General features: G+C 62.2%; 227 protein-coding genes, 4 tRNA genes and 3 pseudogenes (2 of these 234 only partly in view). 101 read left to right on the top strand and 133 right to left on the bottom strand.

Features of this window, described 5'->3' with window-relative positions; genetic code table 11:
* A protein-coding gene (locus EN818_RS03485; RefSeq protein WP_095808294.1) for an outer membrane protein assembly factor BamE crosses the window boundary here: on the bottom strand, positions 1 to 394 show its 5' portion. The gene continues 125 nt to the left of window position 1, outside the view; the window shows 394 of its 519 coding nt (coding positions 1-394); the start codon lies at positions 392 to 394; its stop codon lies off the left edge, out of view.
* A 117-nt stretch (positions 395 to 511) separates the two neighbouring features.
* Here EN818_RS03485 and EN818_RS03480 point away from each other — a divergent pair, with 117 nt between their 5' ends.
* The 7 genes from EN818_RS03480 to EN818_RS03450 all read left to right on the top strand — a co-directional run bounded on the left by EN818_RS03480 (position 512) and on the right by EN818_RS03450 (position 5268).
* The gene (locus EN818_RS03480) at positions 512 to 1054 is read left to right on the top strand and encodes a ubiquinol-cytochrome C chaperone family protein (protein ID WP_095808293.1); all 543 of its coding nucleotides are present in this window, start codon (positions 512 to 514) and stop codon (positions 1052 to 1054) included.
* Positions 1055 to 1065: 11 nt separating this feature from the next.
* On the top strand, positions 1066 to 1614 hold the full coding sequence (locus EN818_RS03475; protein ID WP_095808405.1) for a DUF177 domain-containing protein: 549 nt from the start codon (positions 1066 to 1068) through the stop codon (positions 1612 to 1614).
* Between the two features lie 129 nt (positions 1615 to 1743).
* Positions 1744 to 2814, top strand: a complete 1071-nt coding sequence (gene plsX, locus EN818_RS03470) for a phosphate acyltransferase PlsX (protein ID WP_135904015.1) — start codon at positions 1744 to 1746, stop codon at positions 2812 to 2814.
* A 9-nt stretch (positions 2815 to 2823) separates the two neighbouring features.
* Positions 2824 to 3795: a beta-ketoacyl-ACP synthase III gene (locus EN818_RS03465; protein WP_095808291.1), complete on the top strand. Its 972-nt coding sequence runs from the start codon at positions 2824 to 2826 to the stop codon at positions 3793 to 3795.
* Positions 3796 to 3899: 104 nt separating this feature from the next.
* Complete coding sequence (locus tag EN818_RS03460) at positions 3900 to 4223, top strand: integration host factor subunit alpha (protein ID WP_095808290.1); 324 nt, start codon at positions 3900 to 3902, stop codon at positions 4221 to 4223.
* Positions 4224 to 4355: 132 nt separating this feature from the next.
* Positions 4356 to 4898 (top strand): MerR family transcriptional regulator, encoded by a 543-nt coding sequence (locus EN818_RS03455; RefSeq protein ID WP_095808289.1) that lies wholly within the window; start codon positions 4356 to 4358, stop codon positions 4896 to 4898.
* A 67-nt stretch (positions 4899 to 4965) separates the two neighbouring features.
* A complete protein-coding gene (locus EN818_RS03450; RefSeq protein ID WP_095808288.1) occupies positions 4966 to 5268 on the top strand; it encodes a DUF883 family protein in 303 nt (100 codons plus the stop codon).
* A 128-nt stretch (positions 5269 to 5396) separates the two neighbouring features.
* Here EN818_RS03450 and EN818_RS03445 read toward each other — a convergent pair whose 3' ends face one another.
* Entirely contained in the window at positions 5397 to 5657 is a 261-nt protein-coding gene (locus tag EN818_RS03445; RefSeq protein ID WP_245420539.1) for a hypothetical protein, read from the bottom strand.
* A 411-nt stretch (positions 5658 to 6068) separates the two neighbouring features.
* Here EN818_RS03445 and EN818_RS32540 point away from each other — a divergent pair, with 411 nt between their 5' ends.
* The 17 genes from EN818_RS32540 to EN818_RS32535 all read left to right on the top strand — a co-directional run bounded on the left by EN818_RS32540 (position 6069) and on the right by EN818_RS32535 (position 17535).
* Positions 6069 to 6581 carry a hypothetical protein gene (locus tag EN818_RS32540; protein ID WP_189523763.1) on the top strand — a complete coding sequence of 171 codons (513 nt, stop codon included), beginning with the start codon at positions 6069 to 6071 and terminating at the stop codon, positions 6579 to 6581.
* Positions 6582 to 6905: 324 nt separating this feature from the next.
* A complete protein-coding gene (locus EN818_RS03435; RefSeq protein ID WP_095808281.1) occupies positions 6906 to 7172 on the top strand; it encodes a helix-turn-helix transcriptional regulator in 267 nt (88 codons plus the stop codon).
* Between the two features lie 172 nt (positions 7173 to 7344).
* On the top strand, positions 7345 to 7803 hold the full coding sequence (locus tag EN818_RS03430; protein WP_095808280.1) for a YbaK/EbsC family protein: 459 nt from the start codon (positions 7345 to 7347) through the stop codon (positions 7801 to 7803).
* Between the two features lie 82 nt (positions 7804 to 7885).
* Positions 7886 to 8518 carry a LysE family translocator gene (locus EN818_RS03425; protein ID WP_095808403.1) on the top strand — a complete coding sequence of 211 codons (633 nt, stop codon included), beginning with the start codon at positions 7886 to 7888 and terminating at the stop codon, positions 8516 to 8518.
* Positions 8519 to 8790: 272 nt separating this feature from the next.
* Positions 8791 to 10017, top strand: coding sequence for a tyrosine-type recombinase/integrase (locus EN818_RS03420; RefSeq protein WP_135904013.1), 1227 nt, complete (start codon positions 8791 to 8793; stop codon positions 10015 to 10017).
* A 161-nt stretch (positions 10018 to 10178) separates the two neighbouring features.
* Positions 10179 to 10388, top strand: coding sequence for a DNA-binding protein (locus tag EN818_RS03415; RefSeq protein WP_095808278.1), 210 nt, complete (start codon positions 10179 to 10181; stop codon positions 10386 to 10388).
* 76 nt (positions 10389 to 10464) lie between these two features.
* A complete protein-coding gene (locus EN818_RS03410; RefSeq protein ID WP_135904011.1) occupies positions 10465 to 10731 on the top strand; it encodes a hypothetical protein in 267 nt (88 codons plus the stop codon).
* Positions 10712 to 12415: a DUF3987 domain-containing protein gene (locus EN818_RS03405; protein ID WP_135904009.1), complete on the top strand. Its 1704-nt coding sequence runs from the start codon at positions 10712 to 10714 to the stop codon at positions 12413 to 12415. The genes EN818_RS03410 and EN818_RS03405 overlap by 20 nt, the downstream gene beginning before the upstream one ends.
* A 140-nt stretch (positions 12416 to 12555) precedes the next feature.
* Entirely contained in the window at positions 12556 to 12750 is a 195-nt protein-coding gene (locus tag EN818_RS03400; protein ID WP_135904007.1) for a hypothetical protein, read from the top strand.
* Positions 12751 to 13184: 434 nt separating this feature from the next.
* Entirely contained in the window at positions 13185 to 13523 is a 339-nt protein-coding gene (locus tag EN818_RS03395; RefSeq protein ID WP_135904005.1) for a P27 family phage terminase small subunit, read from the top strand.
* Entirely contained in the window at positions 13523 to 13819 is a 297-nt protein-coding gene (locus EN818_RS03390; RefSeq protein WP_135904003.1) for a hypothetical protein, read from the top strand. The genes EN818_RS03395 and EN818_RS03390 overlap by 1 nt, the downstream gene beginning before the upstream one ends.
* A gap of 436 nt (positions 13820 to 14255) precedes the next feature.
* A complete protein-coding gene (locus EN818_RS03385) occupies positions 14256 to 15038 on the top strand; it encodes a hypothetical protein (protein WP_135904001.1) in 783 nt (260 codons plus the stop codon).
* Between the two features lie 240 nt (positions 15039 to 15278).
* Positions 15279 to 16004: a hypothetical protein gene (locus tag EN818_RS03380; protein ID WP_135903999.1), complete on the top strand. Its 726-nt coding sequence runs from the start codon at positions 15279 to 15281 to the stop codon at positions 16002 to 16004.
* A complete protein-coding gene (locus tag EN818_RS03375) occupies positions 16005 to 16622 on the top strand; it encodes a hypothetical protein (RefSeq protein ID WP_135903997.1) in 618 nt (205 codons plus the stop codon). It begins immediately after the preceding gene.
* Complete coding sequence (locus tag EN818_RS03370) at positions 16615 to 16794, top strand: hypothetical protein (protein WP_135903995.1); 180 nt, start codon at positions 16615 to 16617, stop codon at positions 16792 to 16794. Before EN818_RS03375 ends, EN818_RS03370 begins: the two co-directional genes overlap by 8 nt.
* The gene (locus tag EN818_RS03365) at positions 16787 to 17365 is read left to right on the top strand and encodes an HK97 family phage prohead protease (protein ID WP_135903993.1); all 579 of its coding nucleotides are present in this window, start codon (positions 16787 to 16789) and stop codon (positions 17363 to 17365) included. The genes EN818_RS03370 and EN818_RS03365 overlap by 8 nt, the downstream gene beginning before the upstream one ends.
* Complete coding sequence (locus EN818_RS32535; RefSeq protein WP_189523762.1) at positions 17362 to 17535, top strand: hypothetical protein; 174 nt, start codon at positions 17362 to 17364, stop codon at positions 17533 to 17535. Before EN818_RS03365 ends, EN818_RS32535 begins: the two co-directional genes overlap by 4 nt.
* A gap of 27 nt (positions 17536 to 17562) precedes the next feature.
* Here the strand turns inward: EN818_RS32535 and EN818_RS03360 are convergent, their stop codons facing one another.
* Positions 17563 to 17976 carry a DUF4145 domain-containing protein gene (locus EN818_RS03360; RefSeq protein ID WP_210237120.1) on the bottom strand — a complete coding sequence of 138 codons (414 nt, stop codon included), beginning with the start codon at positions 17974 to 17976 and terminating at the stop codon, positions 17563 to 17565.
* 433 nt (positions 17977 to 18409) lie between these two features.
* Here EN818_RS03360 and EN818_RS03355 point away from each other — a divergent pair, with 433 nt between their 5' ends.
* Positions 18410 to 18691, top strand: coding sequence for a hypothetical protein (locus tag EN818_RS03355; RefSeq protein WP_135903991.1), 282 nt, complete (start codon positions 18410 to 18412; stop codon positions 18689 to 18691).
* A 57-nt stretch (positions 18692 to 18748) separates the two neighbouring features.
* On the opposite strand, the gene EN818_RS03350 is transcribed toward EN818_RS03355, so the two are convergent.
* Complete coding sequence (locus EN818_RS03350) at positions 18749 to 19243, bottom strand: hypothetical protein (protein ID WP_135903989.1); 495 nt, start codon at positions 19241 to 19243, stop codon at positions 18749 to 18751.
* A 3-nt stretch (positions 19244 to 19246) separates the two neighbouring features.
* The gene (locus tag EN818_RS03345) at positions 19247 to 20146 is read right to left on the bottom strand and encodes a thermonuclease family protein (RefSeq protein WP_281036001.1); all 900 of its coding nucleotides are present in this window, start codon (positions 20144 to 20146) and stop codon (positions 19247 to 19249) included.
* Positions 20147 to 20402: 256 nt separating this feature from the next.
* Between EN818_RS03345 and EN818_RS03340 the strand changes: the two genes are divergently transcribed.
* A complete protein-coding gene (locus EN818_RS03340; protein ID WP_245518792.1) occupies positions 20403 to 21014 on the top strand; it encodes a hypothetical protein in 612 nt (203 codons plus the stop codon).
* Positions 21015 to 21091: 77 nt separating this feature from the next.
* On the opposite strand, the gene EN818_RS03335 is transcribed toward EN818_RS03340, so the two are convergent.
* The 9 genes from EN818_RS03335 to EN818_RS03295 all read right to left on the bottom strand — a co-directional run bounded on the left by EN818_RS03335 (position 21092) and on the right by EN818_RS03295 (position 29946).
* Positions 21092 to 22681, bottom strand: coding sequence for a recombinase family protein (locus EN818_RS03335; RefSeq protein ID WP_245518795.1), 1590 nt, complete (start codon positions 22679 to 22681; stop codon positions 21092 to 21094).
* 943 nt (positions 22682 to 23624) lie between these two features.
* Positions 23625 to 23921, bottom strand: a complete 297-nt coding sequence (locus EN818_RS03330) for a hypothetical protein (RefSeq protein ID WP_135903985.1) — start codon at positions 23919 to 23921, stop codon at positions 23625 to 23627.
* Between the two features lie 77 nt (positions 23922 to 23998).
* Positions 23999 to 24298: a hypothetical protein gene (locus EN818_RS03325; RefSeq protein WP_135903983.1), complete on the bottom strand. Its 300-nt coding sequence runs from the start codon at positions 24296 to 24298 to the stop codon at positions 23999 to 24001.
* A gap of 286 nt (positions 24299 to 24584) precedes the next feature.
* Entirely contained in the window at positions 24585 to 24914 is a 330-nt protein-coding gene (locus EN818_RS03320; protein ID WP_135903981.1) for a hypothetical protein, read from the bottom strand.
* Between the two features lie 228 nt (positions 24915 to 25142).
* Positions 25143 to 25219, bottom strand: a tRNA-Pro gene (locus EN818_RS03315).
* Positions 25220 to 25256: 37 nt separating this feature from the next.
* A complete protein-coding gene (locus tag EN818_RS03310) occupies positions 25257 to 26468 on the bottom strand; it encodes an O-antigen ligase family protein (RefSeq protein WP_129553988.1) in 1212 nt (403 codons plus the stop codon).
* Between the two features lie 146 nt (positions 26469 to 26614).
* Positions 26615 to 28150 (bottom strand): undecaprenyl-phosphate glucose phosphotransferase, encoded by a 1536-nt coding sequence (locus EN818_RS03305; protein ID WP_135903979.1) that lies wholly within the window; start codon positions 28148 to 28150, stop codon positions 26615 to 26617.
* A 96-nt stretch (positions 28151 to 28246) separates the two neighbouring features.
* Positions 28247 to 29377 (bottom strand): glycosyltransferase, encoded by a 1131-nt coding sequence (locus tag EN818_RS03300; RefSeq protein ID WP_135903976.1) that lies wholly within the window; start codon positions 29375 to 29377, stop codon positions 28247 to 28249.
* A gap of 8 nt (positions 29378 to 29385) precedes the next feature.
* Complete coding sequence (locus EN818_RS03295; RefSeq protein WP_095807286.1) at positions 29386 to 29946, bottom strand: polysaccharide biosynthesis/export family protein; 561 nt, start codon at positions 29944 to 29946, stop codon at positions 29386 to 29388.
* Between the two features lie 266 nt (positions 29947 to 30212).
* Between EN818_RS03295 and EN818_RS03290 the strand changes: the two genes are divergently transcribed.
* Positions 30213 to 32408 (top strand): exopolysaccharide transport family protein, encoded by a 2196-nt coding sequence (locus EN818_RS03290; RefSeq protein ID WP_095807287.1) that lies wholly within the window; start codon positions 30213 to 30215, stop codon positions 32406 to 32408.
* A gap of 33 nt (positions 32409 to 32441) precedes the next feature.
* Here EN818_RS03290 and EN818_RS03285 read toward each other — a convergent pair whose 3' ends face one another.
* Positions 32442 to 33671, bottom strand: a complete 1230-nt coding sequence (locus EN818_RS03285) for a GNAT family N-acetyltransferase (protein WP_095807288.1) — start codon at positions 33669 to 33671, stop codon at positions 32442 to 32444.
* Positions 33672 to 33763: 92 nt separating this feature from the next.
* On the opposite strand from EN818_RS03285, the gene EN818_RS03280 reads away from it, so the two are divergent.
* The gene (locus EN818_RS03280; RefSeq protein ID WP_095807289.1) at positions 33764 to 34822 is read left to right on the top strand and encodes a polysaccharide deacetylase family protein; all 1059 of its coding nucleotides are present in this window, start codon (positions 33764 to 33766) and stop codon (positions 34820 to 34822) included.
* Positions 34823 to 34838: 16 nt separating this feature from the next.
* Here the strand turns inward: EN818_RS03280 and EN818_RS03275 are convergent, their stop codons facing one another.
* Positions 34839 to 35054: a DUF2842 domain-containing protein gene (locus EN818_RS03275; RefSeq protein ID WP_095807290.1), complete on the bottom strand. Its 216-nt coding sequence runs from the start codon at positions 35052 to 35054 to the stop codon at positions 34839 to 34841.
* A gap of 154 nt (positions 35055 to 35208) precedes the next feature.
* On the opposite strand from EN818_RS03275, the gene EN818_RS03270 reads away from it, so the two are divergent.
* A complete protein-coding gene (locus tag EN818_RS03270; RefSeq protein WP_095807291.1) occupies positions 35209 to 36300 on the top strand; it encodes a COX15/CtaA family protein in 1092 nt (363 codons plus the stop codon).
* Positions 36301 to 36340: 40 nt separating this feature from the next.
* On the opposite strand, the gene argC is transcribed toward EN818_RS03270, so the two are convergent.
* Positions 36341 to 37276, bottom strand: coding sequence for an N-acetyl-gamma-glutamyl-phosphate reductase (gene argC, locus EN818_RS03265; RefSeq protein ID WP_095807292.1), 936 nt, complete (start codon positions 37274 to 37276; stop codon positions 36341 to 36343).
* A gap of 26 nt (positions 37277 to 37302) precedes the next feature.
* Positions 37303 to 38304, bottom strand: a complete 1002-nt coding sequence (gene speB, locus EN818_RS03260; RefSeq protein WP_095807293.1) for an agmatinase — start codon at positions 38302 to 38304, stop codon at positions 37303 to 37305.
* Between the two features lie 122 nt (positions 38305 to 38426).
* On the opposite strand from speB, the gene EN818_RS03255 reads away from it, so the two are divergent.
* Both EN818_RS03255 and EN818_RS03250 read left to right on the top strand, forming a co-directional pair.
* Entirely contained in the window at positions 38427 to 39641 is a 1215-nt protein-coding gene (locus tag EN818_RS03255; RefSeq protein ID WP_095807294.1) for an acyltransferase, read from the top strand.
* 95 nt (positions 39642 to 39736) lie between these two features.
* Positions 39737 to 40795, top strand: coding sequence for a glycerophosphodiester phosphodiesterase family protein (locus EN818_RS03250; protein ID WP_095807295.1), 1059 nt, complete (start codon positions 39737 to 39739; stop codon positions 40793 to 40795).
* Between the two features lie 205 nt (positions 40796 to 41000).
* Here EN818_RS03250 and EN818_RS03245 read toward each other — a convergent pair whose 3' ends face one another.
* Positions 41001 to 41873, bottom strand: a complete 873-nt coding sequence (locus EN818_RS03245) for an aldo/keto reductase family oxidoreductase (protein WP_095807296.1) — start codon at positions 41871 to 41873, stop codon at positions 41001 to 41003.
* Between the two features lie 95 nt (positions 41874 to 41968).
* On the opposite strand from EN818_RS03245, the gene EN818_RS03240 reads away from it, so the two are divergent.
* Positions 41969 to 42877: a LysR family transcriptional regulator gene (locus EN818_RS03240; protein ID WP_095807297.1), complete on the top strand. Its 909-nt coding sequence runs from the start codon at positions 41969 to 41971 to the stop codon at positions 42875 to 42877.
* A 59-nt stretch (positions 42878 to 42936) separates the two neighbouring features.
* Here the strand turns inward: EN818_RS03240 and rpsI are convergent, their stop codons facing one another.
* The 3 genes from rpsI to EN818_RS03225 all read right to left on the bottom strand — a co-directional run bounded on the left by rpsI (position 42937) and on the right by EN818_RS03225 (position 44695).
* Positions 42937 to 43413 (bottom strand): 30S ribosomal protein S9, encoded by a 477-nt coding sequence (rpsI, locus tag EN818_RS03235; RefSeq protein WP_095807298.1) that lies wholly within the window; start codon positions 43411 to 43413, stop codon positions 42937 to 42939.
* Positions 43413 to 43877 (bottom strand): 50S ribosomal protein L13, encoded by a 465-nt coding sequence (rplM, locus tag EN818_RS03230; RefSeq protein ID WP_040983169.1) that lies wholly within the window; start codon positions 43875 to 43877, stop codon positions 43413 to 43415. The genes rpsI and rplM overlap by 1 nt, the downstream gene beginning before the upstream one ends.
* Positions 43878 to 44239: 362 nt before the next feature.
* Entirely contained in the window at positions 44240 to 44695 is a 456-nt protein-coding gene (locus EN818_RS03225) for a PaaI family thioesterase (RefSeq protein ID WP_095807299.1), read from the bottom strand.
* Positions 44696 to 44843: 148 nt separating this feature from the next.
* Between EN818_RS03225 and EN818_RS03220 the strand changes: the two genes are divergently transcribed.
* The 5 genes from EN818_RS03220 (at position 44844) to EN818_RS03200 (ending at position 48797) form a co-directional block, all read left to right on the top strand.
* Positions 44844 to 45665: an enoyl-CoA hydratase gene (locus tag EN818_RS03220; protein WP_095807300.1), complete on the top strand. Its 822-nt coding sequence runs from the start codon at positions 44844 to 44846 to the stop codon at positions 45663 to 45665.
* Positions 45666 to 45706: 41 nt separating this feature from the next.
* The gene (locus EN818_RS03215) at positions 45707 to 46483 is read left to right on the top strand and encodes an AAA family ATPase (RefSeq protein ID WP_095807301.1); all 777 of its coding nucleotides are present in this window, start codon (positions 45707 to 45709) and stop codon (positions 46481 to 46483) included.
* Positions 46480 to 47001, top strand: coding sequence for a CoA-binding protein (locus EN818_RS03210; RefSeq protein WP_095807302.1), 522 nt, complete (start codon positions 46480 to 46482; stop codon positions 46999 to 47001). The genes EN818_RS03215 and EN818_RS03210 overlap by 4 nt, the downstream gene beginning before the upstream one ends.
* A gap of 166 nt (positions 47002 to 47167) precedes the next feature.
* Positions 47168 to 48448, top strand: a complete 1281-nt coding sequence (locus EN818_RS03205) for an O-acetylhomoserine aminocarboxypropyltransferase (protein WP_095807490.1) — start codon at positions 47168 to 47170, stop codon at positions 48446 to 48448.
* Positions 48449 to 48452: 4 nt separating this feature from the next.
* Positions 48453 to 48797, top strand: coding sequence for a cupin domain-containing protein (locus EN818_RS03200; RefSeq protein ID WP_095807303.1), 345 nt, complete (start codon positions 48453 to 48455; stop codon positions 48795 to 48797).
* Positions 48798 to 48852: 55 nt separating this feature from the next.
* Here EN818_RS03200 and EN818_RS03195 read toward each other — a convergent pair whose 3' ends face one another.
* Complete coding sequence (locus EN818_RS03195) at positions 48853 to 50100, bottom strand: cytochrome P450 (RefSeq protein ID WP_095807304.1); 1248 nt, start codon at positions 50098 to 50100, stop codon at positions 48853 to 48855.
* A 92-nt stretch (positions 50101 to 50192) separates the two neighbouring features.
* Here EN818_RS03195 and EN818_RS03190 point away from each other — a divergent pair, with 92 nt between their 5' ends.
* Positions 50193 to 51293 (top strand): FAD-dependent oxidoreductase, encoded by a 1101-nt coding sequence (locus tag EN818_RS03190; RefSeq protein WP_095807305.1) that lies wholly within the window; start codon positions 50193 to 50195, stop codon positions 51291 to 51293.
* A gap of 30 nt (positions 51294 to 51323) precedes the next feature.
* Here EN818_RS03190 and EN818_RS03185 read toward each other — a convergent pair whose 3' ends face one another.
* Positions 51324 to 52052, bottom strand: coding sequence for a hypothetical protein (locus EN818_RS03185; protein ID WP_095807306.1), 729 nt, complete (start codon positions 52050 to 52052; stop codon positions 51324 to 51326).
* Between the two features lie 125 nt (positions 52053 to 52177).
* On the opposite strand from EN818_RS03185, the gene EN818_RS03180 reads away from it, so the two are divergent.
* Together EN818_RS03180 and EN818_RS03175 are read left to right on the top strand one after the other, a co-directional pair.
* Positions 52178 to 52522: a hypothetical protein gene (locus EN818_RS03180; protein WP_135903974.1), complete on the top strand. Its 345-nt coding sequence runs from the start codon at positions 52178 to 52180 to the stop codon at positions 52520 to 52522.
* Between the two features lie 20 nt (positions 52523 to 52542).
* Positions 52543 to 53070, top strand: a complete 528-nt coding sequence (locus EN818_RS03175; RefSeq protein ID WP_095807308.1) for a gamma carbonic anhydrase family protein — start codon at positions 52543 to 52545, stop codon at positions 53068 to 53070.
* Between the two features lie 16 nt (positions 53071 to 53086).
* On the opposite strand, the gene EN818_RS03170 is transcribed toward EN818_RS03175, so the two are convergent.
* From EN818_RS03170 to EN818_RS03155, 4 genes are all read right to left on the bottom strand, one after another.
* Positions 53087 to 53671 (bottom strand): ankyrin repeat domain-containing protein, encoded by a 585-nt coding sequence (locus EN818_RS03170; protein WP_095807309.1) that lies wholly within the window; start codon positions 53669 to 53671, stop codon positions 53087 to 53089.
* Positions 53672 to 53866: 195 nt separating this feature from the next.
* Complete coding sequence (locus EN818_RS03165) at positions 53867 to 54472, bottom strand: transglutaminase-like cysteine peptidase (protein ID WP_095807310.1); 606 nt, start codon at positions 54470 to 54472, stop codon at positions 53867 to 53869.
* Between the two features lie 262 nt (positions 54473 to 54734).
* Positions 54735 to 55352, bottom strand: coding sequence for a PilZ domain-containing protein (locus tag EN818_RS03160; RefSeq protein WP_095807311.1), 618 nt, complete (start codon positions 55350 to 55352; stop codon positions 54735 to 54737).
* 208 nt (positions 55353 to 55560) lie between these two features.
* Positions 55561 to 56199, bottom strand: coding sequence for a PAS domain-containing protein (locus tag EN818_RS03155; protein WP_095807491.1), 639 nt, complete (start codon positions 56197 to 56199; stop codon positions 55561 to 55563).
* Positions 56200 to 56624: 425 nt separating this feature from the next.
* On the opposite strand from EN818_RS03155, the gene EN818_RS03150 reads away from it, so the two are divergent.
* Together EN818_RS03150 and EN818_RS03145 are read left to right on the top strand one after the other, a co-directional pair.
* On the top strand, positions 56625 to 57359 hold the full coding sequence (locus EN818_RS03150) for a rhomboid family intramembrane serine protease (protein WP_095807312.1): 735 nt from the start codon (positions 56625 to 56627) through the stop codon (positions 57357 to 57359).
* A gap of 217 nt (positions 57360 to 57576) precedes the next feature.
* Positions 57577 to 58008: a CBS domain-containing protein gene (locus tag EN818_RS03145; RefSeq protein WP_095807492.1), complete on the top strand. Its 432-nt coding sequence runs from the start codon at positions 57577 to 57579 to the stop codon at positions 58006 to 58008.
* Between the two features lie 176 nt (positions 58009 to 58184).
* On the opposite strand, the gene EN818_RS33495 is transcribed toward EN818_RS03145, so the two are convergent.
* Positions 58185 to 58334 (bottom strand): DUF6455 family protein, encoded by a 150-nt coding sequence (locus EN818_RS33495; protein ID WP_245454790.1) that lies wholly within the window; start codon positions 58332 to 58334, stop codon positions 58185 to 58187.
* On the bottom strand, positions 58331 to 58492 hold the full coding sequence (locus EN818_RS33490) for a hypothetical protein (protein ID WP_245420410.1): 162 nt from the start codon (positions 58490 to 58492) through the stop codon (positions 58331 to 58333). Before EN818_RS33490 ends, EN818_RS33495 begins: the two co-directional genes overlap by 4 nt.
* Positions 58493 to 58592: 100 nt before the next feature.
* Between EN818_RS33490 and gatB the strand changes: the two genes are divergently transcribed.
* Together gatB and EN818_RS03130 are read left to right on the top strand one after the other, a co-directional pair.
* Positions 58593 to 60095, top strand: a complete 1503-nt coding sequence (gatB, locus tag EN818_RS03135; RefSeq protein WP_095807313.1) for an Asp-tRNA(Asn)/Glu-tRNA(Gln) amidotransferase subunit GatB — start codon at positions 58593 to 58595, stop codon at positions 60093 to 60095.
* Position 60096: 1 nt separating this feature from the next.
* The gene (locus EN818_RS03130; protein WP_095807314.1) at positions 60097 to 60585 is read left to right on the top strand and encodes a GNAT family N-acetyltransferase; all 489 of its coding nucleotides are present in this window, start codon (positions 60097 to 60099) and stop codon (positions 60583 to 60585) included.
* A gap of 35 nt (positions 60586 to 60620) precedes the next feature.
* Here the strand turns inward: EN818_RS03130 and panC are convergent, their stop codons facing one another.
* Positions 60621 to 61472 (bottom strand): pantoate--beta-alanine ligase, encoded by an 852-nt coding sequence (gene panC / locus EN818_RS03125; protein WP_095807315.1) that lies wholly within the window; start codon positions 61470 to 61472, stop codon positions 60621 to 60623.
* The gene (gene panB, locus EN818_RS03120; protein ID WP_095807316.1) at positions 61469 to 62305 is read right to left on the bottom strand and encodes a 3-methyl-2-oxobutanoate hydroxymethyltransferase; all 837 of its coding nucleotides are present in this window, start codon (positions 62303 to 62305) and stop codon (positions 61469 to 61471) included. Before panB ends, panC begins: the two co-directional genes overlap by 4 nt.
* A gap of 226 nt (positions 62306 to 62531) precedes the next feature.
* On the opposite strand from panB, the gene EN818_RS03115 reads away from it, so the two are divergent.
* The 3 genes and pseudogenes from EN818_RS03115 to EN818_RS03105 all read left to right on the top strand — a co-directional run bounded on the left by EN818_RS03115 (position 62532) and on the right by EN818_RS03105 (position 64274).
* On the top strand, positions 62532 to 62930 hold the full coding sequence (locus EN818_RS03115) for an NADH:ubiquinone oxidoreductase subunit NDUFA12 (RefSeq protein ID WP_095807317.1): 399 nt from the start codon (positions 62532 to 62534) through the stop codon (positions 62928 to 62930).
* Positions 62931 to 63219: 289 nt separating this feature from the next.
* Positions 63220 to 63669: pseudogene (locus EN818_RS03110) on the top strand (DUF2155 domain-containing protein); the annotation flags it as partial.
* Between the two features lie 218 nt (positions 63670 to 63887).
* Positions 63888 to 64274: a hypothetical protein gene (locus EN818_RS03105; RefSeq protein WP_095807493.1), complete on the top strand. Its 387-nt coding sequence runs from the start codon at positions 63888 to 63890 to the stop codon at positions 64272 to 64274.
* A gap of 11 nt (positions 64275 to 64285) precedes the next feature.
* On the opposite strand, the gene aat is transcribed toward EN818_RS03105, so the two are convergent.
* From aat to EN818_RS03075, 6 genes are all read right to left on the bottom strand, one after another.
* The gene (aat, locus tag EN818_RS03100) at positions 64286 to 64903 is read right to left on the bottom strand and encodes a leucyl/phenylalanyl-tRNA--protein transferase (RefSeq protein ID WP_095807318.1); all 618 of its coding nucleotides are present in this window, start codon (positions 64901 to 64903) and stop codon (positions 64286 to 64288) included.
* Positions 64904 to 64915: 12 nt separating this feature from the next.
* The gene (gene accC, locus EN818_RS03095; RefSeq protein WP_095807319.1) at positions 64916 to 66259 is read right to left on the bottom strand and encodes an acetyl-CoA carboxylase biotin carboxylase subunit; all 1344 of its coding nucleotides are present in this window, start codon (positions 66257 to 66259) and stop codon (positions 64916 to 64918) included.
* A 19-nt stretch (positions 66260 to 66278) separates the two neighbouring features.
* Positions 66279 to 66752, bottom strand: coding sequence for an acetyl-CoA carboxylase biotin carboxyl carrier protein (gene accB / locus EN818_RS03090; RefSeq protein WP_095807320.1), 474 nt, complete (start codon positions 66750 to 66752; stop codon positions 66279 to 66281).
* A 26-nt stretch (positions 66753 to 66778) separates the two neighbouring features.
* Entirely contained in the window at positions 66779 to 67213 is a 435-nt protein-coding gene (aroQ, locus tag EN818_RS03085; RefSeq protein WP_095807321.1) for a type II 3-dehydroquinate dehydratase, read from the bottom strand.
* Positions 67214 to 67348: 135 nt separating this feature from the next.
* A complete protein-coding gene (locus EN818_RS03080) occupies positions 67349 to 68152 on the bottom strand; it encodes a DsbA family protein (protein ID WP_095807322.1) in 804 nt (267 codons plus the stop codon).
* Positions 68153 to 68210: 58 nt separating this feature from the next.
* Positions 68211 to 69620, bottom strand: a complete 1410-nt coding sequence (locus EN818_RS03075; RefSeq protein WP_095807323.1) for a M48 family metalloprotease — start codon at positions 69618 to 69620, stop codon at positions 68211 to 68213.
* Between the two features lie 190 nt (positions 69621 to 69810).
* Here EN818_RS03075 and EN818_RS03070 point away from each other — a divergent pair, with 190 nt between their 5' ends.
* Positions 69811 to 70959, top strand: coding sequence for an aminotransferase class I/II-fold pyridoxal phosphate-dependent enzyme (locus EN818_RS03070; RefSeq protein WP_095807324.1), 1149 nt, complete (start codon positions 69811 to 69813; stop codon positions 70957 to 70959).
* 10 nt (positions 70960 to 70969) lie between these two features.
* A complete protein-coding gene (locus EN818_RS03065) occupies positions 70970 to 71899 on the top strand; it encodes a glutaminase (RefSeq protein ID WP_095807325.1) in 930 nt (309 codons plus the stop codon).
* A gap of 121 nt (positions 71900 to 72020) precedes the next feature.
* Here the strand turns inward: EN818_RS03065 and EN818_RS03060 are convergent, their stop codons facing one another.
* Positions 72021 to 74966 (bottom strand): ribonuclease E/G, encoded by a 2946-nt coding sequence (locus EN818_RS03060; protein WP_095807326.1) that lies wholly within the window; start codon positions 74964 to 74966, stop codon positions 72021 to 72023.
* A gap of 92 nt (positions 74967 to 75058) precedes the next feature.
* Between EN818_RS03060 and EN818_RS32530 the strand changes: the two genes are divergently transcribed.
* The 8 genes from EN818_RS32530 to EN818_RS03025 all read left to right on the top strand — a co-directional run bounded on the left by EN818_RS32530 (position 75059) and on the right by EN818_RS03025 (position 84154).
* Positions 75059 to 75196, top strand: coding sequence for a hypothetical protein (locus tag EN818_RS32530; RefSeq protein ID WP_165349842.1), 138 nt, complete (start codon positions 75059 to 75061; stop codon positions 75194 to 75196).
* 416 nt (positions 75197 to 75612) lie between these two features.
* The gene (locus EN818_RS03055) at positions 75613 to 76869 is read left to right on the top strand and encodes an N-acetylmuramoyl-L-alanine amidase (RefSeq protein WP_095807327.1); all 1257 of its coding nucleotides are present in this window, start codon (positions 75613 to 75615) and stop codon (positions 76867 to 76869) included.
* A gap of 318 nt (positions 76870 to 77187) precedes the next feature.
* Positions 77188 to 79644 carry a penicillin-binding protein 1A gene (locus EN818_RS03050; RefSeq protein WP_095807328.1) on the top strand — a complete coding sequence of 819 codons (2457 nt, stop codon included), beginning with the start codon at positions 77188 to 77190 and terminating at the stop codon, positions 79642 to 79644.
* Positions 79645 to 79831: 187 nt separating this feature from the next.
* A protein-coding gene (prfB, locus tag EN818_RS03045; RefSeq protein WP_129552770.1) for a peptide chain release factor 2 occupies positions 79832 to 80963 on the top strand; the annotation gives its coding sequence in 2 pieces (ribosomal slippage) (positions 79832 to 79897 and positions 79899 to 80963; 1131 coding nt in all).
* 445 nt (positions 80964 to 81408) lie between these two features.
* The gene (locus tag EN818_RS03040) at positions 81409 to 81786 is read left to right on the top strand and encodes a hypothetical protein (RefSeq protein WP_095807494.1); all 378 of its coding nucleotides are present in this window, start codon (positions 81409 to 81411) and stop codon (positions 81784 to 81786) included.
* A 404-nt stretch (positions 81787 to 82190) separates the two neighbouring features.
* A complete protein-coding gene (locus tag EN818_RS03035; protein WP_135903972.1) occupies positions 82191 to 82559 on the top strand; it encodes a GFA family protein in 369 nt (122 codons plus the stop codon).
* A 107-nt stretch (positions 82560 to 82666) separates the two neighbouring features.
* A complete protein-coding gene (locus tag EN818_RS03030) occupies positions 82667 to 83317 on the top strand; it encodes an OmpA family protein (protein ID WP_095807330.1) in 651 nt (216 codons plus the stop codon).
* 228 nt (positions 83318 to 83545) lie between these two features.
* A complete protein-coding gene (locus EN818_RS03025) occupies positions 83546 to 84154 on the top strand; it encodes a hypothetical protein (protein ID WP_095807331.1) in 609 nt (202 codons plus the stop codon).
* 127 nt (positions 84155 to 84281) lie between these two features.
* Here the strand turns inward: EN818_RS03025 and EN818_RS03020 are convergent, their stop codons facing one another.
* Positions 84282 to 85838, bottom strand: a complete 1557-nt coding sequence (locus EN818_RS03020; protein ID WP_165349841.1) for a DEAD/DEAH box helicase — start codon at positions 85836 to 85838, stop codon at positions 84282 to 84284.
* A 192-nt stretch (positions 85839 to 86030) separates the two neighbouring features.
* Positions 86031 to 86804 carry an NAD kinase gene (locus tag EN818_RS03015; protein ID WP_095807333.1) on the bottom strand — a complete coding sequence of 258 codons (774 nt, stop codon included), beginning with the start codon at positions 86802 to 86804 and terminating at the stop codon, positions 86031 to 86033.
* 56 nt (positions 86805 to 86860) lie between these two features.
* Between EN818_RS03015 and EN818_RS32525 the strand changes: the two genes are divergently transcribed.
* Complete coding sequence (locus tag EN818_RS32525; RefSeq protein ID WP_165349840.1) at positions 86861 to 86998, top strand: hypothetical protein; 138 nt, start codon at positions 86861 to 86863, stop codon at positions 86996 to 86998.
* A gap of 258 nt (positions 86999 to 87256) precedes the next feature.
* Here EN818_RS32525 and EN818_RS03005 read toward each other — a convergent pair whose 3' ends face one another.
* From EN818_RS03005 to EN818_RS02985, 5 genes are read right to left on the bottom strand one after another with little or no spacing between them, the layout of a single operon-like run.
* Positions 87257 to 88018 (bottom strand): MBL fold metallo-hydrolase, encoded by a 762-nt coding sequence (locus EN818_RS03005; protein ID WP_095807335.1) that lies wholly within the window; start codon positions 88016 to 88018, stop codon positions 87257 to 87259.
* A gap of 2 nt (positions 88019 to 88020) precedes the next feature.
* The gene (locus EN818_RS03000) at positions 88021 to 89085 is read right to left on the bottom strand and encodes an ABC transporter ATP-binding protein (protein ID WP_095807336.1); all 1065 of its coding nucleotides are present in this window, start codon (positions 89083 to 89085) and stop codon (positions 88021 to 88023) included.
* A complete protein-coding gene (locus tag EN818_RS02995; RefSeq protein ID WP_095807337.1) occupies positions 89082 to 89864 on the bottom strand; it encodes an ABC transporter permease in 783 nt (260 codons plus the stop codon). The genes EN818_RS03000 and EN818_RS02995 overlap by 4 nt, the downstream gene beginning before the upstream one ends.
* A 3-nt stretch (positions 89865 to 89867) precedes the next feature.
* Positions 89868 to 90713 (bottom strand): ABC transporter permease, encoded by an 846-nt coding sequence (locus EN818_RS02990; protein WP_095807338.1) that lies wholly within the window; start codon positions 90711 to 90713, stop codon positions 89868 to 89870.
* Positions 90714 to 90721: 8 nt separating this feature from the next.
* Positions 90722 to 91804 (bottom strand): spermidine/putrescine ABC transporter substrate-binding protein, encoded by a 1083-nt coding sequence (locus tag EN818_RS02985; protein ID WP_135903970.1) that lies wholly within the window; start codon positions 91802 to 91804, stop codon positions 90722 to 90724.
* Positions 91805 to 91896: 92 nt separating this feature from the next.
* On the opposite strand from EN818_RS02985, the gene EN818_RS02980 reads away from it, so the two are divergent.
* Positions 91897 to 92511 carry a TetR/AcrR family transcriptional regulator gene (locus EN818_RS02980; RefSeq protein ID WP_095807340.1) on the top strand — a complete coding sequence of 205 codons (615 nt, stop codon included), beginning with the start codon at positions 91897 to 91899 and terminating at the stop codon, positions 92509 to 92511.
* A gap of 99 nt (positions 92512 to 92610) precedes the next feature.
* Here EN818_RS02980 and EN818_RS02975 read toward each other — a convergent pair whose 3' ends face one another.
* The 7 genes from EN818_RS02975 to EN818_RS02950 all read right to left on the bottom strand — a co-directional run bounded on the left by EN818_RS02975 (position 92611) and on the right by EN818_RS02950 (position 98578).
* Positions 92611 to 93516 (bottom strand): SMP-30/gluconolactonase/LRE family protein, encoded by a 906-nt coding sequence (locus tag EN818_RS02975; protein ID WP_095807341.1) that lies wholly within the window; start codon positions 93514 to 93516, stop codon positions 92611 to 92613.
* A 10-nt stretch (positions 93517 to 93526) separates the two neighbouring features.
* Complete coding sequence (locus tag EN818_RS02970; protein ID WP_165349839.1) at positions 93527 to 94483, bottom strand: ABC transporter permease; 957 nt, start codon at positions 94481 to 94483, stop codon at positions 93527 to 93529.
* Positions 94480 to 95448, bottom strand: coding sequence for an ABC transporter permease (locus EN818_RS02965; protein WP_095807343.1), 969 nt, complete (start codon positions 95446 to 95448; stop codon positions 94480 to 94482). The genes EN818_RS02970 and EN818_RS02965 overlap by 4 nt, the downstream gene beginning before the upstream one ends.
* A 2-nt stretch (positions 95449 to 95450) precedes the next feature.
* A complete protein-coding gene (locus EN818_RS02960) occupies positions 95451 to 96932 on the bottom strand; it encodes a sugar ABC transporter ATP-binding protein (protein ID WP_095807344.1) in 1482 nt (493 codons plus the stop codon).
* A 17-nt stretch (positions 96933 to 96949) separates the two neighbouring features.
* Positions 96950 to 97189 carry a hypothetical protein gene (locus EN818_RS33485; RefSeq protein WP_245518791.1) on the bottom strand — a complete coding sequence of 80 codons (240 nt, stop codon included), beginning with the start codon at positions 97187 to 97189 and terminating at the stop codon, positions 96950 to 96952.
* Positions 97190 to 97201: 12 nt separating this feature from the next.
* Positions 97202 to 98023 carry a substrate-binding domain-containing protein gene (locus EN818_RS02955; protein ID WP_245518790.1) on the bottom strand — a complete coding sequence of 274 codons (822 nt, stop codon included), beginning with the start codon at positions 98021 to 98023 and terminating at the stop codon, positions 97202 to 97204.
* 354 nt (positions 98024 to 98377) lie between these two features.
* Entirely contained in the window at positions 98378 to 98578 is a 201-nt protein-coding gene (locus EN818_RS02950; RefSeq protein ID WP_095807345.1) for a DUF2905 domain-containing protein, read from the bottom strand.
* A gap of 217 nt (positions 98579 to 98795) precedes the next feature.
* Between EN818_RS02950 and EN818_RS02945 the strand changes: the two genes are divergently transcribed.
* On the top strand, positions 98796 to 99107 hold the full coding sequence (locus tag EN818_RS02945; protein ID WP_095807346.1) for a DUF3303 family protein: 312 nt from the start codon (positions 98796 to 98798) through the stop codon (positions 99105 to 99107).
* Between the two features lie 360 nt (positions 99108 to 99467).
* Positions 99468 to 100748 (top strand): site-specific integrase, encoded by a 1281-nt coding sequence (locus tag EN818_RS02940; RefSeq protein WP_135903968.1) that lies wholly within the window; start codon positions 99468 to 99470, stop codon positions 100746 to 100748.
* 71 nt (positions 100749 to 100819) lie between these two features.
* On the opposite strand, the gene EN818_RS02935 is transcribed toward EN818_RS02940, so the two are convergent.
* From EN818_RS02935 to EN818_RS02925, 3 genes are all read right to left on the bottom strand, one after another.
* A complete protein-coding gene (locus EN818_RS02935; RefSeq protein WP_135903966.1) occupies positions 100820 to 101506 on the bottom strand; it encodes a hypothetical protein in 687 nt (228 codons plus the stop codon).
* 492 nt (positions 101507 to 101998) lie between these two features.
* Positions 101999 to 103090, bottom strand: coding sequence for an AAA family ATPase (locus EN818_RS02930; RefSeq protein WP_189523761.1), 1092 nt, complete (start codon positions 103088 to 103090; stop codon positions 101999 to 102001).
* A 780-nt stretch (positions 103091 to 103870) separates the two neighbouring features.
* Complete coding sequence (locus tag EN818_RS02925) at positions 103871 to 104578, bottom strand: hypothetical protein (protein WP_135903962.1); 708 nt, start codon at positions 104576 to 104578, stop codon at positions 103871 to 103873.
* Positions 104579 to 104667: 89 nt separating this feature from the next.
* Between EN818_RS02925 and EN818_RS02920 the strand changes: the two genes are divergently transcribed.
* Complete coding sequence (locus EN818_RS02920; protein WP_135903960.1) at positions 104668 to 104889, top strand: helix-turn-helix transcriptional regulator; 222 nt, start codon at positions 104668 to 104670, stop codon at positions 104887 to 104889.
* A gap of 293 nt (positions 104890 to 105182) precedes the next feature.
* Here EN818_RS02920 and EN818_RS02915 read toward each other — a convergent pair whose 3' ends face one another.
* Together EN818_RS02915 and EN818_RS02910 are read right to left on the bottom strand one after the other, a co-directional pair.
* Positions 105183 to 105833 carry a hypothetical protein gene (locus EN818_RS02915; RefSeq protein WP_135903958.1) on the bottom strand — a complete coding sequence of 217 codons (651 nt, stop codon included), beginning with the start codon at positions 105831 to 105833 and terminating at the stop codon, positions 105183 to 105185.
* Positions 105815 to 106201, bottom strand: coding sequence for a DUF6602 domain-containing protein (locus EN818_RS02910; RefSeq protein WP_135903956.1), 387 nt, complete (start codon positions 106199 to 106201; stop codon positions 105815 to 105817). Before EN818_RS02910 ends, EN818_RS02915 begins: the two co-directional genes overlap by 19 nt.
* 230 nt (positions 106202 to 106431) lie before the next feature.
* On the opposite strand from EN818_RS02910, the gene EN818_RS02905 reads away from it, so the two are divergent.
* Positions 106432 to 107475, top strand: coding sequence for a hypothetical protein (locus EN818_RS02905; protein ID WP_135903954.1), 1044 nt, complete (start codon positions 106432 to 106434; stop codon positions 107473 to 107475).
* Here the strand turns inward: EN818_RS02905 and EN818_RS32520 are convergent.
* From EN818_RS32520 to EN818_RS02885, 5 genes and pseudogenes are all read right to left on the bottom strand, one after another.
* Entirely contained in the window at positions 107472 to 107615 is a 144-nt protein-coding gene (locus EN818_RS32520) for a hypothetical protein (protein ID WP_189523760.1), read from the bottom strand. The two genes, EN818_RS02905 and EN818_RS32520, sit on opposite strands and share 4 nt — an antisense overlap.
* A 162-nt stretch (positions 107616 to 107777) precedes the next feature.
* Positions 107778 to 108752 carry a hypothetical protein gene (locus EN818_RS02900; RefSeq protein WP_135903952.1) on the bottom strand — a complete coding sequence of 325 codons (975 nt, stop codon included), beginning with the start codon at positions 108750 to 108752 and terminating at the stop codon, positions 107778 to 107780.
* A 60-nt stretch (positions 108753 to 108812) separates the two neighbouring features.
* Entirely contained in the window at positions 108813 to 109979 is a 1167-nt protein-coding gene (locus tag EN818_RS02895; RefSeq protein WP_135903950.1) for a DUF262 domain-containing protein, read from the bottom strand.
* Positions 109976 to 111183, bottom strand: a pseudogene (locus EN818_RS33480) (adenine-specific methyltransferase EcoRI family protein). Before EN818_RS33480 ends, EN818_RS02895 begins: the two are co-directional and overlap by 4 nt.
* Positions 111184 to 111499: 316 nt before the next feature.
* A tRNA-Thr gene (locus tag EN818_RS02885) sits at positions 111500 to 111575 on the bottom strand.
* A 278-nt stretch (positions 111576 to 111853) separates the two neighbouring features.
* Here EN818_RS02885 and EN818_RS02880 point away from each other — a divergent pair.
* The 3 genes from EN818_RS02880 (at position 111854) to EN818_RS02870 (ending at position 112934) form a co-directional block, all read left to right on the top strand.
* The gene (locus EN818_RS02880) at positions 111854 to 112021 is read left to right on the top strand and encodes a hypothetical protein (RefSeq protein ID WP_095807347.1); all 168 of its coding nucleotides are present in this window, start codon (positions 111854 to 111856) and stop codon (positions 112019 to 112021) included.
* Positions 112022 to 112206: 185 nt separating this feature from the next.
* Entirely contained in the window at positions 112207 to 112404 is a 198-nt protein-coding gene (locus EN818_RS02875; protein ID WP_095807348.1) for a hypothetical protein, read from the top strand.
* A 209-nt stretch (positions 112405 to 112613) separates the two neighbouring features.
* Complete coding sequence (locus tag EN818_RS02870) at positions 112614 to 112934, top strand: BA14K family protein (protein ID WP_095807349.1); 321 nt, start codon at positions 112614 to 112616, stop codon at positions 112932 to 112934.
* A gap of 73 nt (positions 112935 to 113007) precedes the next feature.
* On the opposite strand, the gene EN818_RS02865 is transcribed toward EN818_RS02870, so the two are convergent.
* Positions 113008 to 113265, bottom strand: coding sequence for a PepSY domain-containing protein (locus EN818_RS02865; protein ID WP_095807350.1), 258 nt, complete (start codon positions 113263 to 113265; stop codon positions 113008 to 113010).
* Positions 113266 to 113672: 407 nt separating this feature from the next.
* Between EN818_RS02865 and EN818_RS02860 the strand changes: the two genes are divergently transcribed.
* On the top strand, positions 113673 to 115487 hold the full coding sequence (locus EN818_RS02860; protein ID WP_095807351.1) for an adenylate/guanylate cyclase domain-containing protein: 1815 nt from the start codon (positions 113673 to 113675) through the stop codon (positions 115485 to 115487).
* Positions 115488 to 115577: 90 nt separating this feature from the next.
* The gene (locus EN818_RS02855; protein WP_095807352.1) at positions 115578 to 119900 is read left to right on the top strand and encodes a cytochrome P450; all 4323 of its coding nucleotides are present in this window, start codon (positions 115578 to 115580) and stop codon (positions 119898 to 119900) included.
* A 107-nt stretch (positions 119901 to 120007) separates the two neighbouring features.
* Here the strand turns inward: EN818_RS02855 and EN818_RS02850 are convergent, their stop codons facing one another.
* A complete protein-coding gene (locus tag EN818_RS02850; protein ID WP_095807353.1) occupies positions 120008 to 120694 on the bottom strand; it encodes a Crp/Fnr family transcriptional regulator in 687 nt (228 codons plus the stop codon).
* 574 nt (positions 120695 to 121268) lie between these two features.
* Between EN818_RS02850 and EN818_RS32515 the strand changes: the two genes are divergently transcribed.
* Positions 121269 to 121439, top strand: coding sequence for a hypothetical protein (locus EN818_RS32515; RefSeq protein ID WP_165349838.1), 171 nt, complete (start codon positions 121269 to 121271; stop codon positions 121437 to 121439).
* An 80-nt stretch (positions 121440 to 121519) separates the two neighbouring features.
* Here EN818_RS32515 and EN818_RS02845 read toward each other — a convergent pair.
* Together EN818_RS02845 and EN818_RS02840 are read right to left on the bottom strand one after the other, a co-directional pair.
* Positions 121520 to 121594 (bottom strand) — tRNA-Val (locus EN818_RS02845).
* Between the two features lie 115 nt (positions 121595 to 121709).
* Entirely contained in the window at positions 121710 to 122390 is a 681-nt protein-coding gene (locus EN818_RS02840) for a phosphoglycolate phosphatase (RefSeq protein WP_095807354.1), read from the bottom strand.
* Positions 122391 to 122537: 147 nt separating this feature from the next.
* Between EN818_RS02840 and rpiA the strand changes: the two genes are divergently transcribed.
* The 3 genes from rpiA to gor all read left to right on the top strand — a co-directional run bounded on the left by rpiA (position 122538) and on the right by gor (position 125338).
* Positions 122538 to 123269, top strand: a complete 732-nt coding sequence (rpiA, locus tag EN818_RS02835) for a ribose-5-phosphate isomerase RpiA (protein ID WP_095807355.1) — start codon at positions 122538 to 122540, stop codon at positions 123267 to 123269.
* On the top strand, positions 123256 to 123840 hold the full coding sequence (locus EN818_RS02830) for a DUF2059 domain-containing protein (RefSeq protein WP_095807356.1): 585 nt from the start codon (positions 123256 to 123258) through the stop codon (positions 123838 to 123840). Before rpiA ends, EN818_RS02830 begins: the two co-directional genes overlap by 14 nt.
* A 109-nt stretch (positions 123841 to 123949) precedes the next feature.
* Positions 123950 to 125338, top strand: coding sequence for a glutathione-disulfide reductase (gene gor, locus EN818_RS02825; RefSeq protein WP_095807357.1), 1389 nt, complete (start codon positions 123950 to 123952; stop codon positions 125336 to 125338).
* A gap of 114 nt (positions 125339 to 125452) precedes the next feature.
* Here gor and EN818_RS02820 read toward each other — a convergent pair whose 3' ends face one another.
* Positions 125453 to 127345, bottom strand: a complete 1893-nt coding sequence (locus EN818_RS02820; RefSeq protein WP_165349837.1) for an ABC transporter ATP-binding protein/permease — start codon at positions 127343 to 127345, stop codon at positions 125453 to 125455.
* A gap of 538 nt (positions 127346 to 127883) precedes the next feature.
* Between EN818_RS02820 and EN818_RS02815 the strand changes: the two genes are divergently transcribed.
* A complete protein-coding gene (locus EN818_RS02815; protein ID WP_095807358.1) occupies positions 127884 to 128315 on the top strand; it encodes a hypothetical protein in 432 nt (143 codons plus the stop codon).
* Between the two features lie 4 nt (positions 128316 to 128319).
* On the opposite strand, the gene EN818_RS02810 is transcribed toward EN818_RS02815, so the two are convergent.
* Positions 128320 to 129000 carry a DsbA family protein gene (locus tag EN818_RS02810; protein ID WP_095807359.1) on the bottom strand — a complete coding sequence of 227 codons (681 nt, stop codon included), beginning with the start codon at positions 128998 to 129000 and terminating at the stop codon, positions 128320 to 128322.
* Positions 129001 to 129031: 31 nt separating this feature from the next.
* Positions 129032 to 130852, bottom strand: a complete 1821-nt coding sequence (locus tag EN818_RS02805) for an extracellular solute-binding protein (protein WP_095807360.1) — start codon at positions 130850 to 130852, stop codon at positions 129032 to 129034.
* A gap of 284 nt (positions 130853 to 131136) precedes the next feature.
* Here EN818_RS02805 and EN818_RS02800 point away from each other — a divergent pair, with 284 nt between their 5' ends.
* The gene (locus EN818_RS02800) at positions 131137 to 131757 is read left to right on the top strand and encodes an invasion associated locus B family protein (RefSeq protein WP_095807361.1); all 621 of its coding nucleotides are present in this window, start codon (positions 131137 to 131139) and stop codon (positions 131755 to 131757) included.
* A gap of 72 nt (positions 131758 to 131829) precedes the next feature.
* Here EN818_RS02800 and hspQ read toward each other — a convergent pair whose 3' ends face one another.
* Both hspQ and EN818_RS02790 read right to left on the bottom strand, forming a co-directional pair.
* Positions 131830 to 132153 carry a heat shock protein HspQ gene (gene hspQ / locus EN818_RS02795; protein ID WP_165349836.1) on the bottom strand — a complete coding sequence of 108 codons (324 nt, stop codon included), beginning with the start codon at positions 132151 to 132153 and terminating at the stop codon, positions 131830 to 131832.
* Between the two features lie 310 nt (positions 132154 to 132463).
* Positions 132464 to 133675 (bottom strand): UbiH/UbiF family hydroxylase, encoded by a 1212-nt coding sequence (locus EN818_RS02790; protein ID WP_095807363.1) that lies wholly within the window; start codon positions 133673 to 133675, stop codon positions 132464 to 132466.
* Positions 133676 to 133775: 100 nt separating this feature from the next.
* On the opposite strand from EN818_RS02790, the gene EN818_RS02785 reads away from it, so the two are divergent.
* From EN818_RS02785 to EN818_RS02750, 8 genes are all read left to right on the top strand, one after another.
* Complete coding sequence (locus EN818_RS02785) at positions 133776 to 134669, top strand: DUF2182 domain-containing protein (RefSeq protein ID WP_135903948.1); 894 nt, start codon at positions 133776 to 133778, stop codon at positions 134667 to 134669.
* A gap of 12 nt (positions 134670 to 134681) precedes the next feature.
* Positions 134682 to 135296, top strand: a complete 615-nt coding sequence (locus tag EN818_RS02780) for a DUF1326 domain-containing protein (protein WP_095807365.1) — start codon at positions 134682 to 134684, stop codon at positions 135294 to 135296.
* On the top strand, positions 135293 to 136111 hold the full coding sequence (gene pcsA, locus EN818_RS02775; RefSeq protein WP_165349835.1) for a phosphatidylcholine synthase: 819 nt from the start codon (positions 135293 to 135295) through the stop codon (positions 136109 to 136111). The genes EN818_RS02780 and pcsA overlap by 4 nt, the downstream gene beginning before the upstream one ends.
* Positions 136112 to 136141: 30 nt before the next feature.
* Positions 136142 to 137119, top strand: a complete 978-nt coding sequence (locus EN818_RS02770; protein ID WP_095807366.1) for a quinone oxidoreductase — start codon at positions 136142 to 136144, stop codon at positions 137117 to 137119.
* 215 nt (positions 137120 to 137334) lie between these two features.
* Positions 137335 to 138912: an ABC transporter ATP-binding protein gene (locus tag EN818_RS02765; RefSeq protein WP_165349834.1), complete on the top strand. Its 1578-nt coding sequence runs from the start codon at positions 137335 to 137337 to the stop codon at positions 138910 to 138912.
* The gene (locus EN818_RS02760) at positions 138909 to 140021 is read left to right on the top strand and encodes an ABC transporter permease (RefSeq protein WP_095807368.1); all 1113 of its coding nucleotides are present in this window, start codon (positions 138909 to 138911) and stop codon (positions 140019 to 140021) included. The genes EN818_RS02765 and EN818_RS02760 overlap by 4 nt, the downstream gene beginning before the upstream one ends.
* Positions 140021 to 140941 carry an ABC transporter permease gene (locus EN818_RS02755; RefSeq protein WP_095807369.1) on the top strand — a complete coding sequence of 307 codons (921 nt, stop codon included), beginning with the start codon at positions 140021 to 140023 and terminating at the stop codon, positions 140939 to 140941. The genes EN818_RS02760 and EN818_RS02755 overlap by 1 nt, the downstream gene beginning before the upstream one ends.
* Positions 140942 to 140991: 50 nt before the next feature.
* A complete protein-coding gene (locus EN818_RS02750; RefSeq protein WP_095807370.1) occupies positions 140992 to 142059 on the top strand; it encodes a BMP family ABC transporter substrate-binding protein in 1068 nt (355 codons plus the stop codon).
* Positions 142060 to 142126: 67 nt separating this feature from the next.
* On the opposite strand, the gene rimO is transcribed toward EN818_RS02750, so the two are convergent.
* From rimO to EN818_RS02645, 22 genes are all read right to left on the bottom strand, one after another.
* Entirely contained in the window at positions 142127 to 143440 is a 1314-nt protein-coding gene (gene rimO, locus EN818_RS02745; RefSeq protein ID WP_129552766.1) for a 30S ribosomal protein S12 methylthiotransferase RimO, read from the bottom strand.
* 122 nt (positions 143441 to 143562) lie between these two features.
* Positions 143563 to 144225 carry a TerC family protein gene (locus tag EN818_RS02740; protein WP_095807499.1) on the bottom strand — a complete coding sequence of 221 codons (663 nt, stop codon included), beginning with the start codon at positions 144223 to 144225 and terminating at the stop codon, positions 143563 to 143565.
* A gap of 272 nt (positions 144226 to 144497) precedes the next feature.
* Positions 144498 to 144905: a DUF930 domain-containing protein gene (locus tag EN818_RS02735; protein ID WP_165349833.1), complete on the bottom strand. Its 408-nt coding sequence runs from the start codon at positions 144903 to 144905 to the stop codon at positions 144498 to 144500.
* Positions 144906 to 145124: 219 nt separating this feature from the next.
* Complete coding sequence (locus tag EN818_RS02730) at positions 145125 to 145460, bottom strand: hypothetical protein (protein ID WP_095807372.1); 336 nt, start codon at positions 145458 to 145460, stop codon at positions 145125 to 145127.
* Positions 145461 to 145582: 122 nt separating this feature from the next.
* A complete protein-coding gene (locus tag EN818_RS02725; protein ID WP_095807501.1) occupies positions 145583 to 146395 on the bottom strand; it encodes an NAD(P)-dependent oxidoreductase in 813 nt (270 codons plus the stop codon).
* A gap of 3 nt (positions 146396 to 146398) precedes the next feature.
* Positions 146399 to 147601, bottom strand: a complete 1203-nt coding sequence (locus EN818_RS02720; RefSeq protein ID WP_095807373.1) for a pyridoxal phosphate-dependent aminotransferase — start codon at positions 147599 to 147601, stop codon at positions 146399 to 146401.
* Positions 147601 to 149217: a hydantoinase B/oxoprolinase family protein gene (locus tag EN818_RS02715; RefSeq protein WP_095807374.1), complete on the bottom strand. Its 1617-nt coding sequence runs from the start codon at positions 149215 to 149217 to the stop codon at positions 147601 to 147603. The genes EN818_RS02720 and EN818_RS02715 overlap by 1 nt, the downstream gene beginning before the upstream one ends.
* A complete protein-coding gene (locus EN818_RS02710) occupies positions 149214 to 151310 on the bottom strand; it encodes a hydantoinase/oxoprolinase family protein (RefSeq protein ID WP_135903943.1) in 2097 nt (698 codons plus the stop codon). Before EN818_RS02710 ends, EN818_RS02715 begins: the two co-directional genes overlap by 4 nt.
* A complete protein-coding gene (locus EN818_RS02705) occupies positions 151307 to 152977 on the bottom strand; it encodes a thiamine pyrophosphate-binding protein (RefSeq protein WP_095807376.1) in 1671 nt (556 codons plus the stop codon). The genes EN818_RS02710 and EN818_RS02705 overlap by 4 nt, the downstream gene beginning before the upstream one ends.
* 119 nt (positions 152978 to 153096) lie before the next feature.
* Entirely contained in the window at positions 153097 to 154500 is a 1404-nt protein-coding gene (locus EN818_RS02700; RefSeq protein WP_095807377.1) for an FAD-binding oxidoreductase, read from the bottom strand.
* A gap of 53 nt (positions 154501 to 154553) precedes the next feature.
* Positions 154554 to 155309 (bottom strand): amino acid ABC transporter ATP-binding protein, encoded by a 756-nt coding sequence (locus EN818_RS02695; protein WP_095807378.1) that lies wholly within the window; start codon positions 155307 to 155309, stop codon positions 154554 to 154556.
* A gap of 11 nt (positions 155310 to 155320) precedes the next feature.
* A complete protein-coding gene (locus tag EN818_RS02690; RefSeq protein ID WP_095807379.1) occupies positions 155321 to 156400 on the bottom strand; it encodes an amino acid ABC transporter permease in 1080 nt (359 codons plus the stop codon).
* Positions 156401 to 156404: 4 nt separating this feature from the next.
* On the bottom strand, positions 156405 to 157568 hold the full coding sequence (locus EN818_RS02685) for an ABC transporter permease subunit (protein ID WP_095807380.1): 1164 nt from the start codon (positions 157566 to 157568) through the stop codon (positions 156405 to 156407).
* Between the two features lie 125 nt (positions 157569 to 157693).
* Positions 157694 to 158728, bottom strand: coding sequence for an amino acid ABC transporter substrate-binding protein (locus tag EN818_RS02680; protein WP_095807502.1), 1035 nt, complete (start codon positions 158726 to 158728; stop codon positions 157694 to 157696).
* Between the two features lie 88 nt (positions 158729 to 158816).
* Complete coding sequence (locus EN818_RS02675) at positions 158817 to 159767, bottom strand: LysR substrate-binding domain-containing protein (protein ID WP_095807381.1); 951 nt, start codon at positions 159765 to 159767, stop codon at positions 158817 to 158819.
* 83 nt (positions 159768 to 159850) lie between these two features.
* On the bottom strand, positions 159851 to 160600 hold the full coding sequence (locus EN818_RS02670) for an SDR family oxidoreductase (RefSeq protein ID WP_095807382.1): 750 nt from the start codon (positions 160598 to 160600) through the stop codon (positions 159851 to 159853).
* A 12-nt stretch (positions 160601 to 160612) separates the two neighbouring features.
* On the bottom strand, positions 160613 to 161323 hold the full coding sequence (locus EN818_RS02665) for an SDR family oxidoreductase (RefSeq protein WP_095807383.1): 711 nt from the start codon (positions 161321 to 161323) through the stop codon (positions 160613 to 160615).
* Positions 161324 to 161347: 24 nt separating this feature from the next.
* Positions 161348 to 161503 carry a hypothetical protein gene (locus EN818_RS32510; RefSeq protein ID WP_165349832.1) on the bottom strand — a complete coding sequence of 52 codons (156 nt, stop codon included), beginning with the start codon at positions 161501 to 161503 and terminating at the stop codon, positions 161348 to 161350.
* A gap of 101 nt (positions 161504 to 161604) precedes the next feature.
* Complete coding sequence (locus EN818_RS02660) at positions 161605 to 162393, bottom strand: FadR/GntR family transcriptional regulator (RefSeq protein ID WP_245420412.1); 789 nt, start codon at positions 162391 to 162393, stop codon at positions 161605 to 161607.
* Between the two features lie 116 nt (positions 162394 to 162509).
* Positions 162510 to 163316: an SDR family oxidoreductase gene (locus EN818_RS02655; protein ID WP_095807385.1), complete on the bottom strand. Its 807-nt coding sequence runs from the start codon at positions 163314 to 163316 to the stop codon at positions 162510 to 162512.
* Positions 163309 to 164121: a shikimate dehydrogenase gene (locus EN818_RS02650; RefSeq protein ID WP_095807386.1), complete on the bottom strand. Its 813-nt coding sequence runs from the start codon at positions 164119 to 164121 to the stop codon at positions 163309 to 163311. The genes EN818_RS02655 and EN818_RS02650 overlap by 8 nt, the downstream gene beginning before the upstream one ends.
* Before the next feature lie 4 nt (positions 164122 to 164125).
* Positions 164126 to 165016, bottom strand: coding sequence for a 2-hydroxy-3-oxopropionate reductase (locus EN818_RS02645; RefSeq protein ID WP_095807387.1), 891 nt, complete (start codon positions 165014 to 165016; stop codon positions 164126 to 164128).
* 106 nt (positions 165017 to 165122) lie between these two features.
* On the opposite strand from EN818_RS02645, the gene EN818_RS02640 reads away from it, so the two are divergent.
* Both EN818_RS02640 and EN818_RS02635 read left to right on the top strand, forming a co-directional pair.
* Positions 165123 to 165887, top strand: a complete 765-nt coding sequence (locus tag EN818_RS02640; protein ID WP_095807388.1) for an aldolase/citrate lyase family protein — start codon at positions 165123 to 165125, stop codon at positions 165885 to 165887.
* Positions 165888 to 165901: 14 nt separating this feature from the next.
* A complete protein-coding gene (locus tag EN818_RS02635; protein ID WP_095807389.1) occupies positions 165902 to 167119 on the top strand; it encodes an FAD-dependent oxidoreductase in 1218 nt (405 codons plus the stop codon).
* A gap of 630 nt (positions 167120 to 167749) precedes the next feature.
* Here the strand turns inward: EN818_RS02635 and EN818_RS02630 are convergent.
* Both EN818_RS02630 and EN818_RS32505 read right to left on the bottom strand, forming a co-directional pair.
* Positions 167750 to 167839 (bottom strand) — tRNA-Ser (locus EN818_RS02630).
* 1108 nt (positions 167840 to 168947) lie between these two features.
* Positions 168948 to 169106, bottom strand: coding sequence for a hypothetical protein (locus EN818_RS32505; protein ID WP_165349831.1), 159 nt, complete (start codon positions 169104 to 169106; stop codon positions 168948 to 168950).
* 398 nt (positions 169107 to 169504) lie between these two features.
* Between EN818_RS32505 and EN818_RS02620 the strand changes: the two genes are divergently transcribed.
* The 7 genes from EN818_RS02620 to EN818_RS02590 all read left to right on the top strand — a co-directional run bounded on the left by EN818_RS02620 (position 169505) and on the right by EN818_RS02590 (position 177125).
* Positions 169505 to 170773 carry a septal ring lytic transglycosylase RlpA family protein gene (locus EN818_RS02620; protein ID WP_129552760.1) on the top strand — a complete coding sequence of 423 codons (1269 nt, stop codon included), beginning with the start codon at positions 169505 to 169507 and terminating at the stop codon, positions 170771 to 170773.
* A gap of 68 nt (positions 170774 to 170841) precedes the next feature.
* Complete coding sequence (locus EN818_RS02615; protein ID WP_189523759.1) at positions 170842 to 172020, top strand: D-alanyl-D-alanine carboxypeptidase family protein; 1179 nt, start codon at positions 170842 to 170844, stop codon at positions 172018 to 172020.
* 72 nt (positions 172021 to 172092) lie between these two features.
* Positions 172093 to 172767, top strand: a complete 675-nt coding sequence (tmk, locus tag EN818_RS02610) for a dTMP kinase (protein WP_095807419.1) — start codon at positions 172093 to 172095, stop codon at positions 172765 to 172767.
* Positions 172764 to 173819 (top strand): DNA polymerase III subunit delta', encoded by a 1056-nt coding sequence (locus EN818_RS02605; RefSeq protein ID WP_095807420.1) that lies wholly within the window; start codon positions 172764 to 172766, stop codon positions 173817 to 173819. The genes tmk and EN818_RS02605 overlap by 4 nt, the downstream gene beginning before the upstream one ends.
* Positions 173820 to 173955: 136 nt before the next feature.
* Positions 173956 to 175506: a methionine--tRNA ligase gene (metG, locus tag EN818_RS02600; RefSeq protein WP_095807421.1), complete on the top strand. Its 1551-nt coding sequence runs from the start codon at positions 173956 to 173958 to the stop codon at positions 175504 to 175506.
* Positions 175506 to 176300, top strand: a complete 795-nt coding sequence (locus tag EN818_RS02595) for a TatD family hydrolase (protein WP_095807422.1) — start codon at positions 175506 to 175508, stop codon at positions 176298 to 176300. The genes metG and EN818_RS02595 overlap by 1 nt, the downstream gene beginning before the upstream one ends.
* A gap of 3 nt (positions 176301 to 176303) precedes the next feature.
* Positions 176304 to 177125, top strand: a complete 822-nt coding sequence (locus EN818_RS02590) for an MBL fold metallo-hydrolase (RefSeq protein WP_095807423.1) — start codon at positions 176304 to 176306, stop codon at positions 177123 to 177125.
* A gap of 222 nt (positions 177126 to 177347) precedes the next feature.
* Here EN818_RS02590 and EN818_RS02585 read toward each other — a convergent pair whose 3' ends face one another.
* The 4 genes from EN818_RS02585 to EN818_RS02570 form a co-directional block, all read right to left on the bottom strand.
* Positions 177348 to 178226, bottom strand: coding sequence for an aldose 1-epimerase family protein (locus EN818_RS02585; protein WP_095807424.1), 879 nt, complete (start codon positions 178224 to 178226; stop codon positions 177348 to 177350).
* 191 nt (positions 178227 to 178417) lie between these two features.
* On the bottom strand, positions 178418 to 179134 hold the full coding sequence (locus EN818_RS02580; RefSeq protein ID WP_095807425.1) for a Bax inhibitor-1/YccA family protein: 717 nt from the start codon (positions 179132 to 179134) through the stop codon (positions 178418 to 178420).
* 38 nt (positions 179135 to 179172) lie between these two features.
* Positions 179173 to 179946 carry an anti-sigma factor gene (locus EN818_RS02575; RefSeq protein ID WP_095807426.1) on the bottom strand — a complete coding sequence of 258 codons (774 nt, stop codon included), beginning with the start codon at positions 179944 to 179946 and terminating at the stop codon, positions 179173 to 179175.
* Positions 179943 to 180464 carry a sigma-70 family RNA polymerase sigma factor gene (locus EN818_RS02570; protein ID WP_165349830.1) on the bottom strand — a complete coding sequence of 174 codons (522 nt, stop codon included), beginning with the start codon at positions 180462 to 180464 and terminating at the stop codon, positions 179943 to 179945. Before EN818_RS02570 ends, EN818_RS02575 begins: the two co-directional genes overlap by 4 nt.
* 202 nt (positions 180465 to 180666) lie before the next feature.
* On the opposite strand from EN818_RS02570, the gene EN818_RS02565 reads away from it, so the two are divergent.
* A complete protein-coding gene (locus EN818_RS02565; protein ID WP_129552759.1) occupies positions 180667 to 181851 on the top strand; it encodes an amino acid aminotransferase in 1185 nt (394 codons plus the stop codon).
* 78 nt (positions 181852 to 181929) lie between these two features.
* Complete coding sequence (gene mazG, locus EN818_RS02560) at positions 181930 to 182754, top strand: nucleoside triphosphate pyrophosphohydrolase (protein WP_095807429.1); 825 nt, start codon at positions 181930 to 181932, stop codon at positions 182752 to 182754.
* Positions 182755 to 182762: 8 nt separating this feature from the next.
* Here the strand turns inward: mazG and hflX are convergent, their stop codons facing one another.
* The 8 genes from hflX to dusB all read right to left on the bottom strand — a co-directional run bounded on the left by hflX (position 182763) and on the right by dusB (position 193129).
* Entirely contained in the window at positions 182763 to 184151 is a 1389-nt protein-coding gene (gene hflX, locus EN818_RS02555; protein ID WP_129552758.1) for a GTPase HflX, read from the bottom strand.
* A complete protein-coding gene (hfq, locus tag EN818_RS02550; RefSeq protein ID WP_018428055.1) occupies positions 184152 to 184397 on the bottom strand; it encodes an RNA chaperone Hfq in 246 nt (81 codons plus the stop codon).
* 143 nt (positions 184398 to 184540) lie between these two features.
* On the bottom strand, positions 184541 to 185404 hold the full coding sequence (locus EN818_RS02545; protein ID WP_095807431.1) for a D-amino-acid transaminase: 864 nt from the start codon (positions 185402 to 185404) through the stop codon (positions 184541 to 184543).
* A gap of 238 nt (positions 185405 to 185642) precedes the next feature.
* Positions 185643 to 187004 (bottom strand): sigma-54 dependent transcriptional regulator, encoded by a 1362-nt coding sequence (locus EN818_RS02535; protein WP_095807432.1) that lies wholly within the window; start codon positions 187002 to 187004, stop codon positions 185643 to 185645.
* The gene (locus tag EN818_RS02530) at positions 186994 to 189285 is read right to left on the bottom strand and encodes a PAS domain-containing sensor histidine kinase (protein WP_165349829.1); all 2292 of its coding nucleotides are present in this window, start codon (positions 189283 to 189285) and stop codon (positions 186994 to 186996) included. The genes EN818_RS02535 and EN818_RS02530 overlap by 11 nt, the downstream gene beginning before the upstream one ends.
* Positions 189286 to 189504: 219 nt before the next feature.
* Complete coding sequence (gene ntrC, locus EN818_RS02525; RefSeq protein ID WP_095807433.1) at positions 189505 to 190965, bottom strand: nitrogen regulation protein NR(I); 1461 nt, start codon at positions 190963 to 190965, stop codon at positions 189505 to 189507.
* Complete coding sequence (locus EN818_RS02520; protein ID WP_095807434.1) at positions 190962 to 192104, bottom strand: nitrogen regulation protein NR(II); 1143 nt, start codon at positions 192102 to 192104, stop codon at positions 190962 to 190964. The genes ntrC and EN818_RS02520 overlap by 4 nt, the downstream gene beginning before the upstream one ends.
* Positions 192101 to 193129, bottom strand: coding sequence for a tRNA dihydrouridine synthase DusB (gene dusB / locus EN818_RS02515; protein ID WP_095807435.1), 1029 nt, complete (start codon positions 193127 to 193129; stop codon positions 192101 to 192103). The genes EN818_RS02520 and dusB overlap by 4 nt, the downstream gene beginning before the upstream one ends.
* Before the next feature lie 139 nt (positions 193130 to 193268).
* On the opposite strand from dusB, the gene EN818_RS02510 reads away from it, so the two are divergent.
* Complete coding sequence (locus EN818_RS02510; protein ID WP_095807436.1) at positions 193269 to 194498, top strand: bifunctional 2-C-methyl-D-erythritol 4-phosphate cytidylyltransferase/2-C-methyl-D-erythritol 2,4-cyclodiphosphate synthase; 1230 nt, start codon at positions 193269 to 193271, stop codon at positions 194496 to 194498.
* Entirely contained in the window at positions 194495 to 195007 is a 513-nt protein-coding gene (locus tag EN818_RS02505) for a CinA family protein (protein ID WP_095807437.1), read from the top strand. Before EN818_RS02510 ends, EN818_RS02505 begins: the two co-directional genes overlap by 4 nt.
* On the opposite strand, the gene EN818_RS02500 is transcribed toward EN818_RS02505, so the two are convergent.
* The 11 genes from EN818_RS02500 to eno form a co-directional block, all read right to left on the bottom strand.
* Positions 194994 to 195449 (bottom strand): type II toxin-antitoxin system RatA family toxin, encoded by a 456-nt coding sequence (locus tag EN818_RS02500; RefSeq protein WP_095807438.1) that lies wholly within the window; start codon positions 195447 to 195449, stop codon positions 194994 to 194996. The genes EN818_RS02505 and EN818_RS02500 overlap by 14 nt on opposite strands.
* A gap of 12 nt (positions 195450 to 195461) precedes the next feature.
* The gene (lipA, locus tag EN818_RS02495) at positions 195462 to 196427 is read right to left on the bottom strand and encodes a lipoyl synthase (RefSeq protein ID WP_095807505.1); all 966 of its coding nucleotides are present in this window, start codon (positions 196425 to 196427) and stop codon (positions 195462 to 195464) included.
* 127 nt (positions 196428 to 196554) lie between these two features.
* The gene (locus tag EN818_RS02490) at positions 196555 to 196812 is read right to left on the bottom strand and encodes a GlsB/YeaQ/YmgE family stress response membrane protein (protein ID WP_095807439.1); all 258 of its coding nucleotides are present in this window, start codon (positions 196810 to 196812) and stop codon (positions 196555 to 196557) included.
* 120 nt (positions 196813 to 196932) lie between these two features.
* The gene (lpdA, locus tag EN818_RS02485) at positions 196933 to 198399 is read right to left on the bottom strand and encodes a dihydrolipoyl dehydrogenase (protein WP_095807440.1); all 1467 of its coding nucleotides are present in this window, start codon (positions 198397 to 198399) and stop codon (positions 196933 to 196935) included.
* A gap of 26 nt (positions 198400 to 198425) precedes the next feature.
* A complete protein-coding gene (locus EN818_RS02480) occupies positions 198426 to 199064 on the bottom strand; it encodes an SGNH/GDSL hydrolase family protein (RefSeq protein WP_095807441.1) in 639 nt (212 codons plus the stop codon).
* A complete protein-coding gene (locus tag EN818_RS02475; RefSeq protein ID WP_095807442.1) occupies positions 199061 to 199486 on the bottom strand; it encodes a hypothetical protein in 426 nt (141 codons plus the stop codon). Before EN818_RS02475 ends, EN818_RS02480 begins: the two co-directional genes overlap by 4 nt.
* Positions 199487 to 199500: 14 nt before the next feature.
* Positions 199501 to 200874 carry a pyruvate dehydrogenase complex dihydrolipoamide acetyltransferase gene (locus EN818_RS02470; RefSeq protein WP_095807443.1) on the bottom strand — a complete coding sequence of 458 codons (1374 nt, stop codon included), beginning with the start codon at positions 200872 to 200874 and terminating at the stop codon, positions 199501 to 199503.
* A gap of 18 nt (positions 200875 to 200892) precedes the next feature.
* The gene (locus EN818_RS02465) at positions 200893 to 202284 is read right to left on the bottom strand and encodes a pyruvate dehydrogenase complex E1 component subunit beta (protein ID WP_095807444.1); all 1392 of its coding nucleotides are present in this window, start codon (positions 202282 to 202284) and stop codon (positions 200893 to 200895) included.
* Positions 202285 to 202299: 15 nt separating this feature from the next.
* Positions 202300 to 203346: a pyruvate dehydrogenase (acetyl-transferring) E1 component subunit alpha gene (pdhA, locus tag EN818_RS02460; protein WP_095807445.1), complete on the bottom strand. Its 1047-nt coding sequence runs from the start codon at positions 203344 to 203346 to the stop codon at positions 202300 to 202302.
* Between the two features lie 176 nt (positions 203347 to 203522).
* Positions 203523 to 203846: a septum formation initiator family protein gene (locus EN818_RS02455; protein WP_095807446.1), complete on the bottom strand. Its 324-nt coding sequence runs from the start codon at positions 203844 to 203846 to the stop codon at positions 203523 to 203525.
* Between the two features lie 158 nt (positions 203847 to 204004).
* Positions 204005 to 205279 carry a phosphopyruvate hydratase gene (eno, locus tag EN818_RS02450; protein WP_095807447.1) on the bottom strand — a complete coding sequence of 425 codons (1275 nt, stop codon included), beginning with the start codon at positions 205277 to 205279 and terminating at the stop codon, positions 204005 to 204007.
* A 199-nt stretch (positions 205280 to 205478) separates the two neighbouring features.
* On the opposite strand from eno, the gene EN818_RS34265 reads away from it, so the two are divergent.
* Complete coding sequence (locus EN818_RS34265; protein WP_280952452.1) at positions 205479 to 205601, top strand: hypothetical protein; 123 nt, start codon at positions 205479 to 205481, stop codon at positions 205599 to 205601.
* A gap of 65 nt (positions 205602 to 205666) precedes the next feature.
* Here the strand turns inward: EN818_RS34265 and EN818_RS02445 are convergent, their stop codons facing one another.
* From EN818_RS02445 to EN818_RS02425, 6 genes are all read right to left on the bottom strand, one after another.
* The gene (locus EN818_RS02445) at positions 205667 to 206032 is read right to left on the bottom strand and encodes a PRC-barrel domain-containing protein (RefSeq protein WP_095807448.1); all 366 of its coding nucleotides are present in this window, start codon (positions 206030 to 206032) and stop codon (positions 205667 to 205669) included.
* A gap of 96 nt (positions 206033 to 206128) precedes the next feature.
* Positions 206129 to 206971, bottom strand: coding sequence for a 3-deoxy-8-phosphooctulonate synthase (kdsA, locus tag EN818_RS02440; protein ID WP_095807449.1), 843 nt, complete (start codon positions 206969 to 206971; stop codon positions 206129 to 206131).
* Positions 206968 to 207843, bottom strand: coding sequence for a VOC family protein (locus EN818_RS02435; protein WP_095807450.1), 876 nt, complete (start codon positions 207841 to 207843; stop codon positions 206968 to 206970). Before EN818_RS02435 ends, kdsA begins: the two co-directional genes overlap by 4 nt.
* A 113-nt stretch (positions 207844 to 207956) precedes the next feature.
* Entirely contained in the window at positions 207957 to 208247 is a 291-nt protein-coding gene (locus EN818_RS02430; RefSeq protein WP_095807506.1) for a Dabb family protein, read from the bottom strand.
* Between the two features lie 101 nt (positions 208248 to 208348).
* On the bottom strand, positions 208349 to 208483 hold the full coding sequence (locus EN818_RS34260; RefSeq protein WP_280952453.1) for a hypothetical protein: 135 nt from the start codon (positions 208481 to 208483) through the stop codon (positions 208349 to 208351).
* A gap of 148 nt (positions 208484 to 208631) precedes the next feature.
* On the bottom strand, positions 208632 to 209897 hold the full coding sequence (locus EN818_RS02425; RefSeq protein WP_129552757.1) for an NAD(P)/FAD-dependent oxidoreductase: 1266 nt from the start codon (positions 209895 to 209897) through the stop codon (positions 208632 to 208634).
* A 173-nt stretch (positions 209898 to 210070) separates the two neighbouring features.
* Between EN818_RS02425 and EN818_RS02420 the strand changes: the two genes are divergently transcribed.
* Positions 210071 to 210739 (top strand): 5-formyltetrahydrofolate cyclo-ligase, encoded by a 669-nt coding sequence (locus EN818_RS02420; protein ID WP_095807452.1) that lies wholly within the window; start codon positions 210071 to 210073, stop codon positions 210737 to 210739.
* 95 nt (positions 210740 to 210834) lie between these two features.
* Here EN818_RS02420 and EN818_RS02415 read toward each other — a convergent pair whose 3' ends face one another.
* Positions 210835 to 211308, bottom strand: a complete 474-nt coding sequence (locus EN818_RS02415) for an Lrp/AsnC family transcriptional regulator (RefSeq protein WP_095807507.1) — start codon at positions 211306 to 211308, stop codon at positions 210835 to 210837.
* Between the two features lie 157 nt (positions 211309 to 211465).
* Here EN818_RS02415 and ald point away from each other — a divergent pair, with 157 nt between their 5' ends.
* Positions 211466 to 212581, top strand: a complete 1116-nt coding sequence (gene ald / locus EN818_RS02410) for an alanine dehydrogenase (protein WP_095807453.1) — start codon at positions 211466 to 211468, stop codon at positions 212579 to 212581.
* 623 nt (positions 212582 to 213204) lie between these two features.
* On the opposite strand, the gene EN818_RS02405 is transcribed toward ald, so the two are convergent.
* The 5 genes from EN818_RS02405 to EN818_RS02385 form a co-directional block, all read right to left on the bottom strand.
* Entirely contained in the window at positions 213205 to 213672 is a 468-nt protein-coding gene (locus tag EN818_RS02405) for a DUF1203 domain-containing protein (protein ID WP_095807454.1), read from the bottom strand.
* Positions 213673 to 213851: 179 nt separating this feature from the next.
* Complete coding sequence (locus EN818_RS02400) at positions 213852 to 214415, bottom strand: GNAT family N-acetyltransferase (RefSeq protein WP_095807508.1); 564 nt, start codon at positions 214413 to 214415, stop codon at positions 213852 to 213854.
* Positions 214416 to 214420: 5 nt separating this feature from the next.
* Positions 214421 to 215272, bottom strand: coding sequence for a 3-mercaptopyruvate sulfurtransferase (gene sseA, locus EN818_RS02395; RefSeq protein WP_095807455.1), 852 nt, complete (start codon positions 215270 to 215272; stop codon positions 214421 to 214423).
* Positions 215273 to 215314: 42 nt separating this feature from the next.
* Positions 215315 to 216058, bottom strand: a complete 744-nt coding sequence (locus EN818_RS02390; protein WP_095807456.1) for an alanyl-tRNA editing protein — start codon at positions 216056 to 216058, stop codon at positions 215315 to 215317.
* Positions 216058 to 217092 carry a cysteine synthase A gene (locus EN818_RS02385; RefSeq protein ID WP_095807457.1) on the bottom strand — a complete coding sequence of 345 codons (1035 nt, stop codon included), beginning with the start codon at positions 217090 to 217092 and terminating at the stop codon, positions 216058 to 216060. Before EN818_RS02385 ends, EN818_RS02390 begins: the two co-directional genes overlap by 1 nt.
* 215 nt (positions 217093 to 217307) lie before the next feature.
* On the opposite strand from EN818_RS02385, the gene EN818_RS02380 reads away from it, so the two are divergent.
* Positions 217308 to 218156 (top strand): SDR family oxidoreductase, encoded by an 849-nt coding sequence (locus EN818_RS02380; RefSeq protein ID WP_095807458.1) that lies wholly within the window; start codon positions 217308 to 217310, stop codon positions 218154 to 218156.
* A 55-nt stretch (positions 218157 to 218211) separates the two neighbouring features.
* Positions 218212 to 219184 (top strand): annotated as a pseudogene (locus EN818_RS02375) (alpha/beta fold hydrolase).
* 89 nt (positions 219185 to 219273) lie between these two features.
* Here EN818_RS02375 and EN818_RS02370 read toward each other — a convergent pair.
* Positions 219274 to 220725, bottom strand: coding sequence for a DEAD/DEAH box helicase (locus EN818_RS02370; RefSeq protein ID WP_135903941.1), 1452 nt, complete (start codon positions 220723 to 220725; stop codon positions 219274 to 219276).
* A gap of 405 nt (positions 220726 to 221130) precedes the next feature.
* Between EN818_RS02370 and EN818_RS02365 the strand changes: the two genes are divergently transcribed.
* Positions 221131 to 222663, top strand: a complete 1533-nt coding sequence (locus tag EN818_RS02365; RefSeq protein ID WP_095807461.1) for an acyl-CoA carboxylase subunit beta — start codon at positions 221131 to 221133, stop codon at positions 222661 to 222663.
* Positions 222664 to 222777: 114 nt separating this feature from the next.
* Here EN818_RS02365 and EN818_RS02360 read toward each other — a convergent pair whose 3' ends face one another.
* Positions 222778 to 222911, bottom strand: the 3' end of a protein-coding gene (locus EN818_RS02360) for a hypothetical protein (protein ID WP_129552756.1). The gene runs 1873 nt beyond the window's last position; the window shows 134 of its 2007 coding nt (coding positions 1874-2007); its start codon lies off the right edge, out of view; the stop codon is at positions 222778 to 222780.

The raw sequence follows: 222911 nt of genomic DNA, 5'->3' as shown, positions 1-222911 counted from the left end.
TGCCGTCCTTCATTCCGTAATTGGCGATTTGGCTGACGCGTCCATCGGCGCCGAAATAGACCGCCAGCACCTTCTGGTCGACCAGGCGCGGCTTGTCGAAGGCGACGTAACGCTTGCGCGTCTGCGAGATGTAGTAGAAGGCCTCGTTGTCGAAGGTCGCCGTCGTCGACGGGGTGCCGAGCGCCAGAAGCACCTGCTCGCGACTTGACCCGACGGGCACCGAGTCGATCGCCGCTTGATCGATGACATAGCCCTGCGTCAGCGTCTCGCTCGGGTTGAGGTCGCCGACCATCTTTGACGTGTTGCATGCCGAGAGCGCTGATACCGCCAACAGCAGCGACGCCATGCCCGCGGGCATCGGCGCAAAAACCGACTTGAATTTCAGCGCACCCAACAACAATTCTCCATCACATCCCCGCAACTTGCGCTGGGCCGCAAAACCGGTAAACCAGCTTGCCTGCCGATGCAACAAGGCCAATTCAAACAAAAGGTCCCCGGGAGACCACCCTCTATGTTCCAGCGCCTTTTTGGCCGCGAACGCCATGCCAACCGCGCTATCACCGAGGCGCTCTACGCACAAATCGTGGCGGCGGCGCGGCAGACTGTCTTTTATTCAGAGTGGAATGTGCCTGATACGCCGCTTGGCCGCTTCGAGATGCTGTCGCTGCATATGTACCTTGTCCAGCACAGGCTGCGGGCGGAGGCTGGCGCGGCGGCCGAGGTCGCGCAGGTGCTGATCGACGAGTTCTTCCTCGATGTCGACCATTCCCTGAGGGAACTGGGCGTCAGCGATGTTGGCGTGCCGAAGCGCATGAAGAAGCTGGCAAAGATGTTTTATGGCCGCACCGCTGCCTATGACGATGCCTTGAAGGACGACGACCGCGCCGCGCTCGCCGCGGCGCTGGCCCGCAATGTCAGGCCGGATGCCGGTCCCTGGCCGCAGGCATCGTCCCTCGCGGCTTATGTTTCGGAAGCATCGAGGCAACTGGCCGGCCAGTCGACCGAATCGATCGTGGCCGGCACCCTTGCGTTCCCGACCGCGATGGCAGCCTGATGGAGCCGGAGATGAGACACGCCGAACCGCGAAGCCCGGTTTCCTTTGTCGCCAATGTCGCCCGCCTGCCGCAGAAAGGATTGCCTGTGGTCGTCGAGGCCGACGAGAGCCAGCGTGCCGCGCTTGCCAGCGAGCACGGGCTGCTCTCGGTGGAGCGCTACCGCGCCGAGCTTCTGGTGTCGTCATGGAAGCGCAACGGCGTCAAAATCAGCGGCCGTGTCGAGGCCGACATCACGCAGGCCTGTATCGTCACTCTCGACCCGGTCGCAGCCAATATAGACGAGCCGGTGGAGGCGCTGTTCCTGCCCGAGCAATCGAAGCTTGGACGCGAGGGTTTCGAGGGCGGCGGCGAGATCGTGCTTGATGCCGATGGACCAGACAGTCCGGAGACATTCTCCGGCGACACCATCGACGTCGGCGCCTTGGCCGAGCAGTTCTTCGGTCTGGCGATCGATCCTTATCCGCGCAAACCCGGAGCCTCGCTCGATGCTGCGGGCGGGGACGAACCTGAGGAAAGCGAATTCCAGAAAAAACTGCGGTCGCTGCTCGGAAAAACCTGAAGGCGGCCGGAATTTGGAAAAGTTGGTTGTGCGGCAGCCCAAAACCGCTATTTTCGCCGAACCTTCGCGAGCCCCCTTACCTTGGCAGGCGCCCCCCGCAAGCCAGGCAAACCGTGAGAAAAACACCGCGTGATCAGGATTTCCATCGATGCCATGGGCGGAGATCACGGACCCGGCGTCGTCATCCCTGCGCTGATGACGGTCGCCATCCGCCGCCCTGACATCCGTTTTGTCATCTATGGCCGCGAGGACGCCGTGCGTCCCGAACTGGCCAAGTTCCCGAAACTGGCCGAGGTGAGCGAATTCGTCCACTGCGAGATCGCGGTCAGGATGGACGACAAGCCGAGCCAGGCGCTGCGCCACGGGCGCTGGAAATCGTCGATGTGGAAAGCTGTCGAGGCGGTGAAGTCCGGCTCGGCGCAGGCCTGCATTTCGGCGGGCAACACCGGCGCTCTGATGGCGATGTCGAAATTCTGCCTGCGCACCATGGCGACCGTCGATCGTCCGGCGATCGCAGCGCTCTGGCCGACGACGCGCGGCGAAAGCGTGGTGCTGGATGTCGGCGCCACGATCGGCGCGGACGCGCACCAGCTCATCGATTTCGCGATTCTGGGCACCGGCATGGCGCGCTCGGTGTTCGGCGTCGAACGGCCGAGTGTGGGCCTGCTCAATGTCGGCGTCGAGGAGATCAAGGGTCAGGAAGAAGTCAAGGAGGCCGGCCGCATGCTGCGCGAGGCCAACATGGCTTCGATGAACTATCGCGGCTTCGTCGAAGGCGACGACATCGGCAAAGGCACGGTCGACGTCGTGGTCACCGAAGGCTTTGCCGGCAACATCGCGCTGAAAACCGCCGAAGGAACCGCAAGGCAGATCGCCGGCTATCTGCGCGCCGCCATGAGCCGCACGCTGATGGCCAAGATCGGCTATGTCTTCGCCAAGGGCGCTTTTGATCGGCTGCGCGAGAAGATGGATGTCGGCCGCTCCAATGGCGGCGTCTTCCTGGGTCTCAACGGCATCGTCGTGAAGAGCCACGGCGGCGCCGATTCGGACGGCTTTGCCGCCGCGATCGAACTCGGCTACGACATGGTGCGCAACAATTTGCTTGACCGCATCGAGGCCGACCTTGATCTGTTCCATGCGCGCAATCCGCATGCCCAGGCAAACAGGAAATCCGGTGTCGCCGTCGACGCCGAGAAATAGGAAAGAGCCTTGATCAGATCAGTCGTGCGCGGCAACGGTGCCGCGCTGCCCCGCCGCATCATGAAGAATGCCGATTTCGAAGGCATGGTGGAGACGTCCGACGAGTGGATCGTCCAGCGCACCGGCATTCGTCAGCGCCATATCGCGGCCGATGACGAGACGACTGCTTCGCTGGGCGAGGCAGCCGCACGCGCCGCGCTCGACAGTGCCGCTCTCACGCCGGCCGACATCGATCTCGTCGTGCTTGCGACGTCGACGCCCAACAACACCTTTCCCGCGACCGCCGTCGAGATCCAGAACCGGCTTGGCATGCATCACGGTTTTGCCTTCGACATGCAGGCCGTGTGCTCCGGCTTCGTCTATGCGATTGCCACCGCCGATCTTTATATCCGCGGCGGGTTGGCGAAGCGTGTGCTGGTGATCGGCGCTGAAACCTTCTCGCGTATTCTCGACTGGAGCGACCGCTCCACCTGCGTTCTGTTCGGCGACGGCGCCGGCGCGGTGGTGCTGGAGGCCGGCGAAGGGACGGGCGGCATCGCCGATCGCGGCGTGCTGGCGGCAAGCCTGCGCTCCGACGGCGTCCACAAGGAAAAGCTCTTCGTCGACGGCGGTCCTTCGACCACGGGATCGGTCGGCCATCTCAGGATGGAGGGCCGCGAAGTGTTCAAGCACGCGGTCGGCATGATCACCGACGTCATCGAGGCGACGTTCGCGCAGGCCGGGATCACGGCGGAAGACCTCGACTGGTTCGTGCCGCATCAGGCCAATAAACGCATTATTGACGCTTCCGCCAGGAAGCTCGGGATTGCCGAGGAAAAAGTGGTTGTCACCGTCGATCTACACGGTAACACCTCGGCTGCCTCCGTGCCGCTGGCGTTGTCGGTGGCCATTGCCGACGGCCGCATCAAGAAGGGTGACCTGGTGCTGCTGGAGGCGATGGGTGGGGGCTTCACCTGGGGGGCGGTGTTGGTTCGCTGGTAAGTGCCGAACGGACGGGTTCGCTCCCTTGACCTTGCCGGATCAATTACTTAGGCTCTGCCTTTGCCTGTATCGATTTACGTTTTTTGAGCTGATGGGACGGTCGCATGGGGGGAAAGACACTTACGCGCGCCGACCTTGCCGAAGCCGTGTACCGCAAAGTCGGCTTGTCGCGAACTGAATCGGCGGAGCTCGTCGAAGCGGTGCTGGACGAGATTTGCGAAGCCATCGTCCGCGGCGAGACGGTCAAGCTATCGTCTTTTGCCACCTTCCATGTCCGCTCCAAGAACGAACGCATCGGCCGCAACCCGAAGACCGGCGAGGAAGTGCCGATCCTGCCGCGCCGCGTGATGACGTTCAAATCATCAAATGTGCTGAAGAACCGCATCCTGCGCTCGCACCAGAACAGCAAGGCCAAGGGCAGCAAGTAGCGCCCGCTGCGAATGCCAGTTGAAAACCCCGGATCGCTTTGACGCCGGGCTTGAATATTGTTTCATAAACCGCTGAAATAAGGCGCGATTCGGCATCATTGCCGGATCATGGTCCAGTGTGAGGATTCGCCCATGGACAAGAGCCCGGATGCTTTCCGCACCATCAGCGAAGTCGCGGAAGATCTCGACCTGCCGCAACACGTGCTGCGTTTCTGGGAGACGCGCTTCAACCAGATCAAGCCGATGAAGCGCGGCGGCGGCCGCCGCTACTACCGGCCGCAGGACGTCGAACTGATCAAGGGCATACGTCACATGCTCTACGACCAGGGCTACACGATCAAGGGCGTGCAGAAGCTGCTGCGCGAGAACGGCAATCACTTCCTGGTCGCCATCGGCAATGGCGACATGGCGGCCGTCGAAGCGATTGCGCAACGCCGGCAGGCCGAGCAGGTCCCGTTGACGGTCGCCGCCCAACCGCGCGCCGGCGACGAGGACGCCTTGGTCGGCCAGCCCAAGGTCAAGCCCAGCCGCCGCTTCTTCGGCCTCGGCAAGGCTGAAGAGGATGGTCCGGTGCAGCCGGATTCCGGAAAACTGTCGCGCGACAACCGCGCTCTGCTGCAGGAGGCCTTGTTCGATCTGCTCGAGTGCAAGCGCCTGCTCGATCAGGTGCGCTAGGCCTGGAGCCCGGAACTGCCGCTGCTTCCATGCGTTAGGCCTTCTCTGACAGAGAAGGACTTCCGGCATGGCTTCATTTTCGTCTCTCTCGGACCTCGACCTGGACAAGCAGATCGCCTCGCTGTCGCGCCAGTTGACAGATCTTCGGTCGGCCTTGGCCAGACGCGGGGACGCTTACTATGACGATGGTCGCGCGGCAGCGTCGGACTACTATTCAGAGCTTGCCGAACGGCTGCACGACGCTCTGCCGGCAATTCGGCGCAGGGGTAGCGCGCTCGAACGCACGGCGCGCGACCATCCTGCGACGGCTGCCGCCGTTGGATTGGTCGTGGTCGGGTTGCTTGCCGGGCTGCTGCTCAGTCGGCGTTGAACCTTCGCCGGAATTACGGAAACAGAAATGGCGGCCGTCCATGACGGCCGCCATTTCCGTGCCAGGAATGCATGTCGCCCGGAGCGGTCCAGCGACAAGGTCGTGCATCAAGACGAAGGCTTAGCGCCTCAGTTCGCCAATTTGAGCCGGGTCTTGGGGTCGACTTTCATGACCTGGCTGCACTTGCCATAGACGGTGCCGTTCTTGTCGGTGGCGTCGGTGTAGGTGCCCTTGCAGTCGATCTGCAGCACCAGACACGAGCCGGCGCCCTTGCAGACCGCACCGCCGTCGCCGGTGGGATGCGTACCCGCAACGGCCGGAGCCGAAACCGAACCGAAAGCCGAGACGACGAGGGCCGCGGCGAGCGAGATGCGCTTGAAGTTGGTCATGTGATCATTTCCTTCCATTGGGTTGAGGATCGCCGTCTGGGCGTCCTTCGGGTTGGGGAGCCTTCTTGGCGTCCATGACAGCTTGGTGCAGCCCGGACAGGAAAGGTTCACGCGACGGTTCAGATTTCTTGCAGCGATCGGCTGATGACCGATCAAGACCGAACGCTGCCCGCAGGCGAATTGCGGCCTCGGTCGTAAGTCTGGAGGCCGGTGCGGGGTTGCGATCGATGCCGCCAGCGGGAGGGGTGGGTCGATACCGGTCCCGATTGCTCGTCAGCCATTGCCGGCTTGGGGCTCAGCGGACCGGTGGGCTTCAAGCACAATCGCTGACGCAACGCCTAATGTGGAGGATTGGCCATATCCGGCGGCGGCATGAGAGAAGACTAAGGACAATCGAGATACAAAATACCGATGGAAAGGCCAAGCCCGGTCAACGTGAAGGCCTGCCTTCCCATCGGCAGATGGCGGGAAGAATCAGGCCTTCTTCGGAGCCACCTTCTTGTGGTGGTGATGATGATGGTGGTGATGCATGCGATGATGCTTGTGGTGATGACGGTGATGGTGGTGCTTCGTCACCGGCGCAGCATCAGCACTGGTCGCGCCGAGGATCGGCATCGTGAACGCCAGGGCCAGAGCCAGCCCAAGGGCGGAGAGGAGGGACTTCTTCATAACTTAGTTTCCTTTGTATGCGGGCCTTCCGAGATCCACCGCACCAAATCGGTGACCCAAGCCTCGCGATCGGGACTATCCTCCTGGATTTTTTCGACAATTTTTCCCAACTGTAGATTTTTGTTTCTGGATTGTTTCTGGCTGGCTGATCGCCTCCTGGAGCACCCTTTGGCCTCGCATCGGGCGAAACAAGGCCGTGGTTTCCGCCACGATAGCAGGGCAAGCGAGCTGCAGCTGCTGCTGGGCATGCGGTGACGACACCGCTCACATCTGCCGGAAACGCAGCCGCGAATTCCCCCGCTTCCTCCCGACTGAGTCGCGACGAGCAGCGATGTCGACCTGAGGCATTGGCGGCACGGCAGCGTCGATCAACTCGACGTTTCATTCCTCAAAACAACTTGATCGCTGGAATGAAGGCCGCGGAATGGCGGAATTGCGCGGTTTTCGCGGCCATTTGCGGGTCACGATGGCGTGACGCCGTGACGAGCGGCTTGGCAAATCACCTGTTAACGATCATTCTCCCGCCCGTCTCAGGCAACGCCAGCATTTCATCATTCTGTTTCACCCCAAGGAGTTGCCATGCCCAACACCGCAAGAAACGCAGTTTCCAGCGAAATGATTGCTGCGCCCGGCTACAACGCCCTCAAGGCCGTGCGCGAAACCAGGGGATATACAATTGAGGAGCTTTCTTTGACCTGCGGTTTGGCCGTTGGCGAGATCATCGACATCGAGGATGGCAGGGACGCCGATCCCGTCAAACTCCGACGTATCGCTTCCGCGCTGCAGATGCCGGAAGAGGAATTGATCAGCGTACCCGCCGTGGAAAGCCGGCCGACGCGACAATAGAGGTGCGCACTCAGGGACCGAAAGCCCGCCAAGGCCTTGCCAGGCGGGCTTTTTTGCGTCTCCGACGATTGGCCACCGGCTCTTGCCAATCGGCGGCGCCCTATGTGCCAATCCCGTCCGTCGCCGGTCGATTCGCTGGCGCCGACTGGCATCCTCTCCGACGAGGTTAGAGATGAGCTTGGAATCGGTCCGCGCATTCTTCGCCGAACATGCGCCCGACATCGAGGTGATCGTCACCGAGGCCAGTTCTGCGACGGTGGCGCTGGCCGCCGAGGCCCATGGCGTGCTGCCGGAGCAGATCGCCAAGACCATCTGCCTGCGTGTCGGCGACGAGACCATGCTGGTGGTGACAAGCGGCACCGCCAGGCTCGACAACCGCAAGTGCAAGGACACTCTCGGCGGCAAGCCGCGCATGCTCGACGGCGAGCAGGTGCTTGCGGCAACCAGCCATCCGCCCGGCGGCGTCTGCCCGTTCGGCCTGCCGGCGCCGCTGCCGGTCTATTGCGACGTCACGCTGCGAGCCTTCGACGAGGTCGTTCCCGCCGCCGGCGCCACCAACGCCGCCGTGCGCATCACGCCGCAACGCATGGCCGAGCTCGTCGATGCCAAATGGGTCGACGTTTGCCAGTAGCGTGCTGGTGAAGGCGCCTGAATCGCAGAGGAACCTCGAAGCCGGCCAAACGGTTGGGAGTAGACGATGCGAGTCAGCCAAGATGAACCCGGCGCACTGGATAGCCTTTGTTGGAACTGTCATCCTGCTACAGATGCCACCAGGCCCGGACAGCATGCTTGTCATGGCCCGTGGCATCGGCCAGGGGCGTGGAGTTGCCTTGTTTACGGTGTTGGGGATGACAGCCGGCGCCGGCATGGTGCAACTTCCGTTGATCGCGATTGGAGTTTCATCGCTCGTAAGAGCGTCGCCGTTTGCCTTTGCAATGCTGCAATGGATGGGAGCAGCCTATCTGATTTGGCTTGGCGTGCGGCTGATCTTCGCGTCGCCCGCTATGGCGTCCCAGCAAGTCAGGGACATCAAGCCGCTCGCCGCTGCACGGGAAGGGATGGTTGCCAATCTGATCAACCCTTGGCCCATCACTTTCATGGTTGCATTTCTGCCTCAGTTTGTCGAACCGCATGGCAGTTCGGTGACATCGCAACTCTTGCTGCTAGGGGCGACTCAGAAATTGACGGGCGTTCTGGTGCTAGGAGCCTATGCTCTCGCGGCCGGTTCGATCGGCGCCTGGATTATGGCGCGCCCTCATGTGCGGCTCTGGCAGCAGCGAATTGCCGGATGCGTCATCGTCGGATTGGGGGTCCGTTTGGCTTTGGGTAACGGCACAAGCCGCTAAGAGCAGAAGCCGTTCGATGTGTCGACGGTGCTGAAAGACTTGGGGACATCAAGGATTTAAATGGTCGGAGTGGCCGGATTCGAACCGACGACCCCTTGACCCCCAGTTTTAAAATACAGCTTTCATTGGCTATCTGATCGTATCATTCTGCTGTGCAAGAGATTGAAAAATATAGGCAATGGCAGAGACGGCAACTTAGGCCCTCTTGACTATTCTGCCGCGACGGCGTAATCCCTGGCTATAATCTGGCTACAAAATGGGATTTGGCGGGTATGAAGATAACGGCCGACACCGTGGCAGAGGCGATGAAAACAGCGCTTCCGAACAAGACCAAGTTCTATTTTGACGACGACCTGGCCGGGTTTGGGTTTTATCGAACGACCACGGGCACAGGCACTTGGTTCGCTGAGTTTCGGCCTGTGGCTGGCGGCAGCAAGAGGCGGCTGAAGCTCGGGCGCGTCGGCACGCTCAAGGCGAACGAGGCGCGCGAGGCGGCACGCAAGGCCATCGCCAACGCGGCGCTTGGCAAAGACCTAGCGAAAGATCGATCGGATGAGCGTGCGAGCGGTACGGTGCAGCAGTTGGTAGAGGATTACATCGCCGGCAAGGAGATGAAAGAATCCAGCCGCTCGTTTTACCGGATCACCTTGAAGACACACATCGAGCCGCATCTCGGAACGATGAAGGCTGTTGCGGTAACCCGAGTCGATGTCCAGCGTGCGCACAGCAAAATGTCGAAAAAAGCGCGCTATAGCGCTAACCGAGCCGTGGCGCTGCTCTCCGCCGCTTTTGTTTGGGGATCCAAACGTGGCTATGTGCCGGAAGGGATGAACCCCGCCGCCGCGATAGAGCGCAACAAAGAGGAGTCGCGGCAGGTCTACCTCACCGAAGACGAGATGATTCGTCTAGGCGAGGCGTTGCGCGAGGCGGAAACGATAGGCATTCCGCACAAACCCTCCGAATCGAAACACGCCGCGAAAGAGAAAAACCGAACGATCTACGGCCCGCACGTCACCGGCGCCATCCGCCTCCTGATGCTGACTGGTTGTAGGTTGCGCGAAGTCCTCAACCTACGCTGGACGGAATACGACAGTAAGCGTGGGCTACTGCTACTGCCGGACAGTAAGACGGGAAAAAAGACGGTTGTTCTGTCGGAGGCAGCGCAGGCCGCTCTCGATGGCCTTCCGCGTGTGGGTGTCTACGTGATAGCCGGCCAATCCGCCGCAACCGACAAAGAGAAGCCGCGAGCCGACCTCAAGAAACCGTGGGCGGCGATAGCAGGTAGGGCAAGGCTCACTGACGTGCACCTGCACGACTTGCGACACACTTTTGCAAGCGTGGGCGCTGGTGACGGCATGTCGTTGCTGACAATCGGAAAGCTACTCGGTCACGCCGACGCCGCAACGACACAACGGTACGCGCATCTTCATGTCGACCCGACGCGCGCCGCAGCCAACGCTATTGCCGGCAAGATTGCCGACGCCATTAGTGGCAAATAAGCAACAGTCACTCTCGGCAACGCTATGAGGCAGTCTGACACGAAGTGTAAAGATCGGCGCCAAAACCCTATATATAGGATGTGCTGACGCGCAGGGGTCATAGATACGGTGTCTGGCCTCGCTGACCAGCACGGCGCACACAACCGTTTGCGGGAGGGACTATGACTACCAAGATGCGCACGCCGGCCGCGGCTGCATATATCTCCAAATCACCTTCGTGGCTCAATAAGTCGCGACTGGATGGCACCGGACCATCCTTCATGCGGCTCGGCTCTACGATTGTTTACGACAGCGCCGACCTTGACGCTTGGATGGCTTCCAAGCGCGTCGCTGCCAACGACAATGCCCAGATCGCGGCGAGGGCGGCCTAGCCTCCTCTACCAACAACAAAAGAGCGCCGCCGAACGGTCGCCACGCAACCCCGAGACTCAATCGGAAATCATCAAATTGATAATCAGATCACCACGGGCGATGCGCCAAGCGCCATCATCTAAGGGCTTTACTACGCTCGGAAAATTCAACCTTCAGGTCACCGACGACGTCATCATTTTCGACTGCAGCCTGGTCAGGGCGCCTGACGGCAACATCCTGCTCTACGGGCCAAGCCAGATTGGCGGAGCCGCGACGCTGTCTGTGTCGCGAGACGCACGCCTGGCAATCATTGATATGGCGCTGAGCGCTTTGGGGATTTTTGATGACCAGCGCGCAGCGTGAGCAAGGCCAGGCGCTTCTTGAACAACTGCGCGACCGTTACGGCGGAGAGATCGAATATCCCTATTTGAAAGGCTGCATTGTAGCTGGCCAGGCGTGCGACCTCTATATCGCAGCGGCCGGCAATATCGGCGCGCAGACGAAGGCTGAAGGATACTCCTGGCGCGAGCTAATGAAGTTCGTGCGCATGGATCTCGGTTTGCCGGATCCGCGGCGAGAGGCTGCAAACCAGAACGGCCCGGTCGATCTTTGGGCAAACCGGTCAAGCCCAGCGTTGCCGCCAGACCTCCTGCCGGAACAGATATCGGATTTCGCCGACATTATGGCCGACACCATGGGCGTCGACAACGGCGGCCTGGCTATGGCGGCGCTTACCGTCTGTGCGGCGGTGATACCCGACAGCATCAAGATCCAGCCGAAAGAACATGACGCGTCTTGGCAGGAGTCGGCTCGTATATGGACGGCCGAGATCGGCTTGCCGTCAACCAAGAAGTCACCGCTGGTGGCCGCGGCAGCGCGGCCCCTTAAGGCTCTCGATCGCGGCCTGTATGACACATTCGCGGAGGCAAAAGAGCGGTACGACGCACTCGACCCAAAAGACCGGAAGGCGGCCGACAAGCCGCGCCATACGCGCCTGCGGCTCGAGGACACAACGACCGAGGCCGCGCAGGAGGTTCTAAAGGACAGCCCTGACGGCCTGCTCCTGATACAGGACGAACTTTCCGGCTGGTTCGGCGCCATGGACAAGTATGGCGGCGGCGGTCGAGGTTCGCAAAAGGACCGCGCCTTCTGGCTTCAATCGTTCAATGGCGGAAGCTACACGGTCAATCGAGTCGGACGCGGCGCGTCGTTTATCCCCAACCTCTCGGTTTGCTTGCTCGGCGGTATCCAGCCGGAGTTAATCCGATCGATCGCACGCGACACGCACGACGACGGACTTCTCCAGCGGTTGTTTCCGATCGTGCTGCGGCCAGCCAAACTCGGCAAGGATGTTCCGATGCCGGACGTCTCCAAGGCCTACGAGGCCTTGGTCGTGAAGTGTCACCAACTGCGCAAGCCAATTCGCGGCGGCATGCAGGAGACGCCAGTTCGCTTTTCTGCAGCGGCGCAGCGCGTGTGGGAAGAGGTCACTCGCCGCAACTTCGAACTTGCGGCAAGTTGGGAAACCGTCAACGTCAAGCTTGCCGCCCACATTGGAAAATATGACGGTCTGTTCGCCAGGCTTTGCCTGCTGTGGCATTGCATTGAAGCCAAGGGAGATAGACCGGCAAGCGTCATCAGCGAGGACGTTGTCGTCCGCGTGCGGGACTTTCTCTTCCGCTACCTCTACCCGCATGCCGTCGCCTTCTACACCGACGTCATCGGCCTATCAGACAGGCAGGACAAGGTATTGGCCGTCGCCGGTTGGATTCTGACGCACCGGCCCGCAAGTGTCACCATCCGCGCCGTGCGCCGTGGCGATCGGATCATGCGCGGCATGGACAACGAAGAGGCTGAGGCTGTGTTGCATCAGCTTGACGCCTTCGGCTGGCTGGACCCTGTTCTGACAACGCGCCGCGACAGCAAAGAATGGAAAGTAGACTCAAGGGTTTATGACCTATTCGACGAGCGGGCCGAAGAAGAGGCCGAACGTCGCTCCGCAATCCGAGAAATCATAGCCGGCAACGACGGGTTGCGGGCAGCGTAAATGCAAGTGTCACCAACCGTCCCTTGCGTGCGCGTTTAACAGAGTGAAAAAGGAGCTTTTCTTATAATGCGAATATTTGCTTTTCCGACTCCCGCGCGCAATGGCCAGTTGGTGACACTTCAATATTTGGAAGATCATCAATGTTTGCAATCGAACCCTACAGCGCTGAACGCCAGCGATTCATCAAGAACGACAAAGGCGGACTGGACGTCTTTTGGGAACCATGCCGCGTAATCGGTGTGAGTAAGGATGATGGCGAGTTGGTCTTTATCGTTGAGACCCAGCACGGCCGCGACCGCATGCTTGAGACTGAAACGTACGTGAGGCGCGCATGATTAAAGCACCACCGGCCAATGAGACCGTCTCAGTGCGCAAGATCAGTTGGTCGGATCTCTATCGACTTCGACCTGACCTGGCGCCCAAGCCAGCGAACGACAATCAGTGTCCTACCCAAAGCGCAGCAACCGCAGCCAAGTACGACACGGCAAGCATCAAATAAGCGATCTGCAGGTAGGTCATAGGTCGTCCTCTCGTTTGGGCGACCTCCCAAATACTACCCCGTTTTCGTTCCCGCAAAGGGAAAGTCGTCGGAGTTTTCCCATACAGCAAGATGCAGCCAACTGCTGACTCAGGGTGGAGGGGTACCTCCATCTCTAGAGGCATCGACTCCACAGACCGCCGTGGCCGCACAGTGCGCAATCGCCTTGCCCAAAATGAAATGGTTGCGGCCTGCAGCCAAAACCCGAAGCGAAACCGAGCTTAAAAACGAATGCAAACGTTCAAAATTCCGACGCACCTGCGCGCACCGACGCGGAAGTGGGTCCGCAGCGTCATCGAAGACTTCGATTTCGAGAGCCACCATTTCCGTATCCTCGTTCGCGTTGCCGAAGCTTGGGACCGCGGCGAGCAGGCCCGTGAACAAATCGACCGCGACGGCATCACGGTGCCGGATAGGTATGGTGTGTTAAAGCAGCACCCTGCCATTGCTGTTGAGAGAGATTCGCGCACGGCTTTCTTTCGAGGCATTCGCGAACTGGCGCTTGACGGCGTCGGCTCGCCTTCGGCGCCAGGCATGCCGAGGACTCCGGATTATGGGAGTCGCCGCTGATGCCTGTTCGTCGCAAGATAGACCGCCACAGGCCCGCCGAACTGGCCGTTTGGCGCGATTGGTTCGCATGGGGGCATTGCTTTTTTGGCCACCTGTTGGACGCCGGCATTGTTGCGGAGCATCAGCAACAGCCCGACGAGGCCACGGCGCGTGCTGCCTGGCGTCGCTGTGGCGATGCGTTCCTGGCCGAATACGCGGCCGAACAGGCGCGCGAACGCTACCCAAACGAGGATCCGCCGCACGCGCTTGCCGCGTTCGGCCCGCCACGCGGAGGGCGTCGTTATGCCGGTTCGTAAGCGCACAAACCGCCGCGTCGAGCGTGCTGATTTCCCTGGGTCGCCAGAACTGCGGGAGGCCTTCGACGCCTACATCGCCAGCGAGCCGCAACAGCCGGCGAGCGCCTGGCCCGAATTCATCGTGCTCGGCGACTTGCTCCAGGCGGCTGGTGCGCCTGTCGAGCCGCTCTTGGCCGGATGTTGCTGTTGGCATCCTCGCGGGGGATCGGCGTGGCCGGTGGAGCTTGCGGTGTATCGAAGGCTGGTGGCGTGAGTTCAATCGCGCTGGCGTGCCTGACGCGACAAAGGCGGTAACGGCTCGCCCCCGCAGGAGAACCGCCACCGCCCCAGCCCCGCAACAACGCCTATTAGCAAAGGCTAATTCAAGTTTGTGTGCAATGCAACATGTTTTTCGCACTGCAATATGGCCACAGAGGCACGATTTTGAGAGAGGTAGATGATGCAATCTGCTCGTAAGGAAATTCTCAAGGAAGCAGACGCCTTCCTGAGGAAACATCCCGAGCCGAAGCAAGCCGCGGTGCGCGTTCGTTACCGCGGTGGCAGGCCGGCGCTGAATTGGCTGGCGAAGCACGACCCCGCCGCTGCCGCTGCCCTGTGGCTTATTGCGCGTGAGCGCTTGCCGCAGGCCGCAAATGACAACCACGTTGCGGAAGGCCTCGCTGTCGACCACAGCCGCAAAGACGGCCGGCCACGGGGCAAAAACCCGGATCCGCGCTCGCTCGACGCATATCTGGCGCTTCCGTCGATACAGCCTCGCCTTGGCGATGCCGAGCCGCAGCCGGCACGTCTTGGCCGATGGGATGGAGAGTCGCGCGGGATCACGATCAAGCCGCAGCGCCAGCCCGGCGAATACAAGAACTTCGCGTTCGGGAGGTATACGAAATGCCTTCCCGCCATAGCTGAAGGAGCGTTATTCATCGGTGCCATTGGCGGACTCGGACAGCCGAAGATAGGCAAGCGCCGCGGCGACATACGGCGCGTCGAGGAGCCAAAGATGCCGATGCTGCCCGAGGAGATAGAAAAGGTGATCGAAGTCATCATGGCCGGTGGAAACGTTGCTGACGTCGGCTTGGCATTCGGCGCGCGAGGCGGTGGCGCCGATCGTCGTGGCGGCAAGGAGCTACGCGATGCCGGTGCGTGGGCAAAGACCTCAGTTGCGAATGACAACTGGCTCACCAGTGCAGCAGCAGGTTCAAGATCAGTGGCAATAGCGGGATGAGCTTGAAGACCTCTTCTCGAGAGAGGTGCCACCACTTGCGTTTTTTGGGAGTTAGCCTGCGCATACAATTCTCCATTTGAAAACTCAAATTGAGAATCGTTTCGGGGCGATTTCTTATGTGGATCATGCCGGACCCGACTAGGCAAGAGGGAGCGATTCGAAAAAACGGGCTTTTTTATCGCAATCTCCGGCAACTGTTTGCTTTTACTCAGTTCTTTGTTGCTGTGAAAGGCGGGTACGATGGCGCCTTTTTACCACATGGGAGATCCCAGGTGCCAAATCGTGGACGCTAAAACCCTAAGGGTAACGGCAACTCAGCGGTCGCCGCCAATCAGTTTTCGCCATTCCGGAAGTACCGCAGGCGATAGCTCGCGCTTCGGCGCGGGCTTTTTATTTGCCCAAACACGCGCAATTCGCGCGCTTTTCCAAAAGGACAAAATCATGCCCAACCTTGCCGCCTCTGTGGCGGCTTTGAGCTATTGCGGCTTCAAAGCTGCCAAAGCGCGCACCGTCGCGCGTCGCCTCACTGAAGAACGCCTAATTGAGCCGGGTGCGCCTGGCGTGGCCGTGGAAATCACGCCTGCCGACTTTGCGCTCTTGCTCCTTGCCGTCGCCTCTGGCGCTCCGCTGCGCGCCGTGGCCGACGTTACCGCCAACCTGGCTTCCTGCGTTCCGAACGGCGTGGACGTGAACGTCATGCCGGAATCAATTCGGCCGGCGCAGCGTACCGCGTTCGACTATTTGCATGACCTTGTTTGGTCGCCTGACACGTCGCCGATCACCGCTGTCGAGGTTTGCGAGACGTTTCCTGAAGTCGTGTTCCACACGCGTGATGGCGTCCTCCGATTCCAACCTGCCGGCGCACTGGCTGGTCATTGGGCCGGCAATAAGCAGCGCCGCGCCACAACCATTCCGGCAAGTGCGATTGCGCTCGCGGCTAGAAAGCTTTTCGCAGGAGAACGCTAAATGATCATTCACAAGATTAAGAAGCCCAAGCCCGACGCTCGGCCGGCCAAGGTTGCGCCGCCTAAACTGAGTTTCGTTGCCCTGACGGCACGGCAGGCGCTGCCCTCGCTTGGCGAGGATGAAGACAGGCGCGAAGCCATTTTCAAAGACCGCGCAGCCCATGTCGCGGAGCGCAAGGCACTGCAGGCCGAGATTGAAGCCGACAAGACACTTGACATCGCGCCTGAGGTTGCCGCGCTGATCGGTGAGGCACCCTCAGCCAAGGCGCAGAAACGCGAGCGTGTTGCCGAGTTGCGCCGCCTCGAGACGGTGGCTGGTCAGGCTATAGAACTGATCCAAAGGCGCATTGCTGCAGCCCGTCCAGCAGCCGAGCGCGCTATCTGTGCCGCGGCTCGCCCGGAAGCCGAGAAGCGTGTCGCCGCATTGGTTGAGGCGCTCCGCGCCGTTGACGTCGCGCACATCGAACTCACCGACATGTTCCTGGCAATCGAGGCGGAAGGCGCGTCGACGGATGGCTTGGGACAGATTCGCCCCCATTTCTTGGGCTCCGCACAGGACCCGCAACGCAAGATTGCTCAATACCTGAAGGAAGTGCGGGAGGCTGGCTACGATGTCTGAACACCGTGAACTCGAGCGCGCCAGCGGCGGCCGCATTAGTCCGGCAGAATGCATGATTAGGATGCCTGGCGAAACAAAGTACGAAAAGCGGAGAAAGACCACCAAGGAGATCGCGCTTCAAATCTCCCTCAACAAGATCGACAAGAAGGTTAAGGCGCTCAAGGATGGCTGACATTATTGCAGGCTATGCCCTCGAATGGATGGCGGCCGCAAATATCGGCGGCCTCTATATCGAGCGATTCAAAAAGGGCGCTTTCGATAAGTCGCTCATCCAGCATCCGGACGTCCTTTGCCTCTTCGCGCACGACAGTTCAAAGCCGTTGGGCCGCGGGTCCAACGGCACGCTCAAGCTGATTTCAGACAGCATCGGCTTGCGGTATGAACTTACGCCGAATCCGGAGTCCCCTATGGGGCAGGAGATCATTGCCACGGTCGGCCGTGGTGATGTTGGAGAGGTGTCGGTGTGTTTCTACCCAGAAATTGAGGAGTGGGACGACACTGACGATATTCCTCGGCGCACCATCACGCAGGCCGCGCTTGAGGAAATTAGTTTGCTGGTCTGGGGCGCGTACGGCAAAGCCACCTCGGCAACCTTGTACAAGCGCTCGCCGCTTCTTGACTCTATGGACAACGCCGCCAACGCCAGGCGCCGCGTTTCGGAGGCGGCTGACTTTGCTGCTCGCAAGGCCGCATCAATACAGCGCGCCGAGATGGAGATGAAGATTCGGGGCTACGCCGTATGAGGCCGCGCGAGGGCGCCTTCCTTGCCGACGCCGAGCCCAAAGTGCTCCTGCCCAACGGCCAGCGGATTAAGATCGCTGGCCCTTACGGCAACTTTCGCGATGGCGACACGGTGAGCTTTTCGGTCGTTACCGAATACAGCTTCTACTCGCAGCCGGCCGTTCGTGCATAGCCTGGAAATTGTGGCGTAAGTCGTGTTCTAACCGCCGCTCTTATCCTCGATCTGCTTGGGTGCGTCCCGCTTTTCAATGGCCTGCTTCGCACCATCGGGCAGACTATCAAACATGGCATCAATGTGCTTTGGTTGGCTGATCAAGGTGTCCGCAATCAAGTTCACCAAGCCGAACAGCTTTTCGGCGGTTGGGCGATCATCCTTCAGGTCGATTTGACCAGGGTGGACTGCATTATTGCCGACGACACGGACGACGTCGAGCGCCCGTTGAATGCGCTTGTCGAGACCTTTCTGAACCAAAGCAGCAATATCCGCGTCGATGTTCTTTCCCTTTTCGCCAAGGTGGACACAAAGCCGCTGCACCGCTTGGCGAAGAAGCGCTGCGGCGCTTCTCGGCGACGTTTTGAGAACTACGCCGGCTTCATCATAGTCGGCGCGCACGTCGTCTGGCAAATCCACATTCGGATCTGGTGCCTTCGGTCGAAGGTGGCCATATGAGATTGTCGTGAACCCAAATCGATATCTTGCGGCATTCATAGCAATTCGAGAAATGCACGTTGATTGCTTGATTGCGCGACTGGTCATTAACTTTGTCGAAGAACGGGTATCCAGAAGATGCTTTTTTGATCCATTCTAGCATCTTCCTCCTGTCATCAACTTCCATGTCGTCGAAGACGCTCAGATCGTCGGTGCTCCTCCACAAACTTGGGGTTTGTGATTCAGTACCGACTAGGCCAGCAAACGCTCGAGACCAAAATTGTGTAGTCAGCACTCCACAGTGGGGACAATTGAAGGCCGTCAACTCTGTTGATGGTGGTACGTATTTGCCGCGCATTATTCTTCCTGCTTGGGTGCCTGCAATCAACAACGCGGGTTGCTGCTCTATTTAGCTAGTCCCTCCGCTATTTCCAAAGGAAAATCAACGACCATTACCGAACGCGCTCCGGCGCTGCTGCAGAGCCGTGCCGACAACAATGACAAAGTCGAAGTCCTCATCTGGCATAACGAGGATGCGCGAGCCGGCAAGAAGAAGAGTGGCCACTCCTTCACTACCACGCTGAGCCGTACGCAATGGGACGAACTCATCTCCGAACTCGACCAGCTTGAGAAGCGTCTCGATCTGGAGGCGCGTCATCGCAAGTTGGACGCCATCTGAGGCGTCTGTCGCCGCGGATCGCGCCGCCGTGAGGATCCATCCTCACAAATCAAAACTTTAGTATTCAATGCGATGAACCTCGAGATGTTTTTTGGCTTTTTCAATCAACACTCTGAATTCATTTATTCTGGTAATTGGGCTGAAGGTAGCCGAAATGCTTCCTGTGGATATGTTGAACAACGTCTTCCCGCGATTGTCATTAAAGAGGATAATTTTCAGACCGTCAATTTCATACTCCACTTCCGAAAATTTGAATCTGTCCGTTGTTATGTTGATTTTAGATAATCTATCTAAATTGGCCAAAAGCTTATCAAGGTTATCATATTGTACAAGAATTGCTGACGATTGCGGGTAGTCGGCCATGGTCGAGACTTCCACTTTGACGAAATATGCTACCTGTCTGCGGGCAGGGATTACAGCTTCTCGTGCCTCAATCTCAATCTTGCCCAGCCCCTCCATCTGGCCGACCGACGTATAGCCACGAATGACGATATCACTGGCCTCAAGCGGCTGAGATTCCGTTTCTGCCGAATGCGCATTTGCTAAATTCATCTTTTATCTCCTTGCCTTCCGCCAGCCGGCTGCCCGCGCTTCTGCCTCGCTGCAGAACCACCGCTCGCCTTTGCCCCGCGTGATCACCGTCTCGTCGTAATGCTCCTGCCCAGGCATGTGGTAAATGTGCTCGCCGGTGCTGACGCTGATATTGCCTTTGATAGTGCAACCTGAGCCGAGAAAGTCGAAGCCGGTCGATTGCTCAGTGACTGTCTCGACCTTCTCGGCATTAGCTTCGCGCCAATCCCAAGGCTGATCGAACTTGCCTTGCCAAACGCCGCGCCGAGCCGCCTTTGCCAAGCCTTGTTCGACGGAAAATGCCCCGTTCGAATAACGCGGCCAGTCGAGAGCCAAACCTTGCTCGACAAGCCAGCGTTGAACATTCCGACCGTCTGCCCGCTCGCAGTTTGCGACAAGCCTGCCATATCGATCGCGATCGACAAAGGTGCAGTGTATTGGCCGCGAAGCTGCCAGGAACTCGTCCAAGGCTTGGGCGGCGCGGCGCCCGCAGGGGTATTCGAAGCCCTTTGCGTCGTCGCAATACTGCCGGCTCTCCGGTGCGTCGATGCCATTGAAGCGGACCCGTTGGCCAGCAATCTCTACCGTGTCACCGTCGATAACGGAGGCGCGGCCTTGCATCGGCCCAGGCAGCGGCTCTATCCAATTTTTTATGCTGCTTTGAAGTCCAGTGATGCTTTGGACACCAGAAGGGTTTTGTTGGACGGCGGTGCGATGGATAGGGGACTGAGATTGAGTGACCGCCGCGGCAAGCGTACCAACGCCCGCCAAAAGTAGTCCCAAGAGCAGTCTCGGCGGTCGTCGCCGAGTCAGTCGTTTCGAGACGGCCCGCTTTCTCCAGCGGTCGGCCTGATCTGCACCTCGATGACGCTGGACCTTGCCCACGCCCCTCTCTCCCCAAGCGGAAGAGTGCTTCCAAAGCGGCTGTGAGTCCAGAGAGGCTAGTCGAAGGGCTTAGCCGGCGATCACGTCCCTAACAAAATGTTGGCGACGCGTGTCCCTGTGTTCAACATGCCAGCACTCGACCTTAGCAAACCGAGCTGAAAGATCATCGCCTTGCCCGCAAGCTCCACGCTGGCGGGCTTTTTCTCATAACCACTCATCCATCAAATTTTGCTAAAATACGAGGAACCGGAAGGCCTTGGCCGGCTTGAATCCCGGTTTCGGAGTAGCGAGTGCATGTATAAAGCATCTGTGGGGCTGGCTTTCATCAAGCCGCTTCGACCTTCTGCACCTCAACGGCCACGATCTGCGCGACATGCCGCTGAAGAACAGGCGCGAAGTCTTGCAGGCGGTGATCCCGACCGACGGCCGTATCCAGTTCTCGGAAGCACTGCCTGGCACTGGTGAGGCTGTCTACCGTCTTGCCTGTGAGGCCGGCCCTGAGGGCATCGTGTCGAAGCGCCTCGACAGCCTCTACGGCAGCGGCTCGACCATGAGCTGGCGCAAGATCAAGTGCTACGTAGAGAAGGAGATGGATATCATCGGCGTGAAACGAGAGACCGGAAAGCCGGACATGGTCCTTATGGCGGACAAGGGCCACTACATGGGCGGTGCCTTCGTGACCTTCAAAGCGGGCAAGCGCCAGGCGCTGTGGGATCGCGTGCAGGGCAAGGCCGGTGCCCTGCCGCCGAAAGGGCTGGCGAAGGAGAAGGCCGAGTGGCTGAAGCCCGGACTGGTCGGCCGGGTGAAGTTCCTGAAAGGCGAGGAGAAGCTTCGCCATGCATCCCTAGAGGATTTTCGCGAGGAGTAGGGCGGGGTAGCCCGTCAGCTCTTTCCAATGTGCATAAAGCCATCACGAACCTACACCGCTCTCTTCGCTCGTTGGCCTTAACGATCATAACGCAGGCCTTCTTGCAGCCGTTGACGCGCCCTTTTCTGTGCTGCTGAGACTACCGCCGATCTTGTGGTCGGGAAGCCTGCCAACCCATACGCTCTGATGATTGAGCCAAATCGTTCTACGAACACACGACACATCGGAAGTTCTGGATCAGCATTGATCAGCCCGATTGTGACGTAGCCGAATGTTGCATGTAACCGCCGAATTCCCTCTAGAAGCTCTGCGTCGGAGTATTTTCGCGTCCGTTGGCGGACCCTTACCCACGCTGCAGAGATGGTTCCCTTCATGGTAGTTGGGAAACCTGCTAAGTCATACGCGTTGAGCATCGACCCAAATCGCTCGATGAAAACCCTGCACACGGGAAGCTCTCGATCCGCATTGATCAGCGCCATTGTGACGTAGCCGAACGTCGCATGTAACCGCCGGATTCCGGCTAAGAGATCCTCATCGGAGTAGTTTCGATGAGCAATCGAGTAACGGCACTTGTACCCGACAGTCGCATACGCTGCTCGCAGATCGCCGAAGTGGTGGATATATGTTGGTGCGCAAGGCGTGTACGGGCAATCGTCGAGGAGTCTTGCAGACAGCTTGTTCTTCTCCCGAAGGAGGCGTCTGAGCTTCTTTGTCAAGTCCCGCTTCGTATAGGCGTAGCCACGCTTGTATCCCCTCTCTCGCTGCGCTTTCGCGAACTGCTTGGCGTCGACAATCGGATCCATAACACGCGTTCTGATCCAGAGGCCCGGAGGATTCCGTTTAGTTGTCCCCCGCATTTTCTGGGTGGTTCTATTGTAGACGTAAAAGCCGATCATCAACTCGCTGCTTAGGACGGTCTTTATGCGCCCGATGGCCCACACGCGGCCGTCGGTTGAAGGCACCCGCTCGTCATTCAATATCTTTACGATGCTGCTCATGCTTCGCTTCTGATCGACGAACATCCCAAAAATACGCCGGACGATCGTAAGCTCCTCAGGCGGCCCCGGAACGTAGATCACGCGGTCTGTGCTCAGGCCCTTTCGTTCACCCGGCCCGAGGAGAAATCGAGGCTGACCATCTTTCGTAATCAACATCCGCCTTGCCCCGTAGGGTACCGGGCCACCCTGTTTGAACCCAAGTCGAGCCTGCTGTGTCTGCGCCCTAAAAATTTTAGATGACAATTCCCGACTGTACTCGCCAGCCATCACCCGCTTCAGGTTCTTGACGATGGTCGAAACCATGCTGCCGTCGTTGTCGAATGGCTCGCCGCAATATTCCACAGCGACCCCGGCGTCTCTGCAGATAAATTCGTAGTGAGCGGATTGGTCCGTGTCCTGGAACCGCCCCCATCGGCTGACGTCCAGGACGAGGATTGCAGAATAAGTCCGTTGGCCCGTTACCACATCGGACAGCAACTGCTTGAGGCCATCTCTCCCCTTTAGGCTTAGACCACTTTTCCCTGCGTCGGCGTAAGTCTGGACGATTGCAAAGCCTTTCGCCTCGGCATACTCGGAAATGGCAGCAATCTGGTTCTCCAGCGAATAGCGCTGGTGCTCGGTTGACATGCGAATGTACTGCGCCGCCGGAACGCGGAGCACACACGACATCTCAGTCACTATAGTGGCTCCTCGACATGCTTGTCCCGAAGCTAACGATGACTGTAAAGATCGATATTACACCCGCAACGTGGCCTAGTCCAAGTAGATCAAAGGTCGTCCGTCGCACTCCTAACTGCACTGGGCGAGCAACTTGGCGCCAGCCACAGCATGATTTATACGCGATCGCGTATATCCGAAATTTATACGCAATCGCGTATAAATGTCGGCGCTGGAATCGATCTGGATTTCCGGGCTTTTGGCGCCTCTAGGTCGGACGTTGCACTCCCTGTGCTCTCTTCGTGCAGCGCATGTGCCACCTGCCGATAGGTATTGGCCACCAGCCGCTCGTGGACGATCGTCTCAACCAACTCTGGTTTAGTCCTGCCCGTCTCGGCCGTCAGTGGCTCGTCGGTGTGCGAATAGCCAGCCAACGTGAGTAGCAGCGCGGCACTTGTAAATCAGCCCGCCGTCAGCGAACAAAAAGAGAACGATAAAGTCAAGAGACCCTTGACCGATCAGGAATATGTTCCTCATTTCAGGTCATGCCCGAGCAACCGGAGAAGTGGCCGAGAGGTGCCGCCTGGACCCTGACGCATGCCCATGATGCCGGGCAGGTGGCCGGCATCCGCTGCGCACGCTGCAACGTCACGCGCTACTACAAGCCGCTCGAACTGCGAGAGGTGATTGGCAACGTCACCATCGATGACGTGAGGGACAAGGTTCGATGCCAGCAGTGCAAGGGCCGAGAATGGATGAGCGCGCAACTTTTCCATCCAACTGGCGAGCAAGCACACACGATTAGGTATCGCCGCCTAGTGGAGATCCGTTGGGAGAAGCGGGTGGTGTGGAGGGATGAGTAGTTGGCCGAGGAGATCGATCTAGGACAACGCGGCCGACGAGGGCCTGAGCTAACTCTCATCCCATCGTTGTACGAAAAGCCATTCCCAGAAAGCTATGCGGCCGGCTCTTTTGGGGATTCTGGAAACGACGTCATCGACACGTCTTGCCATTTCAGCATAAACGGACCCTGCGGCGTGATGATGCCTATGAAGTCATCACCACTGTGTAGAAAGATGTCTTTTTCCTTGTTGGCGCTCCAAACCGAGGGGCTCGGGATAGTTATCCTCGCGACGTCCCTTATGTCGAAATATTCACCGCCATACAGCAGGAGGTCTTGATGAAGCTTCTGTGCCTTTTGGAGCGACTCAATGGCTTGTCGCTGGTTCGCGCCCGCTATTAGGCTGCTCACGATGCCGACAGCCGCGGCTTCGGCAGCAAGCGTCCAACTCGGTGTTCCAAAGACCCCAATGGCGGACCCTGAGGGGCCTAGCGCTTTCGCTGCACTCGAGCGATCTCATCCACCTTCTCCCTGTTGTACAGTTTGATCTGCTCAATTTGGAGCCACGAGCCAGATGATACCATCACCCTCATCCACTCCGGTTTCGCAACAGAAACGATCTTTCCCCCGACATGCTGCACCATCCGATCGTCGATAGTCTGCTTGATCAGAGCGAATGCCTCTTGGGAGTATGCCTTGAAGAAAGCCGTGCCATCCATTCCGTCTATAACGGTCTCCCGTGCGAGAATTTGAAGATGACCTTCATTGAAAGTCGAAGCAGGCTTCAATCGCGTTTCAGAGACATCTGATATTGGAACATCGGCAGTACTACCCCGCTTTTCCGAACCACAACGCGGTCATCTTCAAGTTCAACTGTGCAGTAGACACCCGCAGCCAGCACGGCTTCCCCCCTAAAGAACCATACATTCGCGCAACCTCTATGCGCGCGCAAGCAGGCCTCGGGGACGACCGCGGTTGACCATTTCAGCGAAAAAGCACGTGGCCGGTTTGGTGCGCCTCGAAGCATTAGGGGAATGGAACCCCGGCCGCGGGGACCTTAGAAGCCACTGCCCCTTATCTGTACTGGAATAGCTCTAAAACCGTTCCAGGCCCGAACTTATCCATGAGGAACTGGCAGACTACGGGTTGGCTGCCCACGTTGCGGAAGGTCTGGAACCACTGGTTCTTCGCCGCTTTGTATCTTTGATACTCGCCCTCATCGGCCGACATATCGTAACCGATAGCGCCCATTTTGAACCACCCGGTTTCAATGTTCGGACAGTATTCCGGACCAGCTTCGCCTAGAGCATATAACTTTCGTCTGTCATCGACCGACTGAGCGAAACTTTGCGATGCAACAATCATCGTTGCGAAAGTGACCACGAGAATTTTGAACATAACCATTCCCCCCAGTCTCCCGACGAAAGCATAAAGTTGGGGGCCGTGCAATTGGCCGGACCCTACACTTAAAGGTCGTTTAGACCGGAGGTGGGATGTCCTGTGCCAGTGATCCGCCTTCCCGTCTGTCGAGAGGCAGGCGGGCTTTTCATTCGTGTGACGGTCTGCTGGCTACAATCTGGCTATAATTTTTTTAGCCACCTCTGGGGGAAATGACTAAGCCGTTGATTTTGTTGGTCGGAGTGGCCGGATTCGAACCGACGACCCCTTGACCCCCAGTCAAGTGCGCTACCGGGCTGCGCTACACTCCGGACCGGGTGGCGATGTATCGTGATAACCCGGTGCCGGTCAACCGAATTCGGCAAGGTATCGCCCCGACGAATTCCCCATGGCGAATTGCGGCCCTAGGCCCAGCCGCAAATGCTTCTGATGCCGGTATTCCAACGCGATCGCGCCCCAGATCAGGCCGAGCAGCAGATAGAGATGGCGCCAATGGTCGATGTCGATGAAGGTGCCGAGCCCGATATTGCCGAGATAGGCGACAAAGGCGCAGAGCAGATAGGGCTGCCACGGCCGGTCGCGCAAAATGATGCGAAAGCCTGCGCTGATGGTCCATAGCGTCAGCGTCAGGAATGACACGAAGCCGAGCCAGCCATAGTCCATCAGGGCCTTCAGCCAGATGTCGTGCGTGTCCTCGCCGAAGAGGGTGCCGAACACCAGCGGGCCGATGCCGAACGGGTGCTCCAGCGCCATCTGAAAGCCGATCGTGTAGCGGGCGAAGCGGCCGAGGCGGGCCGTGTCGTAGCTCTGCTCCAGATGCGCGCGCTGGCTGAACATGTCCGACACGCCGGGCAGTTGCAGGATGACGAGGATGGCGATCACGAGCAGGGCGAGCGCCGCGATCGTCATCACCACCAGCCGCAGCCTGAACCGGCTGCTTGCGCTCTGCAGGAAGAGGCAGGCGGTGAGCAGCACCGCCGACACGGCGAACATGCCCCAGGCGCCGCGCGAGAAGGAAAAGAAGATGCCGGCCGCGACGACGAGCAGCGGCACCGCAAGCAGCGGCATGCGCGACGCCGGCCCGGTCATCAGGAGATAGAGCAGGTAGGTGCCGGGCAGCACCAGGAACGGGCCGAACACGTTGGGGTCCTGGAAGGCGCCGGCGGCGCGGTCGTATTTGGTGAACATCTCGGCGCCCGGGAAGGCATGGAAATAGCCGGCTATGCCGAGCAGGGAGGTGGCGACCGCCGACACGACATAGGCGATGAAGATCAGGCGGTAGAGATCGGGCTGGACCGATGTCACCGAGGCGAAGAAGACCGCGCTGAAGGCGAGGAACAGCGAGACGGCGAGATAGAGCGGAGTGTTGGCAAGGTCCGACATCTGCGTCATCGCGATCATGCCGCCGATGTTCATCGCCACCAGCAGCACCAGCAGCGGCATGATTGCCCGCGAGATCCGCAAGCCGAACAGCGCCCAGACGGCGATCAGCGCGGCCATATAAAGCTCGTAAGGCGCGGGCTCGCTGATGACGAAGCCGGAGAGAAGAATGCCGAACATGATTGCGCCGGACGAGATCAGCGCGATCAGCTTGGCGTTGACCGCCCGAGGCGGCACCTGGTTGACCGCCCGAGGCGGCAACTGGTTGACCGCCTGAAGCGGCAACTTGTTGACCGCGGCTGGCGACAGCTCATGCGTGACCGCGCTCAATAGGCGTTTTCCGTGTTGAGCAGTCGGACCGGCGTCAGGAACAGGATGCGCAGGTCGAACAGCATCGACCAGTTCTCGATATAGTGGAGGTCGTATTCGGTGCGCATGCGGATCTTCTCGTTGGTGTCCATCTCGCCGCGCCAGCCATTGATCTGCGCCCAGCCGGTGACGCCGGGCTTCACCTTGTGGCGGGCGAAATAGCCGTCCACCACCTCGTTGTAGAGCAGGTTGTGGGACTGTGCGGCGATCGCATGCGGGCGCGGCCCGACCAGCGACAACGAGCCGAGCAGCGCGTTGAAGAACTGCGGCAGCTCGTCGATCGAGGTCTTGCGGATGAAGCGGCCGACGCGGGTCACGCGCGGATCGTTCTTGGTCACTGTCTGCTTGGCGGTCGGATCCGACTTGTCGGTGTACATCGAGCGGAACTTGTAGACCTCGATGATCTCGTTGTTGAAGCCATGCCGCTTCTGCTTGAACAGCACCGGACCCCTGCTGTCGAGCTTGATGGCGATGGCAGTCGCGATCATCACTGGCGAGAACAGGATGATGCCGACCAGCGAGAAGACGATGTCGAAGGCGCGCTTGGCGACCGAGTCCCAGTCGTTGATCGGCTTGTCGAAGATGTCGAGCATCGGCACCGAGCCGATGTAGGAATAGGCGCGCGGGCGGAACTGCAGCGCGTTCGAATGCGCCGACAGCCGGATGTCGACGGGCAGCACCCATAATTTCTTCAAGAGTTGCAGGACGCGCGATTCGGCCGTCAGCGGCAGCGACACGATGAGCATGTCAATGCGAGCGATGCGCGCGAATTCGATCAGTTCCGTGATGGTGCCTAGCTTCGGGTAGCCGGCGACGATGGACGGCGAGCGCTTGTCGCCGCGATCGTCGAAGATGCCGCAGATGCGAATGTCGTTATAGGGCTGCTTCTCGACCGAGCGGATCAGCTCTTCGGCCGCTTTGCCGCCGCCGACGATGACGGCGCGGCGCTCCATTCGACCATCGCGCGCCCAGCGTCGGATGAGCCTCGCCATCACCACTCGCAGGCCGAAGATCAGGGCAAAGCCGACGACGAACCAGGTGCCGAACAGCAGGCGCGAATAGTCCTCCGACATCTTCATGATAAAGGCCGTCAGTGCCATCAGCGCGAAGGTTCCGGCCCATACCAGCAGCAGCCGGCCGAAATTGGCGATCGGGCGCATCAGGGCCGCGACCTGGTAGCAATCGCTGACGTCGAGCAGCACCACCGCCATGAACGAAGCAGCGGCGATCGTCAGCGGATACTGCCAGGCGAGATAGGTGAAGAAGCCGACATACTGGAAATAGAGTCCGAGTCCCGACCCGAACAGCAGGGCGAATTCGACCATGCGCAGCACGCCGCTGACCATGATCGGCGACATCGTATCACGCCGGTACTGCGAGGCGACCTGGCGGGCGACGTCGTTGATGCCGCCGGGCTTTCCGCTCTCGGCTGGGCTGTCCAATTTCCGCACCACGTCCATGGAAAAGCGGCGCGCGGGGTCGATCTCGTTCATCGGGAGTGTCCGCAAACAACGCGGAGGTGCTTAGCAAAAGAGAGCTAAGAAAGCCTTGAGACAACCAGTGGTTTTGAAGCTGTATGGCTGCGCGGATTATCGGCCGAGCGCAGCGAAATAGGTCTTTTCGATATCCGCGGCCATAACGTCGGCGCCGAACCGGGATTTGAGTTCGACTGTCTGCGGCATCAACTGCCGAAAGGCGGCGACGTCTTCGAGGGCTGCTTTCATCCTGTCCGCGAGTTGAACGGCATCGGGCCGGATCAGGGCAGGGGACCCTTCGCCGAATATTTCCGGGATGCCGCCCACCGCGGTGGCGATCATCGGCCTACCGGCGGCCAGCGCCTCCAGCACGATATAGGGCATCGCCTCGGCGCGCGAGGGCACCACGATCAGCTGCGCCAGCGCGAAGGCCTGCCTCGCCGGCATCGGCGCCAGGAAGCGGACATCATCCGAAAGCCCGAGACGTTTGACCTGCGCGTGGTAGCGCGGCAGGTCGTCGCCATCGCCCACCATCACCGCGCTCGGGCGACGGCCGAGTTGGTTGGCGGCGAGCGCCAGGGCCTCGATGAAGATGTCGGGACCTTTGAGGTCGCGCATCATCCCGATGTAGAGGAAGTCGGCGGGATCTGGCGCCGTCGTCACCGCATGGAATTCGGCCGCGCGCAGGCCGTTATAGACCAGCCTGTTGGGGATGGACGGCTCGCCGACCTTTCGGCGCCAGGTGCGCCGCTCGTAATCGGAGACGAACAACAGACAGTCGGTGAAGCGCGCCATGGATCGCTCCAACCCGAAGAACAGCTTCCCGGTGGCCGTCGTTTCGTCATAGTGCAGCGAGCCGCCATGCGGCGAATAAAGGCGGGCTACGCGAAACCTGGAGACCCGCAACAGTGAGCCGAACAGACGGGCATAGGCGCCCCCCTTTGCGCCGTGCCCGTGCAGCACGTCCGGCCGCAATTCCTTGATGATCTTGTACGTGCGCCAGGCCGCCGCGACGTCGCCCGGCCCGATGTGTCGCTGCATCGGCGTGCGATGGATGCCGAGCGCCAGGCAGTTCTTCATCGCCCCGAACAGCCGCTCCTCGTAGTCGCCGCCGGTGGTCGAATCGCAGACAATGCCGACCGAATGGCCGGCCGCGACCTGCGCCTCGGTCAGGTCGCGCACATGCCGGAAGATTCCTCCGACAGGTGAGCGAAAGCAATGGACGATCCTGAGGTTCGCCGCCACGTTGGTTTTCAGAACAGGCGTTCACGGACGTAGACGGTGTCGCCGGGCAGCAGCGGATCGGAAGTCACCACCCGCCCGGTCATCACCTTGCCGTTTATGTCGCGGGTGATGTCGACGCTCTCCTGGTTGGCGCGGGGCGTGAAGCCGCCGGCGATGGCGATTGCCTTTTGCACTGTCAGCCCCGGCACATAGGAATACTGGCCGGCGGCGCCGACCTCGCCCATGACGAAGATCGGCCGGTAGCGGTCGATCTCCACCGAAACATCGGGATCGCGCAGATAGCCCTGCCGCAACTTGTCGGCAATTTCCTTCTCGAGCTGGTGGGCCGTATGGCCGCGCGCCGGAACGGCGCCGACCAAGGGAAAGGAGATATAGCCGGACTGGTCGACGCTGTAGGTATTTGTCAGCCCGTCCTGCTCGAACACGGTGACTCGGATGCGATCGCCGGCACCGAGCCGGTAGGGCTGGTCCAGCACCTCATGGAAAGCGGCGGGCGCCGGTCGATAGCTGGAGCAGCCGGTCAGCAGCGACAAGGCAAGCAAAGCGCGAAAGAGACAAGTGCTTTTCATGACCGGTTACGAACCTTCATCGCTCTCGCAGCCAGTGCCGCGGCCACCCCAAGAAACCCGGGATCGTTATCATCCTGTTAGGGTTAATGGCCGGTAAAGGACTGGAGTGCGAGACAATGCGGATCGTCGAAAAGCGTAATATTTCTGCTGCTTTATATGCTGCGTGCTTGAGCAATCTCTAATAGGTCGCCCGGTCCGATCTTAACGCCTGAGTTACCATAGTTGTTTACGGTCCACGCTCGACTCAAAGCTCCGGAGCAGGATGCATGTCCGTTCAGTCAGCGGCCGCGGATGTCGATGTCGACCTGAGACAGCTTTTCGCCAGCCTGGCGAGGAACTGGCTGCGCATATTTGTCGTCACGATGGCGGCAATGGGATTGGCTTTCGCCTTCGCCTGGCTCGCGACGCCGCAATACAAGGCGACCGCCAAGCTGGAGATCGGGCCACGCGAATCGGTCTACACGCGGCCGGCCGGCTCGAGCAATGACGACCGGCCGGCAACAGACGAGGAGACGCTGGCCACCGAGGTCCAGATCATATCGTCCCCCGATATCCTCAAGCAGGTTGCGGCCGATCTCGACCTGGAGAAATTGCCAGAATTCGACGAGGCGCTGAAAATGTCGGCGCTGGCGCGCGCGCTTGTCCTTGTCGGCCTGAAGAGCGATCCCTTCGACATCCCGCCGGAAGAGCGCGTGCTCAAGGCAATGCACGATAAGCTCAACGTCTATGGAATTGAAAAAACTCACGTTATTGCGGTTGAGTTTTCCTCGAAGAATCCAGCTCTCGCCGCCAAGATTTCCGACGCCATCGCCCAGGCCTATCTCGCCTCCAAGGCCAATGCAAAGAAGGAATCGAATTCCGCCGCCACCGGCTTTCTTGGCCCGGAAATCACCGATCTGCAGAACCGGGTGAAGGAGGCCGAAGCCAAGGTTGCCGCCTATCGGGCTCAATCCGATCTCTTGATGGGCGGCAACAATTCGGTGCTTGCCACCCAGCAGCTCTCCGAACTGTCTAGCGAGCTTTCGCGGGTGCGCGCCAATCGCGCCGCTGCCGAGGCGACGGCAGACAGCGTGCGCAAGGCGCTCCAGAATGGCGGCACGCTCGACAGCGTGCCGGAGGTACTGTCCTCGGAACTGATCCAACGTCTGCTCGAGCGGCAGGTTGAACTCAGGACCAGCATCGCCGACCTGTCGACCACCTTGCTGGACAACCATCCGCGCATCCGGGCGTTGAAGTCGCAGCTTGCCGACCTCAACGGTCAAATCCGCAGCGAGGCGCAGAAGATCCTGAAGGGATTGGCGACTCAGGCGCAGACAGCCAAGGCTCGCGAGAACCAGCTCGTTTCCGAGGTCAACCAGTTGAAGGTCGCTTCGGCCCGCGCCGGCGAGCAGCAGGTGCAACTCGATGCGCTGCAGCGCGACGCCAATGCTCAGCGCCAGCAGCTCGAATCCTATATGGCGAGCTACCGCGAGGCGGCTTCCCGGGCGGACCGCAACTATCTTCCGGTGGATGCCCGTCTGCTCGCCAAAGCGCAGGTCCCTACCGAGCCCTATTTCCCCAAGATCGGGCCGATCACGGGCGCCGCCGCCGCCGCATCGCTGCTGCTGATGGCCATTGGCACTCTTTTGGCGGAGTTGTTCTCCGGCCGTGCCATGCGACCGGCGCCTGGTGCCCCATTCGACCGCATCGAACAGGTGGCGATGCCCGTGGCGCGCCCGGCGCCGGTGGTCGCTGAGGCTAACAACGATGCCGACCAGCCGGCTGTCGACAATGGTGAACGCGTCGCTGCCGAACCCCTCTTGGAAGCGGCCGAAGCACAGGTCGCGGATCTCCCTGCGGCCGAGGCGCCGCCGCAGTCCAGGCTGGGGGAGATCGATGTCGAGAGAGCGGCGGAGAAGCTGATCATCTCGGGGGCCGCGCGCGCCATCTTCGTCTCGCCCGAAGGCGACGAGGCGGCGGCCACTGCCGTGCTGGTGGCACGCGAAGTTTCAGACGCCGGCCTGCGCGTCCTGTTGCTTGATCTAACCGCTTCCGGTGCCGCCTCGCGGCCGATGCTGGACAGCGGGCTATTTCCGGGCATCACCAACCTGCTTGCTTCCGAAGCGCAGTTCAGCGACGTCATTCATCCCGATCTTTACTCGGACGCGCATGTCATTCCCGTTGGGACCGCCGATCCGGTCCGCTCCATGCGCGCCGCCGACCGCTTGCCGATCATCATGCAGTCGCTGACCACCGCCTATGATCTCGTCGTCGTCGAATGCGGCCCGGCCGATGCGCAAGGCATCGGCAGGCTTGTCGGTGACGGCACCGAAGTTTTCCTGTCGATGCTCGAAGCCGACGAGGAAGTGACGCAAGCCGCCGTCAAGCTGATCGAGAACGGCTATCCCAATCTCACGCTGGTCACGCCTGTCGGCCATGAACCGCCGGGAAATCCGGTCCCAGGGCGCCGCTCGGCGGCGTAACAGGCGTCGCGGCCCGCGCCGCGATCGTGACGATCAGGTATCGTCGTTGGCAGCAGCAGGCGCGGGCTTGCCTGCAGCCTTCCGGCGCAACATCTTGGTCAGCTTCCAGACCGTCTGATTGTTCTTGATGAAGACCTTTGCCCGCGCGCCTTGCCGGACTCCTATCGCCAGCGCTCGGCCTTTCAGCGTCAGTGGGGCGAGAACTTCGAAATGCTGCACTGCGAGGTCGCACCAAAGCCGCTTGTAAGGCTCGTCGCCGACCGAGAAGTCGTAGACGCCGAAACCTTGCTCACAGGCTTCCTGGATATTGTCGAAGAACAGATAGTCGCCGGGGCTGGTGAAAGCGAGATCGTCCTCGGCGATTGCGCCGAATTCGCAGATGAGGCGCTTGCCTGAGCGGCTGGAGCCGGTGACGGCACGAAGCTTGCCGGCGACCTCCAACCCATGCAGCAGGAAGGCCGGCCTTTCCTCCGCAAGCGCATCGGCAAACAAGGCGCGAAAGAAGGCACGCACGCCTTGCTCGCCGAACACGTTGGCGATGCCCATTTTGCGGAAACGCTGCTCCTTCATGTCGTAGAAGGCGTCGAGCAGCCTGTCGACCTCGTCCCGTGTGCGCGCCGCGATGCGGCGGAAGGTGCCGACAGCCTCGAACTTGCGCGTCTGCGAGCGGTGCTTCTTGCGCTTGCGCTTGCCGCTTGCGCGCGCCAGCAGCGCGTCGAACCCGCCGGCGAGATCGACAGCGAGAGCGAGGTTCGGGCTCGCAAAATGGGGCAGCGCCGCGAGTGGGTTGGCAACGCCATCGAGGTCGGGAAGCAGCCGTTCAAGCGAAACGAGATCGATATCCCGCCGTGCCTCGGCAATGGCGCTAAATAGGGAGCGGATCGCCGGGCCGTCGATCCTTGGCATTTGGCGCATGTCTGCTGCGGCGAAATTGCCATTGGCGTGACGGCCGCCGGCGAAGCGGGCGACTTTGAATGGTCCGCGGCTCACGACTTCCAGTCCCAGCGATAATGCCGGTCTGCCGTCCATGATCAAAGTTGCGATGACGATGTCGGCATCGGTCTTGCTGACCCAGTTGCGCAGCCAGCACGGGCTCTGTGCCGGGGCGAACAGCGCCGAAGCGCAGAATTCGGTATAGCTGGCCAGGCCGGCGCCATCGCTCACCAATGTCGCAAGGCCGTCCCGGATTGAGGCGAGCGGGCGTGGTGGGGCTTCGTTGACCGCGACCCGATTGCCGTCAAATGACGCGTTAGCGTCAACCATACCTCAATCCTTAAGACGTATTGGTTTCCGACTTGCGGGTTCGCGTAGGCGCAAATCGTGCGTGGATGAGCCTAGGCGTAAAAGGTGAAGGAATGATCGACGGGGGCGAGGCAATCCGGAAACTGGCGCTGAACCTTGCCCGCTACTCCGGCCTTGCCCCGCTGGCGCGGCCGTTCGTCGGCGGCGTCGGCGCCATTCTGATGCTGCACCGTGTGACCGCGACACCGGAAAAGCCGAACGGCGTCAACCGCCACCTCAACATCGCGCCAAGCTTCCTCGATGTCCTGATCTCCGGCATCAAGGCCGACGGTTACGATTTTGTCAGCCTGGAGGAGGCGATCGAGCGCGTAAAGGCCGGCGGCATGAGAAATCCGTTCGCCGCCATCACCGCCGACGATGCCTATCGCGACAACATGACCGAGGCGCTGCCGGTCCTGGAACGCCACGGCGCGCCGATCACCATCTATGTCGCTCCGGGCCTCATCGACGGCGCCGCCGATCTCTGGTGGGACGTGATCGAAGACATCGTCGATGCGAGCGCGAGCCTGTCGCTGACCACCGCGAGCGGCCCCGTGACGATCGACTGCTCGAGCCCCGCCCGCAAGCTCCAGGCCAACGAACGCCTGCATGCCTGGCTGACGCTCGAGGTTCGCGAGCAGGATCAGGGCAGGGCGCTGCGCGATCTGGCGCGTTCGAACGGAATCGAGCTCGGCACGGGCCGTCCGGGCACGTTGATGAGCTGGGATGATATCCGCGCCATGGCGGCGCATTCGCTGGTGACGATCGGTGCGCATACAGTCAACCACCGTAACCTGAAGCGGCTGTCCGAGGCGGACGCCCGGCACGAAATCGGCGACGTCAGGTGCATCCTGAAGGAAAAGCTGGGCGAAGAGCCGCGCCACCTCGCTTACCCTTACGGCTACGCCAGCGCCGTCGGCTGCCGCGAGGTAGGCTTCGCCCGCGACGCCGGGTATGCCTCCGCAGTGACAACGCGGCACGGCGTGTTGAAGGCTGAGCATGCCGGCTTCCTGCATGCGCTGCCGCGCATTTCGGTCAACGGCCGCTATCAGAGCGTCGCACATATCCGCACGATGCTGTCGGGCGTGACGACGCCGCTCGCCAATGCCGGCAAGATAGTCGTGACCGTCTGACTGCAGGGACGCCGTTTCAGCGCTTCGGCCGCGGCTCCAAGATCAGCCATTTGATGATGCCCATCGCGGGCAGCACCCAGAGCAGGCCGCTGAGCAGAAAGAACAGGAAGTGAGCCGTCGCGCCGAACTCGGCGAGCCGGGTCACGGCGATGGCCGAAGCGACCAGCGCATAGATGATGACCAGGGCGACCAGCAGAATGGTGCCGATCAGTTTCTTCAGGCGAATGGGCATGTCGCGGTCCCGTTGAGCCGTCTCGCTTAGGCCGAACGGAAGGCGCACGCAACCATCGACCTGCAGCGCGACGGCGTGCCGCGCTGACCGGTCTTGCCAGCCGCACGGTCATGGTCCACCAATCGCGCGGTTCAAACTTGCCGGGATATCGCCCATGGCTGCCGTCACCGCTGCCGCCCCTTATGCCGCCCGCGATCGCGACCTGCACAACCGGGCGCTGGTGCGCGGCTGGCTCTACGTCGTGCTGCTCATGCTGTTCGTGCTGGTGGTTGTCGGCGGCGCCACCAGGCTGACCGAATCCGGCCTTTCCATCACCGAATGGCAGCCGATCCACGGCGTCATCCCGCCACTCAACGACGCCGAGTGGCAGGAAGAGTTCCTGCGCTACCAGCAGATCCCGCAATATGCCGAACTCAACAAGGGCATGAGCATCGAGGCCTTCAAGTCGATCTTCTGGTGGGAATGGGCGCACCGCATTCTTGCTCGCGTCATCGGCTTCGTGTTTGCCTTGCCCCTGATTTTCTTCTGGGCGACGCGGCGTATCGAGGGCGGCCTTGGACGAAAGCTCGTCGGCATCCTCCTGCTCCTCGGCCTGCAGGCCGCTATAGGCTGGTGGATGGTGGCGTCGGGTCTGGTCGATCGCGTCTCGGTCAGCCAGTACCGGCTGGCGACGCACCTGACGATCGCGGCCCTGATCTTCACCGCCACCATGGTGGTCGCGCGAGGCTTGGCGCCGCATTCAGAACCGGCCGCTGACCGCTCGACCCAACGCCTTGCCGGGTTCATCGTGCTTCTGGCCCTGATCCAGATCTATCTAGGGGGCCTTGTCGCCGGGCTCGACGCGGGCCTCAGCTACAACACCTGGCCGCTGATGGATGGCAAGGTGATCCCGTCCGATCTTCTGCTGCTCGAACCAGCCTGGCGCAACTTCTTCGAGAACCCGAAGACGGTGCAGTTCGTTCACCGCCTCGGCGCTTACACGCTCTTTATCGTGGCGCTATGGCACATGATCGCGACATGGCGCCGCCGGCGCGGCACCACGCATGCGCGCCGCGGCGCGCTGTTGTTCCTGCTGGTGCTGGCGCAGGCATCGATCGGCATCGGCACGCTGCTGATGCAGGTGCCGTTGCATCTGGCGCTGACCCATCAGGGCTTCGCCCTGATCGTTCTCGGTTTCGCTGCCGCGCACTGGCGTGGCACCAAGGGTGCCTATCCCTTGCCGCACGAGGTCAAGATCGGAAGCTGACATCTCGACTTCCCAGCACCCTGGGAAGAAGCATTGCTGCTCAGCGCTTGATGCCGAGCATCAGGTCCAGGTTCTGCACAGCAGCCCCGGAGGCACCCTTGCCGAGATTGTCGTAGACGGCCATGAGCAGCGCCTGCGCGCGCTCGTCATTGGCGAACACATAGACCTTCATCCGGTTGGTGCCGTTATAAGCCTCCGGATCAATCTCCGGGACGCGCTCCGTGTGGGTGTAGGGCGCGACTTCGACAACGCCGCCGTCGATCGAGGCGAAATGGTCGGCGATCGCGGCATGCAGTTCCGCGCCTGTCGGAACCCGCTTCAGGCCGCCGAGCTGCAGCGGCACGACGGTGATCATGCCTTGCGCGAAATTGCCGACCGCCGGCTGCATGATCGGATCCTGCGACAGCTTCGCATAGGTCCTTAGCTCCGGCACGTGCTTGTGCTGCAGAGTGAGGCCGTAGGGCAGGAATTCCGGCGCGTCCTCGCCCTTGCCGACATAGTCCTCGATCATCGGCCGGCCGCCGCCGGAATAGCCGGAAATACCGTTGACAGCGACCGGAAAGTCGGCGGGCAGCAGGCCGGCCGAAACCAGCGGACGCAGCGTCGCGATCGGGCCTTGCGGCCAGCAGCCTGGATTGGCGACGCGTTTCGCCCCGGCGATCTTCTTTGCCTGGTGCTTGTCCATTTCGGCAAAGCCATATTCCCAGCCTTCGGCCACGCGATGAGCGGTCGAGGCGTCGATGACCTTCGTGGTGTCGTTCTCGATCAGCGACACGCTTTCCTTGGCAGCTGCATCCGGCAGGCAGAGGATCGCGACGTCCGCGGCATTGAGGAATTCGGCGCGCGCCGCAGCTTCCTTGCGGCGCTCGGCGGGAATGGAGATGATCTCCAGGTCGTCGCGGTCGGCCAGCAGCGCCCTGATCTGCAGGCCTGTCGTTCCATGCTCGCCGTCAATGAAGATCTTCGGTTTCGTCACTTGTCAAATTCCTTGCGAATTCAAGACTATATACCGTGTGCTTCATGCAGCACGGCTTGATTGCCATTGTTCAAGTCTTCAAGCCGTGCCTTTCGCTCGGCCACCAAGCCGAGATAGTGCATGGCGATGATCGATCCCGCGATTGCCGTTATATCGGCATGATCGTAGGCCGGCGCAACCTCGACGACGTCGGCGCCGACAATATCGATCTGGCCGAGTTGGCGCAGCGTCGACAGCACCTTGGCCGAGGATGGGCCGCCGGCTACCGGCGTGCCGGTGCCTGGCGCGAAGGCCGGATCGAGGCAATCGATGTCGAAGGTGAGATAGGTTTTCCTGCCGCCGGTGCGCTCGACAATCGCGTAAGCAATATCGGACGCCCGCATTTCCTCAACCTCGTGGCCATAAAGGATCTTGATGCCGAACGTTTCCGGCGCATGCGTGCGGATGCCGATCTGGATCGAGCGGTCGGGATCGATGATGCCTTCTTTCACCGCCCGAGCGACGAAAGACCCGTGGTCGATGCGCTTGCCGTCGTCGGGCCAGGTGTCCTGATGCGCATCGAACTGCACCAGCGCCAGCGGTCCATGGATCGCCGCATGCGCCTTGAGCAGCGGCCAGGTGACGAAATGATCGCCGCCGAGCGACAGAAGGAAGGCCCCTGATCTCAAGATCCTGGCCGCCTCGCGCTCGATCGTGCCGGGTGTCTTCTGGTGGTTGCCGCTGTCCAGAAGGCAATCGCCATAATCGACGACCGAAAGATGCTCGAACAGGTCGCGCGAGAACGGGTATTGCGGATCGTTGTCGAGGATCGCCGAGGCGCGCCGGATCGCCTGCGGCCCGAAGCGGGCGCCGGGCCGGTTGGTGACGGCGGCATCGAATGGAATACCCCACACGACAGCGTCCGCGCCCTTCACATCCTTGGTGTATTTGCGCCGCATGAACGACAGCGCGCCGGCATAGGTCGGCTCGAAGGAGGCACCGGTCCGGGAGCGGGCTGTGAAGGCGTGGTCGATGTTCTTGTTCGGCATCGCGTGTCCTCAGGTCATCGGGCAGCCACAACTACAGAACCGGCACGCAACATGCCAGTCACAGCTTACGGAGACGGAATGGTGCTTCCTCGGGTGCCATTGCAACACAGGATTGTACCATTATGACTGAGGCCGCCTTGCTCAATCTCGCGCCCGCACCGGCGGCCGCCCGCGCCGGTACGGTGGCAGGCGAGCGTTTCAAGGTGCTTGATTCCTGGCGCGGCATTTGCGCGCTGCTGGTGGCACTGTTTCATTTTCCGACGACGTCGATGATTTCGCGGAGCACCTTTGTCGGCGGCTGTTATTTGTTCGTGGACTTCTTCTTCGTGCTCTCGGGCTTTGTCATTGCCGGCTCCTATGCCAGCCGGCTTGGCGAGCCGGGCGCGCTTGCCCGTTTCGCGCTCGTGCGCTTTGGCCGCATCTACCCGTTGCACCTGGTGATGCTTGCGGCCTTCGCTGCATTCGAGACGCTGCGGCTTGTGCTGCCGGCGCTGCGCGGCACGGGTGCGGCGCCCTTCACCGGCGGTTTCGACTTGAGAAGTCTCGCTGCCAATGTGTTCCTGTTGCAGGGCATGGGCGTCGAGGATCATCTCAGCTGGAACGCACCGAGTTGGAGCATTTCGGCCGAGTTCTTCGCCTATCTGCTGTTTGCCGCCGTCGTCTTCGCGGCAAGCGGGCGCGCCTGGATATGGTTCATCGCCGCAGCCATGACCGCGCCGCTCTTCCTGCTTGCCTTCTCGACGCGTCATATGGACGTGTCCTTCGATTTCGGCTTCATCCGCTGCCTTTACGGCTTCTCGCTCGGTGCGCTGCTTGCCTGGTTTCAGCACGATTCCATTGCAGAGGCGCGAGAGGCGCTCGCGGACGGGGCAGGGCGTATCGCCTGGACACTGGCTGAGCTTGCCATGATTGCGGTGATCGGGGTCTTCGTCTCGGTCGCCGGGTCAAACGACGCCGGCATCGCAGCCCCGGTTGTCTTTGCGCTGGCGCTCTATCTCTTCGCGCATGAGGGTGGCTGGATCAGCAGTCTACTGCGCAGCCGTCCGATGCTCCTGCTCGGCTCGCTTTCCTACTCGATCTACATGGTCCACATCTTCGTGCAGGCGCGCATGATCAATGTCGGCGGTCTGATCGAGCGCAAGCTCGGCCTCGGAATTGTCGGCGACATTGCACTGCGCGGCGATCAGGTGACCGGCTTCGGCCTGGGCTCGCCCTGGATCGGATTCGCGGCACTGATGACAATGTTGATCGGCGTTATTGTTTCTTCCTGGTTCACCTGGCGCTTCGTCGAAATGCCGGCGCTGGCCTGGTTCCGTCGCCTCGCCAAGCGGGTTTGAGAGGCCTTCCGCTTGAACAGCTAGCCGGCTTCGTTCACCGGCCTGTCATGGGCATCGCCTAACCGGGTGCCGACCCGGAACGGAGCGATTCCCCGATGCGAACCCTCTGGCTGAGCCTCATTTTGTCTGCCACGCTTGCTGCCGTCTGCGGCCAGGCTTTAGCCGGCGAGACACGCACTGCCCAAATCCTCGATCGCTTCGGGCATGCCAACCAATGGCGCGACCATGTCATGATCGCAGCCCACCGCGCCGGCAGCATGCAGGCCGGCAAAACGCTCTATGCCGAGAATTCGCTCGCCGCGGTCGAAGGTTCGATCGAGGTAGGCGCAGAGATCGTCGAGGTCGACGTCAGGCGCTCGAAGGACGGCGAGTTCGTCATCATGCATGACAGCTGGCTCGACCGCACCACCACCTGCAAGGGCGAGGTGGTGAACTACACGCTTGCCGAACTGAAAAAATGCCGGCTGGTGGTCGAAGGCACCGATGCCGTGACCAATGAGACGGTGTCGACGCTGCGTGAAATGCTGACGGCGACCAGGGACCGGATCCTGATCAACCTCGATAACAAGCTGGAGGTGAAGGATCTGCCCGGCATGATCGCGGTTGCCCGGGATCTCGGCATGACCGATCAGGTAATCGTCAAGGAGAACCTTTGGAGCCGCCAGCGCATCGACGCGGCCCACACAGCACTTGCCGAGGCTGGCGGCGGCTTCCAGTTCATGCCGATTCTTGCTGATGATGCCGTGCATGACGCGGGTTTCGCGCACGAAGTAGGCCGGGCGTTCTCCCCCCGGGCGGTCGAGCTGATCAACTGGCGCAACGGTGCCGAGATGCTGACCGCGACCGGCGGCCCGCTGTTCAGCACCCGCATGCGCGCGGAAGCGGTGAGGGGTGATTGGCACCTCTGGGCCGACACTTACGCCATCGTCAACAAGCCGGGCGGCTATCTCGCCGGCGGCCGCGGCGATGAACTCGCGGTCGCCGCCGGCATGCCACGCGAAAGCTGGGGCTTCTGGGCCGACCGCGGCGCCACCATCATCCAGACCGACGAGCCGAAAGCGGCCATCGACTGGCTCACAGCCAACGGTTATCGGGTGCCTTATTCGACGGACGTGAAACCGGCTGAGCCGGCGCGTACCGCCAGTATTAATTAGAGCACGGCGCGGACACCGCCGATCTCCCCCCTCGTGGGGGAGATGCCCGGCCGGGCAGAGGGGGGCGCTGTCCCGCCGGCCTGTCCGGTCAATCGCTGCTTGCATTTCGGGGCATTTCGCTCACCTCGGGCCTTCGTGTTGGCGTTCCTTCGCGCCCCCCTCTGGCCTGCCAGTCATCTCCCCCACAAGAGGAGAGATTAGCTAGTCACGCTGCTTTGGCGACTCCGTCCAACTCGCTCAACACCTCGTCCGTCAATTCGAGCTCCGCCGCCGCCAGGTTCTCCCGTAGATGCGCGACCGATGACGTACCTGGGATCAGCAGGATGTTCGGCGCGCGCCGCAGCAGCCAGGCAAGCGCCACCTGCATGGGTGTGGCGCCGAGCCGCCCCGCGACACTGGACAGTGTCGAGGACTGCAATGGGTTGAAGCCGCCGAGCGGGAAGAACGGCACATAGGCGATGCCTTCACGGGCAAGCTCGTCGATCAGCACGTCGTCGTTCCGATGCGCCAGGTTGTACTGGTTCTGCACGCAGACGATCTCGCAGATCCTGCGGCCCTCCGCGATCTGTGCGCGGGTGACGTTGCTCAAGCCGATATGGTGCACCAGACCCTTGCGCTGCAGTTCGGCCAGCACCGTCAGCGGCGCCTCGATCGAACCCTCGGCGGGGCCGTGGATGCCGAACATGATGCGCAAATTGACCACGTCGAGCATGTCGCGTCCGAGATTGCTGAGGTTGTCGTGCACGGCCCGGGTAAGTTCCTCCGGTGAATAGGCCGGCAGCCAGGACGCGTCGTTGCCGCGGCGGGCGCCGATCTTGGTGACGATAGTGAGCTCGTCGGGGTAGGGCGCCAGCGCTTCGCGGATCAGCCGATTGGTGAAATGCGGACCGTAATAGTCGCTCGTATCGATATGATTCACCCCGCATGCCACCGCCTCGCGTAGCACGGCGACGGCTGCGTCATGGTTCAACGGTGGGCCGAACACCCCTTTGCCTGCAAGCTGCATCGCTCCATAGCCGAGTCTGCGGACTGGGCGGTCACCAAGCTTGTAAGTACCCGATTTGTCGATGCTGGACATGCTGCTTCTCCTTGTCGCTCGAATAGGGAAATAAGGCATGTTCGCTGTTTCGATAATTGCCTATAATCGAGACAGCTTGTGCGGAATGTCGAACAATGGCCGACTTCAATGATCTCCAGGCATTTCTGGCGGTGGCCCGCGCCGGTGGCTTTCGCGAGGGAGCACGCACAACGGCAAGCAGTGCTTCGGCGCTGAGCGAAGCGATCCGGCGACTGGAAACGCAACTAGGCGTCAGACTATTCAACCGCACCACCCGCAGCGTGGCCCTCACCGATGCCGGATCGAGTCTGCTGGCACGGCTCGGCCCCGCGCTGGGTGAGGTCGAGGCAGCGCTCGATGTCGTCAACGGTTTTCGCGATCGGCCCGCCGGGACCTTGCGCCTCAATGTGCCGATAAGCGCCTCACGGCTGGTCCTGCCCAAGATCGTACCGGGCTTTCTGGCTGCCAATCCTGCCATTCGCCTGGAGGTGATCGCCGAGGAGAGTTTTGTCGATCTGCTGGCAGCCGGTTGCGATGCCGGCATCCGCTATGACGAGCGGTTGGAGCAGGACATGATCGCGGTTCCGATCGGCCCGCGCGTGCAGCGCTTCACCACCTCCGCGGCGCCGGCCTATCTCGAACGGCATGGCCGGCCACAGCATCCGCGCGATCTGCTCAGCCATGCCTGTTTGCGCGGCCGCTTTCCCAGCGGGGCAATGACGCCTTGGGAATTTGAGCGGGACGGCGAAGTGGTACGGGTGAATCCTACGGGACCGTTGGTCGTTGGTATCGGTGGCGGTGTCGATCTCGCGGTCGATTCAGCGATCGCCGGCGTTGGCATTCTGTGGCTCTTCGAGGATTGGGTGCGCCCGCATTTCGAGAGCGGCGCGCTCGAACCTGTGTTGAAGCCTTGGTGGCAGAGCTTCCCGGGGCCCTTCCTGTATTATCCCGGCCGGCGTCTGGTGCCTGCACCGCTGCGAGCATTCATCGACTACATCAAGTCACCGGCCGGACGCGGCCAATAACTGCGCCAAACAAAAAGGCCGCCCGGAGGCGGCCTTCGAGAAACTTGCATCCAAAACGCTTAGCGCTTCGAGAACTGGAAGCTGCGGCGGGCTTTCGCCTTGCCGTACTTCTTGCGCTCGACGACGCGGCTGTCGCGGGTCAGGAATCCGCCCTTCTTGAGCACGGAGCGCAGCGCCGGCTCGTAGTACGTCAGCGCCTTGGAGATGCCGTGACGCACTGCGCCCGCCTGGCCCGAGAGGCCGCCGCCGATGACGGTGGCGACGATGTCGTACTGGCCGGCGCGGTTGGCTGCGACGATCGGTTGGTTGAGGATCATCTGCAGCACCGGACGCGCGAAATAGCTCGCGAATTCCTTGTCGTTGACGATGATCTTGCCGGAACCCGGCTTCACCCAGACGCGCGCGATGGCGTTCTTGCGCTTGCCGGTGGCATAAGCGCGGCCCGACTTGTCGAGCTTCTGGACATGAACGGGCGCGGCCGGCTGCGCGGCGGTCGTGACAGTCCCGAGTTCTGCGAGCGAGGAAAGCTCAGCCATTACGAGGCCCTCTTGTTCTTGGAGTTCAGCTTTGCCACGTCGAGCGTGACGGGCTGCTGGGCGGTGTGCGGATGCTCGGCGCCTGCATAGACGCGAAGATTCTTCATCTGGCGGCGGCCAAGCGGGCCGCGCGGAATCATGCGCTCGACGGCCTTCTCGACGACGCGCTCGGGGAAACGGCCCTCGAGCAACTGGCGCGCGGTGCGCTCCTTGATGCCGCCGGGGTGGCCCGTGTGCCAGTAGTAGACCTTGTCGGTGTACTTCTTGCCGGTGAACACCACCTTGTCGGCGTTGATCACGATGACGTTGTCGCCGTCGTCGACATGGGGGGTGAAGGTGGGCTTGTGCTTGCCGCGCAGATGGTTGGCGATGACAGTGGCGAGGCGGCCGACGACGAGACCTTCGGCGTCGATCAGCACCCACTTCTTCACCACATCCGCAGGCTTCTGCGAAAAGGTAGCCATGGTTTTGCTCTCGGGTTGACCTTCCTATCCGCAAGGACATGAAAGGCGTTTCTTGTTGCTTGGATTGACGGAGCGGCTAGAGCCATCCGCCAATAACAAAACGGCGGCCGTTGCGGGCCGCTGCTTCGGAGGGGCTTATAGGCGAGAGTACCGGGTACGTCAAGGCGCCGGAAAACTCTGTCGCTTGCGTTAAATCAAGCAAAAACAGTTCGTTATCTCTATGGTATTATTTTACCGCAAGCTGGATTCCGCGTCAATCGCCTGCCAGATCTAATCTATCGTTCCGGGAGGGTGATCCCGAAAGTGGGTGTCCGGCTTGGCAACCAAGAGAATAGCCTATCCCTTTGGAAATATACCCAAACCTAGGGTGACGCTCGCTTCGGCGGGATCGAATAGGTGCCTGTGGCATGCGCCACTGTGTGCCGGTCCGGGCCGGCGACCATGTCAATATCGAACACCATCAGGCTCTTGCCGAGCTTGAGGATGCGGCAATGGCCGTCGATCGGACCGGCCTCTGCCTTACGCATGAAATTGATGTTGAGGTTGGTGGTCACCGAAAGCGCATCCGGACCGGCATGAGATAGCACACAGACATAGCCGCCGATGTCCGCCAGCGTGAACAGGGACGGACCGGACACAGTGCCGCCAGGACGCAGATGCCGGTCGTCGGCATTGAGCCGCACGGTGCAGCCGCCGGGAAAAACCTCCAGCGCCTCATAGAAGGAGAACTGGTCGTTGAGCTGCGGATAGACGCTTGCCATCAGCCGGTTGACCTCCGTCGCGGTGAGCACCGGCTTCAGATTGGTTTGGGCAGGCATCGGCGGCGTCCTATATGATGCTGTAAGGCAGGGCGGCTGGACCAAATGATGTCGAGCGAGAAAACACGCCTCGCGGCTGTTCTTCAATCGGCAGCGTGCTAGTTCTGTTGCTCCATGCCCAGCGAGCGCTGATCAAGAGGGTTTGAAAGTGGCTGAAATCGTCGCCATGAAGCCGGCCGCCGTCGATGGTTCGGTTCTTGTCAGCCGGGACAATGGCGTATTGCGCCTCACGCTTGCCAGTCCGCCGGCCAATGCGCTGTCCTTGGCGACGATGGCGGCGCTGCAAGCCGAATTCGATTGCGTGAAGGCCGACAAATCCGTTCGGGTCATCATACTGGCGGCGTCCGGCAAGGTTTTCTGCGCCGGCCACGACCTCAAGGAAATGACCGCGCACCGCGCCGACGCCGATCGCGGCCGCGCCTTCTTCGAACAGACCTTCGCCGCCTGTGCGGGTTTGATGCAGACGATCGTTCGTCATCCGAAGCCGGTGATCGCCGAGGTCGATGGTCTTGCCACGGCGGCCGGGCTGCAGCTTGTCGCCAGCTGCGACCTTGCCATTGCCTCGCATGAGGCGACCTTCTGCACGCCGGGTGTGAACATCGGCCTTTTCTGCTCGACGCCGATGGTGGCACTGTCGCGCAACGTTTCGCGCAAGCAGGCGATGGAGATGCTGCTCACCGGCGAGACGATCGATGCCGCGACCGCCAAGGAATTCGGCCTGGTCAACCGCATCGTGCCGCGCGAATATCTGAATCAGATTGTCAACAAATACGCGCAAACCATTGCCTCAAAATCATCTTTGGTGGTCAAGACTGGCAAGGAAACCTTCTACGCCCAGGCCGAAATGGGGCTGTCCGACGCCTATGCCTACGCCGGCCGCGTGATGGTGGAGAACATGCTGGCGCGTGACGCGGAGGAAGGCATCGGCGCCTTCATCGGCAAGCGCAAGCCAGAATGGACCGATGAATAGCAGGCCCGATAGCAGCGCTTTCCCATCATTGAAGGTTCGACGTGCCTGCCCGCAAGCAACTGACACGGCTGAAAGCGCCCTATCTGAAACGCATCCTGCTCGAGCCGTCGCGGGTGGCCGATTGGGACCGATACCCCTGGAATCTTCCAATCTTTCAGAGCCGTGAGTTCGAGTTCGAATTCTCGACCGCCATCACTATCATCGTCGGCGAGAACGGCACCGGTAAATCGACGCTGCTGGAAGCGATTGGTGCTTTGGCCGGTTACGACGAAGCCGGCGGCGGCAAGGGCTACAGGCCGGTCGACCATTCCACCGCCATCGACAAGAGCGGCGCCGCACTCGCCGATACATTTCGGGCTCATTGGCTGCCGAAGGTCACCGCGGGTTGGTTCTTTCGTGCCGAATCCTTCTACTCCGTCGCCCGCTACCTCGACCAGGCGGCGCTGGATTCTGGCGGGGCACCTCCGGATTTCCTGTCATGGTCGCATGGCGAGGGCTTTATCCGATTCTTCCAGGAGCGCTGCCGCCGGCAGGGCATCTACATCCTCGACGAGCCCGAAAGCGCGCTCTCACCGACGCGCCAGATCGAGTTGCTCAAGCTGCTCCAACGGATGGAGCAGTCCGGCACCGCACAGGTGATCATGGCCACGCACTCGCCGTTGCTGATGGCCTGTCCGAATGCGCGGCTCTTCCGCGTCACCCGCTTCGGCCTTGATCCGACCGATTTTGGAGACACCGATCATTTTCGCATGATGCGCGACTTCTGCAGCGATCCGGCTGCCTTTCTCGCCGAAGCGCTGTATGAGGACGAGCCATGAACCATGACGCGTACGACAACAATTACATTGCCGGTATCCTCAACTCGGTAAAGACGATCGCCATGGTCGGCGCATCGCCCAACGATGTGCGGCCGAGCTATTTCGTGCTGAAATATCTGCTGGCGAAGGGTTTTTCGGTATTCCCGATCAACCCTGGTCATGCCGGCAAGCAGATCCTGGGCCGCACCGTCTATGCCAGCCTGGCAGACCTGCCGCAGCCGGTGGACATGATCGACATTTTTCGCGGCTCGGCGGCAATTCCGGGCATCGTCGACCAGGTGCTGAGACTCGATCCGCTGCCGAAGGTCATCTGGATGCAGCTTGGCGTGCGCCATGACGAGGCGGCCGCTCGCGCCGAGGCCGCCGGCATCAAGGTGGTGATGAACCGCTGTCCGAAGATCGAATATGGCAAGCTGTCAGGCGAGATCGGCTGGACCGGCGTCAATTCCGGCGTGCTGTCGTCGAAGAAGCCCCTGATGCGACAGGGCTTTCAGAGCTTCGGCGTGCGACAGAAGTAGACGCGCGCCGCAAAATTATTCCGGAAGGAGATGGATTTTTCCGGGCGTTCGGCGCAGATCCAGCGCCGAAAGGTATTTTCTTCTTTGCATTCACGACCGCGCTTGGCCAAGAATGCCCGACGATTTTTGCAAGGTCGATTTTCGCAAGTTTGAGAGGGAGGCTTCGATGACCCGTACGCCCGGTTTCAATACGCTCGCCGTTCACGCCGGCGCCAAGCCGGATCCGGCGACCGGCGCGCGTGCCACACCGATTTATCAGACCACCTCCTATGTCTTCGACGATGCCGATCACGCCGCCTCGCTGTTCGGGCTGAAGGCCTTCGGCAATATCTACACCCGCATCATGAACCCGACGCAGGCTGTTCTCGAGGAACGCCTTGCTGCGCTCGAGGGCGGGACCGCGGCGCTTGCGGTTGCCTCCGGCCACGCCGCACAGGTGCTCGTCTTCCATAACCTGATGCAGCCGGGCGACAATTTCATCGCAGCCAACAAGCTTTATGGCGGTTCGATCAACCAGTTTGGCCACGCCTTCAAGAATTATGGCTGGGAGGTCCGCTGGGCCGACGTCAACGATCTCTCGACCTTCGAGACCCAGATCGATGACAGAACCAAGGCGATCTTCATCGAAAGCCTCGCCAATCCCGGCGGCATCTTCGTCGATATCGAGAAGATCGGCGATGTCGCGCGCAGGCACGGCCTGCCGCTGATCGTCGACAACACGCTTGCCTCGCCCTATCTGGTGCGGCCGATCGAGCACGGCGCCGACATCGTGGTGCATTCGTTGACCAAGTTCATCGGCGGCCACGGCAATTCGATCGGCGGCGCCATCGTCGACGGCGGCACGTTCGACTGGTCCAAGTCCGGGAAATACCCGATGCTGTCGGAGCCGCGCCCCGAATATGGCGGCCTCGTGCTGCACGAGACCTTCGGCAACTTCGCCTTTGCCATCGCCGCGCGCGTGCTCGGCCTGCGCGACATCGGCCCGGCGATCTCGCCCTTCAACGCCTTTCTGATCCTGACAGGTCTTGAAACGCTGCCGCTGCGCATGCAGCGCCATTGCGACAACGCAGTGAGCGTCGCCGCCTGGCTTTCGAACCATCCGAAGATCGCGTGGGTGAACTATCCCGGACTGCCGAGCGACAAGAACAACGCGCTGCAGAAGAAATACTCGCCGCAGGGCGCCGGCGCCGTGTTCACCTTCGGCCTCAAGGGCGGATACGAGGCCGGCGTCAAGTTCGTCGAGGCGCTCGAACTGCTTTCGCACCTGGCCAATGTCGGCGACACCAAGTCGCTGGTCATCCATCCGGCCTCGACCACGCATCGTCAGCTTTCCGACGAGCAGAAGATCAAGGCCGGCGCTGGACCGGACACGGTTCGGCTGTCGATCGGCATCGAAGACGTCAACGACATCGTCGCCGATCTCGAGCAGGCGCTCGACAAGGTCTGATCGCATGGCGGCCTTCCTTGAAGTCAATACCGAAACCGTGGTGCCGGAGGTCGGCGCTCCGGCGCCGGACCGGTTGATCTCCGGGGACCCAAAGTTCCGCACCTGGAATGTCGAAGAACGGGACGGCAGTCTTTATGCCGGCATCTGGGAAGCGACGCCCGGCAAATGGCGCATCGCCTATGACGAATGGGAGTTCTGCCACATCCTGTCGGGCGTATCGGTGATCACTGAAAATGGCGGCGAGGCGCGCACCGTGCGCGCCGGCGACAGTTTCGTGCTGAGGCCCGGGTTCCAGGGCACCTGGGAAGTGCTCGAGACGACCCGCAAGGAATATGTGATCAAACTCTAAAGGGACGGTCGGCAGCGGCTGCCGTGTACCCCTCGGGGTGAAACAGACCTTGGCATCAGTAGCCGACAGCCAGCGTTTCCAGCCCATGAAAGTGATAGGTGTCGCGGAAGCGCGGCGTGTCCGCCAGACGCAGCTTTGGCAGCCGGTCAAACAGCGTTTTCAATGACACCTGCAGTTCGAGCCGCGCCAGCGGAGCGCCGATGCAGAAATGGATGCCGGCGCCGAAGGAGACGTTCTTCTGGTCCGTGCGCATCGGGTTGAACCTGGCCGGCTCGGCAAACGCCAGAGGGTCATGGTTGGCCATGCCGAGCAGCAGCGCGATCTTCTCGCCGGGCTTGAGCAAGATGCCCGGAGCAACCTCCATCTCTTCATAGGCGTAGCGCAGGAACATGTGCAGCGGCGCATCGAAGCGCAGGCATTCCTCGACAGTGGCTGCGTTTGCTTCCGGCGTAGAGAAGAAGCGACGCGGGTCGCCGCCCTGCGCCAGGATTGAACGCACCGCGTTGCCGGTCTGATGCACGGTAGCCTCGTGCCCGGCGTTGAGCAGCAGGATCGCCGAGGAAACCAGCTCGTCTTCGGAAAGCTTCTGGCCATTGTCCTGCGCCTCGATCAGCAGCGACAGCAGATCGTCACCCGGTTTCCTGCGCCGCTCGGCGACATAGCCGCGCAGGAACGTCGCAAACTCGCGGCCGGCGCGGTTGGCAGTGTCCTCGACCTCGCGCGTGCGGCCATGCATGTACATGGCGACCATCCGATGCGACCAGTCGAGCAGTTGCGGGCCCATCTCCACCGGGACGCCGAGCATTTCGGCGATGATGGTGATCGGCAGGGGCGAGGCGTAGGACGGCAGAAGGTCGACGCCGCCAGGCTCGAACCGGTCGATCAGTTGGTTGGCCAAGGTCTCGATGCGTGGTCGCAGCCGCTCGACCTGGCGCGAGACGAAGGCGCGGTTGACCAATGTCCGCAGCCTCGTATGCACCGGCGGCTCGAGTTCCAGCATTGAATTGGCCTCGATCGCATCGAAAGCCGCGAGGTGTGAACGATCATCGCCGACCCCACGGCTGTCGGGAATGCCGGCCGGGTTCTGGCGTCCGAAGCGGCGGTCGCGCAGCAGCCGGTTGACGTCGTCGAAACCGCCAAAACACCAGTAGCCGTAGTCCTCCCAGAAGAAAGCGTTCGAGGCCCCGTGCAGGAAGGCATAGGCCTCGTATGGGTTCTGCACGAATCCCGGCTCGTGCGGTTCGAGGCGCAGGCGGCTCCTGGCTGGATCAAAGGCGAGATAAGGAGGCATCAAATCGGTCATGCCAGATGATTAGCGCGCCTTGCCTGTCAGTCGCCAGACCGTATGTTGGCCGCCTCTGCCTTTGAGTTCAGCCAGCGGGAAGGAAGTCATTGATGAATGTGATCGTGGTTGGCGCGGGCATCGCGGGGCTTTCCACCGCCTGGTCGCTGGTCAAGGCCGGCCACAGCGTCTCGATCGTCGAGCAGGGACCGATCCCAAATCCGTTGGCGGCCTCCGGCGATCATCACCGCATCATCCGCCGCGCCTACCGCGCCGGCACCGGTTACGGCCAGCTCATCAGCGAAGCCTATGAGGCGTGGAATGAGCTCTGGACGGATCTCGGCGAAAGCCACCTCGACCCGCGCGGTTTTCTCTGCATCTCGTGCGAGCCTGGCGACAAGGCGGAGGAATATCGTGAGGGCATGGAAGAAGGGAACTATCCGTACGACCTGTTCGAGCCGGAAGCTGCCGTCGAACGCTGGCCATTCCTGGAGCCGGGGGGATTCCGCTATGTCTTTTTCTCGCCAGATGGCGGAGCCTTGCACTGCCGCAAGATCGCATCGGGCCTTGCCGCCTGGCTGCTCGCCAATCGCGCCAATGTCTATGAGAAGAGCAAGGTGGTCCAAGTCGACGCGGAGGCCGGCCGCATCACGCTTGCCGGCGGTGAGACGATGCAGGCCGACAGGATCGTCGTTACCGCTGGCGCCTGGGTGCTGAAGCTGTTTCCGGAACTGGGCGGCGAACTGCGGACCTATCGCACGGCGCTCGCCTATGTGGACCCGCCGGCCGACCTCAAGGCCGCGTGGGAGGTCGCGCCCATGATCCTCACCGGTGGTACCACCGACGGCTACATGATCCCGCTGACGCGCGGCGCCGGCATGAAGTTCGGCTCCGGCCTGCACAAGGTGCCGACCAGCGACGCCGACTGGAACCGCCAGCCGGTGCCGGGCGAGGGCGAGGTGATCCGCAACCTGTTCTCGCCACCGATCGCCCGCATCACGGAATACAAGGTGACCGAGGTCGTCACCTGCGCCTACACATTTACCGAGGACGAGAAATTCCTGGCTTACGAGAAGGGCAAATGCCTGGTCGTCTCGGCCTGCTCGGGCCATGGCTACAAGTTCGGCGCGAGCGTCGGCCGGCGTGTGGCGAAGGCCGTGCGCGACGGCGACGTGGCTGGCCTGAAGCGATGGCTGCGGGCTGAAACAGCTTGAACTGAGATCCGGGCGGCGCTTTCACGCCACCTAGTGCCCCGGCTTGAGGATGCCTGCCACCTTGGCGACGATTGCCGCATCGAGCGCCTGCCAACTGCCCAACAGCTCGCGCGGGAAGCGATAGGTGAGGCTGAGGTCGTCGCCGACCTGGATGTCGCGCTCGCAGGGCGCCAGCGATTCCTCCGCACTGGGCCCGCTCAGACAGCGGGCGACGAAGGGATCCTTGCCCGGCCGGTCGGCGACCGCGAGCACCTCGTTGAGATAGCCTGATTTCTCGGTAAAACCATAGAGCGTCGTTCCGCCCGGTCCGGACGTGCCCGGCTTGACGATCAGGGCGCTGTAGATCGGCGCGAAGCGGCCGCTCATGTCGCGTGACATCATGCGCGGCTCGAAAGACATAAAGATGATCTTCTTGGTCGCGGCGTGGTTGAAGTCGTCGCGCGCGGCGCTGCTGTAGCCGTCCATTTCGGGATAGCGCAGATAGAGGTCGAGGCGCGAGGCGATGCCGTCGACCCTGGCCTGCTCGAAGCGGATGTAATTGGCCGGCACTGCGACGACGTTGTTGCCGATGACGATCTGGCGGACGGACGTGTCATCCGTGTAGCCCGCCATGGCGATCGATCGGCCCAGCCACTTCCCGCTGACGCTGATTGCGACCGAAAGCAGTGCGAGCGCCGCGAAGGCGTAGAACACCCGCTTCATGAAAGCAGAATCCACGACCTCGAATTCCGGATTGTCGGCGGCGGCTGCCTTTTTCATCACAATCCTCGATCCAATCCCGCGCCTCTCGAAGTGTCCTTTGCCGGCACAGCAGGCACGGCATGGCTTTTGCACTGCGTCCTGCGATTGCGACTGTGCGATTTCATGGTAAACGGTTGGTAAAGATGGGCTCCGCAGGACTGTTTCTCTACGCCTTTGCGGTTGGCCTCACGGCTTGCGGCCTCGCGGGCTCCGCCATGGAACTGGTCTGTGGCCGCCGGCTGGCCTTTGCCGAGCCTTATGTCTCGCCCGCTCACCTCCTGCGCTCGCTCGCGGCAACCGCCTGCGCCGGCCCCTTCATGCTCACCAACGAGGCGCTTGCCGCCCGGCGCGAAGGACGTATCAGTGCGCTGGCGCTGTTGTCATGCGGCTGCACGGCGCTCGCCTGGGCGCTGGCGCTCGGCGTCGTCCTCATCGCCATTGCGTCCTGGGCCTCCGGCAACCTAGGGTCTTTCGACGTCTCGGCTTGAGACGATTCGGGAGACGGAAGATGCCGGTCTATTCGATCGATGGCAGAGCGCCTCAATTCGAGGATGTTGAAACCAACTGGATCGCGCCGGACGCCACGTTGATCGGCGATGTCAGGGTTGGTCGCAACGCCGGCTTCTGGTTCGGTGCGGTCATCCGGGGCGACAACGAGCCGATCATTATCGGCGCCGACACCAATGTGCAGGAACATACGGTCATGCACACCGATCCCGGCTTTGCTCTGACGATCGGGCAGGGCTGCACGATCGGCCATCGCGCTCTGCTGCATGGCTGCACCATCGGCGACAACAGCCTGATCGGCATGGGCGCCATCGTGCTCAACGGGGCAAGGATCGGCAGCAATTCGCTGGTCGGCGCCGGCGCTCTCGTCACCGAAAAAAAGGTTTTCCCGGACAATTCGCTGATTGTCGGCTCGCCCGCGCGCGTCGTCAGGGAACTGGACGCTGCAGCGATCGCCCGGCTGCGCGGCTCGGCCGCCCACTATGTCGCCAACGGCAAACGCTTCAAGGCAGGGCTGAAGGCGGTCTGACGCAGGTCCGCACTGCTCAGCTCTCGCGCTGGGAACGCCGCTTCAGAGTACCCGAACTGCGCTCGTTCATCGCCGCACGCAGAAGTGACGCTCCGGCTTCAAAACCCGCCTCGTCAGCGCCTTGCAGCGCAGTTGCACAGTCGTCGATGCGAGTTCTAAGCGAAGGATCCGCGCCCGATACCAGGAGCAGGCGGATCGCCTCGGCGTCGCGCAGCGACACCGCATAATGCAAGGGCGTCCAGTCGTTCACGCCGCGCATGTTGGGATCCGCGCCATGGTCGATCAGCATGCGGACGATGTCGTGCTTGTCCGGCCGCTCTGTCGACAGCGCCGCAATGATCGACGGAAAGCCGGCATGATCCTCGTAATTCGGGTTCGAACCGGCATCGAGCAAGGTCGCGATGAAGGCGAGCGGGCTCCAGTAGACCGCATATTCGAGCGGATGGCCAAGGCCGAGCTCGAACGGCATTCTCTCATCGTACCAGCGCGGGGAGCCGCCAAGCGCTCTGCCAAGCCCATCGAAATCGCCCGTCTTGAACGCGTCGTCTATGGCCTTGAAAAGGCGATGACGTTCGCAGCGATCGTCAGGGATTTCCAGCATGAAGCAAGATCCGACAACGGATTGGACGGGCTCATTCTGCTCCCGTCGGGCTCACCCATAAAGAGCCCGTTCATTGTCGGTCCGGCGCACCCTCGGGAAGAAAAGCGGAGCCGGCCCGGGGACAGGGCCGGCTCCTAAAACCCGGTCGTTGGGGACGGGGAGGGTGGGAACTCGACCGGGCTTTTTCGTCGCACCCTAGCGAACGCTGGCGACGGCATCCTCGCGGCCGTCGTTGATCGTGACCCAAACGCCCGAATTCTCGGTCGATTGACGTTTGAGATAGGTGTAGACGGTGTTGTTCCAGGCCAGCACCTTGGGCTCGAGATTGTCGAGCACGAACTCGCCGAGGCTGGTGCGCATCGTCAGCACCGCGTGTCCGTCGCCATTCGGCTGGCGCACCACCGTCATCAGCAGGTCGCCGGCGGGGACACCGGCAGCCATCAGTTCGCGGCGCTTCTCCAGCGCATAGTCCTCGCAGTCGCCAAAGCCATTGTCGGGATAGGCCCAGTATTCCTCGACGCCGTAGATCTCCATATCCGTGCGCGGCTTGACCCGGGTGTTGACGGAATTGTTGACGCTGATCATCGTCGCCCACAGCTTGCGCGTCAGCTCGACCGGCGGCCCCTTCGCGGTCCTTTCGTTGCATTCGGCAGGAATGCGCCGGCAGAATTCATAGTGTCCCACCGGTTGAGTCGTGCGGCCACCCGTATGCATGAAAACCGGTCCTGCGCTTGCCGTCCCCCAGGCGAAAAGCTGCATCGCCATTGCCAAGAGCAACAGCTTGCCCCTCGTCATTCTCATTCTGGTAGTCTCCCCGTTTGAGAAGACTGTGCCACGATGGGATTTATTTGACGCAAAGACCCGAAGTAGACATTGAGTAAAACGCCGGTCTAATAAGCATAAAAATTGACCGATCTTGATGCGAAATCATTGAGACCTGGTCCCGCCGGGCTTGGCCGCAGACGCGGTCGGCGCAAGCGCAGAAGCTGCAGATTTGTCCTGAATGACGCAACAAAAAACCGGCCGATTGCGGCCGGTTGGGTTCTGCCCGGTTGCGTTCGCGTCAGGCGCGCGGCGTGTTGAATTCGGAGTCCAGTGTTTCAGGCCGCTGGATGACCGCGAACTCGATGGCGACGCCATCCTCGAAATGACGCACCACCTGGCCGCGCATCGTTCCGAGCATCACCTGAACGCCAAGCGCCGGCTTGACGTCGATTTCGATCGCCGCCCCCGACAGCGACAGGTCGATGATGCGGCACTGATATTGGCGACCGTCGGTAAGCTGCAAGACGCTCATCGGATTGCGCGGCGCCACGCGCTCGTGACGGCGGTCTTCCGGCAGATCAAGCTCATGCTTGTTGGCGAGCCAGGTGAGTTGCGCCGCGAGCTTGTCTTTCTTGCGGTCGGAAGCGATGACGGTCATCGCGAAACCGTCCGCCGAAGTGCGCGTGACGATGCCTTCGATGCGCCCGATATGGTCGATATAGGCGATCACCTTCTCGCCAGGCATGCCGATGCGCTCGGTGCGCAAGGCGACATTGCCAGGCGACATGTCGATCACCTGGCAGGGATGCTCCGTGCGGTCTTCCAGCATGAAACGCCCGTAGATCTTCACCCGGACGCGCTGGAAATTGCGCCGTTCAGCCCGGGACGGCGCGTAATCTACCGCCGCTGACCTCATGTCTGATTACACCCCGTTGGCATTCCTCACGAGCTTGTGAGGATTCTCCCCCGAAAACTACAGCCAAGCAGGTTAACAAACGGAAAAGCCGGCCACGATCGACTTAACGTCAGGGCCGCGGATGGCCTTCCGGGGCTGACCTGAAATATGCCTTCGAACTGGACGCGATCTGGTCTCCTCCGGGGCATCGCTGCGGGTTGCGACTGCCCTATTCCTCCCGGCCTCCGTCGAGCACGACGAGGTGGCGGATTCGGCGCGCCCGGCCAAGCGCCGAGATGGTTTCGGGAACATCGAAATCCGATGGCACGAGCGAAGGCACCTCGATTGCCGGCCGGTTTTTCAGGAACATCGGTTCCTTGTCGGGATCGATGACCCGGATCGAATCGATCAGGGCATCGCCGAGCGGGTCCGCGCCCAGCCAGAAGGGCCGTTCCGCAGCGCTGACGATCCCGAGGCAGCGCGGGTTCTCGACGCCGCCGTCGAGAGGCAGAGCAAGCAGCTCGAATTTGTTGGAGCGACCATTTCTGCTGAATCCTTCGTAGGTTAGCAGCAGGGCGGTCTTCTGGTCGAAGACGCCGTGGATGAGCCGCGACACCAGCCGCTGATCCTTGTCGCGCCATAGTGAAGGAAAGGAAAATCCCTTGAGCTCGCGACCGTAACAGGCGCAAAGCCTGGTGCCGGCGAGCCGGAACACGGCTTCGCCTCGAGTGTCGCGCTCCAGGATGAATGTATCGGCCAGAAGCGACTTGATGTCCGCCGGCTCCACTTCCGAACGTTTCGGGGCAGGGCGGCCATCACGCAGCTGGTTCCAATATTGGAACAGCGTGATTGATCCGTTCTGATTCATATCCATTCCGCTCCGCGCAATCTGTCTCTTTGCTGTCCCATCGGCGAACAGACAGGGCGCCCTCCGATGACCTTCATGCGGTGCGGAGCAGGATGCGTGCCAGTATCGTTAACGCTTGTTCACGGGTCGGGGCGGTTAAGGTTAACAAGTGGTTTACATTGCATGCCAATGGGCCGTGTGGCACACCAAAACCACTCCAAAAACGGTCGTCCTGGCGACGATCGGCAGCACTTCAGTCGAGATTTTCGGGGATAGGGGACTCGACCGGCCGTTCAGGGGAAACCCTGGACGGCTTTCTTTTGATTCGCATCGTTTACGATTCGGCCCCCTTCGACTCAGGGCTGTGGCGATTCGCGGTTTGTGATTCGATCCGCTCTGATCTAGATGCTCGGCCAGAATCGAGCTCCAACCGACTGCCACGGCGCATGAGCGAACCTGCCAGCCCTCCCGAAATCGAACCGCAGCCAGCCGAGGTCCCTGAACCGCGTCGCGAGCCGGTGTTCAACCTGCCTGCGACGGTGCTGGCCGTGATCGGGATCTGCGTTGCTGTCCATCTGGTTCGGGTCTATCTGCTCACCGACGACCAGGATTTTGACCTGCTCGTTCGCGCGGCCTTCATTCCGATCCGCTATTCCGGTCGCTTCGACCTCGACTTCTATGCCTTTTCCAGCCCGTTCACTTATGCCTTCCTGCATGGCAGTTGGGCGCATCTCTTGATCAACATGGTCTGGCTGGCGGCCTTCGGGTCGCCACTGGCGAACCGGTTCGGCGCGTTTCGGTTTGCGCTCTTCTTCGCAGCGACAGGCCTTGCCTCGGTGGCCTTGTTCTGGGGGCTGCATCCGCTTGGCCAGACGCCGCTTGTCGGCGCGTCCGGCGCTATCTCCGGCATGATGGGAGCGGCCGCCCGCTACGGCTTCCGCATCGACCGCTCGAGCGGCAAGGCAGCCTTCGCCGGCGAGCCGTTGCCGATTGCCATCGTGCTGCGCTCGCGCGGTGTCATGACCTTTCTGGGCGTCTGGATGGTGATCAATCTCGCCACAGGCCTGCTCGGCTTTGCACCGGGGATCGAGGGCCAGATCGCTTGGGAAGCCCACATTGGCGGCTTCGTTGCCGGCTTTTTCGGTCTGCGTTTTTTCGACCGTCCGCCGCCGGCGCGTTAACGCCGTAGCGCACTTGAAATGCAGCCGATCACGGCGCACGATACTGCCATGCGTGTCGCCCGAAAGCGCCAGCGGTTTTGGGAGAGCGACATGCATCAAAACAATGAGCTTGGAGCGCGCCACGGCGCGCTTTAAGCCGCCCGGCGCCTTCCCAAGGGCGCTGGAGCTGAAACGCTGGTCACGGCAGGAGCCGGCGAGCAAGGCAGTGGAGGACGCCATGACGGTTAAGGCAATTCTCGAACACAAGGGCCATGACGTGCTGACGCTCGGGCCCAACGAAAAGCTGAGCGAAGCCATTCGCATGCTCGCCGAACACAGGATCGGTGCATTGGTCATCACCAATGGCGACCGCAAGATCGTCGGCATTCTTTCAGAGCGCGACATCGTGCGCGTACTCGCCAGGGAAGGGAAGGGCGCGCTCGACATTGCAGTGCGTTCGGCCATGACGCCGAAGGTCAAGATCTGCAACGAGAGCCACACGGTCAATGAGGTCATGGAGATCATGACGAAAGGCCGCTTCCGTCATCTACCGGTGGAAAAGGACGGCCAGCTCGACGGCATTGTTTCGATCGGCGACGTGGTCAAACGGCGCATCGAGGACGTCGAGCGCGAGGCCGAGGAGATCCGGGCCTACATCGCCACAGCCTAAAGCGCTGAAACGGATTCAGGCGACGCGCTTTAAGTCTTTGTTTTTATGCATGTCGTTGCCGGAGCCGCTGCACACTTCTGGGCGGCATGCACTGGCTGCGGCCAGGATGCTTTATTGTACCAGCCCGCCGTCCGGGGATATGCGCTGGCGCGGGCCGGCTGCCTTCTGAGCCGCAATCAAATCGGCGTTGCGGCAATAGTCGGGGGGGGAGAGTCTGCTTGTTCTTGGCTGTCGAGCCATGTCGCGCATTCGGCCTGATGGCCGCAGGCGTGACAGCGGTCGGCAGCGCGATTGGTAACGGCAACTTGGTCCGCGACGACCGTCAACTGCCGGTCGACGCCCCATCTACTGCATCATTCGATCCATCAATGATGGCTCTGACGTCGGTGGGAAGCAGATAACCCAGAAAATTCATGTCCGTCGCTCTCCTTGCCTTGTCGTCAGTTTCGCCAAGGCGACAGCGGCATGCCTTGATCTCGGTCAAGAGACGACTCCCTTGCCAGCCCGGGCCGATTGATCTAGCGAACGGGTGACAGGCCGCGCCGCAAGAAGCGCGGCAATTCGGACACGAGACCTGGACCACCATGAGCATCATCGATACCCGCACGCCCGACGCAAAACGCCTGATCCCCGGCGCCACCGGCGACTGGGAAGTAATCATTGGCCTCGAAGTGCATGCGCAGGTGACGTCGGAAGCCAAGCTGTTCTCCGGAGCATCGACTTCTTTCGGCGCGGCGCCCAACGCCAATGTCAGTCTCGTCGACGCCGCAATGCCGGGCATGCTTCCGGTTATCAACGAGGAATGCGTCAGGCAGGCGATCCGTACCGGCCTCGGGCTGAAGGCCACGATCCACCACAAGTCGGTGTTCGACCGGAAGAACTATTTCTATCCGGACCTGCCGCAGGGCTATCAGATCTCGCAGTACAAGCAGCCGATCGTCGGCGAAGGCAAGGTGATCGTCTCCGTCGGACCGGACCGGCAGGGCGAGTTCGAGGACATCGAGGTCGGCATCGAGCGCCTGCATCTCGAGCAGGACGCTGGCAAATCGATGCACGACCAGCACCCGACCATGTCCTATGTCGACCTCAATCGGTCGGGCGTTGCCCTGATGGAGATCGTCTCGAAGCCGGACATTCGTTCCGCCGACGAGGCGAAAGCCTATGTCACCAAGCTGCGAACCATCATGCGCTATCTCGGTACTTGCGACGGCAATATGGACGAAGGCTCGCTGCGCGCCGACGTCAATGTCTCTGTGCGCCGGCCCGGCGGTGCGTTCGGCACGCGCTGCGAGATCAAGAATGTCAACTCGATCCGCTTCATCGGCCAGGCCATCGAATCCGAGGCACGCCGGCAGATCGCCATCCTGGAAGACGGTGGATCAATCGAGCAGGAGACGCGCCTGTTCGATCCCAACAAGGGCGAGACGCGCTCGATGCGGTCCAAGGAAGAGGCGCATGACTACCGCTATTTCCCGGACCCCGACCTGCTCCCGCTGGAATTCGACGAAGCTTATGTCGAAGACCTGGCCCGACACTTGCCGGAATTGCCGGACGACAAGAAGGCGCGGCTGATCGGCTCTCTCGGCCTGTCGACCTACGACGCCTCGGTGCTGGTGTCGGAGAAGCCGATCGCCGATTATTTCGAGAAGGTGGCGGCCGGACGCGACGGCAAGCTTGCCGCCAACTGGGTCATCAACGACTTGCTGGGCGCTCTCAACAAAGCCGGCAAAGACATTGAAGATGCTCCGGTTTCTCCGGATCAGCTCGGCGCCGTTATCGACTTGATCAAGGAAGGTACGATCTCCGGCAAGATCGCCAAGGACCTGTTCGAGATCGTCTGGACCGAAGGCGGCGACCCGCGCCAACTCGTCGAAAGCCGCGGCATGAAGCAGGTGACCGACACCGGCGCCATCGAGAAGGCCGTCGACGATGTCATCGCCGCCAATCCGGACAAGGCCGAGCAGGCGCGCGCCAAGCCCACCATGGCCGGCTGGTTCGTCGGCCAGGTGATGAAAGCGACTGGCGGCAAGGCGAACCCGCAGGCGGTGAACGAGTTGGTCAAGACCAAGCTCGGCATTGAGGGCTAGCATGTTCGTGCGGACGGCCAGTGAACGCGATCTCGCCGCCGTCCGTGCACTGCTGGTAGAAACCTGGCACGCCACCTATGATGCCATCTACGGCGCCCAGCGGGTCACCGAAATCACCGATGACTGGCATTCGATCGCCTCGCTTCAGGCGCGGCTGATGCGTCCCAATTCGGAATTTCTGCTGGCCGACGACGGCAGCCGGATCGGCGGCATGGCTTTCGCTTCGGCCACCACCGATCCGAAGATCGTTCTGCTGCACCAACTCTATGTGCACCCGGATTGCCAGCGGCAGGGCATCGGCCGCTTATTGCTCGACGAGGTCGAGCTAAGCTTCCCGCAAGCACGGACAATACGCGTGGAAGTCGAGGAGGCGAATGCTTCGGCCATCGCTTTCTACGAGGCGAGCGGCTTCCAACCCGCGGGCAAAACTGCCGACTGCGGCGGCGGTTCAGGCATGCCCGCGCTCGTACTGGAGAAGCGGCTGGGCTAGAGAGCCGGAGGCTGGGCGAGGTCGCGCAGCGCCGATCAGGCGGAGAGGATCTCTACATTGTCGATCAGCCTGGTGGTTCCGAGCCAGGCTGCTGCAAGCAGGCGGCCCTCGCGTTCACGACGCCAGGGAGCAAGCGTCACCGCCTCCCGCGCCGCGACGTAGTCGACCTTTCGGAAACCGGCCGTGATTAGGGCATCCGTAGCGTCACCCGTGGCGTCCGTCTCCTCAGCGCCGGCGGCAAGTGCCGCCGCGGTCTGCCGCAGAACCGCATTGAGCTTGCGCGCGACGTTGAGTTCGGCCTCGTTGAGATAGGCGTTGCGCGACGACATCGCGAGACCCTGGGCGTCGCGCACCGTCGGTCCGCCGATGATCTCAACCGGCAGATCAAGATCGCGGCAAAGCTGCCGCACGACGCAAAGCTGCTGGTAGTCTTTCTCGCCGAACACAGCGCAATCGGGCGCCGCCTGCAGGAAAAGCTTGGTCACTACCGTCGTAACACCATCGAAGAAGGCCGGCCTGAAATCGGTTTCCAGGCCCGACGAGGGGCCCCCGACCGAAATCTTGGTAGCGAAGCCGGCCGGGTACATTTCCGCCACGCCCGGCGTGAACGCGAGATGCACGCCCGCGTCTCGCAGTTGGTCGAGATCGCGGGCCAGTTGGCGCGGATATTTGTCCAGATCCTCGGTCGGCGCGAACTGGGCGGGATTGACGAAGATCGAGACCACACAGCGCTCGGCGCGTTGAAGCGCAATCCTGACCAGCGAAATGTGGCCCTCGTGCAAGGCGCCCATGGTCGGCACCATGGCAATCCGCACTCCGTCCCGCCGCCAATCCCGGATCTGCGTGCGAAGCGCCGCAATGCTGTCGACGACGATCGGTCCGCTCATGCCTTATCCTTGTCTGATGCAGAAAAGACGTGATCCGATCCGGGAAATGCGCGGCTGCGCACGTCGGCTGCATAGCGAGACGCCGCATCCGAAATGACATCCCGCAGGTTTGCATACTCCTTGACGAACGTCGGCACGCGGTCGACCGTCGTGCCGATCATGTCGTCGATGACCAGGATCTGGCCGTCGCAATCGCGGCTGGCGCCGATGCCGATGGTCGGGATCGAGATATGGCGGGAGAGATCGGAGGCTACGGCCTCCACCGTGCCCTCGATCACGACCGCGAAGGCGCCGGCCTTCTCCACCGCTTCGGCATCGCGGAATAGGGCGGCGATGTTTTCCCCGGTTCGGCCCTTGATCCTGTAGCCGCCATCCTTTTCCACCGATTGCGGCAGCAAGCCGATATGCCCCATCACCGGGATGCCGTCGGCGACGATCGCGGCGATCTGTCCGGCCATCTCGACCCCGCCCTCCAGCTTGACCGCCTGACATCCGGTTTCGCGGGCGATGCGCCTTGCCGCGGCTACGGCCTCAGCCACCGAGCTCTCGTAGCTGCCCGCCGGCATGTCGACCACGACGCAGGCCCTGGCCGAGCCGCGCATCACCGCTTGTCCGTGCGCGATCATCAGGTCAAGCGAGGCGCCGAGTGTCGTGGCATGGCCATGCAGCACCATGGCAACGCTGTCGCCGACCAAGAGCAGATCGACATGCGGGTCCAGCATGCGGGCGATCGGATAGGTGTAGGCGGTGAGGCAGACGATCGGCACGCCGCCCTTGCGGCGGCGTATGTCTTCAGCGCCGATCCGGCTGCTGGTGGACCGTTCTGGGGCCAATCCTCACCTCCCTCAATCGGCATGGGGCCGGTGCCCGCTTGCGGGCGAGCGAGCTTTAGGAAGACGGGCAGCGCTTGGCAAGCCGGGTTGCGTACCGGCCGCGAATCTGTATCGATTTAGCGCACGGAGCATTTACATCGCCGCCGGGGCAAGCCCCCTTGCCTTCGCGGTGACCTGACGCCATAAGCAGGAAACAGGCGCAGCCGCTGCCGCCACGAGGATCTGGATGAAAACTTTCCTGCTGCAGTTTTTCACCTGGTGGAACAGCCAGACGCTGGGCACGCGCTTCCATACCTGGCGTTTCGGCAAGAAGGTCGGCGAGGACGAGGCCGGCAACGTCTACTATGAAGGCGGCATCGACTCGGAAGGCCGTACCCGCCGCTGGGTCATCTACCGCGACTATTCAGAAGCCTCAAAGATCCCTCCAGGCTGGCATGGCTGGATTCATCATCGCGTCAGTGTGCCGCCTTCGAGCGATGAATACCGCGCGCGCGAGTGGCAGAAGCCGCATCAGCCGAACCTGACCGGAACTCCTGCTGCCTATCGCCCCAAGGGCTCCGTGCTGACCAACCAGCACCGCCCGCAGGTGACGGGCGACTACGACGCCTGGACGCCGGGATCCTAATCCGCACCTGTTTCGGGTCCTTTGTCGCCACAATTGACGTTTAGCTGCTTGCCGACAGCGCTGCCATGACTAGCCTTGGCGATTGACAGAATCACCCGGGCGCAACCACCGGTGTCCTCGCATGAGCTTTCTGAAGCAATTCCAGGAAAAGTGCGTAGCGGTTTTCCGTCCGGAATTGCGCCAAAACCAGGCTGAGCAATTCCAGGAAAAGTGCGTAGCGGTTTTCCGTCCGGGATTGCGCTCAGAGGCACTGTGCCGAATCTCGACAGGACTGATCGCGGCAGCGACCATTCTGACCACATCAACGGTGGTCTTCAGCGCCCCCCAGACGCCCGCGGCGCCCTTGGCCGCCGACCGCATCACCAATCCGGTGGCCGAATTCGCCGGCATCGACAAGATCACCGGCCGCATCATCACCTTCGACGTCTATATTGACGAGACCGTGCAGTTCGGCGCCCTGCAGGTGACGCCGCGCGTCTGCTATTCGCGCCCGGAAACCGAGCAGCCGAAGACCGATTCCTTCGTCGAGGTCGATGAGATCACGCTCGACCGCAAGATCCGCCGCATCTTCACCGGCTGGATGTTCGCGGAGAGCCCTGGCCTCAACGCTGTCGAGCATGCCGTCTATGACGTCTGGCTGAAGGGCTGCAAGCAGAAGTCGGATGTGCCGCCGCCGACAGCGGCCAAAGCTGAGACAGCCAAGCCCGATACGGCCAAGCCGAAGACCGAAGCCGCCAAGCCGAAGCCGCCAGCGCAGGAGCAGCCGGCGGAAGCTGCGCCCGAACCCGGCGTAGCCCTAGACGGCGACACGGGCACCGGCGATGCGAACACCGGCGATACCAACTCGGGCGATATCAATACGGGCGAGCCCGACAGCACCGACACCAACTGATCATTTCGGAACTTGCCCGCCTGTGGTCCGTTCCAATCGGGCGACAGGCGTTGAAGGAGACCGCGATGAGCAAGACAAAGCTGATCACCGTCAACAAGCAAGAAATCCTCGAGCTCGAGAAAGGTTTCTGGACCGGCGGTTCGGACTTCTACGAGGCGAACGCCGACAGCGAGTGTCTGGTCGCCTTTCCGGGGATGGCGCAGGCGTTGACCAATTCCGAATTGGCCAAGACGGCAAGCAAACCAAAGCGCTGGCGCGATCTCGACATCAGATTGAAGGGCATGGTCGAACCAGGCAGCGACATTGTCATGCTGACCTATGAGGCCCGCGCGACGCGGGAGAATGGCGAACCCTATGCCGCTCTGGTCAGCACCGGCTATGTCCACCGCGTCAATGGCTGGAAGATGATGTTTCATGCGCAGACGCCGATGGAGTCGTCCAGCGACGACTGACTGCTCCGCCCTCAGGGAAAGAACACGGCCTCGCCCTTCAATGCTTCGGTCAGCATCTTCTCATACTGGCCGCGTGCCACGTCGACGGCGCCGAAGCGCTTCAGGTGCTCAGTGGTGAACTGGGTGTCCAGCAGAGCGAAGCCGCGCGCCTTCAGCCGCTCCACCAGATAATAGAGGCAGGTCTTCGAGGCGTCGGTTTCCCTGGCGAACATGCTTTCGCCGAAGAAGACGCGGCCGAGCGAGACGCCGTAGAGCCCGCCGACCAGACGCTCCTCGCGCCATGCCTCGACGGAATGGCAATGGCCCAGCCGGTGGAGCTCGACATAGGCTTCGCGGATCGGCCCGTTGATCCATGTCGAGCGGCGCTCCTCGCGCCTTTCGGCGCAACCGTCGATCGTCGCCTCGAAATCGAAATCGTAGCGGATGTCGAATGGGTGCTTGCGGATCGTCTTCTTCAGGCTTCGCGGCGTATGGAATCCATCGAGCGGGATGATGCCGCGCGTCTCCGGCCTTACCCAGAACACCTCCGGATCGGTCGCGCTCTCGGCCATCGGGAAGACCCCCGAGGCATAGGCTTTCAACAGCAAGTCGGTCGGGATGCGATAGCCGGGTGCGTAGGGACGGGTCATCGCATCCCCGTGCTATGCATCCTTGGCCAGATATTTTTCCAGCCAGTGGATGTCGTAATCGCCATTGGCGATGTCCGGGTTGCCGACGAGGTCGCGGAACAGCGGCAGCGTCGTCTTGATCCCGTCGACGACGAACTCGTCGAGCGCGCGGCGCAGCCGCATCATGCATTCGACCCGGTTGCGGCCATGCACGATCAGCTTGCCGATCAGGCTGTCGTAGTAGGGCGGGATCCGGTAGCCGGAATAGACGCCGGAATCGACGCGGATGCCGAGGCCGCCGGGCGTATGGAAGTGCGTGATCGTGCCGGGCGAGGGCGTGAAGGTGCGGGGATCCTCGGCGTTGATGCGGCACTCGATGGCGTGGCCGTTGAACTTGATGTCCTCCTGCCGCACCGACAGCCCGCCGCCCGAGGCGACGCGGATCTGCTCGTGGACGAGGTCAATGCCTGTGATTGCTTCCGTCACCGGATGCTCCACCTGCAGGCGAGTATTCATCTCGATGAAATAGAATTCGCCATTCTCGTAGAGAAATTCAATGGTGCCGGCGCCGGAATAGCCAAGATCGGCAATCGCCGTGGCGCAGATTCCACCGATGCGCGAGCGCTCCTCCGCATTGAGCGCGGGCGAGTTGGCCTCCTCCCACACCTTCTGGTGGCGACGCTGCAGCGAGCAGTCGCGCTCGCCGAAATGCACGCCCCGCCCGGCGCCGTCGCCGAACACCTGCAACTCGATGTGGCGCGGCTTTTCAAGATATTTCTCGATGTACACCGCGTCGTCGCCGAAGGCGGCACCAGCTTCGGACTTCGCCGTCTGCAGCGCGATCTCGAGGTCGGCTTCCGTGCGCGCCACCTTCATGCCGCGGCCGCCGCCGCCGGCCGACGCCTTGATGATCACGGGGTAGCCGATCTCGGCCGCGACGCGTTTTGCTTCCTTGTCATCGCTGATCGCGCCGTCAGAACCAGGCACGACCGGAATGCCGAGGCGCTTTGCCGTTCGCTTGGCTTCGATCTTGTCGCCCATGACGCGGATGTGGTCGCCCGACGGGCCGATGAAGGTGATGTTGTGGGCAGCCAGAATATCGGAGAACTTGGCGTTTTCCGACAGGAAGCCGTAGCCCGGATGCACTGCGTCGGCGCCGGTGATCTCGCAGGCGGCGACGATCTGGTGGATGTTGAGATAGCTTTCGCGCGACGGCGGCGGGCCGATGCAGACGCTCTCGTCGGCGAGCCGCACATGCATGGCATCGGCATCCGCCGTGGAATGGACTACCACCGTCTGGATGCCGAGTTCCTTGCAGGCGCGCAGCACCCGCAGGGCGATTTCGCCGCGATTGGCGATGAGGATCTTCTGGAACATCTGCCCGCTGTTCCCGGCTCTACTCGATGACCACGAGCGGCATGCCGTATTCTACCGGCTGGGCATCCTCGATCAGGATCGCCGTCACCGTGCCGGCGCGCGGCGAGGGGATCTGGTTCATCGTCTTCATCGCTTCGATGATGAGCAGCGTCTGGCCTTCCTTGACCTTCTGGCCGATCTCGATGAACGCCTTTGCGTCGGGCGAGGGCGCCAGATAGGCGGTGCCGACCATAGGCGAAGGCACGGCGTTCTTGCCGGGATCGGCAGCCGCTGCGCCGACCGGGCCCGCTGCCGGCTGCGCCGCCGCAGCCGCCATCGGGGCCGCGGCAACCGGCATCGGAGCTGCGACCGCATGAACGGCCTGGGCCTGGCGCGACACGCGCACCTTCAGGTCGCCGAGCTCGACTTCGATCTCGGTCAGGTTGGTGTCGTTCAGTATGCCCGCCAGATCGCGGATCAGCTGCTGGTCAACACCATTCTTCTTTATCGACATGTTCGAGCCTTCTGTTTGGGGGCCGGTCACAGGCGTGCCGCCAGCGCTTGCAGCGCGAGCGTGTAGCCGAGCGGCCCGAACCCGCAGATCATGCCGACGGCGACCGGCGAGATCATGGAAACGTGGCGAAAAGCTTCCCGCGCGTGAATATTGGAAAGATGGACTTCGGCGACCGGCAGCGGCGCGACGGCGCGAATGGCGTCGTGGATGGCAATCGAGGTGTGGCTGTAGGCGCCGGGGTTGATGACGATACCGGCAGCCTTGTCACCGGCCTCCTGGACCCAGTCGACGAGGTCGCCCTCATGGTTGGACTGGCGGAAATCGATCTCCAGCCCGAGCGCCGCGCCTGCCGCCTTGCAATCTTCGGCGATCGCGGCGAGCGTCTTGCCGCCATAGATCCCCGGCTCGCGCTTGCCGAGCATGTTGAGATTGGGACCGTTCAGGACGAAAATCGTTTTCAAGGATGCCGACCTTCTTCAGCGCCCGCTCCAAGCCGGCGCGCTGGGCCTCTATAATGGGCATAGCCGCCCGCGAAAAGAGCGCAAGTGCGTTCTTTCGCTGTCCACAACTGCCGGAAAACCGCGGCGCGCCGCTGCTCAGAGCGCGCTCTTGGCCTGCTCGATCTTCTCCGCGAGCACCTGCTGCCCGAGCGCGCCGAACACCACTTCGTTGCCGACAACATAGGACGGCGTGCCAGTGATCGACAGCTTGGTGGCGAGGTCGTAGGTCCGCGAGAGCGCTTCGTTGATGCTCGGATCCTTCATCTTCTCGCGCAATTTCGCCTCGTCGGCACCGAGCGACAGCGCCACCTTCATGGCGGTCTGTTCGGTGGCGCGGCCCTGGCCGCCGAGCAGCGCGGTGTGGAACTGGCCGTACTTCTCAGGCATCATCAGATGGAAGGCCATCGAGACGATGCTGGCCTTCTGCGAATCCGGGCTCAGGATCGGGAATTCCTTGAGCACGAAACGCAGGTCGGAATCGGCCTTGGTCAGCGCCTGCATGTCTTCGATGGCGCGTTTGCAGAAGCCGCAATTATAGTCATAGAACTCGACGATCGTGATCTTGCCGTTGGGATTGCCGACGACGCCGTCGAAGGTGGAATTGAAGATCTCGTCCTTGGCGTTCTTGATGACGCCGAGCGCGGCGATCCGCTGTTCTTCCTTCTGCTTGGCCTCGAGCGCGTCCTGCACCTCGAGCAGCACCTCAGGGTTCTTCAACAGATAGTCCCGGATGATCGCTTCGACTTCCTTGCGGTCGATCTTGGTGTCATCGGACGCGACCTGGATGGCTTGTGTGGTGTCGGCCTTGGCGGCCTGCGGGCTTCCTGCCACGAAGCCGAATGCCAGCATGCCGAGCGCTACCGCCACGCCGGCGCTGCCGAGCAGGATTGCCTTGTTCATGATCAGATCCTTCTGCCTGTCCCGTTCAGGGTCTCGTCGCCGCATGCTGCCGGGACTTTCATTTCAGTTTGTTTGATGGCGTGTAGTTTATGATATCCTGCGCACGAAGCCACCTCGGTTCGCCGCGTTTCAACTTCTGTTGAGCGCGCATGGCGAAGATTTTCGCGTTCTTGTAGTCGCCGGAATAAAAATGTCCCTCAGCCGTCGCTAGATCGGCGGCCGATATATCGCCTTGCTCACCATAGGCTTGCGCCAGATAACGATAGGCCTCCGCGTTTTCCTTGTCGCGGCCAATGCCGTTGTTGAGCTGGGTAACGGCCTTCTTCGCCGAATCGGGCGTGCCGACGGCCAGCAGCGCCTGGCCGAGCGAAACCTGCAGCAGCCCGGACCGCGCCGGATCGAGGCTGACTGCCTTGGCATAAGCCTCTGCGGCATCCTTAGGCTTGTTGACCTTCATTAGGATGTCGCCGCGCAACTCCTGAAAATAGGGGTTCTTCGGCTGTTCCTTGATCAGTGCGGCGGTTTTGACCAGCGCCGCGCCAGGATTGCCGTAGAGATAGGTCACCTGTGCATCGCCATAGCGAGAGGCCAGGCTTCCCGGGTACTTGCGCATCAGCCGCGCCACAGCGGCCTGGCCCTGCATGTAGGCCGCGATCTTGATGCGCATCATGTCGTGCCGCTGTTGCAGCGCCGGCGGGTCGACTTTGCCGACATAGGGGCTCTGCTTGACCAGCGCCTCCAGGTTGGCGATGCGCTCCTGCGGTATCGGGTGGCTGATCCGATACGGATCGACCTGCGTGCCGGCCAGCGACAAGGCGCTCTGGAAGCGGGCAAAGGTCTTGAGCATGCCCATCCCGGACTGGCCGGTGGCGTTGAGATAGGTGATTGCCGAGCGGTCGGCGATGATTTCTTCGCCGCGTTGATAGGCGAGGATGCTGCGCTGCGCCATCTCGCCGCTGCCCGCCGCTACGCCCATGCCTGCGCCGGCGAGGCCGCGGCTGTTGGTGGTCGCGCCGGCGACGATGGCGCCGGCGCCGAGCAGTGTGGCGAGGATGGCCATCGTCTTGGCGCGTTCGAGCTGGTCGCGCAGCTTCTGCTGGTGGCCGCCGGCGATGTGGCCGGCCTCGTGCGCGATGACGCCGATGATCTCGTTCGGCGTCTCGGCAGTCATCAGGGCGCCGGTATTGATGAACAGGCGACGGCCAGTGACGAAGGCATTGAAGCTCTGATCGTTGACGAGCACGATGTCGATGCCGTCATTGGCAAGGCCGGCTGCCCTGAAGATCGGCCGGGCATAGTCGCGCACCAGCGCTTCGATTTCGGCATCGCGCACGACGGGGACGCCCTGCGCAAAGGCGTTGGTCGAGCCTGAGATTGCGACGGCGGCGGCAAGCAGCAGTGTCGCAAATGCGCGTGCGGTTCCTACCAGGGTCGATCTGGCTTCGGATGGTCGGGCTCGGCTCAACATGACAGCTCCACTGGTAGACGAGCGGGCGAAGGATGAAAAGTCGGCGCCGGCAACTTCCTGCGCGCTTGTGATCCCCACATCAATCGGGCATTTGTGCGGCGCTTGCGCTGATGCTGGGCGGTCCCGGCACGGTTCGCGGCGGCTTTCCGCCGGAATTGCGACAACAAGGGCAGGGTGGACGAGAGGTCAGATGGTCGTTTCGCTTTCACGCCGCGGCGAGGTCGAGCCGTTCCACGCCATGGATATCCTGGCCGAAGCCAACCGGCTTAAGGCGACGGGCGTGCCGGTGGTGTCGATGGCGGTGGGCCAGCCATCGGACCCGGCGCCGGCCATCGTGCGCGAAGCAGCGGCAGCGGCCCTCAAATATGGCCGCATCGGCTACACCGATGCACTGGGCCTGGCGGAGCTGCGCAGGGCGATCGCCGCGCACTATGGCGAGCATTACGGTATCGATGTCGCCCCGGCCCGCATTGCGGTGACCACAGGCTCGTCGGCCGCCTTCAATCTTGCCTTCCTGGCCATGTTCGATCCCGGTGACCGCGTTGCGATCGCCGCACCCGGCTATCCGGCCTACCGCAACATCATGGCCGCGCTCGGCATCGAGATTGTCGAGATCGAGCTCGGCTCGGACGCCTACCTTCATCCCGGGCACCTGAAGGAGGCGCACAGCGAAAGACCGCTCAAGGGCGTGCTCTTTGCCAGTCCCGCGAACCCGACTGGCGCGGTCATCCCGGGCAAGGTGCTTTCCGCGTTGGTGAAGACGGCCGAGGAGCTCGGCATCGCGGTGATCTCCGACGAAATCTACCACCGGCTGGCCTATGCCGCGCCGGATGTCACGGCCTTGGCCTGTGGCGCCGGTGTGACGGCGATCAATTCCTTCTCGAAATACTATTGCATGACGGGCTGGCGCATCGGCTGGATGGTGCTGCCCGAGGAACTGGTGCGCCCTGTCGAGCGCATCGCTCAGAGCCTCTACATCTCACCGCCGGAACTGTCGCAGCTCGCGGCGATCGAGGCGTTCAAGGCAACGGCGGAGCTGGAAGCGGTGAAGGCGCGCTATGCCTGGAACCGCGATCTTCTGATGAAGCGCCTGCCGGAACTCGGCTTCGCGCTGGCGGCGCCCATGGATGGTGCCTTCTACGCTTTCTGCGACGTCACCCGCCACACCAATGACAGTATGGCCTTTGCCCGCAAGATGCTTGCCGAGGCGCACGTCGCAGCCACGCCCGGTCGCGATTTCGATCCGCTTCAGGGCCATCGCACCATGCGCTTTTCCTATGCCGGCAGCCACGAGGACATGGTCGAGGCGATCGCGCGCATCGAGCGCTGGCTGAAATAGCGGGGACTTCATGCCGGAACTCGAGCAGGCGTTGGCCGAAGTCGCCGCCGAAATGGCGGATCGCACGGATCGCGGCGAGGTCGCCAACTACATTCCTCAGCTCGGCAAGGTCGACCCGAAGAAGTTCGGCATCGCCGTCGTGACCAATGAAGGGCGCGTCCTCGTCGCCGGCGATGCCGATGAGCCCTTTTCGATCCAGAGCGTCTCCAAAGTGTTCACGCTGACGCTGGCGCTCGGCAATGTCGGCGACGCGCTGTGGCAGCGGGTCGGACGCGAACCGTCCGGCAACCCGTTCAATTCGATCGTCCAACTGGAGCACGAGAACGGCATTCCGCGCAATCCGTTCATCAATGCCGGCGCCATCGTCGTTTCCGACATACTGCTCGCCGGTCATCAGCCGCGCGAGGCCATCGGCGAGATTCTGCGCTTCGTCCAGTTCCTCGCCGACGACGACACCATCATCATCGACCGCGAGGTCGCAGCCTCCGAGAGAGCCACCGGCTATCGTAACTTCGCCTTAGCCAACTACATGAAATCCTTCGGCAATCTCCATCACGCGCCGGAGCTGGCGCTCGGCGTCTACTTCCATCACTGCGCCATCGCAATGAGCTGCCGTCAATTGGCGATGGCCGGCCGCTTCCTCGCCAATGGCGGCAGGAACCCGGCGACCGGGCATTCGGTCGTGTCGACCGAGCGCGCACGTCGCATCGGCGCGCTGATGCTGACTTGCGGTCACTATGACGGTTCGGGTGATTTCGCCTTTCGCGTCGGCATTCCCGGAAAGAGCGGCGTCGGCGGCGGCATATTGGGGATCGTGCCGGGCGTGGCGTCGCTGGCGGTGTGGTCGCCAGGCCTCAATGCCAACGGCAATTCGCAGCTCGGCTCGATTGCCTTGGAGAAATTGGCCAGGACGATGAACTGGTCGATCTTCGCACCTTGAGCCTGGAACTCGCGTGTGTCGCAGTGAATTCGTTCAGCGCTGAACCTGAAACCAGACAAAAATCCCGCGCCAGGTGGCGCGGGATTTTTGTTCAGCAGATCAGCCTAATCGTCTGTAACGCTTAGAAAAAGCCCTTGCGCTGCCACCAGCCGGCGCGCTTCGGCTTGTCTTCGGCCTTGGCCTCCTCGCTCACATTCGATGAGACGACGGGAACCGCCGGCGCGTCGATCGACTGGGGCCTGCGCCGGGTCGGATGCGCTGGAGCCTCAGCTTCCGCCGCGGCAGAAGCAGCAAGCACCGGTTCCGGTTCGGCGGCCGCAGGGGCAGGTACTTCAGCGACAGGCTCGGCCACGGCATCGACCACCGCTGCCGCCGCAGCCTTCTTTGCCCTCGGGGCGCGGCGCGGCTTCTTCGTTTTGTCCGCGTCGGGCGCATCGTCATTGGCTGGCGCCGGAGTTGCCGCCTGTTCGGCGGAGGCTGCGACCTTGTCGTCCGCCGCCTCGTCCTCGGCGCCTTCCGTCTGATCGCCGGCGACGGCATCGACCGATTCTTCGCCCTGACGATTGCGCTTGCCGCCGCGCTTGCCGCGCCTGCGCTTTTTGCCGGAAGCATCGTCAGCCGCTGCCGCTTCGCCACCGGCTGTCACCTCCGGTGCGGCTTCGGCCTCTACCTCAACCGGGGTGCCGTCGTCTGCCGCCGCGGGCGCTGACACGGCATCCGCATGGGCTGGATGCTCGCGGTCGCGATCCTTGCCGCCACGCCGCCTGCGGCGCCTGCGGCGCTTGCGATCACGGTTGTCCCCGTCCTCGCCGGACCTCTGCTCATGCTGTCCGTGCTGCTGCGGATGACGCGGCTGTTCGGCCTCGGCCGACATCTCGTCTTCCTCGACGACGATCTCGTCCTCGGGCTCTTCCGGCTCGACATAGGTCGGCAGGCTGCGCACCTCGACAAAGCCTTCCGGCTTCTCGGCCACGGCGCCGCGGAAAATCGCGTAGTGCTGGGATCCCAGGGTTTCGTCTGCTTCGAGCGTGATGGTCAAACCGAAGCGGGCTTCGAGTTCGACGAGATTGGCTCGCTTGTGGTTGAGCACATAGAGCGCGGTCGCCGCCGGGGTGCGCACGGTAATGTGGCTGCGCGAATCCTTGAGCAGGAATTCCTCGATCGCCCTCACCACCATCAGCGCTACCGAGGAATCGGAGCGGACATGGCCGGTGCCGCCGCAATGCGGACAGGGCTTCATGGTCGATTCCAGCACGCTGGCGCGGATGCGCTGGCGCGACATCTCCATCAGGCCGAAATGCGAGATGCGGCCGACCTGGATGCGTGCGCGGTCGTTCTTGAGGTGGTCCTTCAGGCGCTTCTCGACGGACCGGTTGTTGCGGTTCTCCTCCATGTCGATGAAATCGATGACGATCAGGCCGGCGAGGTCGCGCAACCTGAGTTGCCGCGCGACTTCCTCGGCGGCCTCCAGATTGGTGTGGAGCGCGGTGTCTTCGATCGAATGCTCCTTGGTGGAGCGGCCGGAGTTGACGTCGATCGAAACCAGCGCCTCGGTCTGGTTGATGATGATGTAGCCGCCGCTCTTCAGCGTCACCTGCGGCTGCAGCATGCGATCGAGTTGCGCCTCGATACCGTTGCGCACGAAGATCGGGGTGGTGTCGCGGAAGGGCTGAACCACCTTGGCGTGGCTCGGCATCAGCATGCGCATGAAGTCCTTGGCCTCGCGATAGCCGTCCTCGCCGGAGACCAGGATCTCGTCGATATCCTTGTTGTAAAGGTCGCGGACCGAGCGCTTGATCAGGCTTCCTTCCTCATAGACCAGGGCAGGGGCCGTCGACTGCAGTGTCAGGTTGCGGACGTTCTCCCACAGCCGCATCAGATATTCATAGTCGCGCTTGATCTCGGCCTTGGTGCGGCTTTCGCCAGCGGTGCGCAGGATCACGCCCATGCCCTGCGGCACGTCGAGATCGGCGACAACTTCCTTCAATCGCTTGCGGTCCTGCGCATTGGTGATCTTGCGCGAGATGCCGCCGCCGCGCGCCGTGTTCGGCATCAGCACCGAATAGCGGCCGGCGAGCGAAAGGTAGGTGGTAAGCGCCGCGCCCTTGTTGCCGCGCTCTTCCTTTACGACCTGCACCAGCAGGATCTGCCGGCGCTTGATGACTTCCTGGATCTTGTACTGGCGGCGAACCGGCTTGCGGCGGTTGCGCACCTCTTCCAGAGCGTCCTCGGCGCCAACGGATTCGATCTCGTGCTCGTCCGAATGCGAGGACTGGACCTCTTCGACCATGCCGCGATCGTTGTCGCTGGAGGCGGCTTCGTCGGCAGGAGCGGTTTCGGTGGCGGACTCGGCCTGCGGCACCGCTTCGGAAATCACGTCGGCATCGACGCTGGCCGCAATGGAGGTTGGGCCGCGCTCGGAAGACTCCTCATCCCCGCTTTCGGGACTGACGTCCGTCTCTGCGGTCGCGACAGGTTCGGCGCCGGTGCTGTCCTGTTCATCGGCCGCCTCGGCCGCGGCTTCGACAAGCGAAGAGCCTTCTTCGGTGATTTCCGTCAGGGCATCGCCAGCGTCGCCGCCCTCGCTGACGGTCTCAGCGCTTGCCGGCGTTGTTTCTTCGGCACTTTCGCTGGATTCGTCGGAACCGGCGGCAGCATCGCGCTTTTGCTCGCCGCGATCACGGTTCCTGCCGCCGCGCCGGCGGTTGCGGCGGCCGCCGCGGTCGCGCGCCTGCTGCTCTTCGCCGCTCTCGGCTTCCTCGTCGTCTTCGTCCTCGGCCTCCTGCGCTTCGGCACGCAGCAAGGCCTGACGGTCGGCGACCGGGATCTGGTAATAGTCCGGGTGAATTTCACTGAAGGCAAGAAACCCGTGACGGTTGCCGCCATATTCGACAAAGGCTGCCTGGAGGGAAGGTTCGACGCGGGTTACGCGGGCGAGGTAGATATTTCCTTTGAGCTGCTTCTTGTCCTGGGATTCAAAGTCGAATTCTTCGATGCGGTTACCGCGAACGACAACAACGCGTGTTTCCTCCGGGTGGGAGGCGTCTATCAGCATCTTGTTGGGCATTATTTCGTTTCCTCCCGGCAGCCAACAGCCGCAGCTGGCGAGGCAGGCCCCGCCGCTGTGCGCCTGGATTTTTATGGACGCCGGACAATTGAATGTCTGCCGGCCGCTGCTTCGACGCAATGGCGGTGCCGCCCGCAGCCACTATGGCGCGGTTCGATGCGGACCTTTCCATGATTGCGCTTGAAGCCATCGGCACCCAGCAGAACCTATTGAACCAAAGCCCGGGTTAAGCCGGACCAGCTTGTTTGCTCACACGAGCCGGCGCGGGACATCCCGGGCCGTTTTCCTCACGCAAGCGATTCCCCCGCCACGGGAGCACGCCTGCGAAAATCGTCGCGACCAACTGAAGCCCGGAAGCGAAGGAGCCGCCTTAGCATCTTGCCTGTGACAGGAAACCAGGGGGCGGGTTGGTTCCAGGATTGCAGTGATCCAATGTCGCTTTTATGATTTGGCGGGGTGGAAGGCAACCCCGATTTCGGCTGCCGGCAAAATGCGCTTCCGCTGCGGAAGGTTGCCCTCCAGCGTGCGAGAAAAGGGTTGGTTAACCTTCTCTGGATACCAATTGTTAATCGAGTTGTCTGCCTGAGACGGCGCATCTCCGAAACGATCCGGCGCAAGGCGCCAAAGCGGGAGCGACTGCAAAGAGATGGGACCGTCAGGCACCGCAAACAAGTGGCGTGGCGCTGTCAGGCACCTCCCGCACCTGGCATGGCTGCTTTTCCTGCTGACGACGCTGCTTGGTCTTGCAGATGTCTCACGAGCCGATGCCTTGCTTGCCGCAACCAGCTACAAGATGGCGGGCGATGCCACCAAGATGCGCATCGTGGTAGCTTTCGACCGCGAGCCCGAAGTCAAATGGTTCCTGCTGCGCGGGCCCAATCGCCTCGTCATCGACCTGCCACGGACGCGCTTCGCCGTCATCGCCAAGGACACCAGGCCGCGCGGGCTGGTGCGGGCCGTGCGCTACGGCGACCAGGGACAGGGCTCGCGGCTGATCCTGACTGGCAAGGGGCCGTTTGCGGTCGACAAGCTCGACGTGCTCAAGAATGACGAGGGCAGCGGCTATCGCATCGCCATCGACATGTCGGCTGCCTCGGAGCGGGAATTCGACGAAGCCTTGGCCAACCAGTCGTTGACGACCGGTTCGACCGTTTCCACCGACAAGGGCGCCAGGGTCGGCACAGGGCCGGTCTCCGCGCCTGGCCACCGTTTCACGATCGTCATCGATCCCGGCCATGGTGGCGTGGACGGCGGCGCGGAAAGCGCCGGCGGCACAGTCGAGAAGAACGTCACGCTCGCCTTCGCCACCGAGTTGCGCGACAAGCTCGCCGCGGTCGGGAGCTACGACGTGTTCATGACGCGCGACAAGGACGAGTACCTGACGCTGGACGATCGGGTGCGCATCGCCCGCCAGCACGAGGCCGACCTGCTGATCTCGATCCACGCCGATACCATCAACGTCCGTGGCATCCGTGGCGCCACCGTCTATACGCTGTCGGACAAAGCCTCCGACCCGGAAGCGCAGGCGCTGGCCGATCGCGAAAATCTGTCGGACCAGTTCGCAGGCTTGGTGATCAAGGACGACAACAAGGAAGTCACGGACATTCTGATCGACCTGATCCGCCGCGAGACCCACAGCTTCTCGATGAGCTTTGCCCACACTTTGGTCGGGCAGTTGTCGACCAGCGTCGGTCTCATCAACAATCCGCAACGCTCGGCCGGCTTCAAGGTGCTCAAGGCGCCCGACGTACCTTCGGTGCTGGTCGAACTCGGCTACCTCTCCAACACCAAGGACGAGGCGCAACTCCTGAGTGCGGACTGGCGCGGCAAGGCGGCACAGAGCATAACCAACGCCGTCGCTCTCTTTGCCGCCGCCAAGACTGGTACGCAGACGGGTGGCTGAAGGCGCCGCCATCGGCTACAACCACTAGAGCGCGTCGCGTTGAAACGGATCCAGGCGACGCGCTTCAGGTCTTTGTTCTTATGCACTGTCGTTTTCGCAAACCGCTGCACGGTTTTACGCGACATGCAGTAGCGGCGTTGCACGACCACAACAGCGAGCGCTATTATTTCGCAGACCGAGACCCGAAATTTCGCGTTGCCGTATTTTGTCCACATGGTCGCGACATGGGTTTTCCATTGCGGATTGGGACCGCCCCGGGAAGCTTGCGTGGCAGGTGGCTTCGTTTAGGAAAATCCCGAACCACGGACTGGAGCGGGCATGATTCGTCTCATCGGCTATTTCTTCGGCATCGGCACGACGCTCGCCCTGCTGGTCGCGGCTGGCCTGGCCATCTACATCGGCCATCTGGCGAAGGATCTGCCCGACTATGAGGTGCTGGCCAAATACGAACCGCCGGTGACCACGCGCATCCATGCGTCCGATGGCTCGCTGATGGCCGAGTATGCGCGCGAGCGGCGTCTTTATCTGCCGATTCAGGCAATTCCGGATCGCGTCAAGGCCGCCTTCATGTCGGCCGAGGACAAGAACTTCTACAACCACCCCGGGATCGACGTCACCGGCCTCGGCCGTGCCATCATCGTCAACCTCCAGAATTTCGGTTCCGGCCGGCGACAAGTGGGCGCCTCCACGATCACCCAGCAGGTCGCCAAGAACTTTCTGCTGACCTCCGACCAGACCTACGAGCGCAAGATCAAGGAGATGATCCTGGCCTTCCGCATCGAGCAGGCCTATTCGAAGGACCGCATCCTCGAGCTCTATCTCAACGAGATCTTCTTCGGCTTCGGCGCCTACGGCGTCGCCGGTGCCGCGCTCACCTATTTCGACAAGTCGGTCAACGAGCTCACCGTTGCCGAAGCCGCCTATCTCGCTTCGCTGCCCAAGGGTCCCAACAACTATCATCCCTTCAAGCATGCCGATCGAGCCATCGAGCGCCGCAACTGGGTCATCGACCAGATGGTCGAGAACGGTTACGTCACTCGCGAGGAAGGCGACAAGGCCAAGGCCGAGCCGCTTGGCGTGACGCCGCGCCGCAACGGCTCCTACCTGTTCGCGGGCGAGTATTTCACCGAGGAGGTGCGCCGCCAGATCATCGCCCGCTACGGCGAGAACGCCCTTTACGAAGGCGGCCTTTCGGTGCGTACCACGCTCGATCCGAAGATCCAGCTCATCGCCCGCAAGGCGATGCAGAACGGCCTGCTGAAATACGACACGCTGCGCGGTTATCGCGGGCCGGTGACCCATATCGACATCTCCGGCGACTGGGGCGTGCCGCTTGGCAATGTCAAGGGGCTGGAAGACGTGCCCGAATGGAGGCTGGCGGTGGTGCTCGACAGCTCCGCCGAGGGCCTGACCATCGGCATCCAGCCGGCGCGCCAGGTCTCGGGCGAACTCGTCAAGGAGCGCGTCGAGGGCACAGTCAGCAAGGAAGACATGGGCTTTGCCATGCGCCACATCGTCAACGGCAAGTCCGTCAGGGCGAAATCGCCCGCGGAAGTGCTTGAGCCCGGCGATGTCGTCTTCGTGCAGAAGAACGAAGGCTCCGACAATGCCTACAGCCTGCGCCAGGTGCCCGAGGTCGAAGGCGGCCTGGTTGCCATGGACCCGCATACCGGCCGAGTCCTGGCCATGGTCGGAGGCTTCTCCTATGCGCAGTCGGAATTCAACCGCGCGACCCAGGCGATGCGTCAGCCCGGCTCGTCATTCAAGCCGATCGTCTATTCGGCGGCGCTCGACAATGGCTACACCCCGGCTTCGGTGATCATGGACGGTCCGATCACCATCCAGAGCGGCAACACGACATGGACCCCGAAGAACTATGACGGTACGGCGGCCGGCCCCGCCACCCTGCGCTCCGGCATCGAGAAGTCGCGCAACCTGATGACCGTGCGGCTTGCCAACGACATGGGCATGAAGCTGGTCGTGGAATATGCCGAACGTTTCGGCGTCTACGACCATCTGGCGCCATATCTGCCGATGGCGCTGGGGTCAGGCGAAACGACGGTCATGCGCATGGTTTCGGCCTATTCGATCATGGCCAATGGCGGCAAATCAATCAAACCGTCGCTGATCGACCGCATCCAGGACCGCTACGGCAAGACCGTGTTCAAGCAGGACGAGCGCGGCTGCGAAGGCTGCAATGCCAGCGAATGGAAGAACCAGCCCGAACCTGAACTGGTGGACAATTCCGAGCAGGTGCTCGACCCGATGACGGCCTACCAGATCACCTCCATGATGGAAGGCGTGGTGCAGCGCGGCACCGGCGCCACCATCGCCGAGCTCGGCCGTCACATCGCTGGCAAGACCGGCACCACCAACGACGAGAAGGATGCCTGGTTCATCGGCTTCACGCCGAACCTCGTCGTCGGTCTGTACATGGGCTACGACAACCCGCGCGGCCTCGGCAAGGGCGCCACGGGCGGCGGCCTGGCGGCGCCGATCTTCAAGGATTTCATGCGCGTGGCGCTCGACGGCACGCCGAATGTCGACTTCCAGGTACCGGAAGGCATGAAGATGATCGCCATCAACCGCAAGACTGGCATGCGCGCGGCCGAGGGCGATCCCAACACCATCATCGAGGCGTTCAAGCCTGGCACCGGCCCGGCCGACAGCTATTGGGTCATCGGCATGGGCGCGGACGGCTCCAACGGCTCCGGCGGAGCGCTGTCGCCGCAGGCCAACCAGGCCATCCAGGACGGCGGCGGCGGCCTCTACTGAGGCACGGCGCCCAAACGGGTGCGGCGGTCCTGGGACGACGGGAAACAAAGACGTAAAGCGCGTCGCGTGAGTCCGTTTCGGCGAGACGCGGCGTCGGCCCATTTCGCTTTACAGGCGGCGGTGCCGTGCCTATGTATCGCGCCTACTCCGGACAAAGAACCAGAACAACAGGACAGAACCAGAAGCCATGCGCGCGGAAACGCAGAACATTGTCGACGAGATCAGGCAGGCGATAACCCTGCTGAGGAGGCATCTTTGACTGGGATCAGGCCATCAAGCGGCTTGAATACCTGAACGTCCGCGCCGAGGATTCCAGCCTCTGGAACGATCCCCTGGAAGCGCAGAAGCTGATGCGCGAGCGCCAGGAACTCGAGGAGGGCATCGCGGCGGTCAAGGGCCTGACACAGGCGCTCGAAGACAATATCGGCCTGATCGAGCTCGGCGAGGAAGAGGGCGACGAAGGCGTCGTCGCCGAAGCTGAGGCGGCGCTCCGCTCAATGCAGGGCGAGGCGAAGGCCCGCCAGGTCGAGACGCTGCTATCGGGCGAGGCCGACGCCAACGACACCTATCTCGAAATTCATGCCGGCGCCGGCGGCACCGAGAGCCAGGACTGGGCCTCGATGCTTCTGCGCATGTATACGCGCTGGGCAGAGCGGCGGCGCTTCAAGGTCGAGGTGCTGGAAGTCCACGAAGGCGAAGAGGCTGGCATCAAGTCGGCCACGGTGCTCATCAAGGGCCACAATGCCTATGGCTGGCTGAAGACGGAGTCCGGCGTCCATCGCCTGGTGCGCATCTCGCCTTACGACAGCAATGCGCGCCGCCACACCTCGTTTGCCAGCGTCTGGGTCTATCCGGTCATCGACGATACGATCGAGATCAATGTTTCGGAATCCGACGTCCGCATCGACACCTACCGCTCCTCCGGTTCGGGCGGCCAGCACGTCAACACGACCGACTCGGCAGTCCGCATCACCCATCTTGCGACCGGCATCGCGGTTGCCTGCCAGGCCGAGCGCTCGCAGCACAAGAACCGGGCCAAGGCCTGGGAGATGCTGCGCTCGCGGCTCTACGAGGAAGAGCTGAAGAAGCGCGAGGCCGTCGCCAACGCCACCGAGGCGTCGAAGAGCGATATCGGCTGGGGCCACCAGATTCGCTCCTACGTGCTGCAGCCCTACCAACTGGTGAAGGACCTGCGCACCGGGGTTGAGAGCACCAGCCCGTCGAGCGTGCTCGACGGCGACCTCGACGAATTCATGGAGGCCTCGCTGTCGCACCGTATCGAAGGCGGCGCCGGCGAAATGGTGGCGGATCTCGACTAGCCGAGACGCAAGCTGACGTTTCAGGATGGGTGGTGACGCGCCGCGCTCGGTGCGGCCCCCCACAGCACACATCTTTGTCGGTTCCAAGGCGAAATGGTTCACAATCGGCGACAAGCGCCTGCGGTATGATGAACGTGTTCCCGGCTGAACGGCCGGAACCAGCGTGAGCCGAATTTCGTTGTCCGGCACCAGCTTCCGCACTGCTAACCGGCCATTTACCAAGCCGGCGCACGATTCTGGCAGGCAGAGGTTGGCGCAGGTCGCGGCATCGTCGATGCAGCAGATTCTTGCGCCGGCCAAGGAATCAGCCCAGCATTGGGGCTGAACGATAGAAGCATTTATGGCCGGACGCGGCATATCTGCGACTGACGATCCGGCCACTTGGGAAGACACGTTCCGGGAACGGGCAAGCGAGAAACGCTTGATGCTCGAAAGGAACGCTTCGATGTCTGCTGCCATAGCAAGATCGGCCCAAACCGTTCGACCGGCTGGCCGACTCCTGTTTTCCCTGTTCACCACCGGTGTGCTCGCGATTCTGACCGCGCCTGCCTTCGCGCACGACGCCAAACCCACGGCGGTTCTACCGCAAGGCTGGAGCTATCCCTTTGCCTGCTGCGCCAATTACGACTGCAAGGAGGTGCCGCAGTCGTCGATCAGCGAGCGGCCAGAAGGCTACGTCATCAAAGGCACGGGCGAGGTCGTGGCCTACAGCGACAAGCGCGTCAAGGATTCGCCCGATGGCGAATATCACTGGTGCGCGCATCAGGCTGGGCTCGATGCCGGCAAGACCATCTGCCTGTTCGTGCCGCCCCCGTCCTACTGATGCATGTCGCCCAGAAATGTGCAGCGGTCCTGGGCAACGACATGCATAAAACAAAGACTTAAAGCGCGTCGCCTGAATCCGTTTCAGCGCGACGCGCTTTCGAGCAGGATACGCCAGATCGACTTTGACATCCTGCTCTACCTGCCTGTGTTGCGGTGCTTCTAAGAAGCCAGGCGGCTCCGCCTAGCTGCAAGCCCACCTCACTCTGCCGCTGACCGCTTGAGGGCTCAAGCGCGCAGGGCAGAAGCTGCCGGCACGAGACGATGCCAGCCTCCTGACGAACGGTTGTCAGGAGTGCTTCCTTATGCTGCCTTGCTGCTCAAGCATTTGCACGAAACGTGCGAAGCGGCTTTCCGTGCGGAATGCTCGACAAAGGGGTGGCGGACAACGGAGAGGTAACGACTATGACAATCAAGGGAAGCTGCCACTGCAAGGCGACGACATTCGAAGTGTCGGACGCGCCGCAGACGGTGACGCAGTGCACATGCTCGTTCTGCTCCAAGCGGGGCGCGCTATGGGCCTACTACGTGCCATCGCAATTCAAGCTGACCAGCCCACTTGAAAAGGTCTCCTTCTACCGCTGGGGTTCGAAAACCATCAAGCACGGTTTTTGTGCCACCTGCGGCTGCGGCACCTTCACCCAAACGCCTGATTGGTCGACGGGCGAACCGGACTTCGACAACCCGAGGATCAGCGTCAATTCCCGCCTGTTCGACCATTTCGACCTGGGTCAGGTCGAAGTGGTTGTGATTGACGGGAAGAACCTCTGGTAACGCCACCTTTGCCGTTCCGTTTTTCGCCGTATTTCATGCTACAAGGCGAGCGGAAGGGCTGATTTGGCGCCGCCGCAACGGCGGCGAATTGGAGAGGGACCAATCTTATGAAGAAGACTGTGCTCGTCGTCGTGGCGACGGCTGTGCTCGTGAGCGCCTGCACCACCACCGATCCGTATACCGGCGACCAGAAGATCTCCAACACAGCCGCTGGTGCTGGCCTTGGCGCGCTCGCAGGCGCCGGCATCGGTCTGCTCGCCGGCGGCAATGACCGCCGCAACGCACTGATCGGCGCGGGCATTGGCGCGCTGGCCGGCGGCGCGATCGGCGCGACCATGGATCAGAACGAAGCCGAACTGCGGCGCCAACTGCAGGGCACCGGCGTCAGCGTGACCCGCGCCGGCGACCAGATCATCCTCAACATGCCATCCGACATCACTTTCAACGTCGACCAGGATGCGGTGAAGCCGGGCTTCTATCCGGTTCTGAACTCGGTAGCACTGGTGCTGAACAAGTTCCGCCAGACCACGGTCGACGTCTTCGGCCACACCGACTCGACCGGCGGCGACGAGCATAATTTCGACCTGTCGCAGCGCCGGGCGCTGGCCGTCGCAAATTATCTTTCCGGACAAGGCGTCGATTCCCGCCGCTTCGCCGTCACCGGCTTCGGCAAAACCCGTCCGATCGCCTCCAACGCTACGGCCGCCGGCCGCGCGCAGAACCGGCGCGTCGAGATTCAACTGTCGCCGCTCACCTGATCGTATCGGCAGGCGAATGCGAGAAACGGTCCCGCGCGGGACCGTTTTTGTTTGAACGAAGGCTAGCGCTCTTCAGATCCGGTTAATTCTAAATGACTGCTTTTCCGCAATCAGGGAAAGGTCTAGCATCGACGATGTTCCAGAGGGGACGGGGCGGCATAAACCGGCCGCGCAATGCACTCTCCGCCTCGGTCTTGCACGGCTAGATCCAAAATCTGGGAGGAATGCATGACAAGACAAGCTCGCCTTGGACGTTGCGGCGTTCTCGTTTTGACTGGTCTTTTGGGTGCGTGGCTCGGCGCCACGACGGCTCACGCCGAGGACGCAAACAAGGCTGATATCGAAGCCCTGAAGAAATCGCTGGCCAAATATGAGGACTACACGGCCGCTGTGCGCGACCTCTATCTGTCGACCGTCGGTTGCGTCTACTACAGCGGCGAGAAGCTACCGGGCACGATGGACTATCCGAAGGGCGCCATGGGCATCCATTTCGTCAACGTTCCCAGTGTCGGCCAGAAGCTCGACCCGATGAAACCCAACGTCCTGATCTACGAGCCGACCAAGAAAGGCTTGAAATTGGTCGCTGTGGAATGGCTGGTGCCGCTGACGCCGGACGTCAAGGAAGCACCGACGCTTTTTGGCCAGAAATTCATGGGTCCGATGGAGGGGCACTATCCGCTCATTCCCAAGGAGTTCGTCCACTACGACCTTCACGCCTGGCTGTTCAGCGACAATCCCAACGGCATGTTCAGTCCGACGAACCCGAAGGTGAAATGCAGCAAGGCCGAGTTTCCGATGTTGGAAAAACCGACCAAGATGATGCCGGGCCCGATGTGAGAGCGAGCAGGATCATTTCGGGAAAAGTGTCTGGCTGAACCATCGGGCGAAGCCAGCAAAAGAACGGCCCCGCTTGGGCCGCCCCGCTTGGGGCCGTTTCGTTTCCGTCGGCGTTTGCTGGCGAGGTTCAGACCTTGGCGACGATCCGCATGAAAGCCGGCACGTCGTCGCCAAAGCCGACGGTCGCGTCGTCTTCTTCCTGACGATGACGGGCAGGGCGGTTGTCCCGTGGCGAACGCTGGTCACCGCGCTGGTCGTTGCGATTGGCGGAGCCCTTGCGGTCGTTCTCGGAGCGGATCGCGTCCTTGCGGGCGCGGCGCTCGGCGATATCGGTGACCTCGGCGACCGGCTGCTCATCGCGCGGCGCAACAGGCGTTTCGTCCTCGCCGTGCCCGGCATGGCGGTCGGCGCCCTTCTTGCGCTCGCCGCGGCCTTTGCGTTCCTCGTCCTTGCGGCCGGCCCGGCGCGGGGCACCGCGGCCACGGCGCGGTGCTTCCTCGCCCTCGCTTTCGGTCACCGTCGACAGATCGCCGTCATGCCACTCGATCTCGGTGCCGATCAGCCTTTCGATGGCGTCGATATATTTGGTGTCCGCGCGCGTTGCGATCGTGAAGGACTTGCCCGAACGGCCGGCGCGGCCGGTGCGGCCGATGCGGTGGACATAGTCCTCGGCATGGATCGGCACGTCGTAGTTGAAGACGTGGCTGACATCGGGGATGTCGAGACCGCGAGCGGCGACGTCGGATGCCACTAGGTAGCGCAGCTTGCCGTCACGGAAATTGGCAAGCATCTGCATGCGGGCGCGCTGGTCCATGTCGCCATGCAGCGCGCCGGCGTCGAAATCATACTTCAGCAACGAACGGAAAAGCTCCGACACCTCGACCTTGCGGTTGCAGAAGATGATAGCGTTTTTCAGCCCCTCGCTTTCAGCCTTCATCAGGTTGCGCAGCGTCTCGCGCTTCTCCCACGGCTTGGAGCCCGACTTTACCAGCCGCTGCGTGATGCTGGTCGCGGTGGAGGCGGCCTTCGAGACCTCGACACGCACTGGAGCGTGCAGGAATTTTTCGGTGAGCTTGGTGATCTCCGGCGGCATAGTCGCCGAGAAGAACAGCGTCTGGCGCGTGAATGGGATCATCTCGCAGATGCGCTCGATGTCGGGAATGAAACCCATGTCGAGCATACGGTCCGCCTCGTCGATGACGAGGATCTCGACGCCGTTGAGCAGCAGCTTGCCACGTTCGCGGTGGTCGAGCAGACGGCCAGGCGTGGCGATCAGCACGTCTGCGCCGCGCTCCAGCTTCTTGTCCTGCTCATCGAACGAAACGCCGCCGATCAGCAACGCGATGTTGAGCTTGTGGTTCTTGCCGTATTTGATGAAGTTCTCTTCGACCTGCGCGGCGAGTTCGCGCGTCGGCTCGAGGATCAGCGTGCGCGGCATGCGCGCGCGGGCGCGGCCCTTTTCCAGCCGTGTCAGCATCGGCAGCACGAAGGAGGCGGTCTTGCCGGTGCCGGTCTGGGCAATGCCCAGCACGTCCTTGCCCAGAAGCGCGTGCGGAATGGCGCCGGCCTGGATCGGAGTCGGCTGCGTGTAACCGGCATCGGTGACTGCGGAGAGGACCTTCGGCGACAGGCCGAGGTCGGTGAACGTCAACGCTTCTTGAGCGATCGTGGTGTCTGAGGACAAGTGTTTGGTGTCTTTGGCTGGTTCGGGAAAAGCGCAACGCTATCCGTCGCGGCAGACGCCGCGCGCCTGCAAGATCGCGTTGCAGTTAGGCGCAAGTCCGCGATTTGTCAACAGAAACGGCCGGAAATGCTGTGATTGTGAAGCTGTAACCTTAATGGCGCTGCATAATCGCGGCTATATCTACGCGCCACCTCAGTAGCGGAACTGCTCGGCCAGGATGCGTTCATTCCACGAATGGTTGGGATCGAACAGCAGTGTCGCTGTCGCGGTCGGGGATTCCCGGACGGTGACCGAGGCAACGGCCTTGACCTCCGTATGGTCGGCGGCGGCGTTCACCGGGCGCTTTTCCGACTCCAGTATGTCGAAGCGCACCGTCGCCTTGTTGGACAGCAGCGCGCCGCGCCAGCGCCGCGGCCGGAACGGGCTGACCGGCGTCAGCGCAAGCAGCGGCGCGTCGAGCGGCAGGATCGGCCCGTGCGCCGACAGATTATAGGCGGTGGAACCTGCCGGCGTAGCGATCATCACGCCGTCGCAGTTCAATTCCTCCAGCCGCACCTGATCGTCGACGGTGATGCGGATCTTCGCCGTCTGGTAGGACTGGCGCCAGAGCGCCACTTCGTTGATGGCGAGCGCGGAGATCGTTTCGCCATCATGCGTCACCGCCTGCATCTCGAGCGGGCGGATCGTCTCCGACACCGCCGACGCGATGCGATCCTCGAGTGCGCCGGCGCGATACTCGTTCATCAGGAAGCCGATCGTTCCACGGTTCATGCCGTAGACCTTCTTTCCCGTGCTCATCGTGTCGCGCAGCGTCTGCAGCAGGAACCCGTCGCCGCCAAGCGCGATAACGATCTCGGCATCGGCGACCGGCATTTGCCCGTAGCGGGCCGACAATGTCTCCAGCGCCGAGCGGGCGTCGTCGGTATCGGATGAGACGAAGGCGAAGCGGCTGGTTTGTTTGCTCATGGGTCCCGAACGGCAACCGCGACCGCCTGGTTGGGCCGCGCCGGCGACGGCGTAGCATGGGCCGCCGCATCTGCAAAGGGCGGCATGGCTGCGCCGAACTGACCGGCCAGCGCCGCTGGCTGCTCGCGCTTCGTGACAGCCATGCAACGAATGTGATCGCCGCGATGGTTAAGACCAGGCTTAAACACTCGTAAAGCCGGATCGGTCATGTTAGCCGGCAGTGGATGGGGTTGGCGGGGGCCAGTCGAGAGACCTGTCTATTGCCGGTAACACGCCTGATCATAGTCTTCCTGATGATGGGAAGTTTCGCCCTCATGTTCGCCGAGCTGGTGCGACATTCGGAAGAGATGAGCTTGCGGCCGCAGCCGGCCGCTTCGCGATGCGGCGATGCAGCCGGAACGCCCTGTCCGCAACGAGCGCTTTAAGCCAAGACTGCTGATCGCCTCCGGTGCTCACCGGCTCCGCTGAAGGTGGCACCCCGACTGGCGCTTGTGCGCGAGGTATTCGTCGATGAGCTGTCGGTAGCGTACCTTGCCGAAGCTCGGGAAATGCCCGCCATGCACGACCGAGACATCGAGCTCTCGCATTGACAGCATCGTATCGACATAGTCGCCGATGTCTGAGTGATAGACGTCGTCGATCAGCGGGCCGTCATAGACGATATCGCCGGACAGCAGAATGCCGGTCTTTCTCTCGTAAAGCGCGATGCCGCCGGGCGAATGTCCCGGCGTGTGGATGACCTCGAAGGTGCGGTCGCCAAGATCGACCACGTCTCCACCTTCCAGCAGCCGGCTCGCGGGCGCCGGCAGGATGCGGTAGCGCGCCGCCTCCCAGCCCTCAGGCAGGCCGTCGAACATCGCATCGGTGGCGTAGCGGTCGGCGACCGTCCATTCGTTGCGCGGGTCGGCCAGGATTTCCGCTTCGGCCGAGTGCACGCAACGCTCCGAAAATTCATGATGGCAGCCGATGTGATCGAAATGCGTGTGGCTGGCGACGCACAGGAGCTTGCGCTCGCTGACCAGGGGAACGTGGCGCCTGAGGCTGAAATGGCCAAGGCCGGTGTCGAACAGCAAGTCGCGGTCGCGCCCGCGCACGTGCCAGATGTTGCAGCGGAAGAACGGCTTTATCCACGGCTCATGGATAAGCGTGATGTCGTCGCCCATGCGGATGGTTTCGTACCAGTCCGGAGCGCCTACGACCGGAAGAAGGTTCATGCTCAGTCCGCCAGCAGGATGATGTCGCCAGCGTTGCATGAAACGGCGACCGTGTCTCCAGCCTCAACCGTCGCTGCGACAGGCGCCTTGGCGATGAACTGCAGCGCCGGATCCTGCATCGAGGCTGCCAGCACGCGCTTGAAGCTGCCCTGGAAGACGACGTCGCTAATCCTGGCCGTGCCAAGCGCGACATCGCCTTTGGCGTCGCCGAGGAGCAGATGTTCGGGCCGTATGCCAAGCGCAACGCCGCGGCCGGCGGGCGACGTGCCGGGTACTGAGACCGGGCCAAGTTTGGTCGCGACTGTGACGCGCCCGCCCTGCGGATCGTCGGCCTTGCCGGCGACGATCGTGCTTTCACCCATGAAGGTCGCGGAGAAGCGTGTCTTCGGCCGGGCATAGACCCGCTCGGGCGAGCCCTCATCTTCGATGCGCCCGTCATTCATCACCACGCAATGGTCGGCCAGCGCCATCGCTTCTTCCTGATCGTGGGTGACATGGACGAATGCGGTGCCGACGCGCTTCTGGATAGCCTTCAGCTCATCCTGCATCTGCCGGCGCAGCTTCAGATCCAGCGCGCCGAGCGGCTCGTCGAGCAAGAGCACCGCCGGTTCGATAACCAGGGCGCGGGCAAGCGCAACCCGCTGCCGCTGGCCGCCGGAGAGCTGGTGCGGCTTCTTGTCGAAGGCTGTTGACAGACCGACGAGCGCCAGGGCCTCGCGCGCTTTCGCCGCCCGGGTAGCGCCATCGACACCCTGCATGCGAAGCCCGAATCCGACATTGCTGCCGACGCTCATATGCGGGAACAGCGCATAATCCTGGAACACCGTCGTCGTCGGGCGCTTGGCCGGCGGCACGGAGGTGCAATCCTCGCCGCGGATGAAAACCTTGCCTTCGCTGGGCGTGACGAAGCCGCCAAGGATCGAAAGCAGCGTCGTCTTGCCGGAGCCTGACGGCCCGAGCAGGATCGTGTAGCTGCCGGGTTCGATGGCGAGCGAGACGTTCTTCAGCACCGGATGCTGGCCGAAGCGGTGCGAGACGTTGCGGATGTCGACCAGGGGGGCGCTCATGCCGGCTTTCTCCGCAGAAGGGTCAATTCGAACAACACGACGAGGACGATCGATACGGCAAAGACCAGCGAGCCGACGGCGTTGGTCTTGGGGTTGAGACCGGAGCGCAAGAGGTTCCAGATTTCGACCGGCAGGGTCGTCTCGAAGCGGGTGAGCAGGAAGGAGATGACGAACTCGTCCCACGAGAACGTCATCGACAGGAAGAAGCCGGCAAAGATCGCCGGCGCCATCACCGGCACGGTGATCAGGAGCAGCACCTTCCATTCGGCCGCGCCGAGGTCGCGCGCGGCGCGCTCGATGTTGATCTGGTGGTCGCCCATCTGGCTGTAGATGATGGCAAAGCAAAGCGGCAGGTTGATCACGACATGGCCGATTCCGGCGGCGAGCAGCGATTTCGGCACGCCGGCCCAGTTGAACAGAACCAGAAGCCCCATGCCGATGATCAGATAGCTGACGGTGAGCGGCAGCGTGATCAGGCCGCGCAGCAGGGCCGAGCCGGGCAGCGCGAATCGCGCGAAACCCCAGGCGGATAGGAAGCCGAGCGAGGCCGAAGCAAGCGAGGACAACACCGCCACCAGCAGCGAATTGACCAGCGCCGAGGTCAGCCGTGCGTCGCTCAGAACCGCCTGATACCAGCGCAACGACGGGCCGGTGAAGGGTGGTATCGGGAATGAGGTCGATTGCAGCGAAAACAGCACCAGCACGACCACGGGCAGGAAGATGAAGCCGTAGACGGCGATTGCGTACGCCCCGGCGGCTATGCGGACGGCTGCGCGCATCGGTCAGGTCCGCTCGATCTTCAGCCAGCGGGCGCAGGCGAGATAGGCGACCGTGACGACCGCCATCAGGATGATCGACAGCGCCGAGGCGAGTGGGAAATCGCCGCGCCGGCCGATCTGCATCATGACCAGCTGCGGCATGACCAGCTCATTGTTGCCGCCGAGTATCTGGGGGGTGATGTAATCGCCGATGCAGAGCACGAAAGTGAGGAAGGCGCCTACCATGATGCCCGGCAAGGTGAGCGGCAGCACCACATGCAGGAAGATGCGCACCGGCCCGGCACCGAGATCGGCTGCGGCCTTGCGGTAACTCGGGCTGAGCTGCTTGAGGTTGGCGAAGATGGTGAGCGTCAGCAGCATGACGAAGAAATGAACGAAGCCGGTGACCGTGGCGAAGCGCGTGTTGGCGAGCTGCAGCGGCTCGGCAACCAGCCCGAGGCCAGCCAGCGCGCGGTTGATCACACCGTTTTGCGCCAGCACCAGCAGCCAGGAATAGGAGCGAACCACGTAAGACGTCCAGAACGGCAGCACGGCCAGCATCAGCGCCAGCCGCTGCCAGCGCTCCGGCACTTGTTCCGCCAGGATCCAGGCGAAGGGATAGGCGAGCAGGATCGAGATCGCCGTGACGACCGCTGTCACCTCGAGCGAGTTCACCATCGCCCGCCAGTAGGATGGGTCGGTGAAGAACTGGCTGTAGTTGGTGAGGGTGAATGCGCCGCCTTCATGCGCCGTCAGGCTGGAAAGCCCCATGGCGATGAAGGGCAGCACGAAGAACAGCAGCGTCCATGCCAGCGCCGGCGTGACCAGCGCCCAGGGTAGGGCACGTCCATTGGTTCCAGCAACGCTCATCGGCCGAGTTACTGCGCCTGCAGCATTTCGGTCCACATGTCCTGCATCTTCTTGTCGAGATCGGCATTCGGCGCCGGATAAGGCTGGGCTCGGGCAAGGAACTCAGGCTGCTCGTCGAAGCGCAGGATCTTTTTCTGCTCATCGGTCAGTGTCGCCTTCTTGTTGGAAGGCATGCCCCAGTAGCAGGCGGAGGTGGCAAGGCGCGCCTGGCCTTCCGGGCTCATGATGTACGGGATGAACTTCAGCGCCATGTCCTTGTTCTTGGAATCCTTGAACATGGCAAGCGACTGCGACCACAGCACCGCGCCTTCCTTCGGGATCGAGAAGTCGAGCGCCGGGTTTTCCTTGGCCAGGCCCGCCGTCACCCATTCGCCGCCGCCGACCAGGATGTCGACCTCGCCGGTTGCCAAAGCGGTCTGGCTGGCGGTGACCTCGCCGACCAGCTTGGCGTTGGCCTTCATCTTCAGCAACTCGGTCTTGAGCGCGGGCAAGTCGGCCTCGGTGAGTTCGGCGGTCTTCTTGCCGATCGCGAGCGCCGCCATGCCGATGACCGGCAAATAGTAGTCGTAGATGGCGATCTTGCCCTTGTATTTGTCGCTCGTTAGCGACGGCAGCGACTGCATGTCGGCCGGATCGACCTTGGTCTTGTTGAAGCCGATCGTGTTGTAGCCGAATTTTTCCGTGATGCCGTAGTGCTTGCCGTCGACGACGGTGGACTTCTCCATCTTCACTTCCGGAAAGAGGTCGGCGAAAGGCAATTTGTCTTCCGGCAGCGGCTCGAAAAGCCCTTTCTCGACGCCACGCGGCACGTCGATGGAATCGATCACCATCACATCCCAATCGCCAGGCTGCGACTGCTCTATGATGGCGAGACCGGCGCCGGTGCCTTCGAACTCCTTGACGTTGACCTTGACGTTGTTGGCTTCCTCGAAGGGCTGCAGCAGCGCCGGGTCGGAGTGATCGCACCAGATGAGCGCATTGAGGTCGGCGGCCTGAGCCGCGCCCGCCGCGACAAGCAGCGCTGTCGCCGCGCAGGCAGCGGCGAGATTGGATTTCAGGGTGGAAAGTGGATTCCGGGCGTTGATGGTCATCGAGTGTTCTCCCTGCCTTGCTGGCTTGTTAGCGAAAAGTTGAACCAATTCTAAAATTGAGTCAATTATGTTTTTGTGGCAAAGAGGCTGATATGAGCGGATTGCGCGAAAGGCAGAAGGCGGACCGGCACCGTCGCATCATCGATGCTGCGACAGCGCTATTCCGCGAAGCCGGCTATGAGGGCGCCAAGATCGAGGCTATCGCCGCGCAGGCCGAGGTCTCGATCGGGACGATCTACAATTACTACCAAAACAAGGGCGATATCCTCGGCGCCATCGTCGCCATGGAGGTCAACGAGGTGCTCAACGCCGGGCGAGGCGTGGTGGCCAATCCCCCCGCCGATATCGGCGACGCGCTGGACACGCTGCTCGGCATCTATATCGAGCACTCGCTGAATTATCTGAGCAAGGAGATGTGGCGGCAGGCGATGGCGATCTCGACGCAATTGCCCGACAGCCCCTTCGGCCAGGCCTATACCGCGCTCGACCGCGCATTGATCGAGCAGATCAGGGCTCTTATCGCGCGGCTGCAGGAGATCGGCCTCGTGCGCGCCGACATCGACGGGCCTACGGTGGGCGAGTTGCTCTTCAACAATATGAACATGATGTTCATCGAGTTCGTGAAGCGAGACGAGGCAAGGATTCCCGAATTGCGTGCTGCGATAAGGCGGCAGAACAGGATTTTGGTGGCGGCGATCAGGGTGTGACTGGTCCCGGATTGCTCCGGGACCAGCCCTCGGGAGGCTCCCTCTGCGGGAGTGAAACTAAGAAGCCGGGGCCGATGAAAACCCTGGGGGACGCACACATCAACGGGCGCCGAAAACCGGCTCGGGCAGACCGCGTATCCCGACCTCGATGGCGAAGATACCGCCGGTCATCGGCGCCGCATCGAAACCTGCGTCGTCCATGAAGACCCACCCGCCGTTGGCGAATTCGACCGAGGCTGTGGTCACGAACAGCGTGTCCAGGTTAGGGCCCCCGAACGCACAGCTCGTGACGTTCTTCACCGGTATCGCAATCTCAAAATCGATGGTTCCGTCCGCTGCATGGCGCGTTACGCGGCCGCCTCCCCAATGGGTAGACCAAAGGTATCCTTCGGCATCGACGGTGGAACCGTCGGGAGCGCCCTTCGCACCATCGAACCGGACAAAGGGCCGACTGTTCGACGCTTCGCCGGTATCGGGATCGATATCGAAGGCATTGATCACCCGCTCCAGGGTGCAACTGTGATACATGGTCCGCCCGTCCGGACTGAATGACGGTCCGTTCGAACAGACGAAACCGTCTGCGAACATCGTCGCGGCGCCATCGGCATCGATGCGGTAGAGCTGTCCAAGGGCCTCGGCTTCCAGGCGATCCGTCGTTCCGGCCCAGAGCCGGCCCTGGCGGTCGCATTTGGCATCGTTGAAGCTGATGTTGGGCCGGCCCGCGATCGGATTGACCAGCGTGGTGCGGTTCCTCATATCGGGCGAGAGCACGGTGATGCCGTCCGAGGCGGCCAGTGCCATGCCACCCTCGGCGGTGAGCACCAGGCCGCCGAGTTGCGGCGGCAGATCCAGATCGAACTTCGTATCCTTGCCAGTCGCCGGATCCAGTCGATGGATCTCGGGCCGAAATTGATCCAGCCAGTAGAGCGCCTGCTCGCCCGGATGCCACAGAGCGCTTTCGGCGAGTGCGCTTCGGGCCTCGAAAATGCAGCGAACGTCCATCATGTCACTCCAGTCACATCTGTTGCATGCGGCTCGTCTTGTTCAGCGCCAGCACAGCGATGATCAGGATGCCGGTGATGATGTTGCGCAGCCCTGGTTCGACCTGGAACACGTTCAGCATCGACAGCAGCAGAAAGAGAAATAGAGACGCGCTCCAAGTGCCGACCACGCTGGCCTGGCCCCCGGCGACATTGGTGCCCCCGATCACGACGACGGCGATCGAGCTCAGCAGGAACTCGCTGCCCATGTTGAGCGAGGGCCCGCCGACGAAGCCCGCGAACAGGACGCCCGCAAGGGCGGTCAGCATGCCGCATAGAATATAGGCCGAGAACCGGGTGCGCAGCACGTCGACGCCGGAGAGCCAGGCGGCGGTGGTGTTCTGCCCGCACGCGAGCAGCGAGCGGCCGAAGATGGAACGCCGCAGCACGTGGATCAACGCGAGGGAAGCGATCACCGCCGCCGCTGTGAGATAAGGAAGGCCCATGAACTGGCCGGTGGTGAACTCCGCCAGCAGCGGCGCGGGTTTGGCGACGGAGATCCTTGAATACACGAAGGTAAGAGATTCGAGTACCAGGCCGCACGCGAGCGTCGCAACCATGGGCGGAATGCGAAAAACGATGATCAGGAAGGCATTCGCCGCGCCAATGGCGAAGCCGCTGCCAAGACCGGCGGCGATCCCTAACAACAGGCCGGCATTCGCGCCTTCCATCTGTCCGGTGGAGAGATAGGCCGCCAGCGTGATGTTGGCAGGTACCGACAGGTCGATGTTGCCGGCGCCGCTCACCATGACGATCATTTGTCCAAGCCCGACAAGGGCGAAGAATACCGAATAGTTGAGTGCCGCGGAAACCACCGCGCCGCCACCGGCACCGCCGGAATAGGTCAGGATCACCACCCAAACCACGACCGCACCTGCCGTGGCGTAAAACCACGGCTGACCAAGCAGCCATGCACCCGTGATCTTCCTCATGCTGCCTTGGGCCTCCACGATACGATCCTGAGCGCCAGGATGACGAGCAGGATGGCGCCCTGGATGCTGTACTGCCATGCCGGCGGCACCGACGCGAAGCTCAGCAGAGACCCCGAGAGCAACATGATCAGGGCGCCGAACACCGTGCCGATCGGGGAGACGATGCCGCCGACGAACTCACCGCCGCCGATGATTACCGCGCCGATTGAAACCAGTGTCAGCCCACGTCCGACGTTGGCGTCGCCGGTGGTGGTGGTCGCGGCGAGACAGAGGCCGGCGCAGAGCCCGCAGATCCCGGCGAGACCGTAGAGCGTCATGCGCGCCCTCAGGGTGGAACGGCCGGCGCGTTCGACAGCCGCCAGGCTCCCGCCAATGCCCCGCAGCACGACGCCGTAAGACATCTTGTTGAGGATGAGATGAGCGGCCACCATCGGCACGAGGGTCAGCACGATCGGCATCGGAACGAGCGGCGGACGCAGCCGCACGAGTTCCGTCAGTGCCGCCGGTACCGTGCCACCGGGCATCGGCAGCACAGTCAGCGCCACACCGAGCCAGACGAAGGATGCGCCCAAAGTGACGACGATCGACGGCAGCTGGCGCAAGTGAATGAGTGCGCCTATTAGGGAGTAGGCGATTGGACAAGCAACAAGGAGCGCCACGCCGGTGACTGGCTGCTCGTTCAGCAGGCCGGCTGCAATGCAATCGATCAGCCCGACGAACGTGCCGACGCCCAGATCGATGTCTCCCGCAGTCATGACGAACATTTGCGCCAGCGCGGTGAAAACCAGCACGGGGGACAGGTTCAACAGCAGCCGCAAGCCATTATAGCTAGCCATGTTCGGACGCAGCCAGAAGACGAACAGGAGGATCAGCGCGAGCGCGATGAGCGCAAGGCCGAAGCGCGCCGCACCCAGGCTCGAAATGCCATTGCCGACCCGCGAAATCAAACTGGCGCGTCCATTCATCGTCAGTGTCCCTCGAATGAGGCGCGGATGAGCCGGTCTTCAGTCAGATCGGCGCGGTCGATCACGTCAACAACCCTGCGTTCGTGGAAGACATAGACCCGGTCGCAGAGGAACAGTTCGTCATTTTCAGTCGTGTACCAGACGAAGGAACGACCGCTTCCCGCTTCGGCGCGGATCTGCTCATAAATCTCACGCTTGGTGCCGATATCAACGCCGCGGGTCGGATCGTCGAAAAGGATGATCTCGGACGTCGAGGCGAAAGCCCTGGCCACCAGAGCCTTCTGTCGATTGCCACCGCTCAAAGCCATGATCGACTGGTCGGGGCCGGAGCTGCGGATTCCGACCTTTTGCCGCCAGCGCTCGGCCAGGTCCCTTTCCTCGACACCATCGATGAAGCCTCGACGGGCCAGCCGCCGCATGCTGGCGATCGAAACGTTGAGTGCGATCGACCAGAGCGGAAAGATGCCCTCGCGCTGGCGGTCGCCGCTGACATAGGCAGCTCCGCCTTCGACCCGGCATTGTCCGTCCCCCTTGCGGGTCCGGGCGGTCCGATAGATGCGGCGTAGTGTGTCCTTCTGGCCATGACCAGCCAATCCGGCGAGCCCCACCACCTCGCCGGCCTGAACGTGGACCGCAGGCATTCCGTCCAACCCCGCGATCTCGATCCGCAGATTGCCCTTGACGAGAGAACCGGTGGGCGTTGTTTCCGCCCTGGCGACCGCGCCCATCAACTCGAACAGCCGTTCACGGGAGAGGCCCGCGGCCGGCACATCGGCGACGATCCGGCCGTCTTTCATGGTCACGATGCGCTGAGTGTGGTCCAGCACTTCGTTGAGTTTGTGGGTGATAAGGATGCAACTGCGCCCGGCCGCCGATGCGCGGCGGAGGTAGGCGAGAAGCTGTTCCGCTGCGCTCGCATCCAGCGACGACGTAGGTTCATCCAGGATCACGAGCTTGGCTGGGGAGTCGCTCTCGGTGAAGGCACGCGCAATCTCGATCATTTGCCTCTCACCGATGGCGAGCTCGGAGATCGGCGCGTGGAGTTTGATCCGGTTGCCCGGGAAGATCTCGCCCAGCGTGTGCGCGATGAGAGCGCGACTGCGCTTCTCCCAACCCAGCCCGCCCAAGTGTGGATGGACAACCAGCGTGTTCTCGATCGCGCTCAGGTTGGGACAGAGCGACAGCTCCTGGAAAACGCAGCGTATTCCCAACGTATGGGCACGGGACGGATGATTGTCCCCAGTGACCAGGCTGCCGTCCATCGAGAGGGTGCCGTTGTCGGGAAGGACAACACCCATCAGCACATTCATCAGCGTGCTTTTTCCGGCGCCGTTGTGGCCGATCAGGCCAAGCAGTTCGCCGCGCTGGAGCTCCAGGTCGACTGACCGCAATGCCTCGACTGGGCCGAAAGACTTGCTGATGCCGCGCAGCGACAAGAGGGAAGCCTGCCCGGCTTTCCCTCTCTCAAGTGTCTCGACGGTCATGTTCGAAAATACCGGCCTTATTGCGGGACCTTGGGTTGCGGAAGATCGCTGCCGCTCTTGCCGGCCGCGCTTGCATCCATAAGCGCCACCGCATCGTCCTTGGTGTAGTGCGGCGAGGCTGCTGTTCCGACGGCCGTGGCCGCCAGCCAGGCATCGAGCGTATCGTCGTGAATGGCCAGGAGCGGGACGTTGACCGTGTTGGGAACCTTCTTGCCTGCCAGAACCTGCTGCGCGATCCAGAAGGCTATGGTTGACATGCCCGGCATCGATTAGATCGAGTAGGTCTCGTAACCGTTGGCCTTCATTTCCTTCCAGAGCGCCAGTTCGTCCTGCCGATTACCCATGACGATGGTCGGGATCTGACGTCCCGCCGCCTTGAAGGCCTGATAAGCGCCGAAGCCGTCGCCACCCTGGCCCACGACCCCGTCGACCTGCGGCAGGGTGGGAAGGATCGTTCCGACCTGCTTTTGGGTGATGGTTCCATCCCAGTTGCCGTACACGGTGCCGACCTTCTTCAAGTCGGGATACTTCTTCAGCGTATCGTTGATACCGGCGGAGATATCGATGTCCACCTGCGAGCCGGCAACGCCGCGGATTTCGAGGATGTTGCCCTTGCCGCCGAGCTTCTTCGCCAGGTACTCGGTCTCCTGCACACCGTAGTCGTGGTAATCGACTTTCAGCTTGATCGCACAAGGTTCGGTCGCCAGAGAATCATAGACCACCACCACAATGCCCGCGTCGCAGGCATCCTTGATACCGCCGTTGAGAGCGGTTGGAGAGGCGGCGTCGATGGCGATCGCGTTGAAGCCCTCAAGCACCAGATTCTGGAGCTGCGTGATCTGCTGAACCGGGTCGTCGTTGCCGGTGATGATCTTCTGTTCCTTGATCACTCCATCCTTGACTGCCTGGTCGGCAACCGCGTTCCAGGAATTCCAGGCCGATTGCTCCCAGGAGTTCGAGCTGAAGCCATCGGTGAGGGCGATCCGCATCTTCGAAGTGTCGCCCTGGGCTGCGCCCTCCTGCGACGCGGCTGCTCCAATGCCCAAAAGACTGGCCGCAAGCCCGCAGGCAATAAGCGTCGTTTTACGCACGTTCTCCTCCCTCAATTTCCCGGCAATGTCCGATCTTTGCCTCAGATCCTCCCCGCATTGTCATGGGCTCCTGTGAATAGGAGCGGCGGGAGAGGCACGATACCTAGGCCCCCGCATGAAAGTGAATCACCCCCAGGGGGGACGTCAGCTTCGCGAGGCGATCATCGTCGGAGACGCTGCCGGTACCAGAAGCTGGAAGCCTTTAGCTCCGCTAAACACACCTCTGCCCGCTTGGACAGGTGCGCCCGGCGATGTAGTGGCACGCGATGGCGATCAGGCGACAGAATAGGATTTTGGCGGCGATCTTGGTGTGAGAAGATCAAGCGCGAGCAGAAGAACGGCGGCCGGACCGCCCTAACGATTGATCAGCCAAAGAATGGCCGAGAACCCGATGCTGATCAGTATTCCGGTGGTGATCGGAATGTAGAGTCTGAAGTTCTCACGTTCGATCACGATGTCGCCAGGCAGTCTGCCAAGTCCGGTCCGGGCCAACCATGGCCAGAGCAGCCCTATGGCAACTATGCTGAGACCAACGACGATCAGCGTTCGCGACATGGCAGCACCCTGCCAGAAATGGTGTCTTGTTGAAACACAGTTAGGACGGGCGCCGCGGCAGGGATCGAAGCCCGCGTGCATTTCAAACGTCGCGCAGATTCACCACTTTCGTATCCTGAGGCCTACCTCTATTGGAGGAGACTAGGAGACGATCCGAAGTTCGCCTCGGGAGCTACAATGCCGCTTGGGTTTTCGCGGTTACCCGAGGGAGGAGATCATGAAATACCTCGTGAATTGGAGCGAGCGGCCACAGGGATCGGCGATTGAATACGAGAATGTCCAAAAGCGGATCCTGAAAATCTTCCAGCACTGGGAAATACCCAGCGAGGTCAAGGTCCATGCCTTCGTGGCGCGAGTGGGCGAATGGGGCGGCAGCATGCTGCTCGAGGCAGATGATCCGCTGGTGGTTCACAAAATGTGTTCGACCTTCCCGGCATTCCAGTTCGACGTCCGTCAGGTCATCGACGTTCAGGACGCAGTCCGCGTCGAGATGGAAGCCATCAAATGGCGGGATGAACTTCCTTCATGAGCCGCCCCTGAGGCGGCCCACAGGCGCACGCCCCGCTCACTGCGCCGGCATCGCCGCGGAGTGCGAGGCGGCGCGGCGATCGACGGCCGAACGCTTGTCGGCGGACGCCGCTGCGTTCCACATTTGGCTCTGATTGAATCGTGTGCTGCTGGTGCCCCCGGCAGGGATCGAACCCGCGACCTTCGGTTTACAAATTTTATGCCAGCATACCCCATGAGATAACGATAGGTAACAGAAATCGGTATAAACACATGACAAATCAACAGGATGATGCTTGAAGAGCATCGGTTTGCATAACGCTCAATAACATGCAATATCATACCCCAGTTTACCCCTGAGGTTACCCCGGAGCGGAAGCCGATGCCTGCGTCGATCCCTGGTCAGTTCAAAAAGGCCGCCTCGTTCATCAACAATTTGGTGCCTGCTACGACCCGACAAGAGGTGCCCGATAGCACCCAGTCTGGACTCTATCTGGTGGTGCAACCGAGTGGTTCTAAGTCTTGGGCAGTGCGGACGAAGATCGGCGGAAAGGCGTCCAAGGTGACCATCGGTCGCTATGACGAAGTGGGCAGCGCGGACGATCGCATAGGAACCCTCATTTCGCCAACACAAGCGCTCAACGTCACACAGGCTCGCGCTGTCGCCGAACGCGTGCGTAACGATGCCAAGCGCGGCAACGATCCCCGCACGCAAAAGATCGACAAGACGGGCCTTGACGCATGGTTCGATGATTTCGTTAACACCGCCCGCACCACAGGCTTTAAGGGCAAGGCGGTCAAAAGCTCGACGGCCGATGAGTACGAACGGATTATCGCAACCAATATCAAGCCGCACTGGAGCCACGTCACCGACATCAGGACCCTTGATTACCGGGACGTTGAAAAGCTCCTAGACAAGCTGAGGCCCGGCGCACGCCGCAACGCTTTCGCGGTTCTTTCCGCGTTCTTCCGTTGGAAGCCAGTAGCCCGAGCGATCGGCCGCAACATCATTGAGCTTGCCACAGTACCGGGCAAACCGATGAGCCGCGACCGCGTGCTAACTCACGACGAAATCAAGGTCGTTTGGAAAGCGGCAGAGAAATGCGGTTATCCGTTTGGTCCCATGACCCAACTGCTGTTGTTGACTGGCCAGCGCCGGGACGAGATCGCCGAACTCAAATGGTCCGAACTTTCTGACGATCTGAGCGCGATCACGCTTGAAGCAGCGCGAACCAAGAATTCCCGCCCCCACATCGTACCAATAGCACCGCTGGCTAAGACGATAATCGAGGCATTGCCTAGGATCGCAAATGCGGACGGGAAGCCTTCGGAATACGTCTTCACCACGACGGCGAAGACGCCATTCAGCGGCTTCAGCAACGGCAAGAAGGCGTTAGACAAGCATTGCGGGGAGCCGGCTTTGCCTGAATGGCATCTGCACGACTTGCGCCGTACGTGTGCCACGGAACTCGCACAACTTGGCATCAAGCAGGAAGTGACCGAGGCAATCCTAAACCACAAGACCGGAAAAGTCAGCGGCGTTGCTGCGATCTATAATAGGTACGAGTATCAGAATGAAAAGCGACAGGCCTTGGAGACGTGGGCCATTCGTGTCCAGGCCATCGTCGCGGAGAACGTAGCACTTCTGAGAAAAACTGCTTAGAGCGTTCGGGCCTAAAAGCGCTCAGCTTTATGGTCCTGGCTTGGGGCCGCCTTGCTTACCCAGCGCAAAGCCTAAGTCTCCCGTGCATATTCGTCCGCCAGCGCGTCGAGTTCGTCGCTGAAGACCTTGCAGTCCTGAGCGATGGTGGGAAGCTTCGTCAAAAGGCTCTCCATCGCCCTGTCGAACTGATTATCTTCCGGCGCAAAGGATCCCCGAGAGCCAAGGGACGCCCGAGCGATGTCCACGTCCTGCTGCGAAATGGAATTTAAAAAGCCGCCGAGCCTCACGTATCGCTGGTTCATAGCTGCTTCGAACAGAGGTACGGCGGCATGCAGCGTTTCAGCGTTCATCACCTTTTGTGCAAGGGCAAGATTCAGCCAAATAAACCTAGCCTGCTCAAGCTCTTCTAAAGCCTTGGCAGGACGATTGTCGAGAGCCTTACGAGTGGCGACGATCTGGTCCTCAAACGAAAACGCTAGCCGGCGCAGCGTGTCAACGGCACCAAAACGAGCCCTCATAACCTTCAGCTTGTCGGCCCTAAGGGTCAACGCAACCAACTGCCGATGTCGACGCTCCTGCTGCCTATCTATGCCGAACGTGGCCTTAACGGTCCAGGCGGCCGCAGCGATAGCCAACAGCCCGGTCACTAAAGTCTCCCAGTCCACGCCACGGGTTTCACCAGACAACATTTCTCCAAAGCAAAAGCCGATCGCTCCTGCGGTGATTACAAGAGCAATTCTATCCAGCCGTTCGGTCATCTCAGGTCCCCGGAGTGATACGCACTCCGTCATATAGGGACGCAGCCAACCACGGAAGCGCTCAGGGCGGCCACTAGCAACCTCAGTCCATCTGTCGGCATGAACTAACAAACCTCTGGTAAGCGATTTTACCCCAATCCTTACCCCAGCATCATGTTGTCGCCTGGCGTTCAGTTTAAGCGCTTGATAATAAAAGAGAAGGTTGCCGGTGAGCAGCAATTCTCGGATTTGACGCTCAAGCGCCCGAGCCGCTGCGCGAGCCATTTTAGCTAACCGAATGGGGATAGTCCGATCGGCTGCCCCCTACCGGGGAGGTTCCCCCCAAGCCTCTGTGGGCCCCAGACGTCGATGTGGGGCCCCACCGGATCGAGGAAGGAAAGTCTAAGCATTTTCGCCTTTTTGATGTCCGTCCGCCCCTTCGCTGTCCCACTGTCCCACCCCCTTTAAAAAGGGGGTTTGGGACATTAGTGGAAGACAGGCACGAAAGGCTTTCTAATGGGACGTAACCTTTCGGGGTGCAATTGTCCCAGGGTATGGGGCGTCCATTACGGAGTCTATTTCTGTCGGGCTGAGTTTTGGGGGCTCCTTCAACAGGCGGCCAACTTCAGATTTCGATATGCCCGTCAGTTCTTGTATTTCCCGGTACGATTTTCCGCCGGCAGCCAAATCCCTAACCTGATCCATTTTGGCCTTTTTGCCGACTGGTCTCGTCTCCCAGGAGGCGACGCCTTTATTCTCAGAGAACCTTGCCTCAAACGGCTCAGCATCATCACCGAGGAACCCGCGCTGTTTTTCGAAGCTGATCACAAAGCGTGCTCCCTCGCTTGGCTGGTAGCCATCTGGGTTGCTCAGTTTGATTACGGTATCGAGAACATCTTCGCGCTTGGAAGTCCCACGCTGTTTTCCGCCCTTGCCCGCATGATGGACGAACAGCACGGCCACCCCCTGGCGACGGAGTCTCAGCAGCCAATCCTGCATGAACGTCCATGCCTCGTCTGAGCTTTCGGACCCCGTTCTTGTGAGGGTCGAGAGATTATCGAGAACCAAGAGGTCTGTTTGGTCCGGTTCCCCTAGTCTGAGGGCATTCTCGACAGCGCTCCGGCCGTCAGGTGCTTCGGAGGCGAGGTCGGGGATCCCATGGCGCTGCAGGTCGGCTGCAAAAAGGCGCAAGAAGTCTTTTTGGGGCGGAGCATCGAGCCCCGCCACCATCCATTTTGCCCTTTCCTGCAAGTCGTTGAAAGGCATCTCGCCGTCTACATAGAGTACACGACGTGGCCTAGGGACCTTCCAACGCAAGAAGTCTGTCCCGGTTGCAACGGCGAGCGCAATTCCCAGGCTTAGGAAGGTCTTCCCGACCCCTCTTGGCGCATAAATTTCTATCAATCCTTTTTCGGGGATGATCGGAACCATCAGCTTTTCGCGAGGAGGTTGAACCCTGGTTGCCCACTGATCCCAGTCCAGAATGACAAAGTCTGAAGCGTTTTCGTTGGCCGCATCCGGGAAAACGGGCTGGGGTACCAACTTGCCGGAGCTGAGCTTTTTGGATTTGCTGTTCTTCGGAACAGCTGCGTTAGCCTTATTCATTGCCGCCCTCTCTGTTGGCTGGGTCCAGCATTTTCCCGACGCGAGGCTTCCCATTGGAGCAACTCGCCTTCGGGCCAATAGCGCCTTCTTCCGACGTAGAGGGGTTGCGGAAAGCCAACGTCGCTTTGGAGCCAACGAAATATTGTCATGAGGCTGACCGAGTAGCGGCGAGCTACCATCCGTGCGGGTAAGAAGAGTGTGTTAGAGGTATTCGGCTGGACACGGGCGTCGCCCGCCTGGGTCCACATTTCAGCCAAGGGTGAGGGGCCGCGTAGCCGCAGGCACCGCGCTACCCCCATAGAAGGTGAGTGCATAGTAGTTGTCCGGTCGGTTTCCGCTAAGCACGTTATTGTGCGAAAGCGCGTGGTTATTTGGTTCCTGATACGTAATTAGTCGGGAAACATAATCAATAGTCTAAAGAAAACTTTCTATATTTCTCGTTTAAACGAGCATCTCGGGTAACTGCAGTAAGTCCGCTGACTACTTGCAGGGTACTGTCTGTGTGCTGCTCCATCTATTATAGGCAACCTTATTAGGCAAAACGGGGGAATGAGGGCGCTAGCCGTCGGCAGGGATCTGCGTTGTCCCCGTCCTTACCCGGTTGCGGGGAGTGCTCCGGCGGCCTAATTTGCGCTCTCTTCTGCGCGGCTCCGGACACCGGCTCTAATTACCTGCCACTACAACTCTGAATTTGCAGCCAAAGACGGGACATATGGACAGTGCGTGCATCAGCGACGAGTTCAGTGGGCGTCAATGGCGGACCTCCAACGTCTCTAGCTGTTATGGTCTCTCCCCCAGGCGTTGCCAGTACTCTGGGTTGTTTGGAAACTCTCTCCAAAATCCATCCACCGCTGTCCGCAGAGAAGGCCAATCCTCAATCTGACGCGCGACGATCTCTTGGAATGCCTTGGTCTCTTCGTCACATGGCCCCGGCATGAGGGGACGGCTGCGAGTGAGATGCAGCTTCAATCCGTCAGTGTCATCAAGCTCCGTAATTGGCCCATAAAGGAAGTGCCGCTTGACATAGCGCCGCGTAAGGGCCCCATTTGAAAAGACGTCGCCGATATCAAACAGGAAATCCCGTACCCATCGTGAAACGTCATCTTTAAACAGAACCAAGACGGCGATAAGAAACAACCCAATTTGGGTTTGCGGGGGAAGAGACCAATCGAAAGCGTAGGAAGCTGCGAGAACAGCGGCGCCGCCGATTAATAGGCCAGGCAGGCGCCGAACTAGAACTGCGGGAAGCATGAAAATTCCGATCACTAAGGCAACCGCCCGGCTAAACATAACTAGCAGGATAGTGCTTTCACCCCATCTTTCGCTTTGCCCCTGAGCCCACAGGGCAAACATCACTGCCTCAATTTTTGCCTTTTGGTCGGGGGGCTGCCTCGCGATGGCACTTGCCCGAATGGCGCCCTTAAAGCTCCCGGATTGGACTTCCCCCGCGAACTCGGCCGGCCGTCCGAATGGCCAATCCGTGGACATGGTGAGCCTTTCCTGGGTTCGGGGTGCAACTACCTATTTTGTTCAGTATATCGAGGTGTATATTTTGAGCAACTGAGTTCGCTTCCCGCATGGATTTGCGGGACGTTCTTGCTGCTAATTTGCGACGGCTGAGACATGCAAGAGGTCTGTCTCAGGACGACCTTGCGTATGAGGCGGACGTTAGCCGGAGCTATCTCAGTCAGATCGAGAAGGGCAAATATTATGCGAGCCTCAGGATCATTGAGCAGCTCGCTGTGGTTCTGCGAGTCGAGCCGTGGGAACTCTTGAAAGGCCCGAGGAATGGGAGGTAGGAGCTACATTTAAGATCCTGGCAGCGACCTTCGACGTTGGCCGGTATGAAGATTTGGGTTAATGGGCGTCGAATTCGAACAAGTGGAATGCTAAGGACGAATTGGTGCGAAAAATGCAGCACCCGTCAGGTTAGCATACTGGCTAATCGGAAACCGCTAAAGCCTTTCGAAATAAGGATTCGAAGACTTGGCGGAAGAAGTGGGAGGCCAATTCTCGGCGTACGGAATTGATCTTGCTGAATTTTTATCAGCTACAGCATCGCCTATACCAAGGACTGTACCAAGAATTGAAATCACTGCCCATCGTCGTGGCCCTGCGGTTTTTGCGCGAGCCTCAAGCTGGCCGCTCGGTTGTAGTGCTCGATGTCGACCGGATCGAAAAAGTCTCGTCGGTAGAAGAAGCTATCGGGAACATCCTTGGCTTCTCCTCCTTGTGCCTCCACCATTGGAGTTAAACTCTCCCTATCAACTTTGAGCGCGAGCCCTTGAACCAGCGAATTCAAAACCACCGGCATATCCATCAGAAAGCGCCAAAATCCGTTGGTGCTGATTGGAGAAGTGCGCTCATGTGGTTCTCTGTAAACCATATGTTGCAGAAACAGCCCGCTGCCTTCATCCAAGACACATAACCCGTCAACGTGAACCTCGCCCATTTTTCTGGTTACGGTGTCGAACATTTGGGAGAGGCTTTTTTCGCTGGGTCCTTCGTAGCCAAATATAAAGAAGCGCGGAGGCAGGCTGCCGGAATATTGCTGATGCGCGACTAGCTCCATTGGTCTTGGCACCAGCGGCCTAAGATATTTCTTGTTAGGCTTGCCAGCTGATGTTTTGCAAAGGGAGTGGATACGGGAGAATTTATTAAACGCGTCTGCGAGCTCTTTTTTGTCTATCCGAGTTTTGACTTCAATGACCCCGTAGACCATCTCTACGGATATACCTGCCATGCTTCGGACGAATAGAATGGAGCGTTGTTGATCGCATCATAGATGATGATGTCACACTGGGCGCTCTGGTCTATCTTTTCTCCTCCGGATACCAAGAACCCAGTTCCTATCCCAAATTTGGGCGGCAGATAGCTGCGTAGCATTCGAACGAGATGAGTTTCGTTTAGGCGACCAATTTCGCCACGATGGGACGTGAGTGAACTGAAATATTCTCGCTCTAGGCGCAGCTTCGCTATGTTGCCTGCCATTAGTTTTTCGATATCGAATTCGAACGATGCCACGGCCCGCCCCGCTTTTCCCCACAGTTTTCCGCCAGACTTATCGCACAACGTAATTGGGCGGCCAATGGCCGTTAAATTTGCAGTCACGCAGTGTTCTGATCAGGACACTGTGCGAGCCTCGATCGCCACGACGCGATGGTGGGCCATGGCCCTATGGCCGCCGCGCGGAGGTCTTGGCTATCTTCTTGATAGTTTCGTGTTGACTGGTGCGCAGGTGCGCCGCGAAGCTCACGCCTCGGCGATCTTCTCGATGTCAGATGCGTCGGCAGATGCGAGTTCGGGATGAGCGATCAGATTGACAATCGGGGAGGCGGGCTTTGACAGGCGACAAAGATCATTTCAAGGCAGACGAGCCCCGGAAGCGTCCGATTGACAAGTTGAGGGAAAGCGCAGGCGTGATGGACGTCGGCGATAGCAGTGAAGGTGCAGTTGCGGGCATGGTGCCGACCAAGAAATCGCTTTTCATAGTCAAGGAGCGCGCGGTCTACGCGCTACAGCTTGCGGATCACGTCGATCCCAAACGGGAGAACATCCACGTGCCAAACAGCATGCAACTTGTCGCTAAATCCGGTTCGCAGTCGAACGAGGTAAGCCGCACTTTATTGACAGCAGAGGCACTGTTCACAAAGTCCTTTTTTTCTTCAGACGAAGTTCGTGAGGCCTGCTTGATGGCCTCGATTGCCACAATGAAGGAGCTGTTAGCGGTCGCGCAGATTGCTGACCAATTCAAGGCAGATCAGGAAGCCGCTGAACAATCCTATGATGCGGTTCCCAAGTCGAGAGCATTGCGGCTTCCAGCGGTCACTGAAGTCGAGAGCCGGGCAAAGAATTTTATATTGAAGGCAGAGAGCACCCTTCAATCCATTGTCGATATTGCCGGTGTGTTTTACCGGGAAGAACTTGCGGCAAAAGGGTGGCCTGACACCCTCGTAGTTGCTGTCGAAACACGGGCCGGGAGAGAAGCAAATTTTACGAAATTCGCACGCGCTTTGGCCGACTTCATCAAATTTATGAGGAACGCTCGCCACTGCATTATCCACCGCGACCACACGAAATGGCTTGAATTGTCCGACTTCCGATTGACCCCACAGAACACCGTCGAGCCGCCGTCGATTGCGATCGTCCATCCCGATACGCCAATGAGTGAAGTCCCACTTCTTACCTTTATGACGGATGTTGTGGACAAGATCGGAGAAGGTGCCGAGCAGCTTATGGCGCATTTGGCAGGTGCCCATATGGAACCGCCCGGGAAGTTTCCAATCATTGTAAATCTTGTACCTGAAGAGCAACGGCGAAAAGACACGCAAGTTAGATACGGCTATTTCATCCGCATGGGTAACGAGTGGGTAAAGCTTGGCTAGACCGACTGATTCGCGATCTTGGCCGCCTGGCGCCAAGCTGGCCGCTCAGGAAGGGATCGAAGTTCGCCCGGCAAGCGTGATTGCCACGCTGCGCTGCGCGCGGCCATTGCCGGTGCCGGATCGATGAACGCAATTTCCATGTGTCAGCTCCCCTTGTTCACAAAGCGCTCAAGAGCCGTCACTTGAGCAAAAGCGGTCGCGCAGAGCAACTACAATTGCTCCTCAGTCTTTTGACGAAGAACTAATTGTGCCCGCGATTCCCACGACCGCATTTGTTTGGTTGATAGAGCAAGCTCATTCATTCAACCTGACAGGGGGAAATATTTATCTGCCATGGCCGAAGCGCCTTGGAGGTACTGCTCGCAAGTCTTCAAAATGATATGGCCGCAGATTGTCACTGCACGCCCTGCGAAGATTGAGTATTCGACCTCCTTGCCAATGTGACCTTTGTGAAAGATGGCGCTCCGATACCCATAGACGTCATCCCACTCCTTTTTCAGGGAACTGAGCCCTGCTTTTTCAAGAGCTCTCAAAACGCCTTGCCGGAGGCTTAGGTGATGCGAGTGACGTTTGATGGCTTCGACAACCTCTGCTGTTTCTTCGACCGCCAGGCCCGAGGCGTGTTCCGCCAACTTGGCAGCTTCTGCGATCAAGGCTTTTTGGTCCGGAAGCCAATCCTCGTCCTGCCCCAAACCTTCAACAGTGGATATCGCCAGCACGAGCTGCGCAAGCGGTTCGGGGTTCATGAGAGCGGAGTTCAGTAGTGTAATGGCTTTGATCAAAGCGTCTGGCAGATCGAGATCGCCTTTGGCCAGCAAACTATCAATGCACTCGAAAAATGGTCCAGGATTTGTTCGCACGACGCCGGTTGCTGAAATCTTGTATACGCCAACCGCTCCGTCATCTGGGTAAACATCAATTCCGTGAATGACTGGTCGGTACGTCTTGCCGCTTTCAGCATTCATCTGTTTCAACAATTCGTCGCTTATCCAGCCGGCCTGCTTCTCAAAACCAGCGTCCACTCCTAAACGCACAAAGAGCGATGAGATCAATGTCGCATTTTTCATCCGCATCGCGAATGATCGGGCGTCGTCTTCTGAAGCGAATTCTCCCACCTTCATTATTAGCCATTCATTTTCTGAAATGGCTGTTTCTTTGCTCTCGCCCGTCAGCGTGGCCTTTTTCCCCGAGAGATGCAGTTCAAGCTGTGTGTCGTCCACCTGCAAATGTTTGCCGACGCGAAATCGAAATCTCACGGTATAGACAGTTCCTGGCATCCATCACCCTCACTCTTCTCATCTGCTTAGTCGTCGTGGTCGATCTGTGACACCGCAACACTACCGATTGCCCTTGGCGCGATTGTGAGTGGTACAGAGCATTTGGCAGTTCATAGCCGAGCTCCCGCCGCCCTTGCTCCATGCCGCAACGTGGTCCCCGTCCATTTCGGCGAAAGTCCATATCTTGTCTTTGTTGGCAGCATGGCCGACCGCACAAAGCGGGCAATTTGATCCGCCATTGGATTTTGCAGCTGCGGTCTGCTGGGAGTAGACGGACTTCTTGGTCGCCTCGTCGAATACCCGTACATCCAGGAGCTTGGTATCCTGAAGACCGCCAAGAATGTATTCGAAGACGCCGCGACGACTCTTAACGTACGGGTCGGCATAAAGCCGCTTCACCTCGACTGAGACGTTGGATGGATTGTAAGACTTGGAGTGATATTGCTCGTAGAGCCGTCCCCACTCCAGCCCCTGCATTTCCTTTTCGACGTCTGTGAACACACTCGACACCCAGTCGATTACGCCGTTGAAGTAGTTTTTCAGCTCGTTGATGTCGCCTTTAGTGCGATGGGCGCTCATGTAGCCCCCGATATCGCCTTTGCTGACCCACTCCAGCGCCCGCTCCAGGAATGCCTGGCGGTTTGCGCTGCCCCTGATGTAGGCGCTCCATTTCTGGATGTTGGCGTTCTGGCTGTTGCTGAACTCGGCCTTGGCGAGCGTCACGAATGGCCCGGAGTAGATGGCGTTCAGCAACTCCTGATCGTTGAGTGGAACTCCTGCAATGTTGATGGTTTCGAACCACTGCTTGATCTCGGTCTCGGTGCCCTCGCACTCATAGATCAGCAATTTCGAGTCTCGAATTTTGGTTTGTTGGTCGGAGGGCAGGCTGCTGAAGTACTTCGGATTGCCGCTATCCGTGATCGCGAACTTGTTCGTAACGAACCGTCCGATGCTGGTGATCCGCTGCTGGCCATCCAGCACCTCCAACTTGTCGTCCGCCACTATGTTGAAGTAGATCAGCCCGAGCGGATATCCCTTGAGGAGCGAGTGGATAACCGCCTGCTCCCTATTTCCGCCGCCATCCGCATAGATGAAGTTCCGCTGGTACTCCGGTTGAATGGTGAGCTTCCCGCTCAGCCCGAACAAACCCTTGCCCTCCAATTGGTTGTAGACAAACCCGTCGCAAATGTCGGCGACGCTGATGTCGGTTCTCAGAGCAGCCTTCATTTTTTCGCTCCTGCGGGCTGGGTACGGTGGCGGATGAAGATTCGCCGGTAGACGCCCCTGACGGGATAGCCCACGTCAAAGTGAGTCCCAGCGCCGAAGGATTCTGTTCTGATAACCGCCCTAAGAGTTCCGGTGTTCGATTTCACCCGCACGCCATCCACGACCCGTTCCTTCTTCCCGTACTTCTTGGTCATGGGGTAGTCGGGGCCACCGCTGAGCCCCAAGATGTCAAACTGGTCGGGGTTGTAGCTATCCAGAAAAGTAATCGGGACGCCCATGGCGCCTTCGTGGTCACTGGGGATTGCGTCGGTGAAAGGCACCTCGATGGCATCGTAGTTGTCATACTGGTCGTACGCCGTCTTGCCTCTGATCTCCTTGTGATTGCTGAATTTGAGGTTGTCCGCCATGGTCATGAGGGGCAGCTTCTCGTGACGTCGGCCATGATCCAGGTCGTCCACCAGCGGACGCCCTTGATGCGGATGTATTTCGCGCCATTTTCGTCGACGCGCCAACCAGCCGCGTTCAGCGGATAGTGGTCAGGAACGCGGAATTCCCGGTCGCCGCTATGGATGGTGACACCCATCCATAGCTTGTTTGCCTTGATGAGCGGAAAAATCTCATTGTAGGTGATCGCCTGCACGTTACCGATAATCAGGAACTTCTTTCCGTGCTCCACCAGTTGGGCGACGTATTCGCGGAAAAGGGAGAAGGGCGGGTTGGTAACAACGATGTCCGCCTCTTTCAGGATCGCGATGCACTCGTCGCTCCGGAAATCGCCGCCATCCGCCGGGCGTCTGCGGGTGTGGGGGTTTCGCTTCAGGAAGAGTTCTACGTCATCAATCCCCGACGCGCCGTCTCCGTTGAGATCTTTTACTTCCTCGATCTCGACGGCAATCGCCTTTGGCTTTTGGCGTAGGCCGTTGCCGTCGATGTACTCATCGAACGTGAGTTGTGCGCCGGCGATCGGTGAGCCATCGTAGCTGGTCGTAATCAGCTTCTTGAGTCCGAGCTTGTTGAAGTTGGCGGCGAAGTACTTGAAGAAATTGCTCTCGAAGGGGTCGTCGCAGTTGCAGTAGACAACCTTGTTGCGGAAGGTGTCCGCATCGAACTCCAAGTAGGCCTCGACCTCTTTCTGGATGTCTTCGTACTGCGTATAGAACTCGTCCTGCTTTGCCGTTTTCGCGGCGTGCAGGCTTTGATTCATCGGCACATCGTCCGCCTTCTGAGGTGCAGGCGTTTTCCGCGAAGCTGTCTTCACCATGGTGTTGCGTAATCCGTCGAGGTTAGCCGAATCATGAATGGAGCGTCCGAATAGCCGTAGTCCAATAGCGCAGTTGATAGGACGATAGAACTAGGGCCGAGCCCTTCTTGCAGACGGATCAGAAGACGATTAGCGCCGCGCGGCCAATCTACACGCTACGCCAGCCGTTCAGCTTCCCATTCCGAAGCCGCCGTAACTGCGGGTATGATTTTTGACGGCTACTTGATGCCGTCGGTGGTGGTGCCGGAGGTGCAGGGGGTGGTGCCGCCTGAGGGACTCGAACCCCCGACCAATAGTTTACAAAACTACTGCTCTACCATCTGAGCTAAGGCGGCACATTACCCGTACGTATACCCCTGAAAACCAGCTTTGAAAAACATTTAGGCTTTTCAACACCTTAGCCGATTGATCCAGCGAATTACAAAACCGCTGCTCTACCAGCTGAGCTACAAGGGCACGGCGCTCCGGTAGCACATTTCGTGCGCCAGTAAAGACAAAACTCCGCTTTCGGTTGCCGAAGGACCTCGCCCCGTGTCCGGGCCGGCATGCTGAAATGCGTCACTGGGCTTCCTACATCTCAAAAGAGGTGCAATCGCATCGAACGGGGTGTCGCATGATCAGGTTTGTCATCATCCTGCCGATCATCGTGGTGACGTGGCTTCTCCTGTTGAAGCTCATCAGCGATTTGAAGAAGGCCAATATCGACTGGACCGGCGTTGCCGTCATCATCGGGTTTATAACGCTGGCCTTCTGGCTGCGGCACGTCACCGGGATGGGGTGAGGGGAGCGACTAGGGAGCAGCGAATAGCGAAATAGCGAATAGGGAAGCGACAATTCGTGAATTGCACTTTTCCTGCTCGCTATTCGCTACTCCCTATTCGCTCAATTTCGAACCTTTTCCGGCTCCGCCACGACTGATCTCCCAGAGGCGAATGGTCGCCTCGATCAAGGATCCAGGAGATCGTCATGTTCAAGCGCACACTCACCTCAGGCCTCGTCGCCATATTCGTTGCATCCGGCGCGCTCGCCGGCACCGCGCAGTCGTCTTCGGCCCACGGCATGCATCATCACCACCATCATCACCACCACAAGCACCACAAGAAGCCTTGGTGGTGGTGGCATCATCACCATCGCCACCACGGCAAGGTGATCATCTTCCTTTGACGAACAGACCAATCGTCTCGAAAGGGCGGCTCCGGCCGCCCTTTCTTCGCCCGGCGGTAGAGCCGTGCTGTCGTCCCTCGACAAAACCGGGCGGCTTCTGCGGCCCTCGAAAAAAAGTTGCAAGGAAACTTCGAACCTTCTTCGCGGTCGCTGCGACAGATGATCAAGAGGCGGACGGATCGCCTCGGTCAACGAACCAGGAGATCATCATGTTCAAGCACACGCTCGTTTCCGGCCTCATCGCCACCACCGTCGCCGCCGGCTCGCTCGCCGGCACCGTCCAGCCTTCGGCTGCCCATGACCATCATCATCACCACCGCCGCGAGCTCGGCATCGGCATTGCCGCCGGCGTCGGCGGCTTCGTGCTCGGCAGCCTGCTGGCCCAGCAGCAGCCGCAGCCGGTGTATGTCGAGGAATACGGCGGTGGTTCCTGGCATGTGCGCCGCTGCCTAGCCCGCTACGCCAGCTACGATCCGGGCTCGGACACCTATATCGGCTACGACGGTTACCCGCACTACTGCCGGCTTTGACAGCGCCAGCGGTCCGGCATAGAAGAGGGGCTCGCACGAGCCCCTTTTCTGCCATCCGCATGCCAAATGGCCGCTACTTCGGCTCGCCGGTCATCGGGTCATAAGTGATCTCGACCTTGGCCTTGTCAGTCGTGTAATAAGTGACGGTGTAACCGTCGCTGCTCCAGTCGACCTCCTTTACATAGCGAAAGTCGCCGCGCTGCTCGACCTTGGCGATGATCTCGGAGAGCTTCTTGGCATCTTGCGGCGGCAACGCCTTCTCGTCGGCCGCCAAGGCAGATCCGCCGAACAGTAGACCCGTGATTCCGATTGCCAAAACAACAGTGCGCATGACGGCCCCTCATCTCGTGCTGGCATTGGTGCGGTAAGAAACTCGCATGCGACCCCGTTGGTTCCGCCAGCCGGCAGGCAGCGACTGCTCCAGGGTCGGTCTCGATGATGCGGAATCTCCGATTCGAGGAAGCGGGAATAGACAAATCTCAACCAGTCCAATACGTAACTATGCTTAAGTGAAGTAGTGGATCAGGTAACAATCAGCTAACCATGCATGCGGCCACGCACTGCGTTCCATTAGCGGATCGTGGTAGAGCTTTTTCCCGGACCCTGTTAGACTTCTGGACATAACAGGGTGGCAACGGCGCGCCGAGCCTGCCGGGGATCTCCGTCGGCAAATCGGCGAAGTGTTCAAGAGCGGAAGTCGCCTGTACTGGAGCAGAAGCAGGGACCGGGGGCTCGACCATGGCTGAACGGCACTATACCCGTCAGCTTGCGACAATCATTTCCATCGATGCCGTGGGGTTCTCACGCCTGATGGGCATCGACGATGAGCTGGCCGTCGCGGCTTTCGAGGAACGGCGCGACATCATTGCCGACAGCTGCGGCAGCTTTGGCGGCCGCACCTTCGGCGATGCCGGCGACAGCATCATGGCGGAGTTCGGCAGCCCGATCGAAGCCCTGCGGGCGGCGTTCGATTTCCAGGACCGGATCGTTGCGCTGAACGCCTCGGTCGCCGAGGAACTGCGCATGCCGTTTCGCGCCGGCATCAACACCGGCGACGTCATCGTCCGCGAAGGGCGCCTTTATGGCGACGATGTCAACATTGCCGCCCGGGTCCAGGAATTCGCTCCGCATGGCGGCCTCGCCATCTCCGAGACGACCTGGCACCACGTGAAGGACAAGACGGCCGCGGCGTTCACCGACCTTGGCGAGTTCAGGCTGAAGAACATAGCCCTGCCGGTGCGCGTGCTGATTGCCGGCCGCAGCGGCAGCAACGGTGCCACGGCGCCCGCGCCTCTGGCCGCAATCCCCTCGGCCTCGGGCAATCACAGGCCGGTTCCGATGGGACCGCCGGCGATAGCCGTGCTTCCGTTCCAGGGCGACGGCAGCGAGCCCGATGTCGGTTACATGGCGGACGGCATTGCCGAGGACATCATCTACGGCCTCTCCAACACGCGCTGGCTGTCGGTCATTGCGAAGGGTTCCAGCTTCCAGTTTCGCGACGACAGCCTTGGGACCAAGCTCATCGGCAACGCGCTCGGCGCCCGCTATCTGGTCGGTGGCTCGCTGTCGCGCAATGGCGGGCAGATCCGCCTCAACGCCTCGCTGGCCGACAGCTCGAACGGACGCCTCGTCTGGTCGCAGCGCTTCGACCGCGATCTCGTCGATATCTTCAATCTGCGCGACCAGATCGGCAGCGAGATCGTCTCCATCCTCGACAAGGAAGTCGACCGCGCCGAGCAGGTCAGGACCTTCCAGGTGCCGTGGGAAAGCCTCGAGACCTGGCAATTGGTACGGCGCGGCCGCTGGCATATGAACCGGCGCACCCGCGGCGATACCGAGATTGCGCTCGAGTTCTTCGACAAGGCCTACAAGGAAGATCCCAATTCCAGCGCCGTGCTGAACGAACTGGCCTGGTGGTATTTCTGGCGTGCGTGGCTGCGCTTCGGCGACAGCGACGACCTCGACAAGGTCGAGGCCTTCGCGCGCAAGGCGCTCCTGATGGACAGTCTCGATGCCCGCCCGCACGCCTATCTCGGCGCGGCCGACATCATGCGCGGACGGCCGGCATCGGCGGCCGAGCATCTTGCCGAAGCGATCCGCATCAATCCAAGCTTTGCCTTTGCCCGCTCGGCGATGGGCAGTGCCCGGCTGCTGCTCGGCGACCCCGCCGGTGCGATCCCGTACTTTCTCGACACCGAGCGCTTGAGCCCATTCGACCTCTACCGGTTCCACAATCTTGGCGAGTTGGCCGCCGCTTACTGCTTCGTGGAGGACTGGCCGGCTGCGATCGCGGTCGCCGACCGCTCGCTGAACCTGTCGCCAGGCTATTTTTACGCGCGCTTCCTGAAGATAGGCGCCCTGACAAGGAGCGGCCGCCGCGACGAAGCTGCGCGCGAGCTCGCCGTCTTTACCACCAGGCATCCGGATTTTTCCGAGCAGAGGATACGCTGGATCCCGTTCGTCGACGCGGCCAAGAATAACATCCTCATCGCAAATTTCGATCTCGCCAAGTCGGTCCCGAAACCTGTCGGAGCTGAACGAGAACGATTGTGAAAGGCTTCACATACGCCGGACCGACGCGAACCTAGGCCATAGGGTTGCCGGCATCGCAATGACGTGGACCGCCGGGGGGCTCGAACGCGCATGATCAAGCTGAAATACTTCAAAGCCATCTTCGCAGCCCAGAAAGACAAGATCCAGCCGTCGGAGATGCCGCCGTTCGACATCAATCGGTTGCGCAAAACCGGCATATCGGCGCGCATTGCCAAGTTCATTCTCGAGGATCATCCGCGTCCGTTTCTGGCTTTCCTGCGACGCTTCTGGCCGAATTTTGCCCTGGGCAGGTTTCTTCTCGTCACCAAGGGTGTGGACGTTCGCGACATATTGGAGCGCGGCGACGAATTCGAAACGCCCTACGGACCGGAAATGACCGAACTGGGGGGATCGACCTTCATTCTCGGCATGCAGGATGGAGCTGCCTATCGGCAGATGAAGTCCGCGGTGCTGAGCGCCTTTCCGCCGGCTGTGGTCGAAGCCGTCGTCAGGCCGATCGCCGAGCGCCATGCGCGCGAGATCATGAGCCGCGCCGCCCCCGGTTTCGATGCTGTCGCGGAGCTGATGAAGATCGTGCCGGTGCGCATCTGCCGCGACTATTTCGGCCTTGATATCGACGACGAAACCGAATTCGCCGATTGGTCGATCGCGCTGAGCGCGCTGTTCTTTTCCGATCCTACCGCCGACCCCGCCACGCGCCAGCTTGCCGTCGTCGGTAGTGATCGCCTGATCAAGGTCATCGACCGTTCGATTGCCGCGATCAGGGGCAGGGCAGCGCCCGATAACCGGCCGCTGCCGCAGTTGGTCGAGTTTATGGACCAAGGCCGCCTGTCGCTGGCCGATGTCCATTCCATCATGCTCGGCATGGTGGCCGGATTTGTGCCGACCAACGTGCTTGCCGCCGGCAATTGCCTGGACGTGATCCTGTCGCGTTCGGATGCGCGACAGGCAGTTGACGCGGCCCTTGCCGAGAACGACACCGACAAACTCGACCGGGCGATCCTCGAGGCTATGCGCTTCAAGCCGATTTGGATCGGACCCTGGCGCTACACCAGGCGCGACGCGGTGATCGGCAAGGGCACGCGCCGGGAGCGGGTGGTCAGGGCTGGAACGGTGGTGATGCCGGCGACGCTTTCGGCCATGTTCGATCCTGAGATCGTGCAGAGGCCAAACGAGTTCGACATCTCGCGTCCGCATCGCGACTACATGGTGTTCGGCCACGGCATCCATCTGTGCATCGGTGCCGAGATCGCTCGAATCCAGATTGGCGAATGCGTGCGTGCCCTGTTCAGCAAGCCGAAGCTCAGCCGCGTCCGCGGCCGGGCCGGCAAGCTGGTCTATGTCGGCGCCTATCCGGCGAACCTCAAGGTCGATTTCGAACCGTCACCGCTCTGCCGCACGGTCGAACAGTCCATGGTCACGGTGGTCTGCCCGGTCACCGGGGCCGTTCCGCTGGACGCTGTGCGCGAAAAGGTCGCCGCTCTTGGCAATCCGGCAGCCAAGCTGTTGCGCGACGCGCTCGACGACGTCGGCACCATCCATTTCACCAGCCTTGCCGTTGCCGATACCGGCAAGAACGAGGCTTCGGACCACGAGACCGGAGCCCTTGTCCTGGAAATTTCGGGCGACGGCAGCAGCGACGACGTCATCGCTGACTTGACGAAAGCCATCGGAACTCATCTGCGGCCGATCTTCAGGGGCGCATGCGGCCTGTCCGACGGTGGCGCGCTGGAGGATTTCCTGCGCAAATATAGTGTCGAGATCTCGCCATCCTTTGGCAGCGCGGCCGGTCTGGTGTTTTCGGGAACGCCTGGCCACTCGGTCCAGCGCATCAAGGCCGAGCAGGAGCTTTTCGAAGCCGTCCGAGGTATCGTCGAGCAGCCGCGACGGGGCACCGGAAACGCGCCCGCGGTGCTGGCCGAAGCGCGTCGCCATGTCCAGGAGCTGGGAACATTCGCCTGGGCCTTCGAGCCAGCCGAGAGCCTGCTGGAAAAGCCGCGCGGCCGCTTGCGAGACGCGTTGAAGGCGACGTTGTTTGCTCCGCCGGTCCTTGTGAGCCTCGTGGCCGCGTGGCTCGCCGGCGCCTGGATGACCTATGCCAAAGTGTTCGACCCAGTGGGCGGGTTCACCTTCCGCAACCTTTGGATCGCCGGCACCTCGCTGTTGTTGAGCGCGCTCGGGATCCTGTTTTGCGCCGTGCTGTTGCTGGGGCTGTGCTTCTGGCTGTTGCGGCGCCGCGAGGACAAGGATCGCCCGCAAAGCGTCTCGATCGGGATTGGGGCGCTGGACAGGATCCTGGCCAACGAGGATCACGCAGCGCAGAACCACCTGACGGCGATCTCGACGATGAAGCCCGGTCTCCTGCGGCGGCTCGCGCTCAGGCTTACTTTCTACCTGATCTCGATCGCGGCGCGCAAAGTGTTCAAGCCGGGCTTTCTCAACACCATCAACACGATCCATTTCGCGCGCTGGATCCTGCTGCCGGGCACAAACCGGCTGATGTTCTTTTCCAACTACGGCGGCAGCTGGGAAAGCTATCTGGAGGACTTCATCGCCAAGGCCTCCGCCGGCCTGACCGGCGTGTGGAGCAACACGGAAGGCTATCCGCGCACCCGCTGGCTGTTCCTGGATGGTGCGCGCGATGGCGACCGGTTCAAGCGCTGGGCGCGACGCCAGCAGGTGCCGACCCTGTTCTGGTATTCCGCCTATCCTCATCTCAACACAGCGCGCATCCGCATCAATTCAGGGATCCGGCGCGGCCTTGCTTCCGCCATAGGCAACCAGGCGCGCGACTGGCTGAGCCTGTTCGGTTCGCTGCCGCGTCCGGCAACCGAAAAGACCGCCGTTCAAAAGACCACCTCGCTGCTGGCCAATGTCAGTTCGGCCTTCCCCCTCCCGCTCGAGCAGCAACTGGAGACCGGCGAGATCCAATCCATTTTCTTCGGCCCGTTCGGCGCGCTCGGCAAAGGACATATGCTGGCAATTCAGGTGCCGGACCATCTGCAGGCGGCAAGCCGCAGGGCGTGGCTGGACTTCGTCCTGGCACGGACGAGCTTCGGCGACAGCGTGCCGGTCGAGCGGGCCATGATCGTGGCCTTCGGTCCTGATGGGCTCAGGCGCCTGGGCCTGCGGGGCGGGGTCGACAACGATCCGCTCGAAACCTTCCCCGTCGCCTTCCGGCACGGCATGGGCAATCCGGAACGCAGCCGCATTCTCGACGATTCCGGCGCCGATGCACCGGACAAATGGGAATGGGGTTCGCTCGACAGGCCCATCGACGCGGTCGTCGTCTGCTACGCCAGAACGCCCGAGCGACTTCAGGCCGAAGTTGCCGCCGTGACCGAAGCAACGGTCAGCGCGGGGATGAAAATAGCCGCCGAATTGCCACTCGCCGTAAATCGCAAGCCGGAAGCGGACGGCGACAAGTCAGCGCGTGCCGCAAAGCAGGATGACGCCGCAAAAGGAGCCGGCAGGCAGCAACGCGAGCGGGCCTACGAGCATTTCGGCTTTGTCGACGGAATCTCGCAGCCGATCATCCGCGGCACCGCGCGCGCCAACAAGGGTGCCGCATCCATGCATCTCGTCGCACCGGGGGAGTTCCTGTTCGGCTATCGTGACGAGCACGGTTTCTATCCGTCATCGCCCTCCGTCGCCGCGGCGCAGGACCGGACCGGGATCCTCTCGCAGGTGCGCCGCAGCCGTCACATTCCAGGCCTGCCGCCACCGCCGCGCGATTTCGGCCGCAACGGCTCATTCCTCGTCGTGCGCCAGTTCGAGCAGCACGTCGACCGCTTCCAGGACTACTGCAAGGAGGCCGCCGTACGGGCCGCACGCGACACCGGCAACGCGGCCGTCACGCAAGACTGGGTCGCCGCCAAGATGCTCGGCCGCTGGCAGAACGGCAGCTCGCTGACGCGCAATCCCGACCGCCCGGGACGCGCGGTGGACAATGACTTCGCCCTCGGCGCCGAGGATCCGCAGGGCCATCATTGTCCTCTCGGCGCCCATATTCGCCGTTCCAACCCGCGCGATTCGCTGGGAGAGGACCGCGAGACGCAGATCCAGATCGGCAAGCGTCACCGCATCCTCCGGGTCGGCCGCACCTACGAGAAAAAGAAGAAAGGCGGGAAAGTCGAGAAAGGCCTGCTGTTCATGTGCCTCAACGCCGATATCGAGCGGCAGTACGAGTTCATCCAGCAGACCTGGGTGTCGCAGACCTCGTTCCAGGGTCTGGTGGCCGAGAAGGACCCGATGATCGGCACGCAGGGCAGCGCCAATGGCCGTTTCACCATTCCTGCCTGGGAAAAAGTGACGGTGCTGGAGAAGATGCCGCAATTCGTCACCACCAAGGGCGGCGGCTATTTCTTCATGCCAAGCCGCTCGGCGCTGCGCTACCTGATCTCGCGGCTCTGATTTGGGAGCGGGTGCATCCGGGTCGCGCAAAACTGTGCAGCGGTTTTGCGAGACGGACAAAGCATAAAACCTAAGGCGCGTCGGACTCTTTTCAGCGCGACGTGCTTCTAGTCGTCATCCTGCGATTCCGCGATCTGGTTCAGAGCACCGGCGTTGGTGATGCGCAGTCCGCCGCGCTTGATCGCGATCATCTGCCGGTTGCGCCAGTCGTTCAGCGTCTTGTTGACCGATTCTCGCGTCGCACCGAGAAACTCTCCGAGCTCGGACTGGGAAATCGGAATCCAGCCTGCCGGATCGGCCATGACGCTGCTCAGGAACACCAAACGTTTGGCAAGCCTGGCTTCGATGCCGAAGAAAGCCTGGTCGCCCAACTCGCCGCTGACCCAACGCAGCCGCGCGCAGAGCAGCTCGATCATCGCGCGCGCAAGCGGCGGATTTTTCTCGATACGATCGAAGAGTTGCGATCGGCTTAGCGAGACCAGCTCGCAAGCGGTGAGGCAGATCGCCGTTGCCGTTCGCGGGCGTCCGTCCAGCGCTCCGATCTCGCCGACCAGGCTCCGCGACAACTCGATATTGGCCACCAGTTTCTGGCCGCCAGGCGAATAGATCGAGATCTCGACGGTGCCGTTCATCACGCCGTAGATGCGGTCGGATGCGTCCTCCTGCACGAACAGGTGCTGGCCGGCCGCGTAACGCTCCACCTTGCATCCGGCGAACAGCAGATCAAAATGGCGCGGATCGATCCGCGCTAGGCGCGGTAAGTCGGCCCTATCATCCCCGCCGGTCATGGGCATCACGCGATTCCGCCTTTTGTCGAGCGGAAATTGTAGGATAAGTGCGTGTTCGATCAAAGCCTCGTCTCCTTCGTGGTTGCTACAGCAACGCGGACGGCCTCTGTCGAAGTGCGGGCGCCAGACGTATGCTGCAGGCATCAACTAGCCGGCAAAGTTCCTGCAGTAAGGAGACCGGGGCGCGCTGGCGGCCACGAACCGATCTTCGAAACGCCGCCTGCGCGCGTGGTGGGAGGAACCGACGCGCGCAGACCGCAAATCTGAAATGGCTTGGTGATCCAAATTTCTTGCTGGGGACGACCCCACGCTCACAGCCCGGAATTCGACCTGTGCATCGAAGCAAGAGGATCAGCGCCACCCGGCCAACTGTTTGCCGCGAAATGCGACCAGCGTATGTGAAGGCGCTCACAGAAGCGTCACCCTCACGGCAGGAAGCTGGAATCTATCGAGGCCGGCAGGCTATGGGTGCTTCGCGCGACAGTCCCGCATCAGGCCGATTGCAGAATTCGAAAAAGCGCTTTATGGAGCGCTCGGCCGATTGAGGGCGGCTTTCCATCGTATTCCACAAGGTTGCCCCATGCCCGATAACTTCGCGCGCGTCGTCGCTTTCCTTGCCGTTGTGCTGGCCCTGCTGTGCGCCGGGTTCCACTTTCACAACGGCAACGTCATTGCCACGCTCTACTTCATGACCGGGTCCATCCTGGTCACGGCCGTGACGCATCTGAACGTGCGCAGAGGGCTGATCTGAGCGGCCGCTGGGCGCCGGTTTCCGCCACCTTGTTGTCGAAAGGCTCACCTGGGGCTCATCCAACCCGACCGCGAGTTGGATGGTGGGCGATGCAGGGATTGAACCTGCGACCCCACCCGTGTGAAGGGTGTGCTCTCCCGCTGAGCTAATCGCCCGCTCGTTGCCCGAAGGCCAAGCGAGCCGCGATATAAGGGAGGCGGGTGCGTGAAGTCAAGGCGATGTGCCGACGATCTCGCAGCTATCGAATGTCACGCGCACCGGCCTTGCGGCTCAGTCCGCTGCGGCGATCAGCCGTTCCGCGAGTTGGGGCGTCAGCGTGTCGAAATGCGAGATCACCAGCGTGGGCTCGAACTCGCGCACGTGGCGATCCGTATAGCCGAAGTCGACCGCCACCACCGGAATGCCGGCTGCCTTGGCGGTGTCGATATCCGTCTGCGAATCGCCGACCATCAGCGCTTTTTCCGGATCGCCGCCGGCCAGCCTGATCGTCTCGGTGAGATGGCGCGGATCGGGCTTGCGGAAGGCGAACGTATCCTGGCCGCAGATCGCGGCGAAGTAATCTTCCAGACCAAGCGCGCCGATCAGCGCGACGGAGTTCGCTTCGTATTTGTTGGTGCAGACCGCCATCAGGTAGCCGGCCGCCTTGAAACGCTGGAGGGCCGCGACGACGCCGGGGTAGGGGCGTGACTTGCCGGGAATGTTGAGCGTGTAGTGGTCGAGGAAAAGCTTCAGCAGCCGATCATGCTCTTCGGCCACCAGCGACTTGTTCTGTGCGGCATGCGCGCGCTCGATCATGACGCGGCCGCCATGGCCGACGAAACGTCTGAAGCCGGCTTCGTCGACGGCGGTGAGTTCGCCGGCGGTCAGGCTGTGGTTGAGGCTGTCGAGCAGGTCCGGCGCAGTGTCCACCAGCGTCCCGTCGAGGTCGAAGATGATGATCGGTCGGGTCATGGCCAGTCCTGCGCGATTGAGTTGAGGCAGCCGATACAGGGTGGGCCAGTTCCAGGCAAGCCGGCTCGATCGGTCCACAGGCTGAGCCTTTGACGCGGCAGGCAAAGATGCTAGGAGGCGCGCGAAACCAGCGGAGCCGGAACAGGCATGGACGCAAGGCAGTTGAAAGTCGAAGCCGCGCGCGCGGCCCTAGCCCATGTCGGCAGCGGCATGCGGCTCGGCATCGGCACCGGCACGACCGCGGAGGAGTTCGTCCGGCTGCTGGCCGAGAAGGTCGCGACCGGCCTCACCGTCATCGGCGTCCCCACATCCGAGCGCACCGCGGCTCTTTGCCGTGAGCTCGGCGTGCCGCTCTCCACTCTTGAGGAGACACCGGAACTCGATCTCACGATCGACGGCGCCGACGAGGTCGATCCGGAACTGACATTGATCAAGGGCGGCGGCGGGGCGCTGCTGCGCGAGAAGATCGTGGCGGCGGCCTCCGAGCGCATGATCGTCATTGCCGACCGGTCGAAGATGGTGGGCATGCTTGGCCGCTTTCCGCTGCCCATCGAGGTCAATAAGTTCGGCCTACGCGCGACCGAGATTGCCATTGCCGCGGCAGCGGCAAGCCTCGGCCTTGCCGGCCCCATTACATTGAGGATGACGGGAGCCGAGCCATTTGTTACAGACGGCGGCCATTTTATCCTCGATGCATCTTTTGGCCGCATTCCGGATACAAGAGCGCTTTCGCATGCTCTCCACGCCATTCCAGGCGTTGTCGAGCACGGTCTTTTCATCGGGCTGGCGTCAACGGCCATCATCGCCGGCGGCGACGGCATTCAAACCGTCCATGCCCCCCGAAAACCAGGGAGTCCTATTCATCATGATGTTGCATAACCGGGTTCGCCGCCTTTCGACCATTCTGGCGGCCTCAGTCGTCCTCGCGCTGTCTTCGCCGGCATTTGCGCAGGATGTCAGCGAATCGCATCTCAAGGCCGCGCGTGCCGCGGTCGTTGCGATCCACGCCACGGATTCCTTCGACAACATCCTGCCGCAGGCCGCGGCGGCGCTCGAGTCGCAGCTGATCCAGAAGAACCCGGATATGCAGGAGCTGATCGCCAAGACGGTCACCGAAAAGGCCATGTCGCTGGCGGCGCGGCGCGCCGATCTCGAGAAGGAAGCAGCTATGGCCTACGCCAAGGTGTTCTCCGAAAAGGAGCTCAACGACATTGCCGCCTTCTACAGCTCCGATTCCGGCAAGAAGCTGCTCGACAGCGGCCCTGCCGTGACGCGCGACCTCGTCAAGGCTGCCGATATCTGGCAGAACGGCCTGGCCCGTGATCTCGCCCAGCAGGTTGGTGAGACGCTGGCGGCCGCCGCCAAGGCAAAAGCTCCGGCCGCCCCGGCGGCCGCGGACGGCTCCGCACCCGCGGACAACGCGGCTCCGGCCGACGACTCGCAGAACTGATGCGGCCCCAGCCATTGGACCAAGAAAGCCCGGCCTCGCCGGGCTTTTCTTTTGATCATTGGCAGCCTACCTCTGGCTCGTCCTTCTATTGCGCAGGAGTACCCTCGTCATGGCCGGTTACGACTACGACCTTTTCGTCATCGGCGGAGGTTCGGGCGGGGTGAGGGCGGCCCGCGTGGCTGCCACGCTGGGCAAGCGCGTCGGCATTGCCGAAGAATATCGCTTTGGCGGCACCTGCGTCATCCGCGGCTGCGTGCCCAAGAAGCTCTACGTCTACGCCTCGCAATTTCCAGAGCATTTCGCAGACGCCGCCGGCTATGGCTGGAGGGTGCCCGAGGCGAGCTTCGACTGGCCGACCCTGGTGGCCAACAAGGACAAGGAGATCGCCCGGCTCGAGGCGATCTACAAGAGCAACGTCGATGGAGCCGGCGGCGAGACCTTCCACTCGCGCGCCATGCTGATCGATCGGCATACCATCCATCTGCTCGGCGAGGATCGCACCGTCACCGCCGACCAAATTCTGATCGCCACCGGCGGCCGGCCCGCACCGCATCCCGCGCTCGCCGGCCATGAGCATTGCATCTTCTCCAACGAGGCTTTCGATCTGAAGCAGTTGCCAAAGGCAATCATGATCGAGGGCGGTGGCTACATCGCCGTGGAGTTCGCCAATATTTTTCATGGCCTCGGCGTCGAGACGACGCTCGTCTATCGCGGCAAGGAGATCCTGTCGCGCTTCGACATGGACCTGCGCCGCACGCTGCACGAGACGATGGAGAAGAAGGGCATCAGGATCCTGTGCCATTCGATCTCCGAATGGGTGCGGAGGAACCCGGCCGGCAGATTGGATGTGCTGCTCTCTTCCGGCAAGACTTTGACGGTCGACCAGGTGATGCTGGCGATCGGTCGCCTGCCTAATACGGAGAATATGGGACTCGAAGGCGTCGGCGTGGAACTCGGCAAGACGGGTGCGATCGTCGTCGACGAGTATTCCCGCACCAACATCGACAACATCTGGGCGATCGGCGACGTCACCCACCGCGTGCAACTGACGCCGGTCGCGATCCACGAAGCGATGTGCTTCATCGAGACCGCCTTCAAGAACAACCCGACTTCCCCTGACCACGACACCATTGCGACGGCGGTGTTCTCGCAGCCAGAAATCGGCACCGTCGGCCTGTCCGAGGACGAGGCGGTCAAGCGCTTCGCCGACATTGAGGTCTATCGCGCCTCCTTCCGTCCGATGCGGCACACGCTGTCCGGCCGCGACGAGAAAATGCTGATGAAGCTCGTGGTCGACGCCGGCACCAGAAAGGTGCTCGGCGCTCACATTCTGGGGCCCGATGCCGGCGAGATGGCGCAGCTTCTCGGCATTCCATTGAAGGCCGGGCTGACCAAGGAAGACTTCGACCGCACCATGGCGGTACATCCAACCGCGGCGGAAGAACTGGTCACCATGTACAAACCGAACTACCGCGTGAAGAATGGCGAGCGCGCCTGAAGCTTCGCATCCGGGGTCCGCGGCTAGGGGCTGGCAAGCCGAGGCGGGACCGGCGCGACTGTGACCGATCGCGCCATTCCGGTGGCTGGCGAGCGGCCAAGGGCTCGTTGGCTGTTATTTCTGCTTTAGCCGCCGCGGAAAGCGCAGCCACTTGTCCTCGGTCGGCCTGGGTTGGGCGAGGATGGTCGTGAGCTCGCGCGGCAGGGTGGGAACCAGCGGTTTCTTGGTTGCGACGCCGTCGGAGATCGCCACCACGCTGTGATAGAATTCCTCGCCCGAGAGCGAGCGCGGCGGCACGGCCTCATGCATCACGCTGATGACCGTGACGTCCGGGCAGTTGGCCTTGATCGCCTCGTGGAAGGCGATCTTGCCTTCGGGGTCGAGCGCGCCGGTCGCCTCGTCGAGGAACAACAGTCCCGGCTGCTGCAGGATGATGCGCGCGACCACCAGCTTCTGTTTCTGGCCGCCGGACAGGACCTGGTCCCAGATCTTGCCCTCGCGGCTTTCATCGGCAAGGTGCTCGATGAATTCGCCCAGGCCGGCCTTGTGTAGCGCCGCGGCCACCTGCATGTCGCTGTGATCGTGCTCGGAGCCCGGCAGGCAGACCAGCTGCTTCAGCGACACCTGCTGCAGCTTGACCTCCTGGGCGGCGTAAAAATTGGTGATCCCTTCCGGGAACACGATGGTGCCGCGGCCGTAGGGCCACAGGCCGTTGATCGCCTTGATCAGCGAGGTCTTCCCGCAACCGGATTCGCCCTTGAGGAACGTCCATTCGCCGCGGCGGAAGCGCAGGTTCGCAGCGCTGAGGAAGGGCGTGGCGTCCTCGCCCTGATGTGCCAGCTCGAGCTTCTGGATGGTCAGGCCGAAAACCGGGTTCTGGCTGGCGAAGCTGAAGTCGGAGCGGCCCGTCTGCTGGTAGAATTCCTGCGGCTTTTGCACGCCCTCTATCGCATTGGCGAGTTCGGTCACGCGCTGTGCGTTGGCCCGCAAAGTGGCAATGTCTGGCATCACGCGGATGAGCCAGGAACACTGGCCGATCAATTGGTTGATCATCTCGGCGCCGGTTACGTAGCCTTTGAGATCAAGCTTGTTGTGAATAAAGGAGACCAGACCAGGCGCATAGGCGATGATGCGAAAGCCCATAAAATTGTGAACCGCCTCGAATGAATTGTAACAGACGTTGACGACATTCAGCCTCGCCCAAGTCCGGTCGATGTCGCCATAGAGCCGGTTGTGCATCGTCTTCTGGACGTCTTCGGCGCGTGAGGCCGCGACATGGAAGCTACGACGAAGAAAGGTCGTCAATTCGCCGCGATAGCTGCCCTCGGCCTGCTGCAGCCGGACATTCAGGCGCTCTAGTGCTCGTCCAAGTTTTACTGCGATCCATGTGTTGAACGGCACGTAGGTTGCAATAGCGAGCAAGGCAAGAACCGCGCTGCCATAGGTTCCGAGGAACTCCAGCCCGGTAACCTCCACTGAAGACTGAATGAGGTTCTCGCCGATAAAATAGAGGGACGTGGCAACGCCAAGTACGCCCATGGCGAGGCCGATGGCACCGCCCGTCATGCCCTTGATCGATTCCTGGATGCGCTGGTCAATATTGTCAGGTGCGGCGGCCCCACTGCTTGGCGAACCATGCTGGGCGTGGAAATGGGTATGATTGGCATCAAGCAGTGCGTCATTGAACTGGCTGTTCAACCAGCCGCGCCATTTTCGGTGCAAGGTCGCCGACACCCAGCTTCTTGCGCCGGCGATGCCGGCATCTTTGAGCACAAAGAGAATCATGACGAGCCCCGCGTTGGTGAGCAACGTCTTGAGCGGCGAGGTGTTAGCAGCGTCATGATAGAAATTGACCGAGTTGGTCAATTCCCCCAGCATCAGAGCCAACCAGACACCGGTTTTGCTAAGAAGTGTTGTGAGAGATGCGATGACGAGCGTTAGCGTCCAGGCTTCCTTCCAGCGGTCGGAGAACCAGTAGGCTCGCATCAGCCCCCAGAAGCTACGCATCGACGACACCGGCGTCAGGGGCGAGGGTTTCGCGCCCCCGCTAGCTCGTTTTGCCGGTATTGTACGTCGCGGCCTGCCGACCCGAATCACGATCCCGTCCAAACCCTTTTTAGTTTTGTTACGGATAGTAACACCAATTGATCATTTTCTCTTAATTTTTTCCCCTCGAATGTGAGTCCGCCCACTTCGCGTTGCAGCAAGGCAACAGAAATGCATCGGGGCATCGGCACCAAGCCCGCGGGAAACATGAGTGAATTCAGTGAGCTGGAGGAGACTCCTCACGTCCGGCTCTGCTTTCCCCAAGGGAAGCAAAAAACACGGTTTTGTGAACCGAATGCAGCGTAGATCGGCGCGATTTCCGATCGTGAACTCACGGGAAGGGCGGAAAAGTGAGTTCTTGGCGCTTACTGAATGGTCCGTCAACGGGGACGCCCGCGCAGGTGATTCTTCGGATCGCACCCGCAGATGCGATCGGATTTGACAATTCGCGCTTTCCGGATCGAATTTGCTGGCGTGAACTGCACTGAGGGGATTTGAGATGCCTGCACGGGGACTTTCAGCCGCAATCATAACGGCAGCGATGCTGTCTCAGGCGCACGCCGCCAATCAAACCATTCCGGCGAATGCCGAAGGCCAGATCGAATTCATCACGCCGTCCGGCAATATCGGCTGCATCTACACGCCGAAGGGCGGCACCAGCACCTACCAGCCGCAGGATGGCGGTCCGGAACTGAGCTGTTCGCGGGTCGAGCCCAGCTACGTCACGGTCATCCTGGGCCCGACGGGGACCGCCACGCTCATCAACAATCCCGGAGAGCAGGGATGTTGTAGCGACGTGACCAAGCTGCGCTACGGCAATAGATGGAGCAAGGGACCGTTTTCATGCCAGTCGTCGACCAAGGGGCTGAGTTGCTCTGACGACAATGGCCATGGCTTCTTTGTCAGCAAGGCCAAGGTAACCGTCAAATAACCCCTCAGCTGGCCGCTTCCAGTTCGCCGCGCGCTTTGGTGGCCGCGACCTGGCGGATGGCGTCGGCAAGGGTGCCGGCGTCCTGCGCGCCCATGACGGCATATTTGCCTTCGAGCAGAAAGCAGGGCACACCGGTGATGCCCATGCGGGAAGCGGTGGCGATCTCGTTGCGGACCGCGTCGACATCGGCATCCGTCGGCAGCAGCGTTTCGATCACCGAGGCATCCAGGCCGGCGTCGCTGGCGGCTGCGGCCAGCACCGCGTGATCGCCCAGATTGGCTCCCTCTTCGAAATTCAATTGGAAGAGACGGCGCACCAGCCGGTTCTGGGCATCCTCGCCGGCGGCGCCCGCCCATCGGATGACGCGATGGGCGTCGAGCGTGTTCGGCGCGACCTTGATGGCGCCGAACGCGAAGCTGATCCCCTCGGCTTCACCGACAGGCTCGATGCGGGCATGGATCTGGCGGATCCGCTCGTCGCTGCCGAATTTGCCCAGCATGTATTCGCGGCGATCCATGCCTGCCGGCGGAATGGTCGGATCGAGCTGGAACGGCCGCCAGCGCACATGAACCTCGACATCGCTCGCGGCGGCAATGGCCTTGTCCAGGCGCTTCTGGCCGATGAAGCACCAGGGGCAAACCACGTCGGACACGACATCGACGGCGATTGAAGTCTCGGCGCTCATGCTCGTCTCCGTCTTGCGTCGGTCGGGAAGGTCAGTTGGGCTTGCGCCACCAGGTCGGCAGCTGGTACCCGAATATGGGGGTCTTTTGCGGATGTTCCAGATAGTTCCAGTACGCCACCCATTGCTGGGTGTTGTATTGCATCGGAACCATGTAGTTGCCCGAGATCAGCAGGCGATCGAGGACCCGCACCGCGGCGACATAATCTTCCTTGCTGCGGGCATTCAGCATCGCATTGATCGCCGCATCGACCGCGGGGTCCGAGACCCCCGCCAGATTGAACGACCCTTCCTGTTTGGCTGCGAGCGATCCCCAGCGACCGAACTGCTCGCTGCCGGGCGACAGTGAGTTGTTGAAGCCGCTGGAACCGATGAGCACCTCGAAATCGAAGCGCTGCTTGCGTGATTGAATTTGGTCGCCGTCCAGCGTGCGAATGGTGACGTCGATGCCGATCTTCTCCAGCGTGCGCTGATAGAGAGCCGCCAGGCGCTCCTCATCCTGCGATGACGTCATAATCTCGAAGGCCAGGGGATTTCCCTGCGGATCGAGCAGCCTGCCGTCCTGCAGATGATAGCCGGCAGCTTTCAGAAGCTCGAACGCCGCTTTCAACACCTTGCGGTCCTGGCCGGAGCCGTCGGTCACCGGCGGGCGCCAAGTGCCGTCCATCACGTCAGGCGGCACACGGCCGGGGTAGGGGGCAAGCAGCGCCTTCTCGCGGTCATCGGCAGGATGGCCGAGCGCCGAAAGCTCTGAATTCTGCCAGAAGCTCATCGTGCGGTCGAACTTGCCGCCGAACAGGTTCTTGTTGGCCCATTCGAAGTCGTAGAGCATGCCGAGCGCACGCCGCACGACAGGATCGGCAAACTTCGCAAGCCTGGTGTTGAACAGGAAGCCCGTCACCACGGGCGGGATCCCGGTGTCGAAATACTCCTGCTTGACGTCACCCTTGCGGAATGCCGGAAAGTCGATATCGCGCTCGCGCTTGACCGGATCGGATTCGTCGTCGATGGCGCAGATGCCCTTCTTGAACGCTTCCGTTTTGGCGTTGGCGTTGAGGAAATACTCGATTGTGATCTGGTCGAAATTGTCGAAGCCGCGCTTCGACGGGACGTCCTTGCCCCAATAGTCGGGATTGCGCTTGAAGACGATGCGCTGGCCGGGCTGGACCTTGTCAACCATGTATGGACCGCTGCCGATCAGCGGCTTCAGCGTCGTCTTGTCGAACGTTTCCTTGTCGAAAGCGTGCTTGGGGATGATCGGCGTCAGCGCGATGATCAGCGGAAATTCGCGATTGGCCTTCTCGTTGAAGGTGAATTTGACGCTGTGCTCGCCCGTCTTCTCCAGCTTGGCGACCATGCTCATGCGGTCGCTATAAGGCGGGCGGCCCTTGTCGGTGAAGACGTCATAGGTGAACAGCACGTCATCCGGCGTCACCGGTTGGCCGTCCGACCATCTGGCATTCGGATTGAGGTGGAACTCGATGGTCTTGCGCTCCGGGTCCATGTCGGCGGTGTCGGCAAGCAGACCGTAGAGGCTGAAGGGCTCGTTGTAGTTGCGCTGCATCAGCGGCTCGAAGACGAGATTGCCGTAGATCGTGTCGATCATGCCGCGCGCGGTAGTGCGCAGGCTCTTCAGGATGAAGGGATTGAGATTGTCGAAGCTGCCGACGACGCAATAGGTCACGCTGCCGCCCTTCGGCGCATCGGGATTGACGTAGTCGAAATGCTGGTAATCGCTCGGCAGCGCCGGCTCGCCCTGCATGGCGATGCCGTGCTTTGGCTCCGACAAAGCCGGAAGGAGCGAAAGGACCAGAAACGAGGTCGCGGCGGTCAGCCGAACGAGAACGCGGTCCATGACCGTCTCCTTGCAAAGGCGGTTTTGTGATTCGCCGTGCACCCTAGAGCATTTCGTCCGTTGATTGAATCGTTGCGCTGCGACGAAATCCAATCAGGCGAACCGCGGACGCACAAGCAGCAAAACTCTCTCAAGAATCGCAGAAACCGGGCTGGATTCGCTGCCCCCGGCAGTGTAACACGCGCTCCGAAGTCATGCTGTTGCCTCATTTCGGCAACAGGTAGCCAGGCCACCCGGCACGAAGAAGCCGGCCCCCCGGATCATTTGAGAGGAAAGTGCACCATATGACGATGAACGCGTATCGCCTTTCGGTTCTGGCCGCAGGCGTCGTCGGCGTCCTGGGCGCCGGGCTTTTCACCGCCTCGGCACAGCAGGCGCCGCAGATTCCGCAGGGCTGGTTCAAGGCCTGCACCAAGCAGGAAGACGTCGATATCTGCAACGTCCAGAACATCGTCACCGCCGGCAATGGCCAGCTCGTCACCGGCGTCAGTCTGATCGAGCTCAAGGGCAAGGTGAACCGCAAGGTGTTCCAGGTAACGGTTCCGACCGGCCGCATGATCGGTGCCGGCATCGGCCTCCAGATCGATACCGGAAAGGCGCAGAAGCTCGAATACGTGGTCTGCTTCCCCGACCGTTGCGTGGCCGAAGTGCCGCTGACCGACCAACTGGTCGCGTCGTTCAAGAAGGGGCAGGGGATCACCCTTACGTCGATCAATTTCCAGAACCAGCCGAACCCGGTCAAGGTTGCGCTGACCGGCTTCAGCGGCGCCTATGACGGCCCGCCGTTGCAGCAGTCGGACATCGAGGACCGTCAGAAGAAGCTGCAGGACTTCGTTGCCAAGAACAACCAGGACTTCGCCAAGAAGCTCAAGGAAGAGCAGGACAAGGCGAAGACCGCCAACTGATCGCCGGAGCGTTCCTGCGGGAAACAAAAAGCGGGGCAATTGTCCCGCTTTTTTTGCCCCTTCGTTGAGCGGTCAGTGCTTTGAATGACGTTTGGGCTCGTAGCGGCCGTCAGGCAGCTTGTGGAACATCTCGCGGATCTGGGGATGCCGCACGGGCTCCCCAGAGCGGTCCTCGAGCAGATTCTGCTCGGACACGTAGGCGATGTATTCGGTTTCGGAGTTTTCGGCGAGGAGGTGGTAGAAGGGCTGGTCCTTGCGCGGACGCACATCGGCAGGAATGGCCTCGTACCATTCCTCCGTGTTGGCGAATTCCGGATCGACATCGAAGATGATGCCACGAAACGGAAACAGCCGGTGGCGAACCACTTGTCCGATCGAGAATTTGGCCGTTTTCATCACGCTCACCACTTAGGTCCCGAGACGCCTTGCGTGGCCGCGCAGGTTCCTAAGATCTTGAATTTACACGTTGCGCGGTCAAAAATCGACCCCGACTTTCGGCTTGGTGCCTATTTGGCGTAGACGCTGCGGCACTTCAATGGCCTTAAGGCCTAAACCTTTTGCCTGAACCACTGCCGGCGCAAGGGTTAAGCCGCGCTGCCGGCGCCACCGCCGACCGCCATCGACGTCTTCGTCATCGCCCAGCCATATGGCGCCTGGGGCGCGGCGGGGCCCGACCGGGCAGTTTTACCTGGTTTTCTGACCGGTCTTACCGGCCCGCCTCTTTGCGCAGGCCGCCGGCGAGCGCGCGAAAGCCGCTGCCGGGCCGCAGGCCTTCGCGCATGAAGAAGGCGCGCAACGGCGCGAAGCTGCCCAGCGCATTGAGCCCGGCGCTGCGCGCCAGTTGCGCCGGCAGCATGTCCGACAGCAGCGACAAGTTGAGCAGGTTCACCGCGCCGCTGCGTGCCCATATGTCGGGCCGGCGCCTTGTGTCATAGGCAGCGAGGCTCATCCTTGACCCGGGATCTTTGCGGTTTTCGCTAGCGATTCCAATCAGATCGTCGATATCCCTGATGCCCAGGTTCAGGCCTTGCGCGCCGATCGGTGGAAAGACATGGGCCGCTTCCCCAACGAGGGCCACGCGGTTTTGCGCGAAGCGGCCCGGCGAGGCCGCCGATAGCGGATAGATCTGTCGGCCGGCCTCGACCGACACCCGGCCGAGCATCGACTGCATCTGCTCCTCGACCCGAGCAGAAAGCGCGGCATCGTCGAGTGCCGCGAGTTCTTTCGCCGTCTCCGGCTTGACCACCCAGACAAGGCTGGAGCGCTTGCCCGGCAGCGGCACCTGCGTGAAAGGCCCGGTCTCGGTGTGGAATTCGGTCGAGACGAAGCCGTGCTCGCTGCGATGGCTGAAATTGAGGACGAGCGCGGACTGGGGATAAGGCCGCGCGATGGCGCGAATGCCCGCGGCTTCCCGCGCCGGCGACAGGCGCCCGTCGGCCGCGACTGCCAGCGATGCTGAGACCTCGCTGCCATCGGCCAGGCTGGCATGAGCGAGATCGGCATCGAGCCGCCATGTCTCGACCATCGACGTTCGCCACTCGATGCCGGGATGAGTGGCAGCCGTCTTGGCAAGCACCGGGATCAGGACCTTGTTCGGCAAGTTGAGGCCGAACTGCTCTTCGCCGATCTCGCTGGCGCGAAAGGTGACTGTCGGGCTGCGGATCAGCCGCCGGGTCGCATCGACAATTCGCATCACCTTCAACGGCGCTGCTTGCGGCCTGAGCGCGGCAAGCACGCCCAGCCGCTCCAGGACTTTCAAGGCAGGGTTCATCAGGGCGGTGGTGCGGCCATCGCTGCCGGCGGCCTCGGGACCTGCAAGCGTCACGGCGAAGCCTGCCTCGGCGAAGCCGAGCGCTGCGATCAAGCCGGCCGGACCGCTGCCGGCAACCAATATGCGGGCTTTGTCGTTCTGCTCCACGCCAGGCTCCACAAGTGAGGGCGACCCGTCGGGCCTAACTGCGGATATAGGTCAGATCGGCAGGCTTGATCAACGCGGCGATTCGGCCCATTCGAGTGCCATGACCGGCCAGGAGCAGGATTTCAGCCGCCTCGACCGCGCCGGCCGCGCGGCGGCAAGCCTGGCGCGCAGTTCCCGCCTTGCTGTGACCATCGCGCTCGGCGCCGGCCTCGTACTCGCCTGGACTATCCTCACGGCCATGGCTGTCCGTGGCGCTGAAAGCCGCGTCGGCGCGGGCGCTCCCGGCGACGCTCTGCTGCAGGGCCTGCCGCGAATGCCGCTGCCGCAATTCCTCGACCGCTTCTTCGCGCTTTGCCTTGCACCGGCACCGCTCGCAGGCTCGGCAGCCGTGCAGGTCCTCGCGCTCGTCCTGATGTGGTTTCTGATGGCCGTGGCGGCAATGCTGCCTTCGGCGGCGCCGATGATCCGCACCTATTGCGAGATTGCCGATACGGCGACGATCAAGAACGAGCCCGTCGTCCACCCGCTGGTCCTGGTTGCCGGCTATCTCACCACCTGGGTCGTCGCATCGGTCGCGTTCGCGGGACTGACGCTTGCGGCGAGCGCCTTGGCTTCATCGGGCCAGATGCTCGATCCCATTGGCGGACGTGCCGGGGCCGCCGCTCTGCTGATCGCCGGCCTCTACCAGTTCAGTGGGCTGAAGCAGACCTGCCTCAGGAAATGTCGGAATCCGTTCTCGACCTTGTTTGCCAACTGGAGCGCGAAGCCGGCGCGCATCTCCCGCCTTGGGCTGGAGCAGGGCATCTGGTGCCTGGGCTGCTGCTGGGCGCTGATGCTGGTGATGCTCGCCGTCGGCGCGACGAACATTTTGTGGATGGCGCTGATCGGCCTGTTCAGCCTGATCGAAAAACAGACCTCGGGCAGCGTGCCAAGCCGGATCGCCGGTGCGATATTGCTTGTCTGGGCAACCGCCCTGCTAGTAGTCTCCGCCTGAGGGGAGAACTCGATGACGGATCAAAGCTGGGCAATGAAGGGGGAACTGGTACTCTCCTGCAATTGCACGGTTTTTTGCCCCTGCGTGCTGTCCCTCGGCAGCCACCCGCCGAGCGAGGGCTATTGCCAGACTTGGGCAGGTTTCCGCATCGATGCCGGCCATTTCGGCGAGGTCGACCTCTCCGGTCTCAACCTCGGCCTGATCATGGAAATTCCGGGCTATATGAGTCGTGGCAACTGGACCGCCGGCCTGTTCATCGATCAGCGCGCATCGGTCTATGCGGTCAAGGCGCTGACCAGGATTTTCACCGGCAAGGCAGGGGGGACCACTTCGCTGCTTTCGATCCTCGTCGGAAAGTTCCTCGGCGTCGAGCAGGTGCCGATCACCTACGAGACGCGGGACAAGACACGCGTCTTTCAGATCCCCAAGATCATCGACGGCGCCGTGACGCCGGTTCCCGGCAAGAACCGCGAGAAGGACACGGTGATCACGAATTCCGAATACTGGATCGCGCCGGAAATCATCGTGGCGAAATCCGAGAAGAGCAAGATGCGCGCTTTCGGGCGCAACTGGAATTTCGCCGGTCGCTCGGCCGAAATCTGCAAGCTGGACTGGCAGGGACCGTGAGCAAGAACACAGCGGCCAGAAAAGCGGCCAAGAAGATCGCGGATCGGATCCCGCGGCCCAAGAAGAAGGTGACGTGGCCGCAGGCTCGCGCATTTTCCGTGCATCTGCTCACCGCGTCCGGCTCGTTCCTGGCCTTCCTGTCGCTGGTCGCGGCCAGCGAGGAGCGCTGGACAGCGATGTTCTGGTGGCTGGGCCTCGCCTTGTTCGTCGACGGGATCGATGGCCCGATCGCCAGGAAGCTCGAAGTCAAGGAGATCCTGCCGACCTGGTCGGGCGAACTGCTCGACAACATCATCGACTACGTGACCTACGTGCTCATCCCGGCCTTCGCGCTCTATCAGCGCGGGTTCATGGGCGAGAACCTGTCGTTCCTTTCGGCGGCCATCATCGTGGTCTCCAGCGCGATCTACTACGCCGACACCGGCATGAAGACGAAGGAGAACTTCTTCAAGGGTTTCCCCGTCGTCTGGAACATGGTGGTGTTCACGCTCTTTGTCATCGAGCCGGGTCAGTGGGTCTCGTTCGCCGTGGTCGTGGTCGCCGGGATCCTTACCTTCCTGCCGATCAACTTCATCCATCCCGTGCGGGTGGTGCGGCTAAGGCCGCTCAATCTCGGCATGACGCTACTGTGGTGTGCCTTCGGCGCGCTCGCCCTGGCGCAAGCCGCGCTTGCGGCCTTCTACGACAAGATCGGAGTCCTGGGCGAGCAAGTCAGCGACTTCACCAAGATCGGCATCACGGTGACCGGTCTTTATCTCGCCTGCATCGGTGGCCTCATGCAGTTGTTCCCCGGTCTTGGCGCCAAGAAATCCTGACCCTAGATTGGTTCCCGAAAGAGTTGAGCGATGTCCAAGGCGATCCGCATTCATGCCCATGGCGGCCCCGAAGTTCTGACTTATGAGGATGCCGATCCCGGCCAGCCGGGTGCAGGGCAGATCCTGATCAGGCACACGGCCATCGGGCTCAACTTCATCGACGTCTATCACCGGTCGGGCCTTTACCCTCCGCCTGGCGGGTTCCCGCTGATCCCGGGCGGCGAAGCGGCCGGGGTGGTTCTCGCTGTCGGGGCCGGCATAGACTGGCTGAGCCCCGGCGACCGCATCGCCTATGCGGTCACCGTCGGCGCCTATTCCGAACAACGAGTGATTGCCGCCGACCGTGTGGTCAAGGTGCCGGACGGCATCAGCGACGAGCAGGCCGCGGCCATGATGCTGAAAGGCATGACGGCAGAGTATCTGCTGCGCCGCACTTACAAGGTGAAGGCAGGCGACACACTTCTCTATCATGCCGCGGCCGGCGGTGTCGGCCTCATCCTCGGCCAGTGGGCGAAGCACATCGGCGCGACCGTGATCGGCACGGCGAGTTCTGCCGACAAGATCGAGCTCGCAAAGGCGCATGGTTTCGACCACGTCATCAACTACAAGGAGCAGGACTTCGTCGCCGGCGTCGCCGCCATTACCGACGGCAAGAAATGCGATGTGGTCTATGATTCCGTCGGAAACGATACTTTTCCCGCTTCGCTCGATTGTCTGAGGCCACTCGGCATGTTCGTCAGCTTCGGTCAGTCCTCAGGACCGATCCCGCCTTTCCCGGTGTCGCTTCTGGCGCAGAAGGGCTCGCTTTACGTGACCCGGCCGACGCTCTTCGTCTACAACGCCAGGCGCGAGGATCTGGTCGCCTCGGCGCAAGCGCTGTTCGATGTGGTCCTAAGCGGGGCCGTCGAGATCAAGATCAACCAGCGCTATGCGCTGAAAGACGCCGGCCAGGCGCAATCGGATCTGGAGAGCCGCAGGACGACCGGAGCGACCATCCTGGTTCCATGATCGCATTTTGCTCGGTTTCAGGTCCGTTGCCGAAGCTGAAGGCATGCGTTGCCCGAAAAGCTTGCCAGTTCCTTCCACGCTGCCAATAGGTCTATCTTACCTCTTGAGTTTCCGCTGGAATTCTTGAAGCTCTTTCAAGTCGGGTGCCGCTTTCCGACCCAAGCCGGCCGCGCATACGATACCAGCGGGAACACAGAACATATCCGGGAAGCTGGATGGGAGGCACTGTGAGTGCAGATCATGACAGGGCGAACCTGCTCGAGGTTCGTGGCCTTACGAAGATTTTCGGCACGCTGACGGCGTGCAATCATGTCGACCTCAACATTTCGAAGGGCGAGATCCACGCGCTGCTTGGCGAGAACGGCGCCGGCAAGTCGACGCTGGTCAAAATGCTGTTCGGATCGCTCGAGCCCAATTCGGGTGAGATCTTCTGGGAAGGGCAGGCCGTCAGGATCACCAGCCCCGGCGTGGCGAAGAAGCTCGGCATCGGCATGGTGTTCCAGCATTTCTCGCTGTTCGAGGCGCTGACGGTGGCCGAGAATATTGCCCTGTCGCTGAATGACGGGTCGCCGATCGGCGCGATTGCCGCGAAGGCGAGGGCGCTCTCCTACAGTTATGGCCTGCCGCTCGATCCGGAATCGCTGGTCGGCGATCTCTCCGTCGGCGAGCGCCAGCGCATCGAGATTATCCGCTGCCTGCTGCAGACGCCGCAGCTCATCATCCTCGACGAGCCGACCTCGGTGCTGACGCCGCAGGAAGCCGACAAGCTGTTCGAGACACTCGAAAGGCTGCGGGCGGAAGGCAAGTCCATCCTCTACATCTCGCACCGGCTGGAAGAGGTCAAACGCATCTGCGACCGCGCCACGGTGCTGCGCCACGGCAAGGTCGTGGGACATTGCAATCCGCGCCAGGAGACGGCCGCCTCGCTCGCCCGCATGATGGTCGGCAACGAGGTCAAGGCGGTGGTGCGCGCGCCCGCCGAAGGCATGGCGACCGCGCCGGCGCTTCTGGAGATCCGCGCTCTTACCCGCAAGCCGGCAACACCGTTCGCCGTACCGCTCAAGAACATCGATCTCACCGTACGCGCCGGCGAAGTGATCGGAATCGCCGGTGTGGCCGGCAACGGCCAAGGCGAATTCTTCGAATCCGTCTCCGGCGAAGTGCTGCAGCAGGATGCCGCCTCCGTGCGCATCCGCGGCAAGAATGCCGGAGCGCTTTCGATCACCGGCAGGCGGCTGATGGGTGCTGCCTTCGTGCCGGAAGAGCGCCTTGGCCACGGCGCGGCGCCGCGCATGAAGCTTTCGGAGAACCTGCTGCTCTCGCGCCATGCCACCGACGGCAAGGCGTTCGTCGGCTCCGGCGGCATGGTCAAGAATGCTTCCGTCTACAGTGCCGCCCAGCGCATCATCACCGCGATGGATGTGCGCAAGAGTGCGCCCGACCCGGAAGCGGCGGCGCTATCAGGCGGCAATCTGCAGAAATTCATTGTCGGCCGCGAGCTCGATCGCAAGCCGAGCGTCATGGTCGTCAATCAGCCGACCTGGGGCGTCGACGCGGGCGCCGCTGCCCATATCCGCCAGGCGCTGATCGAGCTGGCTCGGAGCGGCTCGGCGGTCCTTGTCATTAGCCAGGACCTCGACGAGCTGTTCGAACTGTCGGACGCGATTGCGGTGATGCACAACGGCGAATTGTCCGCGCCGCTGCCCATCGCCGAGGCGACCTTCGAAAAGATCGGCCTGTTGATGGGCGGCGCCGAGCCCGGCCACGCTCAACACACCATGGAGACGGCATGATGCGCCTCGAACTGGTCAAACGCCCGCAGCGCTCGGCGCTGTTTTCGGTGCTGTCGCCCTTCATCGCCTTCGCGCTGACGATGCTTGCCGGCGCCATCATGTTCGCGTTGCTCGGGGTCAATCCGCTCGACGCCTTCAATATCTATTTCATCCAGCCGGTCAGCGAGATCTGGCAATTGCACGAACTGGCGATCAAGGCAGCGCCGCTCATCCTGATCGCGGTCGGCCTGTCGGTCTGCTACAGGGCCAACATCTGGAATATCGGCGCCGAGGGCCAGTTTATCCTGGGCGGCATCTTTGGCTCGATCGTTCCGGTGCTGTTTCCGGAATTCGAAGGGCCGCTGGTGCTGCCGCTGATGCTGCTGCTCGGCATGCTCGGCGGCGCCCTCTATGCCGCCATCCCGGCGCTGCTGAAAACCCGCTTCAGCACCAACGAGATCCTGACCAGCCTGATGCTGGTCTATGTGGCGCAACTCTTCCTCGACTGGCTTGTGCGCGGGCCCTGGCGCGACCCCGAGGGTCACGGCTTTCCACAGACCATCCAGTTCGGCGACTCGGCCATCCTGCCCGAGTTGATGCCGGACGCCGGCCGCGCCAATTGGGGTTTCGTCTTCGCGCTGGTCGCCGCTGTGGCGATCTGGCTGATGATGAGCCGCATGCTGAAGGGTTTCGAGGTGCGCGTGCTCGGCTCGAGCCCGAGAGCTGGGCGCTTCGCCGGTTTCGGCTTCAACAAGATGGTTTTCTTCACCTTCCTGCTGTCCGGCGCATTGGCCGGTCTTGCCGGCATCTCGGAAGTCTCCGGCGCCATCGGCCAGCTGCAGCCGGTGATCTCGCCCGGCTATGGCTTCACCGCCATCATCGTCGCCTTTCTCGGCAGGCTCAATCCGCTGGGCATCGTCGCCGCGGGCCTCGTGCTGGCGCTGACCTATCTCGGGGGCGAGGCGGTGCAGAGTGCGCTCGGCATCTCCGACAAGGTGGCGCGCGTCTTCCAGGGCATGCTTTTGTTTTTCGTGCTCGGCTGCGACACCCTCATTCACTACCGCATTCGTGTGATCGGCTTCGCGGCGCCGAAACTCGAGGCCGCGCCCAAGCTGGAGGAGGCACGCTGATGGACATCACCATCAACATCCTTTTGACCATCGCGACCGCGGCGACGCCGCTCCTGATCGCGGCGATCGGCGAACTCGTGGTGGAGCGCTCCGGCGTGCTCAATCTCGGCGTCGAAGGCATGATGATCATGGGCGCCGTCGGTGGCTTCGGCGCCGGCTATCTCACCGGATCGCCCTGGATCGGCTTGCTTGCCGCGATCATTGTCGGCGCGCTGTTTTCGCTGCTCTTCGCCGTCATGACTCTGTCGCTGGCGACCAACCAGGTGGCAACCGGCCTGTCCCTGACACTGCTCGGCCTCGGTCTTTCCGGCATGATCGGCACCAGTTTCGTCGGCCAGCCGGGCGTCAGGCTGCCGAACCTCGACATCCCCGTGCTGAGTTCGATCCCTGTGATCGGCAGGCTGATCTTCGGCCAGGATCCGCTGTTCTACATCTCGATCGCGCTCACGGCCGCGGTGATGTGGTTCCTGTTCAGGACGCGCACCGGCCTCACGCTGCGCTCCATCGGCGACAGCCACTCTTCGGCGCATGCGCTCGGCATCAAGGTCATCCGCTACCGCTATCTGGCGGTGATCTTCGGCGGCGCCTGCGCCGGACTTGCCGGCGGACACCTGTCGCTGGTCTATACGCCGCAATGGGTGGAGAACATGAGTGCCGGCCGCGGCTGGATCGCGCTGGCACTGGTGGTGTTCGCCTCCTGGCGTCCGTGGCGGGTGCTGGCCGGCGCCTACATCTTCGGCGCGGTCTGGATCGGCCAGCTTCATGCACAGGCTTTCGGCATTCCGGTGCCCTCGCAGTTCCTTTCTTCGCTCCCCTATCTGGCAACCATCGTGGTTCTCGTTCTAATCTCGCGCAACAAGCGTCTGACGATGATGAACACGCCGGCTTCCTTGGGGCAGCCATTCGTTCCGGATCGTTGACAACAAAAAAAGACGGGAAGCTCCAAGGCATAACTCAGAGAGGTAACACTATGAAAAAACTGCTTATTGCGTTGATGACCACGGCGGCGGCGCTGTCGCTGGCGGCGACCGCCCAGGCGGCCGACAAGCTTAAAGCCTGCTGGGTCTATACGGGTCCGATCGGCGACTTCGGCTATTCCTACCAGCACGACCAGGGCCGCCTCGAGGTCGAGAAGGCGCTCGGCGACAAGGTCGAAACCGCTTACCTTGAAAACGTCTCGGAAGGCCCCGACGCCGACCGCGCCTTCGAGCGCCTAGCGCGCGAGAAGTGCAAGATCATCTTTGGTACGTCGTTCGGCTTCATGGACGCCGAGGTGAAGGTCGCGAAGAAGTTCCCCAAGGTGATGTTCGAGCATGCCACCGGCTACAAGACCGGCAAGAATCTCGGCATCTACAATGCCCGCTTCTATGAAGGCCGCTATGTTCTCGGCCAGATCGCGGCCAAGCAATCGAAGAAAGGCCTCGCCGGCTACATCGTATCCTTTCCGATCCCGGAGGTGGTGATGGGCATCAACTCCTTCATCCTCGGGGCGCAGTCGATCAATCCCGACTTCAAGGTCAAGATCGTGTGGGTCAACTCCTGGTTCGATCCGGGTAAGGAAGCCGACGCCGCCAAGGCCCTGTTCGACCAGGGCGCCGACATCATCGTCCAGCACACCGACTCGACCGCCGCCCTGCAGGTCGCGGAAGAGCGCAAGCTGCATGGCTTCGGCCAGTCGTCCGACATGATCAAGTTTGCGCCGAACGCGCAGCTGACCTCGCTCACCGACGAGTGGGGGCCGTATTATATCAGCCGTGTGCAGGCAGCGCTCGACGGCACCTGGAAGCCGGATAATGTCTGGCTGGGCATCAAGGACGGGGCCGTGAAGCTCGCCCCCTTCACCAACATGCCGGATGACGTCAAGGCGATGGCCGAGGCGACCGAGAAGAAGATCGCCGGCGGCTGGAATCCCTTCACCGGTCCGGTGTCCAAGCAGGACGGCTCGCCCTGGCTGAAAGACGGCGAGGTCGCCGACGACGGCACGCTGCTCGGCATGAACTTCTACGTCAAGGGCATCGACGACAAGCTGCCGCAGTAAGCAGTAGCGTCCTCAAAACGAAAGGGCGCCCACGCGGCGCCCTTTTTCATTGGCAGGATCTTGGGCCTCAAACCGCCGAGCCGTAGAGATCGTAGGCGTCGGCGCGGTCCACTTTCACCGTGACGATGTCGCCGGCGCGCAACGGCCGCCGCGACTGGATGTGCACGGAGCCGTCGATCTCGGGCGCATCATATTTGGTGCGGCCCTTGGCCGATGTGCCATGCGCCTCATCGATCAGCACCGGCAGGCGCTTGCCGACCTTCTTGGCGAGCTGCGTTGCCGAGATCTTCTGCTGGCGCTGCATGAACCGGTGCCAGCGCGCCTCCTTGATCTCCTGCGGCACCTGCTCGAGGCCGAGGTCGTTGGAGCGCGCGCCCTTGACCGGCTCGTATTTGAAGCAGCCGGCGCGATCGATCTTCGCTTCGTCCAGCCAGTCGAGCAGCATCTGGAAGTCGTCCTCGGTCTCGCCGGGGAAACCGACGATGAAGGTGGAGCGGATAGCAAGGTCGGGGCAGATCTCGCGCCAGCCGCGGATGCGCTCCAGCGTCTTTTCGCCATGGGCAGGACGGCGCATGTTCTTAAGCACCTGCGGCGAGGCGTGCTGGAAGGGGATGTCGAGATAGGGAAGTATCTTGCCTTCCGCCATCAGCGGAATGACGTCTGCGACATGCGGGTAGGGATACACATAGTGCATGCGTATCCAGATGCCGAGCTTGCCGAGTTCTTCGGCGAGATCGAGGAATTTCGCCCGAACCTCTCGCTCGCCGAACAGGCTCGTCTGATACTTGATGTCGATGCCGTAGGCGCTGGTGTCCTGCGAGATGACGAGGATTTCCTTGACCCCGGCCTTGGCGAGCTTCTCCGCTTCGCGCAGCACGTCGGCGGCCGGTCGCGAGACGAGATCGCCGCGCAGCGCCGGGATGATGCAGAAGGTGCAGCGGTTGTTGCAGCCTTCCGAGATCTTCAGATACGCGTAGTGCCGCGGCGTGAGCTTCACGCCCTGTGGGGGCAGCAGATCAACATAAGGGTCGTGGCTGGGCGGAGCCGCCTCGTGCACGGCCGCCATCACGCTCTCATAGGCCTGGGGACCCGTGATCGCCAGTACATTGGGATGTCTCTCGCGGATCACCTCCGGCTCGGCGCCGAGACAACCGGTCACGATGACGCGGCCGTTTTCCGACAGCGCGGAACCGATGGCGTTGAGCGACTCGTCGCGCGCGGAATCGAGGAAACCGCAGGTGTTGACGACGACGAGGTCGGCGCCATCATGCTTGCGCGCGATTTCGTAGCCTTCGGCGCGCAGGCGCGTGATGATGCGCTCGGAATCGACGAGGGCCTTCGGGCATCCAAGGCTGACGAAACTGACGCGAGGGGCAGACATAATCTATTCCAGGCTTTTCGGGATCGGCGGCGCCATACCACACTAATTGCGGCATTGGTATGGTCCGGCCTTTGCTGCGGCAAAACGCAGTGCAAGAGCCGGCACATCGAGGTCCGGCGGCGTCAGCTCACCGCGTTGTTGACGTGGGGCCAGACTTCCATCGCACCCCTGTAGACCATGTCGAGCGCAACATAGAGGATGATCAGCAGGCCGATATAGGCGATCCAGCGGTACCGGTGCAGCAGCCTGGCGATGAAGCTGGCGGCCAGGCCCATCAAGGCGATCGACAGAACCAGACCGATGACCAGCACCGGAAAATGGTCGCGTGCCGCACCCGCGACCGCGAGCACATTGTCCAGCGACATCGACACGTCGGCGACGACGATCTGCAATGCCGCCTGGCCGAGCGTCTTGCGCGGCGCCTTTCCGGCCACAGCCTTGTCACCGCTGAAATCCGAATTGGAGAGCGCCTCCGTCGCCTCTTCTTCGTCGGCATGGGAGGTGCGAAGCTCGCGATACATCTTCCAGCAAACCCAAAGCAGCAGGATGCCGCCGGCCAGCAGCAGGCCGACAATAGCGAGCAGCTTGACGGTGACGGCCGCGAACGCGATGCGCAGGATGGTCGCTGCCACCACGCCGATGAGGATTGCCTTCTTGCGCTGTACGGCAGGCAGCCCGGCGGCCGCCAATCCGATGACGATTGCATTGTCGCCGGCAAGCACGAGATCGATGGCAATGACCTGAAGCAGGGCGGTCAGGCTTGCGGCGCTCAAAAACATGTCCATCGGCTGGATTGCCCTTTGCTGTTCGCCGAGCGTGATCGGCGAATGTCCGACGTCACAGCAGTTCAGCATTCGATAGAACGCAGACCCGCTCTAAGTCTTTGTTTTCACGCAATTCCGGGGCGGAAAACCGCTGCGTAATTTTCCTGAATTGCTCTACGTGTATGGTTTTCGTACGTCAAGAGAACCAGCAGGAACAAGCGCTTGCCGCTTGTCTTGTTCCACTGGAATTCAAATGCCGCCGCAGTCGTTAAGGTGCCGCCCGCGCCGCATTGTCAATCGTAGAGATTGTATTTCGCCCAGTCGGTTTCCGGGATCTCGTCGCCGATCTTGTAGCGGAGCTGCAGCACCTGCATGTGGTCGGGCGCGGTCTGGCACTTGAACTTCAAACGGTACCATTGCCCCTTGCTGCGAAAGGCAGCGCCCGGGCTTTTTATCGCATCGGGGCTCATTTGCGGCGTGGCGAAGGCATAAGCCACCACGCGGTCGGCCTTGTATTGGTGGTCGTCGTGGCTGATCCGGTCGAGCACTTCGGCATCGCAACGCTGCTCGAGACGCGTCTCCGGATCGAGTTTCAGCAAGCCGGCGCGCAACGCGTTGTCCATCGCCTTGGCCGGCCAGGCCAGTGCCAGCGGCGCCAGAACCATCAGGCAGAGCTTTTTCATGGTCGCGACAAGCAGCATAGTTTGTCCGAGAAATCAACCAAGGGCGACGCTCGTGCGGCGCTATCACTCGGTTCAAGCGTTCTCGGGTCAGCGGCGCCCTCCGCAGGCCGCGCCAGCTCGCTCGGCTGCCCGACATCTCGGTCAGCGTGAGCGAAAAACCAGGCTCCGCGGCTAAGGAGCAATTCCAGGAAAATGCGTAGCGGTATTCCGTCCGCACCACGCTTTAAGCGCGGCGGGTCATTCCAGAATGTTCTCTCCGGCATCCGGGTCAACTGCGCCGTCGCCGTCGCCAGCTGTATCCGACACCTGCTCGTCGCCTGAATCGGTGGGTGCAAGCACGGTAACGTCCATTCTCGCGATCCGTGATGCTGCTCGTCCTTGCGCACCGGGCTCGCTGTCGCCGGCCTCCAAGACAGAGGCTTTGGCGAGATGACCGACGCTTTCGGCGCTCTTGCCGGGAAATTCTGCTTCGGACGGCGCTTCAGGTCTGCTCGTGCGATGCACCATGCCCGTGTTGTGCTGGTTGCCAATGGGAGAGGTCATGGCTTTGCTCCAGTGGATGACGCAGGCCATTTACCACTGGAGGCTGGTGCCAGCCTTGTGACTGGGATTGAGCTCGGCTTCTGGATGCCAAGTGTTTCTGGCGCCTCCGGAGCCGCTTGCATCATCGATTGGGCGATGACCCGCTGTGGTGGTCATTCGCCTTTATCGTCGGGATGCCCGAGTTCGCAGAACCATCCACCAAGGTATTTCACGGACGGCTTGGTCGGATCGGGGATCGGCGTCTTGGCTTCGACGGCGGCGCGGTACGGCTCCGAACTGTCCTGCGGGACGAAACCGAGGTGGTCTGCGCCGCTGTTGTCGACCATCTTCAACTTGTTGTTGGAAATGCCGAAGGAGATCGTGTGGCCGACGCGTGGCGCCGTCAGCGATGCCTCGACCAGGCGCACGCAGTCGGCGAAGGAGAGGTAGGACCACAACATGCGGCGGTCGGCGGGTTCGGGGAAGGAGGAGAAGATGCGCAGGCACACCGTCTCGATGCCGAACTTGTCCCAGTAGAGCCGGCTGAGGCTTTCGACGAAATTCTTCGACACGCCATAGAGGCTGTCGGGGCGCACCGGCGCATCGACGCCGATATGGGTCTCGATCTCGTGATAGCCGATGGCATGCACCGAGGATGCATAGATGACGCGCTTGACGCCGTGTTTCCGCGCGCCTTCGTAGATGTGGTAGGAGCCGCGGATGCTGGAATCGAGGATGGTCTGCCACTCGCATTCGAGCGGCGCGCCGCCGAAATGCACGATGGCGTCGCAATCCTTGGTCGCCGCGATCGTCGCATCCATGTCGGCGAGATCGAAGACCGCTTCCTCCTCGTGGGGCGCGAGATCACCGAATGGTTCGCGCCCGGCCAGGCGGATGGTCTTTGCCAGCGGCACCAGCCCCTTCCTCAACTGAGAGCCGAGCCGTCCGGCGGCGCCGGTGATCAGGATACGTTCGTAATGCGGCATCATTTACTCCACTAGCGCGACGGCGGCTTTGATCCGCGAGATCGCCTCAGTCAACACTTCTTCGCTGGTCGCTGTCGAAATACGAAAATACGGCGACAATCCGTAGGCGACGCCGGGCACCGACGCCACTCGCCCTTCGTTCAGAAGATAATTTGCCACAGCCGCATCGTCTTCCAGCACCGCGCCCTTGGGCGTCTTGCGGCCGATCAGGCTGGCGCAGCCGATATAGGCGTAGAAGGCGCCTTCCGGCGGTGACAGCGTCAGTCCGTTAATCTTCCTGATACCGTCCACGACGAGGTCGCGGCGCGCCTCGAAGGCCTGCCGGAAGCGAGCCACCTCGTCCTGCGGCCCGTCGAGCGCCGCGACCGTCGCCGCCTGCGCGATCGAGCAAACGGAAGTGCAGGACTGGCTTTGGACCGTCGACATCGCCTTGACGAGCGGCGCCGGGCCAGCCGCGTAGCCGACGCGCCAGCCGGTCATCGCGTAAGACTTCGACACGCCGTTGACGATCAGTGTGCGCTCCTTGAGCTCGGGGCAAGCCTTCCCGAAGGAAACGAACTCGCGCCCGTCGAAGAGGATGTGCTCGTAGATCTCGTCGGCGAGGACGAGAACATGCGGGTGTTTCGCCAGCACTGTTCCCAGCGCTTCGAGTTCGGGTTGCGAATAGACCGCGCCGGACGGGTTGCCAGGCATGTTGAGGAAAAGCCACTTCGTCCTTGGCGTGATCGCCTGCTCCAGCAGGGCCGGCGTCAGCCGGAAGCCCGTTGTCTCCGGACACTCGACGACCGCCGGTCTGCCTCCGAGCAGCTTCACCATCTCGGGATAGGAGACGAAGTAAGGCGCCGGCAGGATTGCCTCGTCGCCGGTTTCCAGCGTCGCCATCAGCGCATTGAAGATGATCTGCTTGGCGCCGTTGGCCACCACGATGTCGTCGGCCTTGTAGTCCAGACCATTCTCGCGCCGGAACTTGCCGGCGATCGCCTCGCGCACCTCGGCCGTGCCCGCGGCGGCCGTGTAGAGCGTCTGCCCGGCCTTCGCAGCGAAATGCGCGGCGTCGATGATGTGGAGAGGCGTCGGGAAATCGGGCTCGCCCAGCCCGAGGTCGATCACGTCCACCCCCTTGGCGCGCAGCGCCTTAGCGGCCTGCGAGGCCGCCATCGAAGCCGATGGCTTCACCACCGACAGCCGCGAGGCAACATAGCTCATCAGTCTTTCTCCGTGATGTAACCCTTGGACCGGTCATTGGCTCGCGAGGTGGCGCTGCGCCTGGCTGGATCGCCATAGCCGCCACCGCCCGGGAGTTCGAGGATCAGCCTGCGCCCGGCCGGCACGTGCTGCCAGCCCTTCGGCCGCATCTTTGTCCCGTCATCGAGCTTGACCACGCCCGCGACACCAGGCTTGCCGCCATTGCGCCCGTGGGCCGGATGATTGACGCGGTCGAACATGGCCGAGAAGTCGAATTCATGGCCGTCGGTCGCGGCGATCTCGATGACCTGCCCAAGGCCGCCGCGGAATTCACCATCGCCGCCCGAGTTCGGACGCAGCTCCTTGCGCCAGATCACGATCGGGCCGGTATGTTCCGTCGCCTCGATCGGCATCGTATGGACCCCGGAAGGGAAAGCCGTCGCCGACAGCCCATCGAGCTCTGGACGGGCGCCCATGCCGCCGGAGTTGAACATCAGCACTTCGGCGCGCCGGCCGGATCCCCCGGCAACCGGACGTGCCGAGATATGGATGTTCCAAAGCGCGCCCGCACCTTCGGCGAGGATTTTTCCCGGCAGCGCCTTGGAGAAAGCGCCCAGGACCAGATCGGGCACCATGTGGCCGAAGATATGCCTGAGCGCCACCGGCGCCGGCCGCACGGCGTTCAGGATGTTGACCGGCGACGATACGGTGAAGAAGGCAAGCGAGGCGGCATTGTTGGGAATGTCGGGCGCCACCATGCATTTCAGCGCATAACATGCATAGGCCTTGCTGTAGATGATCGGGCAGTTGATGCCCCAGCGGCTCATCGGATCGGTGCCGGTGAAGTCGACCTCGACATGGTCGTCACGGACCGAGACCGTGGCTGCGAGCTTGACCGGCTCGTCATAGCCGTCGGTCACCAGCTCGTTCGACCAGCTTCCCTTGGGCAGCGCCTTAATGCGTTCGAGCATGGCGTCGCGCGTGCGCGAGAAGATGAAATCGCCGAGCCCGTCGAGCGAGGTCAGGCCGATCTCCTTCATCATGTCGACGAGCCGGCGATGGCCGACTTCGTTGCAGGCGGCAAGCGAATAGAAGTCGCCGACGACCTGGTTCGGCTCGCGGACATTGGCGCGCAGGATCCGGACAAGGTCGAGATTGACCTTGCCCTTTTCCGCGAACTTCATGATCGGGATCTGGATGCCTTCCTCATAGACCGACTTGCCGTCGGCGCCGAAGCCGCGTCCGCCGACATCGACGACATGCGCCGTGCAGGCGAAGAAGGCGACGAGCTCGCCGTTCAGGAACGACGGCGACACCATGGTGATATCGTGGAGATGGCCCGTGCCCAGCCAGGGGTCGTTGGTGACGTAGGTGTCGCCCTCGAACATGTTTTCGCGCGGGATCTCGTTCATGAAATGCAGCACGGCTTCGGCCATGGTGTTGACGTGACCGGGCGTGCCGGTAACCGCCTGCGCCAGCATCTGGCCGCGCGGGTCGAACACGCCGGCAGACAGGTCCCCGGATTCGCGCACCGAGGTCGAGAAGGCGGTGCGCAGCAGAGTGAGCGCCTGCTCCTCGACCACCGAGATCAACCGGTTCCACATGACCTGCATGCGGATTTCGCCAATATCGCTCATGCCTGGCTGCCTTTGCGGATCAGAAGGATTGCGCCGTCGCTCTGGATGACGGCGTCGAAGCTGGTTGTGACGACGGTCGATGTCTCACGCTCGACGATGACCGCCGGGCCCGCGACGCGATCGCCGGCGCAGAGCATCTCACGTTCGATGATTCCATAGTTCTGCGGCGACCCGGTTGCCGGATCGAAGACCGCGCGCATCGTTGTCGGCTGGCTGGCCTTGTTGCCGGTCGTGAGTTCGTGCCTCGCAACGGCGGGCCGAACGTCCGTCGCCTTGACCGACCAGGTGACGATTTCGATCTCCAGCCCGTCGAGCCCTTCGATGGCGCGGCCGAAGAAGCGCTGGTAGCTGGTCTCGAACAGTTCCTTGAGCTTTGCCGCGGCATCGTCGCCGAACGGCTCGTCCGCCAGCGGCACGGGAATTTCCCAGCCCTGGCCGGCGTAGCGCATGAACGCGGTAATCTCGCAGATGATCCTACCGCTGGCGCCTGTCCGCACGAAACCCTCAGCCGAGGCTTTGAGGTCGGCGAGCAGGGCATTGACCTCGGCCGGTTTGAACCGTGACAGGCGCGTCAGCTTCGACGCCAGCGCCTCGTAGCCGAACGGTGCCTTGAGGAAGCCGATCGCCGATCCGACACCGGCGCCTCTCGGCACGATGCACTGATCGATGCCGAGCTTTTCGCACAGCCTTGCCGCGTGCAGCGGCGCCGCGCCGCCAAAGGCGATCATCAGATTGTCGGAAATGTTCTTGCCGTTTTCGACCGCGTGGACGCGGGCGGCGTTGGCCATGTTCTCGTCCACCACCTCGCAGATGCCGAAGGCGGTCGACATCGCGTTGAGCGACAGGCGCTCGCCGACATCGCGCATGATCGCCTGCTCGGATGCCGCCGCATCGAGCTTGATCGCGCCGCCGGCGAAATTGTCGGGATCGAGCTTGCCGAGCACCAGGTCGGCGTCGGTGATCGCCGGGCGCTTGCCGCCGCGGCCGTAGCAGGCCGGTCCTGGTTCCGAGCCGGCGCTCTCTGGCCCGGTCTGGATGCGGCCCATGGCGTCGACCCAGGCAATGGAACCGCCGCCGGCGCCGATCTCGATCATCTCGATCACCGGAATGGAGATCGGCATGCCCGAGCCTTTCGAGAAGCGGTAGGTGCGCGCCACTTCGAATGTCCTCGCCGTGCGCGGCGCATAGTCCTCGATCAGGCAGATCTTGGCAGTGGTTCCGCCCATGTCGTAGGACACGACCTTCTCAAGACCAAAGCGCCTGGCGATGTCTGCGGCGAAGATCGCCCCGCCCGCCGGGCCGGATTCGACCAGCCGCACCGGGAATTCCGAAGCAGTCTCCACCGAGATCAGGCCGCCGCCGGAATGGATCATGAAGACCGGGCATTCGGCGCCCATGTCCTTCAGTCGTGTCTGCAGGCGGGCGAGGTAGTCGGCCATCTGCGGCCGCACATAGGCGTTGGCGCAGACTGTGTTGAAGCGCTCGAACTCGCGCATCTGCGGCGAGACTTCCGAGCTGATCGAGATCGGGATGCTGAGCTTCTTAGCGAGGATCTCGCGAGCCCGGCTCTCGTGAGCAGGGTTTGCATAGGCGTGGATGAAGCCGATCGCCACCGAGCCGAAACCGCCGGCCGCTATGCGCTCGGCGATATGCTCCAGGGCTGCTTCATCGAGGGGCTGCAACTCCTGGCCCTCGGCGCCGATCCGGCCCTTGACAGTGAAGCGGTCCTCGCGCGGGATCTGCGGCGTCGGCAGTTGCAGGTTGAGATCATACTGTTCGAAGCGGTTTTCCGTTCGCATCTCGATCACGTCGCGGAAGCCTTCCGTCGTGACCAGCGCGGTCTTGGCGCCGCGCCGCTCGATCAGCGCATTGGTGGCGAGCGTCGTGCCGTGGATGATAATGCCGATCTCGGCTGCCGAGATGCCGGCATCGCGAGTGACGATGGCGATACCATCGAGGATCGCCTGCTCCGGCGCCGAATAGTTGGTCAGCACTTTGGTCGAGAACAGTGTGCCCCTGACATCGAGGGCGATGTCGGTAAAGGTGCCGCCGATGTCCGCGCCGAGACGGATGTCGTCAGTTGTGGAGGTCATGCCTTGGCCTTCTGGGAAGCGAGCGCGGCGTCGCGCATCTGGGAGAGGGTCTGCCGGGGCGTGAGCGCTTCGGGCGAGATGGCGATGTCGAGCACCGCGCCTCTTTCGGACTTGAGCGCCCGCTCGAACGCCGCGGCGAAATCTTGCGTCGCCTCGACGCGCTCGGCGTGGAAGCCGTAAGCTTTGGCCAGCGTCACGAAATCCGGATTTTCGAGCGAGGTTCCGCAGACGCGGGCGGGATAGTTGCGCTCCTGATGCGCCCGGATCGTGCCGTAGATACCGTTGTTGATGATCAGCACGATCGGCTGCGAGCCAGCCTGCATGGCGGTGCCGAGTTCCTGGCAATTCATCTGGAAATCGCCGTCGCCGGCGAAGCAGACGACCGTGCGCTCAGGATGGGCCACCTTGGCGGCGATCGCCGCCGGCAGGCCGTAGCCCATCGCGCCGGACTGCGGTGCAAGCAGCCGCGCCTGCGGCCCGAACTTGAAGAACTTGTTCGGCCAGACGGTGAAGTTGCCGGCGCCGTTGGTGAGGATGACGTCGGCCGGCAAGGTCTCGCGCAGCCAGGCGCTGACCGCGACCATGTCGACCGGACCAGGTTGGACTGGCGCGGCGAACGTGCCTTCATAGGCCTTGCGTGCCCGCGCGCGCCAGTCGGCCCAGGTGCCCTTGACCGGGGACAGCGCATTGGCGAAGGCGTTCGGCCCGGCATGGATACCGATTGCGGGCACATAGATCTTGCCGATCTCGCGGTCCGAGCCGTGGACATGGATCAGCTTCTGACGCGGCACGGGCACTTCCAGCAGCGTGTAGCCGTCCGTCGTCATCTCGCCGAAACGGACATTGACGGCCAGGATCACATCGGCCTCGCGGACTAGGTTTCTTACATGCGGCGCCATGCCGACGCCGGCCTCGCCGACGAAGACCGGCGAGTTGTTGTCGAACTGGTCCTGGTAGCGGAAGGCGGCGACAACGGGAATATCGGAGGACTCGGCGAAGCTCTGGAGCGCCGCGCGCCCAGCCGCCGTCCAGTTGGCGCCTCCCATCAGCAGCACCGGCTTCTCGGCCGCTGCCAGCACCTGGAGCGCCGCGGCAATCGCATCCGGTGCCGGAGCGGCTTCGAAAATTGACGCCGGACCGCTGAGCGGCGCGGCGTCGGTCATCGTTGTAAGCATGTCTTCCGGCAGCGCGACCACGACGGGTCCGGGCCGTCCCGTCAAGGCGGTGGTCCAGGCCCGCGCCACGATCTCGGGAAGGCGCGCGACGTCATCGATCTCGACCGCCCATTTGGCGACGGTTCCGTACACTGCGCGGTAGTCGATCTCCTGAAAGGCTTCACGGCCTTTCATGTCGGTGCCGACCTGGCCGACGAACAGGATCATCGGCGAACTGTCCTGCATGGCCGTGTGCACGCCGATGCTAGCATTGGTCACGCCCGGACCGCGGGTGACGAAGCAGATGCCAGGCGAGCCGGTCAGCTTGCCATAGGCCGAAGCCATGAACGCTGCGCCGCCTTCGTTGCGGCAGAGCACGTAGTCCAGCTTTCCATGGGTGTCGTGCAGCGCGTCGAGTACGGCGAGATAGCTTTCGCCGGGAACGCCGAAGCTCTTGGTCGCGCCCAAGGCGATCAGGCACTCGACGAGAAGGTGACCGCCATTGCGGACCATGCTTCGACATCCTCTCAAGCTGGCGGCAGGCGGACCGAACCTGCCTGTCGGACTATACCTGCACTCTGTCGGATAGGGGCGAAATCAAGAAATGCGGTCCATTCGAAAGTTTTTCTTTCCTATGGATTTCGCACCAGGACACCGGGATTCATCGCGCCTTGCGGATCGAACGCATTCTTCAGCCGCGCCATGAGTTCCCGCTCCACCGAACCCCGGTTGCGGTCGGCCATAGCGATCTTGGCGCGTCCAAGCCCATGCTCTGCCGCGAAGCTGCCGCCCATTGCCGTGGCGAGCGATGCCAGCCCTTCGGCGAACGCTCCGGCCTTGCCCTCGAAATCGGAGCGACGCTCCGGAGGCGACAGGTTGTAGTGAATGTTGCCGTCGCCGAGATGCCCGAACGGATTGATCCGCACGCCGGGAAGAATGTCGTTGCATATCGTTGCGCCGGCTTCGATGAAACGGGCGATGGCGCCGGGCGGCACTGAGATGTCGTGCTTCAGCTGCTCGCCCTCCAGGCGCTGCCCTTCGGGCTGTTCCTCGCGCAGGCGCCAGAACTGCGCCCGCTGCGCGCCCGAGGTCGCCAGCGCGCCGTCGACGACCAGCCCTTGCTCCACGCCCCATTCCAGCGCTGAAGCCAGGATGTCGTCGAGGGGAACGCGCGTCGAGCCCGATGCCATTTCGACGAGCAGATAGACGTCGCCTCGCGACTCGAGCTGGTAGGCGAGGTCCGGCAGGTGCTTGAGCGCGAGCGTCAGCCCGACATCGGAAAAGAATTCGAGCCCGGCCAGAAACTCTTGCGCCTCGCCGCGCAGGCAGGTGCCGAACGAGACGGCGGCGGCAAAGTCGGACATGACCAGCAGCGCGCTCGCCTGCTGCCGGTGCGTGGGATAAAGCCGCAACACCGCACGCGTCACAATGCCCAGCGTGCCTTCCGCGCCGCAGAACAGCTTGCGCAACTGATAGCCGGCATTGTCCTTCTGCACCGCGCGCAGGCCGTCCCACACCGCGCCGTCCGGCGTCACGACTTCGAGGCCGAGCACCAGATCTTGCATCATCCCGTAGCGGAACGCTTGGCTGCCGCCGGCATTGGTGCCGATCAGGCCGCCGATCCTGGCGCTGCCTTCGGCGCCGAGATGCATCGGAAACATCAGGCCGTGCGGCTCCAGCGCCTCGTGCAGGGAGGAAAGCACGACGCCGGCTTCGACCGCGACCGAGCCGCTTTCCGGGTCCGGTTGGCCGATCGCCGTCATGCGGGACAGCGAGACGATCACCGCGTTCGGCTGATCGGCGACGGCGCCGCCGCACAGGCCCGTGTTCCCGCCTTGCGGCACGACGGCCAATCCTGCTTCCCGGCAAGCTTTGACGACCGCGGCGACCTGCGCAGTGTTGGCGGGCCGGGCAACGCCGAGGGGCGGGACGCCATAGCGGTTCAGCCAATCGCGTTGATATGGCTCGGCGTCGCTCCCCGAAAGCCAGCCTTTCGGTCCCAGAATCGCCTGCAATGCACCGACGGGATCTGTCATCGAAGTCCCTGAACTGTCCGACGTGCCGCGTATAGAGGGTAGGGGCGCCCCGCTCAATGACCCAGAACCTGCGAGAGGAACTGTCGCGTGCGCTCGTTGCGGGACGCGGCGAAGAACTCCTCCGGCGGCGCCTCCTCGACGATCTCGCCGCCGTCCATGAAGATCACCCGATCGGCAGCCCGGCGCGCGAAGCCCATTTCATGCGTGACGCAGATCATCGTCATGCCCTCGGAGGCAAGCGTCACCATGACGTCGAGCACTTCGGCGATCATTTCCGGATCGAGCGCCGAAGTCGGTTCGTCGAACAGCATGATCTGCGGCTGCATGCAAAGGGCACGCGCAATCGCCACCCGCTGCTGCTGGCCGCCGGACAACTGTCCCGGAAACTTCATCGCCTGCTCGGGAATGCGGACCTTTTCCAGATAGCGCCGCGCGGTCGCCTCGGCTTCCGCGCGCGGCCGCTTGCGCACGATCATCGGTGCGATCATGCAGTTCTCCAGCACCGTCATATGCGGAAACAGGTTGAAGTGCTGGAACACCATGCCGACTTCGCGCCTGATCTCGTCGATGTTGCCGACGTCGTCGTTGAGTTCGGTGCCGAGCACGGTGATGCGGCCGCCATTGTGCTGTTCCAGCCGGTTGATGCAGCGGATCATGGTGGACTTGCCGGAGCCGGAAGGACCGCAGATGACGATCCTTTCTCCCCGCTCCACGCAAAGGTCTATCTTCCGCAGCGCATGGAACGACCCGTAATATTTGTCCAGGCCCTCGATGCGGACCGCGGGTCCGGACGATTGCGTGGCATTCATGTGCACCTCCCTTAGCGTTCGCCGACCGACATGCGGCGCTCCAGGAAGCCGCCGTAGCGGGACAGGCTGAAGACGAAGACGAAGTAGATGAAGGCGATGAAGGCATAGACCTCGACATAGGCGAAGCGCCATTCGCCGGTGCCGTAGGCGGCGTTGCCTGAGGCCAGGATCTCGAAGAAGCCGACGATGACCACCAGCGAGGTTTCCTTGAACGAGATGACGAACTGGTTGATCGTCGCCGGCAACGCGTTGCGCATGGCCTGCGGCAGCAGGATGCGGCCGATGCGCTGCCAGTAGCTCATGCCGAGAGCCATGGCGGCCTCTTCCTGTCCCGTCGGAACACCCTGCATTCCGCCCCTGACGATCTCAGCCTGATAGGCAGAAAAGAACAGGGCAGAACCAAGGATCACCCTGTACAGCTTGTCGCCCTGGAGCCATTGCGGCAGCGCGAACGGCAGAACGATGGCGAATGTGAACAGAATCGAGATCAGCGGCAGCGAGCGGACCGAATCGATGATGACGCCGGTGGTCCGCGATATCCACGGCAGTTCGGACCGGCGCAGCAAGGCCAGGCAGATCGCCAGCGGAAAGCCGATCAGGCAGGTGGTCACGAAAATGAAAAGAGTCAGCGCCAATCCGCCCCAGGCTTCCTCGCCGACATAGGCGAGACCAAGCACGCCGCCTTTCATCAGCACGTAATAGAGGGCAGTTCCGGCGCCCCATACGAGTGCGATGCGGCGGCCCGTCCAGAACGCGGGAATACAGCTCAGCACCGTCATGACCACCACCGTCACGCAGGCGAGCGCCGAGCGCCATTGCTCCTCGAAGGGGTAGAGCCCGAACAGGATGATGCGCCACCTCGCCGCGATGACCGACCAGCAGGCTCCTGCCGCGGCCTGGCAGGCCTCGGGCCCGCCGCTCGTCGTGAACACCGCCGAGAACACTGCCCAATTGAGCAGCTTCCAGGCCAGAGAGGCCATGATGGCAAGGGACACCAGCGACAACAGGGCCTGAAGCGGTGTTACAAAGAAGCGTCGCTTCAGATCCTCCAGCCGTCCTGGCGCGGGCGGAGCAACAAAGATCATCTCCATTGTCTCATCCCCTCAGTTGATTGCCCTTAAGGGCAATGGCCTTGTTGATGCGGTTGAATACAGCGGCCAGGCTCAGATTGATGGTAAGGAAGCCCGCCATCAGGATGCCGATCGCCTCAAGCGTCTGGCCGGAATGGTTGATCGTCAGCGCCACGATCATGAAGAAGTCGGTGAAACCGACGGCAATGCCCATCGTCGTTGCCTTTATCAACCAGACATACTGGTTGGCGAGGATCGGCAGCATGGCGCGCAGCGCCAGCGGCAGCCGCACCAGCGTGAAGATGCGCCAAGGGCTGAGCCCCAGCGAAAGTGCCGCTTCCACCTGGCCCTTGCTGACAGCCTTGAAGCCGCCGCGCACGATCTCGGCGATGTAGGAGCCGCCATAGATGGCGATAGCCACCGCCAGCGCGGAAAATTCCGGCGGAATGCGCAAGCCCCCTTTGATGTTGAGGCCCTGCAAGGCCGGGAAGTCGAGCAGCGGCAGGCCCGGAAGGCGGCCGCCCGCCAGGATGAGGACCGCGCAGGCCAGCGCCGCCGCCGCGCCGGCGAGTTGGATGCCGAGGCGCTCGCCGAGCGGTCGGTTGAGGCGCGACGTCCTGCCCAGCCAGACGGGAAGCGCGATTGCGCCGATGAATGCGATGGCCGCCGCCGCGAACGCAACGCCGCCGACATTGGGGATCGGTGCATAAAGGCCACGGCTGGTCAGCAACATGCCGAAGGCCTGATGCGCGGCGCGCGGCGTCGGCAGGTGCGTGATGACGGCGTACCAGAAGAACACCTGCAGGATCAGCGGGATGTTGCGGAAGATGTCGACATAGGTACGGCCGAGCAGCCGCGCCAATTCGTTGGAGGAGGTGCGCGCCAAACCGACGATCGTCCCGACGACTGTCGCCAGGATCAGCCCGACGCTGCCCAGGAAGAGCGTATTGATGATCCCGATCAGGAAATACCACCAGTAGGGATCATTGGCCGTGGCGGGCAGGAGGGAAAAGCTCACGTCCCAACCCGTCGACTTATACAAGAAGTCGAACCCGGAGGTGATCCCCTGCTGGGCAAGGTTGCGTCGGGCGATCATCGCGCAGGCCAGCACCAGCGCTCCAAGCGACCCGACATAGACAACCTGCAACAGCGCGTTGCGGGCCTTCTGATTTCTCAGCAGGCTGACCATTGACCGACTTTTCCTGAATTGCCGCCGTCTCCGCCCGGCGAAAGCAGGGCGGAGGCACATGCGTTAAATTCCTCCCAGCCGCATTTCAGCGGCGCCAAGTGATGCCATTCGGCATGTCTGGTGGATCAGTCGATCACCAGCGGGAACAGGACCCCGCCATTGTTCCAGAGGTTGGTCAGCTCGCGATCCATCTTGTAGGGCGAGTCCTTGCCCAGATCGCGATCGAAGATCTCGCCGTAATTGCCGACCTTCTTGATCACGTTGTAGGCCCAGTCGTCGGCGAGCCCGAGACCCTTGCCCAGGCCCGGTGTCGCGCCGAGGAACTTCGCCACCTGCGGTGAGGTCGGCTTGGCCTTGATCTCATCGACATTCTTGGACGTGATGCCTTCCTCCTCGGCGAAGAGCAGGGCAGTGAGCGTCCAATTGGCAACGTCGACCCAATTGTCGTCGCCTTGCCGCACGATCATCACCTCGGGCTCGACGGCGAGCACGTCGGGCAGGATCACGTGGTCGTCGACCTTGCCCTTGGCGACACGCGCGATTGCGAGAACCGGCCCCCATTGGGCGTACATATCGCAGCGGCCCGAGAAGTATGCCTGCTCAAGCTCCTCGGTCTTTTCGATGACGACCGGTTCCAGCTTGATTCCCACCTTCTGCGCATAGGCCGCAACCTGCTGCTCGATGGTCGTCCCGGCGGGAATGCAGATCGTGCCGCCATTGGCGTCCTTCAGCGACTTCAGATTGAGTTCCTTGTGCGCCATCACCTTGGTTGTGCCGAGATAATAGGACATCGAGAATTGCAGGCCGAGTTCGGTGTCGCGGCTGAGCGTGCCGCCCGAGGCCTTGATGATGATGTCGACGTCGCCCGACTGCAGCGACGGCCAGCGCTGGGCCCAGCTGATCGGAACGACTTTCAGCTTCGCCGGACCGCCGAGCACGGCCGTGGCCACCGCTTTGCAGAGATCGATGTCCATGCCCTTCCAGTTGCCCGTGTCGTCGACCTCGGCGAAGCCGAGATAGGAGCCGTCATGGCCGGTGCAGTTGAGCATTCCGCGCGCCTTCACGGTTTCCAGCGTCTTGCCGCCGGCCGCCTCGGCCGGCACCGCGAAATGAACCAGGCCAAGGGCCACGGCCGCGGCCCCCCATTGCATCATTTTCATGTTCTGTGTCTCCACTGTTGAGGTTTGCTTTGTTCTTGTTCTTGGAGGTCTGAGACGCGCGTCCTGGACCCCGGTCACGAAGCCGCTCCTAATCGGAGAGCGGGGTCGGTTTCGGCAGCGAAGAAAGCTTGAGGTCGCTCCCCCAGTCCTGCTGAACGAGCCATCGATGCAGGGCCGCCACGGCTTTCACGCGCAGATGACCGCGCGGCACGATCAGGTAGAAGCCTGGGACCTCCTCGGTCTTCATGTCTGAAAGAGCGTCACGGCCGATCGGCGCAACCAGCGCGCCCGATCGCAAATCCTCCTCGGCGTCGATGACGGAGACGAGCCCGATGCCGATGCCCTGCAGGGCCGCACGGCGCATCGTCGCGGCGTCGTCGAAGCCGATGCTGCGGTCACCTTCCGCCTGCTCCACGCCGAGGTGCCGCAATATGTCCGGCCACAGGCGCTTCGACTTGACGGTGTCGAGCAGGGTGAACCGCGTCAGGTCCTGAGCCGACTTGATCTTCTCGCCGATGGCCGGCGTGCAGCAGATGATCTTCGGATCCGGCACCAGCAGCGTGGTCTCGTAGTCCGGCCAGTTGCCGTAGCCCCACTGCACCGTCATATCGATGTCGTCACGGCCGAAATCGGGCAAGTCGACCATCGTCGTCAGGCGTAGGTCGGCGCCCGGCAGGATCTCGCGGTACAGCGCAAGCCTGGGCAGAAGATAGTGCGTGGCGAAGTAGGGGCTCGCATTGAGGTTGATGCGATCCCTGTAGTTCGATTTGGTGACGCGGCGGACGCCTTCGGAGAACTCGTCGAAGCCGGCCTTGACGTAATGCGAGAGCAGGATCGCCGACTCGGTCAGTTCGATCGATCGGCCCTTGCGCTCGAACAGCGTCACCTGGAGCGTGTCCTCCAGGAGCTTGATCTGCTGCCCGACGGCCTGTGGGGTCACCAGCAGCTCGTCGGCCGCCTGCCGGAAGCTTTTGTGCTGCGCCACGGCATGAAAGACCCGAAGAGCATTGAGCGAAGGAAGGCGAAGCTTGCCGGTCATGGTGAATTCCGCCTCCTTTCGTCCGAGACTCCGTTGATGATGCACTGCCGTATCTCAGCCGGCGGCGGCCGCTGAAAGCCCGCTCAAGCGTATATGTAACCGCCGGAAACGATTACATTTTCGCCGGTCATGTAGGTGTTCTTCGGGCCGCCGGTCATCAGCACCCATTCGGCGATCTCGGTCGGCTCGGCACCGCGGCCGAGCGGGCTGGCCTTGGCGAGTTCCTCGAGGAAGCCGAGGGCCTTCGCCTTCTCCGTGGCCATGCCGGCCGGCGCCACCGAATTCACCAGGATCCCGTCCTTTGCGACGTGATGGGCAAAGGACCGCGTCAGGCTGACGACCGCAGCCTTCGTTGCCGCATAATGGGCGTTCTGCGGATGCGCCTTGAAAGCGTCGACCGAGGTCAGATTGACGATGCGCCCGCGCACCTGGGCTTTCGGCTCCTGCAACTGCATGTGGCGAACCGCCGCCACCATCATGTGGTAGGTGCCCTTGATGTTGATGCCGTTGGAGGCGTCCCACTCGGCGTCGGTGATCTCGAGCAGCGGACGGCGTGGGTAGATCGCGGCGCAATTGATCAGCGTGTCGACGCGTCCGAGATTCGCAACGACGGCGTCGAAGGCGGCGTGGCATTGAGGGCCGAGCTGGATGTCGCAAGTCGCGGCCGCGGTCGGCAAGCCCTTGGCCTTTGCTGGTTCGAGCGCTGCCTCGGCGGCTTCCTTGTTGATGTCGATGATGCCCAGCTTGGCCGCTCCGGCCTCGACGGCCATGCGGGCGAGAAGCGCACCCAGGCCGGCGCCGCCGCCAACGATCAGAACGGAAAGATCCTTCATTCCAGTTTTTCCTTATTTGGTGCCGCTCGGCGAGGTCGGCCAGGTCGGCATGATGTCGAAACGGGTAACGTCGGCCCACGCGGGGAGCGCCAGCACCGCGACGACCATCTTGGCCACGTCATCCGGCTGCACCACCTTTCCGGCGTACATGGCAGCGCGCGCGTTGGCGTCGAGGATCTGGTTGTAAAGCTGCGTCTCGACACGGCCGGCGACGATCTCGGTGACACGTATGCCGGACGGGGAGAGGTCGGCGCGCAACCCGGCGGCAAAGCCCGAGATCGCCGCCTTGGTGGCCGAGTAGACGGCAATGTTGGAGAATGCGGCATGGCCCGCGACGGAGCCGGTGAACAATATGTGCCCCGACTGCCGCTCGCGCATCTGCGACACGACGAGGCGGGTGAGCAGGATCGCTGCGCTGAGGTTTATCTCAAGCGTCGTGTCGATATCGGCGATCTTCATGTCGGCGAAGTTGCCGAGCGGCGGCATTATGCCGGCATTGTTGATCAAGACGTCGACGGTTAGACCTGCCAGCACCGATTCCAGCGCCTCGCGATCGGTGATGTCGACGGCGATCGGAACAATGCCTGGCCGCTCGGACTGCAGCTCCTTCAGCGCTGCCTGGCTGCGGCCGACCGCATAGACGTCATAGCCGGCGTCGCTCAACGCGATGGCGATCGCTCGCCCTATGCCGCTCGTCGCTCCTGTGATGAAGGCTGTGGTCACGTGGGTTCCCCAAATTGGCTGGCGTCAGTGTGCGGCCTTGGCCGATGCTGCGAAACCAAGAAAAGCAACAAAAAGGAAAGATGCACTTTCGAAAGCGCTTCCGGCGACTGAAGCGTGCTGCGCCGCTTGCACGAGCCCCAGCCGCAGCAAATCAAAGGAAAGCAATACTTTTCTACCCATGCAAAGCGCTTTCGCGTTGCCGATTGAGCAAAACGCGGCTTTCGCTAGCGGGTGACGCCTGGCCCCCGGACCATGTGGTCAGCAATGCAAGCCCTTGAGGCTCATCCGCCTGTCGATACCGGCCTTTTCATTTTGGTGAAAAGCGTGGCCGCGGCCGCCTTCTGCTCTGCATCCGTTGCCTCTACGCCAGAGGCTCTCGCCAAGGCGCGCACGCGTCCGAGGCTGTTGTGCAGATGCTTGCGCATGGCCTGGCGGGCGGCGCGGCCATCCTGTCTTTCGATCGCATCGACGATGGCTTGGTGCTCGCTGTGAATGCGCGCGTAGTAGCTGTCCTTGAGTGCCGGCTCGACGACATAGCCGAGTTGGAAACGTGGCACGATCATCGGTCCGAGATAGCTCAGGAAGCCATGGATGAACTCATTGCGGGCGGCCTTGGCGATCGCGAGGTGAAAATCATAGTCGTAGTGGATCTGGACGGCGGCGGGATCCGCCTGCTGCGCGTCGATCTCATCCATCATGGCCCGGATATTGCTCGCTTCCTTGTCGGTCCGGCGTTCCGCGCAAAGCCCGGCGGATTCCACTTCGACGCTCAATCTCAATTCGAGCAGGGCGATGGTTTCCGGCAGGGTTCTGAGCGCCTCGTCCGGAATTGAGAAATTGCGTGGTGCAGGCGTTTGGCTGACAAACATACCGCGCCCTTGCTGCGGCACCACCATGCCTTCCGAGCGCAGACGCGCCACCGCTTCGCGCACAACCGTGCGGCTGACATCGTATTCGGCGCAAAGCTCCGCCTCCGTCGGCAGTTGCGCGCCGGGCTGCAGCTTTCCCGAATGGATCTTGTCGGCCAGGCTCTCCGCCACAACGGTGGACAGCGGCTTGCGCTTCGTCATCAGGACCCTTCCGTTCGCGTCCAAGGCCAGATTCGGGATGATGCCCGAACCGGCAAAACCATTCAAACCGCCGCCGTGGCGACCGTCCGACCGTGAATTCCGGCTTTGGCCATCTGTCAGATCACCGGTGCTTGCCGGATAGGATTGCCTTGCAGGTACTGCGCGTAGGGCGCCTGGACAAGCCAGCCGGCATCGACGGGCAGCGTGATCCCGGTGATCGAAGCGGCGCGGTCGGAGCAGAGGAACAAGGCCGCCTCGGCCACGTCGCGCGGCTCGACGAAGCGGCGCAGCGCCGTAGTGGCCTGGATCGCATCCGGGTTGCGTTCGCCTTTGGCGATCTTGGTCTTCAGCCCGTCGGAGAGCGTGTAGCCCGGCGCCACGGCATTGACGCGAACCCCATGCGGACCGAGCTCGGCAGCCAGCATCTGGGTCAGGGCCAGCACCGCGTGCTTCCCGGGCGTGTAGGCTGGGAGCGACAGCGGTGCGAAAGAGGCCAGCGACCCGACGTTGAGGATCGCGCCGCGCCCGGCGGCCGACATCAGCCGGCCGAACACCTGGCAGCCGAGAAGGGTGCCGCGATAGTTGATCCGCCACATCTTCTCGTCTTCGTCCAGATCCTGGTCGAGCACATGCTTGCCGCTCTGAAGGATGCCGGCGCAGTTGACCACGACATGAGGCGTACCGAACCTGTCCACGGCATCGACCGCCAGAGCCTCGACAGAGGAGGGGGCGGCGACATCGGTCTGGACAAAGACGGCGCGTGGCGCGCCGGCAGTCTCGCAGGCCGTTGCCGTTTCCTTGCCTCGGACGGCATCGCGGCCCGCGACGACCACCTGATAGCCGTCCTCGGCGAAGCGCTCTGCTATCGCGCGTCCGATGCCGGATGTGCCGCCGATGACGACGGCGGTCATTGCTTCAGCCATTGCCGCGATCCTTCCGCTCGATGTCGAAAAATTCAGCCATGGCTTCTACCTGGAAATCCATCATCGGGCGTCCGGGCTGGATCCGGCAGCCAATTTCCTTCGCCGCCTTGAGCAGGGCCGTCTCGGCCGGCTCCATGATGATGTCGACCACCGTCATGTTCGGCGTCAGTCGGCTCACATCCATCGGCAGCGGGTCGCCGGCCTTCAGGCCGGACGGTGTGGCGTTGATCGCCATGTCCATTCCGGATGGGTCGGGCTGGCCGACCTCGATGCGGCAATTTGGAAAGGATTGGTGGACCAACGACGCGAGCTTCTGCGCACGTTCCGTGTCGATGTCGGCAAGGCGAATTTCCGCTGCGCCTTCTTCGGCCAGGCAGTAGGTCAGGGAGGAGCCAGCGCCGCCGGCGCCGACCTGAAGGATGCGCCGGCCTGCGATCTGGTGTCCGCCCGCCTTCAGCCCGTCGATGAAGCCGACGCCGTCGAAATTGTCGGCATACCAGGTGCCGTCGGCCTGCCTGCGCACGGAGTTCGCGCTCTGCACGCGTGCCGCGCGGTCGTGGGCGGCCGCGCATTTGTGGTAGACCGGCACTTTGTACGGCACCGAGATGATGACGCCACGGATGTTCTCCGCCGCCGTGATGCCGGCCCAGAAGGTGTCGAAGTCCTCCGGACGGCAGCTCAGCGGCACCATCAGGCTGTCGAGCCCTTTCTGCTCGAAGATCTCGTTGAAGATGCCAGGGCTCTTCGCATGGCCCACGGGATGGGCAAGCATCACGAAGACATCGGCTTTGCCGGTTCCGCGCATCGGTTCAATTCCTTTCCTTTGACAATTCATGGTCGCTCAGGACTTCGAGAGCCCGAACGAGGGACGAGTGGTCGGCTTCCGCGCCGTCCGGTCGCGCCGAACAGGCGTTCATCAATTGCTGCGCCATCGCTGTGCTCGGCAGTGCCGCGCCGAGCGCGCGGGCGCTTTCGAGCGCGAGATTGAGATCCTTCTGGTGCAGCCGGATGCGAAACCCCGGCGCAAAACTGCGGGCGATCATGCGCTCGCCATGGACCTCCAGCACACGCGAGGAGGCAAAGCCCCCCATCAGGGCACTGCGCACTTTCGCCGGATCGCAGCCGGCCTTGCTGGCAAAGACCAGAGCCTCGGCAACGGCCTCGATGTTGAGCGCTACGATGATCTGGTTGGCGATCTTGCAGGTCTGGCCGGCGCCGTTCTTCTCGCCGATCAGCGTGATGTTCCTGCCGAGCTTCTCAAAGATCGGCAACGCGCGCTCGAACTCGGCGGCCGGGCCGCCGACCATGACCGTGAGGCTCGCTGCCTTGGCGCCGACCTCGCCGCCGGAGACGGGTGCGTCCAGATAGCCGGCGCCGGCTTGCCGGAACCTCGACGCGAATCCGGCCGTGGCGATCGGGCTTATCGAACTCATGTCGATGACCAGCTTTCCCGCCGAGATTCCCTCCAGCACACCGTTTTGGCCGACGAGGACCAGTTCCACGTCAGGCGTGTCGGGCAGCATGGTGATGACGATCTCGGATGCGCACGCCACTTCGGCAGGGGAGGCGACCACCGACGCATTCAGCCCTTTTGGAAGAGGCGAGCGGTTCAGCACCGTGACGATATCGTGTCCGGCATCGGCGAGATGTCGCGCCATTGGCGCACCCATCACGCCCAAACCGATAAAGCCAATTTTCATGCTCAAATCTTTCTGTCGCGTCAGAGCGGCTTGCAGCTCAAGTTACGTGTATGATATAGGACATCATACAAATTTCAATGCATCTCTGACTGGAGCCGATCGCAAAATGCAGGAGCGCATCAACTCGCTGAAGGCGGCCGTGCAGGCAAACCGATCTCATATCGGAATCTGGTGCTCGTTGGCCTCGGCGCTCACCACCGAGGTCGTTGCAGGTTCCGGAGCAGGTTGGCTGCTGATCGACGGCGAGCACAGCCCGAACGATCTGCGCAGCATCATGGCGCAGTTGCAGGTCACCGCGGCATTCCCTTGCGAGGCGGTGGTGCGGCTGCCATCGGACGATCCCAATCTCATCAAGCAGGCGCTGGATGTCGGCGCCCGCAGCCTGATGATCCCGAACGTGCGGACTGCGGATCAGGCGCGGACAATCGTTGCCGCAATGACATACGCGCCCGGCGGCTTCCGCGGCTTCTCGGTCGGCCACCGCGCCAACGCGTTCGGCCGGATCGCCGGTTACCACGCCAAGGCGCGCGAGCAGCAGCTGCTGGCCGTGCAGATCGAAGACGAATCCGGCGTCGCCAATGCCGCCGAGATTGCAGCGGTGGAGGGCGTCGACGTCCTGTTTGTCGGGCCGGGCGATCTCTCCACGAACATGGGCGCCATGGGCAATCCCGGCGCGGCACACGTACAGGAAGCAATTTCGTCGGTGCGCAAGGCTGCGGCAGCCGCGGGCAAGGCCAGCGGCATCCTGGCTCCCGTCAAGACGGATGCCGACCGCTATCTCGACGATGGCTTCACCATGATTGCCGTCGGTTCGGACCTCGGCCTGTTGGCACGAGGCTCGGATGCCCTGATCGCCTCGTTCAACCGGTAGAGCGAAGAAAAACCATGCCGATTCCTCCCTACAAATCTCCTTCGCGCAGGTCCTATGACATCGTCATCGTCGGCGGCGCGGTCATGGGCTCGTCTACGGCTTACTGGCTGAGCCAGGCGCTGGGCGATAAAGCTTCAATCCTGGTGGTCGAGCGCGACTCGAGTTACGAATTCTCCTCGACGGCGCTCTCCACCAGCGCCATCCGCCAGCAATATTCCAATCCGATCAACGTGAGGATCAGCCAGTTCGGCATCGAGATCATCCGCGGCTTCCAGGAGCGGATGGCGCCTTTCTACAACAACGAGCCGGCCCCCGACCTCGGCTTTCGCGAGCACGGATATCTTTACTGCTGCTCGCCTGACGGCGTGGAGGCGGCCAAGGAACGGGTCGACCTGCAGCGCAGCCTCGGCGCTCATACGGTCTTTCTCGAGCCGGGTCCGCTGAAGGAACGCTTTCCGTGGCTGAATGTCGAGGATCTCGGCGGCGGTTCATGGGGTTCCCGCGAAGAGGGCTGGTTCGATTCCATGGGCATGCTGAACGGCTTCCGCCGCGCCGCGCGAGCCAGCGGGGTCGAATACATCGACAATGCCGTGACGGGGCTGGAGGTGGCTGGCGGCCGAGTCGTCTCGGCGAAACTCGCGACCGGCGAGACGGTGGCCTGCGGCACCTTGGTCAACGCCGCGGGCCCGCGAGCGCAGCAGGTCGCCGGCATGGCCGGGCTCTCCATCCCGGTAGCGCCTTACAAGCGCTACAGCTTCGTCTTCGCCAGTGCCAATCCGATCCCGGGCCGCATGCCCAACGTCATCGATCTTTCCGGCACGTTCGTGCGCCCGGAAGGTGAGCTTTTCCTCACCGGCAACACGCCGCAAGGCGATGGGCCGGCCGACTATGACGACTTCGAAATGCATTTCGAGGAGTTCGACGACTATATCTGGCCGGCGCTGTGGCACCGCATTCCGGCCTTCGACGCCTTGAAGGTCCAGACCAGTTGGACCGGCCATTACGAATACAACATGCTCGACCACAACGGCATCGTCGGCTTCCACCCAGAGGTAAGAAACTTCATGTTTGCCAATGGCTTCTCCGGTCACGGCCTGCAGCAGTCGCCGGCGGTTGGCCGGGCGGTGTCGGAGCTGATCGTCCACGGATCCTTCCAGACGCTCGACCTGTCGCCGTTCTGCTACGAGCGTATCCCGCGCAACGAGCCGTTCCTCGAAGAAGCCGTCATCTGAGCGGGGAGGGGTTTCGGATCCCGGTCTACCCTGCTGCGCGGAGGCGGGAGCGGCCCGGTACCCTTAGTTTCGGGGAGTAAGGGTGACCGGGCCTGACCGGCGGGGACTTCGCTACGGGGACTACGCTACGACGGGCACCGGCTAACGAGGAATATACGCTGTCGCTAAAATGATCGGAACGCATCCATAAGAACGAAGGCGGGACTAACCTAAGGAGGTTGGCGCCCGCCGGCGGCACCAGCTTGACGCCGAGGCACCAAGGCTTGCGGTCTCGATCGGCAGCGCCCTAAGGCGCGTGGCGCTGAAACGGATCCAGGCGACGCGCTTCAAGGCTTTTAGTGGTTGAAGGCGGTCCAGATGAGAAAGCCCGCCAATACCACGGCAGCCTCTGGTAACGGCGCGTACCACTCCGCGATGGCCCGATCGCTTCGGTTACCGGGCTTTTTAGCAATCGCGAATGTGTGATGAGTGCGGTAGACGAATTTGGGGTTAAGGTATCTCTTCACCCCTTAGACCAAACTCCAGTCCCTTGGCCCGGCGCTTCGGCACCGGGCGTTTCTTTTTTGGGGCATGGCGAAGTTATGGCATGGCCCAGAACAGTATCTAACGCTTTGAAATTGCTAGACCTTGTGGCGGAGGGAGTGGGATTCGAACCCACGGTGAACTTGCGCCCACGCCGGTTTTCAAGACCGGTGCCTTAAACCGCTCGGCCATCCCTCCGCTGCGGTTTTTCAACCACTTAGGATCATCGCTGTCGGTCGTTTTGAGCAGGTGGGCACCGCAGTGCACCAGCGGGCTCGACCGGTTCGCGCTTCATTCCTGTAGTGCGGCAGTCAGGGCCGCGTCAACCACCCGCTGCGGCACCTCCCTAATGTTCAGCCAAAGGCGCTGAGGCGATGCGATCATTTTGCGCTTCCCAAAGCGTTGGCGGGCCAGACAGACCAATGGCCCACCCGTCAGCCCCGCCGACAGGACTTCGGTCGCATGACCGCCAGGCATGTGGGCCCGCTTAGCTGTGTCATTAGAAATTGCTAAAATGCAGGTTGATATCAGGGGTTTGGCAAATGGACGCACTGAATATTTACCTGGAAGCCAAGCGATTGGCGGACACTGTAGAGCCACCAGCAAGATATAGTCCTCTCCAGGCAGGCGTGCTTGGGGTCGCCATAGCTGGAGGCACGGTTGCAATTTCTTCTTGGGTCTTCGGCAGCGACCATATCGCGGGCGCGACCAGCTTGGCGATGATCTTGGCATTTGCCCTGGCGTACTTCTCCCTCAGGAGCGACAGACGAAGGAATACGGAGGCTTTCGAGGCAGAGTTTGTCGCCCTGTTGCAACGGGAGGGGAGGAAGGAAGAAAGTCGTCGTGTTCTCCAGTGTCGTCGGCCGAGACTCACTGCTTCCTCAGCCTAACACCGGCAACCCATTCGGAAGGAGACCGCCAATCGCGGGTCGGTCGGTATCCTCGAGCGACAGGCGGACTGATCCAAGCACCGCGGCGGCACGCTGCACGTTCGCTCCGCGAAACTCATGCATGTCGCCCAGAAGTGTGCAGCGGTTCTGGGGCAAAGACATGCATCAAATCAAAGACTTAAAGCGCGTCGCCTGAATCCGTTCGGATCCGTTTCAGCGCGACGCGCTTTAGTTGTTGAACGAGACCCTCACAAGTCCCGGAAAATTCTCTGCCTGCTGAAGGCCGCTCGAGAGTTGAGTCCAGTATCGGCCCTTGTTAGCCAGACCGTCCCACACGAAAAAAACGGCAACTGCGGCGACGACCAACAGAACCGGTCGCATCGGTAAGCTCCCTCAAAGTCGCGGGGCTCAGGAGTTTAGGCGGGTTGGAACCGCTCGACCGGATCCTTGCCCGACAATGCGATCAGCCGCATGGCCGCGAAGGCCGCCATGATCAGGAAGACCGCCGTGATGTCGAGGAAGATCGACCACGCAAGTTCTAGACTGCTGTGGTCATAGCAGACTGCGAGTTCCATGACGCGCGTTACCCCTTCAAACCCACCAGTTCCCAATCCAGTGGCCCACGCCGCATCCAAGCATGATCCTGATTAGAGAAAAATACAAGAGACAGCTAATATAAGCCCTAAGCTCTCACCTGACGGCTAATGGCGCGAAAGGCTCCCGGTCATACTCCGCAGGGCATGGAAGGCCCTTGCCGAATACACCCGTGTAGCATACCTCGGGTGGCCGGTGACGGTCGCGCGCTAAGCCACGGGCGATCCCGCCATAATCTCGCCCGGTTCCGGCCATAATCGATTAACATCGTGATAAACAATTCCTGTGCAAAAGGGGATTGGGGATCAAGGTGTTGCTGGCATTTGCGGGCGCTTTGGCTCCGGCTGATGGCGGCAAGACTTAGGGGACAATCGAAATCATGCAGACACCGGCGCGTCCGCGTCTTCGTCGCGCTCCTGCTTTCGCGCTGTGCGCCCTGTCAGTGGCACTGCTTGCCGGCTGCACGTCGACGCCGCAGCCAAAAGCCATGATCGACAAGCGGCCGCGCTCCAAGGAATACTTCGCCGAATCCGAATATGGCGTGAAGGCGAGCCCGCGCGTCGCCTTCATGCGGCGCGGCGGCGGTCGTGACCAGCTCGGCAAGCCCTATCAAGTCCGCGGCAAGTGGTATTATCCCAAGGAAGACAAGAGATACGCCAAGGTGGGTCTGGCCTCATGGTACGGCGACGCCTTCCACGGCCGGCTCACAGCCAATGGCGAAGTCTATGACACGGCGCAACTGACGGCGGCGCATCCGACCATGCCGTTGCCGAGCTATGCCCGCGTCACCAATCTTGAGACCGGCAGTTCGGTCATCGTGCGGGTCAATGACCGCGGCCCATACCATGAGGGCCGCATCATCGACGTGTCGGAGCGTGTCGCGCAAATGCTCGATTATGACAGGGTCGGCACCGCAAAGGTGAAGGTCGAATATGTCGGCCGGGCGCCGCTCGACGGCAATGACGACCAGTATCTGATGGCTTCCTACCGTCCCGGCAACAGGCGGCCGGATCCGTCCGATGGCCTGCCGACAGGCGTGATGGTGGCCATGAACGGCCCCTCGCCGAGCCTGTCGATGAGTGATGCGCCTCCACCGGCCGTGCCATTCCCCGGCCAGCTGACCAGTTCGGGGCAGGCTTTTGCGTCGCAGCCCGGGCTGTCGGCGCAACCGACCTCGTCCGAGCAGCCTGCTATGTCGGGGCAGGGTGTCAGCGAGGTCGTGCTGCCCGATTTTGGACCGATCGTGCCGGAGCGTCCGGAATTCAGGCTGCCGCCGAATTCGCCCTTTGCCATGGCCTCGCTGTCCTATGCCGATGAGCGGGTCAAGCGAGCCGACGTCTTTGCCGCCCTCGACGCAAGCGGCATGTCGCCTGCCGACATCCTGCAGTCCTGGAAGAAATCGAATCGCCAGGATCAGGCGCCGGATTCGGACTATGTCGCCGCTGGTTCATTCGATGACGCGGTCCAGGCAAAGCGGGTGGCAGCGGCACTCGAGCGGTTCGGCAGGACCGAAATCCAGCGCACCGAACTCGACGGCAACGACTGGTATGCGGTCAATGTCTATCCGAATGGCCATGGCAGCATCGACGACCTGCTCAAGGCGGCGTGGTCGCATGGCGCGCCGGACGCGCTGGTTGTGCGAAACTGATCGCACGCACGGTTGATCCGTCGGAAAGAACCCTGCTAGCTTGGCCGGGGGTAACGGGTCGAGACTTCATGCTGTTCCGCTTCTTTTCGCCTTTCGCCGGATTCCTGGGATTGGCCCTCTTGCTGCTTTGCCTTGGCCCGGCCGGCGCGCAGCTCTTCGAGACCAAGGCGGCGCAGGCATTCATGATCGATGCCGAGACCGGGACCGTGCTTTTCGCCAAGGACGCGGACAAGCCGTTCCCGCCCGCCTCGATGGCCAAGCTGATGACGATGGAAGTGGTCTTCAACGCCATCAAGTCGAAGCGCATGACGCTCGATGATACTTTCGTGGTCAGCGAGAACGCCTGGCGCACAGGTGGGGCGCCGTCGGGAACCTCGACCATGTTCGCCAAGCTGAAATCGGCGGTCCGCGTCGAGGACCTCATCCAGGGCGTGACCGTGCAGGCCGCCAATGACGGCTGCATCGTGCTCGCCGAAGGCATGGCGGGTTCGGAAGCAAATTTCGCCGCCCAGATGACGGAGCGCGCCCGCGAAATCGGCCTTCAGAAATCCACCTTCGTCAATTCGACCGGCCTGCCGGCCGATGGCCAGCAGACGACGGTGCGCGAACTCGCCCAACTGGCGCTCCATATCTGGCGCGACTATCCGGAATTCTTCCACTACTATGGCCAGCCGGATTTCGCCTGGAACAAAATCTCCCAGCGGAACCGCAATCCGTTGCTTTCCATGGGCATCGAAGCCGACGGCTTCGTCGCCGGTGCCAGCGAGGCGGGGGGATTCGGCATTGTCGGCACGGTCAGCCACAACGGCAGCAGGGTCATTGTGGCGATGAACGGGCTCGCAAGCGACCGGGAACGGTCAGAGGAAGCGCGCAAGCTGCTCGATTGGGGATCGCGCTCGTTCCAGAAGACAGAGATCTTCGCCAAGGACGAGGTGGTCGGCGAAGCCGAGGTCTTCGGCGGCGACAAGTCCGGCGTGGCGTTGAAAGCCAAAGGCCCGGTGGACATCTTCCTGCCGATCGCCAACCGCGACAAGTTGACGGCCAGGATCGTCTATAACGGTCCGGTGGCGGCACCGGTGGAGGAGGGGCAACCGGTCGGCGAACTGCGCGTTTGGATAGGCGACACGCTCAGCCAGCGCACGCCGCTGTTCGCCGCCGAGGCGGTGAAAGTCGGCACGCTGCCGCAGCGCGCGCTCGACGCCGCCAAGGAACTGGCTGTCGGCTGGCTGCGCCAGAAACACTTGTGATCGGGCAAGTTCGTGGACCTTTTGCCGGACGAGGACTATGACAGCGGCCAGCACGGGCAAAGGCGTTCTCGATTGGCGAGCGGATTTTTCATCACCTTCGAAGGCGGCGAGGGAGCGGGCAAGTCGACGCAGATCGAGCGGCTGGCGCGCAGAATGCGCGCCAAGAGGTACGATGTGCTGGTCACGCGCGAGCCAGGCGGCTCGCCGGGCGCCGAAGCGGTCAGGCATGTGCTGCTGTCGGGCGCCGCTGAACCGTTCGGACCGAAGATGGAGGCGATCCTGTTCGCCGCCGCGCGCTCCGACCATGTCGAGCAGATCATCCGGCCGGCGGTCGAGCGCGGATCGGTTGTTCTCTGCGACCGCTTCCTCGATTCCTCGCGTGTCTACCAGGGCGTGACCGGCGGGCTCGACCCGGATTTCATGGAAGCGCTGGAGGCTGTGGCCGTCAATGGCATGGTGCCGGACATGACGCTGATCTTCGACATCGATCCCGCCGAGGGCTTGAAGCGCGCAGCAGCACGCCGCGGAGCTGGTGACGTCGCAGACCGCTTCGAGAAGGAGACACTCGCCATCCATCAGCGCCGCCGCGAAGCATTCCTGGCGATCGCCACGGCGGAGCCGGACCGCTGCATCGTGATCGACGCCGCGGCCGACCCCGACACGGTGGAAAATGTCGTCACGGCCGCGGTTTTTGCGGCACTCGAAAAGCGTATGCCGGTTGAGAGCAAGCAGACGGCGCCGGCATGATCTTCGAGCGCATTGCCCCCGAACAGCACGATACGCTGGACGGCGTTCCCGAGCCGTCGGAAACGCCGCGGCTGATCGGCCATGCGCACACGGCCAACATGCTCGCCGCCGCCTATCGTGCCGGCAAGCTGCCGCATGCGCTGATTCTTGCCGGGCCGCTCGGCATCGGCAAGGCGACGCTCGCCTTCCATCTGGCGCATCACCTGCTGAGGCATCCGGCTCATGCAACGGCGCCTGAAACATTGGCCGTTCCCGATCCGGCATCGTCTCTGTTTCGCCAGATCGCCACCGGCGCTCATCCGTCGGTGCTGCACCTCACGCGCCCGGCCAACGACAAGACCAAGAGTTTCAAGACGGTGCTCACCGTCGATGAGATCCGCAAGGTCAATCGCTTCCTGTCGATGACCTCCCATGACGGCAGTTACCGCGTGGTGATCGTCGACCCGGCCGACGATATGAACATCAATGCCGCCAACGCCCTGTTGAAGAATCTGGAGGAGCCGCCGGCCCGCACGCTGTTCATTCTGATCGTGCACGCGCCGGGAAGCCTTTTGCCGACGATCCGGTCGCGCTGCCAAATGGTGCGGCTGTCGCCGCTCGGCGCGGAAGAGCTGATGGCCGTGCTGGACGGCATCGAGCCGCCGCCACCCGACGATCCCGCCGCCCGCGCGGCGTTGGCCGAGCGGGCAGGGGGCAGCGCCCGCAACGCGATCCTGCTCACCCAATATGGCGGGCTGGAGATCGCCGGCGCCCTGGATGCGCTGGTGGCCTCGAAGAAACGCGATATCGCCGGCGCACACCGACTTGCCGAGGCTGTTGCCGGCCGCGACCAGGCGATCCAGTTCGACATCTTCAACCGCCGTGCACTCGATCTGCTGGCTGCAGCCGCCAGCGCAGCGGCGCTAGCCGGCCATCTTGCCAGGGCCAAGACGCTGTCGGAAGCTTGGCAGGAGGCGCTGAACACGATATCTGAAGCCGAGACCTACAATCTCGACAAGAAGCAGCACGCCTTGACCATGATCGACCGCCTGAATTCTGTGATGCGAATGTGACGGTTTCTTTGATGCATGCCGTGGCCCAAGACCGGGGCACTTTTGGGCGGCATGCACTCCCTCGGGATGGCAATCGACATCCTGATGCGATATCCACCGCCACAACTCACATTCAGACATTCATGACGGTTCATTCATGTCACGCGACACTTTCTACATCACGACCGCGATTTCCTATCCGAACGGCAAGCCGCATATCGGCCATGCCTATGAACTGATAGCCACCGACGCGCTCGCCCGTTTCCAGCGCCTCGACGGCAGGAAGGTCTTCTTCCTGACCGGCACCGATGAGCACGGGATCAAGATGCTGCAGACGGCGCGGAAGGAAGGGATTGCGGCGCGCGAGCTCGCCGACCGCAACTCGGCCGAGTTCAAGCGCATGGCGAGCGCGCTCAACGCTTCCAACAACGATTTCATCCGCACCACGGAAGAGCGGCACTACGCCGCCTCCCAGGCGATCTGGAAGGCGATGGCCGCCAATGGCGACATCTACAAGGGCGGTTATGCCGGCTGGTACTCGGTGCGCGACGAGGCCTATTACGGCGAGGAAGAGACCGAGCTTCGCGCCGACAATATCCGCTACGGACCGCAGGGGACGCCCGTCGAGTGGGTCGAGGAAGAGAGCTATTTTTTTCGGCTTTCGGCCTATCAGGACAAGCTCATCGCGCTCTACGAAAGCCAGCCCGACTTCATCGGCCCGGCCGAGCGGCGCAATGAGGTGATGAGCTTCGTCAAATCCGGTCTGAAGGATCTGTCGGTCTCGCGCACCACTTTCGACTGGGGCGTGCCGGTGCCCGGCGACGAGAAGCATGTGATGTATGTATGGGTCGACGCTTTGACCAACTACATCACCGGCGTCGGCTATCCTGATGAAAAGGCTGACAAATGGGGCTTCTGGCCGGCCGATGCGCACATCATTGGCAAGGACATTGTGCGCTTCCATGCCATCTACTGGCCGGCGTTCCTGATGTCGGCGGGCATCCCGCTGCCCAAGCGCGTCTTCGGCCATGGTTTTCTGTTCAACCGCGGCGAGAAGATGTCGAAGTCCGTCGGCAACGTCATCGATCCGTTCACCATGGTGGAACATTACGGCGTCGATCAGGTGCGCTATTTCTTCCTTCGCGAGGTGCCGTTCGGCCAGGACGGCAATTACAGCCACGAGGCGATCGTCAATCGCACCAATGCCGACCTCGCCAACGGGCTGGGCAACCTGGCGCAGCGTTCGCTGTCGATGATCGCCAAGAACTGCGGCGGCGTGGTGCCCAAGCGCGGCGAACTGGCCGAGGCCGACACCGCCATTCTCGACCAGGCGGTGGAGGCGCTGGCCGTGGCGCGCAGGGCGATGGCGGAGCAGGGCATCCACCTGGCGCTGGCGGCGATCTTTGGCGTTGTCGCGGAAGCCGACCGGTATTTCGCCTCGCAGGCGCCCTGGGCGCTGCGCAAGACCGATCCCGAGCGCATGGAGACGGTGCTGTGGACGACCGCAGAGGTCGTCCGGCGCGTGACGGTGCTGTGTCAGCCTTTCATCCCAGGATCGGCCGCGAAGCTGCTCGATCTGCTGGCGGTGCCCGCGGACAAACGCACCTTCGAGCATGTCCACGCCGACCATGCGCTCGTGCCCGGCACCGCCTTGCCGGCACCGGACGGCGTGTTCCCGCGTTATGTCGAGCAGGACACCAAAGCCTGATGCTTGTCGACAGCCACTGCCATCTCGACTTTCCGGACTTCGCCGAGGAGCGGGCGGCCGTCGTCGCCCGCGCCCTCGATGCCGGGATTGGCCGCATGGTGACGATCTCGACGAGGGTGAAGCGATTTCAGCAAATCCTTGATATCGCTGACTCCTTCAAAGAGGTCTATTGCTCCGTCGGCACCCATCCGCACAATGCGGCGGAAGAGCTCGACGTGACCGCCGAAGAACTGGTGCGGCTTTCGGCCCATCCCAAGGTGGTGGCGATCGGCGAGGCCGGCCTCGACTATTTCTATGACCGAGCACCCCGCGATGCACAGGCGCAAGGCTTGCGCACCCATATCGATGCGGCGCGCCGGACCGGTCTGCCGCTGGTCATCCATTCGCGCGACGCCGACGATGACATGGCCGCCATCCTCGAGGACGAAACAGAGAAGGGCGCCTTCCCCTTCATTCTGCATTGCTTTTCGTCCGGGCGCAGGCTGGCCGAGGCCGGCGTGGCGCTGGGCGGCTATGTCTCGTTCTCAGGCATCCTGACCTTCAAGAACTCGACCGAATTGCGCAGCATCGCTGCGGACGTGCCGCGCGAGCGGCTTCTCGTCGAGACAGACGCGCCTTATCTCGCGCCCATCCCGTTCCGGGGCAAGCGCAACGAACCTGCCTATGTTGCCAACACGGCCAAGGTTCTGGCCGAAACCATCGGCGTCAGCGAGGCCGAGATCGCCGATATCACCACCGACAACGTCTTCCGGCTGTTTACCAAGATGCCGCGCCTGAACATGGCTGCCGCCTGAGACATGAGCGACCGGCTGCGCCTCACCATTCTCGGCTGCGGCTCGTCGCCCGGCACGCCGCGCATCACTGGCGATTGGGGCAATTGCGATCCGGCCAACCCGAAGAACCGGCGCATGCGCACCGCAGCGCTCGTCGAGCGCATCGCGGCCAATGGCAGTCGCACCACGGTTGTCATCGATACCGGGCCGGATTTCCGCGAGCAGATGCTGCTGGCCTCAGTCAGACGGATCAACGCTGTCGTGTACACCCATCCGCATGCCGACCACATTCACGGCATCGACGACCTGCGCGGCTATGTGCACGAGCAGCGACACCGCATCGACATACATGCCGATGAGCGGACCATGCAGCGGCTGCGCGAAGCTTTCGGCTATTGTTTCGAGACGCCGCCCGGCAGTTCATATCCGCCGATCGTCAAGCCGCATCTGATCGACCACACCACAGCGGTGGTGATCGAAGGAGAGGGGGGTCCCCTCGCCTTGGAGCCGCTGCCGCAGATCCATGGCGACATCATTTCGCTCGGCTTCCGCATTGGCGGCTTGGCCTATTGCCCCGACATCAGCGACTTCCCGCTCGCCACCGCCGATCGCCTGCGCGGTCTCGATACGCTCGTCATCGACGCGCTGCAGTACAACACGCATCCCAGCCATCTGTCGCTTGGCCAGGCGCTGGACTGGATCGAGAAGCTGGCGCCACGAAACGCCGTGCTGACGCACATGCACGTGCCGCTCGATTATGCCGCTGTGATGGCCGAGACGCCCGATCATGTGGTGCCCGGCTATGACGGCATGGTCGTCGAAATTCCTTACGAGTCAGCGCCGTAGAGACGCTTGTTCATTCGGCGGTCGTTTTCTTGGATCGACACGACCAGCGTCGGCACCGTTGAAACGGCGTGGGCCTGCAAGCCGCATCGGTGCCACGTCTTCCAGCGACGCGCAATGCGCTCAGGGTGGAGACAAAGGCCGAAACTGCAGTGATTCCCGGCTTCGCGCCTTTCGCTTTGGTTCCATAATCTATCTTATGCGACTTTTGTATGCAGCTGCAATCTAAGCGGATTGCAGTCCGATCTGATAACTCAGCACTCGCTTCGCGCCCGGCTCAATCAACATCACGCCAGGCTTGTCGGTGAACTCGCCATCGAAATCGACTGGGCTCGCTAGACCATGCCAGGGCTCGATGCACAGGAATGGCGCGCCGCCCGGCTTGGACCAGATGCCAAGTTCGTTAAAGCCCTGCCACGACATTTCAATCACCGGTCCGCGCTCTGCGGCATAGCGCATGCTCGTGCTGGCCGGCCGGTCCAGGATGACGGCGTCGCCATCGAACAGCCGCTCCGAGAGCGCAAGCCTCCTGCCTTCGATGGGCGTGGGCTGCGGTGCCGGCAGCAGCAGACCGTCCTTCAGGCGGCGGATCGGGGCCGGCTCATCTTTGTCAAAGGTCAGCAGATAGGATTCCTTGGGCAATTCCGGCAGCAGCGGCCAGTTGAAGGCCGGATGCGCGCCGATCGAGGCAGGTAGCACCTCATCACCTGTGTTTGTGACCTCGAATGCTACGCTGAGCCGGCGAGGTCCGACGCTGTAGCTGATGGCGAGGCGAAAGGCGAACGGGTAACGGGCGTGGGTTTCGCCATCGTCGGTCAGGACCAGCGTGCAGGAGGATGGCCCCTGCTCCGCCCAGGCAAACCGCCGGTCGCGGGCAAAGCCGTGCTGCGTCATCGGATAGGTTTGGCCGCGATGGCGCAGTTGATCGCCTTTTAGTCGACCGACGATCGGAAACAGAACCGGCGAATGACGCCGCCATTCCGGTCCGGCCTGCCACATGAGTTCGACACCATCGGCATCGCGCAAGGAGACCAATTCGGCCCCCTGCCCGACGATGGTCACCGAGATGCCCTCGCCGTGAAGTGTCCGGCTGTCCTGTTCCATGCGTCCTCGCGGCTGGCTTTGGCGTGGCCGGCAGGCTAGCAAAAGGCTTCGCGTGAACTCAAGCGCGTCGGGCTCTGCCTTACGTTGACGAGCGCGATGCGCGCTCGCGATGCCGCCCCAGACAATCGTGGCCGGAGGTTTCCCTCCGGCCACGGCAAGATTTCCGAAGCTGTTGCCTGCAACGGTCCGGACTATTCGCGCTCGCCGGTGAAATTCAGCAGCAGCTGGAAGATGTTGATGAAGTTCAGATAGAGCGAGAAGGCGCCGAAGACGGCGAGCTTCTGCTGCGATTCCGCATCGAAATTCTCGGCATACTGCTCCTTGATCGTCTGCGTGTCCCAGGCGGTCAGGCCGATGAAGACGAAGATGCCAATGACCGATATGGCGAATTGCAGCGCGCTCGACCCGAGGAACAGGTTCACCAGGCTGGCGATCACTACGCCGATCAAGCCCATGATCAGGAAGGACGACAACTGGGTCAGGTCGCGCTTGGTCGTATAACCGTAGAGGCTGGTGGCGCCGAACATGGTCGCGGCGATGAAAAAGGTACGCGCGATGCTGGTGCCGGTGAAGACGAGGAACACCGAAGCGAGCGACAGGCCCATGACGGCGCAGAAGGCCCAGAACATGGCTTGCGCGCTCGCCGCTGACATCGTCTGCATCTTGAACGAGAACAGCATCACGAAGGCGAGCGGCGCCAGCATCACCACCCATTTCAACGGGCTGGAGAAGATCGGCACGTAGAGCGCCGGGGTCGAGGCCACGGCGAGCGCGACAAGGCCGGTGACCACAAGGCCAAGGCCCATATAGTTGTAGACGCGCAGCATGTGCCGGCGCAGGCCCTCGTCATAGATCGCTCCGGCCTGCACGCCGGTACCCATTCGATATCCCAGATTGGGGTTGTTCATTCGGGTTCTCCTTGATTGGATCGGTTCGATCGGATGTCTCAGTAAAGCGTTCTGGCCAGCCTTTCGGCGGCTCGGTCGAGATTGCCGGCGTCGCTGCGACCAACGACGGCGTAGGCGACCTCGCCGATCTGGAAGTAGGCGGACGAGATGTCGCCAGAGGGCACGACGGTCGGCTTGACCACATCGAATGTGCCCGGCCTGATGGCGAACAGCGAAACCAGCCCGAGGTCGTTCGTTTCGATTGCCATTTCGACGCTTGGCCCGAACTGCGACGGATAGACCTGCACGTCGCGGATCCTCCAGTCGGCGGGCAGCGACGGCATCACGATTGCGGTCGCGGCACGGATTTCGTCCGCATTGTAGCCTGGCGCTTCCGGCTGGGATGGCATGGTCTCGCGTACCAGGGTGGTTCTATGCGCCCTTACCGCATCCGCGACATAGGCCGGCGGCTGGGTCGAGGCGACGACCTTGGTCACGGCCATCGGCCCGAACATTCCGCTTGCAAGCCAGCCGGCCGCAACCAGCACGGCGGCAGCCGCCGCCCGCTGCAGAACGGCAAAGACGCGTCTCCTGGCAAGGCCCCTCTCCAGACGCCGCGCGGCATCGGCCGTAGCCGGGCGCGCCACGCCCGCCGGGCCGGCCAGCGCCACGCGCAGTTCATCGCGCGTCCTGAGGTCCGACATCACACGCGCGGCAGCCTCCGGGCGGGCGGACAGGAAGGCTTCGACTTCGATGCGGCGGGCGACATCCAGCTGATCGTCGATATAGGCGTCGAGGTCGGCATCCGTCACCGGATCGACAATTGCCGTCATGGTTCACCTCCAACGATCCTCAAATGGTTGTTGCCGCGCGCCGGGGCGCCGTCCTCCATCTGCCGCAGCGCCGCACGCGCGCGGCCGATGCGCGACATCAAGGTTCCGAGCGGCACGCCGGCGATCTCCGCAGCCTGGGCGTAGCTCAGTCCTTCGATGGCGACGAGGTGCAGCGCCGAACGCTGCTCCTCCGGCAGTGACAGAAATGCGTCGCGCACTTGCGCCAGCCGCACCGAATGGTCCTGCGACGCTGGCACGCTCGGATCAGAGAGGTGCGCCGCCTGCTCGATGCGCGCAGCCTCGGATCGGCGCGAGCGCAGCTTGTCGATAAAGGCGTTGTGCATGATCGAGAAAAGCCAGGCGCGCAGGTTGCCGCCGGCGCGGAACGTGCCGCGTCGCTCATAGGCGCGCAGCAGCGCATCATGGACCAGATCCTCCGCATCGGCGCTGTCGCGCGTCAGCGAGCGCGCATAGCGGCGAAGTGAGCCAAGCTGCCCCACGATATCGAACCGTGCCATGGACCGTTTCATGCCCTGTTTACGGAGCGCGGCAAGATTTAATCCCGCTGCCACCGTCTCTTTGCGCTCAGGTGGACATTGCGTCGTTGGTTCACAACCTGCTCATGGCGCCGCCAAGGTCACGCCTTCGCTGACGCGGAGGAAAGCGCTGGCGCAGCAGGCCCGTTTTGCGTATCACTTCGCCGCCATTGGAGCCCTATCGATGTTCGAGACCCTGCAGCCAGCGCCCGCCGACAAGATCCTTGCCCTGATCGGCCTCTATCGTGCCGATCCGCGCCCTGGCAAAGTCGATCTCGGCGTCGGCGTCTACAAGGACCGCGACGGCAGGACGCCGGTGATGCGCGCCGTGCGCCAGGCCGAAAAGCGGCTGCTGGAAAGCCAGGACAGCAAGACTTATCTCGGTCTTGCGGGCGATACCGCCTTCAATACCGCGATGATCAAGCTCGCTTTCGGCGAGAAGGCGGACCTTTCACGCATCCGCGCGGCGCAGGCGCCTGGCGGTTCGGGCGCGCTCAGGCTGGTTGCCGAGCTTTTGCAGCGCACGCGCGCCGGCGCGACGGTCTGGCTGTCCGATCCGACCTGGCCGAACCACATGCCGGTGATGCGGGGCGCTGGCCTGCAAGTGCGAAACTATCCCTATTTCGATGCAGCTTCCGGCGCCGTGCGCTTCGACGACATGCTGGCCGCGCTTGCGGCGGCCAGCGGCGGCGACGTCGTGCTGCTGCATGGATGCTGTCACAATCCGACCGGCGCCAACCTGGACGCGGCGCAATGGGGCCGCGTCGCCGATCTCGTTGCCGAACGTGGCCTGCTCCCGTTCGTCGACATCGCCTATCAGGGCTTCGGCGACGGCCTCGACGCCGACGCAGCAGGCCTGCGGCTGCTGGCGGCCAAGGTCCCGGAAATGGTCGTTGCCTCCAGCTGCTCCAAGAACTTCGCCGTCTATCGTGACCGCGTGGGTGCTGCGATGGTCATGGCCAGGGACAGCGCCGAGGCGGATGTGGCGATGAGCCAGATGCTGTCGGCGGCGCGCGCGCTATACTCCATGCCTCCGGACCATGGTGCCGCTGCCGTGCGCATGGTGCTGGAAGACGCGACCTTGAAGGCGGATTGGCAAGCGGAACTCGAGCAGATGCGGCTGCGCATGCTCAGGCTGCGGGTCGCCTTTGCCGAGGCGCTCAGGCGGCAGTCGAACTCCGACCGTTTCGACTTCGTCGCCAGCCATCGCGGCATGTTTTCCAGGCTTGGCCTGACGGAAGCGCAGGTCGAACGCCTGCGCACCGAGCACGCCGTCTATATGGTCGGCGACAGCCGCATCAACGTGGCCGGCCTGCCGGAGGACGGCATGGACGAGCTCGCCAAGGTGATCGTCTCGGTGCTCGACTGAAGGTCTGGACTGTGGACAAGTCATTCCGGCGCGCCGCCGGGATTGGTCGGCTTGCTGCCGCGGGATAGGTTGTCTCCCATGAAGCCCTCCAAGGACATTTCGCGGCTGATCGAGATCATGGCGGCGCTGAGGGCGCCGCAGACTGGCTGTCCGTGGGACATCGAGCAGGATTTCGCGACCATCGCTCCCTACACGATCGAGGAAGCCTATGAGGTGGCCGATGCGATCGCGCGTGGCGATCTCGACGATCTGCGCGAGGAACTGGGCGACCTGTTGCTGCAGGTCGTCTACCACGCCCAGATGGCCGACGAGGCTGGCGAATTCGCCTTCGGCGACGTCGTCCAGGCCATCACCACCAAGATGATCCGCCGCCACCCGCATGTCTTCGGTGACGAAGAGGCGCGCAGCGCCGGCATGGCCAAGGGCATGTGGGAGAAGATCAAGGCCGTCGAGAAGGCCGAGAAGCGCGACGCCCGTATCGCCCGCGGCCTTGACCCGGAAGACCATGGCAAGGGCTTTCTCGACAGTGTTCCGGTAGCTCTCCCCGCACTGACCCGCGCGCTCAAGCTGCAGGAAAAGGCGGCCCGCGTAGGCTTCGACTGGAGCGAGGCGGCTCCCATCCTGGACAAGATCGAGGAAGAGATCGGCGAGTTGCGCGACGCGCTCGCCAAGGGCGACGCAGCACCCATCAAGGACGAATTCGGCGACATGCTGTTTGCCATCGTCAATCTCGGCCGCCACCTCAAGCTCGACGCCGAAGCGGCGCTCAGCGGCACCAACGAGAAATTCCGGTCGCGCTTCCATTTTGTCGAGCGGCAGTTGGATGCCTCGGGCAGTTCGCTGGAGAAAGCGACGCTGGATAAGATGGAAGCGCTCTGGCAGCAGGCCAAAAGCGCAAAGTAACCCGCGGCTTAGCCGCTGTTCTTGCGGTGCAGCCGGCTCTCGATCTCCTGCCTTGCGCTGCGCGTCGCCGTGAGCGAGATGGTGACGCTGCCGTCCTCATTGTCGGTGCGCGAGACGATATCGCCGTTGCGGTAGAGCCAGTCCACATGGCCGAGCTGGGCGGGGCTCAACGTCACTGTCAGCCCTTCGAGCTCCCCCGAGACCCTCGTCTCGATCAATGCTTTCAGCGCATCGATCCCCTCCCCGGTCGCAGCCGATATCGCGACGGGCGGCGCCTTCCCGGCGGCACCCTCGGCCAGCAGGCGCTCCCGGTTGCCTTCGTCGAGCAGGTCGATCTTGTTCCACACTTCGATCACCCGGTTCGTGTCGCCGGCATCGACGCCGAGATCGCCGAGGATGCGCTCGACGTCTTCGGCTTGCGCCGCGGTGTCCGGGTCGGAGATGTCGCGCAGGTGGAGCACGAGATCGGCCTCGACCACCTCTTCCAGCGTCGCCCGGAAGGCAGCGACCAGATGCGTCGGCAGGTCGGAGATGAAACCGACCGTGTCCGACAGGATGACCGGCGACCCATGCGGCAGGCGCACGCGACGCAGCGTCGGGTCGAGCGTCGCGAACAGCATGTTCTCGGCCAGCACCCCTGCCCCGGTCAACCGGTTGAACAGCGTCGACTTCCCGGCATTGGTGTAACCCACGATCGCCACCACCGGAAACGGCACCTTCTTGCGTTTGGCTCGGTGAAGGTCGCGCGTGCGGCGCACCGTCTCCAGCTCATGCTTCAGCTTGGTGATCTTGTCCTGCAGGATGCGCCGGTCGGATTCGATCTGGGTTTCACCCGGCCCGCCGAGGAAACCGGCGCCGCCGCGTTGCCGTTCGAGGTGGGTCCAGCTCCGCACCAGCCGGCCCTTCTGATAGTTGAGATGCGCAAGTTCGACCTGCAGCGTGCCTTCCTTGGTCCGCGCCCGCTCGCCGAAGATCTCCAGGATCAGCCCGGTGCGGTCGAGCACCTTGGCGTTCAGTTCCTTTTCGAGATTGCGCTGCTGCACCGGCGTCAGCGGATGGTCGACGATGACCAGCTCTGCCTTGCGCTCCTTCACGATCTCGGCAAATTCCGCCACCTTGCCGCTGCCAAGCAGCGTTGCCGGGCGCGGATCGGCAACCGTTACCACCGCCGTATGGACAGGATTGAGGTCGATGGCGCTCGCAAGCCCCACCGCCTCGTCATGGCGTGCATCAGCCGAGCGGCTGAGACGCGGCCGGCTGGACTCCTCCTCGCCGCGCGGCTGGCGCTGAAGCACGGGCACAATGACAACGGCCCGGGTCGGAGCCTTGTCCTCCGAGCTCAACTGGTGCGCTGGTTTCCCGCGGACGTTGCGATCCGCGTCGTTCTCACGTGCCAATCAGCCGCCCTGGCTTTCCTCGCCATCGAACATCTGAACCGGCTGGCTCGGCATGATCGTGGAAATGGCGTGCTTGTAGACAAGCTGGGAGTGTCCGTCACGCCGCAACAACACACAAAAATTGTCGAACGAAGTGACCACGCCGGTCAGCTTCACGCCATTGATGAGGAAGATGGTGAGTGGATTTTTGCTCTTGCGAACAGAATTCAGGAACAGGTCCTGAAGGTTTTGCGATCGTTCCGCCATTGTTTTTGTCTTTCGCCGATCCCCTTCGGTCTGCAGGCCAATGCGCCAAATTAATCGGCACCTGTCAAGCGCGCAAACCCCCTCTTGCCGTCAGAACGGCAAGCAGAACGAGATAATTGAGATTCATTCCACCTTTGCGGTTATCAGGCTGGACTTTTTTCCGCAATGTCAAAAAAGGCCTGACGCAAGGAAAGTGTCATGGAGCCCGGATGACCATTTGCGACCGGTGAGCCGTCGATTTCGACCACCGGCATGGCGATTGTGGTCGCCGAACTGATGAACGCCTCACGCGCCGCCTTGGCTTCCGCGACCGAAAATCCGCGCTCCTCGATCTTCAGGCCGAGGCTTGCGGCGACTTCGAAGAGGGTTGTGCGGGTGATGCCGCGAAGGATGCCGTGCTCTGCCGGTCGCGTCACCAGAACGCCATCGCGGGTGACGATCCAGGCATTGGATGAACCGCCTTCCTTCACCGTGCCGTCGGCATCGACGAACCACGCTTCCTGCGCACCGGCCTCCTTGGCCTTCTGTTTGGCGAGCACGTTGGGCAAGAGCCCGGTGCTCTTGATGTCGACGCGGTCCCAGCGGATCTCCGGCACGGTGATAACCTTGATGCCGGCCTCGGCTCGCTTGGCCGCGGCGGAGGGATCGGCCTTGCGGGCGGTTATCACCAGGGCCGGCCTGGTGCCTGCCGCCGGAAAGACGAAGTCGCGGCTGGCGACACCGCGCGTCACCTGGACATAAACGAGACCGTTGACGACGTGATTGCGGCGCACCACCTCGCGCAGCAGAAGCGGCAGCACAGCCTCCGAGACCGGCCAGCCGATCGACAGTTCCTTTAGTGAGCGCCTGAGCCTACCGAGATGGCGCGGCATGTCGACGATATAGCCGCGCGCCACCTCGCAGACCTCGTAGACGCCGTCGGCGAACTGATAGCCGCGATCCTCGATATGGACGCTGGCGTCGGCATGGACGACGTAGCGCCCGTTGACATAGGCAATGCGCGGCATGGAACACCTCGGGGTAATTCGGCTTTCTTAGGCGATTCCGCCGCTGCCGCAATGAACAATCGGGTGGGCCAATCGGGATTGGCAGTTAATGCATGTCGCCCAGAAGTGTACGCGGTTCTGGGACAACGACATGCATCAAAACAGAGACTTAAAGCGCGTCGCCTGAATCCGCCCAGCGCGACGCGCTTTAAGCGCAATTCCGAACGGAAAACCGCTGCGCACTTTCCTGGAAATTGCTTTAGACACCCAGCGACTTCAGCTTGCGATGCAACGCCGACCGTTCCATGCCGATGAACTCGGCCGTCTTGGAGATGTTGCCGCCGAAGCGGTTGATCTGCGCGATCAGATAATCCTTTTCGAACTGTTCCCGTGCCTCGCGCAGTGGCAGCGCCATGATGTGCTGGTCCGACTGGTTCGGCGTGCGCGGCATGACATCGCCGATTTCCGACGGCAGAAGGTCTGCCGTGATCGGCGCATCGACATCGCCGCCACGCGCCAGGATCATCAGCCGTTCGACATTGTTGCGCAGCTGGCGCACGTTCCCCGGCCAGTTGTGCGCCTGCAGCACGGCGAGCGCGTCGTCGCCGATGCGGCGCGGCTTGATGCCGGCCTGGCGCGCGATCTGCTTCATAAAATTGTCGACAAGATAGGGAATGTCCTCGCGCCGCTCGGCCAGTCCCGGCACCATGACCGGGACCACCGCCAGACGATGATAGAGATCCTCGCGGAAGCGGCCGTCGGCGATCATCGCCTCCAGGTTCTGCGAGGTGGAGGAAATGATGCGGACGTCGACTTTCACCCGCTTCGTGCCGCCTACCCGCTCGAACTGCTGCTCGACCAGCACGCGCAGGATCTTGTTCTGCGTCTCGCGCGGCATGTCCGCCACTTCGTCGATATAGAGAATGCCGCGATGCGCCTCTTCCAGGGCGCCGACCTTGCGCTCGGTGCCGTTCGATTCGGTGCCGAACAGCTCGATCTCCATGCGCTCGGGCGTGATGGTGGCGGCGCTCAGCGTCACGAAGGGAGCTCCCTTGCGCGCCGACAGTGCGTGGATTGCGCGCGCCGCCAGTTCCTTGCCGGACCCTGACGGGCCGATGATCATGACCCGGCTGTTGGTCGGCGCGACACGCTCGATCGTCTGGCGCAACTGGCTCATCGCCGACGACATGCCGATCAGGTCGAATGTCTCGCCGCTGCGCTGCTTGAGGTCGGAGACCTCCCGCCTCAGCTTGGACGTCTCCAACGCGCGCTCGGCGATCAGAATAAGGCGATCGGCCTTGAACGGCTTCTCGATGAAATCATAGGCGCCGCGCCGGATTGCCGACACCGCCGTCTCGATGTTGCCGTGGCCCGAGATCATCACCACCGGCAGGTTCGGGTGCATCGTCTTGATCTCGTCGAGCAACGCCAGCCCGTCGAGACGTGAGCCCTGCAGCCAGATGTCGAGAAAGATCAGGCGCGGCGCGCGGTCGGCGATCGCCGCCAGCGCGCTGTCGGCATCGAATGCCGTGCGGGTTTCGTGGCCTTCGTCGCTCAGAATACCGGCGACGAGTTCGCGGATGTCTTCCTCGTCATCGACGATGAGAATGTCAGACGCCATTACCGACCTTTTCAGTTTCTCGTTCGTGTTCGTTCCGGCTATCGCCGCGTGGCGGCGCGGCAACGACTGCCGCCGGCGGCAGGATGATCGAGATCATCGCACCCCGGCCGCCGTGGAATTCCTCAGGCGCATCATGCAACTCGAGACGGCCACCATGGTCCTCCACGATCTTCTTGACGATAGCGAGGCCAAGCCCGGTGCCCTTTTCGCGCGTCGTCATATAGGGCTCCAGGAGTCTTTGGCGATTTTCGCGCGGCAGCCCTCGGCCATTGTCGATGACATCGATTCGAATGGCGCCATTTTGACGCCCTGCTTGAATCCGGATTGTGCCGTCGGAGCGGTCCTTTGCATCAAGTCCGTCAATTGCTTCCGCAGCATTCTTGATGACATTGCCGAAGGCCTGCGCCATCAGGCGGCTATCGAAAGTTCCCTTCAGAGGCTCATTGCCGAAATCGCGCTCGAAGGCGATGTCGGAGCGGCTGACTTCGACCAGGAACGATGCCTCGCGCAGGGATTCGCGCAGGTCGATCACCTTCATCTCCGGCTTCGGCATGCGGGCGAAGGCCGAGAACTCGTCGACCATGCGGCCGATATCCTCGACCTGCCGGATGATGGTGTCGGTGCATTGGTCGAAGACCTCGCGGTCTTCGGTGATGACCTTGCCGTAACGGCGCCTGATGCGCTCGGCTGACAGCTGGATCGGCGTCAGCGGGTTCTTGATCTCATGTGCGATGCGCCGCGCGACGTCGGCCCAGGCTGACGAACGCTGGGCCTGGACGAGGTCGGTGATGTCGTCGATGGTCACGACATAGGATTTCTCCTCCGACCCATCGTCGCCCTCCTCGATGGTGATCTGCACATTGAACGTACGTTCCGTGCCGGCGCGGGAGAAGGTCACCTGCTCGCGATAGACCGGCTTGCCCGACTTGCGGCCGATCTCGAAGACGCGGCCGACATGCGGCAACAGCGCTGAAAGGTTCTGCCCGAGCGCCGCCGTAGCCGAGATCGCAAGCATGGTCTCGGCCGAGCGGTTGACGATTGTGACGATGCCATAGGGGTCGACGCCGATGACGCCGGCCGTGACGCCGGCCAGCACCGCTTCGGAAAAGCGCCTCCGCTCGTCGATCAGGTCCTTGGCGGAGAGAAGCTCGTTGCGCTGCGACTTGAGCTCGAGGATCATGTTGTTGAACGTTTCGCCCAGCGAGGCGACGTCCCCGTCGGAGTGCCGGACGGGAACGGCAACGTCGAGGTTGCCGGTCGCGACCTCGTCGGCGGCACCGATCAACTGGCGGATCGGCCGCACCAGCCGGTCGGCGACCGCAATGCCGGTCCAGATCGCCGACAGGATGACGATCAGCGTCAGCGACAGATAGGGCAGCGCGAAGGCCACCTGCGACGTGCGCCGATTGTCCTCCAGATTGCGATATTCATCCGTGTTGGAGCGAACGATCTGGCGCGCCTTGATCACATCGGGATCGACGAGACGGATCGTGTAGAGATAAAGCCCCTCGATCTCGCGCAGCTTCACGATGGCGCCCATGATGTTGCGGGTGCGCGGCTCGATCAGCACCGGCTTGCCGGCGGCGGCGGTCTCCACTGCGCCGGCCGGCGGCTCCGGCATGGCGAAATCGGCGTTCGTCTTGGCGCTCATGACAAAGGAGCCGTCAGGCTTGATCAGCGCGGCATGCGCGAGTCCGCGGCCCACGGCTTCCTTGTTCATGAGCTCGAGAAAGCCGGTCCGATCCAGGCCATAAAGCGTGCGCGAAGCATCGAGGTCGTAAGCCATCGACAGCGTCGTGCCCTGCAGGTTGCGCGCATTTTCCTGCACATAGGCATCGGCAATCGACAGCGAGGAGTTGACGATCGTTTTGGTGCGTATCTCGAACCAGCGGTCGAGGCCTATGTCGAGCGTTATCGAGGCGATGATCGCCACCATGATCGCCGGGATGGCAGCGACCAGGGCGAAACTCGCCACGATGCGAACGTGCAGCCGCGACGCCGCCCGGCCATGCCGGCGCGCCATGACGATGCGATGCACCTCGCGGCCAACCAGCCCGATCAGGAACAGGACGAAAACGGCGTTGACCGCAATCAGCGTCCATGTGGTCTCGGCATTCGGGGCTATCGGCGTCGCGCCGACCAGAATGGCGAACGAGATCGCGGCCGTGATCAAGGCTCCGGCAATCGCGACCACGCCCGGCAGCGCCAGCAGGCGGCGGGCCTCACCCGCGCCGGGGCGGCTGAAAAGCGTTGGATTCAATGTCGGAGCCTGCGAAGCCATGTCGCCGTCTAGAGTCAGTGATGCGTCGGATGTATGCAACGCATTGTGGCGATTATGCAACAAGTGTGGCCGGGACGGAAATCTTTCCCCGGCTCATTTCCCCAAAAAGCGATGATGCGCTGAAGCCCTTCGCCGAAGTGGATTAGCGCAGTCGGTGTAAGTCTTTGTTTCGATGCAAGTCTTGGCTGCCAATCCGCCGCGACGGTTTGGCGGCAAGCATCAGGGCTGCCTGGCCGATTTGTAGACGTTGACGCCAAGCTCGCGGATCTTCTTGCGCAGCGTGTTGCGATTGAGGCCCAAAAGCTCTGCCGCTTTGATCTGGTTGCCGCGCGTCGCGGTCATCGACGCCAGCACGAGTGGATATTCGACCTCCGCAAGGATGCGCTGGTAGAGTCCGGCGGGCGGCAGGTCGCCGGTAAAGGAGGCAAAATAGCGCTGTAGGAAATGTTCGACCGCCTGGCCGATCGACAGGTCGTCCGGAATGAGAGGACCTGTACCCGGGACGACCGGTCGCTCGCCGGTCTTGAGCTCCGCTTCGATGATCTCGGCCGAAATCTCGTCCTGCGAGTAAAGCGCGGCCAGTCTCCGCACCAGGTTTTCCAGTTCGCGCACATTGCCGGGCCAGGGGTAGCGCTTCATCAGTTCGATACCGCCGGAGGAGATGCGCTTGGTCTGCAGGCCCTCGCTTGCGGCCTGCTTGAAGAAATGCCGCACAAGGTCCGGGATGTCCTCGGAGCGCTCGCGCAACGCCGGCAGCCGCAGCGGCACGACGTTGAGGCGATAGAACAGATCCTCGCGGAACAGGCCCTGGTTGATGAGCGTCCTGAGATCCTTGTTGGTGGCGGCGACGATGCGCACGTCGGTCTTGATCGGCGTGCGGCCGCCGACGGTGGTGTATTCGCCCTGCTGCAGCACGCGCAGCAGACGCGTCTGCGCCTCCATCGGCATATCGCCGATCTCGTCCAGGAACAGCGTGCCACCCTCCGCCTGCTCGAAGCGGCCGGTGGAGCGGTTCTGGGCGCCGGTGAAGGCGCCCTTCTCATGGCCGAACAGCTCCGATTCGATGAGGTCGCGCGGGATGGCCGCCATGTTGATGGCGACGAACGGGCCACCGCGGCGGCGGCCATATTCGTGCAGCGCGCGCGCCACGAGCTCCTTGCCGGTGCCGGATTCGCCGCTGATCATCACCGTCAGGTCCGTCTGCATCATGCGCGCCAGCATGCGGTAGATGTCCTGCATGGCGGCCGAGCGGCCGACCAGCGGCATCGTCTCCGGCTGGTCGTCGGCGCGCGAGTCGAGCTTCGGCCGCTTCGGCTCCGCCAGCGCGCGGTTGACGATATTGAGCAGTTCGGTGAGGTCGAACGGTTTCGGCAGGTATTCGTAGGCACCGGTCTCGGAAGCCCGAATGGCGGTCATGAAGGTGTTCTGCGCGCTCATGACGATGACCGGGAGTTCCGGCCGCGCCTTCTTGATCCGCGGCAGCATGTCGAAGGCGTTCTCCTCCGGCATCACCACGTCGGTGATGACGAGGTCGCCCTCGCCTGCCGCCACCCAGCGCCACAGCGTCGAGGCGTTGGACGTCACCCGCACCTCATGGCCGACTCGCGACAGTGCCTGGTTCAGCACGGTGCGGATGGCCGCATCGTCGTCGGCGACGAGGATATTGCCGCGAACCGTCATTTGCGGTCTCCTTCAGGGTCTTCCTCGGTGTCTGGCGCGCTCGCCTTCCAGGCGGGCAGCAGGATGCGGAAGGTGGTTCCGCGCGGCGTCGAATCGCATTCGATGACGCCGCCATGCTCGCCGACGATCTTGGCCACCAATGCGAGCCCCAGGCCTGAGCCGTTCGGCTTGGTGGTGATGAACGGGTCGAACAGGATCGGCAGGATGTCCTCCGAGACGCCGGGGCCGTTGTCGCGCACGCAGAATTCGAGCGGCAGCGAAACGCGGTCCTGCGTTCCCGGCACGGAAACCCGGATGCCCGGCCGGAAAGCCGTCGACAGCACGATCTCGCCTTGCGGATCGGCGCCGATCGCCTCAGCGGCGTTCTTGACCAGATTGAGGAACACCTGGATCAACTGGTCGCGATTGGCAAAAACCGGAGGAAGCGATGGATCATATTCCTCCAAGATCTTGATCCGCCTGGCAAAACCGTTCTTGGCGATCGCCTTCACATGGTCCAGCACGACGTGGATGTTGACCGGATAGCGCTCGATAGGCCGCTCGTCCGAAAACACCTCCATGCGATCGACCAGCGAGACGATGCGATCGGTCTCGTCGGTGATGAGGCGGGTCAAGGCGCGATCCTCGTCGGAGGCCGACAGTTCGAGCAGCTGGGCGGCACCCCGAATGCCGGAAAGCGGGTTCTTGATCTCATGCGCCAGCATGGCGGCGAGACCGGTGACGGAACGCGCAGCGCCGCGATGGGTCATCTGACGGTCGATCTTGTCGGCCATCGACCGTTCCTGGAACATCACCACCACGGAACCCGGGAATTCCGGCACCGGCGCGACATAGAGGTCGACCATCTTCTCGATGCCGAGGCGCGGCGAGGAGACGTCGACGCGATATTCGTTGACCGGCGCGCGACGCTCGCGCACCTGGTCGACCAGCGTCAGCAGCGGACTGCCGAACGGCACCAGCTTGGACAGCGTGTTGCGGGCAAGCATTGTCGCGCTGGAGCGGAAGAAATCCTCGGCATCCGCATTGGCGAAGGTGATGAAACCGCCGGAATCGACCATGATCACCGGACGGCGGATGGTGTTGAGGACAATGTTGGCTGCGTCCGGCATGTCGGTGCCCTGTGGACCAGTCATGGTCATGCCGCGCTCCTCAGCCTGGCCGGCTCACCGTTCTCGACGAATGTCCTGCACAATCCGGCAATCACTTCGGCAGGCTCGAAGGACGTGAGAATGCGCTTGCGCTGCTCGGCAGAAACATTGGCCGCATGGCGGTCGAGATACCAACCGAGATGCTTGCGTGCCTGCCGAAGCCCGCTTTCTGTGCCATAGAGCGAGAGCATTTCTTCGTAGTGGGCAACGACGTAGTCGGCGAGACCATGCGCCGTTTCGGGAATACCTGCCGCGCCTGCACCAGCGGCGGCGGCCGCAATACTGCCGGCAATCCAGGGCGCGCCGTAGTGGGCGCGGCCGATCATCACCGCGTCGGCGCCGGACTGGTCGAGGATCGTCGCCGCTTCTTGCGCTGAGCCGACATCGCCATTGGCCACCACCGGGATCGATACGGCTTCCTTGACGCGCGCGATCGCCCGCCAATCGGCCTTGCCTTGGTAGAATTGGCAGCGCGTGCGGCCATGCACGGTGACCATCCGTATGCCGGCCTGCTCGGCGCGGCGCGCTAGTATCGGGGCATTGAGCGCGGATTCGTCCCAGCCGAGCCGCATCTTGACCGTGACCGGCACCGAAACGGCGCCGATCACCGCTTCGATGAGCGACAGCGCGTGGTCGAGATCACGCATCAGCGCCGAGCCGGCATAGCCGCCGGTCACCTTCTTCGCCGGGCAGCCCATGTTGATGTCGATAATGTCGGCGCCCTCGCCGGCCGCTATCCGCGCACCTTCGGCCATGTGGGCAGCCTCGCGGCCGGCAAGCTGAACCATATGAACAGGCAGGCCTGAATGGCGGATGCGAAGGTCGCAGCCTGCCCTGCCCTTGGCCAGTTCGCCGCTCGCGACCATTTCCGATACGACAAGACCGGCGCCATGCCCATGCGCGCGGCGGCGGAACGGTTCATCCGTGATGCCCGACATCGGCGCGAGGAATACGCGATTGCGAATCGTCACACCGCCGACATCAAGCGGCAGAGCCAATGTGGTCAACTCAGGCATGCACAAAAACCAAGCATGTTCGATTGCTGCACATTCTGTAGCCAGATGCAAGGCTTTGTGCAATGCGCAATGACGTCACATTAAGGCGCATTTTGGAAAAGGCTGGCCTTCCCTTCGAGCCACGACTAAGCCTCTCATCATGACCGACGCAAGTGAAGATCAAGCTTCGAGCGAGGATGGCAAAATCGCCGTGGTGATCGTGGCGGCCGGCCGCGGCGCGCGCGCCGGCCAGGCCGATGGACCGAAGCAATATCAGCGCATCGGCGGACGCGCCGTCATCGCGCACACGCTGGAAACATTCCTGTCGCACCCCGCTATCGGACCGGTGGCCGTTGCCATCCATGCCGACGACGGCGAGCTTTTCAAGCGCGCGGCGGGGATGCTTGGCGAACGCGTCATCGCCGTTGTCGGTGGCGCCTCTCGCCAGGCCTCCGTCCGGCTGGGGCTTCTGGCCTTGAGGCAGCACGCGCCGGCCAAGGTGCTGGTGCATGACGCCGTGCGCCCCTTCGTAGACTCCGAGCTTATCGACCGTACGATCGCAGGCATAGGCGAGCAGCAGGGCTCGCTTCCCGCCCTGCCCGTTGCCGACACGCTGAAGCGCAAGTCTTCAACCGGCATGATCGAGGAAACGGTGTCGAGGGACGGGCTTCATGCCGCCCAGACGCCGCAGGGCTTTCCTTTCGAACTGCTGCTGGCGGCGCACGAAAAGGCGCACCATCTCGGCAGACTGGACTTCACAGACGACGCGGCCATCGCCGAATGGGCGCAGATTCCGGTCAAGATTGTCCCCGGCTCGCCGGATAACGTCAAACTCACCTGGGCAAGGGATATCGCAATGGCCGACCAGCGGCTTTCAGGCGCGCTGCCGCGCTTTCCGGACATCCGCACCGGCAATGGCTACGATGTGCACGCCTTCGAGCCTGGCGACCACGTCACGCTGTGCGGCATCGCCATTCCTTACCAGCGGAAACTCTCCGGGCATTCGGACGCCGATGTCGGCCTTCATGCGCTCACCGATGCACTGCTCGCCACCTGCGGCGCGGGCGACATCGGCACGCATTTCCCGCCGTCGGATCCGCAATGGAAAGGTGCCGCCTCAAGGATCTTCGTCGAGCATGCGGCAAGGCTGGTGCGCGAACGCGGCGGCCGCATCGCCAACGCCGACGTCACGCTGATCTGCGAGGCGCCGCGCGTTGGTCCGCACAGGGAGGCGATGACGGCGGCACTTGCCGCCATGCTCGACATTGCGCCGGAGCGCATCTCGATCAAGGCCACGACCAACGAGAAGCTCGGCTTCGTCGGCCGTGGCGAGGGCATTGCGGCGATCGCCACAGCCAGCGTGGTGTTTCCAGGAGAGGTGCCGAAATGAGCAACGCCGAACTCGCCAATGCCCTGCTCCTGGCCTGTCAGCAACGCGGCGTCATGCTGGCGACGGCCGAGAGCTGCACCGGCGGCATGATCATCGCCGCGCTGACGGATATCGCCGGCTCTTCCGCCGTGGTCGACCGCGGCTTCATCACCTATTCCAATGAATCCAAGATGGACATGCTCGGCGTAACGGCCGCAACCCTCGACGCCTATGGCGCCGTCTCAAGGCAAACCGTGCTGGAGATGGCAGCGGGTGCGCTGGCGCATTCGCGCGCGACCCTGTCTCTGGCCGTGACCGGCATCGCCGGCCCGAGCGGCGGTTCGGCGGAAAAGCCCGTCGGCCTCGTCTGGTTCGCAGTCGCACTTGCCGGACAGCCGGTCGTCGCCGAACACCAGTTGTTTGCCCACAAGGGCCGCGAATTCATCCGCCACGAGACCGTGAGGCACGCGCTGCAACTTGGGCTGCGTGCGCTTGGCGATGACGGGCGGGGTGAAATCAGCCGGGCTTGATGCCGTAGATCAGGTCGGCGCGTTTTTCGAAAGCTTCCGAGAACATGCGGAAGGCGCGGTCAAACATCGTGCCCATCAGCGCGCCGAGAATGCGGCTCTTGAACTCATAGTCGATGAAGAAATGCACCTCGCAGCCGCCTTCGGCCGGATCGAAGCGCCAGATATTGCTCAGATATTTGAACGGGCCGTCGATGTATTTGACGTCGATGGCATTCTCTTCCGGCCTCAGGAGCACCTGGGTGGTGAAGGTTTCGCGGATCGCCTTGTAGCCGATGCTCATATCGGCGACGAGGATGGTGCGGCCGTCGCGTTCCTTGCGCGAGCGCACCGTCAGCGCTTCGCAGAGCGGCAGGAACTGCGGATACGCCTCGACATCCGCGACCAGCGCGAACATTTCTTTCGGCGTGTGGCCAACGCGGCGGATGGCTTCGAATTTCGGCATTGAAACAGCAGGTTAGCTGGCTTTGTTGAGCTGTGCTTCGCGTGCCGCGCGCAGCCTGGCGAAGTCGTCGCCGGCGTGATGCGAGGATCGCGTCAAGGGGCTGGACGCCATCAGCAGGAAGCCCTTGGTCCTGCCGATCGTCTCGTAGGACTTGAACTCCTCCGGCGTGACGAAGCGGATCACCGGATGGTGCTTCTTCGACGGCTGCAGATATTGGCCGATGGTCATGAAGTCGACATTGGCCGAGCGAAGATCGTCCATCAGTTGCAGGATCTCGTTCCGCTCCTCGCCGAGCCCGACCATGATGCCCGACTTGGTGAAGATCGACGGATCGAGTTCCTTGACCCGCTGCAGCAGCCGGATCGAATGGAAATAGCGGGCGCCCGGCCGCACCGTCAGATAGTTCGAAGGCACCGTCTCGAGGTTGTGGTTGAAGACGTCCGGCTTGGCGGCCACGACGATCTCCAGCGCGCCGTCCTTGCGCAGGAAGTCGGGCGTCAGGATCTCGATCGTCGTCGAGGGGGCAGCCGCACGGATGGCATGGATGACCTCGGCGAAATGCTGCGCGCCGCCGTCGGCAAGGTCGTCACGGTCGACCGAGGTGATGACGACGTGGCTGAGGCCCATCTGTTTGACGGCATGGGCGACGCGCGCCGGCTCGCCAGCGTCGAGCGCGGTCGGGATTCCGGTGGCGACGTTGCAGAAGGCGCAGGCACGCGTGCAGATCTCGCCCATGATCATGAAGGTGGCGTGCTTCTTGTCCCAGCATTCGCCGATGTTCGGGCAGCCGGCCTCTTCGCACACGGTCACCAGCTTGTGCGACTTCACGATCTCGCGCGTCTCGGCGTAGCCCCTCGAGACCGGCGCCTTGACGCGGATCCAGTCCGGCTTGCGCAGCACTTCCTGGTCCGGCCTGTGCGCCTTCTCCGGATGCCGCGGCCGCGGTGCCTTGCCGATCGTGTCGAGAACAGTGACCATCTCAAACCCTTCGCGGCCGCTGCCACGGCCGCCTGTTGGCGTCATCTAGGACTTTTCGGAGCAAAGAAAAAGGCCGCGCCGGCGCATGCCGCCACGGCCATTTTCGCATAACGGCTGTTCGTGAGCCTCAGCGGCGCACCAGACGTCCGACAAAGATCAGCAGGCAGGCGCCGATGAAGCCGGTGATCAGATAGGCGAACCAGCCGACACCAAAGGCTTCGATGTTGAGGGCCCTGAGGATTGCGTTCAGCACCACCGCGCCGGCAATGCCAAGGATGATGTTCATGAAGATGCCGGTGTTGCTCTTCATGACCATCTCGGCGAGCCATCCGGCCAAACCGCCGATGATGATGGCTGCCAGCCAGCCCACGCCATTCACGTCCATATGCCAACTCCTCCTCGATCAGGTGAAAATGCATCCGGATACGAATTGCCTTGCTCTCAGAGTCCTCCGGCGCTCGCGACTGAGTCTCGCCCAACCAATTTAACATCGATTGGCAATCTATCATGCGTTCAAAGCGCGGCCATAAGCGTCGAGCACGCTTTCCTTCATCATCTCCGACAGCGTCGGATGCGGGAAGATCGTGTGCATCAGCTCTTCCTCGGTGGTCTCGAGGTTCATCGCCACGACGAAACCCTGGATCAGCTCCGTCACCTCGGCGCCGACCATATGCGCGCCGAGCAGCTGCCCGGTCTTCTTGTCGAAGATGGTCTTGATGAAACCTTGATCCTCGCCGAGCGCGATGGCCTTGCCGTTGGCGCCGAACTGGAAGCGGCCGATGCGGACATCCTTGCCTTCCGCCTTGGCCTTGGCTTCGGTCAGGCCGACCGAGGCGACCTGCGGATTGCAATAGGTGCAACCCGGGATCTTCTGCTTGTCGGTGGCATGCACGCCGGGCACGTTGGCGATCTTTTCGATGCAGACCACGCCTTCATGCTCGGCCTTGTGCGCAAGCATCGGCGGCCCGGCGACATCCCCGATCGCGTAAATGCCGGGCACGTTCGTCTTGCCGTAGCCGTCCACCACGACACAGCCGCGATCGGTCTTCACGCCGAGCGTCTCGAGACCGAGGCCCTCGATGTTGCCCTGCACGCCCACGGCAGAGATCATGCGGTCGGCAGTGATCTTCTCGACCTTGCCGTCCTTCATCTCGACATGCGCGGTGATCGAGTTGGCACCCTTCTCGACCTTGGTCACCTTGGCTTCGAGGATGATCTTCATCCCCTGCTTCTCGAACTGCTTCTGCGCGAATTTCGAGACCTCGGCGTCCTCGACCGGCATCACCGCCGGCAAGAGTTCGACCACGGTCACTTCCGCGCCCATCGTGCGATAGAAGGAAGCGAACTCGATGCCGATGGCGCCCGAGCCCATCACCAGCAGGGACTTCGGCATCTCCTTCGGCACCATGGCCTCGAAATAAGTCCAGATCAGCTTGCCGTCCGGCTCGATGCCGGGCAGCGCACGCGGCCTGGCGCCGGTCGCGAGTATGATGTGCTTGGCGGTGTAGGTGCCTTCGCCCTTGACGCCCTTCGGCGCTGGCGGCTGCGGCTCCATCGGCTTCTTGGCGGTCTTGGAGACGACGATCTCGCCCAATTTGTCACCAGAAGGAGCCTTCGAAAGCTTGGCCTCGCCCCAGATGACGTCGACCTTGTTCTTCTTCATCAGGAAGGCGACGCCGCCATTCAGCCTGAGGGACACCTTGCGCGAGCGATCGACCACGGCGGCCGTGTCGGCGCTGACCTTGCCGCCTTCGAGCTTCAGCCCGTACTCCTTGAGGTGATCCGAATAATGCATGATCTCGGCCGAGCGCAGCAAAGCCTTGGTCGGGATGCAGCCCCAGTTGAGGCAGATGCCGCCGAGATGCTCGCGCTCGACAATTGCCGTCTTGAAGCCAAGCTGGGCGGAACGTACCGCCGTCACGTAGCCGCCAGGGCCAGAGCCGATGATGATGACGTCGTAGTTCTCAGCCACGGATTTCTCCCTGATCTTTCTGCGGGTTAGAGTGAGAGCATCACGCGCACGATCGGGGCCAGCGCCTGGCCGATCCGCCGCGTGTTCTCGGCATCGAGATGGACGCCGTCGAGCGGCGTGGTGACGGCGACGCTGCCGGCATCGAAGAAGCCGCAACCGGCTTCGTCGGCGAGTGCGGAATACAGCGGCGCCAGCCGCTTCGAGGCGTCGTCGCCGCCGGCAAACATTTCCTTGAATTCAGCATTGTCGGTGCGCGTCACCGGGGGCGGTGCGACGATGAGAATCTGCGGCGCCGGCCAGTCGAACGGATAATCGTGCCCGCGCACGATATTGATCAGCCGCTCCATGCCCTGCTTGGCGGCGACCGGATTGCCGTGAATCCACGGTTTCATGTCGTTGGCGCCGAGCATGATGATGATCAGGTCGAGCGGCGCATGGCTCATCAGGATGGTGGGCAGCACGCGCGCGCCGTTGCGGTCGGCGCCGGCCACGTGCTCATCGAAAGCGGTGGTGCGGCCGTTGAGGCCCTCGGCGATGACTTCGAGATCACCGCCGAGCGCAGCCTTGAGAACGCTCGGCCAGCGGTCCTGCAGCCCATGGCGGCCGAGACTGGCGGCGTCATAGCCCCAGGTCAGCGAGTCGCCGTAACAGAGAATCGTCGTCATGCGCTTGCTCCACCCCTGCCGAACACCGCCGACATGCGCTTGAGCCGCCAGCGCACGAACAGCCATTGCACGATGACCGCCACGATGCCGGGCAGGATCAGGCCGGCAACAATCGAAACGTCACTTGCGATCGCCCTGTTCTCGGCCGGCACCGAAAACATCCAACCGGCGAGCGCGAACAGGACGATCCCGAAGATCGCAAGCAGCCACCAAAACATCCGGTCGACGGCCCGGAGCGGCTCGGCACGGAACTGCACCAGGAAGAAGCCGATCGTCACGACGATGACGATCATCACCGTTGCCGCAAAGACCAGAATGTATTCTTCCGTCGCTCCGGTAAGTACGGCCAATTCCTGAACGACCAGTCCGCCGGCCAGACCGGAAAGGATGAAGGCGAAAAGGCTGGTGAAGAATGTCCGCACCGCCTTTTTTCCTCTTAGACCAGCATACCCATCGGATTTTCGATGAGACGCTTGAAGGCACCCAGCAACTCGGCGCCCAGCGCGCCGTCGACGGCGCGGTGATCGGTGGACAGCGTCACCGACATCACGTTGGCTATCTTGATCTCGCCGTTCTTCACCACCGCACGCTGCTCGCCGGCGCCAACCGCCAGGATCGTGGCATGCGGCGGGTTGATGACAGCCGCGAAGTCCTTGACGCCGAACATGCCGAGATTGGAAACAGCCGTCGTGCCGCCCTGATATTCTTCGGGCTTCAGCTTGCGGCTGCGGGCACGGCCCGCCAGATCCTTCATCTCGTTGGAAATGACCGACAGCGTCTTTTCGTCGGCTCGGCGGATGATCGGCGTGATCAGGCCGCCGGGGATCGACACGGCGACGCCCACATCGGCATGCTTGTGCTTGACCATGGCATTGTCGGTCCAGGAGGCGTTGGCGTCCGGCACCGCCATCAGCGCCATCGCCATGGCCTTGATCACCATGTCGTTGACCGACAGTTTATAGGCCGGCACCTCGCCCTTCTCGGTTTTCTTCACGGGCGCCGCCGCATTGAGCTGCGTCCGCAGCGCGAGCAGAGCGTCAAGCTCGCAGTCCAGCGTCAGGTAGAAATGCGGAATGGTGCTCTTGGCCTCGACCAGGCGGCGCGCAATCGTCTTGCGCATGTTGTCGTGCGGGACGAGTTCGTAGGAGCCCTCGGCAAACAGCTTCAGCACCTGATCGTCCGACATCGGCTTTGGCGCCGGAGCAGGAGCGCCGGCGGGCGCACCGGCAGGCGCCTTGGCGGCGGGGGCTGCCTTGGCTCCGCCGGATGCGATCGCCGCCTCGACATCGACCTTCACCACGCGGCCGTGCGGACCGGACCCGGTCAGCGCCGCAACGTCGACGCCGGCATCCTTGGCGATGCGGCGGGCGAGCGGCGACGCGAAGACGCGCTCGCCGCCGGCGTGGCCGTTGGCGACCGGAGCGGGTTCGGCCTTCGCTGGTGCAGCAGCGGCAGCTGCCGGCTTCGGCGCCTCCTTAGGGGCCTCGGCCTTCGGAGCCTCCGCTTTTGGGGCCTCAGCCTTGGGTGCTGCGCCGCCGTCGGCTTTTGCAGCAGCACCGGCATCCTCGCCTTCACCAGCCAGGATGGCGATCACCGCATTGACCTTGACGCCTTCGGTGCCGGCCGGAACCACCAGCTTGGCGACGGTGCCTTCATCGACGGCTTCGACTTCCATCGTCGCCTTGTCGGTCTCGATTTCGGCGATCACGTCGCCGGGCGCAACCTTGTCGCCTTCCTTGACCAGCCACTTGGCGAGGTTGCCCTCTTCCATCGTGGGCGAAAGCGCCGGCATGGTGATGTTGATTGGCATTGTGTCCTCCCGGCCGGCTCAGCGATAGGTGACGGCTTTGACCGCCTCGACAACCTCGCCGACATTGGGCAGGGCGAGCTTCTCGAGGTTCGCGGCATACGGCATCGGAACGTCCTTGCCGGCGATGGTGATCACCGGAGCATCGAGGAAATCGAAGGCACGCTGCGACACTTGGCTGGCGATGTGGTCGCCGACCGAACTCTGCGGAAAGCCTTCTTCGACGACCACCAGCCGGTTGGTCTTCTTCACCGAGGCGATCACCGTGTCGAAGTCGAGCGGGCGAATGGACCTGAGGTCGATGATCTCGGCATCGATGCCCATGCCGCGCAGTTCGGCTTCCGCCTTCACCGCATAGGTCATGCCGATGCCGAAGGAGACGATGGTTACGTCCTTGCCCTGCTTGTGAATGCGCGCCTTGCCGATCGGCAGCACGAAATCGTCGAGCTTCGGCACGTCGAAGGACTGGCCGTAGAGGATTTCGTTCTCGAGGAAGATGACCGGGTTGGGATCGCGGATCGCCGCCTTCAGCAGGCCCTTGGCGTCGGCTGCCGTATACGGCATCACCACTTTCAGGCCCGGGACGTTGCTGTACCAGGAGGCATAGCACTGCGAGTGCTGCGCCGCCACGCGCGCCGCGGCGCCGTTCGGACCGCGGAAGACGATCGGCGCGCCCATCTGGCCGCCCGACATATAGAGGGTCTTGGCGGCTGAGTTGATGATCTGGTCGATCGCCTGCATGGCGAAGTTGAAGGTCATGAACTCGACGATCGGCTTCAGGCCCGCCATTGCCGCGCCGACACCGACGCCGGCAAAGCCATGCTCGGTAATCGGCGTGTCGACGACGCGACGCGGCCCGAATTCCTGCAGCAATCCTTGGGTGATCTTGTAGGCGCCCTGGTATTCGGCGACCTCCTCGCCCATGACGAACACGTCGCCGTCGCGGCGCATCTCTTCTGCCATGGCGTCGCGGAGTGCTTCGCGCACCGTGGTCGAGACCATCTCCGTGCCGGCGGGGATGTCCGGATCGGCGGCGACTTGCGCCTTTGGCGCGGCCGCGACAGGTGCGGCAGCCTCACTCTTGGCTGCAGCGGGTGCAGGTGCTGGCGCAGCGGCTTCGGTCTTGGCCGCTTCTTCGCCGATGCCTTCGCCGGCCTTGTCGACATCTTCACCATCGACCGCAAGCACGGCGATCACGGCGTTGACCTTGACGCCTTCGGTGCCGGCAGGAACCACGATCTTGGCGAGCGTGCCTTCATCGACGGCTTCGACTTCCATCGTCGCCTTGTCGGTCTCGATCTCGGCGATCACGTCACCGGCGACGATCTTGTCGCCTTCGTTCTTCAGCCATTTGGCAAGATTGCCCTCTTCCATCGTCGGCGAGAGCGCGGGCATGAGAATTTCGATCGGCATGTGCTTGCCCTCCCCTTACAGCAACACGTCGGTCCAGAGCTCGGATGCATCCGGCTCGGCGTCGTTCTGGGCGAATTCGGCGGCGTCGGCGACGATGTCGCGAACCTCCTTGTCGACGGCTTTGAGATCGTCCTCGCTTGCCCATTTCTTGTCCAACAGCCGCACCCTGACCTGCTCGATCGGGTCATGCTCGGAGCGCATCTTCTGCACTTCTTCCTTGGAACGGTATTTTGCCGGGTCGGACATCGAGTGGCCGCGATAGCGGTAGGTCTGCATCTCGAGGATCAGCGGGCCGTTGCCGGCTCGGCACCATTCGGTGGCGACATCGGCGGCCGACTTGACGGCCCGGACGTCCATGCCGTCGACCTGCATGCCCGGGATCTTGAAGGAAGCGCCGCGATTGGAGAAATCGGTCTCGGCCGAAGAGCGCGAGACGGAAGTGCCCATGGCGTAACGGTTGTTCTCGATGATGTAGATGACCGGAAGTTTCCACAGCGAGGCCATGTTGAAGCTCTCGTAGACCTGGCCCTGGTTGGCGGCGCCGTCACCGAAATAGGTCAGCGAGACGTTCTTGTTGCCGCGGTAGCGGTTGGCGAAGGCGAGGCCGGTGCCGAGCGACACCTGGGCGCCGACGATGCCGTGGCCACCGTAGAAATGCTTCTCCTTGGAGAACATGTGCATGGAGCCGCCCTTGCCCTTGGAGAGGCCTCCGCGGCGTCCGGTCAGCTCGGCCATGACGCCGCGCGGCGACAGGTCCATGGCCAGCATATGGCCGTGATCACGATAGGCGGTGATCATCTGATCGCCGTCAATCAGCGCCATCTTCATGCCGGTGACGACGGCCTCCTGGCCGATATAGAGGTGGCAGAAGCCGCCGATGAAGCCCATGCCATAGAGCTGGCCGGCCTTCTCCTCGAAGCGGCGGATGAGCAGCATGTGCCGGTAGGCCGACAACTCCTCTTCCTTGGTGAATTCGGCTGGCTTGGGGGTGGAAAGGCCCGGCGATTTGCCGTCGGCTTTGGATTTGGACTTGGCAGGCGCTTTTCTGGCGGCGGTTGCCATGCATCACTCCCTGTTGGCGTCTCTTCGCGGACATGCGGGGAGATCGAACGTCCCCCCAACCGATTTGATCGAAGCTAACATGCAGGACAGCATTGCGCCATGCTGAAAAACGCATGGCTGACATGCATCTAAGCGGTTAGAATCGTTGGCAATAATAGCAGTTAACCGATGTTCGGTTAATTTGCCGAGGCTGGCAGCATGATGGTGATTTCGTCGGGCTGGGATAGATTGAGCGCCTTTCGGGCCTGCTCGTCAAGCATATCCTTCTCCAGCGTGCCTTCATGCAGCAGCTGGACGCGACGCTCGAAATCCATCCGGCGTGCCTTGACGACGTCGAGCTGCGCCTGCAGTTCGACGGCCTGCGCCTGCAGCCGATACTTGGAATAGATGCCGAATTCACCATGATAGGCATGGAAGCCGAAATAGGTCAGGAACAGCACGCACAGCGACGGAACGATCAGCCGGCCGGTGTTTCTCTGCTTGTGCTGACGTGTCCACATGACCCGAACCCTCTTGGTCGCGAAGCCAGCGACCGTCGAGTCTTTTTTCGCCCGATTGTGCTTAATGGACGGTTACGGAAGGGCCGATTGAGACCTGCCGAAACGAAAAGAGGCGGGAAAGCCCCGCCTCTTTCAGTATGGCAAGATGGTTGCCGGGATCAGCCCTTGACCACCGACTTGCCGGCGTAGCGCGCCTGCTTGCCGAGCTCTTCCTCGATGCGGATGAGCTGGTTGTATTTGGCCATGCGATCGGAGCGCGACAGCGAGCCGGTCTTGATCTGCCCGCAATTGGTCGCGACCGCGAGGTCGGCAATGGTCGAATCCTCGGTTTCGCCCGAGCGGTGCGACATGACGGCGGTGTAGCCCGCCTTGTGCGCGGTCTCGACCGCGTCGAGCGTCTCGGTCAGCGAGCCGATCTGGTTTACCTTCACCAGGATCGAGTTGGCGACGCCCATGCGGATGCCGTCACGCAACCGCGCCGTGTTGGTGACGAAGAGGTCGTCGCCGACCAGCTGCGTCTTCTTGCCGATGAGGTCGGTCAGGATCTTCCAGCCTTCCCAGTCGTCCTCGGCAAGGCCGTCCTCGATGGTGATGATCGGATAGTCGGAAGCGAGCTTGGCCAGGTATTTCGCCTGCGTCTTCGGATCACGGGTCTTCTTCTCGCCCTCGTAGACGTAGTTGCCGTCCTTGAAGAACTCGGTCGCGGCGCAGTCGAGGCCGAGGGCCACGTCCTCGCCCGGCTTGAACCCGGCCTGCTCGATCGATTCCATGATGAAATCGAGCGCCGAAGGCGCGCTCTTCAAATTGGGGGCAAAGCCGCCCTCGTCGCCGACATTGGTGTTGTGGCCGGCATCCTTCAGCTTCTTGCGCAGCGTGTGGAATATCTCCGAGCCCCAGCGCACGCCGTCGCGCAGCGTCGGCGCACCGACCGGCAGGATCATGAATTCCTGGAAGTCGATCGGATTGTCGGCATGAGCGCCGCCATTGATGATGTTCATCATGGGCACCGGCAGGACATGCGCCTTGGCGCCGCCGACATAGCGGTAGAGCGGCAGGCCGGCGGCTTCCGCGGCTGCCTTGGCGACCGCCAGCGACACGCCCAGGATGGCGTTGGCGCCAAGCCGGCTCTTGTTGGGGGTACCGTCGAGCTCGATCATCGTCTGGTCGATATGGATCTGGTTCTCGGCCTCCATGCCGCCAATCGCCTCGAACAACTCGCCGTTCACGGCCTCGACGGCACGTTGCACGCCCTTGCCGAGATAACGCGGCCCGCCGTCGCGCAGCTCCACCGCCTCATGGGCGCCGGTCGAAGCACCGGACGGCACCGCGGCGCGGCCCATGGAACCGTCTTCCAGCACCACGTCGACCTCGACGGTCGGATTGCCACGGCTGTCCAGGATTTCACGCCCGACTATGTCGACGATGGCGGTCATTGCGATGTCCCCGATTGTTCGATTGAAGCGTCGCGCCCCTCTTAGCCAAAGCATCGCAAAAGGCAATCGGGCGGCCGGCGAATATTGCCGGTGCTATGAGTCACGAAGCGCAAATTTCTGTCATCATAAGTCATGCGCATCGCCCACGCTTCTGATCTATGGTCGAGTCCGCGCGGGGCGAAACAGGAGGAGTTTCGCCATGTCCCAGTTGAGCGGTATCGTGAGTTTGTTTCTGATCGCGGCGGCGTTCCTGACATCCTGCGACGACCAGAAACCCCAGCAAGGCTCGGTTGAGCTGTCCACTCTCCAAGCAGCGCAGTAAATTCCAGATGTACGAAGGCCCCCGGAATTTCTGGGGGCCTTTTGATTCCAGTTTTCGCGCGGGAGTCAGTGCCAGTATGGCGTCACATTGTAATAGGCGAAGGACGCATCGCGGGCCGCTTCGCCATCCGCGCCGGTCAGTTCGTCGATCGAATACGCGGGAGCGGCCTTCAGCTGCTCCTTGTTGAAGGGCACGACGTAGCCGCCCATGTCCTTATCATAATCGAGGCTCGCCCACGGAATGGCGTGATATTTCTCTCCCATGCCGAGGAAACCGCCGAAGCCGATCACCGCGAACATGATGCCGTTCGACATCTTGTCGAGCATGACGTCCTCGATGCTGCCGATGCTGGTGCCCTCGGTGTTGTAGACCGACGTGCCGATGACGCGCGAGGCGGCAATGGCTTCGGTATGCCCGGACGGGGTAGTCATGATTTTGCTCCTCTCGATTGAATGCCTGTTGGCACAATGAGAGGAGCGAACGAAGGTTCCAGATTTTCCGCTGGCGGTCGCCGCCGAGGCGAGACCCTACTGTGCCTTCGCCACCCGATCGAACGCCATCAGCCTCTCCAGCAACGCCGGCAAATCCTTCAAAGGAACCATGTTTGGGCCATCGGAGGGGGCATTGTCCGGGTCCTGGTGCGTCTCGATGAACACGCCGGCGACGCCGACCGCCACCGCCGCACGCGCCAGCGTCTCGACAAAGCGGCGATCGCCACCGGTCGAGCCGCCCTGCCCGCCAGGCTGCTGCACCGAATGCGTGGCGTCGAAGATCACCGGCGCGCCGATTTCGGCCATGATGGGCAGCGCGCGCATGTCGGAGACCAGCGTGTTGTAGCCGAACGAGGCGCCGCGCTCGGTGACCAGCACATTGGCATTGCCGGACCCGGTGACCTTGGCCACGACATTCTTCATGTCCCATGGCGCGAGGAACTGTCCCTTCTTGACGTTCACCGCCTTGCCGGTTCGTGCCGCCGCGATCAGCAGATCGGTCTGACGGCTGAGAAAGGCCGGTATCTGCAGCACATCGACATGCGGCGCCACCAGAGCGCATTGCTCCTCGGTATGGACATCCGTCAGCACAGGCAACGCGAACGCCTTGCGCAGATCGTCGAAAACCGGGAGCGCCGCATCGAGACCTGCGCCGCGCGCGCCGCCAAGCGAGGTGCGGTTGGCCTTGTCGTAGCTGGTCTTGTAGACAAGGCCGATACCCAGTCGCCCGGTCAACTCCTTCAGCGCCCCGGCCATGTCGAAGGCATGCTGGCGCGATTCGAGCTGGCAGGGGCCGGCGATCAGCGACAGCGGAGCATCGTTGGCGAAGACGGTCGTGCCGAGACTAACAGATGCATTGGGTGCCAGGGCCTTGCTCATGGAATCTCCCGGAAGATGAAGACGGCGCCCTGCCCGGGCGCCGCCGGCACGACGATGTCGTTGCCGCTCAGGTTGTGCTCGATCGCGTTGGCTGCAAGCACGCTCGCGGCAGCGTCGGAGCTGCCGATCGAAAAAACAATGGCCGCAAAACGCAGCTCGGATGAGCTTCCGGCCGACACGCCGAAGCGCGACGTAAATGCGGCAGGCTTCAGAACGGTCAGCACCGCGTTGGGCAGTTCAATCTTGTCGCCGTTTTCCGCATCCTTGCCCGCTGCGGCCGACATCAATCCGACCTGCGCCGAAGGCCTGTCGCCGACCGCCACGATCTCGAGAATGCCAGCCACGCCATTGGCATGAGCCTGCAGGGCCGTGCGATCGATCTTCGGCGCGTTGATGCGCTGGCAGGCGAACAGGAAAGCCTCGCTCGTCTCTGTGCCTGTCGCGAATGCCAGCTTGAACGATGCCGTATCGCTTTTCCCGGCCGCGTCGGTGAAAGCGCGTGAGAAGCTCAGCATGTTTCCCGCCGACAGACCGCTCGCGACATAGCGGGCATGGTCGGCATCGGCATCAGCCGTTGCGAACACGACGGCGGAGAAGCCCTCGTCGCCAAGCCGGTCGCGGAAAAGGCGGTCGCGCGCGACAAAGACATTGCCCTCGGCTATCGCTCGCTCGGCCGTCGTTTCATCGCCTATTGCGAGCGGCTCCAGATAGGTGTCGTCGGAGAAGAACACACAGCAGTTCTCGGTTCCGAATGGATGGACGCCGGTCGGCGCGACGACGAAACCGAGAGCCGACAAGCGGTTGCGCGCAACCTCGAGGCTCCGCGTGGGCAGCACCAGATGGTCAAGCGGGTGGGCGGTAGCTTTCCTCATGCCGGCGCGGTGTGCCCTATTCCGGCCGAGGGTTCAAGCCATCCCGGAGGTTCCCTACATCCCGGCGCGCGGAACCAGCTCGAACGAGCGAAGCGCGTGGAGCGGCCGCAGCCTCAGGCGGCGGCCACCACGTCGGCCGAGTAACGCAGTTCGCGCAGCGGTTTGACCTTGATGGTCGTCTGCTCGTAGAGGGGATGCGCCTTGTAGGAAGCGAGCGCCGCCTCGTCCTCGAATTCCGCGTATACCACCACGTCGATCGCGTTGGAGAACTGATCGACTTTGGTGTTGAGCGTCACCTCGAACAGCTTCGAATGCGGTATCTTGCCCAGTTCCTGAAGGCCTGTCCGTACGGCCTCGACATCCTCCTTGCGCCGGGCGCTGAAGAAAACGATGTGCCGGATCAACCCAGCCTCCTTCATTGTCGCTTTGGGCGTGTTTTGTGCGAGCCGATGTGTTGCGTCAACCGGCAACGATGTCGCGCTCGCGGTCCGGCGGCACTCGAGTCTCAGACGAATCCGGTAACATAGCGCACGATGCGCGACATCTCCCTGACCGTCGCGTCAAGATAGTCGCCCTGATTGTAGAGGCCATCCCAGATCAGGAAGAACGTGAGGCCGACGATGACGATCACATAACGCATGGCTGAAACTATCGCATGTGCCCGGCCCGAACCAGTGTGGGTTTGCGGCAATTGTTTCAGTTCACCGCTTTTTCAACGATCGGATTTACCGGCCGATAATGCCGTGTTGATCACGACAAGATTATGCGCTGGCGCGGAAAGACGCCAGTCAGCCCTTGTCGTTGTCGCCCTGGGTGATCAGTCGGGCGCTGCGCTGGCCGGTGAAATAGATCCACAGCCAGCTGAGCGAGACCGCGAGCCGGTTGCGGAAGCCGATCAGGAAGTAGATGTGGGCGATGCCCCAAAGCCACCAGGCGAGCCAGCCGGTGAGCTTGATCCAGCCGAAGTCGATTGCGGCGGCGCGCTTGCCGATTGTTGCCAGGTCGCCATCATGCCGGTAGCGGAAAGGGCGAGATGTCGTATCGCCGCCCAGCCGCGCCTTGATGGTTGCCGCGACATGTCGGCCCGCCTGCTTGGCGGCAGGCGCCACGCCCGGCACCGGCTTTCCGTCCTGCCGCAACAGATGCGCCGTGTCGCCGATGACGAAGATGTCGGGACTGCCCGGCACGGTGAGATCGGGTTCGACCAGCACCCTGCCCGCCCGGTCGGCCGCAACGCCCAGCCATTCGGCTGCCGGCGAGGCGGCGACGCCTGCTGCCCACAGGATAGTCTTTGCGGGCAGATGTGTATCGCCGAAGACGACGCCCTCGGCGTCCAGATGCGTGACGGCGCGGCCTAGCTCGATGGTTACGCCGAGCCCCTCGAGTGACCTCTGTGCGTATGCAGACAGGTCCGGCGCGAAATTGGCAAGGATGCGGTCGCCGGCTTCGATCAGCACCACCCGAGCCTGCCGCGTGTCGATGTTGCGGAATTCGTCACGCAGCGTGTCATGCGCAAGCTCGGCGATGGTGCCGGCCAGTTCCACGCCGGTCGGCCCACCGCCGATGATGACCAGGGTCAGCAAGGCTTGGCGTTTGGCCGGGTCATCCTCGCGCTCGGCCTGCTCGAAGGCGAGCAGGATGCGGCGCCGGACCGTGGTGGCATCTTCCAGCGTCTTCAGCCCAGGCGCGAACGGCTCCCATTCATCGTGACCAAAATAGGCGTGCCGCGCACCGGTGGCGAGCACCAGCGTGTCATAAGCGATGGCGCTGCCATCCTGAAGCAGCACGCGCTTGGCCTGGCGGTCGACACCGACGACGGTGCCGAGCAATGTGGTCACGTCCTGGCGTTTGCGCAGCAGGTGGCGGATCGGCCAGGCAATCTCGGACGTTGCCAGCGATGTGGTCGCCACCTGGTAAAGCAGAGGCTGGAACAGATGATGGTTACGCCTGTCGATCATCGTTATGCGGACCGCCGCACCCGCCAAAGCGCGGGTAAGTTCGAGACCGCCGAACCCTGCGCCGACGACAACTACATGATGGCTGGCTTCCTTCATTCGTCCACCTCGCCAAACCGATTACCGCCCCGTGATGTAAGCATTTTTGTGCATTGGAGCAACGTTGCCGCCGGCCATTCTACTGCCCGGGAGTCGTCGCCCGGTGTCGTGAACGAACATGCCGCCCTAGGTTGTCCGGGATAGCGTGGAGCGCAATGACAGGGAGTGAACGCATGGCTGACAATCGCGACGACGAAGGCCCGGCACAATATGCCTCGCCGCCTTGCTTCATGCACGAACTCGATCCGGCATATCAGATGCCGCTGTCCGACTGGGCCGATGTGAAGCGATGGCGCAAGGCGGAGCGCGAAAGGCTCATCGGCACCCGGCTTGCAGTTTCCGCCGACGCCCGCTCAGCAATGTCGATGCGCATTGCCGAGGGCCTCGACGCTCTGATCGGCGACGTTTCGGGCCGCATGGTCAGTCTCTATTGGCCGTTCCGCGGCGAACCGGATCTGCGCGCCTGGATGGCTTCGGTCAACGCGCGCGGCGGCCGCACGGCGCTGCCCGTCGTCATCGAGAAGGGACGCCCTCTGGTGTTTCGCGCCTACGTCCCGGGCGACCGGCTGGAAAAAGGCGTCTGGAACATCCCGATCCCGGCCGCAGGCGATCCGGTGCTGCCGGACATCGTGATCTCGCCGATCGTCGGCATCGACCCAGGCAACTACCGGCTCGGCTACGGCGGCGGCTTCTTCGACCGCACGCTGGCCGCCATGCCGTTCCGGCCGCTGGTGATCGGCGTCGGCTACGAATTGCAGCGAATCCCCACCATTTACCCGCAGCCCCACGACATCCCCATGACCACGGTGGTGACCGAGGCGGCGGGGAACAATGGCGGCTAGCCCGGCTCAGCTCATAGAGTGGCTCACCCGCTCAAGGTTCTTCTTCTTAGGCGATTCCGCACCGAGAATCGCGACGGACGCTTTCTGGAATTGCTCTAAGCCATCTCTGGCTTCAAACCCAGCGCGGTGCGGTCGACGATCTCGCGCAAGGCGAAGGACGAATTGATCTTCGTCACATGCGGCATCGCCGACAGCCATTCCTTGTGGATGCGCTCGTAGTCGACGAGGTCCTTGGCGGCGATGCGCAGGATGTAGTCGTATTCGCCCGACATCAGATGGCAGGAGAGCACGTTCGGGCAGCGCTTGATCGCCGCCTCGAAATCCGACAGCGTCTTCTCGAATTGGCCCGACAGCGATATGTGCACGATCGCCGTCATCTGATGACCAAGCGCGGCGTTTGAGAGACGCGCGTGGTAGCCGCGGATGGTCCCGGATTTCTCCAGATTGTCGAGCCTGCGCGAGCAGGCCGATTGCGAAAGCCCGACCTTCTCCGCGAGCGCCGCATTGGGTATGCGCCCATCCTTCTGCAAAGTCTCCAGAATGGCGATATCAATCCTATCGAGCGGCATTTTTCGTGATTCCTGCGAAGAACTTTCCATTTTGCGCAACGATTATCGAAGCCGGCCGCAGGGCGCAAGCGCATTCGCAAACACCTGCGCAACGATTCGTGGTTCACTTGGTGCTGACAGGGAACGAGCCCCAGCGGGCCGTATCAGGAGAAGAAAAATGCGCGTCGGATGCCCCAAGGAAATCAAGAACCACGAATACCGCGTCGGCCTGACGCCCGGCTCGGTCCGCGAATATGTGGCGCATGGCCATGAAGTGCTGGTCGAGACAGGCGCGGGCGCCGGCATCGGCGCCGACGACAATGCCTATCGCTCCGCAGGCGCCGCGATTGCCAAGACCGCAGCCGACGTGTTCGCCAAGTCGGATATGATCGTCAAGGTCAAGGAGCCGCAGCCCAACGAGTGGGTCCAGTTGCGCGACGGCCAGATCCTCTACACCTATCTTCACCTCGCTCCGGATCCGGATCAGACCAAGGGTCTGCTCGCTTCCGGCGTCACCGCGATCGCATATGAGACGGTCACCGACGATCGCGGCGGCCTGCCGCTGCTGGCGCCGATGTCGGAAGTCGCCGGCCGTCTGTCGATCCAGGCCGGCGCGACCGCGCTGCAGAAGGCCAATGGCGGCCGCGGCGTGCTGCTCGGCGGCGTGCCCGGCGTCCTGCCCGGAAAAGTCACCGTGCTGGGTGGCGGCGTCGTCGGCCTGCATGCTGCCAAGATGGCCGTCGGCCTTGGCGCCGACGTCACCATCATCGACCGTTCGATCCCGCGCCTGCGCCAGCTCGACGACATCTTCGCCGGCCGCGTTCACACCCGCTATTCGACCGTCGAGGCGCTGGAAGAAGAATGCTTCTCGGCCGACATCGTCGTCGGCGCCGTGCTGATCCCGGGTGCTGCGGCGCCGAAGCTCGTCACCCGCGAAATGCTCTCCGGCATGAAGAAGGGGGCAGTCCTCGTCGACGTCGCCATCGACCAGGGCGGCTGCTTCGAGACCTCGCACACCACCACCCATGCCGATCCCACCTACGAGGTCGACGGCGTCATCCACTACTGCGTCGCCAACATGCCCGGCGCGGTGCCGGTCACCTCGGCGCATGCGCTCAACAATGCGACGCTGCATCATGGCCTGCAGCTTGCCGACAAAGGCCTCAAGGCGCTCGTCGACGACCACCACTTGCGCAACGGCCTCAATGTCCACAAGGGCAAGATCACCAACCGCGCCGTTGCCGAGGCGCTCGGCTACGAAATGGTCGAGCCGAAGGCCGTGCTCGCCGCCTGATTCCCCACAAAGAGCTTCCTCCCGTCTCGCCCGCCGGTTCGTTCCGGCGGGCTTTTCTTTGCCCGGCTGAATTCCAAGCCGGCTGAATTCCACGGAAGTGTGCAGCGGGTTTCCATCTGCAGCTACGCAGCGCTGTGCAAAAGAAAAGCGCAAAACAAAAAAGCGGAGCCGGGGCCCCGCTTCCTCGATGTTGCGACATGCCGCCGGTCCATCCGCGGTCGGCAATCGATCAACCAGTCCCTTTTAGCGTGATTGTACGACAGGAATACGACAGGTTCGTCTTTGGTCAGCTCCCACAGCGCCAGGCAAACAGGAAGAGCCCGTGTGTGAAATACTTCACATTCGGCACCTGAAAGCCATGCTCAGAGTGATGCGGCTCCCTGACGGCTTCAGCCGCTTCGCAATGCCGGACAACACCGGACTGCTAGAGCATGATGCCGAAAAGTGTGAGGCGGTTTTCGGGCGACATCATGCTCTATCTCCTTGATTTAGAGCCGGATTCAGATTTCCGGTCGATTCGACCTGAAATCATCCGGCTCTAGCGGCTATTGCCGACGGCTTCTGTCACAGACTTCTTCCCAACGGCCCGCCAGACCATCGGCGGGCTTCTTTTTTTCCGGCCCTCATGCCCGATCGATGCGGCATTGGTAGCAATTGTTGCGCGCCGAGCGGACATGGATGTAGGCGATGTCGTCGCGCTCGAACAACCTCTCGGAGCGTGCCGCAATGTCGCTGGTCGGGCCGACTCCGCCACTGCCGTAGACGATGCGGTCGTCCCTGCCGTAGCCTCGCACGATGTAGTCGCTGCTTTCGAGCATTTCCGGCAGCGCATCCACTTCCGCAGCAGCTTCGCATTCGTGCGCATGCAAGAAGATCGGCCCGGTCTCGGCGTAAGGCTGAAGCCGGGGGAATGGCCGATAGGCGAGAATGAGGTAGCGCTCGCCCGCGGCAACGTTCTTCAGGCAATGCCGGCATGGCACGCCGTCGCCGTCGGAAATCCTTCGTTCCGGCGCGAGGCCATAGGCGTCTGGCCCTCCCCGTTGCAGGCTGCGCACGGCTTCGGTCGGCAGGGCTTTGAACTGGATGCTCATGGCTAATCTCCGGAGACGATGACCGCAAGCTACGCCGCGGTAGCGGCGCGTCCCACCCGATTCTTGCCAACAGGAAAGGCCCGGTCTCGTCGAAACCGGGCCCTGATGCGGATTGGAAAATCCTGTGCTGGCAGGAAATATTCGAAGCGGCCGCCGATGAGCGGCGAGTTTAAGAATTGCTAAGGTCTCATCACGCTTGCCGAGCGCTCGGCAAAGGTCAGCGGATGCACGACTTCCTTCTTCTGCGCCACCGGCTGAAAGCCGAGCTTCTGGTAAAGGGGCAGCGCCGCCGGATGGTCAAGCGTGCAAGTCTGCACCGTCACTCGCTTCGGCCCATACGCCCAAGCGGCGGAAATTGCCGCACCCAGGAACCATCGCCCGATGCCTTGGCCGTGCGCGTGTTCCATCATTCCGAAATAGGCGAGTTCCACCTCCTCCGGTAGATGCGGCTTGAGGTCGAAGAAGCCGGCTGGAGACCCGTCGAGATAGAGCACCCTGATGTCCCGATCCTCGCGATGCAGCCCGGCTGCCAGCTCCTCGTCGCTTAGCCGCAGCACATTGACCCAATGCCATTTGCGCCCGACGCGATCCATCAGGTAGCGGTAGAAATGCAGCGGGATTTCCCTGGTCTTCAGCAGCGCGATCTGGCGGTTGTACGGTAGCGGCGGCGACGCCGCCGGCGGCACATGCATTTCAAGGAATGTGACCGTGACCTCGATATCCTTCAGCGAGCCGGTTTCCATCCTGGTCATTCCTTGCCCGTCACCACGGGCGTATCGCTCAGGCCACCCCATTCGGTCCACGCGCCATCATAGAGCTTGTTGTCCGTATGGCCGAGCGTCTCAAGCGCCAGCGTGATCGCCGCGGCGGTGATGCCCGACCCGCATGACGTGACGACCGGTTTCGACAGATCGATGCCGGCGTCCTCGATCAGCTTGCGCAAGCGGGCCCGGGGCAGCATTTCGCCATTTTCGGATAGCGACCCAACAGGGATATTGCGCGCGCCCGGCATGTGGCCGGAACGGATTCCGGCGCGCGGTTCGGGCTCGGTGCCGGCGAAACGGCCGGCCGAGCGGGCATCGGCGATCTGGCTTTCGCGGCCGTCGACGATCTTGCGCATCTCGGCCAGGCTGACGACGCGGCCGGCATCGAAATCGGCGTGGAAGATGCAGGGCGCTATTCGGGTCTGCTCCGCCGTCACCGGCCGCCCTTCCGCCTTCCAGCGGTCGAAACCGCCGTTCAGGATATAGACCTGGAAGACGCCCATGACCCTGAACATCCACCAGGCGCGTGGCGCCGAAAACAGGCCCGGTCCGTCATAGATCACGATGGTGTCGTCGGCGGAAACGCCCATGGACCCGACATATTGCGCGAAATATTGGGGCGAGGCCAGCGTATGCGGCAACTTGGAATCCGGGTCCGAGATGTCGTCCTGGTCCAGGAAGCGGGCGCCGGGAATGTGAGCGGCGTCATATTCGGCGCGCGCGTTGCGGTTCTGCGCCGGCAGGTACCAGGACGCATCGATGATGGTGAGCCCAGGCTCGCCCAGCCGCTTCTCGAGCCAGTCCGCGTCGACGATGAAAGGACTATCCTCAGCCATGTTATGCTCCCTTCCGCCTCTCGCTATTCGCCCGTTTCGTCGTCAGTTCGCTGGCATCGGCCCGAAGCGGATGCGGAAGCGCCGGTTCTCGCGACCCTTCTTCTCGATCTTGCCGATGTGAATCTCGCCGACCTCGCCGGTGCTCTTCACATGGGTGCCGCCGCATGGCTGGCTGTCGATCGAGGCATTGTCGCCGATGCAAACCAGGCGGATCTTGCCGATCCCGACCGGCGGCCGCACGTTCTTTGATTTGACCAGACCCGGATTCGCCGCCAGTTCCTCATCGGTGATCAGGCGCGTGAAGATGGGATGGTCGGAGCGCACCAGTTCCATCAGTTGCGCGGTCACATCCTCCTTGCTGAAGCCGGCATCGGGAATATCGAAGTCGACGCGGCTGTCATCCTCGGCGACGGCGGCCCCGGTTATCGGAAACGGGCACACCACGGTAAGCAGATGACAGGCGGAATGCATGCGCATCAAAAGATGCCGCCGTTCCCAGTCGACGGCCAGTCTCAGCTTTTCACCAAGTGCAGGCAGCACCTGCTCAGGCGCGGGCACATGGATGATCTCATCCTTGGTCTCGCCGGTTATGGTGGCAGCGATCGCGATGCGATTGCCGTCGGCGCGTTCGAACACGCCGGTATCGCCGGGCTGTCCGCCCGATGTGGCATAGAAGATCGACCGGTCGAGAAGGATGCCGCCGCGATCATTGATGGCGACGACCTGCGCCTCCGCCGTCCTCAGATAGGCATCGTCCCGGAACAGCGCTTCGGTCCGCTGCGCCATTACGCCACCTTTTCGAACGGCACCGGGATGTCGGCTTTCTCTTCCATCCAGTCCGGCACCGGCAGGTTCTTGCCGCGCAGGAACTCTGGATTGAACAGCTTCGACTGGTAGCGCGTGCCGTAGTCCGCCAGGATTGTCACGATGGTGTGGCCGGCTCCAAGCTCGCGCGCCAGCCTGATCGCGCCGGCGATGTTGATGCCGGTCGAGCCGCCGACGCAGAGCCCCTCCTCCTGGATCAGGTCGAAGACGATCGGCAGCGCCTCTTCGTCCGGGATCTGGAAAGAGAAGTCCGGCGTGAAACCTTCGAGGTTGGCGGTGATGCGGCCCTGGCCGATGCCTTCGGTGATCGAGCTGCCCTCGGCCTTCAATTCGCCGCTGGTGTAAAAACTGTAGAGGGCGGCGCCCAGCGGATCGGCGAGCGCGATCTTGACTTGCCTGCTCTTGCTCTTCAGCCCGATCGCGACGCCGGCGAGTGTTCCGCCCGAGCCGACCGCCGACACGAAGCCATCGACCTTGCCGCCGGTCTGGGCCCAGATCTCCTCCGCCGTGGTGCGGATATGGCCGTCGCGGTTGGCGACGTTGTCGAACTGGTTCGCCCAGATCGCTCCGTTCGGCTCCGATAACGCCATTTGCTGGGCGAGCCGGCCCGACAGCTTCACGTAGTTGTTGGGGTTTTTGTAGGGCACGGCCGGCACCTCGATCAGTTCGGCGCCCAGAAGCTTGATCGTGTCCTTCTTCTCCTGGCTCTGGGTATCGGGAATGACGATCACGGTGCGGTAGCCGAGCGCCTTTGCGACGAGCGTCAGCCCGATGCCGGTGTTGCCGGCAGTCCCTTCGACGATGACGCCGCCGGGCCTGAGCAAGCCGCGCTGCTCGGCATCGCGGATGATGAAAAGGCCGGCCCGATCCTTGACCGATTGTCCAGGATTCATGAACTCGGCTTTGCCCAGGATCTCGCATCCGGTCGCTTCCGAGGCCTTGTTGAGCCGGATCAGGGGCGTATTGCCGATCGCGTCGATCACAGAACGGGGCATCGAGGATTCCTTGTTTGGCCGCGGCGAGACCCTAGAAACCCGAAGCTGCGGTTTCAAGGCAAGATTTTGCCTGGTCCAGTCGCATTCCAAGCACTGCAACGCTTGTTGACCGCTCCTGCCATTCTCTCATGCATTTCAGCAATGCGGCCAGAAGCGCTCTTTTCATTCTATTTCTTCGCCGCTAGAGCACTACCGAAATATTCGCAGGACTTCGCATGACACTCTACCGGGCCAACCCTAAGGACGGTGTCGCCTGGGTCACGGGCGGCAGCAGCGGACTGGGCCGCTCCTTGGCCAAGGATCTCGCCAATCAAGGTTACGCAGTCGCGGTAACGGCGTTGCCGGACGATCCTGTCGATACGTTGCTGGTCGAAACGGCGCAGATGGCCGGCCATGTGAAGTCCTTTCCCTGCGACGTCACCGACGAGCAAGGCATGGCACGGACGGTTGCGGCGATCGAGAAGCAGATGGGGCCGATCGTGCTCGCCGTCTTCAATGCCGGCAACTATATCGCCACGCCCGGCGAAAACCTCGTCGTGCGCGATTTCCAGCGCTCCTTTGCCGTCAACTACTTCGGCATCGTCAATGGTCTCGTGCCCGCGGTCGGGTGCATGCGCGGTCGCGGGCGCGGCCATGTCGTTCTTGTCGGATCCGTGACTGCCTATTCCGGCTGGCCGACCACCGCGGCTTACGGCGGCACCAAGGCGGCAATCAACATCCTGGCGGAGTCGCTGAAATATGATTTCGACAAGATGAACATTCGCGTCCAGGTGATGAACCCGGCATTCGTGGACACGCCGCTGACGGAAAAGAACATGCTGCCGATGCCGGGACTCATGCCCGTGCACCGAGCGTCGCGCCGCATGCTGCGCGGCATATGCAAAGGCGGCTTCGAAGTCACCTTCCCCTACCACATAAGCTGGCCGCTCAAATTGCTGGGCCTGCTGCCGCGGCCGATCGGTCGCTGGGTCATCGGCCTGACGACGAGCTGGAATGCACGGCCGTTGTTTTACGATCGCAAGCCGCCGAGCCGAAGAAAGCCGTCATCGGATCAGGCGGCATAGAGCGGCAAAACGGCGTCGGCCCGGACAGGCATGGCGATGGGTGGACGGGGTGGACATGAGGCGACGAGTGATGCTTGCGGTGCTTGGGCTCGCCGTCATTCTTGGCTCCGGCTTCTTTCTCGGACCTCGTGTGCCTGTCGATACCATCATTCGCTTCGATCCGTCCGTGATCGGCGACGACCCGCAGGCCTATCTGGCGCGCGAGGAAGCCGCTGTGCCCAGGATCCGCGACGGACTGGAGAAGGAGATCATCTGGGCCAATCCGCTGGTTCGCGCCAAGACCAAACTGTCGATCGTCTATATCCATGGCTTCTCGGCCTCGAAGGGCGAGGTCCGCCCGCTGCCCGATGATGTCGCTGAGCAGCTCGATGCCAATCTCTTACACGCGCCTGGCCGGCCATGGTCAGGACGGCGCCGCAATGGCCGAAGGCAGCGTCAACGCCTGGATCAACGATTACGAGGAAGCGCTCGCCATCGGCAGGGCGATCGGGGACAAGGTGATCGTCATCGCCACTTCGACTGGAGGCTCACTGGCGGCCTGGGCCGCAACACAGCCGCGCGCCTCCGAGGGCGTCGCTGCGATCGCGTTCATCTCGCCGAACTTCGGCGTCAAAGCCTCCGGCGCCGAGCTGCTGACCAAACCCTGGGGCAGACAGATCGCCGAACTCGTCGGCGGAAAGGAACACAGCTTTGTGCCCCGCAACGCGCTCAACGCCAGATTCTGGACCTACCGCTATCCGATGAGCGCGGCGCCGGCCATGGCTGCCTTGACCGAACTCGCCTACCGCGCGCCGGTGGACAAGGCGACCGTCCCTGCCCTGTTCATCTTTTCCGATTCGGACAAGGTGGTGCGGCCCGATCGCACACGCGAGATCGCGGGGCGCTGGGGCGCTCCGCACGAACTGGTGCCGGTCGATGATACGGACGATCCCGACGATCATGTCATCGCCGGCGACGCGCTGTCGCCATCGACCACGGCGGTCCTTGCCGAGCGCATCGTGGTGTGGGTGAAGGCACTGACGGAGTAGCGCCGGGTATCCCAAACAAAGGAGCGGCCGAAGCATCGCTTCGGCCGCTCCTTTTTAGCCGCACTGCGTAGCAAGTCTACGGCCGCTGTCTAAGCGGCCCTGTTCGCTGGTCGCTTGCCGCCAAAGCGGCGCTTGTTGTTGCCCTTGAAACGCTTGGCGCCCTCCGGCTTGCGCTCGACATTCGGCTTGGCCGCAACGGCGCGCTCGCCGCCTGGCTTGCCCGAAAATGCCCTTTCGCCTGTCGGCTTGCCACCGAAGCGCTTCTTGCCGAAGCCGTTGCCGGTGTTCGGGCGCCGGCCGTCGCGGCGGGCGCCATGATGCTCGCGATCGTTGGCCGGCTCGAAATGGCGCTCACTCTTTTCCTTGGGGTCGCCTTGCGGGTCGGGGTTGCCGAGATGATCGGCCATCACCGGCAGCCGCATGCGGATGATGCGCTCGACCTGCTTCAGCTTGCCGTTCTCCGACGGATCGCAAAGCGTGATGGCAATGCCGTCCCTGCCGTTGCGGCCCGTGCGGCCGATACGGTGGACATAGCTTTCCGCCTCGTCCGGCAGGTCGAAATTCACGACATGGCTGATGCCGGGCACGTCGATGCCGCGGGCCGCGATGTCGGTCGCCACCAGGATACGTACCGAGCCGTCGCGGAAATCGTTGAGCGCCTTCTGGCGCGCGTTCTGCGACTTGTTGCCGTGGATGACGGCGGCGTTGAATCCATCACGGGCAAGGTCCTTGGTGACGCGGTCGGCACCGTGCTTGGTGCGCGAGAACACGATCACCGAACGCATCGCCTCGTCTGCCAGCATCTTGGACAGCACCTGGCGCTTCTGCTTGGTGCGGGCAAGCACCACGCTCTGCACGATTTCGGCAGCCGCCGTGCTTTGCGGCGCGACCTCGATGCGGACCGGGTTCTTCAGCAGGCCCTTGGCGAGTTCGGCGATCTCGTCCGGCATGGTGGCCGAGAACAGCGCGGTCTGGCGGTCCGGCGCAGTCGCCTTGGCAATGCGCTTGACGTCGTTGATGAAGCCCATGTCGAGCATGCGGTCGCCCTCGTCGAGCACCAGCCATTTGGTATCGGCAAGGATGAGGTCGCCCTCGCGTACCAGGTCGGTGAGCCTGCCGGGCGTGGCAATCAGCACGTCGACGCCGGGCGCGATCTTCTTCACCTGGCTATAGCGGGAGACGCCGCCGAGCACGAGCGCTGTCGAGATATGCGCGCCTTTGGCGAGCAGCTTGATCGTGTCCTCGATCTGTACGGCGAGCTCGCGCGTCGGCGCCAGGATCAGCGCGCGCGTCGTTTTCGGCCTGCGCTTGGTGCCCAGCCCGATGATCTTCGACAGGATCGGCAGCGCAAAGGCGGCCGTCTTGCCCGAACCGGTCTGGGCGATGCCGAATATGTCACGGCCTTCCAGCTGCGGCGGGATCGCCTGCACCTGGATTGGCTTCGGCTCGGTGAAGCCAGCGGCATTGGCGGCCTTGAGCAGCGCGCCGGTGATTCCAAGGGTAGCGAAACCGTTCTGTTCCGCTTGATGTTCGTTGGTCAAAATACTCTTCTTTCACGCGGCTCTGGGCCGCAAAACAGCAATGGCGGCAGGGCGCAACCTGCCGTCGAAAAATTATCAGGAAACGACAAGGCGGCGGACGAGCTGTCCGCGCGGCTGCGCTGTCGTGCCCGCGGACGTCATGCCCCGGGGCTTTTTCGCCACCTTATCGACTGCCGGACACAGGGCCGACTTGCCGGAAGAGGGAAAACAGACGCAACCAGTCTCATGCATGGAGAAAGCCGGACAAGTTCCGGCCCAAGCGCCTATGCCGCCCATATGGCCGAGTCCGCTCCGAAATGCAAGGGGCCGATGCTGCAGTGCAGCAAAACAAGGACGATCGGAGCGCTTGCGCTCCCCTTCCCTCGCGATTACCACAAACCGACTATTCGCATTTGGGGCCCGGCGATGAAAGACGTGCTGAAGGAACTCGAGCGCCGCCGCGAGATCGCCCGCATGGGCGGTGGCAAGGAGAAGATCGAGGCCCAGCACAAGAAGGGCAAACTCACAGCCCGCGAACGCATCGAGGTCTTCCTCGACGAAGGGTCGTTCGAGGAATTCGACATGTATGTTGAGCACCGGTCGACCGACTTCGGCATGGAGAAGACCAAGATCGCGGGCGATGGCGTCGTGACCGGCTGGGGCACGGTCAATGGGCGTCCCGTCTATCTCTTCGCGAAGGATTTCACCGTATTCGGCGGCTCGCTGTCGGAGGCGCATGCCGAGAAGGTGGTCAAGGTGCAGGAAATGGCCCTGCGCAACCGCGCCCCGATCATCGGCCTATACGATGCCGGCGGCGCCCGCATTCAGGAAGGTGTGGCCGCGCTCGGCGGCTACGCCGAAATCTTCCAGCGCAATGTGCTGGCCTCCGGGGTCATCCCGCAGATCTCGCTGATCATGGGACCTTGCGCGGGCGGCGACGTGTACTCGCCGGCCATGACCGACTTCATCTTCATGGTGCGCGACACCTCCTACATGTTCGTCACCGGGCCGGATGTGGTGAAGACGGTTACCAACGAGACGGTGACGGCCGAAAGCCTCGGCGGTGCGTCCGTGCACACGACCAGGTCCTCCATCGCCGACGGCGCCTACGACAACGATGTCGAGGCGCTGCTGCAGATGCGCCGGCTGGTCGATCTGCTGCCGGCCTCGAACACCGCCGAGATCCCCGAGATCGAGTGCTACCAATCGGTGACGGACCACGATCTGTCGCTTGACCGCCTGATCCCGGACAACGCCACCAAGCCCTACGACATCAAGGAACTGATCCTCAAGGTCGCCGACGAAGGCGACTTCTTCGAGATCCAGCAGAATTTCGCCAAGAACATCGTCACCGGTTTCGGCCGTGTCGAGGGCCGCACGGTGGGCTTCGTCGCCAATCAGCCGATGGTGCTTGCCGGCGTGCTGGATTCCGACGCCAGCCGCAAGGCGGCGCGCTTCGTGCGTTTCTGCGACTGCTTCTCGATCCCGATCGTCACCTTTGTCGACGTTCCGGGCTTTCTGCCCGGCACTGCGCAGGAATATGGCGGATTGATCAAGCATGGCGCCAAGCTGCTCTTTGCCTATGCCGAGGCGACCGTGCCGAAGATCACCGTCATCACCCGCAAGGCCTATGGCGGCGCTTATGACGTGATGGCCTCAAAGCATCTGCGCGGCGACATGAACTATGCCTGGCCGACGGCGCAGATCGCGGTGATGGGCGCGCGGGGCGCGGTCGAGATCATCTATCGCAAGGATATCGGCAACGCGGAAAAGATCGCTGCCCACACGAAGGCTTACGAGGACCGCTTCCTGTCGCCATTCGTCGCGGCGGAGCGTGGCTATGTCGACGAAGTGATCATGCCTCACTCCACCCGCCGGCGCATCGCCAGAGCCTTGCGCATGCTGCGCAACAAAGACATGCAGAACCCCTGGAAGAAGCACGACAATATCCCGCTGTGAGCCCGCGCCTTCCAAGCAAACGGGGCTCACCATTGAATCCGATCTCGTTGCCAGCTTTGCGGCGACCGGCGATTTTGTCGTCATCACTCGGCGGATCATCGCCGAACAAGCCGCCTACTCGTCCGCAACCGCTCCAAACCCTGCGCCCACGCTGGCGCGGGCGGCAGTCGCCCAGGGCGTGGCGTGGTTGTCGATGCGCATCTGGAAGAGGAAGTAGGTCGGCGAGCAGAAGCCGATGCCCTTTACCT

The sequence above is a fragment of the Mesorhizobium sp. M3A.F.Ca.ET.175.01.1.1 genome, assembly GCF_004791945.1.
GTDB lineage: Bacteria > Pseudomonadota > Alphaproteobacteria > Rhizobiales > Rhizobiaceae > Mesorhizobium.
The sequence above is the reverse complement of the archived record's forward strand: the minus strand, read 5'-3'. Positions and strand labels throughout refer to the sequence as shown.

Excerpts from the sequence above, each read along its gene's own strand:
- EN818_RS03430 (WP_095808280.1), top strand. The coding sequence starts at position 7,345 with ATGAGCTTGGAATCGGTCCGCGCATTCTTCGCCGAACATGCGCCCGAC.
- EN818_RS02415 (WP_095807507.1), bottom strand. The coding sequence starts at position 211,308 with ATGCCGCTCGATAGGATTGATATCGCCATTCTGGAGACTTTGCAGAAG.
- EN818_RS03400 (WP_135904007.1), top strand. The coding sequence starts at position 12,556 with ATGTTTGCAATCGAACCCTACAGCGCTGAACGCCAGCGATTCATCAAG.
- EN818_RS02925 (WP_135903962.1), bottom strand. The coding sequence starts at position 104,578 with ATGTCCACGGATTGGCCATTCGGACGGCCGGCCGAGTTCGCGGGGGAA.
- EN818_RS02530 (WP_165349829.1), bottom strand. The coding sequence starts at position 189,285 with ATGGCTTCGCAGGCTCCGACATTGAATCCAACGCTTTTCAGCCGCCCC.
- EN818_RS03295 (WP_095807286.1), bottom strand. The coding sequence starts at position 29,946 with ATGAAAAGCACTTGTCTCTTTCGCGCTTTGCTTGCCTTGTCGCTGCTG.
- EN818_RS03250 (WP_095807295.1), top strand. The coding sequence starts at position 39,737 with ATGCGAACCCTCTGGCTGAGCCTCATTTTGTCTGCCACGCTTGCTGCC.
- EN818_RS02820 (WP_165349837.1), bottom strand. The coding sequence starts at position 127,345 with ATGCGTAGCTTCTGGGGGCTGATGCGAGCCTACTGGTTCTCCGACCGC.
- EN818_RS02535 (WP_095807432.1), bottom strand. The coding sequence starts at position 187,004 with ATGGCGTCTGACATTCTCATCGTCGATGACGAGGAAGACATCCGCGAA.
- EN818_RS02505 (WP_095807437.1), top strand. The coding sequence starts at position 194,495 with ATGAGCAACGCCGAACTCGCCAATGCCCTGCTCCTGGCCTGTCAGCAA.
- ald (WP_095807453.1), top strand. The coding sequence starts at position 211,466 with ATGCGCGTCGGATGCCCCAAGGAAATCAAGAACCACGAATACCGCGTC.
- EN818_RS03005 (WP_095807335.1), bottom strand. The coding sequence starts at position 88,018 with ATGAACCTTCTTCCGGTCGTAGGCGCTCCGGACTGGTACGAAACCATC.
- EN818_RS03105 (WP_095807493.1), top strand. The coding sequence starts at position 63,888 with ATGAGCAAGACAAAGCTGATCACCGTCAACAAGCAAGAAATCCTCGAG.
- EN818_RS03145 (WP_095807492.1), top strand. The coding sequence starts at position 57,577 with ATGACGGTTAAGGCAATTCTCGAACACAAGGGCCATGACGTGCTGACG.
- EN818_RS02805 (WP_095807360.1), bottom strand. The coding sequence starts at position 130,852 with ATGGACCGCGTTCTCGTTCGGCTGACCGCCGCGACCTCGTTTCTGGTC.
- EN818_RS02895 (WP_135903950.1), bottom strand. The coding sequence starts at position 109,979 with ATGAAGGCTGCTCTGAGAACCGACATCAGCGTCGCCGACATTTGCGAC.
- EN818_RS02730 (WP_095807372.1), bottom strand. The coding sequence starts at position 145,460 with ATGGCCTGCGTCATCCACTGGAGCAAAGCCATGACCTCTCCCATTGGC.
- EN818_RS03375 (WP_135903997.1), top strand. The coding sequence starts at position 16,005 with ATGATCATTCACAAGATTAAGAAGCCCAAGCCCGACGCTCGGCCGGCC.
- EN818_RS02565 (WP_129552759.1), top strand. The coding sequence starts at position 180,667 with ATGTTCGAGACCCTGCAGCCAGCGCCCGCCGACAAGATCCTTGCCCTG.
- EN818_RS03025 (WP_095807331.1), top strand. The coding sequence starts at position 83,546 with ATGACAAGACAAGCTCGCCTTGGACGTTGCGGCGTTCTCGTTTTGACT.
- EN818_RS32515 (WP_165349838.1), top strand. The coding sequence starts at position 121,269 with ATGCCCGATAACTTCGCGCGCGTCGTCGCTTTCCTTGCCGTTGTGCTG.
- EN818_RS03165 (WP_095807310.1), bottom strand. The coding sequence starts at position 54,472 with ATGAGAATGACGAGGGGCAAGCTGTTGCTCTTGGCAATGGCGATGCAG.
- hspQ (WP_165349836.1), bottom strand. The coding sequence starts at position 132,153 with ATGAAAACGGCCAAATTCTCGATCGGACAAGTGGTTCGCCACCGGCTG.
- EN818_RS02595 (WP_095807422.1), top strand. The coding sequence starts at position 175,506 with ATGCTTGTCGACAGCCACTGCCATCTCGACTTTCCGGACTTCGCCGAG.
- kdsA (WP_095807449.1), bottom strand. The coding sequence starts at position 206,971 with ATGAGCAAGGCCCTGGCACCCAATGCATCTGTTAGTCTCGGCACGACC.
- rpiA (WP_095807355.1), top strand. The coding sequence starts at position 122,538 with ATGGACGCAAGGCAGTTGAAAGTCGAAGCCGCGCGCGCGGCCCTAGCC.
- EN818_RS03000 (WP_095807336.1), bottom strand. The coding sequence starts at position 89,085 with ATGAGCGCCCCCCTGGTCGACATCCGCAACGTCTCGCACCGCTTCGGC.
- EN818_RS03050 (WP_095807328.1), top strand. The coding sequence starts at position 77,188 with ATGATTCGTCTCATCGGCTATTTCTTCGGCATCGGCACGACGCTCGCC.
- EN818_RS02785 (WP_135903948.1), top strand. The coding sequence starts at position 133,776 with ATGACCGGCCAGGAGCAGGATTTCAGCCGCCTCGACCGCGCCGGCCGC.
- EN818_RS02935 (WP_135903966.1), bottom strand. The coding sequence starts at position 101,506 with ATGACCGAACGGCTGGATAGAATTGCTCTTGTAATCACCGCAGGAGCG.
- EN818_RS02860 (WP_095807351.1), top strand. The coding sequence starts at position 113,673 with ATGGCTGAACGGCACTATACCCGTCAGCTTGCGACAATCATTTCCATC.
- EN818_RS02980 (WP_095807340.1), top strand. The coding sequence starts at position 91,897 with ATGAGCGGATTGCGCGAAAGGCAGAAGGCGGACCGGCACCGTCGCATC.
- EN818_RS03070 (WP_095807324.1), top strand. The coding sequence starts at position 69,811 with ATGGTCGTTTCGCTTTCACGCCGCGGCGAGGTCGAGCCGTTCCACGCC.
- eno (WP_095807447.1), bottom strand. The coding sequence starts at position 205,279 with ATGACCGCCATCGTCGACATAGTCGGGCGTGAAATCCTGGACAGCCGT.
- gatB (WP_095807313.1), top strand. The coding sequence starts at position 58,593 with ATGAGCATCATCGATACCCGCACGCCCGACGCAAAACGCCTGATCCCC.
- EN818_RS32520 (WP_189523760.1), bottom strand. The coding sequence starts at position 107,615 with ATGGAAATTGCGTTCATCGATCCGGCACCGGCAATGGCCGCGCGCAGC.
- EN818_RS03445 (WP_245420539.1), bottom strand. The coding sequence starts at position 5,657 with ATGACCAACTTCAAGCGCATCTCGCTCGCCGCGGCCCTCGTCGTCTCG.
- EN818_RS02695 (WP_095807378.1), bottom strand. The coding sequence starts at position 155,309 with ATGAATGCCACGCAATCGTCCGGACCCGCGGTCCGCATCGAGGGCCTG.
- EN818_RS02735 (WP_165349833.1), bottom strand. The coding sequence starts at position 144,905 with ATGCTGCTTGTCGCGACCATGAAAAAGCTCTGCCTGATGGTTCTGGCG.
- EN818_RS32535 (WP_189523762.1), top strand. The coding sequence starts at position 17,362 with ATGAGGCCGCGCGAGGGCGCCTTCCTTGCCGACGCCGAGCCCAAAGTG.
- EN818_RS02875 (WP_095807348.1), top strand. The coding sequence starts at position 112,207 with ATGTTCAAGCGCACACTCACCTCAGGCCTCGTCGCCATATTCGTTGCA.
- EN818_RS03415 (WP_095808278.1), top strand. The coding sequence starts at position 10,179 with ATGACTACCAAGATGCGCACGCCGGCCGCGGCTGCATATATCTCCAAA.
- EN818_RS02965 (WP_095807343.1), bottom strand. The coding sequence starts at position 95,448 with ATGAATGGACGCGCCAGTTTGATTTCGCGGGTCGGCAATGGCATTTCG.
- sseA (WP_095807455.1), bottom strand. The coding sequence starts at position 215,272 with ATGGCTGAGGATAGTCCTTTCATCGTCGACGCGGACTGGCTCGAGAAG.
- EN818_RS02670 (WP_095807382.1), bottom strand. The coding sequence starts at position 160,600 with ATGAAGGATCTTTCCGTTCTGATCGTTGGCGGCGGCGCCGGCCTGGGT.
- EN818_RS02800 (WP_095807361.1), top strand. The coding sequence starts at position 131,137 with ATGACGATGAACGCGTATCGCCTTTCGGTTCTGGCCGCAGGCGTCGTC.
- EN818_RS02465 (WP_095807444.1), bottom strand. The coding sequence starts at position 202,284 with ATGCCGATCGAAATTCTCATGCCCGCGCTCTCGCCGACGATGGAAGAG.
- EN818_RS32530 (WP_165349842.1), top strand. The coding sequence starts at position 75,059 with ATGTCTGCCGGCCGCTGCTTCGACGCAATGGCGGTGCCGCCCGCAGCC.
- EN818_RS02920 (WP_135903960.1), top strand. The coding sequence starts at position 104,668 with ATGGATTTGCGGGACGTTCTTGCTGCTAATTTGCGACGGCTGAGACAT.
- EN818_RS03435 (WP_095808281.1), top strand. The coding sequence starts at position 6,906 with ATGCCCAACACCGCAAGAAACGCAGTTTCCAGCGAAATGATTGCTGCG.
- EN818_RS02400 (WP_095807508.1), bottom strand. The coding sequence starts at position 214,415 with ATGGAAACCGGCTCGCTGAAGGATATCGAGGTCACGGTCACATTCCTT.
- EN818_RS03030 (WP_095807330.1), top strand. The coding sequence starts at position 82,667 with ATGAAGAAGACTGTGCTCGTCGTCGTGGCGACGGCTGTGCTCGTGAGC.
- EN818_RS02590 (WP_095807423.1), top strand. The coding sequence starts at position 176,304 with ATGAGCGACCGGCTGCGCCTCACCATTCTCGGCTGCGGCTCGTCGCCC.
- EN818_RS03035 (WP_135903972.1), top strand. The coding sequence starts at position 82,191 with ATGACAATCAAGGGAAGCTGCCACTGCAAGGCGACGACATTCGAAGTG.
- EN818_RS02380 (WP_095807458.1), top strand. The coding sequence starts at position 217,308 with ATGACACTCTACCGGGCCAACCCTAAGGACGGTGTCGCCTGGGTCACG.
- EN818_RS02420 (WP_095807452.1), top strand. The coding sequence starts at position 210,071 with ATGGCTGACAATCGCGACGACGAAGGCCCGGCACAATATGCCTCGCCG.
- EN818_RS02575 (WP_095807426.1), bottom strand. The coding sequence starts at position 179,946 with ATGACGGCAATTGTCGATCCGGTGACGGATGCCGACCTCGACGCCTAT.
- EN818_RS03285 (WP_095807288.1), bottom strand. The coding sequence starts at position 33,671 with ATGGTTGACGCTAACGCGTCATTTGACGGCAATCGGGTCGCGGTCAAC.
- EN818_RS02645 (WP_095807387.1), bottom strand. The coding sequence starts at position 165,016 with ATGAAAATTGGCTTTATCGGTTTGGGCGTGATGGGTGCGCCAATGGCG.
- EN818_RS03455 (WP_095808289.1), top strand. The coding sequence starts at position 4,356 with ATGGACAAGAGCCCGGATGCTTTCCGCACCATCAGCGAAGTCGCGGAA.
- EN818_RS02715 (WP_095807374.1), bottom strand. The coding sequence starts at position 149,217 with ATGAGCGATATTGGCGAAATCCGCATGCAGGTCATGTGGAACCGGTTG.
- EN818_RS02615 (WP_189523759.1), top strand. The coding sequence starts at position 170,842 with ATGCTGTTCCGCTTCTTTTCGCCTTTCGCCGGATTCCTGGGATTGGCC.
- EN818_RS02705 (WP_095807376.1), bottom strand. The coding sequence starts at position 152,977 with ATGGTCCGCAATGGCGGTCACCTTCTCGTCGAGTGCCTGATCGCCTTG.
- EN818_RS02425 (WP_129552757.1), bottom strand. The coding sequence starts at position 209,897 with ATGAAGGAAGCCAGCCATCATGTAGTTGTCGTCGGCGCAGGGTTCGGC.
- aat (WP_095807318.1), bottom strand. The coding sequence starts at position 64,903 with ATGACCCGTCCCTACGCACCCGGCTATCGCATCCCGACCGACTTGCTG.
- EN818_RS02455 (WP_095807446.1), bottom strand. The coding sequence starts at position 203,846 with ATGTGGACACGTCAGCACAAGCAGAGAAACACCGGCCGGCTGATCGTT.
- EN818_RS03170 (WP_095807309.1), bottom strand. The coding sequence starts at position 53,671 with ATGCTGGAAATCCCTGACGATCGCTGCGAACGTCATCGCCTTTTCAAG.
- EN818_RS02995 (WP_095807337.1), bottom strand. The coding sequence starts at position 89,864 with ATGCGCGCAGCCGTCCGCATAGCCGCCGGGGCGTACGCAATCGCCGTC.
- EN818_RS03065 (WP_095807325.1), top strand. The coding sequence starts at position 70,970 with ATGCCGGAACTCGAGCAGGCGTTGGCCGAAGTCGCCGCCGAAATGGCG.
- EN818_RS03175 (WP_095807308.1), top strand. The coding sequence starts at position 52,543 with ATGCCGGTCTATTCGATCGATGGCAGAGCGCCTCAATTCGAGGATGTT.
- EN818_RS02750 (WP_095807370.1), top strand. The coding sequence starts at position 140,992 with ATGAAAAAACTGCTTATTGCGTTGATGACCACGGCGGCGGCGCTGTCG.
- EN818_RS03480 (WP_095808293.1), top strand. The coding sequence starts at position 512 with ATGTTCCAGCGCCTTTTTGGCCGCGAACGCCATGCCAACCGCGCTATC.
- EN818_RS02900 (WP_135903952.1), bottom strand. The coding sequence starts at position 108,752 with ATGCCAGGAACTGTCTATACCGTGAGATTTCGATTTCGCGTCGGCAAA.
- EN818_RS02405 (WP_095807454.1), bottom strand. The coding sequence starts at position 213,672 with ATGAGCATCCAGTTCAAAGCCCTGCCGACCGAAGCCGTGCGCAGCCTG.
- EN818_RS02945 (WP_095807346.1), top strand. The coding sequence starts at position 98,796 with ATGAAATACCTCGTGAATTGGAGCGAGCGGCCACAGGGATCGGCGATT.
- EN818_RS34265 (WP_280952452.1), top strand. The coding sequence starts at position 205,479 with ATGTCCCAGTTGAGCGGTATCGTGAGTTTGTTTCTGATCGCGGCGGCG.
- EN818_RS02930 (WP_189523761.1), bottom strand. The coding sequence starts at position 103,090 with ATGAATAAGGCTAACGCAGCTGTTCCGAAGAACAGCAAATCCAAAAAG.
- EN818_RS02765 (WP_165349834.1), top strand. The coding sequence starts at position 137,335 with ATGGGAGGCACTGTGAGTGCAGATCATGACAGGGCGAACCTGCTCGAG.
- EN818_RS03080 (WP_095807322.1), bottom strand. The coding sequence starts at position 68,152 with ATGAACAAGGCAATCCTGCTCGGCAGCGCCGGCGTGGCGGTAGCGCTC.
- EN818_RS32505 (WP_165349831.1), bottom strand. The coding sequence starts at position 169,106 with ATGGAACTCGCAGTCTGCTATGACCACAGCAGTCTAGAACTTGCGTGG.
- accB (WP_095807320.1), bottom strand. The coding sequence starts at position 66,752 with ATGTCGATAAAGAAGAATGGTGTTGACCAGCAGCTGATCCGCGATCTG.
- EN818_RS03425 (WP_095808403.1), top strand. The coding sequence starts at position 7,886 with ATGAACCCGGCGCACTGGATAGCCTTTGTTGGAACTGTCATCCTGCTA.
- hfq (WP_018428055.1), bottom strand. The coding sequence starts at position 184,397 with ATGGCGGAACGATCGCAAAACCTTCAGGACCTGTTCCTGAATTCTGTT.
- EN818_RS03280 (WP_095807289.1), top strand. The coding sequence starts at position 33,764 with ATGATCGACGGGGGCGAGGCAATCCGGAAACTGGCGCTGAACCTTGCC.
- EN818_RS02770 (WP_095807366.1), top strand. The coding sequence starts at position 136,142 with ATGTCCAAGGCGATCCGCATTCATGCCCATGGCGGCCCCGAAGTTCTG.
- EN818_RS02570 (WP_165349830.1), bottom strand. The coding sequence starts at position 180,464 with ATGGCACGGTTCGATATCGTGGGGCAGCTTGGCTCACTTCGCCGCTAT.
- EN818_RS02780 (WP_095807365.1), top strand. The coding sequence starts at position 134,682 with ATGACGGATCAAAGCTGGGCAATGAAGGGGGAACTGGTACTCTCCTGC.
- EN818_RS02950 (WP_095807345.1), bottom strand. The coding sequence starts at position 98,578 with ATGTCGCGAACGCTGATCGTCGTTGGTCTCAGCATAGTTGCCATAGGG.
- EN818_RS02700 (WP_095807377.1), bottom strand. The coding sequence starts at position 154,500 with ATGACAGATCCCGTCGGTGCATTGCAGGCGATTCTGGGACCGAAAGGC.
- EN818_RS02605 (WP_095807420.1), top strand. The coding sequence starts at position 172,764 with ATGATCTTCGAGCGCATTGCCCCCGAACAGCACGATACGCTGGACGGC.
- EN818_RS02840 (WP_095807354.1), bottom strand. The coding sequence starts at position 122,390 with ATGACCCGACCGATCATCATCTTCGACCTCGACGGGACGCTGGTGGAC.
- EN818_RS02480 (WP_095807441.1), bottom strand. The coding sequence starts at position 199,064 with ATGACGACGATTCTCTGTTACGGCGACTCGCTGACCTGGGGCTATGAC.
- EN818_RS03475 (WP_095808405.1), top strand. The coding sequence starts at position 1,066 with ATGAGACACGCCGAACCGCGAAGCCCGGTTTCCTTTGTCGCCAATGTC.
- EN818_RS03060 (WP_095807326.1), bottom strand. The coding sequence starts at position 74,966 with ATGCCCAACAAGATGCTGATAGACGCCTCCCACCCGGAGGAAACACGC.
- EN818_RS32540 (WP_189523763.1), top strand. The coding sequence starts at position 6,069 with ATGGAAAGGCCAAGCCCGGTCAACGTGAAGGCCTGCCTTCCCATCGGC.
- rpsI (WP_095807298.1), bottom strand. The coding sequence starts at position 43,413 with ATGGCTGAGCTTTCCTCGCTCGCAGAACTCGGGACTGTCACGACCGCC.
- EN818_RS02690 (WP_095807379.1), bottom strand. The coding sequence starts at position 156,400 with ATGGAGATGATCTTTGTTGCTCCGCCCGCGCCAGGACGGCTGGAGGAT.
- lipA (WP_095807505.1), bottom strand. The coding sequence starts at position 196,427 with ATGGTCACTGTTCTCGACACGATCGGCAAGGCACCGCGGCCGCGGCAT.
- EN818_RS02685 (WP_095807380.1), bottom strand. The coding sequence starts at position 157,568 with ATGGTCAGCCTGCTGAGAAATCAGAAGGCCCGCAACGCGCTGTTGCAG.
- EN818_RS34260 (WP_280952453.1), bottom strand. The coding sequence starts at position 208,483 with ATGCGTTATGTGATCGTCATCGTCGGCCTCACGTTCTTCCTGATCTGG.
- EN818_RS03180 (WP_135903974.1), top strand. The coding sequence starts at position 52,178 with ATGGGCTCCGCAGGACTGTTTCTCTACGCCTTTGCGGTTGGCCTCACG.
- EN818_RS03040 (WP_095807494.1), top strand. The coding sequence starts at position 81,409 with ATGTCTGCTGCCATAGCAAGATCGGCCCAAACCGTTCGACCGGCTGGC.
- panC (WP_095807315.1), bottom strand. The coding sequence starts at position 61,472 with ATGAGCGGACCGATCGTCGTCGACAGCATTGCGGCGCTTCGCACGCAG.
- EN818_RS03420 (WP_135904013.1), top strand. The coding sequence starts at position 8,791 with ATGAAGATAACGGCCGACACCGTGGCAGAGGCGATGAAAACAGCGCTT.
- EN818_RS03015 (WP_095807333.1), bottom strand. The coding sequence starts at position 86,804 with ATGAGCAAACAAACCAGCCGCTTCGCCTTCGTCTCATCCGATACCGAC.
- EN818_RS02970 (WP_165349839.1), bottom strand. The coding sequence starts at position 94,483 with ATGAGGAAGATCACGGGTGCATGGCTGCTTGGTCAGCCGTGGTTTTAC.
- EN818_RS02990 (WP_095807338.1), bottom strand. The coding sequence starts at position 90,713 with ATGAGCGTTGCTGGAACCAATGGACGTGCCCTACCCTGGGCGCTGGTC.
- EN818_RS02650 (WP_095807386.1), bottom strand. The coding sequence starts at position 164,121 with ATGCGCGGAACCGGCAAAGCCGATGTCTTCGTGATGCTTGCCCATCCC.
- EN818_RS03190 (WP_095807305.1), top strand. The coding sequence starts at position 50,193 with ATGAATGTGATCGTGGTTGGCGCGGGCATCGCGGGGCTTTCCACCGCC.
- rimO (WP_129552766.1), bottom strand. The coding sequence starts at position 143,440 with ATGTCTGCCCCTCGCGTCAGTTTCGTCAGCCTTGGATGCCCGAAGGCC.
- EN818_RS03255 (WP_095807294.1), top strand. The coding sequence starts at position 38,427 with ATGACTGAGGCCGCCTTGCTCAATCTCGCGCCCGCACCGGCGGCCGCC.
- EN818_RS03385 (WP_135904001.1), top strand. The coding sequence starts at position 14,256 with ATGATGCAATCTGCTCGTAAGGAAATTCTCAAGGAAGCAGACGCCTTC.
- EN818_RS02435 (WP_095807450.1), bottom strand. The coding sequence starts at position 207,843 with ATGAGGAAAGCTACCGCCCACCCGCTTGACCATCTGGTGCTGCCCACG.
- EN818_RS03115 (WP_095807317.1), top strand. The coding sequence starts at position 62,532 with ATGAAAACTTTCCTGCTGCAGTTTTTCACCTGGTGGAACAGCCAGACG.
- EN818_RS03185 (WP_095807306.1), bottom strand. The coding sequence starts at position 52,052 with ATGAAAAAGGCAGCCGCCGCCGACAATCCGGAATTCGAGGTCGTGGAT.
- EN818_RS03210 (WP_095807302.1), top strand. The coding sequence starts at position 46,480 with ATGAACCATGACGCGTACGACAACAATTACATTGCCGGTATCCTCAAC.
- EN818_RS02640 (WP_095807388.1), top strand. The coding sequence starts at position 165,123 with ATGCAGGAGCGCATCAACTCGCTGAAGGCGGCCGTGCAGGCAAACCGA.
- EN818_RS02520 (WP_095807434.1), bottom strand. The coding sequence starts at position 192,104 with ATGACCATGACTGGTCCACAGGGCACCGACATGCCGGACGCAGCCAAC.
- EN818_RS03130 (WP_095807314.1), top strand. The coding sequence starts at position 60,097 with ATGTTCGTGCGGACGGCCAGTGAACGCGATCTCGCCGCCGTCCGTGCA.
- EN818_RS03390 (WP_135904003.1), top strand. The coding sequence starts at position 13,523 with ATGCCTGTTCGTCGCAAGATAGACCGCCACAGGCCCGCCGAACTGGCC.
- EN818_RS02510 (WP_095807436.1), top strand. The coding sequence starts at position 193,269 with ATGACCGACGCAAGTGAAGATCAAGCTTCGAGCGAGGATGGCAAAATC.
- EN818_RS03310 (WP_129553988.1), bottom strand. The coding sequence starts at position 26,468 with ATGTTCGGCATTCTTCTCTCCGGCTTCGTCATCAGCGAGCCCGCGCCT.
- EN818_RS02940 (WP_135903968.1), top strand. The coding sequence starts at position 99,468 with ATGCCTGCGTCGATCCCTGGTCAGTTCAAAAAGGCCGCCTCGTTCATC.
- pdhA (WP_095807445.1), bottom strand. The coding sequence starts at position 203,346 with ATGGCAACCGCCGCCAGAAAAGCGCCTGCCAAGTCCAAATCCAAAGCC.
- EN818_RS02815 (WP_095807358.1), top strand. The coding sequence starts at position 127,884 with ATGCCTGCACGGGGACTTTCAGCCGCAATCATAACGGCAGCGATGCTG.
- EN818_RS02585 (WP_095807424.1), bottom strand. The coding sequence starts at position 178,226 with ATGGAACAGGACAGCCGGACACTTCACGGCGAGGGCATCTCGGTGACC.
- EN818_RS03205 (WP_095807490.1), top strand. The coding sequence starts at position 47,168 with ATGACCCGTACGCCCGGTTTCAATACGCTCGCCGTTCACGCCGGCGCC.
- EN818_RS03275 (WP_095807290.1), bottom strand. The coding sequence starts at position 35,054 with ATGCCCATTCGCCTGAAGAAACTGATCGGCACCATTCTGCTGGTCGCC.
- EN818_RS03450 (WP_095808288.1), top strand. The coding sequence starts at position 4,966 with ATGGCTTCATTTTCGTCTCTCTCGGACCTCGACCTGGACAAGCAGATC.
- EN818_RS02985 (WP_135903970.1), bottom strand. The coding sequence starts at position 91,804 with ATGACCATCAACGCCCGGAATCCACTTTCCACCCTGAAATCCAATCTC.
- dusB (WP_095807435.1), bottom strand. The coding sequence starts at position 193,129 with ATGCCTGAGTTGACCACATTGGCTCTGCCGCTTGATGTCGGCGGTGTG.
- EN818_RS03460 (WP_095808290.1), top strand. The coding sequence starts at position 3,900 with ATGGGGGGAAAGACACTTACGCGCGCCGACCTTGCCGAAGCCGTGTAC.
- EN818_RS02545 (WP_095807431.1), bottom strand. The coding sequence starts at position 185,404 with ATGCCGCGCATTGCCTATGTCAACGGGCGCTACGTCGTCCATGCCGAC.
- EN818_RS03270 (WP_095807291.1), top strand. The coding sequence starts at position 35,209 with ATGGCTGCCGTCACCGCTGCCGCCCCTTATGCCGCCCGCGATCGCGAC.
- EN818_RS03155 (WP_095807491.1), bottom strand. The coding sequence starts at position 56,199 with ATGAATCAGAACGGATCAATCACGCTGTTCCAATATTGGAACCAGCTG.
- EN818_RS03350 (WP_135903989.1), bottom strand. The coding sequence starts at position 19,243 with ATGAATTTAGCAAATGCGCATTCGGCAGAAACGGAATCTCAGCCGCTT.
- EN818_RS02365 (WP_095807461.1), top strand. The coding sequence starts at position 221,131 with ATGAAAGACGTGCTGAAGGAACTCGAGCGCCGCCGCGAGATCGCCCGC.
- EN818_RS03245 (WP_095807296.1), bottom strand. The coding sequence starts at position 41,873 with ATGTCCAGCATCGACAAATCGGGTACTTACAAGCTTGGTGACCGCCCA.
- EN818_RS02390 (WP_095807456.1), bottom strand. The coding sequence starts at position 216,058 with ATGGCGCAGCGGACCGAAGCGCTGTTCCGGGACGATGCCTATCTGAGG.
- EN818_RS03240 (WP_095807297.1), top strand. The coding sequence starts at position 41,969 with ATGGCCGACTTCAATGATCTCCAGGCATTTCTGGCGGTGGCCCGCGCC.
- EN818_RS02855 (WP_095807352.1), top strand. The coding sequence starts at position 115,578 with ATGATCAAGCTGAAATACTTCAAAGCCATCTTCGCAGCCCAGAAAGAC.
- EN818_RS03075 (WP_095807323.1), bottom strand. The coding sequence starts at position 69,620 with ATGTTGAGCCGAGCCCGACCATCCGAAGCCAGATCGACCCTGGTAGGA.
- EN818_RS03200 (WP_095807303.1), top strand. The coding sequence starts at position 48,453 with ATGGCGGCCTTCCTTGAAGTCAATACCGAAACCGTGGTGCCGGAGGTC.
- EN818_RS02660 (WP_245420412.1), bottom strand. The coding sequence starts at position 162,393 with ATGACGAAGCGCAAGCCGCTGTCCACCGTTGTGGCGGAGAGCCTGGCC.
- EN818_RS02880 (WP_095807347.1), top strand. The coding sequence starts at position 111,854 with ATGATCAGGTTTGTCATCATCCTGCCGATCATCGTGGTGACGTGGCTT.
- ntrC (WP_095807433.1), bottom strand. The coding sequence starts at position 190,965 with ATGACGGTTCGCGGCAATATCCTCGTCGCCGACGACGATGCGGCCATC.
- EN818_RS02490 (WP_095807439.1), bottom strand. The coding sequence starts at position 196,812 with ATGGACGTGAATGGCGTGGGCTGGCTGGCAGCCATCATCATCGGCGGT.
- speB (WP_095807293.1), bottom strand. The coding sequence starts at position 38,304 with ATGCCGAACAAGAACATCGACCACGCCTTCACAGCCCGCTCCCGGACC.
- EN818_RS03055 (WP_095807327.1), top strand. The coding sequence starts at position 75,613 with ATGGGACCGTCAGGCACCGCAAACAAGTGGCGTGGCGCTGTCAGGCAC.
- EN818_RS03195 (WP_095807304.1), bottom strand. The coding sequence starts at position 50,100 with ATGACCGATTTGATGCCTCCTTATCTCGCCTTTGATCCAGCCAGGAGC.
- EN818_RS03290 (WP_095807287.1), top strand. The coding sequence starts at position 30,213 with ATGTCCGTTCAGTCAGCGGCCGCGGATGTCGATGTCGACCTGAGACAG.
- EN818_RS02580 (WP_095807425.1), bottom strand. The coding sequence starts at position 179,134 with ATGAACAACCCCAATCTGGGATATCGAATGGGTACCGGCGTGCAGGCC.
- EN818_RS02810 (WP_095807359.1), bottom strand. The coding sequence starts at position 129,000 with ATGAGCGCCGAGACTTCAATCGCCGTCGATGTCGTGTCCGACGTGGTT.
- EN818_RS02975 (WP_095807341.1), bottom strand. The coding sequence starts at position 93,516 with ATGATGGACGTTCGCTGCATTTTCGAGGCCCGAAGCGCACTCGCCGAA.
- rplM (WP_040983169.1), bottom strand. The coding sequence starts at position 43,877 with ATGGCTACCTTTTCGCAGAAGCCTGCGGATGTGGTGAAGAAGTGGGTG.
- EN818_RS02755 (WP_095807369.1), top strand. The coding sequence starts at position 140,021 with ATGGACATCACCATCAACATCCTTTTGACCATCGCGACCGCGGCGACG.
- EN818_RS03160 (WP_095807311.1), bottom strand. The coding sequence starts at position 55,352 with ATGAGGTCAGCGGCGGTAGATTACGCGCCGTCCCGGGCTGAACGGCGC.
- EN818_RS02830 (WP_095807356.1), top strand. The coding sequence starts at position 123,256 with ATGATGTTGCATAACCGGGTTCGCCGCCTTTCGACCATTCTGGCGGCC.
- accC (WP_095807319.1), bottom strand. The coding sequence starts at position 66,259 with ATGTTCCAGAAGATCCTCATCGCCAATCGCGGCGAAATCGCCCTGCGG.
- EN818_RS02850 (WP_095807353.1), bottom strand. The coding sequence starts at position 120,694 with ATGCCCATGACCGGCGGGGATGATAGGGCCGACTTACCGCGCCTAGCG.
- EN818_RS02500 (WP_095807438.1), bottom strand. The coding sequence starts at position 195,449 with ATGCCGAAATTCGAAGCCATCCGCCGCGTTGGCCACACGCCGAAAGAA.
- EN818_RS03405 (WP_135904009.1), top strand. The coding sequence starts at position 10,712 with ATGACCAGCGCGCAGCGTGAGCAAGGCCAGGCGCTTCTTGAACAACTG.
- EN818_RS02445 (WP_095807448.1), bottom strand. The coding sequence starts at position 206,032 with ATGACTACCCCGTCCGGGCATACCGAAGCCATTGCCGCCTCGCGCGTC.
- EN818_RS02675 (WP_095807381.1), bottom strand. The coding sequence starts at position 159,767 with ATGACCGGCAAGCTTCGCCTTCCTTCGCTCAATGCTCTTCGGGTCTTT.
- EN818_RS32510 (WP_165349832.1), bottom strand. The coding sequence starts at position 161,503 with ATGGGTAGAAAAGTATTGCTTTCCTTTGATTTGCTGCGGCTGGGGCTC.
- EN818_RS03395 (WP_135904005.1), top strand. The coding sequence starts at position 13,185 with ATGCAAACGTTCAAAATTCCGACGCACCTGCGCGCACCGACGCGGAAG.
- EN818_RS03365 (WP_135903993.1), top strand. The coding sequence starts at position 16,787 with ATGGCTGACATTATTGCAGGCTATGCCCTCGAATGGATGGCGGCCGCA.
- gor (WP_095807357.1), top strand. The coding sequence starts at position 123,950 with ATGGCCGGTTACGACTACGACCTTTTCGTCATCGGCGGAGGTTCGGGC.
- EN818_RS02470 (WP_095807443.1), bottom strand. The coding sequence starts at position 200,874 with ATGCCAATCAACATCACCATGCCGGCGCTTTCGCCCACGATGGAAGAG.
- EN818_RS02620 (WP_129552760.1), top strand. The coding sequence starts at position 169,505 with ATGCAGACACCGGCGCGTCCGCGTCTTCGTCGCGCTCCTGCTTTCGCG.
- EN818_RS02655 (WP_095807385.1), bottom strand. The coding sequence starts at position 163,316 with ATGGCTGAAGCAATGACCGCCGTCGTCATCGGCGGCACATCCGGCATC.
- EN818_RS02725 (WP_095807501.1), bottom strand. The coding sequence starts at position 146,395 with ATGCCGCATTACGAACGTATCCTGATCACCGGCGCCGCCGGACGGCTC.
- EN818_RS32525 (WP_165349840.1), top strand. The coding sequence starts at position 86,861 with ATGGGCCGCCGCATCTGCAAAGGGCGGCATGGCTGCGCCGAACTGACC.
- metG (WP_095807421.1), top strand. The coding sequence starts at position 173,956 with ATGTCACGCGACACTTTCTACATCACGACCGCGATTTCCTATCCGAAC.
- EN818_RS02385 (WP_095807457.1), bottom strand. The coding sequence starts at position 217,092 with ATGCCCCGTTCTGTGATCGACGCGATCGGCAATACGCCCCTGATCCGG.
- EN818_RS02680 (WP_095807502.1), bottom strand. The coding sequence starts at position 158,728 with ATGAAAATGATGCAATGGGGGGCCGCGGCCGTGGCCCTTGGCCTGGTT.
- EN818_RS03320 (WP_135903981.1), bottom strand. The coding sequence starts at position 24,914 with ATGGTTATGTTCAAAATTCTCGTGGTCACTTTCGCAACGATGATTGTT.
- EN818_RS03150 (WP_095807312.1), top strand. The coding sequence starts at position 56,625 with ATGAGCGAACCTGCCAGCCCTCCCGAAATCGAACCGCAGCCAGCCGAG.
- EN818_RS03225 (WP_095807299.1), bottom strand. The coding sequence starts at position 44,695 with ATGCCTGCCCAAACCAATCTGAAGCCGGTGCTCACCGCGACGGAGGTC.
- EN818_RS02740 (WP_095807499.1), bottom strand. The coding sequence starts at position 144,225 with ATGGACATGTTTTTGAGCGCCGCAAGCCTGACCGCCCTGCTTCAGGTC.
- EN818_RS02870 (WP_095807349.1), top strand. The coding sequence starts at position 112,614 with ATGTTCAAGCACACGCTCGTTTCCGGCCTCATCGCCACCACCGTCGCC.
- EN818_RS02915 (WP_135903958.1), bottom strand. The coding sequence starts at position 105,833 with ATGGCAGGTATATCCGTAGAGATGGTCTACGGGGTCATTGAAGTCAAA.
- EN818_RS02710 (WP_135903943.1), bottom strand. The coding sequence starts at position 151,310 with ATGACCTCCACAACTGACGACATCCGTCTCGGCGCGGACATCGGCGGC.
- EN818_RS03380 (WP_135903999.1), top strand. The coding sequence starts at position 15,279 with ATGGCGCCTTTTTACCACATGGGAGATCCCAGGTGCCAAATCGTGGAC.
- mazG (WP_095807429.1), top strand. The coding sequence starts at position 181,930 with ATGAAGCCCTCCAAGGACATTTCGCGGCTGATCGAGATCATGGCGGCG.
- EN818_RS03335 (WP_245518795.1), bottom strand. The coding sequence starts at position 22,681 with ATGTCGTGTGTGCTCCGCGTTCCGGCGGCGCAGTACATTCGCATGTCA.
- EN818_RS33485 (WP_245518791.1), bottom strand. The coding sequence starts at position 97,189 with ATGTCAACCATAGCCTTCTGGATCGCGCAGCAGGTTCTGGCAGGCAAG.
- EN818_RS03370 (WP_135903995.1), top strand. The coding sequence starts at position 16,615 with ATGTCTGAACACCGTGAACTCGAGCGCGCCAGCGGCGGCCGCATTAGT.
- EN818_RS02760 (WP_095807368.1), top strand. The coding sequence starts at position 138,909 with ATGATGCGCCTCGAACTGGTCAAACGCCCGCAGCGCTCGGCGCTGTTT.
- EN818_RS02960 (WP_095807344.1), bottom strand. The coding sequence starts at position 96,932 with ATGACCGTCGAGACACTTGAGAGAGGGAAAGCCGGGCAGGCTTCCCTC.
- EN818_RS02635 (WP_095807389.1), top strand. The coding sequence starts at position 165,902 with ATGCCGATTCCTCCCTACAAATCTCCTTCGCGCAGGTCCTATGACATC.
- EN818_RS02720 (WP_095807373.1), bottom strand. The coding sequence starts at position 147,601 with ATGAGCTATGTTGCCTCGCGGCTGTCGGTGGTGAAGCCATCGGCTTCG.
- EN818_RS02865 (WP_095807350.1), bottom strand. The coding sequence starts at position 113,265 with ATGCGCACTGTTGTTTTGGCAATCGGAATCACGGGTCTACTGTTCGGC.
- EN818_RS03305 (WP_135903979.1), bottom strand. The coding sequence starts at position 28,150 with ATGAACGAGATCGACCCCGCGCGCCGCTTTTCCATGGACGTGGTGCGG.